This window comes from Pseudonocardia nematodicida (assembly GCF_040105385.1).
Lineage (GTDB): Bacteria > Actinomycetota > Actinomycetes > Mycobacteriales > Pseudonocardiaceae > Pseudonocardia > Pseudonocardia nematodicida.
Genome location: NZ_JBEDNQ010000011.1, coordinates 1 through 228,332, shown reverse-complemented (window position 1 = coordinate 228,332; position 228,332 = coordinate 1). Strand labels below are relative to the sequence as shown.

Here is a 228,332-nt window from a genome sequence, read left to right as displayed (position 1 = left end):
GGGAACCGGGGCGAAGCAGGGCATGTGCGTCTCGTCGTCGCGCGCGTTCACCATGTCCACACCGGACAGGCCGAACACGGTGGCCCCGACCGGCACGTCGCCGGTGCGGCTGTCCGGCCACAGGTGCCCGGCCCGCAGCGCCCCGCCCGGTTCGAGCCAGACCGCGTGGCAGTGCGCGAACCGCCGCCCCTCCCGGAACCCGACGGTGACCGATCCGGTCAGGACCTGCGCGGGACAGGCCGCCTCGCGGGTCGCACTGTAGGACGCCGCGACCGAGCCGTCGTCGCACAGCGCCGGGACGCAGTAGGAGATCCGGTCCAGGACTCCCCCGGAGAGCTCGACCTGCCCACTGGTGTGCCCGGTCGCCTCGACGACGGCGGCGAGCGCGTCGACCAGCGGGGTGTGCGGCGGCAGCACGGTGTGCACGGCCCGGGTGGCGACGGCGATCCCCTGCCGGCGGACCGGGTGGCGGGGGCCGGGATGGCGCAGCTCAGGCACGGACCAGCCCACCGTCGACGTCGACGACCGTGCCGTTCACGTAGCCCGACGACGCCCCGGCCAGCCAGCCGACGGCGTCCGCGACCTCCTCGGGCCGGGCCATCCGGCCGAGCGGGATCTCCGAGGTGTCGTAGGCTGCGCCCGCGGTCATCGCGGTCACGACCGGGCCGGGTGCGACGACGTTCGCCGTCACCCCGGTGTGCCCGGCCTCCCGGGCGATCCAGCGGGTCAGGTTGATGACCCCGGCCTTGGCCGAGGCGTAGCCGGGACCGGACCGCCCCGGTGTGCCGTCGGCCGAGGCCGGGCCGGTGCCGCCGGTCTTGCCGGAGATCGAGGCGACGTTGACGATCCGGCCCCGCCCGGCGGCGGCCAGGTGCGGGAACACCGCGGCCTGGCACATCAGGAAGGTGCCGAGCAGGTTGGACCGGATGTCGCCCATGAACTCCTCGGGCGTGGTGCCGGCGAACGAGGTCCGGCGGCCGGTGCCGGCGCAGTTGACCAGCACGTCGAGCCGGCCGAGCTCGTCGACCACGTCGTCGACGCAGCGCCGCACCTGGTCCGCCTCGGACACGTCGAGGACGCGGGTGGTCGCGACCGCCGGGTCCGGTGCCGGCGGGCCGGTCACGTCGAACCCGGCGACGGTGAACCCGTCGGCGGCGAGCCGGGCGGCGATCGCGGCACCGATGCCGCCGCTGGAGCCGGTCACGATCGCGACGGGCGGTGGGGACGGTGCGGGGCCGGTTGCGGTCAACGTCGATCGCTCCTCGCCGTCGGCGGTGTCGGGCCCCTTCAGCCTGCCCGGGCCGCGGCGGCCGCGGCGACCGTCACCGGTAGCGGGCGGCCGCCCCGGCTTCCTCCCCCCGTAGGAACGCGCAGCTCAGACCGGGTCGCGGACCTCGTCCTCGGCGGCCGGGAGCGGCGCCGGGCTCCGGTGCCGCAACGACAGCAGGAGGCCCAGCCCCACGGTGAGCACCAGGCCGATCGCGGTGTACCAGGTGAATCCGACGGCGTCCGGCGCGAACAGGAACAGCGAGCCCATCACGGCCACCGCGACCGCGAAGGCGACCACCGCGTCGGTCTGCCGGGCCCGCGGCACGAAGATGCCGAGCGCGAACGCCCCGAGCAGCCCGCCGTAGGTGATCCCGGCGACCGAGAGCCCCAGCTCGACGACCGGGTTCTCGGTCGAGGTGAACAGGTTGGCGAAGACGATGAAGACCAGGCCCCAGCCGATCGTCGTCGCGCGGGACAGCCGGATCCCCTGCGCCTCGGTGAGCTCGCGCCGGGACAGCTTCTGCACCAGGTCGAGCACCGTGGACGACGACAGCGCCGACAGCGAGGAGCTCAATGTGGACATCGCGGCGGCGAGGATCCCGGCGAGCACCAGTCCGGAGACACCGGGCGGCAGGCCCTCGACGACGAACCTGGGGAAGATCTCGTCGCCGGTGGCGGCGCCGAGCGCCTCCGGGGAGGCGCCCCGGTAGTAGCCCCACAGGAACAGTCCGACGACCAGGAACAGCGCGAACTGCAGCGCGACGACGAACGCGGAGAAGATCACGGCCTTCTGCCCGTCGCGGGCGGTGCGGGCCGACAGCAGCCGCTGGACGATGATCTGGTCGACGCCGTGGCTGGCCATCGACAGCAGCGCCCCGCCGAGCACCGCGGTGACGAACGCGTAGGGCGCGGTGACCGGGTTCGACGTGAAGTCCAGCAGCTGGGTCTTGCCGGCGGCCACGGCGTCGTCCCAGAAGGTCGGCGGCAGCTGCGGGCCGATCACCACGAGCGCCGCGACGCCGCCCGCGACGTAGACGCCCATCTGCATGACGTCGGTCCACACCACGGCCTTGATCCCGCCGACCCAGGTGTAGGCGACGGTGACCAGCGACAGCACCACGATGATCCAGAAGTAGGACACCTCGAAGCCCATCCCGGACAGGATCACGCTGACCGGGATGGCCGCGGCGAACATCCGGACGCCGTCGGCGAGCAGCCGGGTCAGCAGGAACGCCACCGACGCGGTGCCCTGCATGCCGCGCCCGAACCGCCGGCCCAGGTAGCCGTAGGCGGTGGTGAGCTTCCCTGCCGCGTACCGCGGGAGCAGCACGAACGCGACGACGACCCGGCCGATCAGGTACCCGAGCGCCAGCTGCAGGTAGGTCATGCTGCCCAGGTAGGCGATCGTCGGGACGCTGATCACGGTCAGCGCGGAGGTCTCGGTCGCGACGACCGAGAACGAGATGGCCCACCACGGCAGCTGCCGGCCACCGAGGAAGTAGTCCTCGTTGGACTTCTGCCGGCCGGCCATCCAGAGCCCGATGCCGAGTGAGAGCAGCAGGTAGACGACGATCACGATCAGGTCGAGCGTGCGCAACATCGGGGGCTCCCGGGGGCTCGGGGTGTGTGGGTCAGACGATCCGGAGCCGCGACGGCGGCGGTGCCGGCTCGGGCAGCCGTAGCGGCCCGGCGCCGGGGCTGATCCGCCCGGCGAGGGTGGCGACCCTCGCTCCGGTGCAGGACGGCACGGTGGCCGGGACGCCGTGCCAGGTCAGGAACCCGATCAGGGCGAACAGCAGCGCCTCCTTCCCGTCGCCGGGCAGGCCGGCGTCGGAGATCGGGCGCAGCGGCGCCGGGGCGAGCCGGCGTTCCAGCGCCGCGACGACGGCCGGGTTGCGGGCGCCGCCGCCGGAGACCAGCACCTCGCGCACCCGGTAGGGCCGCAGCGCGTCGGCGACGGTGCCGGCGGTCAGCTCGGCCAGGGTGGCGAGCAGGTCGTCGAGCCGGTGGAGGACGTCGTGCCCGGCCAGCACCCGGTGCAGGTAGCCGGGGTCGAAGAGCTCCTTGCCGGTGCTCTTCGGCGGGCGCAGCGCGTAGTACGGCTCGGCGTGCAACCGGGCGAGCGCCTGCGCGTCGACGGTGCCGCGGGCGGCGCGCAGGCCGCCGGTGTCCTGCGCGTCACCGGTGGCCGCCCGGACGGCGGCGTCGAGCAGGGCGTTCGCCGGGCCGGTGTCGAAGGCGACCGGGTCACCGGCGCCGACGACGGTGACGTTGGCGATGCCGCCCAGGTTCAGCGCGGCGACCGGGCCACCGACGCCGGCGGCGCGCTCGCCGAGCAGCAGGGTGTCGAGCACCGAGGCGAGCGGGGCGCCGTGCCCGCCGGCGGCGACGTCGCGGGCCCGCAGGTCCGACACCACCGGCAGCCCGGTGGCCTCGGCGATCCAGGCGGGCTGGCCGAGCTGCAGGGTGCCGCGGGCGCGGCCGCCCTCGACCCAGTGGAACAGCGTCTGCCCGTGGCTCGCGACCAGGTCGGCCCGACCGCCGGCGAGCTCGTCGATCCCGGCCGCCGCCGCGGCGGCGAACTCCCGGCCCAGGCCGGTGTCGATCCGCGCGACCTGCTCGAGGGTGACCGCGGCCGGTGGGAGCGCGCCGAGGACGTCCGCGCGCAGGTCCGCGGAGAACGGGACCTCGCGCCGGCCGAGCGGGTCCAGGACGACGGTCTCGCCGTCGAGGGTGAGCTCGGCGGCGGCGACGTCGATGGCGTCGACCGAGGTGCCCGAGGACAGTCCGACGACGATCACGACGCACCGCCGGTGGGGGTGCCGCCGACCGCGTCGCGGATCCGGCCCCGGGCGCCGGCCAGCAGGTCCGCGGCGGTGCCGGCGTCGACCCCGGCGAGCAGGGCGACGATCGCGGTCTTGGCGTGCCCGCCGGCGTCGTCGAGGGCGGCACGAACGTCCTCGGGTGCGGACCCGGTCGCCTCGGTGACGATCCGCTCGGCCCGCGCGCGCAGCTTCACGTTGGTCGCGGCGACGTCGACCATCAGGTTCCGGTAGGTCTTGCCCAGCCGCACCATCACCGCCGTCGACAGTGCTGTGAGCAGCATCTTCTGGCTGGTCCCGGCCTTCATCCGGGTCGACCCGGCGACGATCTCCGGACCGGTGTCGAGGGTGATCACGACGTCGGCGAGCCCGGCGATCTCGGAGCCGCGGTTGTTCGCGACGGCCGCCGTCGCCGCCCCGGCCTCGCGGGCGGCGACGAGCAGCGCGCGCACCCAGGGCGTACGCCCGGAGGCGCTGATCCCGATCACCACGTCGTCCGGGCCGGGCCCGAGCGCGGCGAGGTCGGCGCGGGCGGCGTCGGTGTCGTCCTCGGCGCCCTCGACCGCGCCGGTCACCGCCTCCGGCCCGCCCGCCAGCAGGGCGACCACACCCTCCTCGCCGACCCCGTAGGTCGGGGCGAGCTCGGTGGCGTCGAGGACGGCGAGCCGGCCCGCCGTGCCCGCACCGCCGTAGATCATCCGCCCGCCCCGGGCCAGTCGCTCGACGGCGAGGTCGGCGACGGCGGCGATCCGGTCGGTCTCGGCCCGGACCGCCGCCACGACGGCCGCGTCCTCGGAGGTGATCAGATCGACCACCGCGCGGGTGGACCACTGGTCCAGGTCGGTCAGGTCGTCCCGGGAGCGCTCGGTCGCCAGCGCGGCGAGGCGGTCGGCGCGGTTCACCGGGCACCGGCCGGGCTCGGGACGGTCAGGGCGTGATGGGGCACGTGCGGGTCCTCCAGGAGCAGGCGGGCGCCGTCGAGGGCGTCGCCGAGGGGGCGGGTGCGGGTCAGGGAGCGGGCGGCGAGCTCGGCGTCGAGCGGGCCGGTGAGGACCGGTCCGGCGTCGAGGAGCCCGCCGCCGCAGGCCACCGGGCGGGACGGTCCCGGGCCGGCAGGGTCCGAGGCGGCACGGTCCGGCGCGGCGCCTTCCACGGCGGCGTCGGCGGCCGCCGCGGTGCCGGCCAGGTCGGCCGCCGCGCGGGCGACGATCGCCCGGGCCACGTCGTCGCCGGACCCGGCCGCGGCCAGCACGTCCCGGGCGAACGCCGCGACCTCACGGGCCGGGTTGTCCGCCCCGTGCACCCGCGCGGGCAGCCGGTCGGGCTCGCCGAAGCGGGCGCGCAGCAGCGCGAGCAGCGCCGGGGAGCCGCCGGACCGGCCGTCGTGCGCGCGCAGCGCCGCGGCCAGCCCGGCGCGGCCGAGCGCGAAGCCGCCGCCGTCGTCGCCGAGCAGGTGGCCCCAGCCGTCGACCCGCGCAGAGCGGCCGGCCGCGTCGATCCCGAGTGCCACCACACCGGTGCCGGCCGCGAGGACGACACCGGGTGCCCCGCCGAGGGCGCCCGCGTGCCAGGTGGTCATGTCGCTGGTCAGCAGCACGCGCAGGTCCGGGACGAACCGCTCGCGCAGGCCCGCGGCGATGTCCGCGGCGCGGTCGGGGGCCGAGGCGAGCCCGGCCAGGCCGGCGGCGACGGCGTCCGGCACCGGCCAGCCCCGGGTGACGCCGTGGATCGCGGCGAGCGCCCGCTGCGCGCCGTCGCGGTCGGCCACCCCGCAGGCGCCCGGCCACTCCCCCGACGCGACCGGCGCGCCGCCGTCGGTGAGCCGGGCGCGGCAGCCGGTCTTGCCGACGTCGAGCACGAGCAGCCGGGTCACCGCACGACCTCCGCGACCGGCGCCGGCACCGGCGCGATCTCGGTCTCGATGCGGTAGCGGTCACCGCGGTAGACGGCCCGGACGAACTCCAGGACCCGGCCGCCGTCGTCGCGGGTGGTGCGTTCGAACAGCAGCGCCGGGCTGTGCAGCGGAACGCCGAGCAGCGCGGACTCCGCCGTGTCGGTGACGGTCGGCTCGATCGACTGGCGCCCGCCGGCGACCGCGTGCCCGTGCCGGGCCAGCAGTTCGTAGTACGACGACGCGGCCAGCGTGTCCCCGTCCAGCCCGGGGACGAGCGCGGCGGGGGTGTGCAGCGTCTCGAGCGCCATCGGCTGCCCGTCGGCCAGCCGCAGTCGCAGCGCCCGCACCACCTCGGCCTCAGGCGAGACCTCGAGCCGGCGGCCCAGCCGCGGGCCGGCCGGGCCGGTCTCGAACTCGACGGTCCGGGTCGCCGGGACCAGGCCGCGCGCCCGCATGTCCTGGGAGAAGGACGTGGCGGTGAGCGACTGGCCGATCCGGGGTCCGACGGCGAAGACCCCGGCGCCCTGCCGGCGGCGCAGCCGGCCGGCCGCGACCAGCTCGTCGACCGCGCGGCGCAGGGTGGTGCGGCTGACCCCGACCTCCCGGGCGAGCTCCCGCTCGGGCGGGAGCGGCTCCCCCGCCGCCATGGCGTCCACCCGCTCACGCAGCTCGTCGTGCAGCCGCCGGTACTTCATCGCGCCTCCCGAAGTTGGACCAGTGGTACAGTTCTGCGCGGCGAAACGCAAGATCGGGGAGGAGCCTCGTGACCGACAACCCTGGTGCCGCGATGGCCGCCGAGACCGCCGAACAGCCCGACGCGTGGCGGCGCCTGCTCGCCGGCACCGGGCCGGACGGCGCGTCCGGTGTGGATCGTGCCGCGGCACTCGTCCGGGAGCGCTCGCCGCGGTTCGTGCTGCTCGCCGCCCGGGGCAGCAGCGACCACGCGGCGCTGTACGCCAAGTACCTGGTCGAGATCCGGCTCGGGCTGCCCGCCGGCCTGGTGTCACCGTCCACGCTGACCGCCTACGGCGCCCGGCCGGACCTGCGCGACGTGCTGCTGATCGCGGTCAGCCAGTCCGGTGGCTCGCCGGACCTGCTGCACTGCGTGCGGACGGCACGCGAGCAGGGCGCGCTCACCGTCGCCGTCACCAACGACGCCGGCTCCGCGCCGGCCGCGGCGGCGTCGGCGCACGTCGACCTGCTCGCCGGGCCGGAACGGGCGGTGGCCGCGACCAAGAGCTACACCGCCCAGCTGCTGGCGCTGTACCTGCTGCTCGAGAGGGTCCGGGGTGGGACGGGCGCGGCCACCCGCGCACTGCCCGACCTCGCCGACGCCGTGCTCGCCCGCGACGACGAGGTCCGGCACCTGTCCGCGCGCTACCGGTTCGCCGAGCGGCTGCTCACCACCGGGCGCGGCTACTCCTACCCGACCGCGCGGGAGGCCGCGCTCAAGCTGATGGAGACCGCCTACGTCTCGGCACAGGCGTTCTCCGGGGCGGACCTGCTGCACGGGCCGCTGGCGCTGGTCGACCCGCTGGTGCCGGTGCTCGCCGTCGTCTCCCCCGGCGCCGGCGGCGACGCCATGGCGCCGGTGCTGGAGTCGCTGACCGCCCGCAACGCGGACGTGCTGCGGATCGGCGGTGACGGGCCCGGGTTCGGGCTCCCCGCGGCGCCGGCCGAGGAGCTGGCCCCGTTGCTGGAGATCCTTCCGCTGCAGATGCTGGCCCGGCACGTCGCGGTCGCCCGGGGCGGGGATCCGGACGCGCCGCGCGGGCTGCGCAAGGTCACGGAGACGCTGTGAGCCGGCCGATGCCCGGGAACGAGCGCGGCGGGCCCGCCGGCGGAGAGCTGATGGACGGCGAGCTGATCGGCGCCGGGGTACTCGTCGCCGGCCGCGGAGCACCGGTGGAGCCCGGCTGGGTGCTGCTGGACGGCGGGCGGGTCACCGCGACCGGCACCGGCGCACCGCCGCGGACACCGGACCGGTGGGCCGAGGTCGTCGTACCCGGGTTCGTCGACCTGCACTGCCACGGCGGCGGCGGCGCCGCGTTCGGCGACGACCCGGACCAGGCCGCGGCGGTCGCCGCCTTCCACGCCGCGCACGGGACCACGACGCTCGTCGCGTCCCTGGTCACCCTCGCCCCGGAGGCGCTGGCCCGGTCGGTGCGCGCACTCACCCCGCTGGTCGCCGACGGCATCCTGGCCGGGGTGCACCTGGAGGGTCCCTGGCTGGCCGCCGACCGCTGCGGTGCGCACGACCCGGCGCTGCTGCGCGCCCCGGACCCGGCCGAGCTCGCGCCGCTGCTCGGCACCGGCGCGATCGCGATGGTCACGGTCGCCCCCGAACTGCCCGGTGCCCTGGACCTGCTGACGGAGATCGCCGGGGCCGGGGCGCTGGCCGCGGTCGGGCACACCACCGCCGGGGTGGACCTGACCCGCCGCGCCCTCGACGCCGGGGCGCGGGTGGGCACCCACCTGTTCAACGCGATGGGCGGCCTGCACCACCGCGACCCGGGCCCGGCCGCGGCGCTGCTCGCCGATCCGCGGGCGACCGTCGAGCTGATCACCGACCGGGTACACGTGCACCCGGCGCTGTGGGAGGTCGTCGCGCGGGCGGCGCCGGGACGGGTCGCCGCGGTCACCGACGCGATGTCCGCGGCCGGGATGCCGGACGGCGGCTACCGGCTCGGCGGCCTGGACGTCGACGTGGCGGACGGGGTCGCCCGGCTCGGCGACGGCACCATCGCCGGCTCCACCGCCACCGCCGACGTGCTGTTCCGGAACCTGGTCGCGGAGTCGCCGCTGCCCCGCGCCGAGGCTCTCGCGCGGGCCGCCGAGTGGACCTCGACCACCCCGGCCCGCCTGCTCGGCCGGGACGACCTGGGGCACCTGCACCCGGGAGCGCGCGCGGACCTGGTCCTGCTGGATGCACAGCTGCAGGTCACGGACGTGCTCCGCCGCGGGGGCCCTGCGTCGTGATCCTTCTCCGTGGAACCGCGGTGCCGGTCGGCTCGCATCCGGGTTCCACAGAGAAGGATCATGAGGGTCAGAGGCGCCGGTAGCCCGGGTGCACCCCGGGCGTGAGGCCCTGGTCGTCGGCGACCCGGCTGAGCAGCTCCCGCAGGGTCGCGCGCTCGTCCGGGTCCAGGGCGCCCAGCAGGTCCTGCTCGTGCTCCCCCGCCACCCCGCCGATCCGGTCGAGCATCTCCTTCCCGGCAGGTGTCACGTGGAGCGCGTGCAACCGGCGGTCGTCGGGGTTGCGGCGGCGCTCCACCAGCCCGCGCCCGGCGAGCCCGTCGACCAGTGCCACCAGCCGGCTGGCCGGCGTCCCCAGGTGCCGGGCGAGGGACTGCTGGGACCGTCCGGGTTCGGCCGCGACCGCGCGCAGCAGCCCGGTCTGCGGCGGGGTCAGGTCGAGCTCGGAGATCCGCTCGGCGAACCGCGACGCGGCGTGCGCCCCGATCTGGGCCAGCAGGAACGCCGAGCCGATGCGCGGAGCCGTGGTCACGAGCCGGACCGTATCCCTTGACAAACCGTGTACACAAGAAATCATTACTTCTTGTAACGACACGGGAGGCAGCCCATGTCCACCGCCACGCCCACCACGCCCGCCGACGTCCGCGGCGGTCCACCACTCGCCGTGCCGGCCGCCGCCGTCGCGGTCCTGACCGTCGCCGCGGCGATCGCCGGTATCGGCGGCCCGCGACCGGGCTCCACACCGGCGGAGAGCCTCGCCTACTCGGCCACGCATCCGGTGGTGATCGGCATCGGGGCCGCGCTGCTGCTCGGGACGGGGTTCCCGCTGGTCGTCTACGCCGCGACCGCGGTCCGCCGGTTCGAGCGGCTCGGCGTCGCCGCGCCCGGCCCGCTGATGGGCCTGGCCGGGGCGGTGCTCGCGGCGGCCGCGCTGTCGGTGAGCGCGCTCGCGTCCTGGACCGCCGCGCAGACCGCCGGCCTCGGCGACGCCGCTCTCACCCGGACACTGGCCTGGCTCTGGTTCGGCGCGGGCGGGGTCGGGTACGCCGCACCCATGGGCCTGCTCGTCCTCGGGATCTCGGTTCCCGCCCTGGTCACGGCGCTGGTCCCGCGCTGGCTCGCGGTCACCGGCGTCGTCGTCGGCGTGCTCGCGCTGCTGAGCACGTTCGCCCTGGCGACCGACGTGCTCTACCCGCTGATCCCCCTCGGCCGGTTCGGCGGCGCCGTCATGCTGTTGGCGTTCGCCGTGGCCCTGCCGGTCACCCGGAACGCGGGAGCGACCCGGTGAGCGCGCCGTTCCGGTTCGGGGTGACCGCTGCCGCGAGGGGACCGGCCGACGAGTGGGTCACCCGCGTCCGCCGGGTCGCCGACCTCGGGTACTCGACGCTGCTGGTCCCCGACAACCTGCACATGATCGCGCCGCTGCCCGCGCTCGCGGTCGCCGCGACCGCCGAGCCGCGGCTGCGGGTGTGCCCGTTCGTGCTGGCCGGTCCATTGCGGACCCCGCGGACGACCGCGTGGGAGGCGCACAGCCTGGCCGTGCTGACCGGCGGCCGGTTCGAGCTCGGCATCGGCACCGGACGTCCGGATGCCCGCGGCGAGGCCGAGCGGCTCGGGATGCCGTGGGGCACCGGTGCGCAGCGCCTCGCCGGGGTGCGCGCGGCCGTCGCGGCACTGCGCGAGCTCGACGGCGACGGCCCGGCCACCCGGGTCGTGATGGCCGCCGGCGGGCCGAAGGCGCTGGCCGCGGCGGCCGGGATCGCCGACACCGTGTTCCTCGCCGCGCCCCCGGGCACCCCGCGGGCCGAGCTGGACCGGATGTCCGGCGAGCTGCGTGCCCGCGCCGCGGGACGCGACGTCGAGACCGGGATGAGCCTGTTCGCGGTCGGCGACGACATCCCGGAGGAGATGCTCCGCTGGGCCGGCCCCGGCGCGGCGGAGGCGCTGCGTGCCCCGGACAACCCGTCCCGGCTCACCGGGTCGACCTCGGAGATGGCCGACGAGCTCCGCCGGCGTCGCGACGAGCTGGGGATCAGCTACCTCGCGGTGAACGAGTACACCGCCACCGCGCTCGCCCCGGTCGTCGCGCAGCTCTCCGGGACATGAGAGGTCAGTAGCCGCTCAGCAGCGTCCGGACCCGGACCAGGTCCTCGGGGGCGGCCCGGCTGTGCCAGCGCGACGGGTCACCGGGCCGGCGGCCCCACAGCAGCAGCGCCCGCGTCGCCGGGTCGCTCTCGACGGTCGCCTCGCCGGCCGGCGGCACCAGCTCGATGGTGGCGCCGGACGCGGTGGCGGTGAGCAGGACGTCGTCGGTGCCGGGCGCACGCAGCCGTCCCTCGACCCGGTCCTCCGGGCCGAGCCCGAGCGAGGCGGTGCCCCGCGCGAGCAGCGGCACGCCGACCTCGCGGACGCTGTGCGCGGTCATCCAGGGTGTGCCCAGGGACCGGAGCGAGACGGCGTCGTCGCCGGTCATGTCCCAGCGGTGCAGCACCATCTCCTCGCGCATGTGCTCGACGAAGAAGTCCGGGTGCACGATCCGCCCGGTCCAGGCGATCTCGGCGCCGGCGGGCAGCTCCGCGACGGCGGTCGCGGAGAGCTGGACGAGCTCCTCGCACCGGGCGCGGAAGGCCGACCACAGCCGTGGCCCGTCGAGCTCGCGGTAGACGGCCTCACGTTCCTCGAACGCGCGGGTGGCCACCGGCTCGCCCGCCAGGTGGGCGCCGAGCACCCGGACGAACTCGGCGGCGTTGCCGGTGTTGTGCACCAGGATGTCGCGCACGGTCCAGCCCTCGCACCAGGTCCCGGAGTCCGGGCGGCGGGCCTGCACGGCCCGGGCGAACCCCTCCCACTCCGGGAGCGCGGCGTGGACCCGGTCGGACACCATGCGCCGGATGTGCCCCGGCCGGTGCGCGATGAAACGTCGCGCTCTACCACCACTCGGTGTCGAGCCGGGACTCGATGGCGCGCAGGTGCCGGCGGGCACACGGTGGACAGAACCGGCGGTCCCGGCCGGCGTCGTCGCGCTCGGTCACCCATCCCGCGACTGCCGCCGCCCCGGCCCCGTCCGGGCCGTCCGCGCCACAGAGCCGGCAGGTGGTCGGTTCGACGCTCACGTCCGCGATGGTGCCGCGAACGCGCCCGTTCACTGTCGACCCACCGGCCCGTCCAGGGGCACCTGTGCGCTGGTCGACCATCGCTGCGGAACGCTGGTGTCCACGTGTCGGAAGACGACAGCCGGACGATCAGCCGGGCGGCAGACTCCAGAACGTCTCCGGGTCCAGATCGGTGATCGGGATCCGGTCCCGGTCGACGGCGGTGCGCGCGGGCTCCGCGCCGCGCAGCGCCAGGGCGAGGGACGGGGTCTCGTCGGCCCGCCGCGCGGTCTCCATGAGCACCGCCAGGACGTGCCGGCAGCGCCCGTCGCGGGCCCGGCAGTCGCACTCGGTGGCGAGGTCGCCGGCGCCCGGGGCGACCGGGGTGCCCTCGCCAGCGAGTGTCTCGACCAGCTCGTCGGGCAGCTCCGGGTCGGCGATGCGGGGCGGCCGGGACCAGACCGGGAAGTGGAGCTCGACCCGGTGGTCTCCCCCGTCGTCGACGACGGCGGTGATCCGGCCGGGCCCGGTCGTCATTTCGCGCACCCGGTCCCGGCGGGCCAGCGACCGGGCCCGGGGCAGCTGGGGGTCGGGGCGGGTCACCGACACCGGCTCGGCCAGCCGCAGCCACACCCGTCCCCACGCGGTCGTGCCGAAGTCGCTCACCGGGCACCCTCCAGCGCGGCGCGCAGCTCGTCGTCGCCGAGCCGGGCCAGCGCGCCGACCGACCCGGACTCGGTCTCGCCGAGCGCGGCGCCGGCCAGGTCGCGCTTGCCGCGGTGCAGTTCGGCGATCAGCTCCTCGACGGTGCCGCGGGTGGTGAAGGTGTGCACGGTGACCGCGCGGGTCTGCCCGATCCGGTGCGCCCGGTCCGAGGCCTGGGCCTCCACCGCCGGGTTCCACCAGCGGTCCAGGTGCAGGACGTGGGTCGCCCGGGTCAGCGTCAGCCCGGTCCCGGCGGCCCGCAGGCTCAGCACCAGGACGGGCGGGCCGTCCCCGGAGCCGGGACCGCTGCCCGAGAACTGCTCGACGAGCCGTTCCCGGGCCGGCCGGGTCAGCCCGCCGTGCAGGAACGGGATCTCGGTCCCGAGCAGCCCGGCCAGGTGCCCGGCGAGCAGCTCACCCGCCGTGCGGTACTGGGTGAACACCAGCGCGGCCTCGCCGTTGTCGACGATCTCGGTGACCAGCTCGGTCAGCCGGTCGAACACCGCCGAACGGCCCGCCACGGCGCGGGCGTCGTCGCCGACGGTGACCAGGGACGGGTGCACGCACAGCTGCTTGAGCCGGGTCAGCAGCGCCAGCACCCGGCCGCGCCGGTCGATGCCCGTCCCGAGCCCGCCGCGGAAGGCGCCGTCGAGGGCGGTGGTGTAGCGGCGGTGCTGCTCGGACGTCGGGTCGAGCTCGTGGGTCACCTCGATGCGCGGCGGCAGCTCGGCGGCGACTTCGGCCTTGCGCCGGCGCAGCAGGTGCGGCCCGACCAGTGCGTGCAGCCGGTCGGCCGCCGCGCCGGGGTCGGCCGCGGTCGCGAACCGGCGGCGGAACCGGGCGCGCGACCCGAGGACCTCCGGGGTGGTGACGGCGAGCAGCGACCACAGGTCGTCGAGCCGGTTCTCCACCGGGGTGCCGGTGAGGGCGATCCGGCCGCGGGCCCGCAACGCGCGGGCCCGGCGGGCGGTCGCGGTCGCGGGGTTGCGGACGTGCTGGGCCTCGTCGAGGACGGCGACGTCCCACTCGGCGGCGGTGAGCGCGTCGTCGCGGGCGAGCATCCCGTAGGTGGCGACGACGACCCCGTCCGGCGGGGCGGTCGCGCCCCGCCGGTGCTCGACCACCGCGACGCCGGGGGCGAACCGGTCGAGCTCGCGGCGCCAGGTCGCGACCACCGACGACGGGCACACGACGAGATGCGGTCCCGGCCGGTCGGCGAGCACCGCGATCGCCTGGACCGTCTTGCCCAGCCCCATCTCGTCGGCGAGCACCGCGCCACCGGCGGTGTCGAGGCGCTCGTCGAGCCAGCGGGCGCCGGACCGCTGGTAGGGCCGTAGCCGGGACCGGACGGCGTGCTCGTGGTCGTCGTGCCGGGCCGCGCGGGCGGCGGCGCGGACCGCGCTCGCGGCGGACCAGATCGTCGTGCCGTCGCCGCCGAGACCGGCGTGCCCGGCCACCGGGAGCACGGGCGCCGGGTCGGCGCCACGCAGGATCTCCGGCGCGAGCGCCCGCCAGGCCCGCACCGAGTCACCCCAGCCGGACCGGTCCTCGTGCGCGTCCAGCGCGGTGAGGGTCGGGCCGGCCGGGCTGAGCGCGGCCGTGAGCGGGTCGCTGACGATCCGGCCGGCGTCGGGCCTCGCGATCCGCACCGGCTCCGGGGTCGCCGCGAGCCCCAGCTCGGCGGCCGCGGCCTGCGGGTCCGGCCCGCCCCACCACGCGAACGTCTCGCGCTCCACGAGGAAGCTCAGCTGGGTGCACCCGATGCGGCTCACGATCACTTGGTAGCAGCGCGCGGGGCCGTCACGCACACCGGATCGGTGGTACCGCCGTCCGGGCGTCGGTCAGTCGTCGAGGCGGCTCCCCGAGGCCGGGTCGAACACGTGCACCCGGTCCGGCTCGGACGGGGTGACCCGCAGCGTCCCGCCGATCCGGGCGTCCGCCCGGCCGTCGAGCCGCACGACGACCCGCTGCGGCTCGGGACCGGTGGTGCTGCCGTAGGCGAAGGAGTCGGCGCCGAGCTCCTCGACGAGCTCGACCGTGAGCGCCACGCCCGGCTCGTCCGCCGCGGCGGGGCGCAGCGCCTCGGGCCGCACCCCCACCGTCACCTCGGCGAGGTCCCGCCCGGCCGCGCGGGCCCGCAGGTCCCGGGGCAGCGGGAGGACGAGGCCGTCGTCGAGCCGGGCGCCGTCGGTGGCCAGCGGGACGGTCAGCAGGTTCATCGCCGGGGACCCGATGAACCCGGCGACGAACGCGTTCGCCGGCCGGTCGTAGAGGGTGCGGGGCGTGTCGCACTGCTGGAGCCGGCCGTCGCGCAGCACGGCGACCCGGTGCCCCATGGTCATGGCCTCGACCTGGTCGTGGGTGACGTAGACCGTGGTGGTGGCCAGCCGGCGCTGCAGGGCGGCGATGTTCGCCCGGGTCTCGACCCGCAGCTTCGCATCCAGGTTGGACAGCGGCTCGTCCATCAGGAACACCGACGGTTCCCGGACGATGGCCCGCCCCATCGCGACCCGCTGGCGCTGCCCGCCGGACAGCGCCTTCGGCTTGCGGTCCAGGTAGGCCGTGAGGTCGAGCAGCCGGGCGGCCTCGGCGACCCGCTCCCGGACCTCGGCCTTCGGTGCCTTCGCCAGCTTCAGCGCGAACGCCATGTTCTCCCCGACGGTCATGTGCGGGTAGAGGGCGTAGGACTGGAAGACCATGGCGATGTCACGGGCCTTCGAGGGGACGTGCGTGACGTCGCGGTCCCCGATGTGGATCGAGCCCTCGTCGAGGTCCTCCAGGCCGGCGAGCATCCGCAGCGCCGTGGACTTCCCGGAACCCGACGGGCCCACCAGCACCAGGAACTCGCCGTCGTCGATCTCCAGGTCGAGCGCGTCGACGGCGCGGACGCCGGTCGTCCCGGGATAGATCCGGGACGCCGCCCGGTAGGTCACCTCGGCCATGGTCGGTCCTCTCCTCATCGAGCAGACAAGATCAACGGTCGGTGTCGACCGGATCGGTGCGCCGCGCCTCCGGCAGCACCCGGTCCGCGGCGGCCGGGCGCGCCCAGCTGACCGCGTTGGCGATCACCCGGCGGACGTCGTCGTGGTGGTAGACGGGGTAGGCCTGGTCCCCCGGTCCGAAGTAGAAGATCTTCCCGTGCCCGCGGCGGAAGGTGGCGCCGCTGCGGAACACCTCGCCGCCGGTGTAGGAGCTGACGAACACCAGCTCGTCGGGGGCGGGGATGTCGAAGAACTCGCCGTACATCTCCTGCTCGCCCAGCGCGATGGGGTGCGGCACGCCGGCCGCGATCGGGTGCGACGGGTTCACCGTCCACACCAGCTCGCGGTCGCCGTCCTTGCGCCAGCGCAGGCTGCAGGTGGTGCCCATCAGCCGCTTGAAGATCTTCGAGAAGTGTCCGGAGTGGAGCACGATCAGACCCATCCCGGACAGGACGTGCCGGTGCACCCGCTCGACGATCTCGTCGCCGACCTCGTCGTGGGCCGCGTGCCCCCACCAGGTCAGGACGTCGGTGCCGGCCAGCACCTCGTCGGTCAGGCCGTGCTCGGGCTCGTCGAGCGTCGCGGTGCGGACGGCGGCGCCGTCGCCGAGGTGCGCGCGGACGCCCTCGGCGATCGTGGCGTGCATGCCGTCGGGGTAGATCCGGGGCACGTCCTCGTCGGAGCATTCGTGCCGGTGCTCGCCCCAGACCGTGACGCGCAGGGGCGTCACCGGGCCACCCCGCCGGGCACCCGGGCGAGCACGTCCAGCACCAGCGCGGCGGACCAGCTGAACTCGGGGCTGCCGCGCCCGGTGCCGGTGAGCGGGTCGTAGTACTCGAAGAACCCGTCGCCGACGGCGGTCAGCAGCGCCGCGCGCAGGGTGTCCGCCTCGTCGTGCCGGCCGTGCCGCTCCAGGCCGCGCAGCACCAGCCAGCTGGTGTTCACCCAGGCGGCGCCACGCCAGTACCGGGTCGGGTCGAAGCCGGGCGCGGTGCGGTCGTAGCTGGGCAGCGGGCCGCGGTCGTCGAGCGCGAACCGCGGTCCGCGGATGCCGCGGACCAGTGCGTCGACGACGTCGGCGGGCAGGTCGAGCACCAGCGGCGCGAGCCCGCCGACGGCGTACTCCACCGTCCGGCCGGAGTGCCGCCCGCGGGCGAAGAAGTGGCCCGCGTCGGCGTCCCAGAGCTCGGTGAGCAGCGCGTCGCGCACCCGGCGGGCGTCGTCGCGGTGCTGCTGCGCGAGCAGCCCGAGCTCGTCGGCGATCCGCGCCAGCGCCTCGTCGGACCAGCCCAGCAGCGCGTTGAACAGCGGGTCGGTGACGACGAAGGAATGATCGGGGAGCGCGTCGGCGTCGCGGTAGCCGTGGTCGCGGTAGCGGCCCGCGAGGTGGATGTAGGCCGCGTAGTCGCGGTCGGTCGGCCGGTCCGCGGGGTCGGCGTGGTCGAGGTCGCGCCGCTGGTAGCCGTCCAGTGCGTCCGCCGGCGGTGCGACGCCGGCGAGCTCGGCGTCCCAGGACGGGCAGTTGTCCTGACCGGACTCCCAGGGGTGCACGATGACGGCCAGGTCGCCGTCCGCCCGCTCCCGGCGCAGGTACTCGTGCTGCGAGCGGAGTCCGGAGTAGACGCGTTCCAGGAAGGCCCGGCCCGGTCCGGGGTCGGCCCGGAACACCTCCCAGGCGGCGACGGCGTGCAGCGGCGGCTGCACGATCCCGGACGTCTCGCGGACGGGGGCGCCGGGCACCTGCGCCGAGCGCCAGAAGTCCGGGCCGGGGGCGTAGGCGTCGCGCGCGGTGCCGGGGTCGAACGCGATCTGCGGGACCCGCCCGTCGGCCCACTGCGCCCCGAGCAGCGACTCCAGCTCCAGCCGGGCCCGTTCCGGGTCGACGTGCGCCCACCCGACCGCGGTGAACGCCGAGTCCCAGCTCCACTGGTGCGGGTAGAGCCGCCGCGACGGGACCGTGTGGTCGTGTTCCCAGTTCTTCCCCAGCACGGCGACGGCGGCCGCCCGGATCCCGTGCTCGCTCATCGGGCGGTCTCCGGGGCCGGGAGGGCCGCGCGCAGGGTCGCCGACGCCCGGGGCAGGACGTCCTCGGCCGGCCCGGACAGCCGGCACTCGGCCGCCAGGTCACCGCGGTAGCCGATCCGGCCCAGCGCCGCGAGGAACGCGGCCCAGTCCAGGTGGCCGGCTCCCGGCTCGAGCCGGTTGGAGTCGGAGACCTGGACGTGCGCGAGCCGCCCGGCGGCCGCTTCCAGCGCCGCCGAGGGGCGGGTCTCCTCGATGTTCATGTGGTAGGCGTCGGCGACGACCCCGACGGCGTCCAGCCCGGTCGCCTCCGCCAGCTCGACGGCCTGGTCGAGCCGGTTGACCATGTGGTCCTCGTAGCGGTTGAGCGGTTCGAGCAGGATCCGCACGCCCTCGGCATCTGCGTGCCGGCCCAGCTCGCCCAGCGCGTCGAGCAGCACCTCCCGGTCGCCCGCCTCGTCGCGGGGCGGGGTGAACGGGGGGAGCCGCCGGGAGAACATGCCGTAGGAGGCCGGGGTCATCGCCCCGCTCCCGCCGAGCTCGGCGATCACCGACAGCTGGGTGCGCATGTTGTCGACGGCGTCGCGGCGACGGTCGGCGTCGAAGTCGCCGATGAAGTGCAGCATCTCCACGCAGACGGTGTTCATCACGACCCCGGCGGCGCGAGCGGCGCGCAGTTCGGGCAGCCGCTCCCGGATCCGGTGGTCGCCCTGGCCGCGCAGCTCGATGCCGTCGTAGCCGAGGCGGCGGGCGGCGTCCCACTTCTCGGTCAGGGTGGTGCCGGGCAGCAGCTGCTCCTGGCAGGTGATCCTCATCGGACGGTCTCCTCGGCGTCGTCGCGGCAGGTCTCGTCGCGGCAGGGCTCGTCGCGGCAGGGCTCGTCACGGAAATCGAGCACGACCTGGAGCGCGGCGGTCGCGTCGTGGTCGAGCAGGGCGTAGGCGGACGCGGCATCACGCGCCGGGATCCGGTGGGTGACCAGCGGGACCACGTCCAGCTCCCCCGCCGCGATCAGGTCGATCACGGTGCGGTGCATGCGTTCCGGGCTCCACCGGGACGCGAGCCCGGCCGGCGCCGAGGAGATCTGGGAGGAGACGAGCTGGATCCGGTTGTGGTGGAACTCCTCACCGAGCCGCAGCCCGGCACCCTCGCCCTGGTAGAAGCCGGCCGCCACCACGCGCCCGCCGGGTGCGCAGCTCCGGACCCCCTCCTGCAGGGCCCGGTAGGCGCCGCTGAGCTCGACGCAGACGTCCGCCCCGCGGCCGTCGGTCAGCTCGCGCAGCCGCGCGCCGACGTCGTCGGCGGCCGGGTCGAGCACGTGCGCCGCACCGCAGTCCGCGGCCCGGTCGCGGCGGGAGGCGATGCCGTCGACGGCGACCACCCGGGCCCCGCCGGCGACGGCGAGCTGGGTGGCGATCAGCCCGATCACGCCTTGCCCGAAGATCGCGACGGTCTCGCCGATGTGCAGGTCGGCGGCGAGCACCGCGTTGAGCGCGACGGCGCCGACCCGGGCGAACGTGCCGGCGAGCGGGTCGAGCCCGTCGGGCAGGACCCGGCCGGTCACCTTCTCGACGGGCAGGACGACCTCGCCGCGGTGGCTCCACAGCCCCCACACGACGGCGTCGTGCAGGCCGTCGTCGACGCCGTCGCCGATCTCGGTGATCCGCCCGACCTCGCTGTAGCCCCAGGCGTCGTTGGGGTAGGCGGCCGTCGCCGGCTCCTCGACGAACAGCCGCCGGTCGGCGTCCCACCGCCGGTTCGCGTGTGGGTTGGTGCCCCGGTAGAGGGTGAGCTCGGTGCCGGCCGAGACGCCGGAGTAGAGGGTGCGGACCCGGACGTGACCGGCCGGCAGCGGTGCACTCGGTGCGGGGAGCACCTCCACCCGTCCCGGCGCGGTCAGGGTCACCACCAGCGGACCGGGATCGGGAGCGGGCGGGTCGTCGAGCGTCATGCGGTCTCCACCGGGATGCGGGTACGACTGGATTATGTAGTGCTAGCAGTCATAAATCAGTCCGGTCAAGCAGCTCTCTGCGCGCTGGTTGCGTATTTGTGCGTGATCGGTAAGCATAATGCTCTCCTCGACCACCAACGGAGGCGTGATGAGGATCCCGACGCGTGCCCTCGGGGCCGCCGCCTGCGCCGCGGCGCTCGCCGCGGTCGCGGCGTGCGGCGCACCCGAACCCGACCGGCGGCCGAACGCGATCACGGTCTGGACCCAGGAGGACATGCCCGAGCGGCTCGCCGTCCAGCGCGAGCTCGCGGCGGAGTTCACCGAGCGGACCGGCATCGCGGTCGAGCTCGTCGGCGTCGCCGAGGACCAGACCAACCAGCTGATCATCTCCGCCGCCGCCTCGGGCACCCTGCCCGACGTCATCGGCGCGATCCCGCTGGCCCTGGTACACGGCCTGGCAGCCAACGAGCTGATCGACACCGGGGCCAACGCCGCGATCATCGACGCGCTCGGCCCGGACACCTTCGCCGAGCGCGCCCTGGAGCTGACCCGCGACGGCGACGCGCAACTGGCCGTCCCGAGCGACGGCTACGCGCAGATGCTGCTCTACCGCACCGACCTGTTCGCCGAGGCCGGGCTCGACGAGCCGCGGACCTTCGCCGACGTCACCGCGGCCGCCCGGGCGCTGCACGGCGACGGCATCGCCGGCTTCGTCGGCTCGACCACCCCGGGCGACGCGTTCACCCAGCAGACCTTCGAGCACTTCGCCCTGGCGAACGGGTGCGAGCTGGTCGACGACGCCGGCGAGATCACCCTGGAGACCCCGGCCTGCGTCGAGACCCTGGCCTTCTACGCCGACCTGGTGCGCGACCACTCGGTCAGCGGCGCCCAGGACGTCGACACCACCCGGGCGACGTACTTCGCCGGCCGGGCCGCGATGGTGGTCTGGTCCTCGTTCGTCCTCGACGAGCTGGCCGGGCTGCGCGACGACGCCGCGCCGAGCTGCCCCGAGTGCGTCGAGGACCCGCGGTTCCTGGTCGACAACACCGGCGTCGTCACCGGGATGACCGGCCCGGACGGCAGCACGCCCACCCAGTTCGGCGAGATCGTGTCCTGGTCGGTGATCGAGGACGCGAACGCCGAGCAGGCCGGCCGGTTCGTCGAGTTCATGATGAGCGAGGGCTACACCGACTGGCTCGGGTTCGCCCCCGAGGGCAAGGTCCCGACCCGTACCGGCACCGCCGACGCCCCGACCGCCTACGCCGACGCGTGGCGCGAGCTCCCGGCCGGTGTGGACACCCGCGCCCCGCTCACCGACTTCTACCCGCCCGACGTCCTCGACGAGCTCGTCTCCAGTGTGGACACCCTCGACCGCTGGGGCATCCCGCAGGGACAGGGCGCCCTGGTCGGCGCCACCCTCGGCGAGCTCCCGGTCCCCCAGGCGGTCGGCGCCATGGCCGGTGGCGAGCTCGACCCCGCGGAGGCCGCCGAGCAGGCCGCCGGTGACGTCGCCGAGATCCGGGACTCGCTCCGATGAGCGCGCCCGTACAGGCGCGTCCCGGGCCCACCCGGGCGCAGCGCGACGCCCGCGCCGGCCGCACCCTGCTCGCCCCGACGCTGCTGATCGTCCTGCTCGTGGTGATCGTGCCGATCGCCTGGACCGTCGTCCTCGCCTTCCAGGACCTACGGCTGATCGACCTGCACCGCGGAGGGCTCACCGGCGGGTTCACCCTGGACAACGTCACCGCGGTGTTCACCTCGCCGGGCTTCTACAACGCCCTGTTCACGACGATCGTCTACGCGACCGTCGGGACGGCCGGCTCGATCGGGGTCGGCCTGGTCGCGGCGCTGGCGCTGCGCCGCACCTTCCGCGGCCGCACCGTCGCCCGGGCGTTCATGCTGCTCCCCTACGTCGCACCCGTCGTCGCGGTGACGTTCGTGTGGCAGACGATGCTCAACCCGCAGTTCGGGATCGTGAACGAGATCGGCACGTCGCTGCTGGGCTGGGACGACCCGATCGCCTTCCTGACCCAGCGCTCGACGACGGTGTCGGTCTTCGGGTTCGAGTTCGGCGTCCCGGTCGCGCTCCTGACGGTGATCGCGTTCGAGATCTGGCGCTACTTCCCGTTCGCGTTCCTGTTCCTCACCGCGCGCCTGGCGGCCGTCCCCGGCGACCTGGAGGAGGCCGCCCGGATGGACGGCGCCACCCCCAGCCAGCGGTTCCGCTACGTGCTGCTCCCCCAGCTGCTGCCGGTCATCGCGTTCCTGTCGGTGCTGCGGTTCATCTTCACGTTCAACCAGTTCGACGACATCTACCTGCTCACCGGCGGCGGCGCCGGGACCGGGGTGGTCAGCGTCCGCGTCTACGACCTGCTGATGGCCCGCGGGGACATCGGCGGCGCGTCCGCGCAGGCGCTGGTGCTCTCGCTCGTGCTCGTCGTGCTGCTCGGGATCTACTTCCGGTTCCTCGGCCGGAAGGTGGAGGACGCATGACACGCCGAAGTGTTCTCACCCGGGACGCCTTCGAGACGCGCCTGTTCGGCGTCCTGCGCTGGGTGGTGATCGCCGGGCTCGTACTGGCCACGGCGTTCCCCTTCTACTACATGATCGTCCTGTCGCTGCGCAGCCTGGACCAGGTGGTGCTCGAACCCGGGGTGCTCTGGCCCGCGGAGTGGGACTTCTCGACCTACGCGACGGTGCTCGCCTCGGAGGCCGCCGGCGGCCAGGGCTTCCTGGTCTTCATGCGGAACAGCCTGGTGATCGCCGTCCTCACCGTGGCGGTCACGCTGCTCGCCGCGATCCCCGGGGCGTACGCGATCAGCCGGCTGCAGTTCCGCGGCCGCCGCCAGGTCAGCGCGCTGTTCCTGGCCGTGTACTTCTTCCCGGCCATCCTGCTCGCGGTGCCGCTGTTCGTGTTCTTCTCCCGGATCGGGCTGCGCGGCTCGCTCATCGGCCTGCTGGTCGTCTACGTGGCACAGACCGTGCCGATCTCGATCTACATGCTGCGCAACTACTTCGCGACGGTCCCGGTGTCGCTGGAGGAGGCGGCCGCGATCGACGGCTGCTCGCGGTTCCAGATCCTGCGCCGGATCAGCCTGCCGCTGGCGATGCCCGCCGTGGTGTCCAACGCGCTCTACGTCTTCATGATCGCGTGGAACGAGTTCCTGTTCGCGCTGCTGTTCCTGGCCGAGGACCGGGACCGCTGGACGGTCTCGCTGGGCCTGTCGCAGCTCTCGGGGAGCCTCGAGATCCCGACCACCGTCCTCATGGCAGGGTCGGTGCTCCTCACACTGCCGATCATGGTGATCTTCTTCTTCACCGAGCGGCTGCTGGTCGAGGGCATGACGAGCGGGGCCGAGAAGGGATGAGCGAGTGACTCCACCGACGCAGCCGGGCACCTCCGCGGGGAACCTGCTGCTCCTGGTCCGGCAGGGGGTGGCCACCACCCGGGGCGAGCTGATCCGGGTGACCGGGCTGTCCCGGTCGACGGTGACGCAGCGCGTCGACCTGCTGCTCGACGCCGGCCTGCTGCGGGAGTCGGCGGGCGAGGCCGGGGGGAGGGGACGGCCGTCGGGTGCGCTGTCGTTCGACGAGGGCGGGGGCCACCTGCTGGTCGCGCTGCTGCACACCGCGTGGGCCGAGCTCGCCGTGCTGGACCTCGGCGGGCGGGTGCTGACCCGGACGTCGTACCCGATCTCGATCGCCGACGGCCCGGACCCGGTGCTCACCGAGGCGGCGGGCCGCCTCGACGGGCTGCCCGCCGAGGCCGGGCTGGACCCGGCCGGCACCGTCGCGCTCGCCGTCGGCGTGCCCGGTCCGGTCGACGTGGCCTCGGGCCGCGCGGTGCAGCCGCCCGTGATGCCGGGCTGGCACGGCCACCCGGTCCGCGACCGGCTCGCCGAGCGGCTCGGCCGGCCGGTGTACCTGGAGAACGACGCCAACCTGATGGCGCTCGGCGAGCAGCGCACGAACTGGCCGGAGACGTCGTCGCTGCTGCTGGTGACGGTGGGCTCGGGCATCGGGGCGGGCATCGTCGTCGACGGCAGGCTCTACCGCGGCATCGACGGCGGCGCCGGCGACATCGGGCACATCCGGATGCACGGCCGCGACGAGCGCTGCGCGTGCGGGGCCCGGGGCTGCCTGGCCGCGGTCGCCTCCGGTCGGGCGCTGGTCCGGTCGCTCGCCGACCTGGGCAAGGACGTGACCCGCGCCGCCGACGTGCGACACCTCGTCCAGCGCGGCGACGCCGACGCGGTCGCGGCCGTCCGGGAGGCCGGTCGCATGGTCGGCGAGGTGCTGACGACGGTCGTGTCGGTGCTGAACCCGGAGGTCCTCGTGCTCGCCGGGGACATCGCCGACACCGACGGCCACTTCGTCTCCGGCGTGCGCGAGGTGCTCTACCAGCGCTCACTGCCCCGGGCGACGCAGAACCTGCGGGTGGTGACGGCCGGGCCCGGCCGGTCCGCCGCCGTCGCCGGGGCCGCCGAACTGGTGCTCGACGAGTACTTCGCGCCGGCTGCCGTCGACGCGCGGCTGGCCGGCACTACCGGGCGGGAGCGCGGTACCAGCGCACCGTGACCGGGCCGCCGTCCGGTGTGGTCCAGTGTGCGATCCCGTCGGCGACGCGGGTCCAGCCGTGGCGCTCGTAGAGCGCGATCGCGGCACCGCCGCTCTCGGACTCGACCTGCAGCATCGGCGACACCGCGTGCCGCCGGGCGTGGTCGAGCAGCCGCACCCCGACCCCACCGCCGCGTCCGGCGGGAGCGACGAACAGCCGGCTGACCAGCGCGTCCGGTCGCACACCGGCGATCTCTCCCGGTCCGTCGGTCAGCGCGACGTGCCCGACGACCGCGCCGTCCAGCTCCGCCACCCACGCCGCCCGCAGGTCCGCGGGCGCCAGGAAGGCCTCCGGGTCGTCGGGCCAGACCATCGGATAGGCGTCGGCGGTGTGCACCTGCGCCAGCGCCCGGACGCACGCGTCCAGATCGTCCGGTGTCCGCTCGCGGATCATGACGTCCACGGTCGATGATCCTGCCCGGACCGGCCGGCCGGGCGCGGGCCGGGTCCGTGGACCGATGAGACCGCCGCGCGCCGGCGGTCGGACACGTCGGACACCGACGACGGAGGGAACGATCGTGGCCCGACTGCTCTACTCGGCGGCGATGTCGCTGGACGGCTTCATCGCCGGCCCCGACCAGGACATGTCCTGGCTGACCGACTACGCGGCGGAACCGAATCCGACGGCCGACCGGCTGCTGTCCCGGGTCGGCGCGGTCCTGGCCGGCAACGCGACGTTCGGCGGCGGCGACCCGAACGAGGACACCGAGGCCGAGGGCGCGTTCGGGGGCCGCTACGACGGGCCGATGTTCGTCCTGACCCACCGGCCACCGTCCGAGCCGGTCCCGGGCGTCACGTTCGTCGGGGACCTGCGCACCGCGGTCGCCGAGGCCGCCACCGCGGCGGGTGAGGACTACGTCAATGTCCTCGGGGCCGACGTCGCCCGGCAGTGCATCGAGGCCGGGCTCCTCGACGAGGTGCTGGTCATGGTGGTCCCGGTGCTCCTCGGCGGGGGCACCCGGCTGTTCGACCGCCCGGGAGGTCCCCCGGTCGCGCTGGAACGGCTCGCCGGCGAGGACGCGCACTGGTACCGGGTGACCTACTGACCCGGACGAGCCCGCCCAGGTGATCGACGGCGGCATTCCTGTCGGGGGTGCGTGCCAGGCTGTCCGCCATGCGCATCATCGTCACGACGCCGACCGGGAACGTGGGCTCGCGGGTGCTCCGGCTGCTGGTGCAGGCCGGGGCCGGTCCGGTGGCCCTGCTGCGCGATCCGGAACGGCTGCCACCGGACCTGGCCGGCCGGGTCGAGACCGTCGTCGCCGACCAGACCGACCGGGACGCGGTGCTGCGCGCCACCGCCGGAGCCGACCGCCTCTACTGGGTGAACCCGCCCGGGCCGCCGGGTACGGACCCTCTCGCACACCACACCGCCTGCGCCGCCGTCGTGGCCGAGGCGATCCGGGAGAACGGCATCGGCGGGACCGTGTTCCAGAGCAGCGGCGGCGCGGAGCTGCGCCAGGGTGCGGGCGACATCGACGGCCTCGCCGCGACGGAGGTGGCACTCGACGCGACCGACGCGGCCGTGCTGCACCTGCGGTGCGGGTTCTTCATGACCAACCTGCTCGTGCAGGCCGCCGAGATCGCCGCCGGAACCCTGTCGACGCCGTGGCCGCTCGACCACCCGCTGCCGTGGGTGGATCCGCGCGACATCGGTGACGTCGCGGCGGCCCGGCTGCTCGGGCCGGCCTGGATGGGCCGGCGGGTGCAGGGCGTGCACGGGCCGGAGGACCTGACATTCGCGCAGGCGGCCGGCGTGCTGAGCACGGTACTCGGACACCCGGTGAAGCCGGTACACCTGGCCGACACCGAGTTCCACGCCGTGCTGTCCGGAGCAGGTCTCACCGCGCCCGAGGTGGACGCGATCGCCGGCATGGCCGCCGGCCTGAGCCGTGACTACGAGCCCGAACAACCCCGGGACGCCACCACGACCACCCCGAGCACCCTGCGCTCCTGGGCCGCCGAGCACCTGGTCTGAACGGCGACCGCCTGGTGGCGGGCACCGGCCGCGGCGGCGGGACCACGTCAGCCGCGGCGTTTGCGCAGGTAGTCCGACACCACCTCGGCGCCGAGACCGTCCAGGTCGGGGTGCACCACGCGTCCCCCGGCCCGCCTCGCCAGCCGGTCCATGAAGGCGGCCAGGCCCGGGTCGTCGCCGAGCACGAAGAAGGTGAACTTGGCGTCCATCCCGATCAGCCGGTCCAGGCCGTCGACGGTGTTCCGGAGTGTCTGCGGGCTGGGCGGGTAGTCGAAGTAGGCCTCGCCGTCGGACTCCAGGTGCGCGGTCGGCTCGCCGTCGGTCACCACCAGCACGACCGGGGTGGCGTCCGGTTGCCGGGCCAGGCGCTCGCGGGCCAGCAGCAGGGCGTGGTGCAGGTTCGTGCCCTGCATGTAGGTGCCCTCCAACCCGACCAGCTCGGCGAGCTCGACGGTCTGGGCGTGCCGACCGAAGGTGATCAGTGACAGGTCGTCGCCGCGGAACCGGGTCGAGATCAGCTGGTGCAGCGCCAGCGCGGTGCGCTTCATCGGCACCCACCGGCCCTCGGCCACCATCGACCAGGACGTGTCGACCAGCAGGGTCACCGCGGCCCGGGTGCGCTGCTCGGTCTCGACGATCTCCACATCGGACACGTCCAGCCGACGCCCGTCGCCCCCGGCCCGGCGGAGCTGGGCGTTGAGCAGGGTGCGGGGCACCGACCAGGCCTCGGTGTCGCCGAACTCCCACGGCCGGGTCGCCCCGGTCGCCTCCCCGGCCGCCCCGGCACGCCGGGTCTCCCGCTGACCCTGCCGGCCGGAGATCCGGTCGGCGACGTCGCGCAGCACGGACTGCCCGAGCGTGCGCAGCGCCTTCGGCGAGAGCATCAGCGAGCCGTCCGGCGCGCGCCGGAACAGGTCCTGGCGCTGCAGCTCCCGCTCCAGCTCGGCCAGCGTGCGGGCGTCGGCGGCGGCCTCCGGTCCGAGCATCTCGGCCAGGGCGTCGAGATCGATGTCCTCCATCCGCGCGCCCGGGTAGCTCTGCGCGAGCTGCTCGGCCAGCGCGTCGAGCTGCCCCAGCTCCTCCAGGGCGCGGGTCGCCTCGCCCATGCCCATCGGATTGTCCCCGCGGAAGTTCCCCTGCCCGGACCAGTCCTCGCCGGGCCGCAGGCCCTGCAGCTGCGCGTCGAGCTGGGCCAGCGACTGGGCCAGCCGCGGATCACCGAACGCCTGCTGGGACAGCTGGGCGAGCTCGGCCTGCTGTTCGGCGGACATCGAGTTCATCATCCGCTGGGCCGCCGCGGCGCGGGCCGCCAGCGCGTCGATCAGCTCCTCGGTGTTCTGCGGGTTCTCCGGGAAGTGGTCGCCGTGCTTGCCCATGAACTCGGCGAACTGCTCGGTGGTGTCCTCGCCCCGGGCGTGCTGTGCGAGGAGGTCGTTGAGGTCGTCGAGCATCTCCCGGATCCGCTCGACGTCGGACGGGGTGGCGCCCTCGAGGGCCTGCTTCATGCCCTCGAAGCGCTGGTCGAGCATCTCCCGGCCGAGCAGGTCCCGGATCTCCTGATAGGCCTCGCGGGCGTCGGAGGAACGCCAGTCGTAGGAGTTCAGCTCCCGGACCGCTCCCCCGGTGTCGTCCGGGAGGGCGTCGAGCTGCATCTCACGGAACCGGGCGTCGTCGCTGTCCTCGTTGTCCAGCGCACCGCGCTCGGCCTCGAGGGCACGCTGCAGGAGCTCGCGGACCTCCTGCAGCGTGCCGTCGATCCGGTTGTCCCGCTGCAGGTCCCGACGACGCTCCCAGACCCGGCGGGTCAGGTCGTCGAGCCCGCGACGGCCGTCGAGGCCACGGCGCATCAGCTCCTGCAGCGCCTGGCGGGGCGAGGAGCCCTCCATGACGTCGCGGCCGATCTCGTCCATCGCCGACCGGATGTCGTAGGGCGGCGCGAGCGGGTCGGGCCCACCGGAGTACGGACCGTAGGCCCAGCGCCTCGTGCGCCGCCTGGGGTCAGCCATAGGACACCGTGTCGCCGTCGTCGCTGGAGTCCTTCGCCAGCTTGCGGGTCAGGAACAGGTACTCCAGCGCCAGTTCCGCTGCCGACGCCATCGGGCCGGGGTCCTCGGTGCCGCCCGCGTCGAGCTTCTCCGCGATCGAGGTCAGCGCCTCGACCTGCGGTAGCGCGGCGACGACGTCGCGGGCCGGGATCCGCTCGCCGGTCCGGACCGGGCGCGTCGACACCTCGACGGCCAGCTCGTCGAGATCGATGCCGCGCAGCGCGAACCGCGCGGTGTCGGCGGTCGCCCGGCGCAGCAGGTGCTCCAGGACCTCGTCCTCGCGGCCCTCCTCGCCGGCGGCGAACTCCAGCTTGCCGCGCAGCACCGACGGCACCGACTCCAGGTCCACCGGCCGGGCGCAGGCCCGGTCCTCGCCGGTCAGCGCGGCGCGGCGCAGCGCCGAGGCGGCGACCGTCTCGGCGGCGGCGACGGCGAACCGGGCCGAGACACCGGAGCCCTGGTCGATCGCCGACGACTCGCGCAGGTGCCGGGTGAACCGGGCGACGATCTCGATCAGGTGCCGCGGGACGTCGGCCTCGAGCGAGGCCTCCTGCAGCACGAGGTCGATCTCGGGGGCCAGCTCCAGCGGGTAGTGGGTGCGGACCTCGGCGCCGAACCGGTCCTTGAGCGGGGTGATGATCCGCCCGCGGTTGGTGTAGTCCTCCGGGTTCGCGCTCGCGACCAGCAACACGTCCAGCGGCAGCCGCAGCGTGTAGCCGCGGACCTGGATGTCGCGTTCCTCCATCACGTTGAGCAGCGCCACCTGGATCCGCTCGGCCAGGTCGGGCAGCTCGTTGATGGCGACGATCCCGCGGTGCGCCCGCGGGACGAGTCCGAAGTGGATGGTCTCGGGGTCGCCCAGGGACCGACCCTCGGCGACCTTCACCGGGTCGACGTCGCCGATCAGGTCGGCGACGGCGGTGTCCGGCGTGGCGAGCTTCTCGGTGTAACGCTCGGAGCGGTGCACCCAGCCGACGGGCAGCTCGTCGCCCAGCTCCTCGGCGCGGCGGCGGGACGACGGGGTGATCGGCTCGTACGGGTGCTCGCCGATCTCGGAACCGGCGATGACCGGGGTCCACTCGTCGAGCAGGCCGGCGAGCGAGCGCAGCAGCCGGGTCTTGCCCTGGCCGCGCTCGCCGAGCAGGACGACGTCGTGGCCGGCGATCAGGGCGCGTTCCAGCTGCGGGAGGACGGTGTCGCCGAAGCCCACGATGCCGGGCCAGGGGTCGCGGCCCGCGCGCAGGGCCGCCAGGAGGTTGTCGCGGATCTCTTGCTTCACGCCCCGCTGCTCGTGTCCGGACGCGCGGAGCGCGCCGACGGTGCGGGGGCGGTCGGGTGTGACGGGCACGGAATCCACGCTACGCCCGGTTCCGCGACGCAGCGCGCGCTCGGACACGGGCGCCCGGTCCGGTCACACCGTGTTCACCCGAGGCCTCGCACCCCGGCGCCGTTCTCGCACCCCGACGACTCATGTCGCACCGACCCGAGTCCGTGCGCCAGCCACCCCGGGGTGCGAGAGCTGCGCCGGGGTGCGGGCTCAGTAGCGGTAGCGGAAGGCGGCCAGGACCTCGTCGACCGGCTTGCCCTCGGCGAACTCGGCGTCCGAGGCGCGCACGGCCCGCAGCGCGGCCGTGACGTGCTCCCCCAGCACCCCGGTGATCACCGGGTCGGCGGCCAGGGCCTCGGCCTGCTCGGCCGGGGTGACCGGTAGCGCCGCCACCCCGCGGGCGGCGCGCTCGTCGTCGGACCAGGTCGCGGGGTCCTGCTGGACGGGATCGGGCAGGTCGGCCCCCTCGTCGATCCCGGCCAGCCCGGCGCCGATCACGCAGGCCAGCGCCAGGTACGGGTTCGCCGAGGCGTCGGACGCCTTCAGCTCGACGTTGGCGTGCGCGGCCCCCAGCCGCGGGTTCGCCGGGACCAGCCGCAGCGCCGCCTCCCGGTTCTCCACGCCCCAGACCATGTAGGCCGCGGCGAACGAGCCGGGCCGCCTGCGGTGCAGCGACGGCACGCTCGGTGCCGTCACCCCGGCCAGGGCCGGCAGGTGCCGGAGCAGCCCGGCGAGCCAGGCGGCACCGTCGGCGGTCAGCCCGTGGCGGCCGTCGCCCCGGGCGAGCAGGTTCGTGCCGTCCCGGCTGACGGAACTGTGCAGGTGCCAGCCGTTGCCCGCGGAGTGCGCGGTCGGCAGCGGCGACAGGCAGGCCCGGAAACCGTGCGCGGCGGCCGCGGCGTGGATCGTCTGGCGGGCCAGCAGCTGGCGGTCGGCCGTGGTCAGCGGGTCGGCCGGCCCGATGCTCAGCTCCAGCTGCGCGGGCCCGTACTCGGCGTGGAACTGGCCGACCGGAACGCCGTTGTCCCGCAGGTCGGCGAGCAGCCGGGTGACGAAGCCGTCCAGGCCGACCAGGGCGTTCGGTCCGTAGACCGGCCCGGTGAAGGCCGGGACCGGCGGCTCGCCGTCGCCGTCGGTGTAGAGGGCGAACTCGATCTCGTAGCCGGCCCGGACCGTGAGTCCGGCCTCCGCGGCGGCCGCGACCTGGCGTTCCAGGACGCCGCGCTGGTCGTAGGGCCAGGGCGCGCCGTCCGCGGCGACCAGGCGGCCCGGTGACCAGGCGAGGCCGTGCCGGCCGGCGCACGGGACGATGCCCTCGGGGCCCGCGGCGGGGACCAGCCGGACGTCGCCGGAGGGCGTCTCCAGGCCGGGGGGACCGAAGACGATCCGGTCGTGGCTGTCGAACACGGCGAACAGCGGAGTCACGCCGACCCCGGTGCGGCCCGCGTCGGCGAGCCGCTCCACCGGGACGGTCCGGGACCGCAGGACGCCGTTGTTGTCCGCCCAGCCCATCGTCACGGCCACCACGCCGCGATCCACCAGCGCGCGGGTCCGGCTCCCGTACCCGGTCGTGCCCGGTCGGCTCATGACAGAGCAGGGTACGACTCCGGGGCCGTGATCAGGGGGCGAGGAGCAGCCAGAGCGGCACGGCGACCAGCACGACCGCGGTGAGCCGGATCAGCCAGTGCGACCAGCCGGGCAGCGGCGCGGGCGGAGCGGTCACCCGGTCGATCCGGGCGTCGAGGGCGTCGGTGAAGGAGCTCAGTGCCGCGGCCGGCGCGGACCCGCCGACCGCCTTGAGCGCGGTGGCCAGCTCGGTCGGGTCGCAGAGCCTGCGGGCGACGTCGTCGGCCCGCATCTCGATCAGCCGGGCCACCGCCAGCTGGGCACACACCATGCCGCGCACGAACGGCGCGGTCGCGCCCCACGCCACGAACGGCAGCACCACGAGGTCGTGCCGCTCCCGCAGGTGCGCCCGCTCGTGGGCCAGCACCGCGACGACGCCGGGGGTGTCGAGCGCGTCGAGCACCCCGGCGGAGACGACCAGGCGCGAGTTGCGGCCGGGCAGGCAGTACGCGACCGGGACCGGATGGTCGAGCACCCGGGTCCCGGATGCGTAGGGCCAGGGGGTGGCGAGCACGTCGAGCAGGTCACGGTGCCGTCGCCGGGCACGCAGCGTGCGGAACGCGGTGAGCGCGAGGACCGACAACAGCCGCAGCAGCACCCCGAGCGCGATCAGCAGCGCGCCGGCGTGCAAGGGGTCCAGCGCGGCCGGCCAGTCCCCGGCGCGCAGGGAGGTGACGAGCACCGACACCGCGGACGGCAGGCTGTCCCCGAGCGGCGAGAGCCCGTAGGCCAGGCCGGCGCCGAACAGCGAGATGCCGCCGCCGAGGCCGACGGCCTGCCAGAGCAACAACGCGCCGACCGGGTCGCGGGCGGGCCAGCGGGCCCGGGCGAGGGCGCGGGAGACCGGCTCGGCCAGTGCGAGGCCGAGCAGCCCGAGACCCAGCGCGGTCAGCTCCATCGCTCCACATCGTGACCGAATCGGCCCGGCGGCGCCGAACGCCCCCTCCGATCGTGGGTCACGGACCCTTCCCGTACGGCTATCCGAGCAGGTCGCGGAGCCGGGAGCGCTCCTCCTCGGTCATGCCACCGAGGAAGCGGGCGAGCGCGGCGCCGCGGTCCGGGGCGTCGTCGAGCGCGTCGGTCATCAGTTCGGCGACGTGGTCCTCGCGGCTGGCCACGGGACGGTAGTGGTGGGCCCGGCCGTCGCGCATGCGCTGGACGAGCTGCTTGCGCTCGAGGCGGCCGAGCACGGTGAGCACGGTGGTGGTCGCCAGGTCGCGGTCGGCGAGCTGATCCTGCACCTCACGTGCGGTCATGTCCCGGTCGGTCTCCCACAGGACGTTCATGACCGCCCGCTCCAGCTCACCCAGACTCGTCACGGACGCCATACTACGCACCCTTTCTACCGACCGTAGAACGGTCGGCCCGGATCCTTGTCACATCCGGGGTGGACGGACGCCCACGGACGTCGACCGGTCGCAACACGGCGGCAACAGGCGGGACCGAGACTGGGGTCACCCGCGTCGCACCGCCGCACCGGCAGCCAGCCAGCTCCGTCACCGCGGGCGCGGTGACCGACCACGGGGGTACCGCCAGTGTCCCGACCCGCCGGACCCGACGACCACTCCTCCTACGACGGCCACGACGACTTCCGCCGGGCGGCCCGCGAACGCGCGGCCCGGCAGAACCGGGTCCGGGTCCCCTCGGTGCTCGGCGCGCACGGGGCACTGGTGACCAGCCTGCGGACCGGCGAGATCTGCGTGAACGACCGGCTGGACGAGGGCGATATCGGGGCGCGGTTCTCGGTGAGCCGCAACGCCGTGCGGAGCGCCCTGCGGCTGCTGGCGACCGAGGGCGTGGTGTCCCGGTCCCCGCGGGCCGGGACCGTGGTCACCTCCGGGATGACCGAGATCCCGATCGACAACGGTCTGGCGTGGAACGTCGGGACCGATCCGGAACGCCAGGTCGTCGTGCTCGACCAGCGGTGGGTGGCGTCGTCGCCGGTGATCCGGCGGTACCTGCGCACCACGGCGACCCGGGTGCACGCCAGCGAGATCCTCGACCTGCACGTCGGCAACCCGATCCTGCTCTACACCCGCTACACCCTCGAGGAGGGCCGGGACCGGCCGCTGGTGCCCCGCAGCGACGACGGCCGCTTCGAGGAGGTGTTCGCCCGGGCCTACGGCAGCCCGCTCGCCCGGATCGACTCCTGGATCGAGGCCGGCTCCGCGGACGACCGCACCGCCGCCCAGCTGCGCACCCCCGCCGGGACGCCGCTCATCGTCAAGTCCCGGGTGCTCTGGAGCGGCGACGGAGTCCCCCGCGAGTTCAGCATCACCCACTACCCCGCCGCCCGGGTGGCGCTGTCGACGGCCACCGACGGGGCCGGGCCGGACGACGACCCGGTGGTCGAGTCCGTCGCCGTCCCGGAGGTCCGCACCGGCGGCGTCGACGCCGCCCCGGACCTGCTGCGGACCTCCGCCGCGAACCTGCGGGTCGAGCTGCGGGCCGCGATCCGCGAGGGGATCGTCCGGCCGGGCGACCGGCTCGTCGAGGACGAGCTGGCGCGGTCCTTCGGCGCCGGCCGGTCCACCGTCCGGCAGGCACTGACCCACCTGGCGCACGAGGGCACCGTGACCCGCACCGCGGGCAGCACGCTGGCCGGCCCGATCGCGGCCTACCGGCTGAACTCCGGTGTCCCGCACCGCGAGACCGAGACCGGCCGGCACCGCTCGCGGCACCTCACGTCGGTCACGATCCCCGCCGCGCCGTTCGTCGCACACCTGCTGGCCCCGCCGGACGGCCGCGTCGTGCTCGACGAGTTCCTGTCCGTCCGCGACGACGGGCACGCCACCCTCTACCTGCGGTACACGACCCCGAGTGCGGAGCCCCGGCCGCTGGTGGTCGGCCGGCGTGACGAGTTCCGGGAGGGGTTCCGGCGGGCCTACGGACGGCCGCCCGGGCGGGTGGTCACCGTCGTGCACGCCGTCACCGCCGACGCCGACGCGGCGCGCCGGCTGCGGGTCGCGCCGGACTCGATCCTGCTGCTCAGCGAGCGGGTGCTGTTCGACGCCGACGGCGCGGTGCGCGAGTTCAGCCACAGCTACCGGGCGGCCGCGCACGCCTGCCTGGCCACCCGGACGGTGCTGCCCACCTGATCCGGCGCTACGGCTCGACCGCCCGCTGCATCTCCCGGTCGGGCGCGCGCGAGCCGCGCGGGACCAGCCACGGCCCGCCGCGCAGCACCGCGAAGACCAGCGCGAACGCCGCCGCGACCGCGCTGAGCCCGATCGCGGCGGCGAACCCGGCGACCACCCGCGGATCGTCGGTCCGGCCGGCGTAGCTGCTCACCCCGGCCGAGGCGACGACCAGCAGGCTCACCGACGTCCCGACCGCCTGCCCGCTGTTGTAGAGCATCGACCGCACCGAGTTCGCCACGGCGCGGCGCCGCGGCGGCACCCCGGTCATGATCGCCTCGGTGTTGGGCGCGGCGAAGAACCCGATCCCCAGCCCGACGCGGACGACGCCGTGGACACCGCCCTGGAGCGGGTGCGCGCGTCGGCGGTCACGGTGTTCGCCTGCCCGACCTACAAGGGCACCTACACCGGCCTGCTGAAGCTGTTCCTGGACCGGATCCCCGGCGGCGACGGGCTGGCGGGTGTGGTCGCGGCGCCGCTGATGCTGGGGGCCGGACCGGACCACGCCCTGGCCCCGGACCTGACGCTCCGGCCGGTGCTGTTCACCCTCGGTGCGACGTGCGCGCTGCCCGGGCTGTACCTGATCGACTCGGCCTAGACCGCCGACGGCGTGCTGGAGGGCTACGCCGAGCGCTGGTCGCCGGTGGTGCGGACGCTCGCACCGGCCGGCTGAGCGGGGTCCGGATCGTTCCAGTCGCCACCGCACAGCTCGCGGGCCAGCCCGACGGCGAGCTGGTCGATCCGGCGCAGCCAGCGGGCGGCGGCGAGGCGCCGCTGCCGGAGCCCGTCGCCGGGACCGTCGCGCGATGCGGCGTCGGCCTCTGCGGCGTCGACGAGCTCCTCGGCCGAGACCACGCCGTAGTCCGCGGCACGGGTGCCGGGCGGGTGCGCACGCCGGGCGGGCGGGCCCCAGGCGTCGTCGAGGATCCGGCTCAGGCCCGCCACGTTCGCCCGGACCCGCTCGGCCGCCGGGTCCAGTGTGGACGCCCAGCCGGGCACCTGCGCGGTCACCGCCTGCGCCGCGAGGAGACGGCAGTAGTGGTCCATCGCCGCGACCACGCGCACCGTGTGGTGCACCCCGCGGCGCAGCGGCCGGCGCGACACCGGGTGCTCGAGGGGCCGCGCCCGGTCCCGGACGGTACCCACCGCCGTCGCCACCGCCCGGGCCCGCGCCGTGGGGTCCCCGTCCCCGGGCCTGCCCACTGCCCGGTCGACCGAGCTGCGCAGCGACTCGCCGACCGCGTCGAGGGCGTCGTCGAGGGCCTCGGCGAACGCGGTGCGGCTCCGGGTCGGCAGCACGAGGAACGCCGCGAGCATCCCCAGCGCGCCGCCGACGAGGGTCTCCTCGATCCGCAGCACCATCGTCTGCACGCTGAACTGGCCGATCACGCCGTAGAGCAGGGCGAGCACCGAGGTGATCCAGAAGGCCATCATCGCCTGCGAGATCCGCACCAGGTAGAGCGCGAGGAACACGCACGCGAACAGCAGCACCAGGCTCACCACCGGATTGCCGCCGACCGCCACGGCGAGCAGCATCCCCGCGACGACGCCGCCCGCGGTGCCGACCGCGCGCGCCCAGCCCCGGCTCAGCACGTCACCCCGGCTGCTGGTCCCGGCGAAGACCACGAACGCGGCGACCACCGCCCAGTACCAGCGGGCCGGCGAGATCAGCTCCCCGACGACGATCGCGAGCGCGACCGCGATCCCGACCTGCACCGCCTGCCGGGTGTGCAACGCCGGGCCGCCGCCGTGGTCGCGGTCCGCCCGCGGTGGGATCTCCGCGTCCACCGTCCCGGACGCCTCCGCTCCGGGCACCCGCCACCCGGCCTGCTCCACCGTGGTGCCCAGCGCGTCGGCCAGCCGGACCACGGCGAACGCGATCCGCTGCTGCCGCGCGGCGGGCCCACCGGCCGCCGACCGCTCGGCCAGCTGCTCGACGGCCTCGGTGGCGGAGGTGTGGAGCATCTCGGCCATCGGGCGCGGGGTGCCGGCCGCGGTGGCGGCCGCGACCGCGCGGATGCCCTCGGCCAGTGCCGCCCGGTCGGGGCCCGGGATCCGGTCCCCGTGCTGGGCCGAGCGGCGGACCGCCATCGCCAGCCGTTCCGCGGCCAGCTCGGTGTCCACGATCCACTGCCGCAGGCCGGCGCTGCGGCACCGGCCCGGGCCTCCGGGGTCACGCCCGTGAGCGGACCCGTCCGGGCCCTCGGCGTCGTCGGCGGCCTCCGCATCGCCGGAATCGTCGGCGTCGTCGGCGTCGTCGAGCCGGTCGGCAACGAGCAGCGCGGTCTCGTTGAGCCGGGCCTGCGCCCGCCGCACCGGCTCCGGGTCACCGCCGGGACCGGCCTCCAGCAGCGTCACCGCGGTGCGGGCGAGGGCGTGCAACCTGGCCTCGAAGGCACGCACCAGCGTGTCCAGGACATGGTCCACGGACCGGGTGAAGATCAGGCAGCGCAGGACGAACGTGCTGCCGATGCCGATCACCGCGGCGACCAGCAGCAGCGGCAGGTCGGCCGGTCCCGCGTGCAGGAACTGCACGAAGAAGTAGGCCATGAAGGCGGCCATGCCGAGCGCCGTCCCGCGGTTGCCGTACCGCCGCACGACGACCGCGACCATCGTCACCAGCACGAACACGATGTCGGCGACCAGCCGGTGCCCGGACAACAGCGCGCTCACGGTCGCCGCGGCCCCCGCCGGGAGGATCATCAGGGCGGTCGTCACCCGGCGCCGGGGCAGCCGCTGCTCCTGCACCGCCAGGTTGCTGATCATGGCCAGGACGACGGCGAACAGCACCACCGTGACCGGCGCGCCGGTGACCGCGCGCACCCCGCTCGCCAGCAGCGCCGCGGTCAGCATCGCCGCGGTGGCCACCGACGCCAGGTGCAGCCGGGTCCGCCCCGGGTCGATCCCCGCGGCCCGGGTGCGCAGCTCCGTCCACCGCGACGTCACCCGGCGAGTCTGGCACGCACCCCCGACACCTACCCGGGGATGCGGTGACCCGTCCGGGTCACCTCTCTCGTGATCGCCGTCCCGGTCCCGGTCGGTGCCACGGACGGCACCGCCCGGTGCCCGGACGACGATCACCGGTGCCGGCGCCCCCGCACCGCCGGGTCAGCCGGCGTCGGCGACCTCGATCAGCTCCGAGGACGGCGGGGCCACCGGCACGCCGACGACCTCACCGGTGGCGGCGGCCATCGCCCGCATGCCCCGGTCGTTCGGGTGCACCGGCGCGGCCGGGGACGTCGGCACCAGGCCCTCGACCCACTTCACACCCGGGAGCTTGCAGATGTCGTGCCCGATCGTCGGGGTGTAGGTGTCGACGTAGTCCACACCGGCGTCGGCGGCCTTCGCCTCGAGCATCGCGTTCAGCGACTTCTGCGTGTCGCGCAGGTACGCGGTGTCCCCGGGGCTGAACGGCGCGACCGGGAAGCAGCCCGGGCCGCTGTCCGGGAGGATCACCGGGTACCCGACGAGCGCAACCTGCGCCCGCGGCGAGCGCTCCCGGATCGCCGCCAGCACCGCGGCGACGTCGTCGGCGGTGTCGTCGATGCGCTGCGCCAGCTCGTCGGAGCCGTCGGCGGTGTAGAAGTCCCGGCAGGCCGCGCCCAGCAGGTTGGTCGACGACCGCGTCGAGCACTCGGTGATGATCGAGGCGAACCCGATGTCGTTGCCCCCGATGGTCAGCGTGACCAGCGACTCCGACCCGTCCAGCGCGTCGAGCTGGGGCGGGTTCGGGCCGGCGGCCACGGCCTGCGGCCCGGTCAGGTGCTCGGTCGTCGCGCCGCTGCAGGAGGCGTCGGTGAAGTCGGTGAAGCCGCCGGAGTTCGCCAGCACCGACGGGTAGTTCTGGGTCGAGCGCAGGCACCCGGCCGGGCGGCCGGTCTGCGCCGGGATCAGCGGTCCGGCGGCGTAGGAGTCGCCGAGCGCGACATAACGCCCGGCCGGCGCGTCGAACAGCGACCCCGACATCGTGCCGTTGTCGGCGTAGAGCGTCGGCGCCTCCGCCTGGGCGGGCGCGAGCGCACCCATGCCCACCGAGGTGAGGGCGGTCATGGCGGCGACGGCGAGCAGCCGGGCGGAGCGGGAACGACGCACGTCACGGCCAACGAGCGACCGCACGCGCGGTTACGCCCCGTATGGGCGCAACCGCACGGCGGCGCCGACCTCAGCCGGTCAGCCGGCGCAGCGCCAGCGGCGCGACGAGCCGGTGGCGCAGGCTGGTCTCGTCCCACTGCTCGGGACGCGGGTCCCCGACGTCGCGCCCGGCCAGCCGGGTCGCCGCGACCTCACCGGGGTCGGTCATCGGCTCGCGGACCCCGGCGAGGAACGCCCACTCGTGCTCCTCGCATCCGATGTAGACCCCGCGCCCGCCGGTCGCGCCGAACACCGCGTCGAACCGCTGCCAGGCCGAGCGCAGGGTGGCGTCGCGCCACACCGCGGGGCTGCCGGCCTGGTAGACCAGCACGCCGCCGTCGGTGAGCCGGTCCGCGCAGGCCTGCACGAACTCCGCGTCGTAGAGCCGGTTGATCTGTGCGTCCGGCTCGTCGGGCCGCTCGTCGGGCAGGTCGACGACGATCAGGTCCCACCGCTCGGTCGCGTCGAGCACGAACTGCCGGCCGTCGCCGTAGGTCAGCCGGATCGGGCCGTCGCCGCGCTCGGCGGCGGCGAGGGTCTCGGGCGTGTAGCCGTAGGGCAGGTGCTCGGCGCAGATCCGGACGGCCTCGGTGTCGATGTCGACGTGGTCGACGTGCGTCGCTCCCGCGGCGACGGCCATCTCGGAGGCGACGCCCTCGGACGAGCCGACGATCAGCACCCGGTCCAGGTTCCGGGCCAGCAGCGCGCCCGGCCAGACCAGGGCCTCGTGGTAGGTGAGCTGAGTGTGCTCGGTGGACTGGCGCTCGTCGTCGCAGAACAGCGTGACGCCGTGCGCGGTGTCGGCGACGACGACCTTCTGGAAGCCGGTGTCCGCCACGTGGTGCACCCGCCCGAGCCGCCAGCGCCGGGTGAGCCCCTCGGAGATCGGCTCGGTGACGGTGCGCGGCGCGCCGCCGCGGTCGACGGTCTGCAGCGCGGTGTCGGTGGCACCGACCCGCTCGGCGAGGTTCCGGACGGCGGCCACCGGGTCGGCGCTGTCCCCGCAGGTGAACACGTCGACGTGCATCCCGCCGTGCTCCGGCCAGGTGTGGATCGACGCGTGCGACTCGGCCAGCACCGCGACGACCGTCGCGCCCTGCGGCTCGAACCGCTCGGTGACGATCTGGCGGACCTGCGCGCCCGCCGCGGTCAGCGCGGCACCGAGGTCGGCACGCAGCCGCTCCACGTCGTCGAGCACGCCGGCGTCGATGCCGCCGAGCTCGGCCAGCACGTGCCGGCCGACCGGGGAGGCGGTGCTCGGCAACGCGGGAACGCCCGGACCGTCGGCGCTCGGATGGAGCTCCCCGGCGGCGGTCGACGCGGGCGGGATCAGCGAGGTGGAGGGTGACACGTGGGCACACGGTAACGGCCGCGTTTCACGCGCGCGCCCCTTTCCCGGCGCGGCGTGGCACGACTCATGCGCGATGATCAGGAGGCGCCCGCCACGACCACCTCGAGCGGCCCGAAACCGTTGAACCCGACCGACGCGTAGCTGGCGGTGTAGGCCCCGGTGCACAGCAGGTCGAGGACGTCCCCGGCGGCGAGATCGAGCGGCAGCGGGACCGGGGTGCGGCGGTAGACGACGTCGTCGCCGTCGCAGGTCGGGCCGGCCAGCACCGCGGGACCGTCCGGAGCGGTGCGCCCGGGCACCCGGACCGGGTAGCCGATCGCCTCGCCCTCCGTCTCGGCGAGCCCCTGGTAGCGGCCGACGTCGAGGTACACCCAGCGCCGGTGGTCGATGCCCGGGCGCCGGGACACCCGCAGCACCGTCGCGCGCAGCACCCCGGCGTCGGCGACGAGCGCGCGGCCCGGCTCGAGCAGCAGGGCCGCGCCGTCGACGTCCCCCGCGGCCACGGCGCCGGCCACCGCGGCCCGTACCGCGGCGGCGAACGCGTGCGGCCCGGCGACGGGGCCGCGGTAGGCGACCGGCCAGCCGCCGCCCAGGTCCAGCTCGGGGCGGGCCAGCCCGGCCCGCCCGGCCACCCGCAGTGCGACGGCGACGGCCGCGGCGTAGGTCTCCGGCCGGGTCTGCTGCGACCCGGCGTGGAACGTGAGGCCGGCCGGGACCAGCCCCCGGTCGGCCACCCGGCGCAGCAGCCGCACCGCCTCGTCCGGTAGCGCGCCGAACTTGCCGTGGAACGGCGTCGCCGACCCGGTGTCGTCGACGCTCAGCCGGACCTGGACCCGGGCGCCGGGCACCTCGGCCGCGAGCGCGTCGACGTCCTCGGCGCTGTCGGTGACGAACCGGCGGACCCCGGACGCCGCCGCGGCCGCCGCCGCGCCCGGGCCGCGCACCGGGTTGCCGTGCTGGATCAGCGCCGGGTCGGCGCCGGCGGCGAGACAGAGGTCGATCTCCGGCTGGGAGGCGACGTCGAACCCGGCGCCGGACTCGACCAGCGCGCGCAGCACCGCCGGCTCGGGGCAGGCCTTGACCGCGTAGAGGACCGCCGCGTCACCGAACGCCGCGGCGAGCTCGCGGTGGCGCTCCCGCACGACCTGCGGGTCGAGCGCCAGGTACGGCGTCGGGCGGGTCTCGGCGAGCAGCTTCTCGAGCCCGGGGCTCGGGACGTGATCGGACACGGGAACAGATGCTCCCCCGGCGTCCGGCGCCGATCTACGGTGCCCCCATGACCGCACCGAAGCCGCAGCGCCGCGCCCGGAGGATCGCGATGACGCCGGAGGAGGTCGACGCGTTCCTCGCCGCCGAGCGCACCTGCCGGGTCGCGACCAACGGCACGCACGGACCGCACGCCACCCCGCTCTGGTACCTCTGGGACGGCGGGAACCTGTGGCTGACCTCGCTGTCACGCTCCCAGCGCTGGACCGACCTGATGAACGACCCGCGGATCGCCGCCGTCGTCGACGCCGGGCACGACTACGGCGAACTGCGCGGCGTGGAGCTGCGCGGCACCGTCGAGGTGGTCGGCGAGGTCCCGCGCACCGGCGAGCCGCATCCCGAACTGGAACGGGTCGAGCAGGCCTACGCCGACCGTTACACCGGCGGGCAGGTCGTGGTCGACGGCCGGCACGCCTGGTTGCGACTGCGCCCGGAGAAGATCACCAGCTGGGACTTCCGGAAGATCCCGCAGAGCTGACCGGTCCCTGCGTGATCATCGGGTTGGCGCCGGCAGGTGCCACGGCCGGCACCGATCGGGACCCTTGTGATGATCACGTGGCCGGGGGCCCGCACGGCGTGTGATCCCCGGCGTGACCGGGGTACGTTGCGGCCATGACGACCACAGCGGACGAGCGCAGGGTGCTGGACGGGGTGCCGACCGGACTGTTCATCGGCGGGGAATGGCGCGCCGCCGGGAACGGTGCCACCGCGAAGGTGGAGGACCCGTCCACCGGCGAGGTGCTGACCGAGGTCGCCGACGCCTCCCCCGCCGACGGCATGGACGCGCTGGCCGCCGCGCACGCCGCGCAGCCGGGGATCGCGGCGATGCCCCCTCGGCAGCGCAGCGAGATCCTCTACCGCGCCTACCAGCTGCTGCACGAGCGCGCCGACGACCTGGCCCTGCTCATGACCCTGGAGATGGGCAAGCCGCTGGCCGAGGCGAAGGGCGAGGTCGTCTACGCCAGCGAGTTCCTGCGCTGGTTCGCCGAGGAGGCCGTGCGCATCTCCGGCGGCTACCAGGTCGCCCCGAACGGCCAGACCCGGTTCCTGACGATCCGCCAGCCCGTCGGGGTCTGCGTGTTCGTCACGCCGTGGAACTTCCCGCTCGCCATGGGCACCCGCAAGATCGCGCCAGCGATCGCCGCGGGCTGCGCGTCGATCATCAAACCGGCGCCGCAGACCCCGCTGACGATGCTCGCCTTCGCCCAGGTGCTGGCCGACGCCGGGCTGCCCGGCGGCGCGCTGAACGTTCTCAACGCCACCGACGCCGGCGCGGTGATGGAGCCGATCATCCGCGACGGCCGGGCCCGCAAGATCTCCTTCACCGGCTCCACCCCGGTCGGCAAGAAGCTCCTGGAACAGGCCGCCGACAAGGTTCTGCGGTCCTCGCTGGAGCTGGGCGGCAACGCCTCGTTCATCGTGCTGGACGACGCCGACGTCGACGCCGCCGTCGAGGGCGCGATGGTCGCCAAGATGCGCAACATGGGCGAGGCCTGCACCGCGGCGAACCGGTTCTACGTGCAGCGCGGCGTCGCCGAGGAGTTCACCGCCAAGCTCGCCGCGCGGATGGGCGCCCTCAAGGTCGGCCGCGGCACCGAGGACGGGGTGAACGTCGGCCCGCTGATCGACGCCAAGGGCCGGGACAAGGTCACCGACCTGGTCGCCGACGCCGTCGCCAACGGGGCGAGCGTGGCCGTGGGTGGCACCGCCCAGGACGGGCCGGGCTACTTCTACCCGCCGACCGTGCTCACCGACGTCCCCGCCGACTCCCGGCTCAACCACGAGGAGATCTTCGGGCCGGTCGCGCCGATCACCGTCGTCGACACCGCCGACGCGGCCCTCGCCGCGGCCAACGCCACCGAGTTCGGCCTGGTCAACTACGTCTACACCCGGGACATCACCGAGGCGCTGCGGATCTCGGAGAACCTGGAGAGCGGCATGATCGGGCTCAACACCGGGCTGGTGTCGAACCCGGCCGCGCCGTTCGGCGGGGTCAAGGAGTCCGGACTGGGCCGCGAGGGCGGCATGGTCGGGATCGACGAGTTCCTGGAGACCAAGTACGTGGCGATCGGCTACAGCGGCTGAGCTCTCCTCAGCCGGGCGGAGGCCGCGGGTCAGCCGGGGTCGGCCCCGGTCGGCGGCAGGGTGCGCACGAGGACGGCGTTGAAGCCGTTCTCGTAGGTGGCCCGGTACTCCCCCGACCCGGTCAGCTGCTCCCGGATCGCGAGCGTCCATCCCGGCTGCTCGCCGTTCAACACCACGCCCTGCTTCTCGATCGAGGTGTAGAACAGCAGCGTCTGCGGTTCGACCAGGGCGATGCAGCGCAGCGGGTCCCGGGCGAGGACGGCGCAGCCCTGCCCCGCCGACGCCATGTTGTTGTGCTCGCGTACGCCCTCCACCGCGTACGGGCCGACCGTGGACAGCGGTTGCACGGTCAGACCGGGCGGGGTCTCGGCATAGGCCTGCCGGGTCATCTCGACGTCCTCGGTGGTGACCTCGAGGTAGGCGTCGTTCCCGCCCCGGATGACGATCAGCAACGGGAACAGCACCAGCATCCCGGCCGCCAGCAGCCGTTCCCGGCCGCGGTCGGCCCGGACGAACGCCCGCAGGGCCTCCGCCCCGAGGATCACCAGGATCGGCAGCCCGTAGAGGAGGACGCGGAACAGCAGCTCGCCGCCGTAGCTCTGCACGGCCGCCATGCCCATCGGCACCGCCGCCAGCGCGATCGGTACCAGGTCCCGGCGTCGCCTCCAGTAGACCCAGGCCCCGGCGATCGCGATCAGCCAGGTCAGCACCGGCATCACGGCGCGCACCACCTTGACCGCGATCTGGCCGTCGTCGCCCTGCAGCCGCTGGAAGAACCCGGCCTCGATCGCGCCGGCCGCGCCCTCGCCGCCGGTGAGCATCCCGATCTGGTTCATCCAGAAGTCCCGGCCGGCGATCAGCACGTAGACGGCCACGGCGAGGGACGCGACGATCACCAGGCCGCGGCCGCGGAAGCGGCCCACGACGGCGAGCACCACGAGCTGGCCGATGATCGCGTACGGGGTCAGCTGGTGTGCCGGTGCCAGCGCGATCAGGCACAGCGCGGCGCAGAGGTAGATCAGCAGCAGCTGCCGGGGCGGCAGCGTGGGCCGGTTCGGCGGCGTCCTCGCACTGGTCAGCCAGCGGCGCCACCGGGGCGACCGGGGCGCGCCGCGGTGTGGCCGCGGCCAGTTCGGCGCCCCGGCGTCGTCGACCCGGCGGGTGGCCAGCGGGCCGAGCGCGAAGGTCAGCACGGTCAGCATCAGCACGACCGCGGTCGCCTGCGGGGAGAAGTAGTCCTGCTCGATCCAGTTGAGGCCGACGAACAGCCACGCGGCCGCCCACGGTGCCCGGGTGCCGCCCAGCATCGAGCGGGCCAGCGCATAGACCCCGAGCGCCCACACCGCGACGACCACCGGCGGGTACCAGCGCAGGATCGTGTCCAGCTGGTCGGCGCCGGCGGCGTCGCGGAACCAGGCCCACTGCGCGAAGAACGCCGGCCAGTAGAAGCGCGCGTCCACCCCGGTCGGCGGGATCCCCCGGCCCGCGACGGCGTCGACGAAGCCGGAGATCAGCCACGCGGTGGTGAACCGGGCCTGCGGCTGCACCACCGACGGCATGCCGGTGCTGCACAGGATGAGCACGGCGGTGGCGGCGCCGAGCATCGGGATCCGCGGACGCGGCGACCACAGCTCGACCACACAGCACGCGACGGCGAGGATCACCGCGACCCAGCCGAACGGGCTGAGCACCGCGGCCAGCCCCCAGCCGTCGAGCCGGGTGAGGTCGGTGGTCATCGCGGCCGGGGGCAGCAGCGCCACGGCGAGTACCGCCAGTACCGGCGACGCCCACGGCCACAGCGCCGAGCGCGCCCCCGCTCCCCGGGCCGGGGCCGGCGGCGGGCCGCTACCCGGCGGGAGCGGCTCGACGAACTGGGTCTGTTCGCTCGCGCTCGCGCCGGGCTCGCAGGCACCGGGCGACACCGTGCCCCCCGGGGCCGGATCGGGCGCACCCGCCGGGCGGGCCTCCGACGTCACGGGTCAGCCTCCGAGGGCGACCGGCACTTCCCGGACGCCCGGGACCCGCTCCCCGGTGGCTGTCGGCCCGCCCAGGGTCACGACCCGTCCGCGGGGGCCGGCGGGGCGATCGGGGCCGCCGGATCCGCCGCCGGATCCCCGGGCGGCAGGCCCGCGATCGGCGACACGTCCGACGGCGTGCCCAGCTCGGGCTCGCCGTTGACGATCAGGTCGACCAGCGTGAGCCCGCCGTTGAGGGTGAGCAGGACGGCCAGCCCGACGACGCTGAGCGCGACCGCGCCGGTCAGGACGCGCTGCGCCGTCCCGGGGGTGCTCAGCCGATCGCGCCGGCTCTCGACCACCCAGGCCCGCGCGGCGAACAGCGCCAGGACGACGCCCGCGGCGAGCCAGGTCAGCTGGAATCCGTTCACGGGGTCCCCTCCCCGGTCGCCGGCGGTGCAGCGGGGTCGGCCGCGGGGTCGGGCGGCGGGGCCGCCTCCTCGCCCTCGGCGGGCTCGGGCGGTGCGGTGCTGACCAGGATCGCGTTGAACCCGTTCTCGTAGGTCGCCCGGTACTGGCCGGATGCGATCAGCTGTTCGCGGACGGCCAGCGTCCAGCCCTCCGGCTGGTCGTTGAGCACGACGCCCTGCTTCTCCATCGAGCCGTAGAACATCACCGTCTGCGGCTGCACCTGCTCGATGCACGGGATCGGGTCCATCGCCAGGATCGTGCAGCCACGCACGCTGTTGGTCATGTTCTCGTGCTCGCCGATGCCGGTCAGCCCGTAGGGGCCCACCGTCGACAGCGGCTGCACCTTCGCCCCCGGTGGGGCCTCGGCGTAGGCCTGGCGGGTCATCTGGACGTCCTCGGTGGTGACGTCGAGGTAGGCGTCGTTCCCACCCCGGATCAGCACCAGGAACCCGAACAACACCACCATCCCGCCGGCCAGGATGCGTTCCCGCTTGCGGTCCACCCGGGCGAACGCGCGCAACGCGTCGGTGGCCAGGATGGTCAGGATCGGGAGGCCGAACAGCACGATGCGCAGGAAGACCTCGCCGCCGTAGCCCTGCGCCGCGAACGCCATCGGCACCGCGGCCAGGAAGATCGGCACCAGGTCGCGGCGACGCTTCCAGTAGACCCAGGCGCCGGCGATGGCGAGCAGCCAGGTCAGCCCCGGCATCAGGACGCGCAGCGCCTTGACCGCGATCTGACCGGTGTCACCGACCAGCCGGTCGGCGACACCCGACTGCAGCGCCCCGCCGTCCTGGTCGCCACCGGTGATCATCGAGATCTGGGTCATCCAGAAGTCCCGGGCGGCGATCAGCACGAACACCAGCACCGCGAGCATCCCGATGATGACCAGGCCCCGGCCGCGGAACCGGCCGACGACCGTCAGCACCACCAGCTGACCGATGATCGCGAACGGGGTGAGCTGGTGCGACGGCGCCAGCGCGATCAGGCACAGCGCGGCACAGAAGTAGATCAGCAGCAGCTGCCGGGCCGGCAGGGTCGGCTGGTTCGGCGGTGTGAGCGCGCTGTTCAGCCAGCGACGCCAGCGGGGCAGTTTCGGTGACCCCTTGTGCGGGCGCGGCCACCCCGGCACTCCCGCGTTGTCCTGCCGGCGGGTCGCCAGCGGGCCGAGCGCGAACACCAGCACGGTCAGCATCAGCACGACCGCCGACGCCTGCGGCGAGAAGTAGTCCTGCTCGATCCAGTTCATCCCGACGAACAGCCAGGCCGCGACCCAGGGCGCTCGGGTGCCGCCCAGCATCGAGCGCGCCAGCGCGTAGACGCCGATCGTCCAGACCGCGACGATCGCCGGCGGGTACCAGCGCAGGATCACGTCGAGCTGGTCGATCCCGGCGGCGTCCCGGAACCAGGCCCACTGCGCGAAGAACGCCGGCCAGTAGAAGCGCGCGTCCACGCCCGACGGCGGCACACCGTCGCCGGCGACCGCGTCGACGAAACCGGAGATCAGCCAGGCGGTGGTGAACCGCGCCTGCGGCTGGACGACCGAGGGCATGCCGGTGCTGCAGAGGATCAGGACGCCGGTCGCGAAGCCCAGCATCGGGATCCGCGGTCGCCGCGACCACAGCTCGACCACGCAGCAGGCGATCGCCAGCAGCAGCGCGATCCAGCCGAACGGGCTGAGCACGGCGGCCAGGCCCCAGCCACCGAGCTGGGTGAGATCGGTGGTCATCGCGGCCAGCGGCAGCAGCAGCACCGCGAGGACCGCGAGCGCCGGCGACGCCCAGATCCACAGCGGCGACAGCGGCTCCTGCGGCCCCGAGGGCGGGGCCGGGGGCGGCGGCGGGCCGTCCCCCGCGCTGCGCGGCGGCATCCGGACGAACGACGTCGGCGACTCCGGGCCCGGCGGCGGTACGAACTGGGTCTGCTCGCTCGGGCTCTCGGCGCGCCGGCCCGCCTCACGGGTCGGTCCCGCCGCCGCACCCACCCGGGCGCGGGCGGCGTCACCACCGGCGGGCCGGCTCCCCTCGGCACCACCGGCGGGCCGGCTCTGCTCGGCGGGACCGGCCTCGCCGGGAGGGCGGGTGCCGGCCGGGCGCGGGCCGGGCGCGGGAGCCGCGTCCTCCGCGTAGCGGCGACGGCGGCCGGTTCCGGCCTGTGCGGGCCCCGACGGGCCGTTCCCCGCGGCGCGGGACCGCGGGGAGGGATCGGGTGCACCCGCCCTGCGGGTCTCCGACGTCACGTCTTCACCTCCGATGGTGGTCGGCGTCTCCACGCCGGGACGAATCTGAGTGCCAGCGCGCAGAGCAACTGCGACACGACGTAGGCGAGGACCATCGGCATCATGGTCATGCTCACCGAGGCGGTACCCGCCTCCGGCAGCGGGACGAAGCCCGCGAACACCAGTACCAGGGCGGTGTTCAGCAGCTGGATCTTGGCGTAGCCCATGCCGTCGCCGTCGGCCTGACGGCGGGCCAGCTCGAACACCACGAGCAGCCGGAACAGCAGGCCGACCATCAGCACGGCCAGCGCCGGGGCGCCCGCGGCGTAGCCCTCGCCGAGCAGCATGAGCACCGGGTAGCCGAGCGCGGCACCGATGCCCAGCACCGGGACGAACAGCAGCAGCATCCGGCGCCGGGCCACCCGGGCGAGCTCCTCGGCCCGGTGCGGCTCGCGGGCGGTCTGCACGGCCAGCGAGTTCGTGAAGAACGTCGCGGCCAGGTCGACGACGGTGGTCGCCTGCCAGCAGATGAAGAAGACCGCGCCGACCTCGTTGCCCATCCGCAGGTTCGCGAACAGCGGGACCTGGTTGTAGAGCAGCGCGTTGCCGACCTGGGCCAGCGCCGTCGGCGCCAGGAACGCGACGGCCTCGGTGCGGGTGGGGAGCCGGCCCGGTCCGCCCGACGCGGCGAAGCGACGCACCATGAACCAGATCGCGATGGTGCCGGCGGCGATCCAGATCATGATGGGGATCGCCCAGGACAGCACCAGCGCCTCGGCCGCGAGCGAGGTGCCGAGCAGCACCAGCAACACGATCCGGGCCACCGCGAAGGTCCCGTTGCGGACGACCGCGTTCCACGGCCTGCCGACCGCGACCATGATGAAGTCGTGCACGACGAACACGGCCCAGCCGGCGCACGTCAGCACCAGGATGCCCAGGCCGAGCCAGTAGTTCCCGCCGCCCGCGGTCTCGGCGATCCGGGGCACGATCACGCCGTAGATCAGGCCGAGCAGGCCGGACAGCGGCATGATCAGCAGCAGTGAGCCGAACGCGAGCCGGGTCGACAACCGTCCGGCACCGGGCAGCCAGCGCATCAGGCCGATGCCCAGGTTCAGCTGGGCGGCCCCGCCGATGAGCATGAACGCCGAGACGAACTCGGAGGCCTTGCCGACCTCCTCCTGCGGCATGATCCGCGCCGCGATCAGCACCCCGACCAGCCCGGCCACCGAGCCGAAGCCGGAGCACAGGGTCAGCGCCAGGCCGTCGGCCGAACTGTTCTTCGGCCCGTCCCCGTCCCCGTCCCCGGACCCGCCGTCCGCGCCGCCGGGATCGGCACGGGGCGGCTGGGGCGTCGGGGGCAGCGGCGGCTGCTCGCCGGGACCGCGCAGCCCGACGGCCGGCAGGTACTCGGTGCGCTGCTCGGCCATCGCGCGCGTGCGGGCGTGCGCGACCGGGAGTCTGTGCGTCGGGACGTCGTCGCCGGTCCCGGTCTCGACGTCCCGCGCGGTGGGGAGTGCCCGGGTCGCGGGGTCGGCGCGCGGGCCGCTCGTCCCCGCCGGTTCGGGCGCCAGGCCGTGCCGCGGGCCCGGGCGCCCACCGGGTCGCCGCGGGTCGCGCGGGCCGGTACCGGGGGTGTGCGTCGGGCCGGGGCCGGGGCCGGGACCGGGGGTGCCCGTACCGCGGGCGTGCGCCGGCCCGACCGGACTCACTGTGCGACCACCGCGTGGCGGAGCAGGAACGGGACGCTGAGCAGGGTCACCACGAACAGGGCCAGGGACGGCTCCCAGATCCCCAGGCTGACCATGATCTGGCCGCCGATCAGGGTGACCGCGGTGCCGACACCGAGGGTCAGCAGCCAGACGTGCGCGGCGGGTGCCCGGCGCAGGAAGCCGGCGGCGGCCCAGCCCGGACCGAGGAGCAGGAAGCCGATCGTGACGAGCAGCCGGAACTCGCCCAGGGCGCCGCCCGTGATGTTCGCGAGGTTCATCGCGCAGGCGACGACCCCGGCGGCCACGAGCAGGATCGCGACGTAGCGACGCGCGGTCCTCGCCCGGGTCAACTCCGCTGCGGACGGCGTGCTCACCGCGGCACTCTCCTTCTTCCGATCACCGGCGGCCGTCCGGTGGGACGGACGCCGGTCGACTTCCGGCGGCCCCGCGGGGCCGCGACTGCTCCGTCACCGGCGACGGTCCGGCCGGTCGGCCGTGATCTCCGCGCCGGTGCGCGGGAGAGGCGCTCAGGACGCTTCTTCGCCCCATGCGTACCGCACGCCGACCTGGTCGCTGCGCCGACCCTCCTGGTGTCCGGGAGCGGCGGCACGGCCGGGGCCGGCACCGTTCGGCACACCGTGACCGCCCTGGTGACGGCCGTCCCCGGCCACCGGACGGCCCGCGGACGACGGCTGCGACCGGTACGGCGGAAGGGTCGGGGCGTCGGTGGGGCCGGGCCGCGACGCCGGACGTGGTGCGGCGGGCGGGGTGCTGCCGGAGACGGACGGCGCCGGCACGTGGCCGACGATCCCGTCGCCCGGGGCCGCCGGGTGTCCCGCCGGCGGGGTGATCGCTGCCGGCGCGGTCACCTGCTCCTCGCGGGCGGCGCGGCGGCGCTCGGCGGCCAGCGTGCGCAGCACCCGGGTGCCGTCGGCGAAGGTCCGGAGGTTCGTGTCGCCGAACATCCGCTCCTTCTCGACGGAGGGGATCTCGGTGATCGCGAGCCCGGCGGCGGCGATCCGGCAGTTCAGCAGGGTCTCGATCTCGAAGCCGTCGCCCCAGTACATCCCGCCGTCCGGGTGCGGCGGCATGTCGACGGCCGGGAGCTCGAGCATCGGCAGGATGTCGGTCCAGAACGCGTTGTAGCCGTAGCAGAGGTCGGTGTAGCGGGTGCCGAACAGCGTGTTCGCGACCAGGTTCAGCCCGAAGTTGCCGCTGCGGCGCAGCAGGGTGATGTCCTCGCTGCCGCCGCCCTTGGCGAACCGGGAGCCCTTGGCGAAGTCCGCGCCGTCGACGAGGGCCTGCACGAACCGCGGGATCTCGGCCGGGTCGGCCGAGCCGTCGGCGTCGAACATGACCACGACGTCCCCGGTGGCGGCGGCGAAGCCGCAGGCCATCGCGTTGCCCTTGCCCTTGCGGGTCTGGCGCACGATCCGGACGCCGGGCAGCACCCGTTGGGCGGTCTCGATCGTCCCGTCGACGGAGTTGCCGTCGACCACGACGACCTCGTGCACGGCCGGCCGCACCGCGGCGACGGCCGGCAGCACGACCTCGAGGTTCCGTGCCTCGTTACGTGTCGGCACGATCACCGACACCCTCGGTTGGCTCGGACGATGCTGTCCTCGGTCAGGGCGCTTGTTCACCGGTCTCTCCCCCGAATCGATCGGTCCTGGCGCGCACAGGTGGCGAGCTGGTCGTGTCCGGCAGCACCGGCTACAGCCGGTGGATGCCTCGCCCCACAGGAAGGGGCATACGGCATATCTCCGTCGTCGCCGCTCGCGTTACGTGACACGCACCGCAGCGTGTGTCACCCGGACGGGTCCGTCCCGACGCGCGCGGCACGCTCCGAACACGATCGAACGGCCGGACACCACCGATCATCGTACGGACGCGGAGTGGATCTCCGGAGATCGGGACCACCCGTCCGCGTCCGGATAGCCGAGTCGCCGTGGATCATCCGGCGAACGGTGAGCGTCCGGCGACGAGCGGACGACCGGTGATTCCCGGTGCTCCACCGAGCCGATCTCCGCGCGGGTGCGGGGCACCGGCGGCGACGGCCGCGGCACCGGCGGGGGGTAGCGTGCCCGGGCGGCGACCCCGTTCCGTCCCGACTCCCGTGAGGTGACCCGATGAGGCCCGGCGGCTTCCAGCCCAGCGTGTCCGTCTGCATCCCCGTGCTCGACGGGGAGGCCTACCTCGCCGAGACGATCCGCAGCGTCCTCGACCAGAGCTGGCGCGATCTCGAGCTGGTGATCCTGGACAACGGGAGCTCCGACGCGAGCTGGGAGGTCGCGACGTCGTTCCGCGACCCGCGGATCCGGGTCGAGCGCAACCGGGAGACGCTGCCGCAGGCGGAGAACTGGAACCGCGCCGTCGGCCTGTGCCGGGCGCCGCTGGTCAAGCTCGTGTGCGCCGACGACCTGCTGCACCCGCGCGCCCTGGAGCTGCAGGTCCCGCCCATGCGGGACGACCCGTCGCTGGCGGTGCTGGCCTCGCGCCGGCACATGATCGACGAGCAGAGCCGGGTGATCGTGCCGCGGCGTGGTCTCGGCGGCGGCCTGGTCGGGCTGCACTCCGGCAGCGAGGTCGCCCGCAAGGTCATCCGCAACGGGGCGAACCCGATCGGCGAGCCGGCCTCGGTGCTGTTCCGTAAGGAGCAGTTCGTCACGGCCGGTGGCTGGCGGGGCGACCGCCGGCTGGTCATGGACCTCGACCTGTGGATGCGGTTGCTGCAGTACGGCGACTTCCTCGGCGTGCCCGAGACCCTCGCCGCGTTCCGGATCGGGCGCGGCTCGGTCTCGGCCGAGCACGCGCAGGCCATCGCCGCCGAGCAGCGCGACCTCCTCGCCGAGATCGGGTCGTCCGGCGCGTTCGAGGTGCGCGCGGTCGACGTCGGGATCGGCAAGCTGGCGCTGCCGCTGGGCCGGGCGCGGCGCAGCGCGCTGTTCCGGGTGTCCCGGATCGCCGCCCGCCGTGACGAGAAGGACCGCCAGGAGCGCTCGGAAGCGGCCGCGGCCGGCTGAGCGCCGGCGCCCCGGACGACCGTGGGCCCCGGTCCGGTGATCCGGACCGGGGCCCACGTCATGGGAGACCCGACAGGGACCCGGGGTCTCAGCCCCGCGGCTCCTGCGCACCGTTCGGCAGCGCCGACGGGTCCAGGCCGGGGACCTCACGGGACGCCTCGAGCTGGGCCGGGGACGCGCCCCCGCCGTTGCCCGCGGCCTCGGCACCCGGCACCGGCGGCACGTCCGCGCCGACCGGCGGGACCTCGGCCTGTGCCGCGGCGGAGGCCGCCGCGACCTGCTTGGCGATCTCCGGGTCGGTCGAGACGTCGAACCAGTCCTTGACCGACTCGTCGTCGTCGGCCGGACGGGACTCCGCGCCGTCGTACGGGCTCGGGCTGAACCGGAAGACGCCGTCCTCGCCGGGCGCGCCCAGCATCCGGGTGAAGCCCTCCAGCGCCTTGCCGAAGTCCGACGGCACGACCCACATCTTGCTGGCGTCGCCCTTGGCCATCTCGGGCAGCGTCTGCAGGTACTCGTAGGCGAGCAGTTCCGGCGTCGGCTTGCCGGCCTTGATCGCGGCGAACTTCTTCTCGATCGCCTTCGCCTCACCCTGGGCCTCGAGGTACTGCGCGGCCCGGCGACCCTGCGCCCGCAGGATCTCCGCCTGCCGCTCGGCCTCGGCACCGAGGATCGCGGCCTGCTTCGAGCCCTCGGCGGTGAGGATCTGGGACTGCTTCTGACCCTCGGCGCTGCGGATGGCCGACTCCCGCTGGCCCTCGGCGTTGAGGATCATGGCCCGCTTCTCGCGGTCCGCCTTCATCTGCCGCTCCATCGACTCCTGGATGGAGGGCGGCGGGTCGATCGCCTTGATCTCGACCCGGCCGACGCGGATGCCCCAGCGCTCGGTGGCCTCGTCCAGCTCACCGCGCAGCACCGTGTTGATCCGGTCCCGCGAGGTCAGCGTCTGCTCCAGCGTCATGCCACCGACGACGTTCCGCAGGGTCGTCGTGGTGATCTGCTCGACACCGGCGATGTAGTTCGCGATCTCGTAGACCGCCGACTTCGCGTCGTTCACCTTGAAGTAGACGACGGTGTCGATGTTGACGGTCAGGTTGTCCTGCGTGATCACCGGCTGCGGCGGGAACGACACGACCTGCTCACGCAGGTCGACCCGCTCGCGGGTGCGGTCCACGAACGGCACCAGGATGGCGGGGCCGCCCTCCCGGGTGCTGTGGTACTTACCGAGCCGCTCGATGATGTAGGCCCACTCCTGCGGCACGATCACGATCGACTTCGCGACCACCGTCACCACCAGCACGAGCAGGATGACTGCGATGATGAAACCGCCGTCCATCCGATCTCCCCTCGATGCGCGCCGGCGGACCGGCGCTCATTGTCCACCCCGGACTCCCCGGGGCTGTTCGCCGTAGCCTCTCACCAAGATCGGATCAGGCGTCAGGCAGTTCCCCCCGACCGGTGACGAGCACGGCCGCGCCGGTCACCTGCAGCACGGTGGCGGTGGCGCCCTCCTCGAGGACCTCCTCGCCGTCGATGGACCGGGCGGTCCAGAGCTCCCGGCCGATCCGCACCTGTCCCCCGGCCCCGTCGACCCGCTGGACGACCTGTGCGGCGGATCCGATGAAGCGGTCCTGGTGCCGCTCCAGGGTGCCCATCCGTTCCTGCAGTTTCCGTTTCGCGGCCGGCCGTACGCCCAGCACGAGCACGATGGAGACGCCGCCGAACACGCCGGCGACCGCCAGCGCAGGCAGTCCCAGGGCGGCGGCGGCGGCCGCGGCGAGCGCGCCCCCGCCGAGCATCGCCAGGAAGAGCTCGCCGTGCGCCGCCTCGGCCCCGACCAGTACCACCCCGACGAGCAGCAGGATCAGTGCCAGTTCCATGTCACCAGAGTGCCACGGAATCGGACATCCGGCGGAGCGCTTGCATCGCGGACGCGCCGCCCGGTCTCCCGATCGTTATCGCGGACCGGATTCCTCGGCCGCCGTGACGAAGTCGATCAGCCGCTCGACCGCGCCGATCATGGGCGTCTCCAGGTCGCGGTAGTTGCGGACCGCGCCCAGCACGCGCCGCGCCCCGTCGGCCGGTTCGCCCCAGCCGAGCCGGGCACAGATCCCGGTCTTCCAGTCCGTGCCGCGCGGGATCTCCGGCCAGGCACGGATGCCGACGACCTCGGGCTTCACCGCCTGCCAGACGTCGACGTAGGGGTGCCCGGTGACCAGCACGTGCTGCTGTGCGGCGCGGGTCGCCCGGTAGGCCTCGCGGGCCTGGCGGGTCTCCTTGGTGCCCTCGACGAGGTGGTCGACCAGGATCCCCAGCCGCCGGTGCGGGCCGGGGTCGAAGTCGCGGACGGCGGCGGCCAGGTCGTCGACGCCGTGCAGCGGTTCGACGACGACGCCCTCGACCCGCAGGTCGTGTCCCCAGACCCGTTCGAGCAGCTCGGCGTCGTGCAGCCCCTCGACCCAGATCCGGGCCGCCCGGGCGGTGCGGGCCTTCAGGTTCGCGACGTGCACGGAGCCGGACGCCGAGAGCGTGCGGCCGCCGGCGGGCTTCGCGACCGGACGGACCAGCGTGGCCGGGGCGCCCTCGTACAGGAACGCGGCCGGGCGCAGCGGGAACACCCGTCGTCCGCCGTGCCGGTCCTCCAGGGTCACCTCGGCCGCGGTGATCGTCACGACGGCGCCGCAGAACCCGGTCGCCGGGTCCTCCACGACCAGCCCGGGCTCGGCCGGCACCTCGGGCACCTGCTTCCGTCGGACGGTCCGGGTCCCGGCGGAGTCGAACATGCCGCGGTAGTCGTGGGTCCGGCTCATGACCCGAGTATCGGCGGGCACGGCAGCCGGACCGCGGTACGACACGCCCGCTCCCGCTCTGTGACTTCCAGCGTACGGCCGGGCACGCAGCGTCACCCACGTGCAGGGGTGTGCAGGCAGTGATCGACGGTTAGCCTGGCCGCCGTGTCCAGTGCCTCCGCGACCTTGGCCGTGTGGGCCTCGGCCTGGCTGGCCGGGTCCGCCGCCCCCGACGACGTCCTCGACGCGCTCGCGCCGTGGTCCGAGGCGCACGACGTGCTGGCCGCCGACGACGAGGGCGCCACGCGGACCGGGCTCCCCGGCCCGGGCGCGCCGCCGACGTCGACCGCGATGCTGCTGGCCGCCGTGCGCCGCACCGCACCGCGCGGGCAGGCCCGCCTGGTGCTGCCCGCGCCCGGCGACGTCCGCGGCCTGCCCGGCCCCGGCCGCTTCTCCCGGGAGGCGACGACGGCCGGTGAGGGCGTGCTGTTCCCGGACGCCGGGTTCGGCGTCGTCCCCTCCGCGATCGCCGACGGCGTCGTCCGCTGGACCGTCTACGCGGTCGGGGACAGCGGTCCGGTCCCCGAGTACGTGCCGCTGAACGAGGCCGAGCGGGACCTGCGCGGCCAGGTGCGCAGCGCCGCGGCGGCGCTCACCGACCTCGGCGTGGCCCGGCACCGGCCCGGGGTGCGCGAGGAGATCGCCGCCGCGCTGCGCCGCCGTCCGCACGCGCTGTGGCCGGACGGCATGCCGCCGCAGGCGCTGCGGGTGCTCCAGCAGGCCGACGAGGTCGACGCCATCCTCGGCGCGGCGGCGGGCGACGAACCGGGCGGGGCGCTGTCCGCCTCGGCCGCCATCGCGCGGTCGGACGCGTTGCGTCCCATCGCCACCGCCGTGCGGGTGGCGCGCCGGGCCGCGGTTGCCGAGGCCGTGCGGGTGCTGGTGTCGGTGCCGCGGGCCTGAGAAATCCGATCGCGGGCCGGATCCGTCCGCGATCGCTGTCAGGATGCAACGCCATGAGCCGCACCATCCAGATCACCGTCGACGCCCACGACCCCCGCGCACTGTCCGTCTTCTGGCGCGACGCCCTCGGCTACGTCATCCCCGCACCGCCCGGCGCCTCCGGGGACGGCGATCCGCTGACGGCGTGGGACGACTTCCTCGCGAAGATCGGTGTCCCGGAGGAGCAGTGGAACTCGTCGTCTGCCGTACAGGACCCGGACGGCACCGGGCCGCGGTTGTTCTTCCAGCAGGCCGGAGCGGAGAAGGCCGGGAAGAACCGGCTGCACCTCGACGTCCGCGCCGCACCCGGGTTGCAGGGCGACGAGCGGATGGCCGCCCTGGAGGCCGAGTGCACCCGGCTCGTCGGTCTCGGGGCGACCCGGATCCGGCGGTACGAGCCGGCCCCGCCCCTGGACGCCGGCCACATCGTGCTGACCGACCCCGAGGGCAACGAGTTCTGCCTGGACTGAGCACCGATCGGGCGCGGTCACGGCACCTGATCGACGATCGGGCCCGGTTTCCGGTCGGATCCGGCCGGTTTCCGGGCCGGATGGACGATCATCGCGGATCCGTCCCCGCGAGGGTGTCGAGCAGCGCCCGGCCCGCCGGGCCGTCGGGGCCGCCCGCGCGCCAGGCCACGTGCAGCCGGGTCCGGATCTCCGGCGCGATCGGCACCGTGACCGGCGGGTGGTCCAGCGCGAGCACCGCGGGCGCGGTCGGCGCCGGCGCGGGGACGACGGCGACCCCGGCGCCCCGGGCGGCCAGCCGCAGCAGCAGGGTCGTCGACCCGGCCTCGAACGCGACCCGTGCGGTGATGCCGTGCGCGGCCAGAGCGGTGTCGAGAGCCGCGCGCAGCCCGTGCCCGCGCGGCAGGCAGATCAGCGGCCGGGACGCGAGGTCCGCCGGTCCGACCGAGTCCCGGGTGGCGAGCGGGTCGTCCGCGGAAACCGCGGCGACCAGCGGGGCCTCGGTCAGGACCCGGGACTCGATCCCGTCCGGCGGGCCGGCCGGCAGTCCCAGCACGGCGACGTCGAGGGCCCCGGCGCGCAGGCCGGACAGCAGCTCGTCGGCGGTGCCCTCGCGCAGGGTCATCTGGACGCCCGGGTGTGCGGCGGCGAACGCGCCCACCGGGTCGGCGAGCACGGTGTCGGGCAGCGACGACGCCATCCCGACCGCGACCCGGCCGCGCACCAGCCCGCGCAGCGACGCGACGGCGTCCCGGGCGCCCTCGACGGCGGCGAGCGCGGCACGGGCGTGCGGCAGGACGGCCCGGCCGGCCTCGGTGGGGACGACGGCGCGCGGCCCCCGGGTCAGCAGGGTCTCCCCCAGCTCCCGTTCCAGCTGCCGGAGCTGGGCGCTCACACCCGGCTGTGCGACGTGCAGCTTCTCCGCGGCGGCGGTCACGGTGCCCTCGTCCACCACGGCGACGAGGTAGCGCAGGTGACGCAGTTCCATAACTGTCAATGCTAGCTCGGAGACAAACCAGCTCTTCGACTTCTGCTTCCGCGCCGCGCAGGCTCGAGGCATGGACACGACGACCGACATCCGCGACGTACTGACCGACCGCATCACGGGCCCCGTCACAGCGGTACCGACGTCCGTGGCGAGCTTCCAGACCGGGCTGGCCCACCAGCCCGCGGTGGTGGCCGTCCCGACCGGTACCGCCGACGTCGCGGCCGTGCTCGCCGTCGCCGCGGAGCGCGATCTGCCCGTCACCGTGCACGCGTCCGGGCACGGGCTCCGCTCCCCCGCCGACGGCGGGCTGCTGCTCACCACCGGCCGGATGGCCGGCGTGCGGATCGACCCGGCGACCCGGACCGCCCGCATCGGCGCGGGCGCGCGCTGGGCCGACGTCCTCGCCGCGGCCGCCCCGTACGGGCTGCGGCCACCGAGCGGCAGCGCCCCCTCGGTCGGCGTCGCCGGCTACCTGTCCGGCGGCGGCCTCGGCCTCGCGGCCCGGTCCGACGGCTGGGCGGCCGATCATCTGCGGTCGATCGACCTGGTCGACGCCGAGGGTCCCCGCACGGTCGACGCCGGCTCTGATCCGGCCACGTTCGCCCGCCTGCGCGGGACCGGCCCCGTCGCGGGGGAGGTCGTGACCGCCGTCGAGCTCGGCCTGCTGCCCTCCGACGGGTTCACCGGCGGCGGCCTGGTCCGGGTACTCGGCCCCGCCGACGAGCCGGGTGACCCGGAACCACTGCACGCGTGGGCGTCCTGGACCGCGGACCTGCCCGACGAGATCACCTCGGGGGCGAGCGTCGTGCCCTACCCGGACCTGCCGTTCCTGCCGCCGGCGCTGCGCGGCCGGCGGGTGCTGAGGATCGGGGTGACCGTGCTCGGCGGCTCGGCGCGCGCCGACGCGCTGCTGGCGCCGCTGCGCGCGGCTCTGCTCCCCGAGCAGGACACGGTGGCCCCGCTGGACCCGGTCGACAGCGGCCGGGTGTACGCGGAACCGGAGTTCCCGCACGCCTACCTCGGCGACGACCTGCTGCTCTCCGGCCTGGACCCGGCCGGGCTCGACACGGTCGTGTCCCGGGTCGGCCCGATGGTCGTCACCGGGATCCGGCACCTCGGGGGCGCGGCGGGGCGGTCCCCCGCGGTGCCGGACACCGTCCGCGGGCGGGGCGCCGGGTTCCTGGTCGGCGCGCTGGCACCGTTCGGCCCCGACGCGGTGCCGGCGGACCGGGCGTGGGCGGGCGTCGACGACGTCCTCGACGGGTTCCGCCGGGACGCGACGGCCGAGGTCAGCCACCCCGCGTTCCGGTTCGGGCCCGACCGGGCGTCCTGATCGGACACCGACCGTCCACGCGGATCCCCGGGTGGGAGTCAGTCCGTCCGCAGGACCGCGGCGAGCGCGGCGAGATCGTCGGGGTGCAACCGGGCCGGCGCCGTCCCGGCCTCCGGCCCGGCGGTGCGGAGCTGATCCAGCTCGGCGGTGCGATCGTCACGTTCGCGACGGACACGGTCGAGCTGCGCGGCCAGGTCCCGGGCCTCCCCGCGGGCCTGCTCGGCGAGAGCCGCCGCGTCGGCGTGCTGCTCGCGCAGCCGCTCCGCGGTCGCGCGGGCGTCGGCGAGCAGTTCCTGACCGGCGTCGAGCCGGCTGCGCTGCTCGGCGACGGTCCCGGCCAGGGTGTCCCGCTCGGCGCGCAGCGTCTCGTGCTCGGCGCGCAGCCCGCCGAGCTCCCCGCCGATCCGGTCGCGTTCGCCCTCGGCTGCGGTCGCGCGCCCCGCGGCGGTGTCCCGCTCGTACTCGGCCGTGCGGGCGGCGAGCACCGCGGCCTCCCGGCCCCGGTCCGCGGCCGCGGCCTGGTCGCGGGCGGCACGGGCGTCCTCGACGGCCGAGTCGCGCGCGGCGACCGCGTCCGCGGCCTGCTGGCGGGCGGCACCGAGCGCTTCGGTGGCCTCGAGCGCGGCGACCGCGGACTCCTCGGCCCGGGTGACGGCCTCGGCGCGCTCCCGGCGCGCGTCCGCGGCACCCGCTTCCGCCTCCCGGGCGCGCCGGACCGCGGCGTCCCGGGCCGTGTCGGCCTCCTGCCGGGCGGCGTCGGCCTGCGCGGCGGCCGCGCGCGCCTGCTCCGTCGCGGTCAGCGCGTCGCGCTGTACCTCGTCGAGCCGGTCGGAGACCGCGGTCAGCGCGGCGGAGAGCTCGGCGACCGGGCCGGCCATCGCGGCCACGTGCTCGCGCAGCCGGTCCGCGTCGAGAGCGAACGTCCCCGCTCCCCCGTCGAGCCCGAGGGTGCCCAGCGCGTCCCGCTCCGCGCGCGCCATCTGCGCGCAGCTGCGCCCGCCCTCCCAGCGGGTGTCGCGGCAGAACGAGCGCGGGCGTCCGCCCTGGGGTCCCGGCGGGGGGAGCTCAGCACGGCAACGGCTGTATCCGCAGCGTACGGCGTCGTCGATCACGTGACGGACCGTATCAGTTCGCTAGTTCCGAACTTCAGTACCAGTTACGGGTTCGATCAACTGAACCTGCCACCAACAGAACCATCGTTTCGTTGGTGCGTGATGATGCGTAGCTCCGCGGGGGCGTGACCGGACCACCCCACGACGGCCCGGTCCCGTCTCGCTCGCTCCCGTGCGCCCCGTCTCGGGCACACTGCGATGGCCGCGTTCGGGCGGTTGCCCGATCGCCGTGCGGCAGTAGGGAGAGGTCGTGGCTCGAATCAACGACGTCGGTGGGATGACCGGGTTCCCCCTGATCACCGAGGAAGCCGACGAGCCGATGTTCCACGCGGACTGGGAGGCGCACGTCTTCGCCCTCAACGGGCTCATGGTCCGCAAGGGCGTCTACAACCTCGACGAGTTCCGCGACGCCGTCGAGCGCATCCCGCCGGCCGAGTTCCTGGCCGCGAGCTACTACGAGCGATGGTTGAGGGCGATCACGACGCTGCTCGTGGAGAAGGGCGTCGCGAGTGTCGAGGAGCTCGGCGGTGCCTGATCGCTACGCGCCCGGCGACCGCGTCCGCGCCCGCCACGCCGACCCGCCGCACCACACGCGCCTGCCCCGCTACGCCCGGGGCGCTCGCGGCGAGGTCGTCGCCGCGAGCGGGCACCATCCCCTGGCCGACGACCGCGCACAGGGCCTCGACGTGCAGGCGCAGACGGTGTACCAGGTCCGCTTCGCCTCGTCCCGGCTCTTCGGCGCGGGCGACCACGACCTCGTGATCGAGCTGTGGGAGAGCTACCTCGAACCGGACCCCGACGACTCCGCAGGAGCGTGACATGAGCACCGGCAGGCACGACGACGCGCCGATCGCCGCACGGGTCCGGCACCTGGAGTCGACTCTCGAACGCCTCGGCGTACTGGCCCCCGGCGAGATCGACGCCAAGGTCGACGACAACGCCCGGACCGGGTCGCCCGCCCACGGCGCCCGGATCGTCGCGCGGGCCTGGATCGACGGGGACTTCCGCCGGCGTCTGCTCGAGGACGCGAACACCGCGATCCGCGATCTCGGCCTGTCCATGGCCGGCGGGGTGCAGGAGCAGCGGCTCGAGGTCGTCGCCAACAGCGCGACCACGCACAACGTCATCGTCTGCACCTTGTGCAGCTGCTACCCGATCAGCCTGCTCGGTCCGTCCCCGTCCTGGTACAAGAGCGAGGCCTACCGCGCCCGCGTCGTGCGCGAACCCCGCGAGGTGCTGCGGGAGTTCGGGCTCGAGCTGGCCCCCTCGGTCGACATCACCGTGTGGGACGCGAGCGCCGAGTCCCGGTACATGGTCCTGCCCCAGCGGCCCCCGGACACCGGTGCCCTCGACGAGCCGGCCCTCGCCGAGCTGGTCACACGCAAGGGGCTCATCGGCACCGCACTCCGGTGAGCGAGATCGACCGGACCGGACACCGGGTCAACCGACGGGGCCGGCACCGCCGACCCGCAGCTCGCCCGCGAACTCGATCCGGGCGAGCCTGGCTCGGGAGGTGATGCCGAGCTTGGGATAGACGTTGGCCAGGTGGTGGCCGACCGTGCGCGGGCTGATCAGGAGCCGCGCCGCGATCTCCCGGTTGGTCAGGCCCTCGGCGGCGAGCCGCGCGATGCGCAGTTCCTGCGCGGTCAGCTCGGCCGACGGGCCGGTCGCGTTGCGGGCGACGGGGCCGTTGGTCAGGTCCTGCTCGCGCAGCGCCCGCCGGCGCAGGGGTTCCGCACCGAGGCGGTCGAAGACCTGGGCGGCCGCCGCGAGCTGGTGCCGGGCGTCGGCCCTGCGGCGCGCCCGTCGCAGCCACTCGCCGTACAGCAGCCGGGTGCGGGCGTGCTCGAACGGATGGTCCGCCGCGCCCGGCACGTCGAGGGCCGCCCGGTAGGCGTCCTCGGCCGCCGCTCCGCCCCGGACGAGGGCCCGGAGCCGGTGTGCGGCCGCCCGGGCCCAGGCCGCTCCCGAGCGCTGCGCCCATGCGGACACCGTCGTGAGCCGGGACTCGGCGACGTCGGTATGCCCGGCCTGCACGGCCGCCTCGGCGGTGTCCACGGCGGCGAGCAGCGCGAAGGTCGGGTGGGCGGCCTCGTGACCGGGCTCGGCGAGAGCCGTCAGGTCGTGCAGCGCCTCGTGCGGCTGCCCGGCGAACAGGGCCGCCCGTCCGCGGTACAGGTAGGCCTCCGCGGTGAGGGCCCGCACCCCGCGCGGGACCGACACCTGCAGGACCCGGGTCGCGTGCTCGTCGACGACGGCACGGTCGCCCCGGGCTGCGGCCAGCGCGGCGAGGGTGGTGCGGCACTGCGCGGCGACATGATCCGCACCGACCTCCTCGGCCAGCCGCAGACCGTCGCTCGCCGCGGTCATCGCGCCGCCCCAGCGGCCGGCGGCGAGGTCCAGAACCGCGGTCCGGGACAGCACCACCGCCAGCCCGCTGCGTTCGTGGCGGCGCCGCAGCCGCGCGGCCCGGAGCCGCAGCACGTCGAGCACCGGGCCCTCGATCCCCCAGGCCTGGGCCAGGGGCGCGGGTGGCAGCAGCTCCCAGGTGAGCGCCCCGAGCACGCCCACGGTGTCCGCTCCCCCGTCCGGCGCGGCGGGTGCGGGTCCGCCGGTCCCGTCGTAGCAGGACCACCAGCTCCGCAGGACCGGCAGCAGCGCGGTGAGGGAGGGATCGTCGTCGACCTCGACCCGGGCGTCGACTTCCCGCAGCCGCCGCAGCGCCTGCTGCCGGAGGTCGGTCCGCCCGGCCGACCACGCCGCGTGGACCGCCGTCGTTCCCAGCTCCAGAGCGCAGCGGGCGCCGTCCACGGCGGTCATGTCGCGGGTCAGGTAGTGGTGGGCGCGCTCCGGTACGCCGTGGGCGGACTCGAGGATCCCGCGCAACCCGCCGCTGTGCCGGGCGACGATCACCTCGCCGCCCAGCCGCTCGGCGTCGTCGAGCAACTGCCCGGCCGCCGACGCGTGCCCAGCGTCCCACGCGGCACGGGCACCGGCCGCCAGCCGGCGCACGGCATCGGCGGGCGCCGGGGACAGCTCCGCCGCCCGCCGCAACGCACGCATGGCCGTCGGTCCCGCGTCGTGCCGCAGGCGCTCCCCCGCCGACCGCTCCAGCAACGCGGCGACGTCCTCGTCCGCCGCATCGGCGGCCGCAGCCAGGTGCCAGGCCCGCTCCTCGGCGGCGTCCTCCGGCAGCGCGTCGGCGAGCGCCCGGTGCGCCGCCTGCCGTTCCGTGAACGCGGCACCGTCGTAGACCGCGGCCGGGATCAGCGGGTGCCGGAACTCCACCCGGGATCCCGAGGTCCGGAGCAGACCCGAGCGCCGGACCTGGTCCCAGGCGGCCGGGTCGACGCCCCATCCGGATCCGGCGTGGTGCACGACGTGCGGGGCGCCCCGGTCCTCGGCCGCGGCCAGCAGCAGCAACGCGCGGGTCGACGGCTCCATCGCGGCGACCCGGGCGCCGAACGCCCGCCGCAGCCGTGGGCCCAGCGGCGCACCGTTCCCGAACGGCCGTCGGGGCGCCCCGCCGGGTTCCGGACGGAGATCGAGGGTGCACAGCTCGCGCAGCGCGAGCGGGTTGCCCCCCGCCGTCCGGATCACGTGGTCGGCCAGGCCGCGGTCGGCACCCGGCAGGACGGCGTCGACGAGGCGGCGGGCGTCGTCGTCGGCCAGGCCCACGACCTCGATCGACGGCAGCCCCTCCCACGGGCCCGCCGCGGGGTCCTCGTACCCGGTGAACAGCACGCCGACCGCCTCGCTCCGCACCCGGCGCGCCAGGAAGCCCAGGCAGTGCGCGGTCGCCTCGTCCACCCACTGGGCGTCGTCCACCACGACCAGCACGGGCCGCTGCCGGGCCAGGTCGGAGACCAGCGAGAGCACCGCCGCGCCGACCAGGAAGCGGGCGGCCGGCTCCCCGCCCAGCCCCAGGGCACCACGCAACGCCGTGGCCTGCGGGGCGGGCAGGATGTCCAGCCGGTCCACCACCGGCCACAGCAGCTCGTGCAGGGCCGCGAACTCCAGACCCGCCTCCGTCCGGGTACCCCGGCACCGCAGCACGGTGCCGCCGGCCGCCGCGGCCACCGCGTACTCGAGCAGTGCGGTCTTGCCGATCCCCGGCTCGCCCCACAGCACCAGCGCGGACCCCGCGGCGTCCGCCACCCCGGCCCACCAGCGGTCGAGAGCCGCGGTCTCCGCACCCCGCCCGATCAGCTCCGTCGTCGTCGCGCCCCGGAGGGGCGTCGCGGCGCCCGGCTCCGGGAACACCGGCCAGGGGCGGCCGGAGACCACGGCGCTGCTCGCCGAACCGACCGACATCCGCGGTGTCTCCCTCCGTTCGCGCGGCCCCACGCGGGGCCGGGGACGGACGGCCACCCGGGTGCGGACGTGCTCCGACCCCGGGGCCCGGCATCCGGCACGGTCCGGCCCATCCGTGTTCTCAGGGTCGTGCCGGCATCGGTCGCTTCGCCTCGGTGGAACTCACGTAGATCCCCGGCGCGGGCGACGTGCGTGCCCGGGGGCCGCCGGGGTCAGCCGGCGTACAGCTCCCTGAGCTGCCGGCGGGAGGTGATGCCCAGCTTGCGGAAGATGTTGCGCAGGTGGGTCTCGATCGTGCGCGGGCTCAGGAACAGCTGCGAGGCGATCTCCGGGGTGGTCGCCCCGGTCGACACGAGCCGCGCGATGTGCAGTTCCTGGGCGGTGAGCGTGTCGGTCGGCCGGGCGGTACGCCTGCGTGGGTGCTCCCCCGTCGCGCGCAGCTCGCGGGCGGCGCGCGCGGCGAACGCCTCGGCCCCCATCGCCGCGAGCTGCTCGTGGGCGTGCTGGAGCTGTTCGCGGGCGTCCTGGCGACGGCCGTTGCGGCGCAGCCACTCCCCGTAGACGAGATGGGTGCGGGCGAGGTGGGTCGCCATCCGGCACCCGCCGAGCAGCTCGATCGCCCCGCGGTAGTACTTCTCGGCCTCCGGACCGGGCGTGGTCAGCGCCCGGGAGCGCGCTTCGAGCCCCAGCGCCCAGGACGTACCACTGGCGTCCGCGCGTGCGCCGAGCCGTTCCACGGCCTCGGCGGCTCGTTCCGCCCGGCCGGCGCGGACGGCCGCCTCGACGAGCTCGGGCAGCGCCAGGCTGCTGTGCGCCAGGTCCTCGGACCCGCAGGCCCGTTCCGCGGCGTCCACCGCGGCCGCGTAGTTCCCGAGCCCGTTCTCGAGCACCGCGAGCGTGTAGGAGGCCAGCGCGACCTCGGTACCCGCCTCCCGCCCGTGCGCGGTCTCGACCGTGGCCTCGTACAGCCGCACGGTCTCGGACCGGTCACCGCGCCAGGCGGCCAGGAAGAGCCGGTCGTGGCGCAGCGGGACGAACCCGATCGCCCGCGCGATCACGGTCTGCTCGTCGGCCAGCTCCGCGGCCTCGGCGAGGTCCCCGGTCAGCACGAGCTCCATCGACCGGAACAGCAGCGCCGCGGGGAGCGCGGCCAGCGCACCGATCTCGCGCAGCAGCCGGAGGTTGCGGGTGGCCAGCTCGTGGACGAGCTCGTCGTCGAACAGGGCCACGGCCGCCCGGCAGCCCATCCACAGGAAGCGGTGGTTGGCGTGATCACACGGGACCTCCACGGCGAGGTTCCGTTCCCGGAACCCGAGCACCGCCCGCCGCAGACCGGGAACGGCCGCCTCGTATCCCCGGGTGTAGGCCGTCACCAGCGCGTCGAGCAGCAGATCGACCGCCTCGGGTGGGCCGGGCGGCGCGGGTGCGGCCGCGGCGGCCTCGGCGATCCGGAGCACTCCCGGGCCGTCCCCGGCCGGGCCGATGATGATCGCCGCGTCGAGCGCGTGCAGGTAGGTCTCCCGAGCCAGCGCGGGGTCGAGCGGGGCGAGCGTCCCGGCGGCCCGCAGCAGCATCGCCGGCACGTCGCTGCCGCGTGCCCGGTGGAACGCGATCCGGGCGTGCAGCAGGTCGAGCCGGGCCCGCTGCCGCGCGTCGGACGGACCGTCGGCCGCGACCGCCAGCAGGGCGAGCGCCACCTCCGATGCGCCGGACTCGTGCATGACGTGCGCGGCCTCCAGCGCCCGTTCCGTCCGGCGGGCGGGCTCGGGGGTCAGCTCGGTGGCACGCTCCAGGAACCAGGCGGCGGCCGCCAGGCCACCCCGGGCGCGAGCCCGGTCGGCCGACCGTTCCAGCTCGGCCGCGACCTCCTCGTCGCTGCCCTGCGCCGCCTTCGCCCGGTGCCACGCCCGGCGGTCGGGATCCGAGCGCGGGTCGGTGGCCTCGGCCAGCGCGGCGTGCACACGACGACGATCGGCGGGACCGGCGGCCCGGTACACCGCGGAGCGCACCAGCGGATGCCGGAACCGCACCCGGCTGCCGATCTCCACCAGCCGGGCGGCCTCCGCGGGCGCGGCCGCGTCGTCGTCGATGCCCAGCATCCCGGCCGCACGCCACAGCAGCGCCGCCTCGCCGGTCGGCTCCGCCGCGGCGATCATCAGCAGCGTCTGCGTCCCGGCCGGCAGGCTGCCCGAACGCCGGGAGAACTCCTCCTCGACGCGGCGTGGCACCCCGAGCAGGTCCGGCCCCGCGAACCCACCGGCCAGCCGTGCCGGTTCCGCCACCCGTGGTAGCTCCAGCAGCGCGAGCGGGTTGCCGCGCGCCTCGGCGACGATGCGGTCGCGCACGCCGTCGTCCAGCGGGGTGCGCAGCGCGGCGGCCATCACCGCCCGCGCCTCGACGTCCCCGAGTCCGGCCAGCTGCAGCTCCGGCAACCCGTCGACGGGGTGGGTGCCACCCTCGTCGAGGTCGCGCAGCGCGAACAGCAGCACCACCCGCTCGCCGGCCACCCGCCGCGCCACGAACGAGAGGATCTCCGCGGACGCCCGGTCCAGCCATTGGGCGTCGTCGAACAGGCAGAGCAACGGCCGGTCCTCCGCGACCTCGGCCAGCAGGTTCAGGACGGCCAGTCCGACCAGGAACCGCTCCGGCACCGCACCGCTGCGCGACCCGAACGCCACGCCCAACGCGTCCTGCTGCGGTGCGGGCAGCGCAGCAGCCCGGTCGAGCACCGTCGCGCACAGCTGGTGCACGCCGGCGAACGCGAACTGCGTCTCGGCCTCCGTACCGACGGAACCCTCCACCCGGAACCCCGAGGACGCCGCGACCGTGCGTGCGTGCTGCAACAGCGCGGACTTGCCGATGCCCGCTTCCCCACGCACTACCAGCACCCCGCTGCGCCCGGACCGTGCCTCGGCGAGCAGCTGTTCGACAGCCGCCCGCTCGGCACGTCGGCCCACCAGTTCCGCCACATCGACTCCTCGGTCCGGCCGAGCCGGTTCGATCCGGACTACGTGAGTCTTACGGATGCGAAGTGGACGAACCAGGCCGGGTCCGCACCTCCCGGCCGGGACCGCCGGCGGACCGCACACCGAGGTCGTCGCAGCGTGTCGGCCGGTCGCGACCGCGGCGCCGGCCCGGCCACGGGGCTCCGCCCCCCGGACCGCGGGACGCCGCGCCGGGGCGGGGTATCCGGGGCCTTCACGGACGCGACGGCACCGTCGCCGGCACGAGGCTGATCACATGACAGGACGACGAACCGTCTCCGTGTCGCACTGGACGTGGCGGCACCGGGCGCTCTGCCGCGACATGGACAGCGGTGTGTTCTTCCCGCCCGAGGGCGAGCACGGCACGGCGCGTCACCGCCGCGAGCAGGCCGCGAAGGCCGTCTGCGCCCGCTGTCCGGTCCGGCCGCAGTGCGCCACCGACGCGCTGGTCAACGGGGAGCGCCACGGCGTCTGGGGCGGCCTGTCCGCGGCGGAGCGCCGTGCCGCCCGCCGGACCGGCGACCGGAGACCACACGACGACGAGGAGGAGAGGACCGTGGCGTGGAGCACCCGCCAGCTCGCCGAGCTCGCCGGCACGACGGTGCGGGCGGTACGGCACTACCACGAGGTCGGACTGCTCGACGAGCCCGCACGCCGGGCCAACGGCTACAAGCGGTAGGACGTCGCCCATCTGGCCCGGCTGCGCCGGATCCGGCATCTCAGCGATCTCGGGTTCTCCCTGGTCGAGATCGGTGCGATGGGCGAGCGCGACCCGTCCCCGCAGGCCCTGAGTGCGCTCGACGGCCAGCTCGTCTCCACCATCGAGCGCCTCCGGCGAGCGCGCGCCGCGCTCGGGACCGTCCGGCGGCCCGCGCCGGTCGACGGTCCCTGAGGTCACCCGGAGCTCCACGACCGCCACGACCGCGCGTAGGCACCCCCGGCGGCCAGCAACTCGTCGTGCGTCCCCAGCTCCACCAGCCGCCCCTCGTCGAGGACGGCGATCCGGTCGGCGTCGCGCGCGGTCTGCAGCCGGTGCGCGATCGCGACGACCGTGCGCCCGGCGAGCACCGACGCGAGCGCCCGCTCGGTGCCGCGCGCGGTCCTCGGGTCCAGCAGCGCGGTCGCCTCGTCCAGAACCAGGGTGTGCGGGTCGGCCAGCACCACCCGGGCCAGCGCGAGCTGCTGGGCGCGTGCCCCGTCGAGTGGGATCTCCCGGCCGAGCACGGTGTCCAGGCCGTCGGGCAGGTCGGCGACCCGGTGCGCGCCGACCGCGTCCAGGGCCCGGACCAGCTCGTCGTCGTCCGCGTCCGGGCGGGCGAGGCGCAGGTTGTCGCGCAGCGTGTCGGCGAAGACGTGGTGGTCCTGGGTGACGAGCACGACCTGGGCGCGCAGCCGGTCCGGCGGCAGGTCCGCCACCGGCACCCCGCCGACGGTGACCGCGCCGGTACGCGGCCGGTCCAGCCCGGCCAGCAGCCGGCCCAGGGTGGACTTGCCCGCCCCGGAGGCACCGACGACGGCGAGCCGCTCGCCGGGCCGGATCACCAGGTCGATGCCGTGCAGCACGTCCGGCCCGCCTCCGTAGGCGTGGTGGACCTCGCGCACCTCGATGCGGTCGTCGCGGGGCGTCCCGGCCGTCGCCGCGGTCGGGACCCGGACCTCGGCCAGGCCTTCCAGCCTGGCCAGTGACGCGGCGGCGCCCTGGAGCTGCTCGACCCAGATCATGACGGTGTCCAGCGGGGTCGCGAGCTGTCGCAGGTAGACGGTGGCGGCGACCACCGTGCCCAGGGTGACCAGGCCGGCCCGGCCGAGCGCCGCACCGGCCAGCAGCACGCCGACGACGGGCAGCGCCAGCGCGACGTCCACCGACGGGAACAGCACGCTGCGCAGGGACAGCGTCCGCAGCCGGGCGGACCGGGCGGCACCGATCGCCGTCTCGGCGGCCGCGGCCCGTTCGTGGTCCAGGGCCAGCGCCTCGACCGTGCGGGCGCCGCGCGCGGTGTCGGTGACGGTGCCGGCCAGCGCGGCCCCGGTGTGGGCCTCGTGCAGGTAGGCCGAGCGCGCGCGGCGCAGGTACCAGCGCAGCGAGACCCCCAGCCCGGCCAGGCACAGCAGCCCGCACGCGCCGAGCAGCGGGTCGAGCACCAGCACCGCGGCCACCAGGAACACCACCTGGACGACGGCCACCGCGACCTCGGGCACCGCACGACGCAGGGCGGACGCGACCACTCCCGCGTCGGTGCTGCCCCGGGAGATCAGATCGGCGGGGTCGGCGGCCTCGACGACGGCCGGTGGCAGCGCCAGGGCCCGGTCGAGCAGGCGTTCCCGGATCCGGGCCGCGCTGCGCTCGCCGAACCGGTAGCCCACCCCGAGCGCGATCCGGGACAGCACGATCTGGACCAGCGTGCTCAGCACGACGACCAGCGCGAGCCGGTCGATCGTCCGCAGTGGATCCGGGTCGGTCCCGTCCGCGACGACGTCGACGATCCGGCCGAGCAGCCACGGCCCGACCAGCCCGGCCCCGGCCGCCGCCGCGTTCAGCGCGAGCATCGCGGCCACCGCGGGCCGGTCGGCCGCCAGCTCACCGAGCACCGCCGCCCGCAGTCGCGCGGAGCCGGCCACCGGGAGGATCCGGTCCCTGGTACCGGCGCTCACGGCGTGGTCCCGGTGTTCCGCGCGACCACCGCGCGGTAGCCGGGCTCCCCCGCCGACAGCTCGCGGTGCGTCCCGCACGCGACGGCGACCCCGCCGGCGACGAACACGACCCGGTCGGCCCGGTCGAGCAGCAGCGGCGACGAGGTGACGACGACCGTGGTGCGGCCCGCGCGGTGCACCCGCAACCGGTCGGCGATCGCCGCCTCGGTGGTGGCGTCCACAGCGGACGTGGGCTCGACCGCCAGCAGGGTCTGCGGGTCGGCGTACACCGCACGGGCCAGCCGCAGCCGCTGGCGCTGCCCGCCGGACAGCGTCGTGGCGCCGGGGACGAGCCGGGCGTCCAGCCCGCCGGGCAGGGCCGCGACGACGTCGTCGGCCGCGGCGGTGTGCACGGCGGCCCGGATCCGGTCGTCGTCGGCCCGGTGCCGGCCGGCGACGGCCTCGCGGACGGTGCCGGCGAACAGGGCGGCGTCGTGGTCGGCGACCAGCACCCGCTCGCGCACCCCGGCCGGGTCCAGCGCGTCCAGCCGGACACCGGCCCAGGTCGCGTCGGTCCGGCCCAGCCCGCCCAGCCGGTCGACGACGGCGATCACGGCGGCCGGGTCGTCGCCGACCAGTGCGGTCAGTGCACCGGGCCCGATCACGACCCCGGAGGCGGGGTCGGCCAGCGGCCCGTCGTCCGGGATCGGGACGGGGGCGGGGCCGGCGCGGCGATCCGGCTCCAGCCGCAGCAGCCGCACCACCCGCGTCGCGGAGACCAGGCCACGGGCGATGTCGCCGGCACCCTCGATCAGCGCCGCGACCGGCACCACCAGCATCGCCAGGTACCCGTACACCGCGACCAGCTCGCCGACGGTGATCCCGCCCTGCGCGGCGGTCCGTGCCGCCGGCCAGGTGACCGCGGCCAGCAGCAGCGCGGGCAGTCCGGTCGCCAGCGCACCCACCCAGCTCGCCGGTCGCCCCACGTGATGGCCGAGGGTCACCAGGTGCTGGGACTGCCGCGCGTAGCGGTCCTGGTGGAACCGCTTCCCGCCCACGCCGTTCAGGACCGGCAGCCCGGCGAGCAGGTCGACCAGCCGCCGGGTGAGCACGCCCTCGGCGTCGCGGTAGCCGGAGCCGGTGCGCTCGATGCGCTGCAGCAGCGGACCGACGGTGACCGCGAGCAGCGGTACCCCGGCGAGCACGAACAGCGCCAGCGGCGGCGAGATGCCGACCAGGACGACGGCCACCACGACGTAGGCGACGACCGCGCCGAGCCCGGGTCCGGTCACCGTCAACGACTGGGCCACCACCCGCACGTCGGCAATGCCGACCGCGGTGACCTCCCCCGTGTCGGACCGGCGACGCAGCGACGCGCCCAGGTAGGCGCAGTGCCGGACGGTGGCGCGCACGGTCCGGAACGAGGCGTCCATCCGGATCCGGGACATCGTGCGGTGCCGGGCGATCGAGAGGAACGCGACGAGCCCGCCGGCGCCGAGCAGGGCGCCCGCCCAGCCCAGCAGCGCGGCGCTGTCGCCCGGCCCCAGGCCGTCGTCGATCGCGCGGGACAGCAGGTACGGCGGCAGCGCCAGCGACACCATCCAGGCGCTGCCGAACACCATCCCCCGCAGGATGCGCGGCCACTGCGACCGGGCCAGCCAGATCAGGAACGCCGTGGGCGTGCGGAGATCGGCCGGTCGCGGCGGCGCGTGGCCCGCCGGTGATCCTCCCCCCACCTCCGCAGTGTGGCCGACCAGCACCGTCCACGCAGGACCCGACGGTCCGGCCGGCTTGCCGGATCGGCCCACCCGGGACGTGGCCCGGATCACGCTGCTCCGAGTGGAGTGTGCCGTGGCGTCCAGGTGTCCACTCCCGCGGTGCTTCCACCCCGACACGGTCGTTCGTGGCCGCTGACCGCGGCTCTGCCGCTGCTGCTGGTCCTCGGAGCCTGCGCCCAGCCCGACCCCGCTCCCGCCACCGGCGGGACCGCCGCCCCGCCCGCCGGGCTCGCCCGCTTCCACGACCAGGAGCTGACCTTCGGGTCGTGCGCCGACGGGTACGCGACCACCGCCGCCGAGGAGACCGCGTACGCCGGCCCGGGCATCGAGTGCGCCCGCCTCGAGGTCCCGCTGGACTACGACGAGCCCGGCGGCCCGACCGGCCAGGTCGCGATGCTGCGGGTCCCCGCCCGGGGCGAGTCACAGGGATCGCTGCTGCTCAACTCCGGCGGCCCAGGTGGCCAGGGGATGCCGTTCGCGCTGCAGACCGCGGCCGCGCTGGACGGCAGCCCGGTGACCGAGCGGTTCGACCTGGTCGGGTTCGACCCCCGCGGGGTGGGTGCGTCGACGCCGGCGATCGAGTGTTTCACCCCCGAGCAGTACCTCGCCGGGGACGCGACGACCGAGTTCTTCTTCACCGCGGGCGACTGGACCGCCGCCGACGCCGAGCGGCTGGCCGAGCAGTGCGCGCAGGGATCCGGCGGGGATCGGGCGCTGGCGACCGTCGGTTCCCGGGACACGGTGCGCGACATGGACGTCCTGCGTGCCGCACTCGGCGAGGAGGAGCTGAACTTCCTGGGCCAGAGCTACGGGACCCGGATCGCCGCCCTCTACGCCGAGGCGTTCCCGCAGAACGTGCGGGCGATGGTCGTCGACGGCGCCATCGACCCCCGGGCCGGCAACGAGCGCCGGCTGGCCCAGTACACCGGTTTCCAGCAGTCGTTCGACGTCCTCGCCGCCGACTGCGCGACGCAGCCGGACTGCGTGCTCGGCACCGACCCGGCGCAGGCCGTGCAGCGCTACCAGGAGATCGTCCGGCCGCTGCTGGACGCGCCGATCCCGCACGGCGACGGGCAGCTGTTCGGCTACAGCGACGCGATCAACGCCACCGTGTGGGGCCTCTACGCCGCGGAGCGGTGGCCCGCGATCACCAAGGGGCTCACCGAGCTGCAGGCCGGTGACCCCACCCGGTTCGTGCAGATGGTCCAGCTCGCCGCCGAACGGGAGCCGGACGGCCGGGGCAGCAACCTGACCGACGCGAACCTGGCGATCACCTGCATGGACGAGGCGCGGATGTCGGAGGAGGACGCCGCCGACTTCCGGGCCCGGATCTACGCCGCGACACCGTTCGCCGACCCGGGCCGCGGCACCGGTGGTGCCCGGGACGCCTGCGAGGCCTGGCCGGCCGAGCCGGAGCCGGCCTACCCGCTGCCCGAGCGCATCGACGCCTCCGCCCCGGCGCTGACGATCTCCTTCACCCGGGACCCGACCGCGCCCTACGACGGCGCGACCCGGATGTCCGAGATGCTCGGCGGCACCCTGCTCACCGTCGACGGCGACGGGCACACCATCGCCGCCGCCGGGACGAACGAGTGCGTGAACCGGGCCGTCGCCGAGTACCTGACCACCCTGACGTTGCCCGCCGCCGACGCCCGCTGCGCGGGCTGACCGGCCGCCCCGGACCGGACGGAGACCCATGACCACTGCGACGACGATCGACGAGCTGTCCGCGCGGCTGGCCGGCGCGCTGGGCGACGACCGCCTGCACCGGCCCGGCTCGGCGGGCTACGGCGAGGCGACGACCCTCTGGAACGGTGCCGTGACCACCCGCCCGGCCCTGGTCGTGCGGCCCCACGACACCGCCGGGGTCGCCGCCGCGGTCACCGCGGCGCGAACGGCCGGCGTGGCCGTGACGGTGCGCGGCGGCGGGCACGACTGGGCCGGGCGGTCGCTGCGCACCGACGGGCTGGTGATCGACCTCGGTGCGCTGCGCGGCGTGCAGGTCGCCGGGGACGTGGCGGTGGCCGGCGGCGGCTGCCGGACCGCCGACGTCGTCGCGGCCGCGGCACCGGCCGGGCGCAACGTCGCGACCGGCACCGCAGGCGTCGTCGGGATGGCGGGGTTGTCCCTCGGCGGCGGGTACGGCCCGCTGCTGGGGACCGCGGGTCTGGCCGCGGACAACATCCTCGGTGCCGAGGTCGTGCTCGCCGACGGGCGGGTCGTCTCGACCGGCGACGACCCGGAGCTGCTGTGGGCGCTGCGCGGCGGTGGCGGGAACTTCGGCGTCGTCACGAGCCTGCGGATCCGGCTGCACCGCGACCGCGGCCTGACCGGCGGGATGGTGATCTTCCCGTACGCGGAGGCCGCGACCGTCCTGGAGCGCTACGCCGCGCTGCTCGCCGACCCGGAGGACGGGCTGACCTCGCTGATCGAGATGACCGTCGTCCCCGAGGTGGGCCCGGCGCTGCTCGCGGTCCCGGTGTGGTCCGGCGACCCGGCGGGGGCGGACGCGGCACTGGACCGGGTGCGGGGCCTGGGCACCCCGATCATGAGCACGGTCGCGCCGACCGGCCAGCAGGACCTGCTGGCGCAGTTCGACGCCGCCGTCCCGGCCGGCATGGGATGGGACATCCGGACCCGGAGCCTCGCCGCGGTGACCCCGGAGGTCGCCGAGGTCCTGGTGCGCTGCACGGACACCCGGCCCGGTCCCGGAGCGGGGATCGGGCTCCGCCAGTTCCACGGCGCGGCGGCCCGCGTCGGGGCAGGCGACACCGCGTTCGGGCTGCGCGACTCGCACGTCGTCGTCGAGATCTCCGCCGGCCGCGGCCCCGACGAGGACGCCGGCCCCTACCGCGAGTGGGCCGACGAGGTCGACGCGGCACTGGCGCCGCACGCGCTGCCCGGCGGCTACCCGAACTTCCTCGCCGCGACCCGGCACGAGCAGATCGAGCACGCCTACGGCGGCAACGCCGCGCGGCTGCGCGCGGCCAAGCGCACCTACGACCCCGACGGCGTGTTCACCGCGACGCCGCTGCCGCCCGGAGACCCCCGATGACCCTGCCGGTGGTCCCGCTCGCCGACGCGACGCCGGCGGCGCTCGCGATGGACGGCCACGTCGCCACGGTGTTCTGGCGCCGGGAGCTCCGGGCGCACGAGGCCGCGGCCCGCGCGGTGAGCGACCGCGTCGACCGCGAGCTGCCCGGGCTCCGGAAGGCGCTGGCCTGGTCGATCGCCGCCCGCCGGACGCCCGGCAGTACATGAGACGGACCGTCAGGCCCGCGCCCGTCCGAGCACGATGTCCACACCGGACATGACGTCGCGCTGCGCCGGGTTGTAGAGCTCGCGCTTGGCCGCGGCGAGCGCCTGCCGGGCGAACCGGGCCCCGAGGGGTGCGTCGGTGTGCAGGTCGGTCAGCGCGGGGTGCCGGAGGTGGATCTGCCGGACGTAGCCGGCCATCCGTCCGGCGAGGTCCCGGCGGGTGCGGGCGTCGGCGTGGGCGGGCAGGGTCGCGAACTGACCGGCGGCCGGGTCGGGCGGCATCGTCGCGATCATGTCGGTGTAGGCCGGCCGCTGGCGGGGGCCGAGCACCCGGGACATGACGACCACGAACGAGCGGTCGGCCTTCGTCATGGCCCGCTCGGCGGCGGGCGGGGCGAAACCGGTCGGCAGCTCGGCCGGCGTGCGGTCGCGCAGCATCCGGCCGAGCTCGGTGCGGGTCCGGCGGAGCGTCTCGATGGTGGCGGCCAGCTCGGCGTCGACGGCCTGCACGACCTGCTCCGGGGCGTCGGTCTCCATCGCCGCGATCCGGGACACGGTGACGCCGAGGTCGGTCAGACGCTTGATCCAGAGCAGCCGGGCGAGGTGGGTCGCGTCGTACTGCTTGTAGCCGTTCGGCCGCCGTTCCGGCTGCGCCAGCAGCCCGATGTCGTTGTAGTAGCGCACCGCCCGCCGGCTGACCCCGGCCAGGTCGGCGAGCTCGCGGATGCCCCAGGCCATGGTGCTCCCCTCTCCGTACCGCCACTGGACATCGTGCCGTGGCGGCATGGTCAAGGCGACAGCGCAGTACGTTCGCCGGGTGACCACACGCCGGGCCCTGGTGATCGGCCACGACCACGTCGCGGGCCTCGGCCTGCTGGAGTCCGTGCTGCGCAGCAGCGGCATCGACCTCACCTGGCTCACCGTGGTGCCGGCCGATCGTGTCGACTCCCCCGACGTCGACGTCGCGTTCCCCGAGCCCCGGGCATGGGATCTGGTCATCACCCTGGGAGCGCCGTGGCCCCGTGACCGCATCCGCGGCTGGGCGGCGGCCGAGACCGGCTTCCTCCGCCGCGCGCACGACGGCGGGGTCCCGGTCCTGGCGATCTGCTTCGGCGCCCAGCTCCTGGCCGAGGCGCTCGGCGGCACGACCCGCCCGCTCGGCCGGTCACGCATCGGCTGGCGCGACGTCCGTCCGGCCGCCGGGAGCGGGCTGCCGGCCGGGCCGTGGTTCTGCTGGAACTCCGATCAGCTCGTCCCGCCCGGTGAGGCGACCGTCCTGGCCACCAGCGACGACGGCTGCGAGGCCTTCCGGCTCGGCACGAGCGTCGGCCTGCAGTTCCATCCCGAGATGAGCGCGACCCTGCTGGACGACTGGTTCACCCTGGGCGTCCCGGACGGTCTCGACGTCGAACACCTCCGGGCGGTCACCGCGCGGCGGGAGCGGCGATCGTCCGCGGCCGTGCGGCAGCTCCTGCGGGCCGCCCTCCCGCCTCGGCCTTCCGGGCGCGCTCACCGGGACGGCTCGACGAGGCACGCCTCGTAGCCGGCGATGACCAGCTGCGCCCGGTCGCGGGCGTGCAGCTTCGCCAGCAGCCGGCCGATGTGGGTCTTCACCGTGCCGCGGCTCAGGTGCAGGGCCGCCTCGATCTCCGCGTTGGACAGCCCGCGCGTGACCAGCGTGAGCACCTCCCGTTCCCGCCCGGTCACGCCCGGGAGCCGGTCGTGTCGCCTCCGGGCCGTCGCCGCCGGGCCGAACTCGGCGATCAGCCGTCGGGTGACCGTCGGTGCGAGGAGCGCCTCCCCGGCGGCGACGACTGCGATGCCGTCGAGCAGCCGGGCCGGCGGTGTGTCCTTGACCAGGAACCCCGCGGCGCCGGCGCGCAGCGCCCGGTAGACGTACTCGTCCCGGTCGAAGGTCGTGAGGATGAGGACGCGCGCCCGGCAGCCGGACCCGACGACCGCGGACGTCGCCCGGATCCCGTCGCCGCCAGGCATCCGCACGTCCATCAGCACGACGTCCGGGTCGTGCGCGACCGCCAGTGCGGCCGCCTCGTCGCCGGTCCCGGCCTCGGCCGGCACCCGGAACCCGTCGGTCGCGTCGAGCAGCGTGCGGATGGTCGCCCGGTAGCGGACGTCGTCGTCGGCCAGCAGGACGGCGATGTCACGGGTCATGCTGACGCGCGTCGAGGGGGATGGTGGCGACGACGGCGAACTCCCCGTCCGCACCGGTAGTGGCTGTGAGCTCGCCGCCGTGCAGCGCCGCGCGCTCGGTCATGCCGATGATCCCCTGCCCGCGTAGGGCCGGGTCCCGCCGGCCGGTGGACGGGTTGACCACGTCGATCCGCAGGACGCCGTCGTCGAAGGCGACGGTGACCGAGCACCGCCGCGGCTCGGCGTAGCGGAGCGCGTTCGTCAGGCTCTCCTGCACGATCCGGTACGCCGACGCCTGCAGGCCGCCCGGCACCCTCTCCCGCTCCACGAGCGCGGTGTAGTCCACCCGCAGGCCGGCCGCCCCGGCCGCCTCGACGAGACCGTCGACGCCGGCGAGGTCGGGCAGGTCGTCCGGCGCGGACCGGAGATCGGCGAGGACCGTCCGCACGTCGGTCAGCGCGTCCCGGCCGACCTGCTCGATCATCGCCAGCGCGGCGCGGCTCTCCTCGGGCCGGTCCGCGAGGTGCCCGGTCACCGCGGCCTTCATCGTGATGAGGCCGAGGCTGTGCCCGACGATGTCGTGCACGTCGCGGGCGATGCGGAGTCGTTCCTCGGTGACCGCCTGACGCTCGCGCATCCGGATCAGCGCCGCGGCGTCGGCCCGCCGGCCCCGCACGAGCCGGCCGAGCACCCACACCGAGGTGAGGACGACGGCGCTGTAGACCACGACCGTCACCGCGCCGGTCGTGGCGGCGCCAACCTCCCGGATCCCGGTCGCGAGCGGGAGCCCACCCACCACGAGAACGGCCAGACCGGGCAGGACCACGGCGGCGAGCGAGACACCGAATGCGATGATCGAGCCACGGACCGACTCCGTGTGCAGTGCCACCGGGTAGAGGGCGAAGGCGACCGCGAGCACGACCGGATCCCCCGGCACGCCGATCAGCACCGCCGACGCCCCGGCGCTCAGCTCGGCACCCAGGACGAGGCCCGGCCGGACGCGGCGGAACGGGAGGACGACCGCAATCGCGAGGGCGGCGACCCAGATCGACGGTGTGAGGACCGGGCTGCGGATCAGGGCGAACGCGGCGACGGCCGCGGCGGCGACGGCATCGGCCGCCACCAGCCCCGGCGGGGGCCACGGTCCGCGCCTTGTCACGAATATCACGCTAGACCGCGTCTGTCGAAGCCGGTCGAACACCTCGAGCCGTTCATCGGGTCAGCTCACGAGCTGGGCGACCCGTGGTGGTGGTCGTTGCGCCGGGATCCGCCCGACCAGGTCCGGGCGCTGCAGCATGTTGCGCCGCGGCCCACCCGGCACCCACGGCGGGGGATGGAACAGCGGGAACCCGCCGTCCATCATGATCACCCAGTCGCCCTTGTGGATCAGCGTGTGATGCTGCGAGCACAGCAGGACGAGGTTGTCGAGATCGGTGCAGCCGCCGTGGGCCCAGTGCCGCACGTGGTGGGCGACACACCACTGCGGCGGGGCGTCGCAGCCGGGGAACGCGCAGCCGCCGTCGCGCTGGGCCAGTGCCCGGCGCTGGGCCCGGTTGGCGCACCGCTTGTCCCGGCCCACGAACAACGGCTCCCCGGTCGAGGCGAGCACGATCGGCACCATCCGCGCATCACAGGCCAGCCGCAACGCCGCCTCGGCATCGATCGCCGCCCGCAACGTCCCGTCCCCGAACCCGATCAGCGCCCCACCCTCGCCCGTCACGAGGGTCTCCAACGGGACGGTGACCGTGACCTGCACCGCCTGACCGGCCTCGGTCCCGAGCGCGCCGGTGGCGAGCATCCGCCGGGCCAGCTCGACCAGCCCGTCGGCGGTGCGCTCCGCCGTCGAGCGCGGGTCGCGTTCGCCGGGCTCGTGCCCGGTGTGCTCGCCGTCGGCGCAGCAGTCAGCATCGGCCGGGACGGTCGGGCACGGCGCACTCAGCGGCGAGAGCGCGCTGCGGAGGATCGCGGCGGACTCGCGGTCGAAGAAGCCGCGTGCCTCGAATCCCTCCCCCAGCGAGCGTAGGGTCAGCGCGTTGCGGGTGGGCCTGGGCTCGCGCGGGCGGGCGCCGTCCGGATCGAGCAGCGCCAGGGCGTGCTTACCCAGCCGACGCACCGCGTCGGGGTCCAGGCTCCGGGCGTGCTCGGTCAGGTCGACCTCGAGCGGGGCGCGGTGCTCGTCGACATGCGGCGGCAACGCACACGGCCTGGATCTCGCGCACGTGCTCCGGGGTCAACGCGCCCTCGGCGACCGCGGCGGCCAGCACCGCCAGATCCGGCTCCACCGCCTCCCCGCTCACCTGCCGGCGCGGAGCCAGCTGCTCGGCCGCCCGCACCCGGGCTCGTGCGGTGGAGCGGGACACGTTCTGCACCGACCGCAACAGATCCGTCAGATCCTTATAGCCCGTGGCCTCGGCCAGCCCGCGGGAACGGGCCTCGCCGATCAGCTCCACCATCTGCGCGAACGCCTCGTTCACATTCTCCTGGGCAACGCGCAGACCGAGGAGGAGATCCTCGTCGGTGGCCTGCCAGGCGGTGGTCATGTGTCCGATTCTCCGATCGAACACACGTTCCCCTCTAGTAATAAGCGACCACCGGTCACATATCAGCGACGAGCGGCGAGGCCCCACGACACCGACAGCTGGGACGCGACTCGCACGGTGTCCGGTTGGGCGTCGCCAAGGACGCGCCGTGGCACATCAGCCGGTCACCCGCGCCTGGTGGCGACACCACTCTCCGGCACACGGCACCGGCCACAGACCGCGCGCCGGGATCGGACCGTGGTCCGATCCCCCGGTCGAGGACGCGACCGATGCTCGTCCGGTGATGCCGACTCTCCATGGTGCGGTCCTGGCCGTCGCCCTGTCCGTGCTGCCCGCTCCCGTTCCGCCGCCCGCCGCCGTCGCACCCGGCGCCGACGTCACGCCGGCCGCGGTCGACCGGGTCGTCGAGGAGTACCGGGCGGCGGTGGCCGTGCCCGGGGTCGCCGTGGCGGTCACCCGCGGGGAGGAGATCCTGCACGTCGCCGGGTACGGGCACTCCCCCGACGGCGCGCCGGTCACCCCGCACTCCACGATGGCGACGGCGTCGCTCAGCAAGTCGTTCACCGCGCTCGCCGTCCTGCAGCTCGTCGAGGACGGCCGGCTGGGCCTCGACGATCCTCTTCGGACACACCTGCCGGACGCCGGGTCGGACGACCCGCGCTGGGCGAGGATCACCCTCCGGCAGCTGCTCGACCAGACCTCCGGCCTGACCGACGCGACCCTCCCGCAGTTCAGCCGCCCGCAGCCCGACGATCTCGCCGGTTCCGTCGCGAGCTTCCGCGGCCGCGCGCCGGAGCACGACCCCGGGAGCACCTGGGAGTACTACAACCCCAACGTCCAGATCGCGGCCCGGATCGTCGAGGTCGTGAGCGGGCAGCCGTTCGCGACCCGGCTCGACACCCACGTGTTCGGGCCGCTGGGCATGACGGACAGCCGGACGATCGCCACCGCCGACGAGCTGCCGCCGTCGGCATGGGGACACCTGCGGGTACTGGGCCGGGCGGTCGCACTGCCGGAGCCGCCCGCGTTCGGCACAGGGTCCGGGGGCGTGCTGAGCAGCGCCCACGACCTGGCCGGGTGGCTGCTCGCGCAGTCCGGACACCGGCCCGCGGTCGTCTCCCCGGCCTCGATCACCGCGATGCACACGCCGTCACCGGCCTCGGGCGGCTACGGACTCGGCTGGGACACCGGCACGACCCCGGGCGGGCAGCGGAGCGTCTCGCACGGCGGGGACATCTTCACCTCCACCGCCCACCAGGCGGTGCTGCCGGACGCGGGGATCGGTGTCGCGGTCCTGGCGAACACCGGCGCGGCCCACGGCGACGCGCACGAGATCGCCCGGCGGATCATCGCGCTGGCCGACCGGACGCCGTCGCCGCCGCCGGCCGACCCCGGCGCCGGGATCGACGCCGCCCTCGCCGCGGTGTCGGCCGGTGCCGTCGCCCTGGCCGCCGCCGGGATCCGTCGGGCGCCGACGTGGGCGGCACGGCGCAGTAGCCGCTGGGGGTTCGCGTTCCGCGTGATCCCACTCCTGGCTCCGGTCGGTCTGCTCGGGGCCATGGCTCCCGTCGTACGCACGCTCTTCCGCGGTCGTGACGTCACCTGGCTGCAGGCCGCCTACCTCTTCCCGGCGTTCACGGTGGCGCTCGCCGTCATCGCGGCGGCCGCGACGGCACTGTTCGTCCGCCGGGTGCAGTGCTGGTCGACGCGCGCCGGCCGCGCAGCGCCCTGACGTCCCAGCTCCCGGCAGGGACCGGTCGTCTCCAGGAGCGCCCCCGATCCGCACACCGCGATCACCGGCGGCACGATGGAAGGCGCCCGGAACGATCGAGGAGGTCGCGACACGTGCCGTCCGAGCAGATCTGCGAGGCGTCCGACGGCGTACGGATCGCCCACCAGCACGCGGGCCAGGGCCCACCCCTGGTGCTGCTGGCCGGACAGGCGAACAACCACCACTGGTGGGACGACGTGCGCGCCGACTTCGAGGCCACGCACACCACCATCACCCTCGACTACCGCGGCACCGGCCGCAGCGACTCCCCGCGCGAGGGCTACAGCACGGAGATCTTCGCCCGGGACGTCGTCGCCGTCCTCGACGATCTCGGCGTCGACCGGGCCGACGTCTACGGCACCTCGATGGGCGGCCGGGTCGCGCAGTGCCTGGCCGCCCACCACCCGGACCGGGTCCGTGGTCTCGCCCTGGGGTGCACCTCGCCCGGTGGCCGGCTCGGCGTCGAGCGCGACGCCGAGGTGCGCCGGCAGCTGGCGCAGTCCGACCGGACCGCGGCCCGGCAGGCACTGCTGGAGTTGATGTACACCCCGGCCGGACTGGCGACCCGTCGCGGCCCGTACCGCGTCCTCGGCGACCCGACGATGGCGCCGAACGCCCGGCGGGGGCACCTGCGCGCCAGCGACGGGCACGACGGCGCCACGCTGCTGGGCGCGATCGCCGCCCCCACCCTCGTGCTGCACGGCACCGACGACCGGCTCAATCCCGCCGCGAACGCCCCCGTGCTCGCCGAGCGGATCCCCTGTGCGCGACTGAGAATGGTCGACGGTGCCCGGCACGCCTACTTCGACGAGTACCGGTCCGTCGCGGGCCCTGCCGTGCTGGACTTCCTGTCCACCGCCTGAGGACCGGCGAAGGGGTCCTCGTGCGCCCACACCGCGTCCTGATCTCCGGCGCGAGCATCGCCGGCCCCGCCCTGGCCTGGTGGCTGACCCGGTACGGCTGGTCGGTCACCGTCGTCGAGCGGTTCGACGGTGTGCGCGAGGGCGGCCAGAACATCGACGTCCGCGGCGCCGCCCGCGAGGTGCTGCGCCGGATGGATCTCCAGGAGACCGTCCGCGCCGCGGGGACCGGTGAGCGCGGCATCGCCTTCGTCGACGACGGCGGCCACCGGCTCGCCGAGTTCGGGGCGGGCACCGGGGACACCGACGGCGCCACCGCGGAGTTGGAGATACTGCGCGGCGACCTCGCCGACCTGCTCGTCGAGCACACCCGCGCGGGCGTCGAGTACGTCTACGGCGACCAGATCGCCGACCTCGACGACCTCGGTACCCACGTCCGGGTCGGGTTCGCGCACGGCGACGAGCGGGAGTTCGACGTCGTCGTCCTCGCCGAGGGCCTCTCGTCGCACACCAGGAAACTGGTCCTGCCCGGAGCGCGGATCAGCGAGCTGGGCATGCACATCGCCTACCTGACGATCCCGCGCACCCCCGCCGACGACGACTGGTGGCGGGTATACGCCGCGACCGGCAGCCGGGTCCTGTGGCTGCGCCCGGACAACCACGGCACCCTCCGGGCCGGGCTCGCCCTGCGTTCGGCGGTGCGGGGCCTGGAGGATCTCGACCGCGCCGACCAGGCGACGGTGCTGCGCCGCACCTTCGCCGGTGCCGGCTGGGAGATCGACCGGGTGCTGGCCGTGCTCGACGACACCCCGTTCGTGCTCGACACCGTCGGGCAGATGCGGCTGCCCAGCTGGAGCCGCGGCCGGGTCGCGTTGATCGGTGACACGGCGTTCTGCTCGTCGCCGGTGAGCGGGATGAGCACCAGCCTCGCCCTGGTCGGCGCGTACGTGCTCGCCGGGGAGCTGACCCGCTGCCACGACCACCGCGACGCCTTCGCCGCCTACGAACGCCTCATGCGCCCCTACGTCGAGCGGGCGCAGTCCCTGCCGACCAGCCTCTTCGGGTTCGTCTACCCGCGTACCCGGGCCGGGCTCCGGGTGCAGCGCACCGCGATCCGGATCGCCGGATCCCCCGCGGCGCGACGGGTCGGGGCCGTCGCGCTGCGCGGTCTCGGATCGCCCGCGGACGAGTTCGAGCTGCCCCCGCCGCCGTGACCCGTCATCACGGCGAACGGTGACGCGGGTATCCCGTCGACGTCGCGGGGGTTCCGACGCCGAGGACTGTGCGCACGGCCGTTCGGCCCTGCCCCGCATCCGAGCAACGGCGGAATCGTTTCATCGCGCACGGGTGCATGGCGCTGCGCCACCCGTTGCTGGGGCATCCTTGCCGGTCGTGCTGCATCGCTCCCCCCGGTTCGCGGCCGTCGCCCCGCTCCTCCGTCAGCTGGGCGGCGCCGCCGCGCTGCTCGCCGCCCTGCTCGCGCTGCTGGCCGCCGGCACCGGGATCGGCGCCGTCCGGGTCACCGCCGGGGCGGTCCTCGGCGTAGCGGCCGTCGCTGTGCTGGCCCGCGCGGCGCACCGGACGCGGACGACGACGTTCGGTCCGGCGGGGGCGGTGACGCTCGCCCGCGGGGTGCTCGTGATCGGCGCGGCCGCGCTGGTGGGGCGCGGCGGCACGGCAGGCGTCGCGCTGGTCGTGCTCGCCGGCGTCGCGCTGCTCCTCGACGCGGTGGACGGGCCGGTCGCCCGGCGCACCGGCACCGTCTCGGCGTGCGGTGCGCGGTTCGACATGGAGACCGACGCGTTCCTGCTGCTGGTGCTGTCGGTGCACGTCGCCGTCACGACCGGCCCCTGGTGGGTGCTCGCGATCGGCCTGATGCGCTACGCCTACGCCGCCGCCGGCCGGGTGCTGCCCTGGCTGCGCGGCGAGCTCCCGGAGCTGCGCTCGGCGAAGGTGGTGGCGGCGCTGCAGGGCGTCGTCCTGGTCGTCGTGGCGGCCGGCGTGTGGCCGCCGATGGTGGAGCGGCCGGCGATCGGGGTCGCCCTGATCGCGCTCGTGTGGTCGTTCGCGTCGTCGGTCGCCTGGCGGTGGCGGGTGGCCCCGGAACACCCGGTCCGCTGGTGGGTCGCCGGGTCCGGGCTGCTCACCGGGGCGGGCGCCGCGCTCGTCGTCGGGGTGCTGGTGCTGCCGGGCGTCCCGGAGGGGGTCGAACCGCTCGGGTTCGTGCGCCTGCCGATCGAGGTCGTCGCCGGCGGCGTGGTCCTCGCGGTGCTGCCGGCGCGGCTGCGGCGGGCGGTGGCCGTCGCCGGCGGCGCGGCGGTCGCCGTGATCGGGCTGTTCAAGCTCCTCGACATCGGGTTCCTGAAGGCACTGGACCGCCCGTTCGACCCGGTCTCGGACTGGGTGCTGCTGCGCAACGCACAGGAGTTCCTGCAGGGCACCGTCGGGCCGACCGGCGCGCTCGTCGCGGCGGCCGGGGCCGTGCTGGCGGCGCTCGCACTGCCGGTCGCGGCGGCGGCCGCCCTGCTGCGGCTCGGTCGCCTGGCGGCCCGGCACCGGCCGGCCACGCTGTCGGCGGCGGCGCTGCTCGGCACGGCGTGGATCGTGCTGTGGGCCGGGGTCGGCGGCCAGCTCGTGCCCGGGGCCCCGCTGGCCGCGGCGGACGGCGTCGCGCAGGTACGCGACCGGGCGGCCGATCTCCCCGCCGCGCTCCGCGACCGGGCCGCCTTCGCCGACGAGGCCGCCGTCGACGCCTACGCCGACGTCCCCGGCGACCGGCTGCTGGGCGCCCTGCGCGGCAAGGACGTCGTGTTCACCGTCGTGGAGAGCTACGGGCGGTCCGCCGTCGAGGACCCGGCGATGGCGCCGAGGATCGACCCGGTCCTCGCCGAGGGCGACGACCGCCTGGGCGCCGCCGGGTTCGCCTCCCGCAGCAGGTTCCTCAGCTCACCGGTGACCGGCGGCGGCAGCTGGCTGGCGCACGCGACGCTGTTCTCCGGGCTCCGCATCGACGACGAGGGCCGCCACGACCAGCTCGTCTCCTCGGACCGGCTGACCCTGCCCCGCGCGTTCCGCGACGCCGGCTGGGAGACCACCGCGGTCATGCCCGGGACGACGCGGGCCTGGCCCGAGGCGTCCTTCTACGGCCACCAGCGGGTGCACGCCTCCACCGACGACGGCCTGGGCTACCGCGGCCCGTCGTTCAGCTGGTCGCCGATGCCGGACCAGTACACCCTGTCGGCGTTCAACCGCCTCGAGTACCAGCGCACCGACCGCGGGCCGCTGATGGCCGAGATCGCGCTGACCTCCAGCCACGCCCCGTGGACCCCGGTCCCGCCGACGCTGCCCTGGGACGCGATCGGCGACGGCGCGGTCTACGACGGCCACGCCGGGGGCGGGCGCAGCTTCGACTCGGTCTTCGGCGGGGACCCGGCCGCGGTCCGGGACGACTACGTGCACGCGACCGAGTACTCGCTGCGGACGGTGCTCGACTGGGTCAAGCGCTTCGGCGACGACGACCTCGTCGTCGTGGTGCTCGGGGACCACCAGCCCGTCTCGGTCGTCACCGGGCCGGACGGCGGCCGGGACGTCCCGATCTCGATCATCACCCGGGACTCCGCGGTGCTGGACCGCGTCGCCGGATGGGGCTGGACGCCCGGCCTGAAACCCGCACCGACGGCGCAGGCCGCCCCCATGGAGACCTTCCGTGACCGCTTCCTGGCAACGTTCGACCGCTGAGGGGTACGTGAGGGTTCAGCCCGCTTGATCGAACTACTCTGCTGTATCCGCCGACGGCCGCGCCGCGGTCAGCGCGCGGGGTAGAGCGCGAGCCCGACGGCCACGCGCTCACCGACGGCGTCGATCACCGCCGCGGCGGCCTCGGGCGCGGGTGCGCCGTGCAGCTCGAACAGCTCGACCCCCTCGGCCGCCAGCTCCCTCGCCAGCCTCGCCGCCTGGGCGGGATCACCGATCGTCGCGACCGTCGTACCGGCGACCTCGACCCGGTCACCCCCGGGCGTCCCGGCCGGTGCGGCGATCAGGAACGCCGCACGCAGCTGCTCACCCGCGGCGAAGCGCTGCTTGAACGAGGTCGTGGCCTCGAGCGACTCGAACCCGTACATCACCGCGCCGACCTCGGCCCGGTCCCCGACCGCCCGCCGGACGGCGGCGTGCGGCACCGGTCCGAGCGCGCCGCAGAGCTCGACCCGGCCGGCGCCGCGCGCGGTCTCCTCCGCGGCCACCGCGGCCACCCGGTCGCGTGCGACCTCCACGTACCGCACCCCAGCGACCTCCGCCACGGCCGAACCCGGGCCCTCGAACAACACACTGACGGACATGGCGACCCCTCCAGAGGTAGAATCTCGTTCTCCCGTACGAAGGTAGAACGAGATTCTCCTCGAAGACAAGGTGAGTGCGGATGCCCACGCCGCCACGGCAACGGGTCCTCGACGCCGCGCGCGCGCTCTTCCTCGACCGCGGCTTCGTCGACACGACGATCGGCGACATCGCCCGGGAGGCCGGCGTCGCACTCAAGACGATCTACAGCGGCTACGGCTCCAAGGTCGGCATCCTCACGGCACTCCAGGACCGCGACGTCGCCGGCGACGGGGACGCCGTCGCACTCCTGGACCGGGACTGGGCCACCGAGCTGCCGACCCTGTCCCGCGCCGAGGCGGTCCGACGGACCGTCGGACAGCTCGCCGTCTCGACCGAACGGGCCGCTCCGGTCCTCGCGGTCGTCGCGTCGGCGGCGTCGGACCCGGCGGTCGGCGAGCTGCTCGAGCGGCTGCACGCCCAGCGCGTCGAGACCTGCCGCGAGCTGGCCCGGCGCATCGACGCCGACCGGCGCGACGAGCTGGCCGACCTGCTCTACGCGCTGCTGGGCGTCGAGACCCACCAGCTGCTGGTCGTCCGGCGGGGGTGGAGCCGCGCGGCCTGGGAGCGCTTCGCCGAGCAGTCGATCACGACCCTCCTCGACGACGACGCTGACCGGCTCAGGTCATGACCGGCACGTTGCCCACCCTCTGGGGCGTCACACCCGACGAGACGACCCGTCGCTACCCGTGCGACGAACTGCTGCCCGACCCGCGAGCCACCTGGTTCCGCGGCATCGACGTCGCCGCTCCCGCGCCGGTGGTGCACCGCTGGCTGTGCCAGCTGCGGGTCGCCCCGTACAGCTACGACCTGCTGGACAACCTCGGCCGACGCAGCCCGCGCACCCTCACCCCGGGTGTCGACGAGCTGGCGCCCGGCCAGACGGTCATGACCCTGTTCGAGCTGGTCTCCTTCGCCCGCGCCGGACACCTGACCATCCGGCTGCGCGGAGGCCCGGGCCGGCGGGTCCTCGGCGACTTCGTACTGACCTACGACGTCCGCGAGACCGCCCCCGGCCGCTCCCGGCTGGTGGTGAAGGTACTTCTCGGCGGCGGTGGCGGACCGGTGGCCCGGCTGCGACGAAAGACCCTGGCCTGGGGAGACCTGCTGATGATGCGCAAGCAGCTGCGGACGCTCCGGGACCTCGCCGAGCGGACGCCGTCCGATGTGGATCCGGGCTGAGCGTCGTGCCCCCGATGCCCGGAGCCGGACTGCTCGGCGACGACCGTCTCGTCGAGACCGGGGCCGGCCGGCGACACCCGCTCCCTCGATGCACTCGCCACGGACCTCGCGAGGGTCGTGACGGCGTTCGACCACCGTCGTCTCGCTCATCCCACCGCGCCGGATCGACCCGCAACAACTCCCACGCCGACGACCCAGACCCGTCGACGTCGCCTGAATCGAGGTGGCGGACGTCGCTGGCGCGCGCCAGGATGCCGCCTCGTGACCGATCCCCTGCGCTGGCAGTTCGACCTGGTCCGGGCGCTGTGCGAGTACCACCTGAGCGCGCTCACCGACGACGACCTGGCCTTCGTCCCCGCCCCGCTGCACTGGACCGTCCACGAAGGACCCGGTGGCACCTGGACGCCGGACTTCCCGGAGGACGGGGTCGAGCCCGATCCGGTCCCGGCGCCGACCGGGGCGTGGATCGCCTGGCACCTGCTGTGGTGGTGGGGCACGGCGCTCGACGAGCTGACCGGCCGTCCCCGGCGGGACCGCACCGACGTGAGCTACCCGGGCTCGGCCGCCGGCGTCGTCGCCGCGCTCCGGGAACTGGCCGCCGCCTGGGCCGCGGCGCTCGACCAGACCGCGGCCGACCGGGACAGGCCCGTCACGTTCCCCTGGCCCGACGGCCACACCGTCGGGCACCTCGTCGCGTGGGCGAATGCCGAACTGATGAAGAACGTCGCCGAGCTGGGCCAGCTACGGATCATCCGTGGCGCGGACGAGGGCGCGTGAGCGGCTCACGCCGTGCCGGTCGGCTCGTCCTGACCCGGTCTCGGTCTCGACCGCCTCGATCGACGCACTGGTGACCTTGCACAGCGATCCCGGTATCGCGGCCTGGTGCGGCGGAACGTGGACGGCCGGCGATGCGCTCCGATCGGCACGGTGGAGCGCAGAACGCTGGAGTACCGACGGGTCGGCCGATGGCTGGCGTACGAGGCGCCGATCGCGATCGCGATCACCCCAGGAGGTCCTGCCCTCCCACGAGATCGTGGCCTTCACCGGACAGCACAACCGACGCTCCCGCGCGGTGATGGAGCGACTGGGCATGCAGTACGACCGCGAGATCCGGCGGCCGGGGCTGGTGGCCGGCCGGGACGGGATCCATGACGACGCTCCCTTCGCCCTGTACCGGCTGGCGTGACCATGCAGTACGTGCGAACGCCAGGCCGTAGGTGATCCGGGTCGCAATGCGGAAGCCGGGATCGACGCGGGCAGCACATGTAGTCTCCGCCACCATGACTGCCGGGAGCGCGCTGCGGGCGATGGTGTGTCTCGTGCCGCTGCCCGGTACGAACGGGCACCCCACGTCCTGGGGTCCCATGCTCGCCGGCGTCGTCCCGGACGCCTGACCCGCGCTCGCCCCAGCACGTCCGGCAGGAGCCGGCGGCGCGGCCCGGGAACCCCGGCGATCGCGTGATGCCGCCGGGATACCCGCCGACCAGGCCGCCCGGTTCCTCGTCGACCTCCCCGCACGACCTTCAGACACCGGGAGCTTTCTGGTCATGGTCCTGACTGCCACGCTCGCCGCGGCGTGGGCGCTCGTCGCGCTGACTCCGCTGATCGCCCGTCGCCACGGGCCGGCCGGAGGCTGGTTCGGCGCCGCCGGGCTGGCGGCACTCACCGCGGTGATCGCCGGTGTCGCCCTCACGACGCCGGGACCGGTCGCCGAGGTCGTGCCGTGGATCCCGACGCTGGAGGTGATGCTCCGCCTGCGGATGGACGGGCTCGGCACCCTGTTCGCGCTGCTGGTGCTGGGCGTGGGCGCGATCGTGCTGGCGTACTCGACGTCGTACGTCACCGAGAAGCGGCCCACCGGCTTCTACGCGCTCATGACCGCGTTCGCCGCGGCCATGCTCACCCTGGTCCTCGCCGACGACCTGGTCGTCCTGTTCGTGGCGTGGGAGATCACCACGCTCTGCTCGTACCTGCTGATCCTGCGGGTCGGGCCGAAGGGGCGTGCCCCGGCCGCACGGACCCTGCTGATCACCGTGGCCGGGGGGCTCGCGCTGCTCGCGGCGGTCTGTACGGTGATCGTCCGGACCGGGACCACCCAGCTGTCGGTCGCGCTCGCCGACCCGGCCTGGCAGACCGATCCGGCCTTCGCCGGCACGGTCGCGGTGCTGGTCGCGGTGGCCGCGATGACGAAGTCCGCGCAGTTCCCGTTCCACTCCTGGCTGCCCGACGCGATGGTCGCCCCCGCCCCGGTGAGCGCCTACCTGCACGCCGCGGCCATGGTGAAGGCCGGGATCTACCTGCTGATGCGGTTCTCCGGCGCGGCGTCGGCGTCGCCGGTGTGGCCGTGGCTGCTGGTGTCGGTCGGTGTGCTGACCGCGCTGATGGGCGCGGTGTTCGCGCTGCAGCGCAGCGACCTCAAGGAACTGCTGGCCTACTCCACGGTCAGCCAGCTCGGCCTGCTCGTCGCGGTCATCGGGGTCGGGACGACGACGGCGCTGCTCGCCGCGAGCGCGCACGTCGTCGCGCACGCGCTGTTCAAGTCCGCCGGGTTCATGACGGTCGGGCTCGTCGAACGCCGGGCCGGCACCCGGGACCTGCGCGAGCTGCGCGGGCTGTACCGGGCGATGCCGTGGACCGCGGTGATGATCGCGCTCGCCGCGCTGAGCATGGCCGGGGTCCCGCTCACCCTGGGCTTCGTCTCCAAGGAGTACGTGCTCGACGCCGCGTTGACCGGCGGGAGCGGGCCCTCGCTGCTCGCCACCGTCGGGCTCGGGCTGGGCGCGGTCCTGACCGTGGCCTACAGCGCACGGATGGTGTTCCCGGTGCTGTTCGGGCCGGCGGCCGAGCTGGGCCCGGTCACCGGAGCCCGGGCGATGATCGGTGCGGTGACCGTGACCGCGCTGGCGGGTGCGCTGCTCGGTCCGGCGGCGTCGGTGCTCGACGGGCTGGTGCGCGGCGCGGCCGCGGCGTCGCTGGCGGTCCCGGTCGGCGAGATCGAGGGCTTCTACGTCTGGCACGGGGTGAACCCGGCGCTGGTCGTCTCGCTGCTCGCGCTCTCCGCCGGTGCGGTGCTCGTCCTCGCCCGGGCGCGGGTCGACCGGGTCCTCGACCGGCCGCTGTTCCCGGTCACCGGCGTCGCGGTCGTCGAGCGGATCCGCACCGGGATCATCGACCTCGGGTACCTCGTGGGGAACCCGACCCGCGGCGACTCCCCGGCCCGGCACCTGCTGGTGCCGGTGCTGCTGATCGCGGCCGGTGGCACCGCCGCGGTCGTCGCCCGGGCCGGTGGTCTCGACGCCGCACCGGGAACCTCCCGTCCGGTGGACGTCCTGCTGCTCCTGCTCACCGCCGCCGGGGTGGCGGCGACGCTGCGCGCCGGCCAGCGGCTCCCGGCGGTGCTCGGCGCGGGCGTCGTCGGCTTCTCGGTCGCGCTGTGGTTCTACGAGCTGGGCGCCGCGGACGTCGCGCTGACCCAGCTGCTGGTCGAGGTGCTGACGGTCGCCGTCATCGTGCTGGTGCTGCGCCGGCTGCCCGCCGGCTTCGGTGCCGGCACCGGCCGGCAGCTGCCGCGGGTGCTGCTCGCCGCCGGCGCCGGGATCGCGGCCACGGCCGGCACGCTGGCCATGACCGGCTGGCGGGAGCCCTCGGCGGTCAGCACCTGGTTCCTGGCCGAGGCCGAGGCGGAGACCGGCGGCAGCAACATCGTCAACACCATCCTGGTCGACTTCCGGGCCTTCGACACCTTCGGCGAGCTCGTCGTCCTCGCGCTCGCCGCGCTGGTGATGGCCGCGCTGCTCGACGCCCGCCGTCCGCAACCGGTCCGGCGTCCCGATCCCCCACCCGAGCCGGCGCCGGTGGCCGACCCCGGCGCGAACGCGATCTTCCTCAGGACCGTCGCGAAGGTGCTGGTGCCGTTCCTGCTGATCGCGTCGGTGTGGGTGCTGCTGCGCGGGCACAACGACCCGGGCGGCGGCTTCATCGGAGCCCTCGTCGGAGCCTCCGGGCTGGTACTGGCCTACCTGGCCGCCCCGTCCGACGCCGACGGGCGCGTCCGGCTGCCCTTCCTGCTCGTCGCGGGTCTCGGCGCGGTCGTCGCGGCGCTGACCGGGCTGATCGGGCTGTTCGACGGGTCGTTCCTGCGGCCGCTGCACCTCGACCTGCTGGGCATCCACCTCTCGACCGCGCTGGTGTTCGACGTCGGTGTCTACCTCGCCGTGCTCGGCGTCGTGGTGGCCGCGCTGAACCTGCTCGGCTCGCGCGAGCCGGACCCCGATCCCGAGCCGGAGACCGAGCCGCGGGACGACCACGAGCCCGAGGAGGCGCTCCGATGATCCTCGCTCTCACGATCGGCCTCCTGGTGGCCGGCGCCGCCTACCTGATGTTCGACCGCAGCTACCTGCGCACCATCCTCGGGCTGCTGCTGTTCGGCCACGCCGTCAACCTGCTGCTGTTCGCGACGGGTGGCACCCAGCGCCGCGGCGAACCCCTGGAGGGCACCGACCCGGCGCTGTCGGCCGACCCGTTGCCGCAGGCGTTCGTGCTGACCGCGATCGTCATCGCGTTCGCGATCGTCGTCGTGATGCTGGTGCTGGCGGTGACCGGGCGGGCCGGGGACGACACCCGCGACCGCGGTCCCGCCGAGACCCCCGACGACGACGGTGACGACCGGACCGGCGACGGCTCCCGGACCGAGAACGGCAGCCGGGACGGCGACGACGGCCCGACCGGCGATCCGCAAGGCCACGGCGGTCCGGCCTCGAACGGCGACCGCCCCGCCGACCGCGCGGGGGTGACCCGATGACCGCCACGATGCTCCCGCTGTTCGTCGGCCTGCCGCTGCTCGCGGCCGGGATCACCGCACCGGCGAGGGCCTGCGCACCGTGGGCCCGCGCGGTGCTGATCGCGCTGCTGATCGCCAACCTCGCCGCCGGGATCGCGCTGGTCGCCACGACGTCGTCCGGGGCGGTGCTGGCCGAGCAGGTCGGCGGCTGGCCGGGCGGCATCGCGATCCCGTTCGTCGGCGACACGCTGTCCGCGCTGATGCTCACCGTCACCGGGCTGCTCGCGCTGGTGTGCGCGGTGTTCGGGCTGATGACCGGCACCGGCGAGGCCCGGCTCTACCCGCCGCTGGTCATGGCCCTGGTCGGTGGCGTCAACGGCGCGCTGCTGACCGCCGACATCTTCAACCTGTTCGTCTTCATCGAGGTCATGCTGCTGCCCTCGTACGGGCTGCTCGTGCTGGCCCGCTCCGGGCAGGGAACGCTCCGGTCGGTCACCGGGGCCCGGCTCTACGTCGCGTTCAACCTGTTCGTCTCGACGCTGTTCCTCGCCGGGGTCGCGATGGTCTACGGCACCGCCGGCACCGTGAACCTGGCCGAGCTCGCCGGGGCGGCGCAGCAGTCGCCGACCGTCGCCGTCGCCGCCGGGATCTGCATCGCCGCGCTGTCGATGAAGGCCGCGGTCGTGCCCGTGCACGGCTGGCTCGCGCAGGCCTACCCGTCGACGTCGCCGACGATCTCGGCGCTGTTCTCCGGCCTGCACACCAAGGTCGCGATCTACGCGATCTACCGGATCTACGCGGTCGTGTTCGACGGCGACACCCGCTGGCTCTGGATCGGTGTCGTGCTCTTCTCGGCGACGATGCTGATCGGGGTGCTCGGCGCCGTCGGTGAGAGCACGATGCGCTCGATCCTGGCCTTCCACATGGTCAGCCAGATCGGCTACATCCTGCTCGGGGTCGCCCTGTTCACCCCGCTCGGGCTGGCCGCGGGCATCTTCTACCTGCTGCACCACATGATCGTGAAGGCGTCGCTGTTCCTGTCCTGCGGCGCGGTCGAGGAACGGCACGGCACCGACGCGCTGGCCCGGATCCGCGGGGTCGCGCGGCGCGACCCGCTGCTGGTGGCCGCGTTCGGGATGGCGGCGCTGTCGCTGGCCGGGCTCCCGCCGTTCTCCGGTTTCGTCGCGAAGCTGACGCTGATCCTCGCCGCGCTCGACGCCGGTCAGATCGCGGCGGCCGTCGTCGCGATCGTCGTCAGCCTGCTCACCCTGCTCTCGATGATCAAGATCTGGAACGTGCTGGTGAAGCGACCCGACGAGGACGACACGGCCACGGGATCGACCGGGGACACCCTGGTCGCGGCGCCGCCGGTCCCCCGGGTCGGGCTCCGGCTGACCCTGCCCGGGCTCGTGCTCGCCATGGTCACGCTCGGCCTCGGCCTCGGCGCCGAGCTGCTCTACGGCCTGTCCGCCACCGCGGCGGCCGGCCTGCTCGACACCAGTTCCTACGTGGAGGCGGTGCTTCCCCGATGAGCGCGATGCTCACCCGTCCGGTCCGGCTGGTCGCGTTCTGGTGCTGGTTCGCCGGCCAGATCATCTCCTCGGCCCGCGACGTCCTGGCCGACATCCTCACGCCGGGCTCGTCGGCGACCCCGCGGGTCGTGCGGCTGCCGCTCGACTGCGAGACCGGCTCCCGGTCGGCGATCATGGGTGCGTTGATCACGCTCACCCCCGGGACGCTCACCCTCGGCGTCGTCGACGGTCACCGTGAGCTCCTCGTGCACTCGATGTACCACCGGGACGAGGAGTCTGCGCTGGCGGATCTGCGGGACATGGAGTCCCGCATGCTCCGCGCCTTCGGTCCCCGCACCCGGGAGGACCTCGCATGAGCACCGCCCTGATCGGCATCGACATCGCCTTCGCCCTGTGCGCCGTCGTGGCGCTGCTGTCGGTCGTCCGGATCGTGCGCGGGCCCGACCGCGGGTCCCGGCTCGTCGGCGCCGAGCTGCTGACCGTGACCGTGATCGGCCTGATCGCGCTCGGCGGCGTCCGGTCCGGCAACACCTCCACGTTCGACCTCGTCCTGGTCGTCACGATGGCGGCGTTCCTGGCCGCCGTCTCGCTCGCCCGCGCGCTCGTCGGAGGTGCACGATGACCGGGTTCCTCACCGTCCTGGGCCAGGTGCTGGCGGTCGCCGGTGCCGGTGTCCTGCTGCTGGCCGCGATCGGGCTGCTCCGGTTCGCCGACTTCTACATGCGCGCCTCCGCGGTCGCCACCGCCACCGGCGTCGGGATCAGCCTGATCATCATCGGGTCGGTTCTGGTGGCGCCGGGCGTGGCCGACGCGGTCAAGGCCGCGGTCGCGGTGGTGCTGCAGCTGGTCACCTCCGCCGCGGGCGGGATCATGCTCGCCCGCTGCGCCCTGCTGTCGGGCCACCGGTTCAGCCCGGACACCGATTCCGCCGCGCTGCGATCCGTCACCGGACCCCGCGGGCCGGCGCAGGGGGACGACGGCTGACGGGCCCGGCCCGCCCGCCCCGGCCCGGCATTGCCCGCCCCGATCACCGGGGCATAGATTCGCGCTCGACCCCCGGCGCCCGATCACGGTCGCCCCGCCCGTGCGCGAGGAGCCCACGCTGTCCACGATCCCGCTGTCGTGCCTCGACCTGAGCCCGGTGCGACCGGGTGGCCGGGCCGCCGACGTCGTCGCGGACGCGATCACCCTCGCCCAGCACGCGGAGTCGCTGGGCATGCTGCGGTACTGGGCCGGCGAGCACCACCTCAGCCCGGGTCTCGGCTCGACCAGCCCGATGATGCTGCTGTCCCACCTCGCCGCGCACACCCGGCGCATCCGGCTCGGCGTCGCCGCGGCGCTGGTCGCCTACCACCCGCCGCTGCGCCTCGCCGAGGACGCGGTACTGCTGTCGGCGCTGTCCGGCGGACGGGCCGATCTCGGCCTGGGCAGGTCCCCGGCGGCGCGCACGCCGCGCACCGTCGCCGGCGAGCAGGACCGGCCGAACGTCGAGGCCCGGCTGCTCGAACGCGGCCTCGGCACCTTCTCCGGGCGCTGTGACCAGCTGCTACGGCTGCTGGCGGGCAAGGAGACCGGGCTGCGGGGCGCACCCGTCGCGCTGCTCGACACCGCCGCGCCGCAGGTGTGGGTGCACGCCTCGACGGCGTCGGAGAGCGCGGAGTTCGCCGCGCGCAACGGGCTGCCGCTCGGGGTCGCGCACTTCTCCCGTCCGACGACCGTGCTCGAGGCCGTCGACCACTACCGCGAGCGGTTCGTGCCCGGTCCGTACCGGGAGCGGCCGCACGTGGCCGTCGCGGTGTCGGCGCTGGCCGCGGACACCGACGAGCTCGCCGAGGAGGTCGCCGCCGGGTACGACGTGTGGCTGCGCGGCCTGGAGCTCGACCTCGGGCCGTCCTACTACCCGACGGCCGCGGAGCGGGCCCTGCTGCCGCCGATGGACGCCGAGGAGTCGATCCTGCTCGAGGACCGGCTCCGCACCCGGGTCACCGGCACGCCGGACCGGGTCGCCGAGCGGCTGGCCGCGATCGTCGAGGCCGCCGAGGCCGACGAGCTGGTGATCGAGACCGCGGCGCCGTCGCTGGCGGACCGGATGCGGTCCTACGAGCTCGTCGCGCGCGCGTGGGCCAGGATCTGATCGTTCCCGCCGTCCGCCACGATCCGCGCGGCCCCGCCCCGAGCGACGTCGACGGGAGCCACGATCGGCGACCGCTCCGGCCGTGTCGCTACGGACACCGCGGCGGTGTTGAGCCACGATCACTACCGATGACCGAGCCCGCCGCCCCCACCGCGCTCGCCGTCCTGTCGGCGCTCCCCCGGACCCCGCTGCCGGAGGTCACGGAGACCGACTGGCCCGGCGTCGACGACCCGGCCGCGCTGCGCACACTCGTCGCACGCTGGCTCGCCGGGTACGGCACGGCGGCGACCCGGCGGACCTACGCGCTCGCGCTGGGGCTGCCCACGGAGTGGGCCGACGCGGTCACCGGCGCCGTGCCACCGGGTCACCGCGCGGGCGGTGCCGCCGCCGCCCGACCGGAGCCCGGCACGGCCGCCGGGCACTCGGAGCCCGGCTCCGCTGCCGGGCTACCGGAGGCCGGCCTCGCCGCCGGACATCCGGGGACGCGCCCCGCCGACGGGAACCGCCCGCCCCCGGCCCGTCGCGGCCGGCTGCACCACCTCGCGTTCTTCCGCTGGTGCGCCGGCCACGCGCTCGACCCCCGCGCGGCGACGGCCACCCACGTCACCACCTGGCTGCACGCCCTGGACGCGGCAGGCGCGGCGAAGCGGACCCGGGCCCGGATGCTGTCGACCGTCTCGGCGTTCTACGCCTTCCTCGCCGAGGACGGCGTGATCGCCGGCAGCCCGGCCGCACTGCACCGCGGACGGCTCGGCCTCGCCGGGACCTCCCGGGACGCCTCGCCGACGATCCGGCTCACCGCGGCCCAGGTCCGTGCACTGTGGACGGCCGCGGCGGACCTGCCGAACCGCACCCGGCTGCGCGAGCTCTACGCCCACCGGGCGGTCGCGGTCGTCGCGATGCTGAGTCTGGGGCTGCGGATCTCCGAGGTCACCGACCTGGACCGCGACGACCTCGTCGTCAGCGGCGGCGAGCGCGTGTTGCGGGTGCGCGGCAAGGGCGGCACCGTCCGCGAGGTGTTCCCGGGCGAGGCCGGTGTGGAAGCGCTCGCCCGGTACCTGGACGTCCGCGACCGCGAGACCGGCGACCCGCTGCCGGCCCGCCGCGACGGCGCCCGCCGCTCCCCCATGATCGCCACGCGGGACGCGGGCCGGTGCTCCCGGCACGACCTCTACCTGCTGCTGCGCCGGATCGCCCGGCACGCCGGGCCCGAGCTCGCCGACGTCGCCGACCGGATCCACCCGCACGCCCTGCGGCACGCCTACGTGACCCTCGCGCTGGAGGCCGGGGCGCCGATCCAGCACGTGCAGGCCGACGTCGGGCACGCCAGCATCGCCACCACCCGGCACTACGACCGCTCGCTGCGCAGCCGGGCGGGCAGCGCGGCCGACCTGGTCACCGGGCTCCTCGCGGACCCGGAACGGACGTGAGGGCGGCGCGGGACGTGTCCCCGCGCCGCCCTCACAGAACGACGAGCTGCCAGGTCAGAGCATCGACCGCTCGGACTTCTCGACCTCGGTGATCTCGCCGCTGCGCAGCTTCGCCTGGAAGGCCTTGACCTCCCGCTTCACCACCGGTGCGAGCAGGTAGAGCCCGAGGATGTTGAAGACGGCGAGCAGGAACAGCACCGCGTCGGCGAAGTCCAGCACGGCCCCCAGGCTGAGCACCGAGCCGACGATCACGAAGAAGCAGAAGACGCCCTGGTAGATGCGCTCCATGATCGTGCTCTTGCCGAACAGGTAGGTCCAGGCCTTCTGGCCGTAGTAGCCCCATGTGATCATCGTCGAGATCGCGAACAGCGCCACGGCGAGGGTGAGGACGTACGGGAACCAGGGCAGCACGGTCGCGAAGGCGTCGGAGGTGACGGTCACGCCACCGAGCTCGGTGTCCCCGCCGGCCGCGAACGCGTCCGCTCGGGCCTGCTCGTAGAACGCGGTGGAGGCGATCGTGATGGTCAGCGCGGTCATCGTGCAGATGATCACGGTGTCGACGAACGGCTCGAGCAGCGCGACGTAGCCCTCGGTGACCGGGTTCTTCGTCTTCACCGCGGAGTGGGCGATCGGCGCGGAGCCGAGGCCGGCCTCGTTGGAGAACGCGGCCCGCTGGAACCCGACGATCAGCGCGCCGATCGCACCGCCCGCGACACCCTCGGCAGAGAACGCCCCGGCGAAGATCATCCCGACCGCCGTCGGAATCTCGGTGATGTTCACCGCGATGACGGTGAGGCAGGCCAGCACGTAGATCAGGCCCATCGCGGGGACCAGGCGACTGGTGACCCGGCCGACCGACTTGACCCCGCCGAAGAGCACCGCACCGACGACCGCGGCGAGCAGCATGCCGAAGATCAGCGCCGCACCGGCGCCGCCGAGCAGGCCGTCCTCACCGCCGGTGACGCCCTGCAGCTGCTCGAAGGTCTGGTTGGCCTGGAACATGTTGCCGCCGGCGACGCCGAAGAACAGCAGCATGACCGCCGCGCCGACCGCGAGCACCTTGCCGAGCGCGCGACCGAACCCGTTCGGGATCTGCTCGGCCACGCCCTTGCGCAGGTAGTGCATCGGGCCGCCGGAGACGGTGCCGTCCTCGTGGATCTCCCGGTACTTCACGCCGAGCGTGCACTCGACGAACTTGGTGCACATGCCCAGCAGGCCCGCGACGATCATCCAGAACGTCGCGCCCGGGCCACCGATGGTGACCGCGACGCCGACACCGGCGATGTTGCCGAGGCCGACCGTCCCGGAGACCGCGGCGGTCAGTGCCTGGAAGTGGGTGATCTCGCCGGGCTCGTCCTTGCGGGTGTACTTGCCCGTGACGATGCGCAGTGCGAGCGCGAACGCCCGGAACTGCACGAACCCGAAGTAGATCGTGAAGACGACCCCGGCGAGGATCAGCCAGGCCACGATCCACGGGAAGCTCACGCCGAACAGGGTGACCTCGGCGAACACGACCCCGCTCAGCCACTCGGAGACCGGGGTGAAGGTGTTGTTGATCGCGCTCTCGATGGACCCGAGCACGCCGGGTTGCGACGGTGCCGCGAGGACGTCGGCGGGCGATGGCGAGGAGGCGACCGCGCCCGACGGCAGGACGGATGACATGGAGCCGTACCTCACCCCATCAGGGCACGGAACGCAACAATCCCCGCAAACGGTTACGGCGTTGCAACCGAGGACGGGGCTTGACCTCGACTCCACTTGAGGTCGCAGGCTCGTCGACAGCGATGAGGAGGCCACCCATGGACGTCACACCACCACTCAGCCGGTTCGACCGTGGCTACCGCGACGGCGATCCGCCCTGGGTCATCGAGGGGCCCCAACCGGCCGTCGCCCGGCTCGCCGCGGACGGGGCGTTCACCGGGGCCGTGCTCGACGCCGGGTGCGGCGTCGGCGAGCACACGATCCACCTCACCCGGCTCGGGCACGACGTACTCGGCGCGGACGGCTCGCGGGCCGCCGTCGCCCGGGCGCGGGGCGGGGCGACGGCCGCCGGTGTGGACGCCCGGTTCACCGTCGCGGACATGCTCGACCCGGCCGGGCTCGGACCGTTCGACACCGTGCTGGACAGCGCCCTGTTCCACCTGTTCGACGCCGGCGACCAGGCCCGCTACGCCCGCGCGCTGGCCGGACTCGTCCGCCCGGGCGGGTCGGTGCACCTGCTCGCGCCGGCCGTCACCGGCGGACCCGAGTTCGGTCCGGTGATCGACCCCGGACTTCACACCCCTTGAGGCCGGGGCCCGGACCCGTCCCACGAGATGTCGACCGCGCCTGCTCCCGCGCGATGCGGAGCCGGGGCCGTGCTGAAGCCGCAGCCCGGGTGGAACGAGCGACCGCGGGGCGCCCCTCGGCTCAGCCGGTTCGGGCAGGCCGACGCTGGGGGACGCAGCAGTCGACCGCGCAGGGCGCGCCGTTGCGGGTACATCCGGCCGCCGGGACCGTGCCCAGGCGGCGGGCGGGCGCGCCGTCGGTGTGCTCGCGGACCAGCTCGATCACCATGTCCGCGAACCGCGGGTCCGGGCCGGCCGTCCGTGCCCGCGCAAAGCCCATGCCGTGCTCGGCCGCGCGCTCGGCGGCCTCGTTGTCCAGGTCCCAGATGACCTCGACGTGGTCGGACACGAACCCGATCGGCGCGACGACGACCGCCGGGACGCCCTTGGCGTGCAGCTCGTCGATGTGGTCGACCACGTCCGGCTCCAGCCACGGCACCTGCGGCGGCCCGGAACGGGACTGCCAGACGACGTCGTGGTCGTCGATCCCGAGCTCCGCGGCGACCAGCGCGGAGGCCTCGACGACCTGGCGGGAGTACCGGTGCCCACCCTCGGCGGGGGTGCCGGCGGCGGCGTCGGCCGCGTTCGGGATCGAGTGCGCGGTGAACACCAGCCGGGCCGCGTCCCGCTGCTCCTCGGGGAGCTCGGCGATCGCGACCCGGACGGCGTCGGCGTTGGCGCGCACGAAGTCCGGGTGGTCGTGGAAGTGCCGCAGCTTCACCAGCTCCGGCGCGGACTCCCCGACGGCGTCACGGGCCCGCTCGATGTCCTCGTGGTACTGGCGGCAGGCGGAGTAGCCGCCGTAGGCGCTGGTCGCGAACACCAGTGCACGCCGCACCCCGGCCCCGGCCATCTCGCGCACGGTGTCCTCGGCGAGCGGGTGCCAGTTCCGGTTCCCGAAGAACACCGGCAGCTCGGTGCGCGACGCGATCGCCTCGACCAGCTCCCGGTTCCGGGCGTTGATCGGCGAGACACCGCCGAAGTGCTGGTAGTGCTCCTCGACGGCGTCCAGGCGCTCCGGGGGTACGCCGCGGCCGCGGACCACGTTCTCCAGGAACGGGCGGACCTCGTCGGGTCCCTCGGGGCCGCCGAAACTGAGCAGCAGGATCGCGTCGAACTGTTCGGGCACGGTCCCGATTATCGACGCTCACCGGCGGACGCGCCGGTGGGGCCGGGCTCGTCACTCCGCTGGTGCCCGACCGTCGATCCGCCCACCGGACCGCTTCGCACCCGCTGACCCCGCTTCGCACCCGCAGCGACGGGTGCGAAGCGAGGCGGGGTGCGAAGGCCGGCGCGGCCCCCCGCGGTGCCGATCCGGAAGACGGTCGGGCGCTGGTCCGTCCCGGGTCCGGAGATCAGACCCCGACCGCGTGCACCCCGCCATCGGCCATGATCATCGATCCGGTGGTGGTCGGCATCCAGTCCGACAGCGCCGCGCAGACGGTCTTGGCGACCGGCACCGGGTCGTTCATGTCCCAGCCCAGCGGGGCCCGCTCGTTCCACACGTCCTCGAACGCGGCGAAGCCGGGGATCGACTTGGCGGCCATCGTCTTCACCGGCCCGGCGGCGACCAGGTTGACCCGGATCCCGTCCTTGCCGAGATCCCGCGCCAGGTAGCGGGTGACCGACTCCAGCGCCGACTTGGCGACGCCCATCCAGTCGTAGGCCGGCCAGGCCTGCCGGTTGTCGAAGTCCATCCCGACGATCGCGCTGCCCGGCCCCATCAGCGGCTTGCACGCCATCGCCAGGGACTTCAGCGAGTACGCCGACACCTGGATCGTGGTCGCGACGTCCTCCCACTCGGCGTTCAGGAACGCGCCCTCGCCGAGTGCGCCGGCGGGGGCGAACCCGATCGAGTGCAGGACCCCGTCGAGGCGCGGTGAGTCCCCGAGGTGCGGCGTGATCCGCTCGGCCAGCGAGTCGAGCTGTTCCTGGTTCGACACGTCCAGCTCGACGACCGGGGCCGGGTTCGGCAGCCGCTTCGCGATCCGCTCGACCAGCGACATGCGGCCGAACCCGGTGAGCACCACCTCGGCGCCCTGCTCCTGGGCGATCTTGGCGGAGTGGTAGGCCAGCGAGGCGTCGGTGATCACACCGGTGATCAGCAGGCGCTTGCCGTCGAGCAGTCCCATGACGTCCTTTCGGGAGTTCTGTGAACGGGTCTCAGTGACCCATGCCGAGGCCGCCGTCGACCGGGACGACCGCCCCGGTGACGTACGCGGCGCCCGGCGAGGCGAGGAAGGTGACGACCGAGGCGACCTCGTCGGCGTCGGCGTAGCGGCCCAGCGGGACCGTCGCGAGGATCTCGTCGCGGCGCTTCTCGCCGAGCTCGCGGGTCATGTCGGTGTCCACGAAGCCCGGCGCGACGACGTTCGCGGTGATCCCCCGGCTGCCCAGCTCCCGGGCGACCGAGCGGGCCAGCCCCACCAGCCCCGACTTGGACGCGGCGTAGTTGACCTGACCGGCGGACCCGGACAGCCCGACCACCGACGAAATGAAGATCATCCGCCCGGCCTTGGCCTTGAGCATCGCCCGCGACGCCCGCTTGGCGACCCGGTAGGCGGCGGTCAGGTTGGCGTCGATCACCGAGGTGAAGGACTCCTCGGCCATCCGCATCAGCAGGCCGTCGTCGTTCATCCCGGCGTTCGACACGACGATCTCGACCGGGCCGTGCGCGGCCTCGGCCTCGGTGAACGCGGAGTCCACCGACGCGGCGTCGGTGACGTCGCAGTGCACCGGGAGCAGGCCGTCGGGTATGCCGTCCTTCCCGGAGCGGTAGGTCACCGCCACCTTGTCGCCCTGGGCGGCGAAGGCGTTCGCGATCGCCAGGCCGATGCCGCGGTTTCCTCCGGTCACGAGCACGCTGCGTCCCACGGCGCAGAACCTAACCCACTACCGCCCGGTACCGGCGATCACCGGGCGGGACGAAGCTCACGGCAGTCTCCGGCCCATCACGATCCCCACGCCCAGCCCGGCGACCAGCAGCAACACCCCGCCGACCAGCCACGGCCGGCTGGCGTCGACCTCGCGTTCCTCATAGCCCAGCTCCTCGGACAGGTCGGAGTAGACCGCCCGCAGCTCGGACTCGGTGGCGGCGGTGAAGAACCGCCCGCCGGACAGCTCCGCGATCTGTTCCATCGAGGCGTCGTCGACGGCGACCGGGGTGCGGCCGCCGTCGAGCTCGATCGTCCCGTAGCTGGTGCCGAACGAGATCGTCGACACCGGGATCCCCTGGTGGGCCGCCTCGGCGGCCGCGGTGAAGGAGCCGCGCGGCTCGTTCTCGCCGTCCGGGCCGGGGACGGTCTGGGTGCCGTCGGAGAGCAGCACGATCCGCGCCGGCGGCGGGGCGCCCTCGGAGTCCGGGCCGCCCTCCAGCGACCGGGAGAACGTGTCGATCGACTGCAGCGCGGTGAAGATCGCCTCCCCGGTCGCGGTCGACTCGGCGAGCTGCAGACCGTCCACACCGGTCTTGACCGCGGTGCGGTCGGTGGTCGGCGAGACCAGCACCGCCGCCGTCCCGGCGAACGACACCAGCCCCAGGTTGACGCCCGGGGTCAGCTGGTCGGCGAACTGCTTGGCCGCGGCCTGGGCGGCCGCGAGCCGGGTCGGGGCGACGTCGGTCGCCTTCATCGACAGCGACACGTCGATCACCAGCATCACGGTGGCCCGGTTGCGCGGCACCTTGGCCATCGCCTGCGGCCCGGCCAGCGCAACGGTCAGCACCGCCAGCGCGGTGATCAGCGCGATCGCCGGGACGTGCCGCCAGCGGCCGGGCCGGCGCGGCGCGACCGTCTCCAGCAGCTCCAGGTTGGTGAACCGGACGACGTCCCGGCGACGGCGGCGCAGCAGCCACACGTACCCGGCCGCCAGCCCGGCGACGACGAGCAGGCCGAGCAGCCACCACGGCGTCGCGAAGGTCATGCCGGCCCTCCCGCCCGGCCGGCCCGCGCGGGTGACATCCCGCCGCCGGACCAGGCGTGCTTGCGGGCGGTGGCGAACCGGACGATGTCGGCCACCCAGTCCCGGTCGGTGCGCAGGATCAGGTGCGCGGCGCCGCACCGGCGCAGCGCGGCGGCGACCCGGTCCCGGTGCGCGGACGCGGCCGCGGCGAACTCCCGGCGCAGCAGCGGGGTGGTGTCGACCTCCCGCTGACGGCCGGTCTCCGGGTCGGCGAGGACGACGGTGCCGACGTCGGGCAGCTCCAGCTCGCGCGGGTCGAGGACCTCGATCGCGAGCAGGTCGTGCCGCCCGGACAGCGCGCGCAGCGAGCGCTCCCAGACCGGCTCGCCGAGGAAGTCGGAGACGACCGCGACCAGCCCGCGACGGCGCGGCGGTCGCCGCAGCTGGTCCAGCGCAGCGGTGAGGTCTCCCCGCACGCCTTCCGGGGCAGCGGGCATCGTCGCCACCCGCCGGACCAGCGCGCGGGCGTGCACCAGCCCGCCGCGGGCCGGCAGCCGCATCGTCTCCGCCCCGTTCGCGACGACGGCGCCGAGCCGGTTCCCGCCGCCCGCGGTCAGCTGGGCGACCGCGGTCAGCCCGGCCAGCGCGAGGTGCCGCTTGTCGGTGTCGGCGGTGCCGAAGTCGAGGCTGCGGGACAGGTCGATCGCGACCCAGGTCTCGAGCTCGCGGTCGGCCACGGTCTCCCGCACGTGCGGGGCGGTGGTGCGGGCGGTGACCGACCAGTCCATCCGGCGGACGTCGTCGCCGGGCTGGTAGGGGCGGGCATCGCCGGGCTCGCTGCCCGGGCCGGGGAGCAGGCCGGTGTGGTTGCCCTGCAGCAACCCGTCGAGGCGGCGGCGGACGGTGAGCTCCATCGTCCGCAGCGACGCCTCCAGCCGGGTGAGGTCGGCGCTGCCGGCCGATCCGGCGGTCACGTCGCCGCCGCGCGGGATGTCGCGGTCGGCTCCGGCGCTCGGGGCTCCCCCGTGCGCGACGCCGCCGGCCGGTTCTCCGCCGGCCGCGCCACGGTCGTCGGCCGAGCCGTCACTGCCGAGACCGCCGGAGCGACCGCCCGGATTCCGGGTGCCGCCCGTGTTCGCCGGATCAGGCCCGGCCGCGTGGCCCGCCGGGTCCGCCGGACTCACGCCGGGCCACCTGCCGGTCCCGGCGTGGCGCCCGGGCCGCCGGCCCCGTAGCCCGGAGCCGCCGGACCGGCGGCAGCGGAGTCCGGACCGGCACCGGGTCCGGAGGCGCCGGGTCCGACGGCCCCGTGCGTCTGGGCGGCCCCCGGAGCGCCCGGACCGGCGGACGGCCATCCGGGGGTGGTCGGCGCCGTCGCGACCCCCGGCCGCGCGCTGACCTGCGGCAACGGCACCGTCTGCAGCACCCGGGACACGATGTGGTCGACCGGTACCTGGTCGGCGACGGCGTCGTAGGACAGCACCAGCCGGTGCCGCAGCACGTCCGGCGCGACCTCCAGCACATCCTGCGGGAGGACGTAGTCGCGCCCGCGGACCAGGGCCAGCGCGCGGGCCGCGGACACGATGCCCAGCGAGGCGCGCGGCGAGGCGCCGTAGGCGATCCAGGACGCGACGTCGGTCAGGCCGTGCTCGTCGGGCAGCCGGGTCGCGACGACCAGGCGCACGACGTAGTCGACCAGCGCGTGGTGCACGAACACGTCGGCGGCGGTCTTCTGCAGCCGCACCAGCTCGGCCGGGGACAGGATCTGCGCGGCCTCCGGCACCGTCGCACCCATCCGGTAGATGATCTCGCGCTCCTCCTCGACCCCGGGGTACTCGATGAGGAGCTTGAACAGGAAGCGGTCGCGCTGGGCCTCGGGCAGCGGATACACGCCCTCGTTCTCGATCGGGTTCTGGGTGGCCAGCACGAGGAACGGGTCCGGCATCGGGTGGTCGCGGCCGCCGAGCGACAGCTTGCGCTCGGCCATGACCTCCAGCATCGCCGACTGCACCTTCGCCGGTGCACGGTTGATCTCGTCGGCGAGCACGAAGTTCGCGACGACCGGGCCGAGCTCGATGTCGAACTCCTCGCGCCCCTGCCGGTAGATCCGGGTGCCGAGGATGTCGGCGGGCACCAGGTCCGGGGTGAACTGCAGCCGGGAGAAGCTGCCGCCGACCACCCGCGCGAACGTCTCCACGGCCAGGGTCTTCGCGACGCCGGGGACGCCCTCCAGCAGCAGGTGCCCGCGGGCGAGCAGGCCGACCAGCATCCGCTCGACCAGCCGGTCCTGGCCGACGATGACCCGCTTGACCTCGAGCACGGCGCGTTCCAGCCGTTCGGCGTCGCGCGCGGGCACGGCCGGGGTACCGGCGTCCGGGGTGGCCGGGGAGGCTGCGAAGTCGTCGGACGCGTGCTGCGACGGAGTCGTGCTCACCGTGCCATCCCACCGTTTGTTCCGTGTGACTCCGGTGAAAGCCGCCGGAACCGCACCCGGCCGGGGTACGGCAGATACCCCACTTCCTATAGGATTCCCCGGTGAGTCCCACGTCCAGCCTGCGCGGTGGCATCGAGCGCCGCGGTCTGCGCGACCACGTCCACGACCGCATCCTCGAGCTGCTGCTCGGCGGCGGGGTGGAGCCCGGCACCCGGCTGGGCATCGACACGATCGCCCGTGATCTCGACGTCTCCCCCACCCCGGTCCGCGAGGCGCTGGTCCAGCTCGAACGCACCGGCCTGGTGACCCGGGAGGCGCTCAAGGGCTACCGGGTCGCGCCGCGGCTGGGCCCCGACCAGCTGGCGGAGCTGTTCGACGCCCGGCTCATGCTGGAGACCACCGCCGCGGGGATGGCGTCGCCGGCGTCGTCCACACTGCTCGCCGACCTGCGCCGGGCCCAGCACCGGCACGCCGGGGCCGGCGAGGCCGTGGCCGGTGCGCTCGCCGCGGGCCGGGTGGACCCGGCGCTGACCGCGGAGTACTTCGCCGCCGACACCGCGTTCCACGACGTCGTGCTGCAGCACAGCGGCAACCGCTACCTGCGGCAGATGTCCGAGACGCTCGGCGCCCAGCTGCACCGGATGCGGCAGACCGCGCTGCGGGGCGTGCCGGACGTCGAGGAGGCGGTCGCCGAGCACGACGCGATCGTCGCCGCGTTCGCCTCCGGCGACCTGCAGACCCCGGTCGACGCGATGCACCGGCACCTGCAGAACGTCCGGGAGCGCTCGTTGCGGGAGGAGCGCAACGGCTGACCGGGGCCGAGCGGGGCCACCCGGGGCTGCCCGGTCGAGCCGGTTGACCCCACCGCCGAATCCTATAGGATCTTCGAACAATCGCATGAGCACCGAAGGAGCCGCCATGCCCGCTTCCGGGGAGCCGACCGCCGACACCTGGCCGATCGCCGTCTGCATGCACGGGTTCGCGCCGGTGGGCCGCGACGGCGTCGCCCTGCACGACGCCCCCGCCGAGCGCTGGGACGCGATGTTCGCCGAGGTCGCCTCGCTCGGGTTCACCGAGCTCGAGCTCGCCGACTCGCACATCCGGCCCGCGGACCTGGAACCGAGCCGCCGCGACGAGCTGCTCTCGATCGCCCGCGGGCACGAAGTGAAGATCATCTCGGTGCACGTCCAGCGGCAGAGCGTGCTGCAGCCCGGGCGCGAGGACCGCAACCTCGCCTACGCCCACCGCACGATCGATGCGGCCGCCGGGATGGGCATGGACGTCTTCTCCACCGGGCTGCACCACCCGTTCTCCGAGGCGCAGAAGCGGGCGCTGTGGTTCTGGACCGCGCCGGGCTGGAAGGACCCCGACGACGCCGAGACCCGCGCGTTCGCCGTCTCCCGGCTGCGCGAGCTCGGCACGCACGCCCGGGACGCGGGCCTGCCGATGTCGCTGGAGATGTACGAGGACACCTACCTCGGTACCGCCGAATCCGCGGTGCAGCTGATCAAGGAGATCGGCCTGGACAACGTCGGGCTCAACCCCGACATCGGCAACCTGGTCCGGCTGCACCGCCCGATCGAGGACTGGCGCGAGCTGCACGCCGCGACGCTGCCCTACGCCAACTACTGGCACGTCAAGAACTACGCCCGCGACGAGGCCGGAGACGGGTCCTGGTTCACCTCGACCCCGACCTCGCTGGAGCTGGGTCTGATCAACTACCGGCAGGTCGTCCGGGACGCCGTCGAGCTCGGGTTCCGCGGGCCGTTCCTCATGGAGCAGTACGGCGGCGACTCGCTGGGGGTCTGCGCGACCAACCGCGACTACCTGCGGACGCTGCTCCCCCGCGCCTGACGCCGCGGCGGCTGCGCGATCCGCACGGCGACCGCGACGCCCCGGCGACGAGAGCGGGCGCCATCCATGTGACAACGACGTCGAAGGAGACGGCAGTGACCGAAGGAACCGACCCTCTCGCCGGCCGGACGATCGCGGTGATCGGCAGCGGCTACATGGGTGGCGGCATCGCCCAGGTCCTCGCCCTCGCCGGCGCGCGGGTCCGGCTCGCCGACCTCGACGCGGCCACCGCCACCGCCGACCGCGACCGCCTGATCTCCGAGGCACGGCGCTTCGCCGACGACGGGCTGTTCCCCGCGCACGCCGCGGACACGATCGCGGACCGGGTCGAGGCGAGCGCCGGCTACGAGCAGGCCGTGGACGGCGCCGACTTCGTCGAGGAGGCCGTCCCCGAGAAGATCGACATCAAGCACGACGTGCTGCGCCGGGTGTCCGCGGCGACCGCGCCGGACACGGTGATCGGCTCCAACACCTCGACGATCCTGATCGGACGGATCGCCGAGGCCGTCGAGCACCCGGAACGCTTCCTCGGCGTGCACTTCTCCAACCCCGCACCGTTCATCCCGGGCGTCGAGGTGATCGCGCACGCCGGCACCGACCCGGCGATCCTGCCCGGCGTCTGCGAGATCGTGCGGGCCACCGGCAAGCAGCCGGCCCTGATCTCCGACGCCGAGGGCTTCGTCCTCAACCGGCTGCAGTACGCGCTGTTCTCCGAGGCCTCCGCACTGGTCGACGAGGGCATCGCGAGCGCGGAGGACGTCGACACCGTCGTCCGGACCACGTTCGGGTTCCGGCTGCCGTTCTTCGGACCGTTCGCGATCGCCGACATGGCCGGGCTCGACGTCTACAAGTTCTGCTACGAGTCGATGCAGACCCGCTGGCCGGAGCGGTTCGCGACGCCGCGCGCACTGGCCGAGCACGTCGAGAACGGCAGGCTGGGCACCAAGTCCGGCGGCGGGTTCCTCGACGTACCGGCCGAGCGCGTCCCCGAGCTCGTCGCCTACCGGAACACGGCCTACGTGCGGATGCAGCAGCTGCTCGACGAGCTCGGACCGGCACCGATCCGGAACGAGGAGAAGGAGACCGACCAGTGACCGGGTTCCCCACCGACCGCACCGTGGTCCTGACCGGGGCCGGGTCCCCGCGCGGGATCGGCCGCTACACCGCCTTCCACCTCGCCGAGGCCGGGTGGAACGTCGGCCTGCTCGACGTCGACGGCGACGCGGCCGCGGCCACCGCCGCCGAGGTCGCCGAGGCACACGGGGTGCGGGCCGTCGGGGTGGGCGCCGACGTCGCCGACCGCGCCGCCGCCGTCGCCGCGATCGACACCCTCGAGGAACAGCTGCCGCAGCTCGTCGCGCTGGTCGCGTTCGCCGGCGTCTCCTCCCCGGTGCCCTACCTGGAGGTCGACGCCGACGAGTGGCACCGGGTCGTCTCGATCAACCTGGAGGGCACGCACTGGGTCACCCAGCGGGTCGCCCGGTCACTGGTCGGGCACGGCGTCGGGCGGATCGTCGGGGTGTCCTCGGTGTCGGCCCAGCGCGGCGGCGGCACCTACTCGAAGACGCCGTACTCGGCGGCGAAGGCCGGGATCGTCGGGCTGATGCGGTCGGTGGCCCGCGAGCTCGGGCCGCACGGAGTGACCGCGAACGTGATCTCCCCCGGGCCGATCGACACCGACATCATGGGCGGCACGCTCACCGAGGAGCGCAAGGCGGGCATGGCCGCCGACGGCGTGCTGTCCCGGATCGGCACGCCGCGCGACGTCGCCGCCGCCGCGGCCTACCTGATCGGCCCGGACAGCGGATTCGTCACCGGCCAGACCCTGAACGTCGACGGCGGCCTCTACATGCACTGATCCCCGGTGCAGGTCTGTGCCGAGGGCAGGGTCAGGCCGGCGGGTCGCGCTCGACGAACCGCAGGGTCATGGCGAGGTAGTCGCGCAGCGGGACCGTGCGCGGGGCCCGGTGGTGCCGCTGCCAGATGGTGTTCGCGTCGTCCGGGCTCAGCGCACGCGAGTGCGCGACGACGACGCGGGCCTCCGCATCGCCGACGTCCCGGCCGGCCAACGCCGCGAGCACGACGACCAGCTCGGCGGCGCGGTCGTCGTCCCACCCCCGGTCGTCCACCGGTCGTCCCCCCGCTCGGTCCGGGCGCGCCGCCGACCGGCGTGCCCGCACCAGCACAGCACAGGGGACCGACAGTCACCGGTCACATGACCAGCAGGTACACCACGGCCGACACGCCGATCACGATGATCACGCCCCGCAGCACGGTCGGCGGCAGCCGGCGGCCGACCTTCGCCCCCAGGAACCCGCCGACGATCGAGCTCACCGCCAGGATCGCCACGACCGGCCAGCTGACCGGCGCGACGAAGGCGTAGATGATCCCCGCGACCAGGTTGACGATCGCCGACAGCGCGTTCTTGAAGGCGTTGAGCCGCTGCAGCGAGTCCGCCAGCAGCAGCCCCATGATGCCGACCAGCATGATCCCCTGGGCAGCGGTGAAGTATCCGCCGTAGATGCCGACCAGGAAGATCAGCAGGTAGACCACCGGCGACGACGACCGGTCCTTCGGCGTCTCACGCTGCTTCAGCCGCCGGGACAGCAACGGCTGCACCGCGACCAGCACCACCGCGAGCCCCACCAGGACCGGCACGATCGTCTCGAACGCGTCCGGCGGCAGCGACAGCAGCAGCGCCGCCCCGACGATCGCGCCGAGCAGCGACGCGATGCCGTACCGGACCAGCCGGCCGCCCTGGCCCTCCAGCTCCTTGCGGTAGCCGATGGCGCCGGTGATCGTCCCGGTGATCAGGCCGATCGCGTTCGACGTCGTCGCCGTCACCGGCGGATAGCCCAGCGCGACCAGGACCGGGAAGGTGACCAGCGTCCCCGAGCCGACGACGGTGTTGATGAGGCCGGCCCACAGCCCCGCCACCGCGATGATCGCGATCTCCCACCACTCCACGGGCACACCCTACGAACCACCTGTTGCAACGCTAAAGAAAGGTGACGCGTACGACGTACGCCGGACGCGTAAGGCCGCACACACAGTGCGTAGAGTGATCGTCTCGTGAGCGTCGACGTCCGTTGGTCTCCCCCGACCACCCCGGCCCGCCCGGCCCTCGACCGGGCCTCGATCGTGACCACCGCGCTCGCGATCGCCGACGCCGACGGGCTCGCCGCCCTCTCGATGCCCCGGCTGGCCCGCGAGCTGGGCTCCGCGCCGATGTCGCTGTACCGGCACGTGCCGAGCAAGGACGCGCTGGTGGACCTGATGCTCGACACGGCGCTCGGCGCGCCGCCGGACCTGGCCGGTTGCCCGCTGCGGCTCGGGTGCGAGATCTGGGCGACGGCGCTGCGCGACGTGCTCGACGAGCACCCGTGGACGGTCGGGCTGATGGCCGGTGACCGGAGTGCAGGTCCGGCCGAGTGCGGGTGGTCAGAGGCCCTGCTCGCGCACGTCGTCACCACCGGCCAACCGCTGCACACCGCGGTGGAGGTCCTGCACCTGGTGCACGGCTACGTGCGCGGCGCGGCGGCACTGGCCGGCGACCGGCTCCCGACGGCCGACGACCTGGAACGCTCGGGACGCGCCACCGAGCTGCCGGTGCTGGCCCGGCTGCTCGGTGGCGCCGTCGTCCGCGGGCCCGGCGGGGCGGAGCCGCTGTTCGACAGCGGCCTGCGCCGGACCCTCGACGCCGTCGAGGCAGCGTGCGCTCCGCGCTCGTGAGTGGTTGTCGCGGTCCTGACCGCGACAACCACTCACGAGCGGTGTGCCGCCAGTTCCAGGCGCGGCCAGTCGCCGAGGTCCCGGAGCAGCTGCCGGTCGTGGGTCGCCACGACCACCACCGCCGACGTCGCCCGTAGCGCCCCGGTCAGGTCGTCGACCAGCGCCGGGGACAGGTGGTTGGTCGGCTCGTCCAGCAGGATCGCGCTCGGCCGCCCGGCCAGCGCGAGCGCGAGGTCCAGGCGTCGCTGCTGCCCCTGGGACAGCCGCCCGACGGGGGTGCGCATCGCCTCGGCGTCCAGCAGCCCGAGTGCCCCGAGCCCGACGGCGTCGGCGTCGCGCGGCGCCCCGCTCGCCACCAGCCGCCCGACGTACCGGGCGTGCACCTCCCGGGCGGTGCGCTCCCGCTCCGGTCGCGACCCGGCGGCCGCTGCTTCCTGGACGACGGTCTCCTGGGCGACGGTCTCCTGGGCGACACGGACCACCCGGGCGCCGCGGGCCGTCCGCACGGTCCCGCCGGTCGGGTCGAGCTCCCCGGCCAGCACGGCGAGCAGCGTCGACTTCCCGGCGCCGTTCGGGCCGGTGACCAGCAGCCGGTCACCCCCGTCGAGGGTGAGGGTGAACGGTCCGGTCAGCCGCCCGGCGACGGCGACGCCGTGTACCCGGACCTGCGGTGAACCGGTGCGGACCTGCAGGTCCGGCCACCGCAGCGCGGGCGGCGGCGGTGGGAGGTCGACGCGGTGCGCGTCGAGGGCCTCCTGCTGCCGGTGCAGCGCCTGCACGACGCCCGGCGCGCGGGACTGGCGCTGGTGCTTCCCGGTCCCCTTGTCCGGGCGCCAGCCCGTGGAGAGCCGGTTGCGGGCCGCCGACACCGCGTCCTGCAGCCGCCGGTGCTCGGCCTGCTGCTCGGCGTGGTCGGACTCCCAGCGCTCGCGCTCCCGGCGCCGGGCGTCCTGCCAGCCGTCGTAGCCACCGGCGAACAGTCGTGGCCGGTCGTCGCGGGTCGGGTCCAGGTCCAGGAACCGGTCGGCGACGTCGCGCAGCAGCGCACGGTCGTGGCTGACGACAGCCAGCCCGCCGTGGTGCTCGCGCAGCATCCGGGTCAGGAAGTCGAGTCCGCCGGCGTCGAGGTGGTTGGTCGGCTCGTCGAGCAGGAGCACGTCGTGCCGGGCGCCGAGCAGGCAGGCCAGCCGCACCCGGTACCGCTGGCCCACCGACAGGGTCGACAGTGGACGGTCCCGGTCGGTACAGGCGTCCAGCGCGCCCAGGGCGACGTCGACCCGGCGTTCGGCGTCCCACGCGTCGAGCCGGGTGGCGGCCTCCAGCGCGGCGGCGTAGCGGTCGTCGGCCGCCGGGTCGGTGCCCCCGGCGAGGGCGAGCGTGGCCTCGTCGAGCGCGGCCAGCGCGGCCAGGCTCTCCGCGAGCGCCCCGGACGTGAGGGTGCCGACGGTCTCGCCGTCGCGTGTGGACAGTTCCTGGCGGGCGAGACCGACCGTGCCGGTGCGGTGCACGCTGCCGGAGTCAGGGACGAGCAGGCCGGCGAGGACGTGCAGCAGGGTCGTCTTGCCGCGGCCGTTCTCGCCGACGACGGCGATCCGGGACCGCGCGGAGACGGTGACGGACACGTCGTGCAGGACGGTCCGGGACCCGCGGGTGAGGGTGACGCCCTCGGCGCGGACGTGGGCGCCGGCACCCGCCTCGAGGGCGGGGGTGGGCAGCAGCGGTTCGGGGGTGGTGTGCACGGGGAAGCTCCGCAGCTCGCAGTGGAGCCGGGCAGCACAGAAGAGCCGCCCGGCGGAACCGGGACGGCGAGCGCGGATTCAGCAGGGAGTGGGCGCCGCCGTCAGCGGGCGGTGCGAACCTTCTGCGACCAGATGCCTCGTGCCATGCGTCGTACCGTACATGTCCGACCCGGGCGGTTCGCCGGGGTTCCGGTCGGGGACGCGATGGCGCGCAGCGCGACCAGCACCGGTAACCGGTCGATCTCGCGCTCGTGCCATGCGATCGGTCGCGCTCCGTACTGCCGGCTGGGTCGCCGATCGGTCCTCGCGCGGAGCGCCCGCCGATTCTCACCGTCACCCGAGCCACCGTCAGAACGGCGGCGGCATGTCCGGGTCCGCGACGACCTCACCGGGGTCCGCCGGTGTCTCGTCCGGAGGGGCCGCGGGTGCGGCCGGTGGTTGGGGTAGTGGGTCGGTGAAGGGTGTGTAGTCCTTGGGGTAGGTGGTGCGTGTCCAGCCGCAGGGGCTGATCCATTCCAGGCCACCGTCGGGCAGTGAGATGGCGTGCCAGCCGGGGGCGTCTTTCAGCTTGTGGGTCCCGGTACAGAAGCCGTGCAGGTTCTCGGCGCTGGTGTGTCCGTGGTGGCCGCCGCCGAAGGGGATGTGGTGGTCGAGCTCGCGGATGTCGCGGGTGCAGAGGGCTCCGCGGCAGTGGCCGTCGCGGGCGCGGACGTGGTCGTCGAGGTTGGCCGGGGGCGCGTAGGTGCTGCGCCCGTAGTCGAGGCACTGCCCGGTGACCGGGTCGGTGACGATGCGGGCCAGTGTGCCGCCGGCGGCCAGGGCGCGGGCCGTCACTGCGGGGATGGGTCCGTGGCCGGCGAGTTCGGCGGGGCGCTCGGAGCCCAGGAGGGTGTCGAGGCCGACCACGACCTGGATCAGGGGTTTGCGCCCGATCACGGTGTTCGGGTCCGGCTTGGTGGCCAGGGCCTGGGCGACCGCCGCGGCGATCACCTCCCGCGAGACGATCGCCGCGGGGGCGGCAGGCGCGGTACCGGTCTCGGACTGCCGGGCCTGTCCGGTCGTGTCCTGGCCGTTCGTGCCGTGGGCGCCGGGTCGTGTGTCGGGCTGTGCGGTGGTGTGGGTTCCGTCGTCGCCGCCGGAGTGGTCGGCGGCGTCGGGCGGGACCGGGGTGCCCTGCGCCGCGGCGAGCACGCTCGCCACCGCGGACTCGACCGCGCCCAGGTCGGTGACCGACATCGTGCCCTGCAACAGGTGGTGGGCGATGTCGACCCGGCGCTGGTCCAGGGTGCGGGTGTCCTGCGTACCCAGCGAGCGGGCCATCCGGTCCACACACCGCCAGGAGGCTTCGGTCTGCTCGGCGGTCCCGGAGATCCACAGCGATCCCATGCCCTCCTCACCGCGGCTGATCGACATCCGCCGGTCGGCCTTGGCGACGGCATGCCGGCGTTGGGCCCCGTCAGGGTCGAGGCGGGCGATGGCGCGCCGGATCCGGTCAGACAGCTGACGGCGGGTCGCCTCCCCGGCGCCGGGCAGCACGGCCGCTTCGACTTCGCGGGCCAGGTCGTCGGAGAGCACGGTGGTGGCGTGAGAGATCTGGTCGGCGCGGCGTTCGTCGATCCGTCCGGCCTCCCACGCGGCCAACGTGGCGGGCAGGACGTCGGTGAACCGGCGGGCGCGCCCGATCAGCGACAGGGCCTCCTCACGCGAGATCGAGAACACCAGAGAGATCTGGTCGGGCAGCCAGCGCGAGACCGGACAGACCGCTCTCGGGTCCGCATCAGGTGGGGCGGCGCTGCTGCCGCGCGGGTAGCGGGCGGTGAACACCCCGACCATCCGCATCGTGATCGCGGCGAAGCTTTCCCGCAGCCGTGCCGCGCTCTCGGCGAGAGCGAGCAGCTCGGTGTCGGTGCACAGTTGCGGGGCGGCCGCGGCGGTCTGGACCTGCAACGCCAGCCCGGGCCCGACCGGGGTGTCGGGCAGCGTCGCGAGTCCCCAGGGCTCGTCCGGGTCGTCGAGCTGGTCGCAGAGTTCCCGGCACACCGAGGGCGGCCAGCCGTGCGCACACAGCTCGACCGCGAGTAGCGGGCCGCCGACGTCGCTCATGTGTTCGAGTATAGGCCTCCGGCCAGCACTCTGATGGCCACTGAGCGCACGAACGCGACCACTTGGCGACCAGCAATCGCAAGCATCGCCCGCCCTCGATCGAAGCATCCCGTGAGGAGTACCGGAGAGCTCTCGCCACAGGATCGAACTACCCTCAGGTACCCCTCACGGACTCCCTGGTTCTGAGGAGAGGAGATCCCAGCGGTTCCCGGCGACGTCGCGGAACACCGCGACCGTCCCGTAGGGCTCGGCCCGGGGCGGGGCCTCGAACTCCACGCCGAGCCCGCGCAGCCGGGTGTACTCGGCGGCGACGTCGTCGACCTCGAGGAACAGCCCGACCCGGCCGGCGAACTGCCCGCCCACGACCGCCTGCTGGCGCTCCCCGTCCGCGCGCGCCAGCAGCAGGCCGGTCTCCTCGCCGGGCGGCCGGACGACCACCCATCGCTTGGCGCCCCCGTCACCGAGCTCGTCGACGGTACGTCGGAGACCAGCTCGAACCCCAGGACGCCGACGAAGAAGGCGATCGCCTCGTCATAGTCGTCGACGACGAGGGCGGAGTGACGGAGCCGCATCACGCCACCGTCGCATCCACATCGGTCACCCGTCGCCGTCGCGCCGGTGCCGACGCCGCGAGCACGCCGCCGACCACCACCGCACCCGCGACGAGCTCCACCACCGACGGCCGCTCCCCCAGCAGCACCATCGCCAGCGCCATCCCGACCACCGGCACGAGCAGCGAGTGCGGGGCGACGACCCCGGCCGGGTAGCGCCGCATCAGCGCCGTCCACATCGCACCGGCGACGACGGTGGCGACGACCGACAGATACCCCAGCGACGCCAGCGCGGGCAGCCCGTCCCAGGAGAACATCGCGCCCACCGCGATCCAGCCCGTCGCCGGTCCCTCGACGACCGCGGACGCGACCAGCAGAGGAACCGGCGGCACGACCGTCATCCACATCGTCAGGTGCAGCGGATCGACGCGGTCGCCGTCGCGTTGCGCCAGCCGGTTGCACAGGTTCCCGGACGCCCAGCCCAGCGCGCCCAGCAGGGTCAGCACCACCGGCAGCACGGCCGCGGCCTGCGCGCGGACCAGCGCGATCGTCACCAGCCCGGCGACCGCGACGCCGATCCCGGCCCACTGCCGCCCGCTCACCCGTTCCCGCAACAGCAGCGCGCCCAGCAGCAGCGTGAACGGGCCGGACGCCTGCAGCACCAGCGACGCCAGCCCGACCGGCATCCCCGCGCGCAGCCCGAGGAACAGGAAGAGGAACTGCAGCGTCCCGAACCCCAGCCCGAACCCGATCAGCCAGCGCAGCGGGACCCGGGGCCGGGGCACGAAGACCAGGGCGGGCACCGCGAGCACCAGCATCCGCAGCCCGGCCAGGAAGATCGGCGGGAAGTACTCCAGGCCGACGTGCATGGCGATGAAGTTGGCACCCCACAGCACGGCGACGACGACGGCGAGGCCACGGTCCCGGACGGTCACGCTGCAGACTCTCGATCACCGAGCACCGTGCAGTCCAGCGATCGATACTGCAGTGACGTTGTAGCGTTGCTTCATGGACGTCCACCGGCTTCGGCTGCTGCGCGAGCTCGCCGTCCGCGGGTCGGTCACCGCCGTCGCGCAGGCGTCGAACCTCACGCCGTCCGCGGTGTCCCAGCAGCTCAAGGTGCTCGCCCGGGAGGCCGGGATCGCACTGACCGTGCCGGACGGGCGCGGACTGCGGCTGACCGAGGCCGGCGCCGCCGTCGTCGCCGGGGCGGACGAGGTGCTGACCGCGCTGGGACGGCTGGACGAGACCGTCGCCGGGCTGCGGGACCACCCGCTCGGCACGGTGCGCGTCGCGCTGTTCCCGTCCGCGGCCCGGTTGCTGCTCCCCGGGCTGCTGCGCCGCACCGCGGACCGCGACGGCCTGGTCCTGCGCTGCCGGGACCTGGACCTGCGGCCGGACGAAGTGCCGGCGGCCGCGGCCGACGCCGACGTGGTCGTCACCCACCACGACGAGCGACTCGACCCGTTCTCCGGCGGACGGCTGCGGGTGCGCTCGCTGCTGCGCGAGCCGCTCGACGTCGCCCTCCCGCCCGGGCACCCGCTCGCCGCGCGCTCCGCGGTCGAGCTGACCGACCTGGTGGACGAGGACTGGATCTCCGTCGAGGTCGGGTGGCCGGTCGACGACGTGCTCCGCTCGCTGGGCCTGGTCTCCGGCACCGCACCCCGGATCGTGCAGCGCATCAACGACTTCTCGGTCACCGAGGAGCTCGTCGCCGACGGGCACGGGGTGGCGCTGCTCCCCCGCTTCTCGACCGACGACCGCGGCGGGACCCGGCTCGCCCTGCGCCCGCTGGCCGGGGTGCGCGCGGCCCGGCTGGTGCGGGCGGTCTGCCGGCCGGACGCGGCGACGCGCCCGGTGGTACGTCTGGTGCTCGACGAGCTCGCCGCCGAGGCCGACGCGGTCCGGCGGGCCCGGACCTCGTCGAGCTAGTCCGCCTCCCGTTCGCTCCCGGCATTGCCGCTCCCGGCGGCTTCGCTCCCGGCGGTGTCACGGTGCCGCAGCGAGAGGACCTGGCGGTGCAGGCGCCGGTTCTCCGCCCGCAGGGCCGCGACCTCGCAGCCGGCCGACTCGTGCAGCCGGCCGAGCTCGTGCTCCAGTTCGCGGACGCGGGCGGTGAGCGCGTCGTTGTCGCCGTAGGTGTGCCGGAGAGCCCGGCGGACGCCGACCAACAGCGGCCGTCGCCGCTTCCCGACGTCCCGCCCGTCCGCCGCGAGGTGCATCTCCGGTTCCCGGCGCCGAAGACCCCGGCCGAGGGCGTCGCGCGGGTCGTACTGCGGATCCGGGAGCCGATGGCGCGCGTCGCCGGTGCCCGGCATGGCCATGTGCCGCCCCCGCTCCCGTGCCGTCATGATCCGCTCCATCCGTCTTACCGATACGGTGACGACAACACAACCATGATCTCGAACACGCCGGCCCCCGAACGGCGGTCAGAGCACGCGGCGGAACCGGTACTTGTCCAGACCCGCACCGTCGTGGTCCGGAACCGGCCCCTCGACGTCGAACCCGAGGCTCCGGTGGAACCGCAGCGAGCCCTCGTTCTGCGGTGAGGTGATGGCCTGCAGCTCCGAGCACCCGTGCGCGCGGGCGATCACGGTGAACCGGTCGTAGAGGTCCCGGGCCAGCCCGTCCCCGCGCAGGTCCGGCCGCACCCCGACGAAGTGGATGTAACCCACCGCGGGTTCGGACGGCGACGGGAACCCGATGAGGAAGCCCGCGAGCGGCCCGTGCGCGGTGTCCTCGACCGCGACGAGCGAGGTCCGGTGGAAGTGGTCCAGGAACATCCGCGGGACCAGGCCGTGCACCGGCCGTCCCCACCAGTCGTCGACCACCCCGACGATCGCCGGGTGGTCCCCGGGCCGGGCTGCGCGCACCCGCACGTCAGAACATCCGGGTGACCTTGTTGAGCCCGCCGTACCGGACCGGCGAGATCTTCACCGACGCGCCGGAGTACGGCGCCTCGATCATCTTCCCGTCACCCAGGTACATCGCGATGTGGTAGGTCCGGCCGTTGCGCGCCCAGGACAGCATGTCCCCGCGCCGCATGTCCGAGACCGGCACCAGCCGTCCGGCGTTGGCCTGGTTGCCGCTCCACCGGGGCAGGTTCACCCCGATGCCGGCGAACGCGTAGAGCATCAGCCCGGAGCAGTCGAAGCCGACCTTGTTGTAGTCGCCGTGCCGGTCCGCGGCGCCGCCGTCGCGGATGCCGCGGCTGGGACCGCGGGCGGTGCCGCCGCCCCAGGCGTAGGTGATCCCGATCTGGGCCATCGCCCGGTCGATCACCGTCTCCATCGCGGCAGAACCGGTCCGGGGCGGTGCCCCGCCGCCGCCGCCACCCGGGGCCGGGGCCGGGGCCTGCGCGATCCGGGCGCGCGCCTCCTCCCGGGCGCGCGCCTCGGCCTCCGCGGCCAGCCGGGCCTGCTCGGCCTGCCAGGCCCGGTAACGGTCCCGCTGCGCGCGCAGTCCGGCGTCGGCGTTCTCGGCGGCGTCGAGCTGCTGCCGCACACTCGCCTGCTCGGCGAGGACGTCGTCGAGCAGGCCCTGCTGCTCGTCGGCGGCCTCCGCGGCCTCGACCAGCGCGCGGTCGGCCGCGTTGCTCGCCTCCTCGGCCGCGGCGCGGCGCCGGTCGGCCTCCTCCTGCGCGGCCCGGGCGAGCGAGTCCGCGTTGGCCTGCGCGATCCGCGCCTGCTCCAGCTCCTCGAGCACGCCTGCCTGGTCCTCGCTCAGCGCGTTCGTGAGCCGGGCCCGGTCCATGAGGTCGTCCGGGTCGGTGGCGCGGGACAGCAGGCCGAGCGGCCCGAGGTCGAGGCCGTGGGTGTAGACGTCGCCGACGAACGCGTCGAGCCGGGTCCGGGCGTCGTCGACCGCGCGGCCGGCCTCCTCGGTCGCCTCGCGCGCCTCGGCCGCCCGCGCGGCGGCGGCGTCGGCCTCCGCGCCGGCCGCGTCGGCGGTGTCCCGGGCCTCCAGGGCCTGCTCGTTGCGGCTGGCGACCTCGATCCGCAGGTCGTCGGCCTCGGCCTCCAGCTCGGCGAGGCGCGCGGTGAGCCGGCCGACCTCGGCGGCACGGTCCGAGACGTCCTGCCGGCTGCGCTCCAGCTCGTCGTCGTCGGGGTTGGGCGGCGGAGACGGCTGGCCCGGAAGTACTGCTGCGGCGGGAGCGGCCGCGGCCACGCCCACTCCCGGGCTCGCCAGCACGACGGCGGCGAGCACCACGAGCACACCGACGGCGGTCGGTGCGGGCCGGCGCGTCTCGCGCGTCACGATCGATGGCCTCCGGACAGGCGGGGAGCGGTCGAAGATCACGCGCAGCCTGCCAGCCGGATCACACGCACCACGTCCGACACACCGGGCACTCCGGCCACGTCCTCCACTCGGGCGAGGGCGGCAGGGTGAACGAGCGGCGTGACGTGCCGTACCCGGGGTCGACCACTTAATAGGACAGGCGTACTGTTTGAGGCCGAGGGTCCGCGCTGCCGCTCACCGGGCGGTGCGCGAGACTCGCCGACGACGCCGGTGGGCACGTGCGAGACGTCCACCGCTCCGGACGACCGACACGCCCACCACCACGGGAGGACCACGCAGTGGCCAGCACCGACAGCTTCGGCGCCAGAGGACAGCTCGACGTCGGGGGCACCGGTTACGAGATCTTCCGGCTCTCCGCGGTGAAGGGCGCCGAGCGCCTGCCGTTCAGCCTGAAGGTCCTGCTCGAGAACCTGCTCCGCACCGAGGACGGGGCCAACGTCACGGCGGACCACATCAACGCCCTGGCGAACTGGGACCCCTCCGCCGACCCCGACACCGAGATCCAGTTCACCCCGGCCCGGGTGATCATGCAGGACTTCACCGGCGTCCCCTGCGTCGTCGACCTGGCGACCATGCGCGAGGCCGTGACCGAGATGGGCGGCGACCCGTCGAAGGTCAACCCGCTGGCGCCGGCCGAGCTGGTCATCGACCACTCGGTGATGATCGACTTCTTCGGCACCGCGGACGCGTTCGAGAAGAACATCGAGTTCGAGTACGGCCGCAACAAGGAGCGCTACCAGTTCCTGCGCTGGGGCCAGGGCGCCTTCGACGAGTTCAAGGTCGTCCCCCCGGGAACCGGCATCGTGCACCAGGTCAACATCGAGAACCTGGCGCGGGTCGTCATGCCGCGCAACGGCCAGGCCTACCCGGACACCCTGGTCGGCACCGACTCGCACACCACGATGGTCAACGGCCTGGGCGTGCTGGGCTGGGGCGTCGGCGGTATCGAGGCCGAGGCCGCGATGCTCGGCCAGCCGGTCTCGATGCTCATCCCGAAGGTGCTGGGCTTCAAGCTCACCGGCGAGATCCCCACCGGCGTGACCGCCACCGACGTGGTGCTGACGATCACCGAGATGCTGCGCCGCCAGGGCGTCGTCGGGAAGTTCGTCGAGTTCTACGGCGAGGGCGTCGGCTCGGTGCCGCTGGCCAACCGCGCTACGATCGGCAACATGAGCCCGGAGTTCGGCTCCACCGCGGCGATCTTCCCGGTCGACGAGGAGACGGTCCGCTACCTCAAGCTCACCGGCCGCTCGGCCGAGCAGATCGCGCTGGTCGAGGCCTACGCCAAGGAGCAGGGCCTCTGGCACGACCCGTCCCGCGAGCCGGTCTTCTCCGAGACCCTCGAGCTGGACCTGTCGACGGTCGTCCCGTCGATCGCCGGCCCGAAGCGCCCGCAGGACCGGATCGAGCTGACCGACGCCAAGTCGTCGTTCCGCAAGACCGTGCACGACTACACCGACGACGACGTGGCGGCCACCCCGCTGGGCAAGATCGACGAGTCGAACGACGAGTCCTTCCCCGCCAGCGACGCGCCCGCGCTGTCCTTCAGCGACGACGACGCCGCCCCGGTCGTGCTGTCCGCGGCCGACGGCTGCGAGGGCCGCCCGTCCAAGCCGGTCACCGTGCGCTCGGACTCGCGCGGCGAGTTCGTGCTGGACCACGGCGCCGTCGTGATCGCCTCGATCACCTCGTGCACCAACACGTCGAACCCGAGCGTCATGCTCGGCGCCGCGCTGCTCGCGAAGAACGCCGTCGACAAGGGACTGTCGGTCCGGCCGTGGGTCAAGACGTCGATGGCGCCGGGCTCGCAGGTCGTCACCGACTACTACGAGAAGGCCGGCCTCTGGCCCTACCTGAACAAGCTGGGCTACAACCTGGTCGGCTACGGCTGCACCACCTGCATCGGCAACTCCGGGCCGCTGCCGGAGGAGATCTCGGCCGCGGTCAACGAGAACGACCTGACCGTCGTCTCGGTGCTGTCCGGTAACCGGAACTTCGAGGGCCGGATCAACCCGGACGTCAAGATGAACTACCTGGCGTCCCCGCCGCTGGTCATCGCCTACGCCCTGGCCGGCACGATGGACTTCGACTTCGAGAACCAGCCGCTGGGCCAGGACACCGACGGCGGCGACGTCTTCCTGCGCGACATCTGGCCCTCGACCGACGACGTCAACGCCGTCGTCGACTCGGCGATCGACTCGGACATGTTCGAGAAGAGCTACTCCGACGTCTTCCGCGGCGACGACCGGTGGCGCGCGCTGCCGACCCCCGAGGGCAAGGTCTTCGAGTGGGACGAGCAGTCCACCTACGTCCGCAAGCCCCCGTACTTCGAGGGCATGGCCACCGAGCCGTCGCCGGTCACCGACATCTCCGGGGCGCGGGTGCTGGCGCTGCTCGGTGACTCGGTGACCACCGACCACATCTCGCCGGCGGGCGCGATCAAGCCGGGCACCCCGGCCGCGCAGTACCTGGACGAGCACGGCGTGGAGAAGAAGGACTACAACTCCTTCGGCTCGCGGCGCGGCAACCACGAGGTGATGATCCGCGGCACGTTCGCGAACATCCGGCTGCGCAACCAGCTGCTGGACGCGATCGTCGACGGCGGGGTGTCGGGTGGCTACACCCGCGACTTCACCGCCGAGGGCGCGCCGCAGGCGTTCATCTACGACGCCGCGCAGAACTACGCCTCGGCCGGCACCCCGCTGGTCATCCTGGGCGGCAAGGAGTACGGCTCCGGGTCGTCGCGGGACTGGGCGGCCAAGGGCACCGCGCTGCTCGGCGTGAAGGCCGTGATCGTCGAGTCCTTCGAGCGGATCCACCGGTCGAACCTGATCGGCATGGGCGTCATCCCGCTGCAGTTCCCCGAGGGCGAGTCCGCGACGTCCCTCGGCCTGGACGGCACCGAGACGTTCGCCATCTCCGGGATCACCGAGCTGAACGACGGGAAGACCCCGAAGTCGGTGACGGTGACCGCCACGAAGGAGTCCGGCGAGACGGTGGAGTTCGACGCGAAGGTCCGGATCGACACCCCGGGCGAGGCGGACTACTACCGCAACGGCGGCATCCTGCAGTACGTGCTGCGGGGCATGCTCACGAGCTGACGCGCAACTCCCACCACACGCGGAGCCCGTCGCCCTCCGGGCGGCGGGCTCCGTCGTGTTCGCCAGTAGCGCCGGCGCTCAGTCCTCCTGGCCGGGCCGGAGACGGTGGCGCGCCTCCAGCGCGAGGTGCGCCGACAGCGCCGACCGGAGCGAGTTCGCCGCACTCGCCAGCCAGGGGCCGACGGCATCGTCCTCGCGCTCGACGCCGTCCGGCCTGCTGCGCGCCTCGCGCACCGCGGCGAGCGCCCGGATCGCGGCGGCCGACACCGTCGCCAGGTCCTCCTCGATCCGCGATATCAACGTCCCGGGGGGACTGTCGGTCAGCCCCTGGAACTCATCACGGGTCGCGCGCCACTCGCTGTGGTGCCTGGCCTGCTCCCGCACGAGCAGCACGTCGACGGCGAGCGAGTCCGGTACGACACGGCCGCCACGGGACAGCATCTGTTCTGCCAAGGAAGTGATCCCATCGTCCGACGCATCGGGGCGCGACGCGTCGCCGGTCGCCTGCTTCCGCTGATCGATCGCTATCAAGCCGGATCACAAGTGCGTCCGCAACGAACACCGGCAGGGATATCCCCGCGAGGGGCATCCCTCACAGGGTGGGTGAGCACGCCGAGTGATCATCGTGCTCACCACGACCGCACGATTCACGACTCTGTGTAGCGCGAATACATTCATACCCGAAGAATTACCGGTGGTGTGAATCACAAGATCGATATGCGTTACCCTCCTCCAGTGCGGCTGCTCCCCCGGGACAGCGCCATGTCCTTCGAGGAATCGGCCCGGTGGAGAGGTACGCTCGACATGCCAGCGCGGAATTCCCGCCGCGGAGCCGACGACATCGGCGGGACCGGCGCTCCCCCGGCACTCGAATCGCCGTCGTTCGGATCGTTCCTGCAGCAGCTGCGTGCGCGCTCGACGCGAGGCCGGCGGCGCGGCGGCGGGATGAGCCGGGCCGAGCTGGCCACGCTGGCCGGTCGCGGGGTCAGCTACATCACCAAGCTCGAGCAGGGGGAGGCCCAGGCTCCCTCGGCCGCGGTCGTCGAGAGCGTGGCGGACGCGTTGCAGGTCACCGGCGCCGAGCGCGCGCACCTCCACGATCTGAGCACCTACCGCCCGGCACCGGCCGGCACCGCGCACCGCTCTCCGGTCTCGGTCACCGACGCGAACAGGATCTACGTCGACAACCTCGCTCCCGCCCTGGGCGGCTTCGTCGACGTCGCCTGGAACGTGCTCTACGCGAATGGGGCCTACACGCGGGTGTATCGCCATATCGACGATCCGGGCGTCGGCAACGTGCTCGTATGGCTCTTCTTCGTCCCGGACAGTCGCCACATCATGGTGGAGTGGGAGCAGGAGGCATTGCTCACCGTGTCCTGGCTCCGTGCACTGATGGTCCGGAACGAACGCACCGGACCGGACTACACAACGCTCATGCACCGACTGGCACGATCGGACGAGTTCCTGACGATGTGGCGACGCGGCCAGGTGGCGCTGGCCCGGCACAAGGACGAGATGCTCGTCCGGGACCTCGACCGCGGAACCGTTCTGCACCTGCACGCACAGGTGCTCACGTGGCCGGAACCGGGCAGCTCGTTGCAGCTCTACCTCGGTGTCGACGTCACCGGGAACGCACTCCCATCCCGTTGATCGACAACGGTTGCGCGGGTTCCGGGTCGTGCGGTTGTGTACCGGTGGACGGTGCGTCGCCGCATTCCTACCGTGGGGGTCCACTGCATGTCGACCGTTTCGACCATCACCCTGGACAGTCGCACGATCGCCGTTTCCGACAGCGGCGGGACCGGATATCCGCTCCTCCTGGCCCACGGATTCGGGCTGGACTCCTCCATGTTCGGCGGCCAGGCCGATCTCGCGCCGTCCAGCCGGGTCATCGCCTGGGACGCCCCCGGGCACGGGGCGAGCCCGGTGGGCCCGGAGCCGTTCACGTTCTGGGACCTCGCCCGTACCCAGATCGAGCTGTTGGACGCACTCCGCATCGAGCGCGCCGTGGTCGGCGGGGTCTCCCAGGGAGGGTTCATCGCGCTCCGGACGGCGCTGGTCGCCCCCGGCCGGGTCTCGGGTCTGGTGCTGATGGACACGGAGTCCGCGGCCCTCGGCGCGGAGGACGCCCAGAGCTACGGCCGGCTGTTCGCCGCACTCGCCGAGTACGGGCCCACTCCGGAACTGACCACCGGGCTGGCGGCTCAGATCGTCGGGGACCACCCGGCCGCGGAGAAATGGGCCGGCGTGTGGCGCGAGCGCGGCGTGCCCCTCGGGGCGCCGGTCGACTGTCTCGTCCATCGCGACGACGTCACCGACCGGCTCTCCGGCATCACGGCGCCGGCTCTGGTGCTCTGCGGCGAGAACGACCACTCGATCCCGCGGGAACGGCAGGAACGGATGCGGCGGGGACTGACCGGTGCCGGTGAGCTCCACGTCGTCCCCGGGGCCGGACATTCGCCCGCGCTGACCCATCCGGACGCGGTCAACCGGCTCCTCGAGTCGTTCCTGGACGACGTGCTCGGCACGTAGCTCTACGGATCCGGGAGGCGGCCGGGGCCGGGAGGCTCCCGGCATGCTCCCGACACCGGAACCGTGGCCGCTGCTGCTCGACGAGGCCCGGGCGTACCCGTCCCCGCACAACTCCCAGCCGATCACCGTCCGGGTGCACGACGGGCGGCGCGCCGAGCTGCTCTACGACCTGCGACGCGGGCTGCCGGCGGAGAACTTCGGGATCCCGTTCGGCAACGTCTGCGCCGGGGTCTACCTGGAGTCGCTGGCGACCGTGGGGGCCGCGCACGGCTGGTCGGTGACCCCCGACCTGCGCGGCGAGGACCTCGACTTCGGTGCCACCGCCCGCCACCAGTCGCTCGGCACGGTCACGCTCACCCCGGCCCCGGTCATCGATCGCGCCCGGGCCGACCTGGCCGCGTTCCGCCGGCGGCGCACCTCACGGCGGCCCTACCGGAACATCCCCGTCGACCCGGCCGTGCTCGCCGAGGCCACGACGATCGCCGCCGACGCCGGCCACCACTTCGGACACACCGCGCGGCGGGCGCTGGTCGGCGACCTGGTGCGGATCAACCAGGAGACCCTGTTCGACGACCTGCGCGACGACGCCGTGCACGCCGAGATTCTCGCCTGGATCCGCACCTCCGACCGCCAGGCCGAAGCCACCCGGGACGGGCTCTCGGCCCGGACCCTGCTGCTGCCCGGCCCGCTGCTGGGCTTCGCGCTGCGCCACCGGGGGATGTGGGACCTGCCGCTGGCCGGGCCGCTGCTGCGCCGGATCTACCTGAGCACGATGCGTGGCGTGCGGGAGCTGGGCTGGCTGACCGGCCCGTTCGCCGGCGCCGCCGACCACGTCGCCGCGGGCCGGGTGTTCCTGCGGATCTGGCTGGCCTTCACGAAGGCCGACGTGTACCTGCACCCGTTCGGCACGGTGATCACCAACCCGCGCTCGCACGAGGCGTTCGTGTCCGCGGCCGGGATCGACTCCGGCGAGAACCGGATGGCCTGGATGCTGTTCCGCTACGGCCACAGCGCCGAACCGCCGCCCGCGCTGCGGCGCGAGCTGTCCGCGATGCTGCTGGACGGGAACGGAGCCCCGGCATGAACCCGCTGATGTGGTGCCACGAGGTCGTCGTCGACCTGCTCGGCCGGCGCCCGGACACCCACAAGCTGCTGCTCGCGCCCGGGATCGAGCCGCTGCGCTGGCGGTTGGGCCGGCGGCGGGCCCGCCGGACCTTCGAACGCAGCGCCCGCCTCGTCCCGGCCTACCGGGACTTCCTCGCCGAGCGCGGCGTCCCGGCGCGGCTGCCCGACGACCGGGCCTTCGACGGCGTCCCGGAGATGGACAAGGACAGCTACATCCGGCCCTACTCGATCACCGACCGGTGCGTGCGCGGGCGGATCCCGCGCCGCGGCGTCGTCGTCGACGAGTCGTCGGGCTCGTCCGGGACGCCGACGAGCTGGGTGCGCGGCCCCGTCGAGCGGCGGGCGGCCCGGGAGCTGCTGCGGGTCGGGTTCCTGCGCACCGCGGCGACGCTGCGCAAGCCGCCGTTCGTGATCAACGCGTTCTCCCTCGGCGCCTGGGCCACCGGGATGAACGTCTCCGCGGCGCTGACCGGCGTCGCCGTCGTGAAGTCCGTCGGCCCGGACCGCGACAAGATCATCAACACCATGCGGGAGTTCGGGCCGGACTTCACCTACGTGATCACCAGCTACCCGCCGTTCCTGAAAGGACTGTTCGACGACGACCGGCTCGACTGGTCGGCCTACGACATCGTCTGTGCCTTCGGCGGCGAGGGCATCAGCGAAGGGATGCGGAACCGGATCCTGGAGACCGCGCACTCGGTGATCGGCGCCTACGGGGCCAGCGACCTGGAGATCTCGATCGCCACCGAGACCCGGTTCACGATCGCGCTGCGCCGGGCGATCGCCGCCGACCCGGCGCTGTCGAGAGAACTGACGAAGCAGGACGACTACGGCCTGCTGCCCAACATCTTCCAGTTCAACCCCTACGCCTACCTGATCGAGACCAACGACGACGGCGAACTGCTGATCACCGTCAACCGGCATCAGAACCTCAGCCCGCGGATCCGCTACAACATCCACGACCGGGGCCACGTGCTGCGGATCCGCGACGTGCTGCCGGTGCTGCGCCGGTACGGCCTGCGCGAGGTACTCGACGCCCGGGAGCTCGACCTGCCGCTGCTGCTGCAGTACGGCCGCAGCGACTCGGGAGTGGACTACAACGGCGCCGTCGTCCCGCCGGACGGGCTCCGGGACGCGATCAACGCCGATCCCGAGCTGCTCGACGCCGTCGAGAACCACCGGCTGGTGTCCTACGAGGACGACGCCGGGGACCGGCAGCTGCACCTCGCGCTGCAGCTGGCCGACGGCCGCGACGTCGCCGACCGTGCGGCCGCCGCGCACCGGCTGGTCACCGCGCTGCGCGGGGCCAACGGCGACCTGCACAACGCGATCCGCACCAGCGCGCCCGGGACCGAGCCGACGGTCGGGTTCTACCCCTTCCGGACCGGCGTGTTCACCGGCGACGGCGCCCGACTGAAGAACGAGTACGTCTGGCACCTCGACGCCGTCGCCGCCCGCGGGTCCGGCGTGGACCCCCAGTTCACCGCCGAGCGGTGAGGGCCGTACGCCACCTTCCACCCGCCGTCCCCGCCCTGCGCGACCCGTCGTCGGCTGCCGCGACCCGTCGGCTGCTGCGCGACCGCCGCAGAGGGTGCGGCGCGCGGCGGCGCGTCGCGGTGGAGGCCGACGGGTCGCGGCGGCGACGGAGGCACCGGCGCGGCGACGGACGGCGAGGTCCCACCGGGACGGCGGGGTGCCGTGAGCGGGGGGCGCGGGCCGTGGTCAACGGGCGGTGGCCGACGTGGCCACGACGGCGGCGCTGGCCGCGGCGATCGCGACGGCGGTGTTCAGCACCGCGTTGCTCACCGCGCCGGCACCCCAGTTGCCCTCCTCCAGCGCCTTCGCCCGCTCGATCACCGCGGTCGACCAGCGGGGGCGGGGGTGCAGGGACGGCAGGGTGCCACTCGCCGAGATCAACCCGATGACGGCGGCGGTGTGCGCGTCCGGCTCGGCGCCGTTCTCCAGCACGTCGACGACCCGCTGCCGCAGTTCGGTCTCGTGCCGCGACGCGGTCGAGGGCAGCCGGGTGGTCGGGATCAGGCCGAGCAGCTTCCGCTTCTCCCGCCGGACCAGACCGCGCTCGACGAGCCGGTCGGTCAGGACCTTCCAGAGATCACCCAGCTCGGTGAGCAGCGCCTGGACGCGGCGGGGCCTGCGGGCGACGACGTCGTACGCGGACTGCAGCACCGGGTCCGGGAGCGGACCGTCACCGACCGCGACGACCATCGGGCCGCCGAGGCCGGCCCGGCTCTCGTCGGCCTCGACCCGGCCCAGCAGCGCCAGCTCGACGAGGACGGCGCCGCCGAGCGCGTAGGGCAGCGTCCCGGCGTTCGCGGGCGTGCCCGACGCGTCGTCCATCATCAGCATCAGTGCGTCCTCGACGATCAGCGTGTCGTCCCGCATGTCCGTCCCGGACCGCTCGGTGCGACCCGGGGACCAGTCGACACCATGCCGCGGCGGCACGGTCAAGCGTCGTACCCCGGCCGGGGCGTCAGACCGGGGCGCCCAGCTCGCGGGAGATGCGGGCCGCGGCGTCGGCCGCGGCGCGGCCGTGGCCGTCGAACACCGCCTCGGTCATCCGGACGGTCGGCCCGGAGACCGAGAGCGCCGCGGCGGGCGCGCGGTCCGGTCCGAGGATCGCCGCGCCCACCGCGGCGATGCCCTCGCTCAGTCCCTGCGGGTTGATCGACCAGCCGCGCGCCCGGACCTCGGCCAGCCGGGCCCGCAGCGCGTCCGGGTCCACGACCGTCCGGGGTGTGACCGCTTCCAGCGGACCGGCGGCCAGGTGCGCGTCCACAGCGGACTCGGGGCAGGCAGCGAGGTAGGCCTGTCCGGTCGCCGAGGCGTGCAACGGGATGCGCTGCCCGAGCGGCAGGAAGGCCCGCAGCCGGTGCGCGGTGTCGAGCCGCTCGACCAGGACCAGCTCGCGGCCGTCCGGCGCGGCGAGGTGGATCGTCTCCCCCGTCGTCATCTGCAGCTCGTGCAGCACCGGCAAGGCCCGCTCGCGCAGCTCCCCGGCGTCCCGCGCCCGGTTGCCGACGGCGAACGCCCGGTAGGTCAGGAGCCAGCGGGCCCGGTCGTCGGTGCGGCACCAGCCGACCTCGGCCAGCGTCAACAGGCAGCGCTGCACCGTGCTCTTCGGCAGCCCGACCGCCCGGGTCAGCTCGGACAGCCCGGCCGGTTGCCGCTCCCCCACCGCCTCCAGCACCCGGATCGCGGAGACCACACTCCCCGTCGCCATCGCTGCTTGACCCCTCCGACTCGCTGACCTAGCGTCGCTGTTGGTCCATCAGGTGAACCACTGTGCCAGCAGATGGACCGCTCGGGAAGTGGCTCGCGCCGGCGCGGCCCCGTGTGGCCGGTCGCGGGTGTCATCGACCGCACCACCCGCACGGAACCGGAGAACCTCGTTGCTGCTCACCTCGCTCACCGCCGCGCACGATCTGGAACGCGCCGTCGTCGTCGGCGACGACGCGCTGTCCCGGGCGGACCTGGTCGACCGGGCCGGGCGGTTCGCCGCCGGCATCGACGGCGACGGGCCGGTCGCCGTGCACGCGACGGCCTCGATGGACACCGTCGTCGCGATCGCCGGTTGCCTGCTGTCCGGGGTCCCGGTGGTGCCGGTGCCGCCCGACTCGGGCCCCGACGAGCGCGCGCACGTGCTGCGCGACTCCGGTGCCACCGCGTGGGCCGGGGAGCTCCCGGACGGCGTCGACCTGCCGGTCGTGCGGCCGGGGGGCACGGCCCTGGCGCCGCGTGAGGTCGACCCCGAGCAGGTCGCGATGCTGCTCTACACCTCGGGTACCACCGGGGCACCGAAGGGCGCGCAGCTCACCGGCCGCGCGATCGCCGCGGGCCTGGACGGGCTGGCCGAGGTCTGGGAGTGGACCCCGGACGACACCGTCGCGCACGGGCTGCCGCTGTTCCACGTGCACGGGCTCATCCTCGGTGTGCTCGGCTCGCTGCGCCTCGGGTCGCGGGTGGTGCACACGGTCAAGCCGCAGCCCGCCCGCTACGCCGCCGCGGGCGGCACCCTCTACTTCGGGGTGCCGACGGTCTGGAACCGGATCGTCTCCGAGCCGGAGTCGGCGCGCGCGCTGGGCTCGGCGCGGCTGCTGGTCTCGGGCAGCGCCCCACTGCCGGCGACGCTGTTCGAGCGGATCGCCGAGCTCACCGGGCAGGCCCCGGTCGAGCGGTACGGCATGACCGAAACGATGATCACGCTCAGCGCCCCGGTCGACGACCGCCGGGCCGGCTGGGTCGGGCGCCCGATCCGCGGCGCGGAGACCCGGCTGGTCCCGGCGGAGGACGGCGGGGAGGAGGTACCGGACGACGGCGAGAGCGTCGGCCGCCTCGAGGTCCGCGGGCCGATGCTGTTCGAGGGCTACCTCAACCGCCCGGACGCCAACGCCGAGAGCTGGGCCGGCGACGGCTGGTTCCGCACCGGCGACCTCGCCGTCCGCGACGCCGGCGGGTTCCACCGGATCGTCGGCCGCGAGTCGACCGACCTGATCAAGTCCGGCGGGTACCGGATCGGCTCCGGCGAGATCGAGGCGGCACTGATGGACCACCCGGGGGTGTCCGAGTGCGCCGTCGTCGGGGCACCGGACGCCGACCTCGGCGAGCGGATCGTGGCCTACGTCGTCGGCGAGGGCCCCGCCGACGCGTTGATCGACCACGTGGCGTCCCGGCTGTCCTGGCACAAGCGCCCCCGCGACGTCGTGTTCGTGAACGCGTTGCCGCGCAACCCGATGGGGAAGGTGCAGAAGAAGCTGCTCGGGCGGTAGCACCGGACGGCCACCTCCGCGACACGGTCTATTTGCACATTTCTTTGCAGATCGACCCTGCTCTGCAAGTGTCTTTGCACCTAGCGTTCCGGACGTGGCCTTCCGGGAACTGATCGACACGCACGGTCCGCGGCTGTCCCCCGCGGACCGGGCGATCGTCGACGTGCTGTTGTCGCACCCCACCGAGGCGGCGTTCCTGCCCGCCGATCAGGTCACCGAACGGGCCGGGGTGCACGTCGCCGCCGCGACCCGGCTGGCGAAGAAGCTCGGCTGCACCGGCTACCCGCAGCTACGCGAGCTGTTCCGTTCCGAGCTGCTCGACGGGACCGACGCCGCCGGCCGGGTGCAGCGCCGTCTCGACCGCGCCGACGACGTCCTCGGCGGGCTCGTCTCCGACGAGACCGCGGCTCTGCGGGAGCTGCCGGCTGTCGTGCCCGCGGACCGGCTCGACGCCGTCGCCGGCCGGGTGCTCGCCGCGCGCCGGACCCTGGTCTTCGCCCGCGGCAACGCCACCGTGCTGTCCGGGATGCTGGCCCGCCGGCTGCGCCGGTTCGGCCTGCTCGTCACCGAGCTGCCCGGCGCCGACCGCGATCTGGCCGAGGAGCTCATCTCGCTGGGCCCCGACGACCTCGTCCTCGCGCTGGCCTTCCGCCGTCCCCCGCGCGCGCTGCCCCCGCTGCTGCGCACCGCCGCCGAGACCGGTGCACCGGTCGTCGTACTGACCGACCTGCCCGCGACGTTCGGGACGGGCGAGGACCTCGACGTCCTGCTCGCCCCGCGCGGCAGCAGCGCCGAGTTCCAGTCCCTCACCGCACCCATGGCCGTCGCCAACGCGCTCGTGCTCACCCTCGCCCGGCTCGCCGGGGACCGCACCACACCGGCCCTGCAGCGGCTCGACGAGCTGCTGGACCGCTTCGACTCCTGACCCTCCTTCACGACCCCACACCGACCTCTGTGGAGACATCCATGTCCCGGACCGTTCGCGGTGCCGCCGCCACCGCGATCCTCTGCCTGACCCTGACCGCCTGCGGGGGCGGCTCCCCCACCGGCGCGGGTGCGGGCGCGCCCGCCGCGCCCGACCCGCTCGACTCGCTGTCCACCGAGGAACTGCTCGAGCAGGCGCGGGCGGAGGGCACCGTGAGCGTGTACTCCTTCACCAGCCGGATCGCGGCGGTGGAGGCGGAGTTCGAGCGGACGTACCCGGGCATCGACGTCGTCGCGACCGACATCTCCTCGACCGAGCAGATCGCCCGGATCAAGGCCGAGGCGGCCGCGGGGAGCCCGGGCGCCGACGTCGCCTACCTCTCCGACGCCCCCGTCGTCCTCGACGAGCTCCTCGACGAGGGCCTGCTGCGCAACTACGTGCCGCCCCGGGTCGCCGACGCGCTGCCGGCGGAGTTCCGCGAGCCGCTGCTGGCGAGCCGGCTCTCGACGAAGACGCTGATGTTCAACGAGGAGGCGCACCCGGACGGCCCGCCGGTGCAGAACCTCTGGGAGCTCACCGATCCGGAGTGGAACGGCCGGGTGGTGATGGTCGACCCGCAGATCCGCGGCGACTACCTCGACCTGATGACCGAGATCGTGCTGCGCTCCGAGGAGATGGGTGCGGCGCACGAGGCGCTGCGCGGCGTCCCGGTCGAGCTCGACGAGGGCATCGAGAGCGCCGGCGAGCAGTGGATCGCCGATCTCTACGCGAACGGCGTCGTGCTCGTCGGGGACACCGACTCGGTCAACGCCGCGGTCGGCGCCCGCGGCCAGCAGGACCCGCCGGTCGGGTTCACCACCTACTCCGACCGGCGCGACAACTCCGAGGAGAACCGGGCCCTGCAGGCCGCCACCGAGGTGGCCCCGGCCCCGGGGATCGCGTTCCCGGCGATGATCGGCCTCAGCCCGGACGCCGCGAACCCGGCCGCGGCCCGGCTGCTCGTGGACTTCCTGATGGGTGACGACTCCGAGACCGGCGGAACCTGGTTCGAGCCGTTCTACGTCCCGGGCGACTACCCGACCCGCGACGACGTCACCCCGCCCGCCGAGGCGCTGCCGCTGGCCGAGCTCGGCACCTGGACCATCGACCCGGGGGCGTCGGCCGGGGTCCGCCGCGATGTCGCCGACCTGCTGCTCACCCTCGGATGAGCACGACGTCTCCGGGGCTGCTCGGGCGCACCGTCGCCGACCCGGTCGGACGCCTCGGCCTGGCGGTCTCCGCGGTGCTGGCCGTCCTCGTCGTCACCCCGATGGTCGGCCTGGTCGCCTCGACGCTGCGCCCGACCGGGCGGGAGGCCTGGTCGGACGTGCTGACCGGGCGGCTGTCGACCAGCCTGTTCTGGGAGCCGCTGGGCAACTCGCTGCTCGTCGGCGCGGTCACCGCCGCCGGCTCGGTACTGCTCGGCGGCGGCCTGGCCTGGCTGGTCGTGATGACCGACGCGCCCTGGCGCAAGACCATCGCGCTGCTGGCGACGGTCCCGTTCGCACTGCCGAGCTTCGCGCTGGCGCTGGCCTGGGAGACGGTGTTCCGCAACGACCTCGTCGGCGGGCGGGCGGGTGTGCTCGCCGACCTGGGCGTCGCGGTGCCGGACTGGATCGCGTGGGGGCCGGTGCCGGTCGCGGCGACGCTGATCGCGCACTACTTCTCGCTGTCGTTCCTGCTGGCCGCGGCCGCGCTCGCCACGGTCAACGGCGAGCTGATGGAGGCCGCCGAGATGACCGGCGCCACCCGGCTGCAGGTCGCCCGGTCGATCACGCTGCCGGTGGTCACCCCGGCGCTGGTCTCCGGGGCGCTGCTGGCCTTCGCCGAGGGCGTCAGCAACTTCGCCTCCCCCGCGCTGCTCGGGCTGCCGGTGCGGTTCCAGACGCTGTCCACCCGGCTCTACGGCGCGATCACCACCGGGCAGGTCGAGCGCGGCTACGTGCTGGCCCTGCTGCTCGTCGGGGTGGCCGCGACGATCCTGTTCGCCAGCAACCGGATCGTCTCCGGCCGCCGCTCGTTCGCCACCATCGGCGGCAAGGGCGGCCGGCGCGCCGTCATCCGGCTCGGCCGCAGCCGGGGCCCGCTCACCGCGCTGGCGTTCGCGCTGTGCCTGTCCACCAGCGTGCTGCCCGGCCTGATCCTGCTCGCGTCGAGCTTCGCGCGGCGGACGAACTCGTTCACCGGCGGGTTCACCACGCACTTCTGGGTCGGGGAGTCCGACCCGTCGATCGCGCAGGGCCAGCGCGGCGTGCTGCTCGACCCACTGATCATCGACGCGACGCTGACCACGGTCGGGCTCGGGCTCTCGGTCGCGGTCGGCGCGACGCTGCTGGGCACGGCGGTCGGCTACGTCGTCGTCCGGCTGCGCGGGCTCGCCCCGGTCACCGGCTCGCTGACGCTGCTGTCCTACCTGCCGTTCCTGATCCCCGGGATCGCGCTGGGTGCGGCCTTCATCGCCCAGTTCGGCCGGCCGATCGGGCCGGTCCCGGCGCTCTACGGCACGTTCGCACTGCTGGTGATCGCCGGAATCGCCGCCACGCTGCCGTTCGCGGCGCAGGCCGGCCGGTCGGCGATCGGCCAGATCTCCCGCGACGTCGAGGAGGCCGCCGTCGTCGCCGGCGCCGGACTGGCCCGCCGCGGCGGGCGGATCGTGCTGCCGCTGGCGTCGCGCGGGCTGCTGGCCGGCGCGTCGCTGGTGTTCGTGAACATCGTCCGCGACCTGTCGCTGATGGTGCTGCTGGTGACGCCGGCGCTGCCGCTGCTGTCGGTGCTGACCTACCGCTACGCCTCGGAGGGCTTCGCGCAGTTCGCGAACGCCGTCACCGTGCTCATCGTCCTGCTGTCCGTCGGGGCCACCGTGCTGGCCCGGCGGCTGGAGGGACCGAACCAACCGTGGAGGGAGGCGGCCTCATGACGGGCATCCGTGTGTCCGGGCTGCGCAAGGAGTTCGCGCCGTCCGGAACCGTGGCGGTCGACGGGGTCGATCTCGAGGTCCCCACCGGGGCGTTCCTCGTCCTGCTCGGGCCCTCGGGCTGCGGCAAGACGACGACGCTGCGCATGCTGGCCGGGCTGGAGGACCCGACCGGCGGCGAGATCCGGTTCGGGGAGACGGTCGTCGCCGGGGCGGGCACCGTCGTGCCGCCGGGCCGGCGCGACGCCGGACTCGTGTTCCAGAGCTACGCGCTCTGGCCGCACATGACGGTGCGGGCCAACGTCGAGTGGCCGCTCACGATCGCCCGGATGCCGGCCGCGCAGCGCCGGGAGCGGATCGCCGAGGTCCTCGACCTGCTCGCGATCGGCGAGCTCGCCGACCGCTACCCCGGCGAGATCTCCGGCGGCCAGCAGCAGCGCGTCGCGATCGCCCGGATGATCGCGCCCAACCCGTCGGTGCTGCTGTTCGACGAACCACTGTCCAACCTGGACGCGAAGCTGCGCGCCGAGACCCGCACCGAGCTCCTGCGGGTGCACCGGGCCACCGGCGCGACCAGCGTCTTCGTCACCCACGACCAGATCGAGGCGATGACCATGGCCACCCACGTGGCACTGATGCGCGACGGGCGGGTCGAGCAGTTCGGAACCCCCGCCGAACTCTTGGCGGACCCGGCGACCGACTTCGTCGCGACGTTCATGGGGACCCCGGCGGCGAACGTCCTCGACGCCGTCGCCCGCGACGGGCGGCTCACCGCCGGGGACACCGACCTCGGCGCAGCCGGCGCGGTCGCCGACGGCACCGCGGTGCGCGCGATGTACCGGCCGGAGTCGCTGCGCCTGGGCACCGGGCCCGGACCGGTGCTGCACACGGTGTTCGCCGAGGTCACCCCGCTGGCCGGGCGGATGGTGGTGACCGGGGTGCACGGCGACGACCGCATCTCCGTCGTGCTCGACGAACGCCCCGAGGCCACGCACGGCGACCCGTTGCCGGTGGTGCTGCCCGCGTGCCCGGACCGGGTGTTCGACGCGGCGACCGGACGGCGGATCGCATCGTGAGGCTGCTGCTGGTCCGGCACGGCGAGACCGCCGCCAACGCCGCACGACGCCTGCAGGGCGACTCCGACGTCCCGCTCTCCGGCGCCGGCCGGGCCGGCGCCCGCGATCTCGGCCCGCTGGTCGCGTCCTACCGCCCGGAGCACGTGGTCGTCTCGCCGCTGGACCGGACCCGGGAGACCGCGCGGCTGCTCGGGGTGTCCCCGGACCGGGTGGACCCGCGCTGGCAGGAGGCCGACCTCGGGCAGTGGACCGACCGGTTCGTCGACGACCTCCCGGCCGCGGAGTACGCGGCGTGGCGGGCCGGGGAGCTGACCCCGCCCGGCGGGGAGTCGTTCGCCGGGATGACCGCGCGGGTGACCGGCGCACTCGCCGACCTTCCCGGCGACGGGGTCGTGCTGGTCGTGACGCACGGCGGCCCGATCCGGGCGGTGCTCGACCACCTGCTCGGGTTGCGCCCGTCGCGGCTGGTGCCGGTGGGGCCGGCGTCGCTGACCGTGCTCGACCACGACGGGGGCGGGACCCGGCTGCGGGCCTACAACCTCGGCGGTCCGGTGTCCGGCGTCCCCGTCGGGTGACGACTGCGGCGATCACCGGGAACCGGGGCTACCGTCCGCGGGCATGCCCGGTGCGCACTCGCCCTCGGAATCCCACGGCGGAGACCGCTCGGTCGCGGTGAACCCGGTGTTCGCCGCGGAACCGGTGGACATCCCCCGGTTCACGCTGCCGGATTCCGGTCTCGCCCCGGAGGTCGCGTACCAGGTGGTGCACGACGAGCTGATGCTCGACGGCAACGCGCGGCTGAACCTGGCCACGTTCGTCACCACCTGGGCCGAGCCCCAGGCCCGCCGGCTGATGGCCGAGTCGCTCGACAAGAACATGATCGACAAGGACGAGTACCCGCGCACCGCGGACCTGGAGCAGCGGTGCGTGCGGATGCTCGCCGGCCTGTGGCACGCCCCGGACACCGAGCGCGCGATCGGCTGCTCGACGACCGGGTCGTCCGAGGCGTGCATGCTCGGCGGGCTGGCGCTGAAGCGGCGCTGGCAGCACCGCCGTCGCGCCGACGGGCTGCCGGCCGACCGGCCGAACATCGTGATGGGGGCGAACGTCCAGGTCTGCTGGGACAAGTTCGCCAACTACTTCGAGGTGGAGCCGCGGCTGGTCCCGGTGTCCGGGGACCGGCTGCACCTGGGCGTCGACGAGGCCCTGGCCCGGTGCGACGAGAACACGATCGGCGTGGTCGCGGTCCTCGGGTCCACCTTCGACGGCAGCTACGAGCCGGTCGCGTCGCTGTGCACGGCGCTCGACGCGCTGGCCGCCGGGGGTGGCCCGGACATCCCGGTGCACGTCGACGGCGCGTCCGGGGCGATGATCGCGCCGTTCTGCGACCCGGACCTGGAATGGGACTTCCGGCTGCCGCGGGTGGCCTCGATCAACACCTCCGGACACAAGTACGGGCTGGTGCACCCGGGCGTCGGCTGGGTGGTGTGGCGGGACACCGGCGCGTTGCCCGAGGACCTGGTGTTCCGGGTGAACTACCTGGGCGGTGACATGCCGACGTTCGCGCTGAACTTCTCCCGCCCCGGCGGGCAGGTGATCGCCCAGTACTACCAGTTCCTCCGGCTGGGCCGGGACGGGTTCGCCCGCGTGCAGGGGACCTGCCGCGACGTGGCGACCACCCTCGCCGCGAAGATCGCCGAGACCGGCGCGTTCCGGCTGCTCACCGACGGCACACAGCTGCCGGTGTTCGCCTTCACCGTCGCCGACGGCGAGCCGTTCTCGGCGTTCGACGTCTCCGCCGCGCTCCGGGCACACGGCTGGCTGGTGCCCGCCTACACCTTCCCGCCCGACCGCAGGGATCTCGCCGCACTACGGATCGTCGTGCGCAACGGATTCGGCCACGACCTCGCCGGCCTCCTGCTCGACGACCTGCACCGCTGCCTGGTCCGGCTCCGCCGGCAGCCCGGCCCGGTGCTGGGCCCCGAAGCCGCCGGGTTCGCGCACGGAACCTGAGGCGGCTGCGCCGCTCGTGAGTACTTTCCGGGGTCCCGGCCCCGAGAAGTACTCACGGGCGGCGCAGCCGCAGACAGATGCTGCCGCCGCCGAAGGTGTGCTGCTCGACCAGCCGCAGGCGCAGGTCGGTGCCGGGCGGGAGGTAGGGCTTCCCGCCGCCGAGGAAGGCCGGGACCACGGTCGGGCGGAACTCGTCGATCAGGTCCAGCAGGGAGGCGGCCAGACCCGGGCCGCCGACGGCCAGTTCGCCGTCGGTGTCTCTCTTGAGCCGGCGCACCTCGTCGATCGCGTCGGCGCGGCGCACCAGCCGGCAGCCGGGTGCGACGGAGGACAGCGAGTCGGAGAAGACGATCCGCGGCGTCGCGACGTACTCGCGCGCGAACTCCGCCTCCACCTCGTCCCCGTCGGCCCGCTCCGGCGCCGTCCAGAACTCCTCCATGACCTCGTAGAGACCGCGTCCGAACAGGAGCGCCGCCGTGTCGCGGGTCTGCTGGTTGGCGAAGCGGTGCACCTCCTCGTCGGGCGCGGAGAATCCGATGTCGCCGGCCGGGTCCTCGACGTAGCCGTCGAGGGAGATGCTCATCGCGTAGACGAGGGTGCCCATGCCGGGTGGACCGCCGGGCCCGGCCGGACTCATCGGATCTCCGCTACTGTGCCGGTGCGCCCCCGATGGGCCCGATCGCGGAGGAGGACCAGCACCGCCGGCCTCGGCCGGTATCCCGCACAGGCCCGCGGGCGCAGGCACCACCGTCCTGAACGGTGGTCGCCCTTCCCCTGGTCATCGGGTGCGCGGTGCCCCCTCCCGGTCGTCACGACCGACCTGGGAGAGCCCCATGACCTGCACGTTCAACCACACCATCGTCGCCGCCCGGGACCGGCACGCGTCCGCGGCGTTCTTCCGCCACGTGTTCGAGGCGGCCGAGGCCCCGTCCTGGGGCCCGTTCACCAACCTGTCGCTCGACGGCGGGGTACTGATCCAGTTCGCGGACCTGCCGGTGGACGCGTTCCCGGAGATCCAGCCCCAGCACTACGCCTTCCTGGTCGACGACGAGCTGTTCGACCGGGCCCTGGCCCGGCTCGTCGACGACGGCGTCGAACACTGGGCCGACCCGCAGATGTCCCGCCCCGGCGAGATCAACCACGGGCACGGCGGACGCGGGGTCTACTTCCGCGACCCGGCCGGGCATTTCCTGGAGATGCTCACCGAGCCGTACCTGTGACGGCACGCGGCGAACGCGCGATCATCGTCGCCGGCATCCGGCAGACTGTCCGCTGTCGGCGGACGGGGGTCCGGGGGCGGGACCGAGAGTGCGGAACGGGGTGGCCGACGCGGTACGGCGCCGGCCCGTCGTCGCGTTCTGCGTCCTGCTTGCTCGGCACCCGGTCGGCGTCCTGACCTCAGTCGGTGCTCCCCCGGAACCGGCTCAGTCCCTCCTTCATCCGGGCCAGCCGCTCCAGGTGCTCCGGCCCCCGGCGCAGTGCGACCCCGGTGGCCAGGACGTCGACCAGCACCAGCCCGGCCAGCCGGCTGATCGTCGGGGTGTAGATGTTGGTGTCCTCCAGCGTCTGCAGCACCAGCGCGCAGTCGGCCAGTTCCACCAGCGGACCCTGCTCGCCGGTCAGCGCGATCACCGTGGCGCCGTTCTCCTTCGCCGCGCGGGCGATGTCGAGCACCGCGGTCGTCCGCCCGGTGTGCGAGACCGCGACGACCACCGTGCCGGGCCCCGCCACCGCCGCGGCCATGAAGGACTGGTGCAGGTCGGCGTGCGCCGCGCACGGGATGCCGAACAGCACACCCTTCTGCGCCGCGTCCTGGGCGAGGATCCCGGACGCGCCCTGCCCGACGAACAGCGCCTCGTCGGCGGCCAGCAGCAGCTCGATCGCCCGCTCGACCTGCGCGGTGTCCACCGAGCGCCGGGTACGGTCCAGGCTGCTCAGGGTGTGGTCGAAGATCTTGGTGACCAGGGTGGCCGGGGGGTCGTCGACCTCGATCGCCGAGTGCGTCACCGGGGTCCCGACGGCGAGCTCGCGGGCCAGCCCGAACTTGAAGTCCTGGAACCCGCCGAACCCCAGCGTGGTGCAGAACCGCATCACGGTCGGCTCGCTGACCCCGGCCGCCCCTGCCAGCTCGGCCATCGACATGGCCGCCACCTCGCCCGGGCGCTCGGCGACCACGGCCGCCACCTTCCGCTCCGACGGGCGCAACCCGGTCTGGTCGCCGAGCCGGTCGAGGACCGGTTCGTACGCGCCGGGAGCCTCGGGGCGGCCGGTCGTGGTCATGGTCGTCGGTCCTCCTCCAGCACGGCGAGCAGATTGCGCACAGCCTGCCCGGTCGCCCGCCGGACGCTCGCACCGGTGTAGCCCCCGATGTGCGGGGTGGCCAGGGCCCGGTCGTGGCGCAGCAGCTCCGACGTCGGCGGCGGCTCCACGGCGAAGGCGTCCACCGCGTAGGCGGAGAGCCGGCCGTCGTCGAGTGCGGCCAGTACCGCGGCGTCGTCGACCAGCGCCGCGCGGGCGGTGTTGACCAGCACCGATCCCGGCCGGACGGTGCGCAGCAGGGCGGCGTCCACGAGCGGTGTGCCGTCCGCGGGCGGCGGGCAGTGCAGGGTGACGACGTCGGCGGCGGCCACCAGGTCGGCCACCGCCAGCGCCTCGACCCCGGACGGGACGCCGAACGGGTCGTGCCCGACCACCCGCGCACCGAGGGCGAGAAAGATCCCCGCCACCCGCCGCCCGATCTCCCCCAGCCCGACGACGCCCACGACGACGTCGGCGAGCTCACGTCCACTGTGGCGTTCCCAGCCGCCGTTCCGGACCATCGCCGCGGACCACGGGACGTGCCGCAGCGCGGCCATCGTCACCGCGAGGGTCAGCTCGGCGACGCCCTGGGCGTTCGCCCCGCCTGCCCGCTCCACCCGCACCCCGGCGGCCGCGGCGGCGCCGAGATCGATCGCGTCGGTCCCGGTGCCGTTGCGGCTGATCACCTTCAGCGCGTCGGCCGCGGCGAGGCTGCGGGCGGTGATCGGCTCGACGCCGGCCAGCCAGCCGACGACGCCGGGCAGCAGCGCTCGCTGGGTCTCCTCGTCGGGCAGCACACCGGCCGGTCCGGCGACGAGCTCGTAGCCGGCCTCGGTGATCGGCGCCAGCTCCGGCACCTCCGCCAGCCCGGCGGCCGTCAGCGAGCGGGGTGTCACGAGGACCTTCCCGGCGCTCATGCCCGGGTCCCGGCCGCGATCTCGCCGAGTGCGGTGAACTCGGGCCCGGTGGTCGGGATGTCGATGTCGAACACCTCACCGATCACCTGTGTCCAGCCGTGCAGGAAGTAGGTCCAGCCGTCGACGACGCGCACGTGGCCCGCGGCCCGGGCCTGGTCGAGGAACCGCAGGTCGCCGCGGTAGTTGAGGTCCCAGGCGACCGTGTCGTCCGGGAACACGGCGGCGTCGGTGAGCGGGGAGCCCGGCGCGTCCTTGCCCAGCCCGGTCGCGTTGACCACCAGCGAGCCGGGGGCCAGCCCGGCCAACACCTGGTCGTTGCCGCCGGCGACGGTCTGCAATGGAGTGTCCGAGCCGGCCTCGGCGTAGATGCGGGCGAGCGCCTCCCGTCGCGCGGTGTCCGGATCGGACACCACGATCCGGCGGGGGCGGTCGGTTCCCCGCTCGGGGCGGCTGAGGTACCAGCTGATCGCGATCGCCGACCCGCCGGCGCCCATCAGGAACGCGTCCCGGGTACCGCCGGTCCAGTGGCCGGGCTCGAGAAAGGCGTCCAGCGCCAGCCCCGAGGAGATCGGGTCCTTGGCGTGCGCGACGAACGCGCCGTCGCGCTTGGACAGGCAGCTGACCTCGCCCATCAGCTCCGCGAGCGGATCGACGACGTCGAACCGGTCCCGGCAGGCGTCGAACAGGTCGATCTTGTGGGTGGTGACCAGGGCACCGAGGCCGTGGCCGTCGGTCCGCAGGAAGTCGGCGACAGCCCGGTAGTCGTCGGCGGGGGCGTGCACCGGCAGGTCGATGCCCGCCAGCCGGGCGCCGTCGAGGCCGAGCCGGGAGGCCCAGCGCGGGAAGACGGTGCGGATCGAGGAGCTGCCGGTGGTGACACCGACGAAGTACAGCGTCGGGACGGTGGCGGGGGCGGGGAGCTCGACGGCCACGGCTCAGTCCTCCTGACGGGTCGTTGCGGCGCGGGGCTCCGCGGCGGGCGCTCCGGCACCGGCCTCCGACGCACGGAGCCCGGCGGCCGCGCGAGCCCGTTCGGTGATCGCGGCCCAGTTCCCGGCGGCGACGTCGGCGCGCGGCGCGACCCAGGTGCCGCCGACCGCGAACACGGCCGGGTGCGCGAGGTACTCCGGTGCGGACTGCGCGGTGATCCCGCCGGTCGGCAGGAACCGCACCCCGGACGTCCCGAACGGTCCGGCCAGCGCGCGCACGGCGGCGAGCCCGCCGTAGGTGCCGGCCGGGAAGAACTTGACGACGTCGTGCCCCGCGGCCAGGCAGGCCATGATCTCGACCGGGGTGACGGCCCCGGGCACGAACGGCCACCCGGCGACGGCGTCGAACAGCTCCGGCGAGGAGCCGGGCGAGACCCCGAACGCGGCGCCGGCGTCGATCGCCTGCCGCACGTGGGCGGGGGTGAGCAACGTCCCGGCGCCGGGGACGATCTCCGGGACCTCGGCGGCGATCCGCTCGATCGCGGCGGGCGCCGCGGCGGTCCGGAACGTCACCTCCACGGCGGGCAGCCCACCCTCGACCAGGGCACGGGCGAGCGGGACGGCGGACTCGGCATCGTCGATCTCGACGACCGGCACGACCCCGGCGGCGGCGAGCCTGTCGAGCACGTCCCCGGTCACGCCGTGCTCCCGGCGTATCCGGTGTGGTCGGTGTTGCGGCGCAGCGTCCAGCCGCTGTCGGCGTCCGGCACGACCAGCGACGCCATCCCGCCGGCCTGCTCGATCAGCGAGTAGTCCTGACCGGCGTCGGTGTTGTAGCAGAACAGCGTGACCAGCGGCTCGTCGCCGGTGTTGACGCTGCGGTGCACCCAGTGCCCCGGGACGTGCACGGCCTTGCCGGGCGCCAGCTCGAGGGCCTCGCTGCGGCCGTCGATCGTCTCGAGCAGCAGCAGCCCACTGCCGGACAGGCAGTGGTAGAGCTCGGCGCGGTCCGGGATCGCGTGCAGGTGTCCGCGGGTCACGGCGTACTCGTCGCCGATCCGGCCGGGCAGCAGCGTCGAGGTGCCGATGGTCAGCGCGCCCGGGCCGTCGGCGACGCGGTGCTCGTCGACCCGGTAGACGACGTGGTCCGGACCGAGCTCGGCCAGCGCGCTCTCGTAGGCCTCCCGGTCCCGGTAGACGCCGCCCATGTCGCCCAGGTGCTTGACGTACTCGGACGTCCGGCCGGTGAGCACACCGTCGGTGCCGACGAGCAGGGATCCCGGCTCGGGGACCCGCGTCGGGTCGACCATCTTCTCTCCTCCTGTAGCTCTACTACATGTGTTCGGGCGCAACGGGTTCCGCCCGTTCGCGACGGGACCGGAGCCGAGCCGCGCCCGGCGTGGATCGGGTGGGATGTAGCGGGACTAGCCCACCGCCGAGACCAGCACCTTCACCTGGTCCGGGTCACGGGCCGCGTCGAACGCCGCGGCCGCCCGGTCGAGCGGCTCGACCCGGGTGATCAGCAGGTCCGGGTCGAGCCCGCGGACCAGCTCCAGCGCGGCGACGACGTCGTCGCGGGTGTACATCAGGCAGCCGCGGACGGTGACCTCCCGGTCCTGCACCAGGTGCAGCGGGATCCGCCGGTCCCCCGGCGGGACCCCGACGACGGCGACCGTGCCGCCCTTCTCCAGCAGGTCGACGGCCTGACGCATCGAGGACTCCCCGGACACGCAGTCGACGACGACGTCGGCCGGCCCGCCCATCGCCGCGACGGCACGGGCGAGGAACCGCGGGTCGTCGGCGACCAGGCCGGCGTCCGCGCCGAGCGCGACCGCCCGCTCCAGCTTGGCCGGCTCGATGTCGGTGACCAGCACCGTCGCCGCCCCGGCGGCGCGGGCCGCGACCGCGCTGAGCAGCCCGATCGGCCCGGCACCGAGCACGACGACCCGGTCCCCCGGCCCGACGCCGGCCGCCCGGACCGCGTGCACCGGCGTCGCGAGCGGTTCGACCAGGGCCGCGGCCCGGTCGCTCACGTCGTCGGGCAGCACGTGCAGCCGGTCGGCGGCGACGGTGAAGGCGTCGGCCATCGCGCCCTCGGTCTGGCAGCCGAACACCCGCAGCTCCGCGCAGATGTTGTAGCGGCCCTCCCGGCAGCGCCGGCAGGTCCCGCAGGCCAGGTTGGGTTCGAGGACCACGCGGTCCCCCGGTGTCACCGAGGTGACTCCGGGGCCGAGCGCGCCGACGACGCCGACCGCCTCGTGACCGGGGGCGTAGGGCAGGTCGATGAAGGGGTGCGCGCCGGCCGAGGCGTGCACGTCGGTCCCGCAGATCCCGACCAGGACGCTGCGGACCAGCGCCTCGCCCGCACCCGGGACGGGCTCGGGTTCCCGGGAGACGGTCACCGCGCCGGCCCGGTCCACGCGCACGCGCCGGACCAACGCTGCGGTCATGGTCGGTCTCCTTCGTGGTGGGCGGGATTCAGAACAGGTTGTCCGGGTCGTAGAACTCGTCGACGTTCTCGCAGCCGATCCCGGCGGCCCGGGTGTTGATCAGCGGCTCGACCTCGGCCGGGTCCTGCTCACCGGTGGCGATCGACAGCGCGAGGTCGAACGCCTGGGCGGCGGCCAGGTCCGGCCAGTTCAGCCCGGACGAGATGTACTGGCCGTCGCACCCGCCCTGCTGGATCTCGGCGAGCGCCTCCTTCTGCCCGTCCGCGGCCGCGGCGACCAGGGTGTCGGTGTTGCCCTGGTTGCGCAGCACCTGCAGCGCGCCGAGGGTCATCGAGTCGTTCAGCCCGAGGATGAGGTCGACGTCGGGGTGCGCGGCGAGCATCGACTCGGTCGCCGGGACAGCCTCCTCCTGGGTGTAGGTGGCGCTGGCCTCGGCGACGATGTCGTGCTCCACACCGCCCTCGGTGAGGCCCTGCAGGAACCCGCGCTGCCGGGCCGGGCCGGCGATCTCGTCGTTCGGGCCGCCGTTGAGGATCGCGACGCTGATCGACTCCCCGGAGCCGAACCGCGCGGCGGTGAGCTGCCCGGACAGCCGGCCGATCTCCTCGTTGTCGGACTCGATGGTGGTGATGCCGACGTCCGGGATGCCGGTGTCGACGAACACCAGCGGCACCTGGCCGGCGACCTGCTCGAACTGGCTGCGCTGGGTCTCGGGGGAGATCGCGTCGACGACGATGATGTCCGCGCCCTGGGCGAGCATCGTCTGGACCTGGTCGAGCTGGGTGACCGGGCTGCCGGCGGCGTTCTGGAACAGCAGCGAGAAGCCGTCGCGCTGGGCGTGCTCCTGCGCGGTCGCCTCCATCGCGGTGTAGAACGGCGCGTCCATCTGCCGGTGCGCGAAGCCGATGGTGACCTCGTCGGCGGCGCGCTGTTCCTGCGGTCCGGCGGCACCGCCGCCGTCTCCGACGGTGCCGCAGGCGGTCAGGGATAGCGCAGCGGCGGCGAGCAGTGCCACCGCCTTCGGAGTGGTTCGGGACATGGGAACTCCGTTGTTCGAGGTGGGTGCGGACGAACGGGGCCTCATCGGCGGGCCGCGCGGGTGCCCAGGGTGGCCAGCACGACCGCGATGAGGATCAGGGCGCCGCGGAAGGCGTCCTGGAGGAAGGTGGAGACGTTGAGCAGCACCAGCAGGTTCGCGATGACGCCGAAGATCATCGTGCCGACGACGGTGCCGAACACCCGGCCCTGACCACCGGCGAGGCGGGCCCCGCCGATGACGACGGCGGCGATCGCGTCGAGTTCCATCAGCGTGCCGGCGGTCGGCGTGCCGGCCCCGACCCGCGAGGCGAGCAGGAACCCGCCCAGCCCGACCAGCACGCCGGCGATCACGTAGACCGAGACCAGGGTGGAGCGCACCGGTACACCGGAGGCGTGCGCGGCCTCCCGGCGGCTGCCGACGGCGAACACCCGGCGACCGAACACGGTGTTGCGCAGCACGAATGCCAGCAGCAACGCGATGCCGATCCAGATGATCCCGAGCAGCGGGATGCCCGCGACGGTCAGCGTGCCGGGCAGCGAGTACAGCGGGTCGGCCGGCCGGACCGGGGTCCCCTCGGTGTAGGCGTAGACCAGGCCGCGGGCCAGGGCGAGCATGCCGAGCGTGACGATGAACGGCTCCAGGCCGCGGAACGCGACCAGGGTGCCGTTGACGGCGCCCAGCGCGGCGCCGACGCTCAGCGCGATCAGCAGGCCGAGCACCACCGAGGTGCCGCCGAACATGCCGACGCAGAGCACCGAGGCCAGGCCGAGCACCGAGCCGACGCTGATGTCGATCCCGCCGGTGATCACGACCAGCAGCTGGGCCAGCGCGACGATGCCGATCACCGACATCTGCAGGACGAGGTTCTCCAGGTTGCGGCTGGTGAGGAACGCGTCGCTGGCCAGCGACGCCACCACCAGCAGGACGAGCAGGATGCCGAGCGCGTACTGCTGGCGCAGCCAGCCCCACGCCCGTCGCCCACGGGCCCGCGTCTCGTCCGTCGTGTCCCGCTCCGGTCGGGAGGTCACGGCCGTCATGCCGCCGCCCCGCCGAGCGCGGAGCGGATCAGGTCCTCGGTGTCGGCGTGCTCGGTGTCGAACTCGTCGACGGCTCGTCCGTCGCGCAGCACCAGTACGCGGTGGCACAGCATCAGTGCTTCCTCCGCCTCGCTCGTGACCACGAGGACGGCACGGCCCTCGCGACACAGGTCGTGGATGATCCGGTAGATGTTCATGCGGGCACCGACGTCGATGCCCTTGGTCGGCTCGTCGAGCACGACCACGGTCGGGTCGGCCTCGAGCCACTTGGCCAGGCAGACCTTCTGCTGGTTGCCGCCGGACAGCGTGCTGGTGAGCACGTCCGGGCCGCCCTTGACCGCGAAGCGGCCGATGAGCTCGCGGACCCGGGTCCGCTCCGCGGCGCGGCGCAGCACGCCCCAGCGCGACCGTCTGTCCAATGTGGCGAGCGTGAGGTTCTCGCCGTTGGTGAAGTCGGCGACGAACCCCTCGCGGCGGCGGTCCTCGGTCAGGTACGCGACGCCCCGGCGCAGCGCCGCGGCGGGTGTGCGGAGGTGGACCTCCTCCCCCTCGACCAGCACCGTGCCGGCACGGGCGTCCTGCTGGCCGGAGATCGACCGGGCGACCGAGCTGCGGCCGCTGCCGACCAGGCCGTAGAGACCGAGCACCTCGCCGGCCGCGACGTCGAACGACACCGCCTCGGCCGAGCCGGACGCCAGGTCCCGCACGCTCAGCACCGGCCGGCCGGGTTTGCGCGGCAGCTCGGGCGGCCGTTCCAGGGCCCGCACCGCGTCGCCGATCATCAGCGAGGTGATCTCCTCCGGGTCGGTCCCGGCGGTGCGCTTGACGTCGACGAGCCGGCCATTGCGCAGCACGGCGATCCGGTCGGACAGCGCGAAGACCTCGGGCATCCGGTGCGAGACGAACACGACCGCGGTGCCGGCCTCCTTCTCGCGCAGCACCATGGCCTGGATCTCCCGGAAGTGCTCCTCCGATGTGGACGCCGTCGTCTCGTCCAGGATCAGCACCCGGTGCGGGGTCACCTTGGCCCGGCTCAGCGCGAGTATCTGCCGCTGGCCGGGTCCGAGCTCGCGGGCCGGGGTCGCCGGGTCGAGGTGGCCGAGGCCGACCTCGCGCAGCACCTCCCGGGTCTCGGGGTCGGCACCGCGGCGGGCGCCCGCCCACGGGCGGACGTCGCCGCCCGCGCGCAGCCGGTAGAGCCAGACGTTCTCGGCGATCGGGAAGTCCTCGATCACCAGCGGTTCCTGGTGCATGAGCAGGATCCCGGCCTGCTCCGCCTCGGCGGGACCGGCGACCGGCCGGTCGAACCCCGCCACCCGGATCTCGCCGCTGCTCGGGGGCTCCTGCCCGGCCAGCAGCCGGGCGAACGTGGACTTGCCGGCGCCGTTGGCGCCGCAGACGGCCAGCACCTCGCCGGCGTGACCGTCGAGGTCGAGCCCGTCGAGCGCGACGACGCCGGGGTAGGTCCGGCCGACGCCCCGGGCCGAGAAGACGACCGTGCCCGCGGCGATCCCGCCGGCCGGTTCCTCGATCTCCACTGATCCACACCTCCTCGTGCGCGGCCGCTCGTGGGGAGCGCGACCGCGGCTGCGGCCGGAGTCGTCCCGGCTCGCTAGCGATGTAGTGAAACTACCTAGCGGTCACCCGTTGTCAAGACCGACCCCGACAAATCCCTGGTGGACAGGAGTTGGGCGACCGCTCTCGCGGCAGAGTGACTAGTAGGACTACATTGCGGGCCACGCGGTACCGATCCCAAAGGAGGGACCAGATGACCGACCGCTTCACCGGTCGCCGGATCGCGGTCACGGGCGCGGCCGGCGGCATCGGCCACGCGCTGACCGTCTCGCTCGCCTCGCGCGGCGCCACCGTGTACGCCCTGGACCGGACGGCGGAGTCCATGTCGGACCTCGCCGCCGAGCAGCCGGCCCGGATCTCCACGCACGCCTGTGATGTGAGCTCCGAGGAGTCGATCACCGCCGTCGTCGGCGATCTGTACACCGGAGCCGATGCGGAGGCCCCCGCGATCGACCTGGTCAACTGCGCCGGGATCGTCGAGGACGACGTCGCCGCCGAGGACATGCCGGCCGACCAGTGGGACGCGGTCATGGGCGTGAACCTGCGCGGCGCCTTCCTGATGTCGCAGGCGTTCGGCCGCGAGATGCTCGCCCGTGGTGGCGGTGCGATCGTCAACGTGTCGTCGATGTCGGGCACCCGGATCGTCAACCACCCGCAGCGCCAGTGCGCCTACAACACCGCCAAGGCCGGGCTCAGCGCGCTGACCCGCTCACTGGCCGTGGAGTGGGGCCCGCGCGGGGTGCGGGTGAACGCCGTCTCCCCCGGCTACGTCGACACCCCGCTGAACGCGCGCAAGCAGCACATGCACGCCGGCTGGCTGGAGGGGACCGTGCTCGGGCGCTTCGCCCACCTGCGGGAGATCACCGCCGCGGTCGAGTACCTGCTCGACGACGACGCCGGCTACTGCTGCGGGACCGACCTGCTCGTCGACGGCGGCTACTCGCTCCGCTGACTCCGATCCCGAGAGGCAACGATGATCATCTCGCACGACCTGGGCACCACCGGCGACAAGGCGACCCTCGTCGACGCCGACGGCCGGGTGCTGGCCGCCGTCACCGAGACCTACCCGACCGACTTCGGCCCGCACGGCAAGGCCGAACAGGACCCCGACCACTGGTGGGCCGCGGTCTGTGCCGCGGGCCGCCGGCTGCTCGAGCGGGTGCCGCACGCACGCGTCGAGGCCGTCAGCTTCTCCGGCCAGATGATGGGTGCGGTGCTGGTCGACGGCGCGGGCCGCCCGACCCGGCCGGCGATCATCTGGGCGGACACCCGCTCGACCGACCAGACCGCACGGATGCTGGACCGGGTCGGGATGGAGAAGGCGTACGCGATCACCGGGCACCGGCTGAACCCGACCTACTCGCTGACCAAGGTCATGTGGGTGCGCGACCACGAGCCCGAGGCGTTCGACGCGACGCGGCACCTGTTGCTCGCCAAGGACTACGTCGTGCACCGGCTGACCGGCGAGTTCGTCACCGACCCGTCCGACGCCAGCAGCACCAACGCCTACGACCAGACCGCCGGAGGCTGGTCGGAGGACCTGCTCGACGCCGCCGAGCTCCCGCGGTCGCTGTTCCCGGAGATCGTGGCGTCGACGACGGTCGTGGGCCGGGTGACCGGCGAGGCGGCCTCCGCGTCCGGGATGCCCGCGGGCACCCCGGTGGTGCTGGGCGGCGGGGACGGGCCGATGGCCGCGCTCGGCGCCGGGATCCTCTCCCCCGCCGACGGCGCGTACGCCTACCTGGGGTCGTCGTCCTGGATCTCGCTGGCCGCCGACGCCCCGCTGCACGACCCGGGCATGCGCACGATGACGTTCAACCACGTCGTCCCGGGCCGGTTCGTGCCGACCGCGACCATGCAGGCGGGCGGCGCCTCGCTGGAGTGGATCGTGTCCACCCTGGACCCGGACGGCGACGACGGCCGGTTCGACCGGCTCCTCGGCGGCGCCGCGCAGGTGGCCGCGGCGGAGGACGGGCTGTTCTTCCTGCCGCACCTGCTCGGCGAGCGCTCGCCGTACTGGAACCCGCGGGCCCGGGCGGTGTTCGCCGGGCTGGCCCGCCACCACGGTCCGGACCACCTGACCCGCGCGGTGCTGGAGGGCGTGGCGTTCAACCTGTACACGGGGCTGCGCGCGTTCACCGAGAACGGGGCGCGCATCTCCGGGGTCGACGCGATCGGCGGGGCGGCGAACTCCGCGCTGCTGCTGCGGATCTTCGCCGACGTCTGGGGCGTGCCGGTCCGGCGCCGGGAGCTGGTCGACGAGGCGACGTCGCTGGGAGCGGCGATCGTCGGCGGGGTCGGGGTCGGGCTGTTCGACGGGTTCGAGGTGGCGCAGCGGTTCGCGGACGACCGGGCCGAGGAGGCGCCGTCGCCGTCCGCGCACGAGCGGTACGGGCACGAGTACGAGGTCTTCCTCGATGCCTACCGCCGGCTCGAGCCGTGGTTCGAGACGCTGTGACCGGCGCCGCGACGACCGGGGGCCCGGCGACCGGCGCCGTGCCGGGCTGCATCGTCCGGACGGTGCTCGGCGACGTCCCGGCGGCCGACCTCGGCCCGACCAACTATCACGAGCACCTGTTCCAGGTCAGCCCGCTGCTGCCCGGCGACGAGCTGGACGACGAGGCTGCCAGCGGCGCCGAGGCCCGGACCCTGGTCGAGGCCGGGATCGCCGCGATGGTCGAGGCCACGCCGACCGGGCTCGGCCGCGATCCCGAGGCGGTGGCCCGGATCAGCCGGACCACCGGGCTGCGGGTGGTGCACGTGACCGGCGGCCACCGCACCGAGCACTACCCGGACGGGCACTGGCTCACCACCGAGTCCGAGGACGCGCTGCGGGTCCGGTTCACCGCCGACGTCGTCGACGGGCTGCCGCGCTCGGACGTCGCCGGCCGCGGCCCAGTGGCGTCCACACCGGACGGTGCGCCGGTGCGGGCGGGGATGGTGAAGGCCGGTGTCGGGTACTGGCGGATCTCGGCCTGTGAGCGCCGGGTGCTCGCGGCCGTGGCGGCAACGGCCCGGGACACCGGCGTCGCGGCGATGGTGCACCTCGAGTACTGCTCGGCGGCGTTCGAGGTGCTGGAGCACCTGGCCGCCGGGGGTCTGCCCGCGGACCGGGTGGTGCTGGCGCACGTCGACCGCAACCTCGACGCCGGGCTGCACGCCGAGCTCGCCGCCACCGGCGCGTACCTCGGCTACGACGGCCCGGCCCGGCACCGGGAGGCACCGGACTCGGCGATCCTCGACGTGCTCGCCGCCGTCGTCGACTCCGGTGGGCTGTCCCGGGTACTGCTCGGTGGGGACGTCGCGCGGCGCAGCCGGTACCGCGCGCACGGCGGGATCCCGGGGCTGGACTACCTGCCCCGCCGGTTCCTGCCCCGGCTGGCCGACCGGGTCGGCGACGACGCGGTGCGGGCGGTCCTGCACGAGAACCCGGCCCGGATCCTGACGCTCGCCGGCACCGACGACCGCTGACCCGGCCAGCCCGGCCATGATCGTCGTTCGGGCGCCGACAGGTGCCAGGTCCGGCACCGACCGGAACCCGGACAGCGATCACCGGTCTCCAGTCGTCAGACGGGGCGCGCCGTCTCCGCGGCGTGATCACCCGTTGTGGAGCGCAGCATGCGCGTCACGCACGTTCCGCTCCACAACGGACGATCACCGGCGTCGGTCCCAGCCGATCCGGTCGAACAGCCCGTGCAGCGTGGCGGCCCGGCGGGGCCGGCCGCTCCCGACCCAGGCGATCCGGCCGAGCAGGTGCTCCCGGAACGCGGGGTTCCCGTCGCGGTTCTGCGCGTCCGGCCCGGTCCGGGCGGCGTTGTGCAGCAGGGCGCGCAGCTCGTCGTAGTCGCGGCGCGACGGTGCGGGAGCGGTCGAGTTGACGATCAGCCCGGTGACCCGCTGGCGGTGCTGCGCGGGGGCGATCCGGGTCTTGCCGGGCCGCACCCGGAACCCCTCCTCGGCGGCGACCGTGGTGATCCGCGCAATCAGGCCGTGCACCGGCAGGTCGGCGTCGCCGCTGAACACCAGGTCGTCGGCATAGCGCCCGTACCGCGCGCCGACGGCGGTGGCCAGCCCGGCGAGGCGGCGGTCCAGCCGGTGCGCGAGCAGGTTCGCCGCCACCGGCGACGACGGCGCCCCCTGCGGCAGGTGCGGTGCCGCCAGCCGGTCGAGCAGCCGTCGTCGCGGATCGGGGTCGGCGCCGGCGGCCGTCGCCGGGCAGCCGCGCAGCACGGCGGGCGGGGTGGCGGTGACCAGCAGCCCGGCCAGGGTCCGGGCCACCGCGGGCGGGTAACCGGCGGCCTCCAGCAGCCCGGCGAGCCGGGCGCCGGTGACGTGCGAGAAGAAGCCCTCCAGGTCCAGGCGCAGGAGCATCGGCCGCCCGGAGTGGATCCGGGCCAGGGTGTGCGGGCCGCGACCGCGGACGTAGCCGTGCGCGGCGTCGTGCACCGGGATCGCGGCGAGCACCCGCCGCACCACCCGGCGCTGCAGCTCGGCGAGCCGGGGCGCGGGGGACTCGATCAGCCGCGGCGTCCCGGACCGCGCCGGGACCCAGCGCCGCCGGTAATGGGTCAGTGGCCCGGAGATGTGCCGCAGCCAGCCGCCGGGGTCGGCGAACCAGGCGAGCTCGCCGTCGTCGAGGTGCAGTGCGCGGGCCACGGCGGGGACGTCCGTCCAGGGTTCGACCGGCCAGCGCCACCTGGCCGGCGGCGGCGCCTCGTCGCGCAGGTGCCGTCGGGGCAGGGCCGGCAGTGCGGCGACCTGCTGCTCGAACCGGTCCGCCGGCGCGCGGGGCGTGCTCCGCCAGCGCCCGAGCAGCTTCCCGGCGACGTCGCCGATCTCGTCCGGTCCGCTCCAGCCCGGAGCGGCGGCGAGCCGCTCGGCGAGCGCGACGGGGTCCCACCGGCCGGGCCGGGCCAGCGCGGCGACGACGGAGGCGGACGGCGCCATCAGCGGCCGGTGATGCGGCGGTGGTGTACGACCGGTGCTCTCCGTCCGCCGCGCGCCGCCGGCAGTGGGGTCCTGCCCCGGGCGCGCGGGACGCTGTGCCGCGATGTGCCGGTGCGCCCCGGGGTTGCCCCGGGGTGGCGGGCGCCGACCGTGGCCGGCGCGCTCGCCGACTCGTCCACCCACCGCCGCATCCCGCGGGACGCTACCGCACCGATCGTCCGGTCCAGCCGCCTGCCGCAACGCACCGGCGCCCGTGTGCGGGCCGGACCGGACGTCGGGTCCGGCCGACGGCGGGCGGGCCGTGGCCCGGCTTCCGGACCGGTATGAAGCACAGCTAACGTTCCCGGTCGTGGTGGTCACGGCGCTGGACCTGGTACTGGCCGGGCTCGTCGTCGGGTTCGGCGCACTGGTCCAGGGCGCCGTCGGGTTCGGCATGGCGCTGCTCGCGACGCCGCTGCTCGCCCTGATCGACCCGGCGTGGGTGCCGGTCCCGATCCTCGTTCCGGCCATGGTGCTCGCCATCGCCTCGCTGCTCCGGGAACGCGGCCACGCCGACTGGCGTGGCGTCGGGTGGGCGATGCTGGGCCGGCTGCCGGGGACCTTCGCGGGCGTCGCGCTGGTCGTGCTGCTGTCCCCGCGGGCGTTCGCCGCCGCCGTCGGGGTCGTGGTGCTCGCCTGCGTCGCGGTGTCGCTGGCGCCGTTGCGCGTGCGACCGACCCCACCGTTGCTGGTCACCGCGGGCCTGGTGGCCGGGGTGTCCGGGACGGCCGCGGCGATCGGCGGGCCGCCCGTGGCACTGCTCTACCAGTCCGCGTCCGGACCGCGGATCCGCGCGACGCTCGCCGCGTTCTTCGCCGCCGGGACGCTGCTGTCACTGGCCGGGCTGGGCGTCGGCGGGGCGGTCACCGTCGACGGGCTCCTGCACGGTCTGCTGCTCGTGCCGTTCCTGGCCGCCGGGTTCTGGCTGTCCGGCCCGGCTCGCGTCCTGATCGACCGGGGCGGCACCCGGCCGGCGGTGCTCGGCCTGTCCGCGGCCGCCGCGTTGCTGCTGCTGGGTCAGGCCGTGCTGGGCTGACCGGGACCGGCCGGGTGGGCGGGATCTGCGGGGTGGGCAGGATCTGCGGGGTGGGCAGGGTCGATCCAGGGCACGTGCTCGGGTTCGGCGACGCCGTCGATGTCGAGGTTCACCACGACCGGCTCCTGCCCGGAGCGGGTGAGCACGCACTCCAGCGGCTCGTCGTCCAGGGCGTTGATCTCCTGGTGCGGCACCCACGGCGGCACGAAGATGAACCCGCCCGGCCCCGCCTCCGCGGTGAACTCGAGGTTCTCGCCCCACTTCATCCGGGCCCGGCCGCGGACCACGTAGATCACGCTCTCCAGCTCGCCGTGGTGGTGTGCCCCGGTCCGCGCGCCCGGGTGGATGGTGACCGTGCCCGCCCACAGCTTCTCCGAGCCGACGCGGTCGTGGGTGACCGCGGCCGCCCGGTTCATGCCGGGGGTCTGCGCGGTGTTCGTGTCGAGGAGATCGCCCGGGATCACGCGGACGCCGTCGTGGCGCCAGTCGGTGCTCATGGACGGCGACGGTAGTGCCCGCCGGTAGGGTCCGCACCGCTCCCACTCCCACTCCCCCGACGTCCGATGGAGGGCAGTCGTCGTGCCGTCCCGGTTCACTCCGGTCGTCGCCCTCGCCGTCGCGGTGCTGATCGTGTGGCAGCAGGTGGTCGGGCTGGCCTGGATGCAGAACCGGGTGGTGCCGCTGCTGCCGGTGGGGCTCTGGCGGGCGTGGATCCCGATGATCCTGCTCGGGCTGCTGGTCACGGCGGTGTCGGCGATCATCGCCCGCCGTCGGGGTAGCGGGACGTGGGCCCTCGCCGGCCGGGTGGCCGGGCCGGTGCTCGCGCTCGGCCCGGCGACGGTGCTCGCGTTCCAGGGCCGGCTGGTCGACCCGCTGTTCCTGTGGACCTACGGCCTGGACGTACCGACGTACACCTGGCCGGTCGTCGACGTCGTGCTGGGCACGCTGCTGGCCACCGCACTCGCCGCGACGACGGCGAGAACGCTCGCCCGCACCCACCGCCCCACACCTGCCTGACGCCGCACAGGTTCCGGTCGCGTCGCACAGGCCGCAGCTCGTGCGGCGGCACCGCAACCTGTGCGGCGCCGCGGGTCAGCGGGGGCGGTCGGCCCGGAACCGGAACGAGCGGCCGCCGAGCTCGGTGCCGGGGGCGTCGAGACCGGCGGCGACGAGCCGGGGCGGCAACCCGACCGGGTCGACGACGGTCATCGTGTCCCCCACGTGGATCAGCCGGAACCGCAGCGAGAGCAGGGAGTCGATCCCGGCGAACGTCCCACCCGGACGCAGCACCCGCGCCGCCTCGGCGAACAGCCGGTCCTGCTCGGCCCGCGACGGCACGTGGTGCAGCATCGTGAAGCAGACGACGGCGTCGAACGAGGAGTCCGGGAACGGCAGCGCCGCGCCGTCGCCGTGCCGGACGTCGACCCCAGCTCGCGGCCGAGGCCGTCGCGCAGGTCGGCGGCCATCGCCGGGTCGACCTCCAGCGCGGTCAGCGCACCGGCCCGCGGCGCCAGCCATCGGGTGGTGACCCCGAACCCCGGCCCGATCTCCAGCACCTCACCGGTGAGGTCGACGTCGCGGGTCGCCCACGGCAGCGTCGTGCCGTGCATCCGGTCGGCCCACGAGTCCGACCGGCAGATGCGCCGGTGCATCGCGTTCATCGCCATGCCGGAGACAGTAGGCCGGGGAGGACCGATGAGGGCCGGCCCGGACGGCAGTCGTCCCCTTCGAGGGGATCGTCCCGATGACGGCGAGGTGCGCCTGGCGATCGCGCCGGTGCTGGTGGGCGGCGGGCGGCGCCTGTTCCCGGCCGAGGGGCCGCCGGTGGGCCTGCGCCTCCTGCACCACGAGACGACGCCGGCGGGGGTGGCGATGCACGTCTACGAACCGGCGGGTACCCCGCAGTTCGGGGTCTACGGGGCGGGCTGACCGGCTCCCGGGTTCCGGCAGCACCGGACCACACCGGCGGGGCCCGATGATCACTCGGATACGGTCCCGCCCGTGCCCGGACCCGATGATCTCCTGAGCGAGGACGCGATCGCGCTCGACGTCCTCGCCGCCGACTGGCGCTCCGCGATCACCGCGGCCGGCCGCCTGCTGCAGCGCACCGGCGTCGCGGATGCCCCCTACACCCAGGCGATGATCGACAACGTGCTCGAGAACGGGCCGTACATCGTCGTCGCGCCGGGGTTCGCGTTCGCGCACGCGCGGCCGTCCGAGGCCGTGCACCGGACCGGCATGTCCTGGGTCCGGCTCGCCGAGCCCGTCGAGTTCGGACACGAGTCGAACGACCCGGTCACCCTGGTCGTCGCGCTGGCCGCGGCCGACGACGGCGCGCACACCTCCGCGATGGCCGGGCTCGCCCGCGTCCTGGCCGACGACGAGCGCAAGGCCGCGCTGGACGCCGCCGCCGGCCCGGCCGAGGTGATGGCGCTGCTGTCCGGGGACGAGCCGGCGGGGACCGCGTCCGCGCCCGCCGCCGGCCGGCACCTGGTGCTCACCGTGTGCGGCAACGGCCTGGGCACGAGCCTGTTCCTCAAGAACACCCTGGAGCAGGTCCTGGACCGCTGGGGCTGGGGGCCGTACGTGACCGTCGAGGCGACCGACACGATCTCGGCGCGCGGCCGGGCGTCGGAGGCGGCCCTGCTGCTGACCTCGGGCGAGATCGCCCGCACCCTCGGCGACGTCGGCACGCCGGTCCGGGTGGTCGAGAACTTCACCAGCACCGACGAGGTCGACGCCGTGCTGCGCGACTCCTACGACGTCTGACAAGGGACCCACCACGATGGACATCGTCGCGGCCGTCGCCGGCTTCGTCGTCAACCAGATCCTCAGCGTTCCCGCCTTCCTGGTCGGGATCATCACCGCGATCGGGCTGATCGCACTGCGCCGCGGCGGCGGGCAGGTCGTCGGGGGTGCGCTGAAGGCGACCCTGGGGTTCCTGCTGGTCGAGGCCGGCGCCACCCTGGTGATCGACGCGCTGGACCCGCTCGGCGAGCTGATCCAGGGCGCGACCGGGGCCCAGGGCGTCGTCCCGACCAACGAGGCGATCGTCGGCATCGCGCAGGCCGAGTTCGGTTCCCAGGTCGCCTGGCTGATGATCCTCGGATTCGCGGTCAGCCTGCTGCTGGCCCGCTTCACCCCGCTGCGCTACGTGTTCCTGACCGGGCACCACACGCTGTTCATGGCCACGCTGCTCACCATCGTGCTGGCCTCGGCCGGGTACGACGCCGCGCTCGTCGTCGGGCTCGGAGGTGTCCTGCTGGGCGTCATGATGGTCGCGATGCCGGCCTTCGCCCAGCCCTGGACCCGGCGGGTGACCGGCGGCGACGGGGTCGCGATCGGACACTTCGGCACTCTCGGCTACGTCGCGGCCGGGGCGACCGGGCGGCTGGTCGGCGGGCGTCCGGGAACCGCGCGGGAGAGCCGGTCCACCGAGGACATGGTGCTGCCGGAGTCCCTGCGCTTCCTGCGCGACTCGATGGTCGCGACCGCGCTGTCGATGGCGCTGGTCTACGTCGTCGTCGCGGTGATCGCGCTGGCTCGGGTCGGCGAGGCCGCGGCCGCCGAGGCCTTCGGCGGCGCGGACGAGGTCGGTGACGCGGGCGAGCTCGTGATGGCCGCGCTGACCCAGGGTCTGCAGTTCGGCGTCGCCGTCGCGGTGATCCTCTTCGGTGTCCGCACGATCCTCGGCGAGCTGGTGCCGGCGTTCCAGGGCATCGCCGCCCGCGTCGTGCCCGGCGCGCTCCCGGCGCTGGACGCGCCGATCGTCTTCCCCTACGCGCAGAACGCGGTGCTCGTCGGCTTCGTGTCGAGCTTCGTCGGCGGGCTGCTCGCCCTCGGTGTGCTCACGATCTGGCTCAGCCCGCTGCTGGGTCTGGCGCTGATCCTGCCCGGCCTGGTCCCGCACTTCTTCACCGGCGGCGCGGCCGGCGTGTACGGCAACGCCACCGGCGGACGACGCGGCGCGGTCGCCGGCGGGTTCGTCAACGGCCTGCTGATCACGTTCCTGCCGGCGTTGCTGCTCGGTGTGCTGGGCTCGTTCGGCGACGCGAACACGACCTTCGGCGACACCGACTTCGGCTGGTTCGGGATCGCCGTCGGGTACGGCGCGGGCCTCGGCGGGGCGGGCGGCATCATCGTCGTCGCGGCGCTGGGGCTGCTCGTGCTGGGTGCGGCGATCCTGATGCAGCGCAAGGTCGTCGACGCCGGGTGGGACCCGGCGCCGGGCCGGGCCGGTGGCGCGGCCGCCGAGAAGCAGGCCGTGGCCGCGGGGCGCTCGCACGCCCGGATCGCCCCACCGGCCGGCGCCCCCGCACCTCCCCCGCCGCCGGGGCGCGACCGGTCCCCGCTCTAGCCTCGCCCGCTGCGCGACGCCGTGTGCCGCACCCTCCGCGACGCGGATGCGCCCGCCGCGACCTCGGCGGAGGTCGCGGCAGCCGGCCACCGGTCGCGAGAGCCGGCGGCGGGTCGCGGTGGCCGACGCGCGGGGTCGTGGCACGTCCCGGCCGAAGACCCACCGGGTGCTCCCGCCACTGGTTCGGTCCCGGTCCGGCCCGACCGTCGGCGCTGACGCGCCCGTGCACGGAGTCGGGCTGGGTCAGCCCGGTAGGCCGGTGACCACGACCACTCCGACGGCGGCGACCGTCACCACGACGAACACGCCCGCACTCACCCACCGCGCCGTCGCGCCGGGCCCGGCATCAGGCCCCCGGTCGCGCCACCGGGCCGTGGCCACCCCGAGCCCGGCCCCGGCGAGCCCGCAGCCGAGCAGCCAGAACGGCAGCTGTGTCCAGGAGACCGCGCCGACGAGCCAGCCGCCGAGGATCAGCAGCAGGCCCGTCGCCGCCTGGGCGACGACGTCGGAGCGGCGCGCCGGACCGCCGCGCAACCACCCGCCCCGCGCGGCGACGAGCACCGTCAGCCCGCCCCAGATCGGCAGTAGCGCTCCGACGGCCGACCCGACCATCGAGCGTACGTCGGGACCGGACGGCTCCCCGGTGCGTGCCTCGAACGGCGACGGGACCCCGAGCAGCTCGGCCGCGATCCGGTCGACGCCGGCGAACGAGTTCCCGATCACCACGGCCGCCCGCCCGGTGGCCGGCTCGACCAGCACGCTGGAGCTCGTGCCCCCGGAGGCACCGTTCTTCCAGATCAGCTCGTGCCCGCCGACGTCGAGGACGTTCCAGCCGTAGCCGATCCGCCCGAACTCGCTCGGGAACCGGGGCCGCGCCGCGTCCGCGACCGGGGAACCGGGGTCGGTCACCGCGACCGCGTAGCGGGCCAGGTCGGTCACCGTCGAGTAGACACCGATCCCCGCGGGCGAGTCACCGGGGCTGATCCACGCGCTCTCGGCCCGGCCGCGCTCGTCGTGCCCGACGGCCGCCCCGGACGGCGGCGCGGCGGGGATGCCGGTGGCGGTCATGCCGAGCGGACCGGTCACCACCTGCTCCACCAGTTCCGGGTACGGGGTCCCGGTCCGCTCGGCCAGCGCCTGCCCCAGCAGCGCGACGCCGAGGTTCGAGTACCGCTCCTCGCCCCGGCCGGAGATCTCCGCGGCCTCGGCGTTGTCGAACACCTGCTCGGGAGTGTGCGACGCCGGTGCCGTCCCGAGGTAGGTGTTGGCCAGGTTGTGGGCGAGCATCCGCCACCCGCCCGCCTGCACCGGGAGACCCGAACGGTGCGAGGCCAGCTCGGCCAGCGTCACGTCCCCGGCCCCACCCGGACGCCAGTCGCGGTCGGGGACGAGGTCCCGCACCCGCTCGTCGGCCCGGACCTCGCCGCGGCGTTCGAGATCGGCGAGCACCGTTCCGGTGATCGTCTTGGTGACCGAGCCGATCTCCATCGGCGTCGTCGCGGACAGCGGGGTGCCCCGGCCGCCGTCGCCGATCGCGGCGACGGTCGGCTCGCCGCCGGTGACGACCGCCGCCACCAGCCCGTACTGGCCGGGACCGGCGACGGAGCGGAGCCGCTCGGCCAGCGCCGGGTCGCCCGAGGTCGCCGGCCCGGGCGTCGACGGCACCGGTGCGACGAGCCAGCCGAGCAGGCCCGCCAGCACCGCCCCGACCACCGCCGCGACGAGCGTGCGACGGCGGACCGGGACGGCAGGCGACGGCGAGGAACCGGTGACGACCATGTGCCTACGTTATTCCGGAATTACGTCCGATGGCAACTCAGCGAGCTGTCAGCAGGCTCAGCGCGAACCGGTCCTGCGGATCGGTCCAGCGCCGGGTCGCGTCGAACCCCGCCTCGGCGACCATCGCGTCTACCGTCTCCGGCCGGAACTTTGCCGAGATCTCGGTGATCAGCTCCTCGCCCTCGTCGAAGGTCACCTCCAGGTCGAGCTCCGGCACCCGCACCCGCATCGCCCGGGTCGCCCGCAGCCGCATCTCGATCCACGAGTTCTCCGCGTCCCAGAGCGCGACGTGGTCGAACGCGTCGACGTCGAAGTCGGCGCCGAGCTCGCGGTTCAGCACCCGCAACACGTTGCGGTTGAAGTCCGCGGTGACGCCGGCGGCGTCGTCGTAGGCGGGGACCATGATCGCGGGATCGGTCGCCAGCCCCGTCCCGAGCAGCAGCTGCTCCCCCGGCTCGAGGACCGACCGCACGTGGGTCAGGAACGCGTGGCGCGGACCGGGCAGCAGGTTGCCGATCGTCCCGCCGAGGAAGGCGATCATGCGCTTGCCGCCGGGTTCGGCGCCCGGCAGCCGGTCGAGGTCCCGGGTGAAGTCACCGACGACGCCGTGCAGCTGGAGCGTCGGGTAGTGCCGGTGCAGCTCGTCGACCGCGCCGCGCAGCGCGGACTCGCTGACGTCCTGCGGGACGTAACGGCGCAGCGTCCCGGCCGCGGCGAAGGCGTCGAGCAGCAGTCGGGTCTTGGTCGAGGACCCCGACCCCAGCTCGACGACGGTGTCCGCGCCGGACGAGCGGGCGATGTCGGCCACCGAGTCGGTGAGCAGCGCCCGCTCGGTGCGGAACGGGTAGTACTCGGGCAGCGCGGTGATCTCCTCGAAGAGCTCCGAGCCCCGGGCGTCGTAGAACCACTTCGGCGGCAGTTCCTTCGGCCGGGCGACCAGCCCCCGGGCGACGTCGGCCCGCAGGGCGGCGTCGGCGTCGGTGAGGTGGACGTCCAGCTGGATCAGGCCGGTACTGCGCACGCGGAGCTCCCTGTATCTCTTGCATCGGCGTCTGTGGCATCGGCGTCGGCTGCGTCGGCGCCCGCCGCGGGGTCATGCCCCGGGCAGCGGGTGCAGGGTGTGGTGGCCCGGGCGGGCCACCACCAGGTGCCGGTCGGACACCCGGGTCCAGTCGGGGAGCGACGGGGAGGTGGGTTCGGAGGCGACGGTGGTCTCGGCCCCGACCGAGCGGACGGCCAGCGCGTGCCGCCAGGCCGTCGCCCAGATCGTGGCGCCGTCGGTGAGCAACAGGTTCAGCCGGGACCCGGGCGCGTCGCGCTCGAGCAGCTCGCAGACGTCGGACAGCACCCTGGCGGGTTCGTCGCCCGCCCGCAGGCGGGCCCGCACCAGCGCCCACAGCACCGCGGCGTCGGTGGGCGCATCGAGGGTCATGAGGTCCTCCACCGGCAACGCCGACGCGGCCTTCACCATCGACCCCGGCCACCCGCGCACGACGCCGTTGTGGCTGAACAGCCACCGGCCGTCGGCGAAGGGGGCGGCGGCCGTCGCCGTCACCGGCATGCCGACGGTGGCCGAGCGGACCGCGGCCAGCACGGCGCCGGATGCGGTCGCCCCGGCGAGCGCCGCGAACGACGTGTCGGTCCACAGTGGCTTCTCCGACCGGACGCGTACCGGGCCGGCGCCGGGAGCCGGGTACCAGCCGGCGCCGAACCCGTCGGCGTTGATCGTGCCGCCGCCCCGCATGTCGGCCGGGGCGTAGGACTGGGCGAGCAGCCCGTGCGGCGGGTCGAGCAGCGTCGCCGCGAGCGTGCGCGCCGGTCCGAGGTAGGCCAGGTGCCGGCACACCGCTACAGGTCGATTCCCGGACGGGCGTCGCGCGCCAGCCGGAACCCGGAGAAGATCTGCCGGCGGACCGGGTGGTCCCAGTTGCGGAACGTCGCCCGGATCGCCGCCGGGTCGGTGCCGAACGAGCCACCGCGCAGGACCGCGTAGTCCCCGCCGAAGAAGGCTTGCGAGTACTCCGGGTACGGGAACATCCGGAACCCCGGGTAGGGGTGCCAGCCGGAGTCGCACCACTCCCAGACGTCGCCGAGCATCTGGTGCACGCCCAGTGCGGACGCACCCTCCGGGTAGGCGCCGACCGGGGCCGGCTGCAGGTGCCGCTGGCCGAGGTTGGCGCGGGAGGCGGTCGGGTCGTCGTCGCCCCAGGGGAAGCGGCGGGACCGGCCGGTGGCCGGGTCGAACCGGGCGGCCTTCTCCCACTCGGCCTCGGTCGGCAGTCGCTTGCCGGCCCACCGGGCGAACGCCTGCGCCTCGTGGAAGGTCACGTGCACGACCGGCTCGTCGACGGGCACCCGCTCGACGACGCCGAACCGGCGCCGCCACCAGGTCCCGTCCGCGTCGCGGGACCAGAACCGCGGCGCGACCAGCCCCTCGTCGACCCGGTGCGCCCAGCCGGCGTCGGTCCACAGCCGACGGTCGTCGTACCCGCCGGCCTCGACGAACTCCGCATAGCGCCCGTTGGTCACCGGGTAGGCCTCGATCAGATACGCGGGCAGGTCCACGGTGTGCGCGGGCCGCTCGTTGTCGAGCGCCCACGGCTCGGTCGTCGTGCCCATCTCGGACGGGCCCGCCGGGACCAGCACCTCGGCGGCCGGGTCGGTGACCGGGACGTCCGGGCGTGGCGGTGGCGGGGCGTCCAGGAGCGGACCGCCGGCGCGGAGCTGGTGGGTGGCGAGCATCGTCTCGTCGTGCTGCTGCTCGTGCTGGACGATCATCCCGAAGGCGAAGCCCTCGTGTTCCAGCGGACGGCCGCTGAGCGGGCTGCGGTGCAGGGCGTCGAGCGCCTTGTCCCGGACCTCGGCGACGTAGGCGCGCGCCTCGGCCGGGGTGAGCAGCGGCAGCTCCACCCTGGAGGACCGGCTGTGCTGGAAGGCGTCGTACAGGCCGTCGATCTCCGGGCGCAGCGGCTCGCGGCCGCCGACGTCGCGCACCAGCCACAGCTCCTCCTGCGAGCCGATGTGCGCGAGGTCCCACACCAGCGGGGACATCAGCGGAGAGTGCTGCGACTGCAGCTCGGCGTCGTCGAGGTCGGTCAGCCGGGTGCTGCGCGCACGGGATCGTTCCAGCAGGGCGGCCACGCGCTCCCGCATCCGCTCCGGAGGGGTGCCCGGGGCCGCGGGGCCGGTGGTCTGCTCCGTCGTCATGACACACGCTCCTCGATGCACCGGACATCCGGTTGCCGGTCTCGCTGTGCGGGGACGTCTCCGAGGTGGAGACCGGGCGGGAACAGCGCCGCGGCCGGACCGGAGCGCTCCTCCTGTGCGGACAGCTCGTCGGCCGGACACAGTCCACGCAGGACGCGGTGCTCGGTCACCTCCCGCAGCCGGGTCAGCAGCGGGACGGGCGCGTCGACCAGCGGGTCCCCGCCTGCGGTGAGGACGTCGACGGCGAGCTCGAACACCTGCCCCGCCGCCCGGGCCAGGCCGGGGTCGGCCAGCGCGTCGCGGGCCGCGGGGACCCAGGCGTCGCGGACCGGCTCGCAGATCTCCCGGACCCGGTCGACGACGGTGCCCGACGACGTGGCGGCCAGCAGTACCGCGGCCGGCAGCGCCCAGTCGTCGCCGGGCTGGGCGTCGACGTAGCGGACCTCGAGGTGACCGTGCGGGCGGACCGGCGGGAACAGGGTCGAGATGTGGTAGTCGAGGTCGGCGGTGGTCGGCGGCCGTTCCAGCACGCCGTCGCGGCTGCGCCCGGAGGCCCAGTCCCCGAAGGTCACGCCCGGCGGCACGGCCCAGTCGCCGGTCCCGCGCACGCACAGCAGCGGCGTGTCCACGACGCGCCGGGCCCACGACTCGCCGGGCGGCTCCCCCGGCCCGAGGGCGGGCGGGGGTGCGGTGCGGCCGGGGTCCAGGCTCAGCCAGCACGCCTGGCGGGTGGATTTCCAGCCGGTGAGCCGGCCGTGCTGGACCGGCGAGTTCGCGAAGGCGGCGACCAGCACCGGACCGAGCTCGTGCAGCACCGCCCAGCGGTCGGCGACGCCGGTGGCGGGCCCGGCGTCGAGGGACACCTGGGCCGCCGCGGTGGAGCACATCCCGCTGCGGCCGTGCGGCCCGACACGGTCGAACACGCACTCCATGGCGGCGTAGCGAGGGAGGTCGAGCAGCCGCCGGGCCGGGCGGACCGGGTCGGCGGCACGCGAGTGCGGCCGGAGCCCGTGCCGGGCGAGGCGCGAGTGGAGGTGGGAGGCATCGGCGACGACATCGCCGACGAGTGCGGTGAGCCCGTCCGCGGGCGGGCTGGATATCTCGATCTGTCCGCCGGGCTCGAGGGTGACCGTGCTGCCGGCGGGAAGCGGGAGACCCGGTGACACCGGGTCGAGCGAGGGTGGGGCGTGCGGGCCGAGTGCGGCGCGCAGGAGGTCGAGGTCGACCGGTTCGGCCGGTCGGTCCGGATGCAGGAGCATCGATTCGAGTTCGACACCGACGCGGGTCGGAGGGCCGTGCTTGAAACAGACCGAGGCGACGTAGGTGGCCGCCTCCGCCTTGGTCCGCAACACGCCATCGCCCCGGGCGGTGCTGGTGTCGTCCAGCGTCACCGAGCCGACGCTACCCCCGGGTCCGGAGAGGCGCAGGCCGATCTACGGCAGGTCACACAGACGTTGCAGAACGACACGCCGGGCTCGGCGGGTGACACGGCTGCCAGCCGGACACCCGTACGGAATACTGGTGTCATGCCCCGTGTCAGCACCGACCAGCTCGCCGCGCGCCGGCGTCAGATCCTGGACGGCGCACGGTCCTGCTTCGCCGACCACGGGTACGAGGGGGCCACCGTCCGCCGTCTGGAGCAGTACACGGGGCTGTCCCGCGGCGCGATCTTCCACTACTTCCGCGACAAGGAGGCGTTGTTCCTCGCCCTCGCCGAGCAGGACGCCACCCGGATGGCCGACGTCGTCGCCGAGCAGGGACTGGTCCAGGTGATGCGGGACCTGCTCGACTCGGCCCGGACGCCGGGGTCCGGTCCGGACGGCGACGCGGGCGACCGGAGCTGGCTCGGCACCCGGCTCGAGGTCTCCCGCCGGCTCCGCACCGACCCGGAGTTCCGCGCCCGCTGGCAGGCCCACTCCGGCGCGCTCACCGCGGCCACGCGGGCCCGTCTGGAGCGTCAGGCCGCCGCCGGCGCCCTGCGCGACGACGTGCCGGTGCCGGTGCTCGCGCAGTACCTGGAGCTGGTGCTCGAAGGCCTCGTGTCGCACCTGGCGATGGGCCTGCCGGCCGGCGACCTCGACGCGGTGCTCGACGTCGTGGAGAACGGGGTCCGGGCGACCTCGCACACTCGCTGACCCGCCCACCCTCCCGGGTGGACTTCGCGACCGGTTCGTACGACGTGGTCCGCATCCGTCCCTTTCGGACCGATCAGCGCGCTTGCCATCACCCGCCGCATCCACTTCGGTACCCGCAGCGACGAGCAGCCGGGGGGCTACGGGTATGGGACGAGCAGGCGGCAGACCGCCCCGAGCCGGGGCCGCCGTCCGGCGGCGGGCCGGAGCGGTGCACCGGTGGCTGGCGATCGTGGTCTCGGCGGCGCTGCTGGTCGAGTTCACCAGCGGTCTGCTGCTGCTCTTCCGGCCCGAGATCGTCGGCGACGGTCCGGACGGGCTGTTCTGGGGTCTGCTGCTGAACCTGCACGACTGCGGCCTGTCCTGCCCGGAGCTGCCCGGCCACCTGCCGCTGCTCGCCGCCGCGGTGCCCGGGCTCCCGACGACGTGGGGCAGGCTCGGGCTGGGCATGCTGGGTCTGGCGCTGCTGGTGCTGTGCCTGAGCGGGATGACGGCGTGGTGGTCCTCGGTGCGCGACGTCGGCCGGTCGCTGCGGGCTGTCGTGCGCCCGAAGCTCGACCGCGGCGCCTTCCGTGCACACCGTGACCTGCACCTGCTCGCCGCGCTGGTGGCGCTGCCGTTACTGCTGGTGTGGGCCACGACCGGTGCGGCGAACGGGTTCGCCGGGGGCGTCCCCACACCGGGCGCGGGTGGGATCGGGCTGCACTCCGGTGCGTTCCTGCCCTGGTGGGCCCGGACGGTGTGGCCGGTGGCCGGGCTCGCGGCGCTCTACCTGGTCGGGTCCGGGCTGTGGACGTGGTGGTGGCGGTCGCGGCGGACCCGGACACCGGCCACCGCGGTCCGGAACTCCGGCGCGGACGATGCCGAGCTCGCACCGTCGGTCCCGCGGCAACGGACCGGCACATCGGCACCGTCGGGCGAGGCCGGGTCGACCGGGCCGGCGGCATCGGACGGAGTCGGGTCGACGATCCCGGCGCCGTCCGGCGGAGCAGGGCCGGCCGAGCCGGTGCCGGCCTGCGTGTCCGGGGCCGACGTTCGGGGCGGGCCCGAAGTCGACCCCGTCGCGGTCGTCCCGGCACCACGGGACCTGGACGCTCCGACCGTTCACCTGGAGCTGCCCATCGCCCGGCACCTGCTGTCGGCTCCCACCCGCCGCGGCCCCGGCCACCAGCCGCGGACGCTCACCGGGTGCGGCCACGCTCATCCGAGTGCGCGAGCGTGGCCGGAACCGGTGAGCGAATGCTGCCCGGCGCGGGACCGCGGACGGGTCAGGAGACCAGGAGCCAGAGGGCGGTGACCATCAGCATGCCCGTCCAGCCGAGCAGGGTCGCGAGCAGCGTCCAGGTCCGCAGACCGTCGGCGACCGAGAGCCCGAGGAAGCGGCTGACGATCCAGAAGCCCGAGTCGTTGATGTGCGACAGGGCCACCGAGCCGCAGGCGATCGCGAGGACCACCAGCGCCACCTGCATCGAGCTGTAGTCCCCGCCGACGATCGTCGCCTGCAGCAGCCCGGCCGTCGCCAGTGTGGCGACGGTTCCCGAGCCCTGCGCCACCTTGAACACGCTGGCGATCAGGAAGGCCATCAGCAGGACCGGTACGCCGGTCTCGATCAGCGTCCCGGAGATCGTCTCGCCGATGCCGCTGTCGGTCAGTACCCGGGCGAAGACCCCTCCGGCGCCGGTGACGAACACGACGATCGCAGCCGGGGCGAGCGAGGCGTCCATGACGTCACCGAGCTCGGCGGAGCGCCAGCCGTGCCGGGTGCCGAGGACGTAGCCGGCGAGCAGGGTCGCGACGAGCAGGGCGAAGGCCGGGTGCCCGATCAGGCCCAGCACGCGGGCCACGGTGCTGTCCTCGTCGAGCAGGAGCTTCCCGGTCGTTCCCGCCGCGATCGCCAGGATCGGCAGCACGATCATCGCCGCGACCGGCAGGGCCGACGGACGGCTGGTGAGTGCGACGGGTGCGCTGGTCGCCGTGCCGCTCGGTGTCCCGGACGTCGACGCGCCGGTCGGCGCCGGGTGGGCGGACCCACCGTCCGCGCCGGGTCCGTTCGCGGGGTCGGCCGGCGCGGGGTCCGGCGTGCCGGCGCCGCCGCCCGGTGCGTCCCCGGTCCGCGGGGTCGCGGACTCCTCGAAGCGCTGCTGGACCGCCGCCTCGACGGGGAACTCCCGGCGGGCGAAGAGCAGCGTGCCGGCGTAGTGCGCCAGGACCCCCAGCGGGATCGCCAGCAGGATCCCGAGGATCGTGACCAGGCCGATGTCGGCGCCGAGCAGCGTGCTGCTCCCGGTCACCCCGGGGTGTGGCGGCACGGCGTTGTGGATGAAGACCATCAGCACCGCGACCGGGATGCCGACGAAGACCGGCGAGGTGTGCCCCGCCGCCCGGGCGAAGGAGAAGACCACCGGGAGCAGGATGATGAACCCGACGTCGAAGAAGATCGGGATCGCGAAGATCGCCGAGGCGAGCAGCAGTGCGGGTCCGACCCGGTCCGGGCCGAGCCGGCGGGTGAAGCGTTCGGCCAGCGCCTCGGCGCTGCCGGTCTTCTCGATGACCGCGCCGAGCATCGCGCCGAGGCCCACGAGCAACGCGACGTTGCCCAGCGTGCCGCCCATGCCCTCGATGACCGTCGGCATGATCTCCTCGACGGGCATACCGCTGGCGAGCGCGGTGCCGATCGCCACGACGAGCAGCGCGAGGAACGCCGGCATCTTCACTTTCATGACCAGGAACAGCAGCAGGGCTATCGCGGCGAGTGCGATGCCGACCAGGGCGGCGACGCTCATGGCGGGGAGTCCTTTCCGTTCGTCATCGAGCGGAATGCGGGGATACGGGGAGTGGAGCGAGGACCCGCGCCGGCCGGGGAGCAGCCGGCGCGGGCACCCTTCGGCCGGGGAGGGGCCGGGTCAGCGCGCGACGGACTCGATCCGCAGCATCTGGGCGATGGTCTGGTCGAGGACCGAGTCGTCGAACACGCGCTTCCAGTCCTCCTTCACGATCATCTGCCGGCCGTGGCCCATCGCGATGTGGCAGGCGTCGGAGAACGGGTTGTCGCCGCGCAGCGCGTTGGCCAGCGCGACCTGGACGTGCCCGTAGAACAGCGCCTCGGCGGCCGGGCGGGGCACCCCGGCCGTCGTGACCGTCTCCTCCAGCGCCTCCTTGAGCAGCTCGCCGATCATGCAGGCGATCGTCTCGACCAGCGTCGGCTCCAGGATCGCCAGCTGCTTGACCGTCACCCAGTGCACGTCGATGACCGGCGCGTACATCTCGCGGATCACGGCCTCGGCGCGGGCGGCCACCTGCTCGTCGCCGGACTCGACCGCGGCGACGGCGTGCTGCGGGGCGGCGATCCCGCCGAAGGTGTCGGCGTACTCCTCCGGGGTGGTGCGCTGCAGGAAGATCGACGGGTGCGCGGGGTGGGCGCAGACGTACTCGATGCCCTCACGGCGGTACAGCAGGCCCGCGTAGGCCGCGGCCGGATCCAGGGTGAGCACGATGGCGCCCTCGCGCAGCTGCGGCACGACCTCCTCGCTCACCGTGCCGAGCACGACGTCCGGCACGGCCAGGATGACGACGTCGGCGGACGCGACCGCGTCGGAGGTGCTGCTCACCTGGAGGCCGATCTCGCGCACCCGGTCCTGTCCGGCCGGGGAGTTCTCGGCGTAGAACACGGTCGCGGCGGTGCGCTCGAGGTTGTTCGAGACGCGCACGCCCATCTTCCCGCCGGCACCGATGACGGCGATCGTGAGGCCGTCGATGCTGTTGCTCATGGGTTCCTGCTCCTCAGGTAGTCGATGTTGTGGCGGGCCCAGTCCCGTTCCAGGGACTCGGTGGTCTCGAGGTCGTCGGTCCACGGCAGCCAGTGCTCGACGATCTGGCTGATCCCCCGCTCGGCAGGCCGGACCGCATCGACCATCGCGGCGTAGTCGAGGAGCCCCTCCCCCAGCCGTGCGCCGGCGTAGGTGAACCCGACCCAGCCGCCGCGGCGGCTGAAGGCGAAGTCCTTGACGTGCAGGTTGCTCACGTACGGGGCGGTCAGCCGGACGACATCGGCGGGGTGCTCCAGGCGGGCGACGCAGTTCCCGGGGTCGAGCACGATGCCCAGCGACGGGTGCCCGGTGCGGGTCACCACGTCGACGAGGTCGGTGGTGGCGATCTGCTCGTAGGTCTCCAGGGCGAGCCGGACGCCGGCGTCGGCGAACTCGGCCAGCACCTCGCGCAACCGGTCCGGCAGGCCCGCCAGGTCGCGGGCGTCCTCGGCGGTGATCATGGAGCGGACCAGCGGCGCGCCGAGCGCCCGGGCGATCTCCAGGTGCCGGCGCAGGTGCTCGGGTGCGACGCCGCGGGTGCCGGTCTCCAGCGCGATGCCGAGCCGTTCGGCGAGTGCGCGGACCTCGCTCAGCCCGTCGGCGTCGAGCTGTTCGAGCGGCGGGTGGTCGCAGATCTGGAAGACCTCGGCGCCCAGCGCGACGGCGTCGCCGAGCATGTCCGGCAGCGTCATCGGGTTCGGGTGCGCCGAGGAGATCCGCCAGAAGTAGGCGTAGGTGCTCAAGCCGATCACGTGTCGGCCTCCCGTCCGGTCGTCTCGTCGAGGACGCGGACGATCGCGTCCGGGTCGTGGGCCGAGCGGCCGAGGAACAGCCCGTGCACGGTGCCGCCGAGGCGGCCGAGCAGGCCGGGGCCGGCACTGCCGCCGTAGAGCACCCGCGTGCTGCCGCCCACGGAGTCGAGCTCGGTGCGCAGCCGGCCGCAGACGGCCGCGACGTGCTCGGCCGGGGCCGGCTCCGGCGCGCCGATCGCCCAGTGCGGCTCGTAGGCGACGATCAACGGCGCCGGGAGCAGGCCGGCGTCCCGCGCCGGGGCCAGCACCCGGTCCAGCTCCGCGGCGACGCCGGCCGCGGCCGCGTCCGGGCCGGTGCGGGTCGCCTCGCCGACACAGACCAGCGGGACGAGCCCGTTGCGCAACGCCGCGACGACCTTGGCGCCGACGACCGAGTCGTCCTCGCCCGCGGCGCGCCGCTCGGCGTGCCCGATCTCGGCGACGGTGCAGCCGATCTCGGCGAGCTCCGGGGCACCGACCTCGCCGGTGTGCGGCCCGTGGTCGGCGACGGCGACGTCCTGGGCCCCCAGCGCGACGGCGTCGCCGAGGATCTCCCGGGCTCCGACGAGTGCCGGGAAGGTCGGCAGCACCAGCAGCCCGGTGCCGTCGGGACCGACGGCGTCGTGGCTGTCGGCGATCCCGCGGACCCGCCGGCACCACTCGAGGGTGCGGGCGTGCGTGAAGTACATCTTCAGGCTGATCGCGACGATCGTGGGTGGGAGCGCGGTCATCGCGCGCTCTCCCGGTCCCGCAGCGCCTCGGCGATCAGCGCCGTCGACACCGCACCCGCGTCCGGGGTGCCGACACCGGCGTCGCCGTGCGAGCGGGCCCGCCCCAGCCGCGGGGTCAGCTGCGCGGTCGCGTCCGCCGCCTGCCGGGCGGCGGCCGCGGCGGAGGCCCAGGCGGTGGGCAGGCCGGACCCGGAGCCCACCGCGGCCGAGAAGGCCTCGGTGCACGGCAGCAGGGCGTCGACCATCGTCTTGTCACCGCGGCGCGCCCCGCCGAGCGCGACGACCCGGTCGGCGCCGGCCGCGAGACCGCCGGCCAGCCGGGCCGCACCGGGGCGCTCGTCGTCGCCGAGCTCGTCGGCTATCGCGCGGAGCAGGACACCCCAGAGCGCTCCCGAGGTGCCACCGGCGCGGTCGGCCCAGGCGTCGGCGGCCGCGGCGAGCGTGCTGCCCGCCCCGGCACCGCGTGCCGCGGTCTCCCGGGCGGCCTCCGCCGCGGCGGTGGCGCCGCGCTGCATGCCGATGCCGTGGTCCCCGTCGCCGGCGACTGCGTCGATCCGGCCGAGCTCGGCGGCGTGCGTGTCGATCGTGGCCCGGGCCGCGTCCAGCAGCCCGGCGACCTCGTGCGCGGCGGTCCGGGAGCCCTCCCCCGCGGGCGGCAGGACGGCGTCGCCGGTGTCGGCGGCGGGTGCGGGCGGCGCCACCGGCGCCGGGGTCACCGACCGGCGGCCCCGGCAGTACGCGGGCGCGTCGGCCGGCGCGCACCACAGCTCGGCGAGGTCGTCGTCCAGCCAGGCCAGCGTGAGCGAGGCGCCGGGCATGTCGAAGCTGGTCACCAGCTCGCCGACCTCCGGGGCGATCAGCTGCAGCCCGCGGGCGGCCAGCAGCTCGTCGACCTTCCGGTACACGACGAAGAGCTCCTCGTACTTGACCGTGCCGAGCCCGTTGAGCAGGACGGTCACCCGGTCGCCGGCGTCCGCGGGCGCCTCGGCGAGCACCTTCTCCACCAGCAGGGCGGCCAGCTCGTCGGCGGTCGGCATCGGCTGCTCGGCGAACCCGGGCTCGCCGTGGATGCCCATGCCGAGTGCCATCCGGCCGGCCGGGACGTCGAACAGCGGCTCGGCCGACCCGGGCAGCGTGCAGCCGCCGAACGCGACGCCGAACGAGCGGGTCCGGTCGTTCGCCCGGGTGGCGACCTCGACGACGTCGGCGAACGGGCGCCCCGCGGCGGACGCGGCACCGGCGGCCTTGTAGACGACCAGGCCGCCGGCCACGCCGCGGCGGCGGTCGCGCTCGTCCGGGCCGGCGCTGGAGATGTCGTCGGTGACGGTGACGGTCGCGCAGTCGAACCCCTCGGCACGCAGCCGCTGCTCGGCCAGGCCGAACTGCAGGACGTCGCCGGTGTAGTTGCCGTAGGTGAGCAGGATCCCGCCACCGCGCTCGGCCGCCCGGGCGACGTCGTGGACCTGACGGGCCGAGGGCGAGGCGAACACGTTGCCGGTCGCGGCGCCGTCGGCGAGGCCGGGACCGACCAGTCCGGCGAACGCCGGGTAGTGCCCGGACCCGCCGCCGGTGACCACGGCGACCGTGCCCGGCTCGGCGCCGTCGGCGCGCACGACCCCGCCGGGGACGCGCCGCACCCGATGCCGGTGGGCTGCTACGAAACCGTCGACGAGCTCGTCGGCGAAGGCCGAGGGCTCGTTGTGCAGGCGCGTCATCGATCTCCTGTGATCGGTGGTGCGCCACCCGATCGGGGTGGCCGGACCCGGCACACGGAACCAGCCCGGAGCGCACCTGTCAACCGGTTGACCAATTTGGTGCGGGACTATGCTCGTCCGCATGCCGAGCTACCCGACCGATCCCGCGGCGGAGCTGCGCGGCCGGTTGTCGACGATCCCGAGCGGGACGCCGACGGCCGCCGTCGCCTCCGAGCTGCTGGACTACTTCACGGGTGGCGGTATCGCGCCGGGCGCGCGCCTGCCCCCGGAGCGCCGGCTCGCCGAGATGCTGGGCACCGGCCGGTCCGCCGTGCGCGAGGCGCTGGCCGCGCTGGAGATCCTCGGGATCGTCGACGTGCGGCCCGGCTCGGGCACCTACCTGCGCTCGGGAGCCTCCGAGCTGCTGCCCCGGACGCTGAGCTGGGGCCTGATGCTGGGCTCGAACAGCGCCGCCGAGCTCGTGCAGATCCGGGCGGAGCTGGAGGTCCTGGCGGCGCGGCTGGCCGCGCCGCGGATCGACGCGGACGGGCTGCGGGCGCTGCGCGAGGCGCTGGCCGACATGACCGGCCACGCCGACCTGGCCGACCACGACGCGTTCGTCGAGGCCGACGCCCGGTTCCACCTGGCACTCGCCGCCGCGTCGGGCAACGCGGCGCTCGCCGGTGTGCTGCAGAGCGTCCGCGCGCTGCTGCGGGTCTGGGTGGACCGCAGCGTCGCACGCGCCGACGACGCGCGGACGGCGATCGACGAGCACACCCGCGTCGTCGACGCCCTCGCGGCAGCCGACGCGGCCGGCGCCGCGGAGGCGATGCGCGCGCACATGGACACCGCGGCGGACCGCGTCCTGAGCCTGACCGCCGACCCGGCCACCGGAACCGAGCCGGGCACCGCTGCGTCCTGACCGCCCGCCCGCGCCTGCGGCGCACGCACGCCGGCTCCGCGACAGCAGGCCGGTTCCGCGAACGCGCGCCGGTCCCGAGAACGCGCGTCCGATCGGGCGCGCGTCCTCCGAATCCGCGCGCGTCCGGGGCCGGAGTGTCCGGGCGACGGGGTCGGGGCGAGCGGCCTCAGGAGGCTGCGGGCTCCGGGCGGAACTGGGCCTCGTAGAGGGTGGCGTAGCGGCCGCCGGCGGCGAGCAGCTCGTCGTGCGTACCGGTCTCCACCACCCGCCCGTCCTCGAGGACGGCGATCCGGTCCGCGGCGCGCACCGTCGAGAGCCGGTGCGCGATGACGATCGCGGTCCGGCCGACCAGGGCCTCCCCCAGCGCCTCCTGCACGGCGTTCTCCGACTCCGAGTCCAGGTGCGCGGTCGCCTCGTCGAGGATCACCACGCCGGGCCGCGCCAGCAGCAGTCGGGCGATCGTCAGCCGTTGACGCTCCCCGCCCGACAACCGGTAGCCGCGCTCGCCGACGACGGTCTCCAGGCCGTCGGGCAGGGCGTCGAACAGCGGGCCGAGCCGGGCCCGGCGCAGCGCGTCGACCATCTCGGTCTCGCCGGCCTCCGGCGCGGCGTAGCGCAGGTTGGCGGCGATGGTGTCGTGGAACAGGTGGCCGTCCTGGGTGACCATGCCGACGGCACCCCGCAGGGTGGCGAAGTCCAGCTCCCGTACGTCCACACCGGACAGCTCGACGGCCCCGGAGTCGACGTCGTAGAGCCGCGGCACCAGGGACGCCAGCGTCGACTTGCCCGCCCCGGAGGAGCCGACCAGCGCGAGCAGCCCGCCGCCGTGGATGTGCAGGTCGACGCCGTGCAGCACCTCGGTCCCGACCCGCTGGTCGAGCACCGCGACCTCTTCGAGGGAGGCCAGCGAGACCTGCTCGGCGCTGGGATAGGTGAACCGGACCCCGCGCAGCCGGACGTCGACCGGGCCGTCGGGCAGGGTGCGCGGCCGCACCGGTTCGGTGATCGACGGACGCAGGTCGAGCACCTCGAAGACGCGCTCGAAGGCCACCAGCGCGGTCATGATGTCGACCCGGGCGTTGGCCAGCGCGGTCATCGGCGTGTAGAGGCGGGTGAGCAGCAGACCGAGCGCGACGACGGTGCCGGCCGGGATCGCGCCGGTCACCGCCAGGTAGCCGCCGAGGCCGTAGATCAGCGCCTGGGCCAGCGCGGACACCAGCTGCAACGCGGTGACGAACAGCCGGGACACCATCGCCGAGCGGATCCCGATGTCCCGGACCCGGGCGACCTGGCCCCGGAAGACCCCCGCCTCGACGCCCGGGTCCCCGAACAGCTTGACCAGGGTCGCCCCGGGCGCCGAGAAGCGCTCGGTCATCTGGTTGCCCATGGTCGCGTTCAGCTCGGCGGCCTCGCGCCGCAGCTCGGCGATCCAATTCCCCATCCGCCGGGCCGGCAGCACGAACACCGGCAAGAGCAGCATCGCCAGCAGGGTGACCTGCCAGGCGAGGGTGATCATCACCGCGATCGCCAGCACCAGCTGGATGACGTTGGCCAGTACGGTCGACAGCGTCCCGGTGATCGCGGTCTGGGCGCCGATGACGTCGTTGTTGAGCCGGCTCACCAGCGCACCGGTCCGGGTGCGCGCGAAGAACGCCAGCGGCATCGACTGGACGTGGGTGAACACCGACAGCCGCAGGTCGGCGATCAGGCTCTCCCCCAGCCGCGCGGAGAACCAGCGACCGGCCAGGCCGACGACCGCCTCCAGCACGGCCATCCCGGCGATCCCGCCGGCCAGGATCATGATCACGCGGGCGGCGTCGGGCAGCTCGCGGGCGGCGACGATGGTGTTGACGACGCGACCGGCGAGCAGCGGGGTCGCGACCCCGATCACGGCGGTGACGGTGGTCAGGGCGAGGTAACCGAGCAACCAGCGGCGGTACGGGCGGACGAAGCCCCAGATCCGCGGCCAGGTGCCCTTCGCGATGGCGCCGCGGCGGACGGTGGCCGAGTCGGCGCCCCGGACGACACCGCGCATCAGCGTGAGCGGGCGATCCAACGCAGTTCCCTTCGCCGGTGGTGGACGGCGAGGGATCACGTTACGAGCCGCAGGTGAGCCCGGCGCGGCGGCGGTGCGGGAAGGCGCCTGGCGACGCGTGGGGAAATGCGCGTTCCGAGCGGATCGCACGATTCACGGACCCCGACGTGCGGCGACGCCGTCGCGGGTCCGCATCTCGACCCGGCCGACGGCGTCGCCGATGACCGTGCGATGTCCGGCAGCCGCACCTCGTGGTGTGCGGCCGGCGGATGCGACCTGAGGCCGCTACTTCTTCTTCGTGCGGGTGGCGCCACCGCGCCCGCGCAGTGTCACTCCGGTCTCGGAGAGAACACGGTGCACGAATCCGTAGGAACGCCCGGTCTGCTCGGCGAGCGACCGGATGCTCGCGCCCTTCTCGTACTTCTTCTTCAGGTCGGACGCGAGTTTCCCCCGCTGCGTCCCGGTGATCCGGGCACCCTTCTTCAACTCGGCCATCGGCCCCTCCTCATCCCCACCGCGGATGCCCCCGCGGACCGCCGCATGCGGCGCGACGATCAGGCCATGATGATCCAGACGCTGATTTCTGGCCAGAACGCGGAAAACGCGATCGGTGAACGGTTACCCCGAATGGCGCATACGTGGACGTGGTCAGCGTATTTTGCGTAGATCGGTCAGCACATTCTCGTCACCCATTGGATTCGATTGTGCACGACCTTCGCGACGGCGAGTCGCGAACTCGCGGCACCGCTTCCGCGCATCTGCTCCGTGTGAGTGATCACACATCTCTGCGACGACCGGTAGCGTTGCGTCGCCAAACACGCAGTGATCGCGCCAAGCGGTAGGGTCACGCCAACTGGACGAGCTCCAGATATTCCGTCGACCAGTGGTCCTCGGTCCCGTCCGGGAGCACGATCACGCGGTCCGGCTCCAGCGCCTCGACCGCGCCCGGGTCGTGGGTCACCAGCACCACCGAGCCCTCGAAACGGCGCAGCGCGTCCAGCACCTGCTCGCGGCTGGCCGGGTCCAGGTTGTTCGTCGGCTCGTCGAGCAGCAGGACGTTCGCCGCCGACGACACCAGGCCGGCCAGCGCGAGCCGGGTGCGCTCACCGCCGGACAGGGTTCCGGCCGGCTGCTTCAGCTGCTCGCCGGAGAACATGAACGAGCCGAGCAGGGTGCGCAGCTGCTGCTCCGGGGCGTCCGGCGAGGCGTGCCGGATGTTGTCCCAGACGCTCGCGTCCATGTCGAGTGTGTCGTGCTCCTGCGCGAAGTAGCCGGTGCGCAACCCGTGCCCGGGGACGACCTTCCCGGCGTCGGCGTCCTCGGTGCCGGCCAGCAGCCGGAGCAGGGTGGTCTTGCCCGCGCCGTTGAGCCCCAGCACGACGACCTTGGTCCCGCGGTCCACGGCCAGGTCCACGCCGGTGAAGACCTCCAGCGAGCCGTAGGCCTTGGACAGGCCCTCGGCGGTCAGCGGGGTCTTCCCGCACGGGGCCGGGGTCGGGAAACGGATGTGCGCGACCCGGTCGGCCTGGCGCTCGGCGTCCAGCCCGGCGAGCAGCTGGTCGGCGCGGCGGGCCATGTTCTTCGCGGCGACGGCCTTGGTCGCCTTCGCCCCCATCTTCGCGGCCTGCATCTGCAGTGCGGACGCCTTCTTCTCCGCGTTCGCCCGCTCCCGGCGCCGGCGCTTCTCGTCGGTGGCGCGCGCCTCGAGGTAGCGCTTCCAGTCCATGTTGTACTGGTCGACCTCGCCGCGGGTGGCGTCGAGGAACCACACCTTGTTGACGACCGCGGCCAGCAGGTCGGTGTCGTGGCTGATCACCACCAGGCCGCCCTCGTGGCTCTGCAGGAACCCGCGCAGCCAGGTGATCGAGTCGGCGTCGAGGTGGTTGGTGGGCTCGTCGAGAAGCAGCGTGGTCGCGGACCGGGAGCCGCCGTCGGAGGCGGCGAACAGGATCCGCGCCAGCTCCACCCGGCGGCGCTGGCCGCCGGACAGGGTGCGCATCGGCTGGACGAGGACCCGGTCGGGCAGGCCGAGGTGGGTGCAGATCCGGGCCGCCTCGGACTCGGCGGCGTACCCGCCGAGCGCGGAGAACCGCTCCTCCAACCGGCCGTACTCGCGTACGGCCTTGTCGTTGTCGGCGAGTTCGGCCATCGCCGTCTGGGCCTTCTCCATCTTCGCCAGCAGGGTGTCCAGCCCGCGGGCCGACAGCACCCGGTCCCGGGCGCTGACCGAGAGGTCGCCCTCCCGGGGGTCCTGCGGGAGGTAGCCGACCGGCGAGTTCGCGCGGACGTCGCCGGCGTAGGGCTCGCCCTCCCCCGCCAGCACGCGCATCGAGGTGGTCTTCCCCGCGCCGTTGCGCCCGACGAGACCGATCCGGTCGCCGGGCTGGACGCGCAGGTCGGCGCCCGAGACGAGGATGCGGGAACCGGCGCGCAGTTCGAGGCCGTTCGTGGTGATCACGTGAGAGGGCTCCAGACGGAGTGCGGGGGGATGGCCCTGAGAGGCGGACGGTGGACACACGGGTGCCCGGACGCGTCGGCTACTCGATCAGGACCACGGCGGCCAGGCTACCGCCCGGGTCGACCCGGATACCGACGTAGGGTCGGCCGGGATGACCGATCTCACGCCCGGCGCCGGCGCCCCGTCCGCGTCCCCGTCCCCGCCGCGTCGGCTCGCCTCCCCCCGGTCCCGACTCATGGAGCAAAAGTTCGGGATTGCCGAACTTTTGCTCCATGAGTCGGGATGGGGTGGGGTGCGTGAGGCGGATGTGACGGATGGGGTGCTCCGGTGACCGGCGTCGACGTGCTGGTGCTGGGTGGCGGTCCGGCCGGGCGCGCACTGGCGGGGGCCTGCGCGGCGCGGGGGCTGCGCACCGCGCTCGCCGACCCGGATCCGGACGCCCGGTGGACCGCGACCTACTGCGCCTGGCCCGAGGAGCTGCCCGCCGACCTGCCTCCGGACGCCGTCGCCGCACGACCGGTGGCGCGGGTGGTGCTGCCCGGACCCGGCGACGACCGTCGGCCCGGTGACCACGCCCGTCGGCTCGGCGACTACACGGTGCTCGACACCGCCGGGCTGCGCACCCACCTCGACACGGGCCTCGCCGGGGTACAGGTGCTCGACGGGCGGGCCGAGGCGGTGCGGCGCGACGGCGGCCGGTACCGGGTGGCGTTGCGCCGCAACGGACGTGCGGATGCGGGCGCCGATGCGCGACCCGATCCCGGCGGGAGGGCGCCGACCGGGCTCGACGACTCCGCCCGATCCGGCCGCCGCCCCGACGTCGACCTCACCGCCGCGCTCGTCGTCGACGCGACCGGCGCGCCGTCCCGGCTGCGGCCCGACGCCGGCCCGAGCACCGAGCAGACCGCCTACGGCGTCGTCGTCGAGGAGCGGATCGCCGCGCCGGTGGTGGCCCCGGGCGAGGCGGTGTTCATGGACTGGCGGCCGCCGTCGGCGCCGCCGGGGCCGGGCTGGACCGACTGGCCGACGTTCCTCTACGCGGTCCCCTACGGCGACGGCCGGGTACTGCTCGAGGAGACGTCGCTGGCCCGCCGCCCCGGCCTGCCGCTGACCGAGCTCCGCGAGCGGCTGACCCGGCGGCTGGACGCACTCGGCGTCGAGGTTCCCGGCGACGCGCCGGTCGAACGGGTGCGGTTCCCCGTCGACGGCCCGCGTGCGCCGCGTCATCCGGTCCCGTTCGGGGCCGCGACGCCCTTGGTGCACCCGGCGACCGGGTTCAGCGTGGCGCCCGCGCTCGGGCTCGCCCCGCGGCTGGCCGACGCGCTCGCCCGCGAGCTCCCGGAGCATCCGGACCGCGCCGTCTCGGCGGCCGCGGCGCTGCTCTGGCCACCGTCGGCGCGGGTCGTGCACCGGCTCCGCCGGCACGGGCTGCGCACGGTGCTGGAGATGCCGCCGCCGCTGGTGCCCGGCTTCTTCGACGCGTTCTTCGCCGGCAGCAGCGGCCGGGCCTTCCTGACCGGCCGGGACGACCTCCCGGGGACTCTCGCGGGGATGGCCGGGGTCTTCCGTGCCGCACCGGCGCCGGTCCGACGGCACATGCTGCGCTCGCTCGCACCCGCCCGCCTGCGCCGCCCCCGCACGGCCGCCCGCCGGCCGAGCTGACCCCGCCCGACCACCCGATCGTCGGGCGCGCGCTGATCCGGAGATCGCGCGCGTCCCTGGAGTGTGCGCGCGTCCCGGCACGCGCGTACCCGGGGGATCGGCGCGCGTTCTGCGGATCACCGCTCGGATGACGGGGCCGGGCGCGACATGCCGGCGAAAGGGCTACTGTTCGCCGCCACCTGGGCGTGTAGTCGAACGTCCGGACGTAGTAGCGTCGCGATGCTGCTCAGTGTCGAGGACCGCTCGGACGGTTCGCTCCCCCACGGAGGCCGCCATGCCCGCGTACCGGACCATCGTCGTCGGCACCGACGGCTCGTCGACCTCGTTCGCCGCCGTCGAACGCGCGGCCGGGGTCGCCGCCGACAGCGACGCCACCCTCGTCGTCGTCTCGGCCTACACCCCGGCGAGCCGGGAGGACACCGCCGCCGCCGAGGACGCGCTCAAGGGCGAGGCGCACCTCGTCACCGGCTGGACCCCGGCCGAGGAGGCGCTGCGCGAGGCGGCCGACCGGGCGGCGAGGGCCGGCGCGCGGAAGGTGACCACGCACGCCGAGGACGGTGCCCCGGTCGACGTGTTGCGCAAGGCCGTCCGGGACCACCACGCCGACCTGCTGGTCGTCGGCAACCGCGGCCTGAACACCTTCTCCGGACGGCTGCTCGGCTCCGTCCCGGCGGACGCGACCCGGCGGGCAGGCGTCGACGTGCTGGTCGTGCACACGACCTGATCCACGCCCCTGTACGCCCGCATTGCGACTCGCAATACTCAGCGGATGGCCGAGACCGCGCGGAGCTTCTCCCCACCGATCGTGGTGCGTCACGGCGCTCCCGGCGCGGAACCGCCGGTGCTGGTCAACGGGCGCCGCTCGGCGGGGCACGCCCGCCTCGACGTCCTGGCCGGCGACTGGACGGTGGACAAGGAGGCCTACATCGCCGGGGGCACGGAGAGGATCCGCTCCGGTCGGAGGGTCTGACCACGCACCGGGAGTGGGTCGCCGGTGACCGGTTCCTCGTCGACACCACGACCGGGCAGCTGGCGGGCGCGCCGTACTACCGGATGGGCGTGCTGGGCTACTCCAACGTCGACGACCGCTACGAGTGGAACACCGTCGACGGGATCAACGCCACGATGATGACCTACAAGGGCGCCCCGGGGAGCGGGACGCGACCGGTCATCTCGATGGAGGGCGTGTTCACCGACCAGGGCGCACTGGGCGAGGAGACGATCGGGCTGTCCGTCGTGCAGCGCACCGAGATCGTCGTCACCGACGCCGACCACCACGTGATCGACATCCACGTCACCCCGCCGGGCGGGCGGGAGTTCCTGGCCGACCACGGCGTCTACACCCGGATCTCTCCTTGACCTGAACCCAGCTCCAACTCGCATAGTGTGCGTCATGAGCACCCCGTCGACCGTCGCCCACCTGAACCGCATCGGCGTCGAGCCGGCCGCTCCGGACCTCGCGCTGCTGCGCCGGATCGTTCGCGGACACGTCGCGTCGATCCCGTTCGAGAACCTGGACCCGTTCACCGGCGTCGAGCCGCCGACCGGTGGTCCGGAGATCGCCGCGAAGCTGGTGCACGGTCGTCGCGGAGGCTGGTGCTTCGAGCACAACCGGTTGCTGCACGACGTCCTGGAGGACCTCGGCTACCGGGTCACGCCACTGATCGGCCGGGTCCGGCTCGGGCTGGGCGACGACGCCCCGCCGACCTCCCGCACCCACCGGCTGACGCTGGTCGAGACCGCCGAGGGCCGCTACGTCGCCGACGTCGGGTTCGGCGGCACGGTCCCGGTCGCACCGCTGCCACTGGAGATCGGCACCGTCACGACGACCGCGCACGGCGAGCACCGGTACCTGCGCGACGGCGACGTCTGGACCCTGCAGCGCCGCGGGGAGGGCGACTGGACGAGCCAGTACACCTTCCGACCTCGTCGCGGCGCCGGAGATCGACTACGAGATGGGGTCCTGGTATCTGGTGCACCACCCCGGGTCCGGATTCCGCAACGGGCTGGTCGCGGCGTTCTCGGCCGGCGACCAGCGCGCCACGCTCGACGGGGCCCGGCTCACCGTCCGCCCCGTCGGCGGGCCGGCCGAGCGGCGCGACCTGGAGTCGCCCGCCGCGGTCCGCGCGGCGCTGGAGGACGTGTTCGGGATCGACACCTCGGCCGTCGCGGGGCTGGAGGGCCGCATCGCGCAGGCGCACTTCTCCTGACGGAGCCCGGGCACACGTCGAGCCGGGCCCCGCGGAGGAACCCGGCTCGATCGGTGTCGCGGTGGATCAGACGCGGAAGCCCAAGGCGCGCAACTGCTCCCGGCCGTCCTCAGTGATCTTCTCCGGACCCCACGGCGGCATCCAGACCCAGTTGATCCGGATGTCGTTCACCAGGCCGCCGTCCGGCCCGGCGGTGAGCGCGGAGCGGGTCTGCTCCTCGATCACGTCGGTCAGCGGGCAGGCGGCCGAGGTCAGGGTCATGTCGATGACGGCGGTGTCGCCGTCCCGGTCGATGCCGTAGACGAGACCCAGGTCGACGACGTTGATGCCCAGCTCGGGGTCGACGACGTCCTTCATCGCCTCCTCGAGCGCCTCGGCGGTCGCGCCGTCGCCGGCGGCCGCCGCCGGCGACTCGGGCATCCCCGCGGCGCCCCGCACGACGCCGTCGGCCTCGTCGGTGGTGGCGGTGTTCTCTGTAGTGGCGGTGTGCTCGGTGGTCTCGCTCATGCCGGAGCTCCTCCGGTCGTCGTCTCTGCGGTCGTGTTCGTGATCGTGGCATCCGTGCGGGACACGGCGTCCTTGAACGCCATCCAGCCCAGCAGAGCACACTTCACCCGGGCCGGGTACTTGGCGACGCCGGCGAAGGCGACACCGTCGCCGATGACGTCCTCGTCCGGCTCCACCTGGCCCCGCCCCTGGGCCATCTCCTGGAACGACGCCATGATCTTCCACGCGTCCCCGACGGCCCGGCCGACGAGCAGGTCGTGCAGCACCGACACCGAGGCCTGGCTGATCGAGCAGCCCAGCGTCTCGTAGGAGACGTCGGTGATCGTGTCCGCGTCGACCTTGACCCGCAGGGTCACCTCGTCGCCGCAGGTGGGGTTCACGTGGTGGGTCTCGGCGTCGTAGGGCTCGCGCAGGCCGGACCCGTGCGGGTCGCGGTAGTGGTCCAGGATGATCTCCTGGTACATCTGCTGCAGCTGCACTGTCACACCGTCCCGAAGAACTTCTGGGCCGCCCGTACGCCGTCGGCGAGCGCGCTGACCTCGTCGAGGGTGTTGTACACCGCGAACGACGCCCGGGCGGTGGCGACTATTCCGAACCTGCGGTGCAGCGGCCACGCGCAGTGGTGCCCGACCCGGATCGCGACGCCGCGGTCGTCGAGCACCTGGGACAGGTCGTGGGCGTGGATGCCGTCCACGACGAACGACACCGCTCCCCCGCGCTCCTCGGCGCCCGTGGGCCCGACGATCCGCAGCCCGTCGATCTCCGACAGCTGCTCCAGTGCCGCCGCGGTGAGCGCGTGCTCGTGCGCGGCGACGGCGTCCATGCCGATCTCCGACAGGTAGTCGACCGCCGCGCCGAGCCCGACGGCCTGCGAGGTCATCGGTACGCCGGCCTCGAACTTCTGCGGCGGCGGGGCGTAGGTGGAGCCCTCCATCCGCACCAGCTCGATCATCGACCCGCCGGTGAGGAACGGCGGCAGCGCCTCGAGCAGCTCCCGGCGCCCCCAGAGCACGCCGACCCCGGAGGGGCCGAGCATCTTGTGCCCGGAGAACACCGCGAAGTCGACGCCGAGGGAGTGCAGGTCGACCGGCATGTGCGGCACCGACTGGCAGGCGTCGAGCACGACGAGCGCACCCACCGCGCGGGCCCGCTCCACCAGCTGCGCCACCGGCGCCACCGCACCGGTCACATTGGACTGGTGGGTGAAGGCGACGACCTTCGTCCGGTCGGACAGCTGCAGCGAGTCCGGGGCGATGCGGCCGTCGTCGGTCACCGAGTACCAGCGCAGGGTCGCCCCGGTCCGGCGGCACAGCTCCTGCCAGGGCACCAGGTTGGCGTGGTGCTCCAGCTCGGTGACGACGACCTCGTCCCCCGGTCCCAGCGCGAACCGCTCGGAGGCGGCGTCGAGCCCGGTCCGGATCGAGGCGTTGCCCAGCCCGTAGGCGACGAGGTTGATGCCCTCGGTCGCGTTCTTGGTGAACACGACCTCGTCGAACGATGCGCCGACGAACGCCGCGATGCGTGCCCGGGCGGACTCGTAGGCGTCGGTGGCCTCCTCGGCGAGCTGGTGCGCGCCCCGGTGGACGGCGGCGTTGTGCCGCTCCAGGAACGCGCGCTCGGCGTCGAGCACCTGGCGCGGCCGCTGGGAGGTCGCGCCGGAGTCGAGGTAGACCAGCGGACGGTCCTCGCGCACGGTGCGCCCGAGGATCGGGAAGTCCGCCCGGATCCGGGGGACGTCCAGTATGGACGTCGCCCCGGCTCCGTGGGTGAGGGTCATGCTCAGACCGCCGCTGCAGCCTTGGTGAACCGCACGTAGCCGTTCTTCTCGAGCTCGTCGGCCAGCTCCGGGCCGCCCGACTCGACGATCCGGCCGCCCGCGAACACGTGCACCTTGTCCGGGGTGATGTGGTTCAGGATCCGGGTGTAGTGCGTGATCAGCAGAACGCCGGTCTCGCCGCCCTCCCGGTACCGGTTCACGCCCTCGGAGACGACGCGCAGGGCGTCGACGTCGAGGCCGGAGTCGGTCTCGTCCAGCACGGCGAACCGCGGCTTGAGCAGGTCGAGCTGCAGCACCTCGTGGCGCTTCTTCTCGCCGCCGGAGAAGCCCTCGTTCACCGAACGGTCGGCGAAGGACGCGTCGATGTCCAGGTCGGACATCGCCTGCTTGACCTCCTTGACCCAGGTGCGCAGCTTCGGCGCCTCACCGCGGGTGGCGGTGGCCGCCGTCCGCAGGAAGTTCGCCATCGACACGCCCGGGACCTCGACCGGGTACTGCATGGCCAGGAACAGCCCGGCCCGCGCCCGCTCGTCGACCGTCATCTCCAGGACGTTCTCGCCGTCCAGGAGCACCTCGCCGGAGGTGACCGTGTACTTCGGGTGCCCGGCGACGGCGTAGGCGAGCGTGGACTTGCCCGAGCCGTTCGGGCCCATGATCGCGTGCGTCTCACCCGCGCGGACGGTGAGGTTCACCCCGCGCAGGATCTCCTTCGGACCGTCCTCGGTCTCGACCGAGGCGTGCAGGTCCTTGATCTCCAGAGTGGACATGATCTCTTTCCGTGGTGGGGGTGGCTCAGACGCCGGTGATCGCGAGCTCGGCCTCGACGGCCGCCTCGAGGCGCTCACGCAGCTCGGGGAGCGGGATCTTGTTGAGGATCTCGCCGAAGAACCCGCGGACGACCAGGCGCCGCGCGGTCTCCTCGGGGATGCCGCGGCTGCGCAGGTAGAACAGCTGCTCGTCGTCGAACCGGCCGGTGGCGCTGGCGTGGCCGGCGCTCACGATCTCGCCGGTCTCGATCTCCAGGTTCGGGACCGAGTCGGCGCGGGCGTGCTCGGTGAGCACCAGGTTCCGGTTGAACTCGAACGTCTCGGTGTTCTCGGCCGCGGCCCGGATCAGCACGTCGCCGATCCACACCACGTGCGCCGAGTCCTTCGGGTCGTTGCTCTGCAGCGCGTTCTTGTAGAGCACGTTCGACCTGCAGTTCGGCACCGCGTGGTCGACCAGCAGCCGCTGCTCGAGGTGCTGGCCGGCGTCGGTGAAGGCCAGGCCGAGCAGCTCGGCGTCGCCACCGGGGCCGGTGTACTGGATCGTCGACGAGACCCGCACCAGGTCGCCGCCGAGCTGCACGGCGGTCCCGCGCAGCGTGGCGTCGCGGCCGATCCGGTAGTGCTCGGCGCCGACGTGCACCGCGTCGTCGGCCCACTCCTCGGTGACGACCAGGGTCAGCTGGGAGCCGTCGGCCAGCACGATCTCGGTGTTGTCGGCCAGCGCGCCCGACCCGCGGTGCTCGACCGCGACCGTCGCCTGCGTGTGCGGCGTGGTGCGGATGTGCAGGTGGCCGGCCGCCGTCGCGCCCTCGCCGGGGCCCTCGACGGTGATCGTCACCGGGTCCGGAGTCCCGTCCAGGGTCACCACGGTGGCCTCGGTGAACGCCGACCACGCCGCCGCGGCGACCCGGTCGAACGGCGTGCCGCCCTCACCGAGCCGCGCGTCGTCGCGACCGACGGTCTCGACCGTGACACCCGCCGTCTCGGTGACCGAGACGCGGGTCTTCCCGTCGAACGCCGCGGAGCCGTCGTGCAGCCCGCGGATCCGGCGCAGCGGGGTGAACCGCCAGTTCTCCTCGCGCCCGCCCGGGACCTCGAAGGCCTCCACGTCGAACGACTGGAACCGCTCGCCCGCAGAGGCGATCGGCACCTCGCCCTGGCCCTCCTTGGCGCCCTTCAGTTCAGGCGCGAGGCCAGCAACGTCACTCGTCATCCGACGGAACCCTCCATCTGCAGCTCGATCAGCCGGTTCAGCTCCAGCGCGTACTCCATGGGCAGCTCGCGGGCGATCGGCTCGACGAACCCGCGCACCACCATGGCCATCGCCTCGTCCTCGGTCAGACCGCGGCTCATCAGGTAGAAGAGCTGGTCCTCGGAGACCTTGGAGACGGTGGCCTCGTGCCCCATCGACACGTCGTCGTTCCGGATGTCGACGTAGGGGTAGGTGTCCGACCGCGAGATCGTGTCCACCAGCAGCGCGTCGCACTTCACCGTCGAGCGGGAGTTCTTCGCGCGCGGGTTGACCTGGATCAGGCCGCGGTAGGACGTCCGGCCGCCGCCACGGGCCACCGACTTCGAGATGATCGTCGACGACGTGTTCGGCGCCAGGTGGACCATCTTCGCGCCGGCGTCCTGGTGCTGGCCCTCGCCTGCGAACGCGACCGAGAGGACCTCGCCCTTGGCGTGCTCGCCCATCAGCCACACGGCCGGGTACTTCATGGTCACCTTGGAGCCGAGGTTGCCGTCGACCCACTCCATGGTCGCGCCCTCCTCGGCCTTGGCGCGCTTGGTGACCAGGTTGTAGACGTTGTTCGACCAGTTCTGGATCGTGGTGTAGCGGCAGCGGCCGCCCTTCTTGACCACGATCTCCACGACGGCCGAGTGCAGCGAGTCGGTCTTGTAGATCGGCGCGGTGCACCCCTCGACGTAGTGCACGTAGGCACCCTCGTCGACGATGATCAGCGTCCGCTCGAACTGGCCCATGTTCTCGGTGTTGATCCGGAAGTAGGCCTGGAGCGGGATGTCGACGTGCACGCCCGGCGGCACGTAGATGAACGACCCGCCGGACCAGACCGCGGAGTTCAGCGCGGAGAACTTGTTGTCACCGCTCGGGATGACCGAGCCGAAGTACTCCTTGAACAGCTCCGGGTGCTCCTTGAGGGCGGTGTCGGTGTCCAGGAACACCACACCCTGCTCCTCCAGGTCCTCGCGGATCGAGTGGTAGACGACCTCGGACTCGTACTGCGCCGCGACACCGGCGACCAGGCGGGCCTTCTCGGCCTCCGGGATGCCCAGCTTGTCGTAGGTGTTCTTGATGTCCTCGGGCAGGTCCTCCCAGGAGGCGGCCTGCTTCTCCGAGGAGCGCACGAAGTACTTGATGTTGTCGAAGTCGATCCCGGACAGGTCGGAGCCCCAGCGCGGCATCGGCTTCTTGCCGAAGATGTCGAGCGCCTTCTGGCGGAACTCGAGCATCCACTCGGGCTCGTCCTTCAGGCGGGAGATGTCGGCGACGACCTCGGAGGAGAGGCCACGCTTCGCGATGGCACCCGCCTCGTCGGAGTCGGCCCAGCCGAAGTCGTACCGGCCGAGCGCCGCGATCGTCTCCTCCTGGGTGAGCTCGGTGCGCACTTCAGGAGTGGTCGTCATTCGGGACTGCCTCCCTTTCGGGGACCGTGATGGAAACGGGCCCGTCGTCGACGGACCTGTCCTCTTGCCGTACCCGCGGGAGGAGTTCGGGATCCTCGAGCGGGACGTGTGTGGTGCACGCGGCGTCGCCGCGCGCGATCGTCGCCAGCCGCTGCACGTGCGTGCCCAGCAGATCCGCGAAGGCGCGGGTCTCGGCCTCGCAGAGCTCCGGGAACTCGGTGGCGACGTGCGCCACCGGGCAGTGGTGCTGGCAGAGCTGCACCCCGAACCCGCCGCGGCGGGTCTGCGCAGCGTAGCCACGGGCGCTGAGCACCCGGGCGAGCGCCTCGGCGCGGTCCTGCGGGGTCCCGGGCGCGGTCACCACGTCCCGGTCCGGCCCCAGCAGGTCGTGCACCCGCTGCCGGGCGAACGCGTCGACGGCCTTCTCCCCCGCCTGCTGGGCGAGGAAGCGCAGGGCCGACGTGGCCAGGTCGTCGTAACCGTGGCCGAACCGGACCCGGCCGGAGTCGGTGAGCAGGTACTCCTTCGCCGGCCGGCCGCGGCCGCGCGGACGGCCGGACCGGGCGGGCGCCCGGACCTCCGCCTCGCCGTCGGCGATCAGCGCGTCGAGGTGCCGGCGGACGGCCGCCTCGGTGAGCCCGAGCTCGCCGGCGACGCCGGCGGCGGCCACCGGGCCCTGCTCCATGAGCACCCGGGCCACCTCGGCACGGGTGCTCCGGCCGGATCCGCCCAGCACGACGTCGGACGCATGCCCGAAGGCAGGGTCCTCGTGCGTGGCGCGGTCCGTTTTCACAACACCAGTGTTGCGGATATCCCGGCATCCGGCAAAACCGGCCCCCGGCGTCGTGATCGGCGTCACCCGTGGCGGGCCGTCGGAGCGCCCGTATCGCACCGTCCCGCCGCCGGTGGAGGAGGACCGGGGCCCGCCGACGCGCGACCCCACGGCTAACCTCACCGACCATGGTGACGCCCGAGGTCGCCCCGGCCGGGCGCGACGAGACTGCGACGCGCGCCGAGCACGTCCCCGGCGGGGCCGGCGCAACCGGTGCGCGTTCCGACACCGGCGCCCCCGCCGCCGGTGCGCTCGGTGCCGGCGCCCGTTCCGCCACCGCCGACGGCCCGGACGAACCGCCCCGGCGCACGGTCCGCCGGGGCCTGCGCGAGCAGGCCCGGATCGCCCGGATCCTCGGACTGACCGGCGCGATCCTCATGGGCATCAGCGCGTTCGGGTCGGGCGCCTTCCCTGCCCCCAACCCGCTCAACGGCCTGCGCCTGATCGGGCTGCCCGCCCGCAACGTCACCCTGGCCATCGCGGTCACCTACGCGGGCCTGCTGATGGTCGTCACCGCCTGGCTGTGGATCGCCCGGATGCTCACCCGGCGCGGCGCACGCCACCCCGCACCCGAGCGCCGCGAGCTCACCCGCACCGCGCTGCTGTGGGGCCTGCCGCTGGCACTGGCACCGCCGATGTTCTCCAAGGACATCTACAGCTACCTCGCGCAGAGCGCGACGCTCGCCCGCGGGATCGACCCGTACACGATCGGCCCCGCCCAGGCGCTGGGGATCGACGACCCGCTGGTCAGCGGCATCCCGACGGTCTGGCGGGACACACCGGCCCCGTACGGCCCGCTGTTCCTGGGTCTCGGCCGGATCATCACCGCGCTGTCCGGCCACGACGTCGTGCTCGGGATCATGGAGCACCGGATCCTGGCGCTGCTCGGCGTCGCACTGCTGGTGTGGGTGCTCCCCCGGCTCGCCGCCCGGTTCGACCTGGACGCCGGCCTGGTGCTCTGGCTCGGCGCCGCGAACCCGCTGGTGCTGTTCCACATGGTCAGCGGCATCCACAACGAGTCGATCATGATCTCGCTGATGCTGCTGGGCCTCTACGTGATGCTCGGGCGCGACGACTCGGTCCAGCCCTGGTGGAAGATCACCCTGGGTGCCGCGATCATCGTCGCGGCGGCGTCGGTGAAGCTCCCCGCGCTGCTGGCGCTCGGCATGGTCGGCGTCTATCTGATCACCAAGCGGGGCGGCAGGCTCGTCGACTGGGTGGTGATGACGGCCTGGCTGTCCGCCGTCGCCGGGGTGGGATTCACCCTCGTCAGCTGGGCCACCGGGATGTGGTTCAACTGGCTCCAGGGGCTGTCCGCGCCGAGCCTGATCCTCAGCTGGATGTCGGTCAGCACCGACCTGGGCCTGATCGCCGGCCAGCTCGGCCGGGTGTTCGGCCTCGGCGACCACACCTGGTCGACGCTCGAGCTCACCCGCGGGCTGTTCTGGGTCCCGATCGTCGCGATCGTGCTGTGGCTGCTGCTGGCCTGCCTGCGCGGCCGGGTGGACCCGGTCACCGCCACCGGGGCCGGGCTGGGCGCGGTCGTGCTGCTCGGGCCCGTCGTGCACCCCTGGTACCTGTTCTGGGCGCTGCTGCCGCTGGTCGCGACGCGCGCGATGCCCCGCTACCGGCGGGCGATGCTGCTGCTCTCGGCGTTCCTCGCCCTGGTGGTGCCGCCGACCGGTGCGGACTTCATCTTCCGCGGCTTCCAGCTGCCGCTCGCGATCATCGCCGGACTGGTGATGTTCGCGATCTCGCTGCTGGTGGTGCGCCATCTGCTGCGCGCCCCCGAGCCGTCCACCGGCAGTCCCGCGGCGGTCTCGTGAGCGCGCCGCTGGAGGTCCGTGACCTCGTCGTCCGCTACGGCTCGACGACGGCGGTGCAGGGCATCGACCTGGACCTGGCCCGTGGCGAGGTCCTGGCCCTGCTGGGGCCGAACGGGGCCGGGAAGTCGAGCACGATCGAGGTCTGCACGGGCTTCCGCGCGCCCGACGGCGGGTCCGTCTCGGTGCTCGGGCACGCCCCCGGCGACGAGGCCGTCCGGCCGCGGGTCGGGGTCATGCCGCAGGGCGGTGGCGCCTACCCGGCCGTGAAGACCGGCGAGATGCTGCACCTGGTCGAGGCCTGCGCGGCGCACCCGATCGACGCGAACTACCTGATCGACGTCCTCGGGCTGCGGCCCCGCGCCGGGACCCCGTACAAGCGGCTCTCCGGCGGCGAGCAGCAGCGCCTCGCGCTGGCCTGCGCCGTCGTCGGACGGCCCGAGCTGGTCTTCCTCGACGAGCCCACCGCCGGGCTCGACCCGCAGGCCCGGCACCTGGTCTGGGACCTGATCCGCGCGTTGCGCCGGGACGGCGTCGGGGTGCTGCTCACCACCCACCTGATGGACGAGGCCGAGCAGCTCGCCGACGACGTCGTGATCATCGACCGGGGCCGGGTCGTCGCGCACGGCACACCGGCCCAGCTCACCGCCGGCGACCAGACCGAGCTGCGGTTCCGCGCCCGGCCCGGGATGGACACCGCCGGCCTCGACGCCCGGCTGCCCACCGGCTACGCCACCAGCGAGACCGGCCCGGGCCGCTACCGGGTGCAGGGCCGGATCGACCCGGGCGCGCTGGCCGCGATCACCTCGTGGTGCGCCGACCAGGGCGTGCTGGCCGACGACGTCCAGGTCGTGCGCCGCAGCCTGGAGGACGTCTTCCTCGACCTCACCGGACGGGAGCTGCGCTCGTGAGCGACCGGCACGACCCGTTCCCGTTCCCGCGCGGGACCTTCACCCCCGATCCGGGTGCCGGTGCCCCGCTGAACATGCTGCGCGCGCAGGCCGGGCTGGAGGCACGGCTCGCGCTGCGCAACGTCGAGCAGGTGCTGCTCACGCTGCTCATCCCGGCCGCCCTGCTGATCGGGCTGACTCTGGTGCCGGTGCTGCCGGTGCCGGGGCCCCGGATCGACACGGTGTTCCCGGCGATGCTCGCGCTGGCGATCATGAGCTCGGCGTTCACGAGCCAGGCGATCGCGCTCGGGTTCGACCGCCGCTACGGCGCCCTGCGCCGGTTGGCCGCGACGGCGATCCCGCGCTGGCTGCTCGTCGCCGGCCGGCTGGTCGCGGTCGCGGTGGTCGTCGTCGTGCAGGTGGTGCTGCTCGCGCTGCTCGCCCTGGTCCTGGGCTGGACCCCGGCGGACACCCGGCTGGACGGCGCGCTGCTGGCGGTGGTCCTCGGCGCGGCCGCGTTCGGGGCGCTGGGCATCCTGCTCGGCGGGACGCTGCGCGCGGAGATCGTGCTGGCCGTCGCGAACGTCGTGTGGTTCGTGCTGCTGATCGCCGGCGGGATCCTGGTCCCGGTCGCCGACCTGCCGGGCCCGCTCGCGGCGGTGGCCGGGTGGCTGCCGTCCGGGGCGCTGGCCGAGGCGCTGCGGGCCTCGCTCTCCGACGGGTCCTTCCCGCCGGTCGGGTCGCTGCTGGTGCTGCTCGGGTGGGCGGTCGCGGCCGGGCTGCTCGCGGCCCGGACGGTGCGCTGGCGCTGAACCGCCCCCGGGCATCCACCGATCGGTTACCCGATTCGTGACTTCCGGGGGATACGCCCGGTCTCCTCGGCCGCCACGCTCGGTGGTAGCTCGTCGGATCCGATCCGGCGACACCACCGAGAAGGGCACCGATCGATGTCGCACGAGACCACCCGGGCACCCCGGCCCGGCACCGAGCGCAGGATCGCGCCGGACCTGGCCCGCGGGATGATGCTGCTGCTGATCGCGATGGCCTACGCCGGCGTCTACGTCGGCGCCCCGTTCGGCACGCTGGTCACCGGGGCGTCGCCGGTGGACCGGATCGCGGCCGTGCTCACCACGCTGTTCCTGGACAACCGGGCGTTCCCGATGTTCGCGATCCTCTTCGGGTACGGGCTGGCCTGGTCGGTCGCCCGCGCCCGGGCCGGGGGCGTCGACGAGCGGGAGAGCCGCCGGCTGGTGCGGCGGCGCGGGCTGTTCCTGGTGCTGTTCGGCCTGGTGCACGCGATCCTGGTGTTCCCCGGGGAGATCCTCGCCGCCTACGGCCTTGCGGCGCTGCTGACCGGGTGGATGCTGTTCCGCCCGGACCGGACGCTGCGCCGGGCCGCCGGGTGGTTCGCCGCGCTGTACGCCGTGGCCGTCCCGGCCGGGATGATCGGTCTCTGGTCGCTGCACGCCGACGGCGCGACCCCGGAGATGGTGGCCGGCTACGGCACCCTGGCCGACTGGGCCGTCCGGATCGTGGGCGCCCCGGTCACCCCGCTCTACATCGGGCTCGTCTACCCGCTGTTCCTGCTGGTCGTGCTCGGCTACCTGGCCGCCCGGGCGGGCCTGCTCGACGGTCCCGGCGCGCACCGCGGCACGCTGGTCCGGATCGCCGTCGGCGGGGTCGCGGTCTCCGTGCTGGGCGGGCTCCCCGTGGCGCTGACGGTGACCGGGGTGCTCGCTCCGGGCCTCGTCGCGGGTGGGCTGCTGCTGGCAGTGCAGGTGCTGACCGGGGTCGCCGGCGGTGCCGGGTACGCCGCGGCGTTCGCGCTGCTGGGCCTGCGGCTGCAGGGCTCACCCGGGACGGTGTCGCGGGCCGTCGCCGCGATGGGCCGACGGTCGCTGACGTTCTACCTGCTCAACTCGGTGCTCGTCGCGGTCGTGCTGCATCCGGAGCTCGGCGGGGTGGGCGAGCACGTCGGGAACGCGGGGGCACTGCTCACCGCGACGGCCGTGTGGCTGTTCTCGCTGCTGCTCGCCACCCGGCTGGAGGCGCACGGCCGTCCGGGACCCGCCGACGCGGTGCTGCGCAGGCTGGTGCACCGGTGACCGGACCGTCCTTCTACCATTCGTAGTGTGTCGGGTCTCCTCAACCGCGTGCCGTCCACCCCGCTGGTGCTGATGCGCCGGCTGGCGATCGCGAACCTGATCGCGCAGATCGGGATCGGCGTGACCGGCTCGGTCGTCCGGGTGACCGGTTCCGGGCTGGGCTGCTCGACGTGGCCGCAGTGCGAGCCGGGCAGCATGGTTCCCGTCGCGCACGCCGAGATCGCGCCGCTGCACATGTGGATCGAGTTCGGCAACCGGCTGCTCGGCGTCGTCGTGGTGCTGGCCGCGGGGATCTGCCTGCTCGGTGCGCTGTTCACCCGCCCCCGGCGACGCCGGCTCACCGCGCTGGCGCTGGCGATGCCGCTCGGGGTCGTCGCGCAGGCCGTCATCGGCGGGATCACCGTGCTGCTGGGCCTGGCCTGGTGGACGGTGATGCTGCACTTCCTGGCCTCGATGGTGCTGGTGTGGTTCGCCGTCCTGCTGGTCGCCGCGGCCGGCGAGTCCGACGACCCGCCCGGGTTCACGATCCCGTCCGCCGGACGCGGGCTGGTGCTGTTCTCGACCGCCGTGCTCGCCGCGCTGCTGGTGGCCGGGACGCTGCTCACCGCGGCCGGCCCGCACGCCGGGGACCCGGACACCCCGCGGCTCGACGCCGACATCCCCGGGCTCGCGCACCTGCACTCCGGGCTGCTCTACCTCTACCTCGGCGCCCTGGTGGGCGTGGGCTTCCTGATCCGCGCGACCGCCGGGCCCGCCACGCTGTGGCGGCGGTACTGGGTGCTCGTCGCCGTCGTGCTGGCCCAGGGGGTGCTGGGCGCCGTGCAGTACGCCCTCGGCGTGCCGGAGCTCCTGGTGTCGCTGCACGTGCTGGGCGCCGGGCTCGTCACCGCCGCCGCGTCCTGGGTCTGGGCGGGGACGACGACGCGGCCCGCCCCGCTCCCGCCCGCGCCGGCCCCGGCGTCGGTGGACGGCGCCGCCGCCGAGCGTCCGCTCGCCACCGCCGACCGGAGCTGACGGCCCGGCGCCCTCGCCGGCGGCGGGAACGACCGCATCGCGGTGCCGGGCACCGGTTCCGGTGGGCACCCGCCCGGCGCCCACCGGCCGCGTCCCGGCGCTCCTCGTCACAACGGCCACGCGCGACCCTGCACGTGCACCCGCACATACGGCACCCTGGACCCATGCGCTCCCGATCCCCCGCCCGGCTGCGCCGTGGTGGCATCGCCGTCGCGGTCGTCGCCGCGCTGGTCGTCGCGCTCACGGCCGGGATGGTCGCCACCCGCGCCTCGGCCGCACCGCAACCTCCCCCGGTCACCCCCGAGGACCTCGTCGCCTCGGTGATCGAGGCGGAGCCGGTCGCGCTGGCCGGCGCCGTCGCCGTCGACAACGGGCTCGGTCTGCCCGCGATCCCCGGGGCCCCCGGCGAGGCGCTCGCCGACGGCACCTCCACCGCGCGCGTCTGGTCCGACGGGCAGGGCCGCACCCGGCTCGCGCTGCCCCGGCCCGACGGCGAGCGCACCTACGTGCGCGACGGCGAGCAGACCTGGGCCTACGACTCGGCCGACCGCACCGCCACCCGGATCCCGGGCCGCGGCACGGATCGCGACGGTGCCGCGCCGGACCCGGCCCGGCTGTCGGGCGAGATCGTGCAGAAGCTCCGCGCCACGAGCACGGTCGCCGTCGACGAGACCGCCGAGGTCGCGGGCCGCGCGACCTACACCCTGGTCCTCGCCCCGCAGCCCGGCGAGCGCACGGTGCTGCGCGAGATCCGGGTCGCGGTCGACGCCGAGACCCGCACCCCGCTGCAGCTGACCGTGCTCGGCACCGGCGCCGCCCCGGTGCTGCAGGCCGGCTTCACCGACGTCACGTTCGGGCCGCAGGACCCGTCGCTGTTCACCTTCACCCCGCCGCCGGGATCGACGGTCCAGGAGAAGTCGCCGGGGACGGGCGCGAAGCCCGGGCACGCGGGTGAGCGGCCCTCCGTCGTCGGCGAGGGCTGGGACGCCGTCGTCGTCGGCGAGATCCCCGCAGACCCGCAGCAGCGGCAGGGCCTCGCCGCGCTCGGCACCCCGGCGTCCGGGGCCTGGGGCAGCGGGCGGCAGATCACCACGAACGCCGGCTCCGCGATCCTGACCGACGACGGCCGCGTCGCCGCCGGCGCGGTCGCGCCGGACGTGCTCGGGGAGGCACTCGGCCGGTGACCGGAACCGGAACCCGCACGACCGCCGCACGCTCCGACACCGCCCTGGAGGAACCCGCCCGGCCCGCCGCCCGCGTCCGGGACCTGCGCAAGGTCTTCGGCTCCACCGTCGCGGTGGACGGCGTCGACCTCGACGTCCCGGCCGGGTCGGTGTTCGGGATGCTCGGCCCGAACGGCTCGGGCAAGACCACCCTCATCCGGATGCTGCTCGGCCTGACCCGGCCGACGTCCGGGACCGTTGAGCTGCTCGGCCGTCCCGTACCCGACGGGCTCACTGCGACGCTGCCCGACGTCGGCGCGCTGGTCGAGGGTCCCGGGTTCCACCCGTTCCTGTCCGGGCGGGAGAACCTGCGCCGGGTCGCGGCCACCGAGCCGCGGCTGTCGTCGTCGCAGATCCGGCCCGCCGTGTCCGACGCCCTGGAGCGGGTCGGGCTCGCCCCCGCGGCCGGCCGCCGCTTCCGCGGCTACTCGCTGGGCATGAAGCAGCGGCTCGGGCTGGCCGCGGCGCTGCTGGTGCCGCGCCGGCTCGTCGTGCTCGACGAGCCCACCAACGGGCTCGACCCGGCCGGCACCCGGGAGATCCGCGCGGTCGTCTCCGACCTGCGGGCCTCCGGCGCATCAGTGATCCTCTCCTCGCACCTGCTGTCCGAGGTGGAGGCGGTCTGCTCGCACGTGGCGGTGCTCAAGGCCGGGTCGCTGGTGGCCTCCGGCGAGCTGGGCCGGCTGCTGGACGCCGTCGCCGGGGGCTGGGAGATCGAGACCACCGACCCCGACGGCGCACTGCGGACGCTGCGCGCGGAGGGCGCAACGGCCCGCCCGGACGGCTCCGGGGTGCTGGTCGAGGACGGGCCGGAGGCCCCCGTGCTGTTCGCCGCGCTGGTCCGCGCCGGGGTACCGGTGCACGGGCTGCGCCGCCGCCGTCCGGACCTGGAGGAGCTGTTCACCCGGATCACCGAGGAGGGCCCGTGACCGCCCCCGCTCCCCCGCGGTCGGTGTCCTGGACCCGGCTGCTCGGTGCCGAGCTGCGCTGGGTGCTGCGCCGGCCCCGCACGCTGGTGATGCTGGCCCTGCTGGCCGCGGTGCCGATGCTGATGGCGATCGGGATCGTGCTGTCCGACCGGCCCCGGCGCAGCCTGCTGTCCGAGGTCGCCGGCAACGGCCTGACCCTGCCGGTGGCGGCGCTGTCGATCCTGCTCACCCTGCTGCTGCCGCTGGCGGTGGCCGTCGCGTCCGCGGACGCGATCGCCGGCGAGTCGCAGCACGGCACCCTGCGCGGGCTGCTGCTGGCGCCGGTCGGGCGGCTGCGGCTGGTCGCGATGAAGGCGTTCGGGGTGCTGGTCGTCGCCGCGCTCGCGGTCGCCGTCGTGACCCTGTCCGGGGTGATCGCGGGCTGGCTGCTGATCGGGCCACCGGCGGTGCCGGGCGGCGGCGGCGCGCTGCTGACCATGTCCGGCTCGGTGCTGCCGCTGTCCGACGCGGCCGGCCGGCTGCTGCTCGTCGCGGGCTGGACGCTGGTCCAGCTCGCCGCCGTCGGCGCGGTCGCGCTGGCCGTCTCGGCGTTCACCGAGCACCCCCTGGTGGTGCTGTCCTCGGTGCTCGGCGGGCTGATCCTGTTCGGGGTGCTCGCGGCGATCCCGGCGCTGGAGCCGATCCACCCGTGGCTGATCACGACCGGCTGGGACGCCGCCGCGGACGTCCTGCGCGACCCGATCCCGCTCGACGCGCTGTGGCGCAGCACCCTGGTCGCTGCCGGGTACCTGGTCGCCGGCGGGGCGGTGCTCGTCGCGCGGATGCTGCGGCGCGACGCCTGAGCGTCTCGGGCATGATCGCGCCCATGCGTGCAGTACAGGTGAGGCAGCCGGGCGGGCCGGACGTGCTCGACGTCGTCGACGTCGACGAGCCGGTGGCGGGCCCGGGCGAGGTGCTGGTCGAGGTCGCCGCGGCGGGGGTCAACTACATCGACACCTACCAGCGCGAGGGCATCTACCCGATGGAGACGCCCTACGTGCCCGGCCTGGAGGGAACCGGCCGGGTGACGGCGCTCGGCGAGGGCGTGGACGGCGTCGCGGTCGGCGACCGGATCGCCTGGGCCGAGACGCTGGGCAGCTACGCCGAGCGCGTCGCCGTGCCGTGGGCCAAGGCGGTGCCGGTGCCCGAGGGCGTCGCCGACGACGTCGCCGTCGGTGCCCTGCTGCAGGGCATGACCGCGCACTTCCTCATCAACGACACGTTCCCGCCGGCCGGCGGGGAGACGATCCTGCTGCACGCGGCCGCGGGCGGGGTGGGGCTGCTGCTCACCCAGCTGGCGACGGCGAAGGGCGCGCGCGTCATCGCGACGACGTCGACACCCGAGAAGGCCGAGCTGGCCCGCGCGGCCGGCGCCACCGACGTGATCGACTACTCGGACGTCGACGACGTCGCCGCGGCGGTCCGCGAGCTCACCGGCGGCGCGGGCGTGCACGCGGCCTTCGACAGCGTCGGGAAGACCACCTTCGACGCCAGCCTCGCCTCGCTGCGCCCGCGCGGCATGCTGGTGCTCTACGGCGCGGCGTCCGGTCCGGTGCCGCCGTTCGACCCGCAGCGGCTCAACGCGGCCGGGTCGGCGTTCCTGACCCGGCCCAAGCTGTTCGACCACGTCGCCACGACCGGGGCGCTGCGCGACCGGGCCGCCGCGGTGTACGGCGAGGTCGCCGCCGGACGTCTCGACGTCCGGATCGGGCACACCTACCCGCTGGAGTCGGCACGCACCGCGCACGAGGACCTGCAGGGCCGGCGCACCACCGGGAAGCTGCTGCTCCTGCCGTCCTGACCGCGCCGAGCCCCGCCCCGCCCCGCCCCGCCGCGCCGCGCCTCCTGCCACCCCTGCACGAGCGGACCCTTCGTGGCACATGTCCGCACGAACGGTCCGCTCGTGCAGCAGCCCGTGGGACCGGGCGGGCGCGGAGTGCTATGAACCCGGGGTGCCGACCGACGATCCGATCGATCCGACCCCGTTCCACGACCTCGACGCCTACGTCGCGCTCCCCCGGCTGTCCGGACTCGCGCTGTCCCCGGACGGCGGACGCCTGGTGACCGGCGTCGCCGAGCTGGAGCCCGACGGGACCCGATACCGCAGCGCGCTGTGGCAGATCGACCCGTCGGGCTCCGAACCGGCGCGCCGGCTGACCCGCGGCGGGGCCGGCGAATCCGGTCCGGTGTTCACCCCGGAGGGCGATCTCCTCTTCCGCTCGGCGCGGCCCGACCCGGACTCCGCCACCGACGCGGACGGCCCGGCCGCGCTGTGGTTGCTCCCAGCCGGCGGTGGGGAGGCCCGGCCGCTGGGCACCCGCGCGGGCGGGATCAGCGACGTCGCGGTCGCCCGTGGGTCCGGGACGGTGGTGGCGTCCGCACCGACGCTGCCCGGTTCCGTCACCGGCGAGGACGACGAGCGCCGCCGCACCGCCCGATCGGACGCGAAGATCTCGGCGATCCTGCACGCCGGCTACCCGGTGCGGCACTGGGACCACGACCTCGGTCCGGCCGAGAACCGGCTGCTCCTCGCCGCCCCCGGTGCGGAGCCGGCGTCCTGGACCGACCTGACCCCGGAGCCCGGGCGGGCGCTGGACGAGGCCTCCTACGACGTCTCCCCCGACGGCGGGTGCGTGGTCACCGGCTGGTCCCGCGCCTACGGCCACGGCTCCTGGCGGCCCGGGATCGTCGCGATCGACACCGCCACCGGAACCCGGCGTGACCTGCTCCTCGATCCCGGTCACGAGTACTCCGGGCCGCGGATCAGCCCGGACGGGCGGACCGTCGTCGCGCGCCGGGAGTCGGTGTCCACACCGGACACCGCACCGCGGGTCGACCTGGTCGTCGTACCGCTCGAGGGCGGGGAGCCGCGGCCCGTCGCCCCGGGCTGGGACCGCTGGCCCTCGGCGGTCCGCTGGACCGCCGACTCGTCCGCGTTGATCGTCACCGCCGACGAGGACGGCCGCGGGCCGCTGTTCCGGATCGACCTCGGGGCCGGGCCCGGTGCCGACTCCGTCACGCGCCTGACCGGCGACCGCGGCTGCTACACCGACCCGTGCCCGTCGCCGGACGGGCGGTGGGTCTACGCGCTGCGCAACGCCGTCGACGCCGCACCCGCCCCCGTCCGGGTCAGCGCGACCGCCCCGGACTCCACCCCCGAGGCGTTGCCCGGCCCGGCGACGGCGCCGCAGCTGCCCGGCACGCTGACCGAGGTGGAGGCCGCCGCGTCGGACGGGACCCGGCTGCGCGGCTGGCTCGTCCTGCCCTCCGGCGCCGGCCCGGACGCACCCGCCCCGCTGCTGCTGTGGATCCACGGCGGGCCGCTGGCCAGCTGGAACGCCTGGGCCTGGCGGTGGAACCCGTGGCTGATGGCGGCCCGCGGCTATGCGGTGCTGCTGCCGGATCCCGCGCTGTCGACCGGGTACGGGCAGGGGTTCATCCAGCGCGGCTGGGGGCAGTGGGGTGGCGCGCCCTACACCGACCTGATGGCGGTGACCGACGCCGCCGTCGCCCGTCCGGAGATCGACGAGCGCCGGGTGGCCGCGATGGGCGGCTCGTTCGGGGGCTACATGGCGAACTGGGTCGCCGGGCACACCGACCGGTTCGCCGCGATCGTGACCCACGCCAGCCTGTGGGCACTGGACCAGTTCGGCCCGACCACCGACCACGCCGAGTACTGGCTGACCGAGATGACCCCGGAGATGGCCGAGGCGAACAGCCCGCACCGGCACGCCGACGCGATCGTCACGCCGATGCTGGTGATCCACGGGGACAAGGACTACCGGGTCCCGATCGGCGAGGGCCTGCGGCTCTGGTGGGACCTGGTGTCCCGGCAGGCCGACCCGGAGGCGAACCCGCACCGGTTCCTGTACTTCCCGGACGAGAACCACTGGATCCTCGCGCCCCGGCACGCGGTCCTCTGGTACGAGACGGTGCACGCCTTCCTGGCCGTGCACGTCCTGGGCGGGAAGTGGGAGACCCCCGACCTGCTGCGCTGACCCCCGTCCGTGTCCTCACTCATGACGCTTCAGTTCGGCATTACCGAACTGAAGCGTCACGAGTGGGACGGCCGGAGGCCGGAAGCGGGGCGGGCTCAGAAGAGGAGCGGGAGGCCCAGGGCGGCGTCGACGGCGATCGCGGCGAACAGCACGCACAGGTACAGGTTCGACAGGTGGAACAGCGGCATCGGCGAGACCTCGCCGCCGGCCTTGACGTCGGCGTGCAGCCGGTGCGCCTTGTAGATGAAGTAGGCACCGCCGAGCAACGCGACGGCGAGGTAGACCCAGGACGTCGCGGGCAGCAGGAGCAGGCTCCAGGCCACCATCACCCAGCTGTAGACCACGATCCGCACCGAGACCGCCGGCGCCGGCGCGACGACCGGCAGCATCGGCACCCCGGCCGCGGCGTAGTCCTCGCGGTAGCGCATCGCCAGCGCCCAGAAGTGCGGCGGCGTCCAGAAGAAGATCACGCCGAACATCACCAGCGCGGGCCAGCCGACCTCGCCGGTCACCGCCGCCCAGCCGATCACCACCGGCATGCAGCCGGCGGCACCGCCCCAGACGATGTTCTGCGACGTCCGCCGCTTCAGCACCAGTGTGTAGACCAGCACGTAGAACGCGATGGCGGCCAGCGAGAGCGCCGCGGCCAGCCAGTTCGTCGTCCACGCCAGCCAGGCCGAGCTGAGCGCGGCCAGCACCAGACCGAAGATCAGCGCGTTCCGGGTCGGGACCTGACCACGGGCCAGCGGACGCCGGGCGGTGCGGGTCATCTTCTGGTCGATGTCGGCGTCGACGACGCAGTTGAGCGCGTGCGCCGCGGCCGCGGCCATCGCGCCGCCGAGCAGCGTCGCGATCATCAGCCACACCGACGGGATCCCGCGCTGGGCGAGGAACATCGCCGGCACGGTGACGACCAGGAGCTGCTCGATGATCCGCGTCTTGGTCAGGCCGAGATAGGCCTGCACGGTCGCCCGCATCCGGGCGAGGCGTCCGGCGGGTGCCGGGAGCGCAGGTGCCGGAACCGCGGCGGGCTCCGGGGAGACCGGGGCCTGCTGCGCGGCCGCCGGGGGCGCCACAACCGTCTCCGGCTGCGCGACGTCGACGGCCTCGCTCCGCCTGGACGCGGGTGCGCTCACCTGTTCGTACCTCGCTCGGCTCGGAGTTCGTGCTTCTCCGCGCCGATGCGGTGTCGAAGGACCGGCACGAAGCTGGGGAACCGGGCGCCCGGGGTGGCCGGAGGGCCCGAGTTCTACAGCGCGTCGATGCTAACCGGTGGCATGTGTGCCAGGGCGGCGGGGTACACGGCGGGGGGCCGTCCGGCACCGCTGCTCGTCCCGTCGGTGCCTCCCTCCGGCGTCACCGCCGAGGAATCCGGCAAACCCGCAGGCACCGCCCCATACGCAGTAGGGTGGCGCGCGCCGGGTGATCCGGGCCGCGGCGCAGCGGTCCGGCGTGCCCCGGCAGTGTCGTGTGCCACCGGTGCCCGGCCTGCCGGGCGCCGATCACCGGCGCTGCCCGTCACACGCGATGCGAGTACAGGAGCCACCGCCTTGTCCGAGACCGTCACGTCCCCGCACGCCGGCGAGGCCGCCGTCGCCGCGCTCACCCGCGCGCACGTGCCCGACGACTGGACCGACCTGGACCGCAAGGCCGTCGACACCGTCCGGGTGCTCGCCGCGGACGCGGTGCAGAAGTGCGGCAGCGGGCACCCGGGTACCGCGATGAGCCTCGCCCCGCTGGCCTACACGCTGTTCCAGCGGGTCATGACGCACGACCCCGCCGACCCGGACTGGATGGGCCGCGACCGGTTCGTCCTCTCCGCCGGGCACTCGTCGCTCACCCTCTACATCCAGCTCTACCTCGCCGGCTACGGCCTGGAGCGCTCCGACCTCGAGTCGCTGCGCACCTGGGGCTCGCTCACCCCGGGCCACCCGGAGTACGGCCACACCCGCGGCGTCGAGATGACCACCGGTCCGCTGGGCCAGGGCCTGTCGTCGGCGGTCGGGATGGCGATCGCGTCCCGCCGCGAGCGCGGCCTGTTCGACCCGGACGCCCCCGAGGGCGCCAGCCCGTTCGACCACCAGATCTACGCGATCGCCTCGGACGGCGACATCGAGGAGGGCGTCACCTCCGAGGCGTCGTCGCTGGCCGGTCGCCAGGAGCTGGGCAACCTCACGGTGATCTACGACGCCAACGAGATCTCGATCGAGGACGACACCAACATCGCCCTCAACGAGGACACCGCCAAGCGCTACGAGGCCTACGGCTGGCACGTCCAGGTCGTCGACGGCGGCGAGAACGTCACCGGCATCCTGGCCGCGCTGGAGGCCGCGAAGGCCGAGACCGCGCGCCCGTCGATGATCGTGCTCAAGACCGTCATCGGCTTCCCCTCGCCGAACAAGATGAACACCGGCGCCGCGCACGGCTCGGCCCTGGGCGACGACGAGGTCCGCGCGGTCAAGGAGGCGCTGGGCTTCGACCCGGACCAGGACTTCGAGGTCGACGACGACGTGCTCAAGCACACCCGGGCCGTCGGCGAGCGCTCCCGCGCGGCGCACGACGCCTGGCAGGGCACCTTCGACGAGTGGGCGCAGCGCGAGCCGCAGCGCAAGCAGCTCCTGGACCGGCTGCTCGCCAAGCAGCTCCCCGAGGGCTGGGCGGACAGCCTCCCCGCGTTCGACGTCGACGAGAAGGGCATGGCGACCCGCAAGGCGTCGGGCGCGGTGCTCGCCGCCGTCGCCGACGTGCTGCCGGAGCTCTGGGGCGGCTCGGCCGACCTGGCCGAGTCGAACAACACGACCATGAAGGGCGTCGACTCCTTCGGGCCGAAGGACTCCGCGACCGGGATGTGGAACGCCACCCCGTACGGCCGCACGCTGCACTTCGGCGTCCGTGAGCACGCGATGGGCGCGGTCCTCAACGGCATCGCGCTGCACGGCCCGACCCGCGCCTACGGCGGGACGTTCCTGGTCTTCTCCGACTACATGCGCCCGGCCGTGCGGCTGGCCGCGCTGATGAAGGCCAACCCGGTCTACGTCTGGACGCACGACTCGATCGGCCTCGGCGAGGACGGCCCGACCCACCAGCCGATCGAGCACATGGCGGCGCTGCGTGCCATCCCGGGCCTGTCCGTGGTCCGGCCCGGCGACGCCAACGAGACCGTCCACGCCTGGAAGACCGCCCTGGAGCGGCCGGACGGCGGCCCGGTCGGTCTGGCGCTGACCCGGCAGAACGTGCCGACGCTGCCCGGTACCTCCGCCGAGGGCGTCGCCCGTGGCGGCTACGTGCTGGCCGACGCCTCGTCCGGCGTCCCGGAGGTCGTGCTCATCGCCACCGGGTCCGAGCTGCACCTCGCGGTGGCGGCGCGGAAGATCCTGGAGGCCGAGGGCGTCGGTACCCGTGTGGTGTCCATGCCGTGTGTCGAGTGGTTCGACGCCCAGGACGAGGCGTACCGCGAGTCGGTCCTGCCGTCCGCGGTGAAGGCCCGGGTCTCGGTCGAGGCCGGCATCGCGATGCCGTGGCACCGGTTCGTCGGCGACGCCGGCCGCTCGGTGTCCATCGAGCACTTCGGCGCCAGCGCCGACGCGGCCACCCTGTTCGAGAAGTTCGGCTTCACCGCCGACGCCGTCGCCGCGGCCGCACGGGACAGCGTCGCCGCGGCAGGCAAGAGCTCCTGAACGCCACGACGCCCGATCGCTAGAGGAGAAGAGCACATGAGCAACGAGCGACTGGCCGCGCTGTCGGCGGCCGGGGTGTCCATCTGGCTCGACGACCTGTCCCGCGAGCGCCTGAACAGCGGGAACCTGGTCGAGCTGATCGAGCAGCGCAGCGTCGTCGGGGTCACCACCAACCCGACGATCTTCGCCTCCGCGCTGGCCGACGGCGCCGCCTACGACGAGCAGGTACGCGAGCTCGCCGCCCGCGACGCCGACGTCGACTCGGCGATCCGGGAGATCACCGTGGCCGACGTCCAGCAGGCCTGCGACGTCTTCTCCGGCACCTGGGAGCGCACCGGCGGGGTCGACGGCCGGGTGTCCCTGGAGGTCGACCCGCGGCTGGCGCACGAGACCGAGAAGACGATCGCCCAGGCGCAGGACATCTGGAAGTCGGTCGACCGGCCCAACCTCCTGGTCAAGATCCCGGCCACCGAGGCCGGCCTGCCCGCGATCACCCGGGCCACCGCGGAGGGCATCAGCGTGAACGTCACGCTGATCTTCTCGGTGGAGCGCTACAAGGCCGTGATGGACGCCTACCTGACCGGCCTGGAGCAGGCTCTGGCGAACGGCCAGGACCTCGCCCGGATCCACTCCGTCGGCTCCTTCTTCGTGTCCCGTGTGGACTCCGAGATCGACGCCCGGCTGGAGAAGATCGGCGACGAGGCGCTCGCGTTGCGCGGCAAGGCCGCCGTCGCGAACTCGCGGCTGGCCTACGCGGCGTACCGGGCCGCGTTCTCCGGTGCGCGCTGGGACGCGCTGGCGGCGAAGGGCGCGAACGCGCAGCGCCCGCTGTGGGCCTCGACCGGGGTGAAGAACCCGGACTACCCGGACACCCTCTACGTCACCGAGCTGGTGGTGGACAACACCGTCAACACGATGCCGGAGAAGACCCTGGACGCGTTCGCCGACCACGGCGAGGTCTCCGGCGACAAGGTCACCGACACCGCCGGCGCGGCCCAGCAGGTGTTCACCGACCTGGAGGGTGTCGGGATCGACCTCGACGACGTCTACCTGGTTCTGGAGAACGAGGGCGTCGAGAAGTTCGAGAAGTCCTGGACCGAGCTGCAGGACACCGTCCGCTCCCAGCTCGACGGCGCGAAGTAGCGGGTGTCGGACATCGGCAGGGGTGGCGACGGGGCCGATCTCGGCTCCGCCGCCGCCGGTGGTCCGGGGCGGGACGAGGCCGGTTCCTCGCCCGCCCCGGTCCGCGTGCTGCTGTCCGGTGAGCCGTTCGCGGGAGCCGCAGCCCGGATCGCGGCCGAGCTGTCGGGCGAGATCGTCGCCTCCCGGCTGACCGACGGCGACCCGAGCGTGTGGGGTCCCGCGGCCGCCGGGCGGACCGGCTGGACCGGGCTCGCCCGGGCGTCCCGGCCGCTCACCGGCCAGATCGCGGCCCTGCGCGAGCGGTTCGCCGTGTCCGGCGCGCACCGGGTGCTGCTCGTCGGCACCCCGGACGCGGTCGCCGCCGCACGGCTGGTGGCCGCGTCGTCGGACGGGCCGGGCGGGACGACGCGGCTGACCGCGCTCGACTCCGCCGACCCGGTGCAGGTCGCCGAGGCGCTGTCCGGCGAGCTCGACGAGACGGTGCTGGTCGTCGCCGACCCGACCGGGCGCGACCCGGTGGTCGGCGCCGTCCGGCACGTGGTCGGTTCCGCGCTCGCCGACGAGGTCGGTCCGGACACTCTCGCCGCCCGCACCGTGCACCTCACCGAGCCCGGATCCCCACTGGACACCCCGGACCCGGACGGGACGGTCGTCGTCACCCTGGACGCCGACGTCCCCGGCCGGTTCGGCGCGCTCGGCCCGCTGGGGCTGGTCCCGGCCGGGCTGGCCGGTGCCGACGTCGGCGGGCTGCTGGCGGACGCGGTGGCGGCCGAGACGACCGTCGCCGCCGACGACGAGGACAACCCGGCGCTCGCGCTGGCCGGGGCGCTGGCCGCCGCCCGGGGGTCGGTGCTGGCGTTGCGGGACGAGGACCGCTCCCCCGCCGTGACGGCCTGGCTCGCGCCACTGCTGACCGCCGCCGGGCTCGTCGCGGTCCCCGCCGCCCCGGACGAGCACGTGCCGGGGGTCGCCGCACCCCCGCCGCCCGGCTCCGGCCATGATCACCGTCCCGGTCCCGAACCGCGCCAGGATCGGCACCAGCCGGAACCCGAACCGCGATCACCGGGCGATACCGGGGCATCGGCCGCCCCGCTGGGCGACGACGACCCCGGCACCGCCCCGCCGGACGTCGTCGAGGTGCACGCCGACGGCATCGGCGCGCCCCCGGAGCCGGGTCGCGGCGCCATCCGCACCGACGCCGGCCCCGGGGCGACGATCGTGCTGTGGCAGGCCGCCACCGCGCTCGCCGCGCGGGTGCTGGGCACCGACGTCTTCGCTCCGGCCCCGCCGACGCCCGTGACGAACCCGGCGGGCACAGGGGGCCCGGACCGACCCGCGGGACCGCCGTCGCCGTCGCCGTACGACGAGCCGTCGTTCGTCGACGGAGGGGTCGCCGTGCACGCGGGCGACTGGCTTCCCTCCGATGTGGACACCGTGGCCGGGGCGATCGACGCGCTCGCCGGGGCGGTCCGCGACGACGGTGGCCACCTCGCGGTCTCCGCCTGGCTCGATCCGGAGTCGGACGCGTCGGTCGCCGTCCTGCGTGGACCGTTGACCCGGCGCCTGGGGCTGCCGGTCGCCTTCGGCTGGGCCCCGGGCTGCCGCAGCGGTGACACCGGCGCCCCGGACCGTGCGGCGCACTGCCATCTCACCGGGGGCGGGCTCGACCCGTTCGGCGACGGCACCCCCGGCGGGCCGGACCTGTTCGGCGACGGACCCGGCGGGCCCGACCCCACCATCGACCCGGCCACCGGAACGACACACGATCCGTCCGGCGCGGGCACCGCGCCGGAACCGGCCGGACTGGATAGCCTGCACGCGGCACAGGCACTTGCGGTCGTCGCCGACCAGCGGCGCCGGGGCCGCCCGGTGCTCCGGCTGCACCTGACCGATCGGCTGACCGGTCTGGTGACACTGGCCCGCGCCGTCCAGGACTGACCACGAGCCGTGCCATGACGACATCGATCGGAGAGGCTCCAGCGATGCCCACCGCGAACGGCGGCCGGACCAACCCGCTGCGTGACCCCCGGGACAAGCGCCTCCCACGGATCGCCGGGCCGTGTGGCCTGGTGATCTTCGGGGTGACCGGCGACCTGTCCCGCAAGAAGCTGATGCCGGCGATCTACGACCTGGCCAACCGCGGCCTGCTCCCGCCGGGCTTCGCGCTCACCGGCTTCGCCCGCCGCGACTGGACGACCGAGGACTTCGGACAGGTCGTCTACGCCGCGGTGCGGGAGCACGCACGGACCCCGTTCCGTCAGGAGGTCTGGGACCGGCTCGCCGAGGGCCTGCGGTTCGTCCAGGGGGCCTTCGACGACGACGCGGCGTTCGACGAGCTCGAGCGCACCGTCCACGAGCTGGACGAGCAGCGCGGCACCGGCGGCAACCACGCGTTCTACCTGTCGATCCCGCCGAGCGCGTTCCCGGTCGTCTGCAAGCAGCTCGCCCGCTCGGGGCTGTCCGCGCAGGAGGACCCGGACGTCTGGCGCCGGGTGGTGATCGAGAAGCCGTTCGGTCACGACCTGTCCTCGGCCCAGGAGCTGAACGCGATCGTCAACGAGGTCTTCCCCGAGGACTCGGTGTTCCGCATCGACCACTACCTCGGCAAGGAGACCGTCCAGAACGTCCTCGCGCTGCGGTTCGCCAACCAGCTCTTCGAGCCGATCTGGAACGCGAACTACGTCGACCACGTACAGATCACGATGGCCGAGGACATCGGCCTGGGCGGGCGCGCTGGCTACTACGACGGCATCGGCGCCGCCCGCGACGTCATCCAGAACCACCTGCTGCAGCTGCTCGCCTTCACCGCGATGGAGGAGCCGACGTCGTTCTCCTCGGACGAGCTGCGCGCCGAGAAGGTCAAGGTGCTCAAGGCGGTCAAGCTGGCGCAGCCGCTCGACGAGACCACCGCGCGCGGCCAGTACGAAGGCGGCTGGCAGGGCGGCGAGCAGGTCCTGGGCCTCAAGCAGGAGGAGGGGTTCAACCCCGAGTCCACCACCGAGACCTTCGCCGCGATCACCTGCGAGGTCGAGAACCGGCGCTGGGCGGGCGTCCCGTTCTACCTGCGCACCGGCAAGCGTCTCGGCCGGCGGGTCACCGAGATCGCGGTGGTGTTCAAGCGCGCCCCGCACCTGCCCTTCGACGCCACGATGACCGAGGAGCTCGGGCAGAACGCCCTGGTCATCCGGGTGCAGCCGGACGAGGGGGTGACGATGCGGTTCGGCTCCAAGGTGCCCGGCAACCAGATGGAGGTCCGCGACGTCACGATGGACTTCGGGTACGGCAACGCCTTCACCGAGTCCTCCCCGGAGGCCTACGAGCGGCTGATCCTCGACGTCCTGCTCGGCGAGCCGTCGCTGTTCCCGGTCAACGAGGAGGTCGACCTCTCCTGGGAGATCCTCGACCCGGTGCTCGACCACTGGGCCGCGCTCCCGGGCGGCCCGGACGGGTACCCGGCCGGCAGCTGGGGGCCGGAGTCGTCCGAGGAGATGCTCGAGCGCACCGGCCGGCACTGGCGCAGGCCATGAGCTCGCACACTGAGGAGCCGAAGAAGTGATCATCGATCTGCCGTCGAGCAACACCTCGGCGGTCAACCGCAAGCTCGTCGAGCTCCGTGAGTCCGGCGGGGTGTTCGCGCTCGGCCGGGTGCTGACCCTGGTCGTGGTGACCGACGACGGCCCGGACCTCGAGCGCGCCATCGACGCGGCCAACTCCGCGAGCCGTGAGCACCCGTGCCGGGTGATCGTGCTCGCCCGCGGCCAGCGCCGGGCCTCGCCCCGGCTCGACGCGCAGATCCGGGTCGGCGGCGACGCCGGCGCCAGCGAGGTCATCGTGCTGCGCGGCTACGGCGCGCTGGCCGCCGAGGACGCCGGCGCCGGCATGGTCATGCCGCTGCTGCTGCCCGACGCCCCGGTCGTCGCCTGGTGGCCCACCGAGGCACCGGCGACGCCGTCCGAGGACGCCGTCGGGCGGCTCGCCCAGCGCCGGATCACCGACGCGCTGTCGTCGAAGAACCCGACGAAGGCGTTCGAGCAGCGCCGCAGGGACTACGCCGACGGCGACACCGACCTCACCTGGACCCGGCTCACGCACTGGCGGGCCCAGCTCGCCGCGGCGCTGGACGTGCCGCCGCACGAGGAGGTCACCTCCGCCGTCGTCGCCGGGGAGGCGATCTCGCCCTCGACCGAGCTGATCGCGGGCTGGCTGGCCGCCGCGCTCGGGGTGAAGGTGAAGCGCTCGCCGTCGGAGAACGACAACGGGCTGTCGCTGGTCCGGCTGGTCCGGCCGTCGGGCAACGTCGAGCTGGCCCGGCCGGACGGCCGCACCGCCCGGCTCACCCAGCCCGGCCAGCCGGAGCGGCTGATCGCGCTGGCCCGCCGTGAGGTATCGGACTGCCTGGCCGAGGAGCTGCGCCGGCTGGACCCGGACGAGGTCTACCACGAGGCGCTGGACGGCGTGTCCCTGGTGACCCGCGGCCGGACACCGGTGAAGGTGTGAGGGTGACCCTCCCCGAGAAGACCCAGATCGCCGTCCACCCCGACCAGGCCTCGCTGGCCGGCGCGACCGCGGCCCGGCTGATCACCGTGATCGTCGACGTGCAGGCGTCCGGGCGGGTCCCGCGGATCGTGCTGACCGGTGGCGGCGTCGGTATCGCGCTGCTGCGCGACGTCGCGTCGTCGCCGGCCCGGGACGCCGTCGACTGGTCCCGTGTGGACCTCTACTGGGGCGACGAGCGGTTCGTCCCGGCCGGCGACGCCGAGCGCAACGAGAAGCAGGCCCGCGAGGCGCTGCTCGACCACGTCGGCGTCGACCCGGCCCGGGTGCACCCGATGGGCGCCGCCCCGGACGACGGCGGCGAGCCCGCCCACGCCGAGACCGCGGCCGCCGACTACGCGCGGCTGCTGGCGTCGGAGAACGGCGGGGACGGCATCCCCGAGTTCGACGTCACGCTGGTCGGGATGGGCGAGGAGGGGCACACCCTGTCGGTGTTCCCCGACTCCCCCGCCGTGCACGAGCAGGCGGCGACCGTGGTCGCGGTGTTCGACTGCCCGAAGCCGCCGCCGACCCGGATCTCGCTGACCCTGGCCGCCGCCCGCCGCTCCCGAGAGGTGTGGGTGGTCGCGGCCGGAGCGGGCAAGGCCCCCGCCGTGGCGGGCGCGCTCACCGGGACCCCGGAGACCGAGCTGCCCGTCGGCGGCGCCCGCGGCACCGAGCTGACCCGCTGGCTGCTCGACGAGGCGGCGGCGTCCGCGCTTCCCGAGGGGACCGTCGCCGGACCCGCCTGACACCTCGCCCGCGCGGCCGGGACGTGGCACACGTCCCGCTGTGACATGGCGCCCGCCACCCGCGTCCTACAAGCGGGGTACCGGTTAGGGTCCGCCCCATGCGAATCGGCACGCCGCTCGGCCCGGACCCCACCCGCGTCCTCCTGCTCGGCTCGGGTGAGCTGGGCAAGGAGGTGGCGATCGCGTTCCAGCGCCTGGGCGTCGAGGTGGTGGCGGCCGACCGGTACCCGCACGCGCCGGCCCACCAGGTGGCGCACCGCTGGCACGCGATCGACATGACCGACCCGGTCACCCTGGCCACGCTGATCGAGCAGGAGTCCCCGGACCTCGTCGTCCCGGAGATCGAGGCGATCGCGACCGCGGTGCTGGCCGACGTCGAGGCCACCGGGACGACGGTGGTCCCGACCGCGCGCGCGACCCGGCTGACCATGGACCGGGAGGGCATCCGGCGCCTCGCCGCCGAGGAGCTGGGGCTGCCGACGTCGCCCTACGCCTTCGCCGAGACCCTGGACGACGTGCACGCCGCGATCGCCCACGTCGGGCTGCCGTGCGTGCTGAAGCCGACGATGTCGTCGTCGGGCAAGGGGCAGTCGGTGCTGAAGTCCGCCGCCGACGCCGAGGGCGCCTGGGAGTACGCGCGCACCGCCGGGCGGGTGTCGAACCCGCGGGTGATCGTCGAGGGCTTCGTCGAGTTCGACTACGAGATCACCCAGCTCACCGTGCGGCACGCCGGCGGGACGTCGTTCTGCGAGCCGATCGGCCACCGCCAGGTCGACGGCGACTACGTCGAGTCCTGGCAGCCGCAGCCGATGTCCGACGCCGCGCTCGCCGCCGCCCGCGACGTGTCCGGCCGGATCACCGAGGCCCTCGGCGGCCGCGGCGTGTTCGGCGTGGAGCTGTTCGTGCGCGGGGACGAGGTGCTGTTCTCCGAGGTGAGCCCGCGCCCGCACGACACCGGCCTGGCCACACTCGCCACCCAGCGGTGCAGCGAGTTCGAGCTGCACGCCCGCGCCGTGCTCGGGCTGCCGGTGGACACCACGCTGCGCTCCCCCGGTGCGTCGGCGGTCGTCTACGGCGGGGCCGACCTCGAGGCGCCGGGCTACGAGGGCGTCGCCGAGGCGCTCGCGGTGCCGGGCGCGGACCTGCGGCTGTTCGGGAAGCCGACCGCGTCGGCGCGGCGCCGGATGGGCGTCGCCGTCGCGGAGGCCGACGACGTCGACACCGCCCGGGACCGGGCCCGCACCGCGGCCGGGCTCGTCCGTGTGGTGCCGCGGGGCTGACCGTCGTTCCGGTCTTTGCGTGGCCGGTGTCCACACGCGATGATCGGCGACCATGCCCTCCCTGCTCCGTCTCGACAGCTCGGCCGCCGCCGGGCGGAACTCCGTCTCCCGCACCCTGACCGGTGAGTTCGACCGGGCCTGGACCGCCCGCGGCGGGGACCGGACGGTCGTGCACCGCGACCTGCACGCCGACCCGGTCCCGCACCTCCCGGACGCCGAGCTGCACTGGCCGCGGGACATGCGCCCGGACACGGTCGTCGACGCCGCCGCCGAGCGGCTGCAGTACGCGCTGATCGACGAGCTGCTCGCCGCCGACGTGCTGCTCCTCGGCGTCCCGCTCTACAACTACGGCCTGCCCTCGACCCTCAAGGCCTGGATCGACCACGTGCACGTCCCCGGCGTGACCGCGGCACTGCCCGGCGGGTCCACCCGGCCGCTGGCCGGACGGCCGGCCGTCGTGGTGACCGCCCAGGGCGCGAGCTACGACGACGGCTCCCCGACGGCCGGCTGGGACCACGCGACCCCGCACCTGGAGATCGTCCTGGGCGAGGTGTTCGGCATGTCCGTCACGACGGTGCCGGTCCCGCTCACCCTGGCCGGCCGGCTTCCCGCGCTGGCCGGGTTCCGGGAGGTGGCGGAGCAGAACCTGGCCGGGGCACGCGCCCGGCTCGGCGAGCTCGCAAGCACGCTGGGATAGGTCTCCGGCGCGCCGGGCGATGAGTTCGGCCGCGCCCGGCGGTCGGGAGGGGGACGGGCCGCCTCCCGGCGGCTCCCGCGGAGAGGAGCACCGCCATGAGGACGATCACGCCCTGCCTGTGGTTCGACGGGAACGGCGAGGAGGCGGCCCGCTACTACTGCTCGATCCTCCCGGACTCCGGCATCGACGACATCACCTACTACGGCCCGGAGATGCCCGGCCAGGAGGGCGCGGTGCTCACCGTCGGGTTCCACCTGGGCGGCCGCGCCTACACCGCGCTCAACGGCGGCCCGCAGTTCCCCTTCACCGAGGCGGTCTCGTTGCAGGTGCACTGCGAGACCGCCGAGGAGAACGACCGCTTCTACGACGCGCTGGTTGACGGCGGCGAGACCGCGCCCTGCGGCTGGCTCACCGACCGCTACGGCTTCTCCTGGCAGATCATCCCGCCCGGGCTCCTGGAGTGGATGAACGGCGACGACCGCGCGGCCGCCCAGCGGGTCACGAAGGTCATGCTGGCCACGCACGGCAAGCTCGACCCGGCCGCGCTGGAGGCCGCCCACCGCGGGTAGTGCCCTCCCGGTCACCGCCCGGTGCTCCGGCGAACCGGACCGGTCGGCCGCCGCGCCGGTAACGTGACTGCTCCGCGACGACCCGGAGGACGCCATGCAGGGACGCACCGGCCTGGTCGTCGCGGGTGCGGGTGCCCGCGGTGCCTACGAGGCGGGTGCGCTGACCGAGCTGCTGCCCGGATGACCCGGACCTGGTCCGCGCCGTCGGTCCTGGTCGGCACCAGCGCCGGTGCGCTGACCGTCGCCGCGCTGGCCGGCCTGGCCGGGAAGGACGCCGGAGCGGCGGCCGAGGAGGTCGTGTCCCGCTGGGAGTCGGTACGGACCGACGAGGTCGTGGCGCTGCCGTCGTCGGCCCTGGTGGCGACCGCCGCCTACCTGGGCGACCTGGCCGGCGTCCCGTCCGGCCTGCGCCGCACCCTCGGGCTGCCGGACCGGGTGACCCGGCTGCTCGACGCCGACCGGCTGCGGCCCGTGGTGGACCGGGTGGTCGACTGGGACTGGCTGCACCACGCGATCGCCCGCGGCCCGGTCGACGCCGTCGGGGTCGCCGCGACCTCGGCCGGCACCGGCGGCACGGTGGTGTTCGTCGAGCGCGGTCCGGGCGTGCCGCTGCCGCCCTACGACGCGGGCCGCGACATCCGCTACGTCGACACCCGGCTCACCACCGAGCACCTGCTGGCCTCGGCAGCCGTGCCGGTGCTGTTCGCGCCGCGCCGGGTGGACGGCGACTGGTACGTCGACGGCGGGGTCCGGATGAACACCCCGCTCAAGCCGGCGCTGCGCCTGGGCGCGGACCGGCTCGGCGTCGTCGCGACGACCCCGGCCGTCCCCGTCCCGGAGGGTTCCCGGCCGCCGGACCGGGTGCCCGACGTCTACGCGATCGCCGCGCTGACCCTGCGGATCGTGCTCGGCGCCGGGGTCACCGAGGATCTCCGCACGCTGCGCGCGGTGAACGACCTCGTCGAGCGCGGCGCGGACGCCCGGCACTCCCGGATCCCGACCTGGTTCGCCGGCCCGCCGGCCGACCGGTCGGACGAGCTCGCCCAGCTCGCGGCCGAGATCCGGCGCCGCGAGTACGGCGGGCTCGCCGCGCTGCGCAACCCGTCGCTGGCGGTGCTGGAACGCCTGGTCGGCGGTGCGGTCCCGGACGTCGTCGCCACCGACGGCGCGGAGCTGCTCAGCTTCCTGTTCTTCGATCCGGCCTTCGCCACCGCGGCCGCCGCGCTCGGCGCGGCACACGCGTCGAGCGCGGTCGCCCCGGACTCCGCCGTCCACGCCGTCGGCACCTGAGCGGCGGGTTCACCCGCACGCCAGGTCACCCGAAAGCCCCGCGGAACCGCGCGGCGGGGTGCCGGTCCGGCAGCCGGTCGTGGCCGAAGATCCGGCCCCGGAAGGTCCGGGCGTCGCCGTAGCCGGTCCGGGCCAGCCCGCGGCGCCGCAGCTCCGGCAGCACCAGCTCGACGAACTGCTCGAAGCTCGACGGGAGGCGGTGGGCGACCAGGTTGATCCCGTCGACGCCGGCGTCCCGCCAGCGTTCCAGCTCGTCGGCGATCGTCTCCGGCGTCCCGACCAGGGAGCGGCCGATCGGCCGTCGCCGGATCAAATCGCCCAGCACCGGTTCGCGGTCCGGGTACTCGCGGCGCAGCCACTCGATCTGCCCGCGGCCGCCGTTGTTCGGGATGTCGCGCAGCGGGGTGTCCTCGGGGTAGCGGGTCCCGTCCGGGCGCAGGCCGAGCCCGGTGTGCACGCGGTGGCCGGTGATCGACAGGTACTCCTGCAGGCCCGCGAAGCGCCGCCGCGCCTGCTGCTCGGTGCGCCCGACGACGATCGTCAGCCCCTGGAAGTACCGGACGTCGGAGTCGTGCCGCCCTTCGGCCCGGACCAGCGCGCGGCTGCGCCCGATGTGCTCGCGGGCCACCTCCGGCGTCGGCGTGGAGAGGAACACCGCCTCGGCGTGCCGGGCGGCGAACGCGATCCCGCGCGGCGACCCACCGGCCTGGAACAGCACCGGTGTCCGTTGCGGGCTCGGCGAGCTCAGGTGCGGCCCCTCGACCGAGTAGCGCGGCCCGGAGTGCCGGATCCGGTGGATCCTCGCCGGGTCGGCGTAGCGCCCGTTCGCCCGGTCGACGAGCAGCGCGTCGTCGGACCAGGAGCCCTCCCACAGCTTGTAGACGACGTCGGCGTACTCCTCGGCCCACTCGTAGCGCTCGTCGTGCTCGACGAGGCGGGGCAGCCCGAAGTTGCGCGCGGAGTTCTCCAGGGTGCCGGTCACGATGTTCCAGGCCACCCGGCCGCCGCTGAGGTGGTCCAGTGTGGACATCTGGCGGGCGAACTGGAACGGGTGGCTCTGCATGATGTTCGACGTCGTCGCCAGCCCGATCCGGCGGGTGACCGCAGCCAGCGCGCCCAGCAGCACCACCGGGTCGTTGCTGGGGATCTGCAGTGCTTCGTGGACGTTGTCGGTGTAGTCGCCGTCGGCCGGGCCGAAGACGCCGGACACGTCGGCGAAGAACATCGCGTCGAACAGACCGTCCTCCAGCAGCCGCGCCAGACCGGTCCAGAGCTCCAGGCTCTCGAACTCGACCTGGTGGGCGTCCGGGTGGCGCCACTGCCCGTGGTGGATGTGCGAGGGCGTGTTCATCACGAACGCGTTGAACAGCAGCGGGGCGCTCACGACGCGGTGGCCTCCTGCCAGGTCACCGGCAGCTCGACGGCGCTGACGATGATCGGGTTCTCGCGGAGCCGGACGTCGGAGATCTTCTCGACCGGGCGCAGCGTCGGGAAGCGGCGCAGCAACATCGGCAGCGCGACCTGCAGCTCCACCCGGGCCAGGTGCCGGCCGAGGCAGACGTGCGGGCCCGCGCCGAAGGAGAGGTGCTCCTGGGGCTCCACCCGGGAGACGTCGAGGACCCCGGCGGCGGGGAACGCCCGCGGATCCCGGTTGGCCGCCGGGATGTTGAAGACGACGCCCTCGCCCGCCCGGATGAGGTGACCGTCGATCTCCACGTCGTCCAGGGCGACCCGGTTCAGGTTGTTCTCGATCACCGTCATGTACCGCAGCAGGTTCTCCACCGCGTTCCCGACGAACGCCGGGTCCTCGCTGTCACGCACCAGCGCGAGCTGGTCGGGGTGCGCGGCGAGCGCCAGATAGCCCATCGTGATCATGCTGGCGGTGGTGTCGTAGCTCCCGACCAGCAGCAGGACCGCCATCGTGACGCACTCGGACTCGGTGAGCTCACCGTTCGCCAGGTAGGTGTTCGCCAGCCGGGAGTAGGTGTCCTCCCCCGGCACCCCGCGCTTGCGCCCGACGAGCTCGCCCAGGTAGCCCATGAGGTCGCGCCCGGCGGCCAGGGTGTCCTCCCGGGACGCATTCGGCGTCATCATCCCGCGCACCCTGGACTGGAAGAAGTCGGAGTCCTCCGTCGGCACGCCGAGGATCTCGCAGGCGATCAGCGACGGCAGCGCCTGCGCGTACGCCGCCACCAGGTCGACCGGCGGCTCCCGCCGGGCCATCGCGTCGAGCAGGCCCCCGCAGACCTCCTCGATCCGCGGCCGCATCTCCCGCGCCCGGCGGGCGGTGAAGTCGCGCGCGATCATCCGGCGGAGCCGGGCGTGCTCGGGGTCGTCCATCCGCAGCAGCGACGACCGGGTCGGCGTCGGCGCGCTGGTCCCCTCGGAGATCGTCGGCATGCCCGGGTGGTCCCACACGGCGCTGAACCTGCGGTCGGCGAGCAGCCGCCGCACGTAGTCGATCCGGGTCGCCACCCACGCGCGCCGGCCGTCCCAGAGCGTGACCTCGGTGAGCCCGTCCACCTCCCGCCACCGCTCGTACTCGGACGGTGGGTGGAACGGGCAACGACCCCGCGCCTTCGGATACGTCGGTGCCGCCGATGTCTCCGCCATACGGTCCCTTCGTCCGACCCGGACGACACCGGGCCGGTCGGCCCGGGCCGCGCTCCATGATCAGACTAGTGCGCTACCGCGCTACACCGCGTCGGCGCCGCGCTCCCCCGTCCGCACCCGGACGACGGTCTCCACCGGGGTCACCCAGATCTTGCCGTCGCCGATCCTCCCGGACCGGGCCGCGTCGACGACGGCGTCGACCACCTTGTCGATCATGTCCTCGTGCACGACGGCGTCCACCCGGGCCTTCGGGATGAAGTCGACCGCGTACTCGGCGCCCCGGTAGATCTCGGTGTGCCCCTTCTGGCGGCCGTAGCCGCGCACCTCGGTGACGGTCATCCCGAGCACGCCGAGCTGCTCGAGCGCGGCGCGGACGTCGTCGAGCACGAACGGCCGCACGATCGCGGTCATGAGTTTCATGGCGCGGACCCCCCGGTCGGTGTCGAGCTGTGCTTCCCGGCGGTGGTCGTCGGCGCCGGGCCCCGCTCGGTGGCCGGGGCCGGTCGCTGGGCGGGGACCCCGCCGCGGGTGGTGGAGAAGTCGTAGGCGGTCTCGGCGTGCTCGGTCTCGTCGACGCCGGTGATCTCGGCCTCGGTGTCCACCCGGAACCCGATCGTCCACTTGATCAGGAAGCCGAGGATCAGCGCGATGACGAAGGAGTAGACCATCACCGCACCGGCCGCGACCGCCTGCCGGCCGAGCTGGGCGAACCCGCCGCCGTAGAACAGGCCGTTCGTCCCCGCGGCCGCGGAGTTGACGCTGTTGTCGCCGAGGAAGCCGATCAGCAGCGTGCCGACGAGGCCACCGACCAGGTGGACGCCGACGACGTCGAGCGAGTCGTCGAAGCCGAACCGGAACTTCAGCCCGACCGCCAGCGCGCAGACCGCACCGGCGATCACCCCGATGACCAGGGCACCCCACGGCTGCACGAACCCGCACGCCGGGGTGATCGCGACCAGCCCGGCGACCGCGCCGGAGGCCGCGCCCAGGGTGGTCGGCCGGCCGTCCCGGAACTGCTCGACGAGCAGCCAGCCGATCACGGCGGTCGCGGTGGCGAGCATGGTGTTGGTGAACGCCGTCGCGGCCAGGTCGCCGGCCGACAGCGCCGAGCCGGCGTTGAACCCGAACCAGCCGAACCACAGCAGCGACGCGCCGAGCAGCACGAACGGCAGGTTGTGCGGCCGCATCGGCTCCCGCGGCCAGCCCCGCCGGCGGCCGAGCACGAACGTCAGCGCCAGGGCCGCCGCGCCGGCGTTGATGTGCACCGCCGTCCCACCGGCGAAGTCCTCGGCGCCGAGGCGGTTGGCGATCCAGCCGCCGACGTTGTCCGGGCCGGTGAACCCGTCGAACGCGAACACCCAGTGCGCGACCGGGAAGTAGCACAGGCTCGACCAGCCGACGACGAACGCGATCCAGCCCCAGAACTTGGTGCGGTCCGCGATCGCCCCGGAGATCAGCGCGGGCGTGATCACGGCGAACATCAGCTGGAACATCGCGAAGGCGAGGACGGGCAGCGCGTCCGGCCCCGGCCACGGCGCGGTGTCGGTCGCCGCGCCGACGAACTGGCCGATCGTGTTCTGCAGGCCGGCGAACTCGCCGCCGCCGAGCAGGCCACCGCCGACGTCGTTCCCGAACGCCCAGCTGAACCCGTAGAGCGCCCACAGGACGCTGACCACGGCCAGGCAGATGGCGTTCATCATCAGCATGTTCAGGACGGACTTGCTGCGGGTCATCCCGCCGTAGAAGAACGCCAGACCCGGCGTCATCAACATCACCAGCGCGGCGCTGACCAGCACCCACGCGGTGTCTCCTGCGTTCAGCTCCGGCACCCGGGGCCTCCCCTCGTCGGCTACGACGAAGGGCGATGGTTCGCCTGTCGTGTTGCGCTCTGCAACGCTTCTGCGTTTCCGGCGGGTGTCGCGTCCGGACGCCGGGAGCCGGCGCCCCGGACGGGCACGGGCACCCCGCCGGGGACCTTCCGGACACCGTCTCGCAGACCGGACCGCGCACCGGGGAGTCGACGATCGCCGTGCCGGCCCGCGGCGCCGCGGGCCGGCACGGTCTCCCGCACCGCCACAGCGATCTTCGTGTCCGCAGACCGATGATTCGTCGCGCAATGGTCGGTCGGAACCCGTGTACGGCGGCCCGACCGGTGGCCGCCCCACCTCCAGGAGACCGCGATGACCACCGCCACCACCCGCACCCGTCCCCGCGCCGCGACCGTCGCCCTGTGGGTCCTGCAGGTCCTGCTCGCCGCCGTGTTCGTCATGGCGGCGATCCCGAAGATCACCGGCGATCCGGTGGCCGTGGCCGGGTTCGACCTGCTCGGGCTCGGGATGCCCGGGATGTACGTCGTCGGCTGGCTCGAGATCGCCGGGGCGGTGGCGCTGCTCGTGCCCCGGCTGTGCGGGCTCGCGGCGACCTGCCAGATCGCGCTGATGGTCGGCGCCGTGCTGGTGACCGCGGTGCTGATGCCCGCGATGATCGCGTTCCCGGCGATCACGCTCGTCGGCGTGTGCGTCGTGGCCTGGTTCCGCCGGCACGACACCGCGGCGCTGTTCCGCACGCTGCGCCACACCCCCGGTGCCGCTGCGCGCTGATCGCCGGCCGGCCCCGCGGAGGTGCGGTCCCGCGCACCCGCCGGCCGCCGCAGCCGATGCCGGGAGGGCGCGCGGACGCGCCGATCTACGCCCCGGGCCGTCCGGGAACTGGGACCGGGACGGCCCGGGGCCGCTTGCATCGGCCCGCGACCGCGCGGACGTCGGGAGTCAGAGCAGCTCGTCCACCGACTTCGGCAGCTCCGCGGGGGCTCCGCCCGGGATCCCGGCCCCGACGGCCTCCGGCTCGACCCGGTGTGGGGTCAGCTCGCCGCTGCGGATCCGCTCCGCGTGGTGGCAGGCCACCCGGTGCCCGGCCGGCGCGCCCTCGATCGTCCGGAGCTGTGGTCGCTCGTCGGCACACCGCTCGGGCTGGGCCCACGGGCAGCGGGTGTGGAACCGGCAGCCCGCGGGCGGCGCCGCCGGGGACGGCAGGTCCCCCGACAGCAGGATCCGCTCCCGGCGGTCCTCCAGGTCCGGGTCCGGAACCGGCACCGCGGAGAGCAGCGCCCGGGTGTAGGGGTGCAGCGGGTCGTCATAGAGGTCCTGCGACGCCGCCTCCTCGACGAGCCCGCCGAGGTACATCACCCCGACCCGGTCCGAGACGTGCCGGACGACGGCCAGGTCGTGCGCGATCACCAGGTAGGTCAGCCCCAGGTCGCGCTGCAGCCCGGCGAGCAGGTTGAGCACCTGGGCCTGAACCGAGACGTCCAGCGCGGACACCGGCTCGTCGGCCACGATCAGGTCCGGCTCCACGCAGAGCGCCCGGGCGATGCCGATCCGCTGGCGCTGCCCGCCGGAGAACTCGTGCGGGTAGCGGCGCAAGGCCCGCGCCGGCAGGCCGACGGCGTCGACCAGCTCCCGCAGCCGGGCGGAGTCCTCCGCCGGGCCCTTCGACAGGCCGTGCGCCTTCATGCCTTCCAGGAGCAGCGACTCCACCGACTGGCGCGGGTCGAGGCTGGACATCGGGTCCTGGAACACCATCTGGAACCGGCGCCGCATCCGGCGCAGCTCCTCGCCGCGCAGCCCGGCGATGTCGGTGCCGTCGAACACCACGCTGCCCGACGTCGGGTCGACCAGCCGCAGCACGGCCCGCCCGAGGGTGGACTTGCCGCAGCCGGACTCGCCGACCAGGCCGTAGGTCTCGCCGCGGGCGACCGACAGCGACACCCCGTCGACGGCGTAGACGTGCCCGACGGTGCGGTCCACGAGGAGCCCACGCTTGATCGGGAAGTGCACCGCGAGGTCGGAGACCTCGAGAAGGTTCGTGGTCACGCCGCTCCCCCCGTCATGGTCGGGACAGCCGGGACGGGGTGGTGACAGCGGGCGAGCCGCCCCGCCCCGTCGTCGGATACCTCCACCGGCGGTGTGGCCTCCCGGCAGAGCTCGTCGGCCCGCGGGCAGCGCGGCGCGAACGCGCACGCCGAGTCCCACGGCAGGTTGTCGACGACCGAGCCGCGGATCGCCTCCAGCGCACTGCCCGGCTCGGCGTCGAGCCGCGGCACCGAACGCAGCAGGCCGTCGGTGTAGGGATGGCGCGGCGCCGAGAACAGCTCGTGGCGCCCGGCCCGCTCGACGATCCGGCCGCCGTAGAGCACGTTCACCTTCTCGCAGAGCCCGGCCACCACACCCAGGTCGTGGGTGATCATCACCAGCGCGGCGCCGGTCTCCCGGACCAGCTCGGCGAGCAGCTCCAGGATCTGCGCCTGGATGGTGACGTCGAGGGCGGTCGTCGGTTCGTCGGCGATGAGCAGCCGCGGCCGGCAGGCCAGCGCGATCGCGATCAGCGCGCGCTGCCGCATCCCCCCCGACAGCTGGTGCGGGTAGGAGTCCAGCCGGCGCGTGGGGTCGGGGATCCCGACCCGCTCGAGCAGCTCGGCGGCCTCGGTCCGGGCCGCCGCCTTGTCCATCCCGCGGTGCCTGCGCAGTACCTCGGTGACCTGCACCCCGATCGGGACGACCGGGTTCAGCGAGGTCAGCGGGTCCTGGAAGACCATCGAGAGGTCCTTGCCGCGACGGGCCCGCATCTGCGACTCGGGCAGGCGCAGCAGGTCCTCGCCGTCCATCAGCACCGAGCCCTCCACCCGCACGCCGCGGGTGGGCAGCAGCCGGGTGATGGCCATCGAGGTGACCGACTTCCCGCAGCCGGACTCGCCGACCAGGCCGACGACCTGGCCGGCGTCGACGTCGAAGCTGACGCCGTCGACGGCGACCGTGTCCGGTTCACCGCGGCGCCGGAAGGTCACCCGGAGGTCCCGGACCGACAGCAGTGGCGCGCTCATCGGCGTCCCTTCGGGTCGATCGCCTCGCGCAACGACTCCCCGAGCAGGGTGAAGCCGAGCGCGACGACGATGATGGCGATGGCCGGGAAGAACGCGAGCGCCGGCCGGACCTCCAGATAGGACTGGGCCTGGGCCAGCATCAGGCCCCACTCGGCCCGGCCCGGGTCGGCGTCGCCGAGCCCGAGGAACGACAGCGCGGCCGCGTCCAGGATGGCGGTGGCCAGGGTCAGCGTGGCCTGCACGATGACCGGGCCGATCGCGTTGGGCAGCATGTGCCGCAGCACGACGGCCGGGCGCTTGACCCCCAGCGCGGTGGCCGCCACGACGTGGTCGGCCTCGCGCTGGGCGAGCATCGACCCGCGCAGCAGCCGGGCGAAGATCGGCACGCTGACCACCGCCACCGCGATGATCACCGTGGTCTGCGAGGGGTTCGCGGCCAGCGCGGCGACCGAGATCGCCAGCAGCAGGCTCGGGATGGCCAGCATGACGTCGGTGACCCGCATCAGCACGGTGTCCACCCAGCCGCCGAACGCACCGGCGAGCACGCCGATGACCATGCCGATCGACAGGCCGATCAGGGTGGCCATGACCCCGACCAGCAGGGTCTGCCGGGCCGCCAGCAGCATCCGGGAGAGGAAGTCCCGGCCGAGCTGGTCGCTGCCCAGCGGGAAGCCGGGCTGCGGTCCGGGAATCTGTCCGGGACGCAGGTTCTCCTGGAGCTCCGGGAACGTCTCGGTGGCGCCGTGCGGGGCGAGCAGCGGCGCGGCCAGCGACACCAGGACGAACACCCCGATGATCGCGGCCCCGGTCAGGGCGACCGGGTCACGGCGCAGCCGGCGCAGCGCCTCGGCCGACAGCGACCGGCCGGCCGCCAGGTCGTCGATCCGCTCGGACTTGCGCCGGAAGCGGCGCTGTCCCGATGTCGACGGAGTCGTCGGTGCGGTCACGACAGCCTCACCCGGGGGTCGATGACGGCGTAGGACAGGTCCACCAGCAGGTTCACCAGCACGTAGACGAGCGCGCCGAGCAGCAGCAGTGCCTGCAGCCGTGGGTAGTCGCGCAAGGTGATCGAGTCGGCGAGCAGGGTGCCGATGCCGCCCCAGACGAACACCCGCTCGGTGAGTACGGCGCCGCCGAGCAGCAGCCCGGTCTGCAGGCCGATCGTCGTCGACACCGGGAGCAGGGCGTTGCGCAGGACGTGCCGGCCGCGGATCGTGCCGGGCGCCAGGCCCTTGGAGTTCGCGGTCCGGACGAAGTCGGAGCCGACGACGTCGAGCACCGACGCCCGGGTGATCCGGGTGATCACCGCGAGCGGGATCGTCGCCAGGGTCACGGCGGGCAGGACGAGGTGGGTGAGCGCGTCCCAGCTGGCGTCGAACTCGCGGGTCAGCAGCCCGTCCAGCACGGCGAAGCCGGTGACCGACGTCGCGTCGATCCCGACGGACGTACGGCCCGACGGCGGCAGCAGCCCGAGGTCGACGGCGAAGAAGTCCCGCAGCACGTAGCCGAGGAAGAACACCGGCACCGACACCCCGACCAGGGTGACGACGACGACCGACACGTCCAGCGGCCGTCCGCGGTAACTCGCGGCCAGGTACCCGAGCGGGATGCCCAGGGCCACCGCGATCGCCAGCGCGGCGACCGAGAGCTCGATGGTGGCGGGCATCGCCCGGCCGATCTCGGTGAGCACCGGCTCACCGGTGATGCTGGAGGTCCCGAAGTCCCCGGTCAGGACGCGGCCGAGGAACCTCAGGTACTGGGTCCAGATCGGCTGGTCGAGGCCGAGGATCCGGTTGAGTTCCTCGACGCGTTCGGGGGTCGCCCGCTCACCGAGCAGGGCGGTGGCGGGGCCGCCGGGCAGGCTTCGCAACCAGGCGAAGACCAGCACCGACAACAGCAGCAGGGTCGGGATCACCTGCAGCAGTCTCCGCACGATGAAACGGAGCACGCTTCTCCTCGTGGATCCGGCCCGGCCGGGGGCACGGTGGTGGGCGGCCGGGCGTGGTCACGCCGACGGCGCCGCCGGGTGGGGCGGCGCCGTCGGCAGTCCTGCGGTTCGGGCGATCAGTCGGCGATCGTCACCGTCGAGAAGCGCTCGTCGGTCAGCGGCGAGGGCACCATGCCCTCGACGTTCTCGGCGACGACCACGGCGGGCGGCGACGTGGTCAGCGGCACCGACGGCAGGTACTCCATGATCGACCGGTTGGCCTGCTCGTAGGCGGCGGCCTTCTCGGCCGGGTCGACCGTGCGGTCGGCCGCGGCGAGCTCGTCGAACAGCTCCTGGTTGGTGAACCCGAACTCCGGCTTCGCGCGGCCGAAGAAGGTGCCGACGAAGTTGCCGGCGTCGTTGTAGTCGCCGGTCCAGCCCAGCAGGTGCAGGTCGTGCGTGCCGGCCACGTTGACCGAGTCCAGGTAGCCGCCGTTCCACGGCTGCGCCACCGGGTTCACGGTGATCCCGACCTGGCGCAGGTTCTCCGCGATCGTGGTGAACAGGTTGGTCGGGTTCGGCATGTAGGGCCGGGTGACCTCGGTCGGGTAGTAGAAGTTCACCGTCAGGTCGCTCGCACCGGCCTCGGCCAGCAGCGCACGGGCCCGGTCCGGGTCGTACGGGATCGGCTCCAGGTCGGAGGCGTAGCCCTCGACGGTCTCCGGGATGAACTGGGTCGCGACCTCGGCGCTGTCCGGCAGCTGGTTCTGGGCCAGCGACTCGCGGTCCACCGCGTGCGCGATCGCCTGGCGGACCCGGACGTCGGCGAGCGCCGGGTTGTTGGCCTGGTTGATGCCCAGGTAGAAGATGTTGAACGGCTCGCGCTCCAGCACCTGGAACCCGGCGTCGCGCAGCGCCGCCCAGTCACCCGGCGACGGCAGGTCGTATCCCTGGATGGTGCCGGCCTGCAGCTCCTGGCGGCGGGCGTTCTCGTCCGGGATCACCCGGAAGATCAGCTGGTCGAGACCGGCGGTCTCGCCCCAGTAGTCGTCGTTGCGGGCCAGGGTGACGGTGCCCGACGCGCGGTCGTAGGACTCGAACCGGAACGGGCCGGTGCCGGTCGGGTGCTCCATCGCGTAGGCCGGGTAGGTGAAGGCCTCGCCGGACAGCTCGATGCCGTCGGCGTCGTACTCCTGCAGCGCGGTCGGGCTGGAGATCGACAGCGAGGTCAGGCCGAACGCGGCCGGCAGCGCACCGGTGCCCTCGGTGAGGTTCAGGACCGCGGTGTTCGCGTCGGGGGCCTCGCACCCGGCGTAGATCGACTCGCCGTAGTCGCCAGCGTTCTGCGCGAAGCCGCCGAAGAGGCCGACGTAGTACTCGGCCTGGCTCTGTGCCGCCTCGTTGGGCAGGTTCGCCCAGCGGTCGAAGTTGAAGCAGACCGCCTCGGCGTCGAAGGGGGTGCCGTCGTGGAAGGTGACGCCCTCCTGCAGGGCGAAGGTCCACTGGGTGCCGTCGTCGTTCGGGGTCCACTCGGTCGCCAGGCCCGGCGCGAGGTCCGCGGTGCCGGGGGCGTAGGTGACCAGGGTCTCGAACATCTGGCGGGAGACGCGGAAGGTCTCGCCGTCCGTGGCGTAGACGGGGTCGAACATGGCCGGCGCGCCGGGGGCGCCGAAGACCATGGTGCCGCCCTCTCCCCCTCCCGCCCCGCGTTCGGATTCCGCACAGGCGGCGAGGGTGACGACGAGTGTCCCGGCCGCGATGGCGGCGGACAGTCGGCGGACTGCAGAGTTCATTCGGGCGACACCTCTTCTTGGGAGACGAAGAGACAGTAGTCGCGAGATCGGATGAATCCCCAGAGCCGGACGATCACGATTGCGCTACGTATACCCGTCGGTAGGTAACGAACCGGGCATGGGCGGTCGGCCCGGCTCGGCACGCAGACGGGTCCCGAGCGCCTGCTCGGCGTCAGGAGGGAAGGGCGTGCCTACAGCTCGCGGGACGCCCGCAGCCGGCCGAGGGCCTCCTCGAGGATGGCCTCGCCGTCGGCGTCGCTGCGCCGTTCCTTCACGTACGCCAGGTGCGTCTTGTACGGCTCGGTGCGCGGGGCGGCCGGCGGGTTCTCGGAGTCCCGGCCCCCGGGCAGGCCGCAGCGCGGGCAGTCCCAGGTCTCGGGGACCTCCGCCTCGGCGGCGAACCAGGTGTTGTTGACGTGCCCGTTCGCGCAGTAGAAGGGAATCCGCTCACGCGCGGCGGATTCACCGCGCTCGGACTCGCCCATCGGACCGGCACCCACCCGGGTGCCGCGGATCGCGTTGCCACCTGCCATGACGTCCCCTCTTCCCCTCGTCCGCCGGCGCGCGAGGCGTCAGCCGGCGGCCAGCATCAGGCCGTTGCCGACGACCGCGATGAGCCAGATCAGGCCGACGAAGATGGTGTAACGCGCGATGTTGCGGTCCGCAGCCGCGGAGCCGGACAGGCTCGACTGGACGCCACCGCCGAAGAGGCTGGTCAGACCACCACCCTTGCTGCGCTGCAACAGGATCATCGCGATCAGCAGAAGGCTGGTCACGATGAGGATGATCTGGAGGGTCAGGACCACGCCGCAAATCCCATCAAGGTCGCTCGCCGGAAGCGTCAGGATACTCCGCGCCGCCTGCGCGGCCGCACTCCGGTCCCCGGCCCACCACCCCACCCTGCGACTCATGACGCTTTAGTTCGGTATTCCCGAGCTAAAGCGACGCTCCTATGGGCTGTCAATGGTCAGCGGGGTGTTGGGCCGGGTGGGTGGGGTTTCGAGCTGGCGGTGGAGCTGGCGGGCGATGTAGCGCTTGAGGCAGCGGCGGATCTCGCGGTCGG

General features: G+C 74.4%; 211 protein-coding genes and 4 pseudogenes (1 of these 215 running past the window's edge). 100 read left to right on the top strand and 115 right to left on the bottom strand.

The features are described from left to right. The 7 genes from WIS52_RS24845 to WIS52_RS24815 form a co-directional block, all read right to left on the bottom strand. A protein-coding gene (locus WIS52_RS24845; RefSeq protein WP_349300777.1) for a PCC domain-containing protein crosses the window boundary here: on the bottom strand, nt 1-498 show its 5' portion. Its footprint begins 357 nt before the window's first position; 498 of the gene's 855 nt are visible here — the first part of the coding sequence; its start codon is at nt 496-498; the stop codon falls past the left edge of the window. Beyond that, nucleotides 491-1,249 (bottom strand): SDR family NAD(P)-dependent oxidoreductase, encoded by a 759-nt coding sequence (locus WIS52_RS24840; protein ID WP_349300776.1) that lies wholly within the window; start codon nt 1,247-1,249, stop codon nt 491-493. Before WIS52_RS24840 ends, WIS52_RS24845 begins: the two co-directional genes overlap by 8 nt. Nucleotides 1,250-1,375: 126 nt before the next feature. Next, the gene (locus WIS52_RS24835) at nt 1,376-2,869 is read right to left on the bottom strand and encodes a sodium:solute symporter (RefSeq protein ID WP_349300775.1); all 1,494 of its coding nucleotides are present in this window, start codon (nt 2,867-2,869) and stop codon (nt 1,376-1,378) included. A 31-nt stretch (nt 2,870-2,900) separates the two neighbouring features. Continuing rightward, nucleotides 2,901-4,070, bottom strand: coding sequence for an anhydro-N-acetylmuramic acid kinase (locus tag WIS52_RS24830; RefSeq protein WP_349300774.1), 1,170 nt, complete (start codon nt 4,068-4,070; stop codon nt 2,901-2,903). Next, a complete protein-coding gene (locus WIS52_RS24825) occupies nt 4,067-4,993 on the bottom strand; it encodes an N-acetylmuramic acid 6-phosphate etherase (protein WP_349300773.1) in 927 nt (308 codons plus the stop codon). Before WIS52_RS24825 ends, WIS52_RS24830 begins: the two co-directional genes overlap by 4 nt. After that, nucleotides 4,990-5,964, bottom strand: coding sequence for a BadF/BadG/BcrA/BcrD ATPase family protein (locus WIS52_RS24820; RefSeq protein WP_349300772.1), 975 nt, complete (start codon nt 5,962-5,964; stop codon nt 4,990-4,992). Before WIS52_RS24820 ends, WIS52_RS24825 begins: the two co-directional genes overlap by 4 nt. Further along, the gene (locus tag WIS52_RS24815) at nt 5,961-6,680 is read right to left on the bottom strand and encodes a GntR family transcriptional regulator (protein WP_349300771.1); all 720 of its coding nucleotides are present in this window, start codon (nt 6,678-6,680) and stop codon (nt 5,961-5,963) included. Before WIS52_RS24815 ends, WIS52_RS24820 begins: the two co-directional genes overlap by 4 nt. Before the next feature lie 92 nt (nt 6,681-6,772). On the opposite strand from WIS52_RS24815, the gene WIS52_RS24810 reads away from it, so the two are divergent. After that, nucleotides 6,773-7,786, top strand: a complete 1,014-nt coding sequence (locus WIS52_RS24810; RefSeq protein ID WP_349300857.1) for an SIS domain-containing protein — start codon at nt 6,773-6,775, stop codon at nt 7,784-7,786. Further along, nucleotides 7,783-8,964, top strand: a complete 1,182-nt coding sequence (locus WIS52_RS24805; RefSeq protein ID WP_349300770.1) for an N-acetylglucosamine-6-phosphate deacetylase — start codon at nt 7,783-7,785, stop codon at nt 8,962-8,964. The genes WIS52_RS24810 and WIS52_RS24805 overlap by 4 nt, the downstream gene beginning before the upstream one ends. A 67-nt stretch (nt 8,965-9,031) precedes the next feature. On the opposite strand, the gene WIS52_RS24800 is transcribed toward WIS52_RS24805, so the two are convergent. Continuing rightward, the gene (locus WIS52_RS24800; protein WP_349300769.1) at nt 9,032-9,493 is read right to left on the bottom strand and encodes a MarR family winged helix-turn-helix transcriptional regulator; all 462 of its coding nucleotides are present in this window, start codon (nt 9,491-9,493) and stop codon (nt 9,032-9,034) included. Between the two features lie 75 nt (nt 9,494-9,568). On the opposite strand from WIS52_RS24800, the gene WIS52_RS24795 reads away from it, so the two are divergent. Together WIS52_RS24795 and WIS52_RS24790 are read left to right on the top strand one after the other, a co-directional pair. Further along, nucleotides 9,569-10,249: a DUF4386 domain-containing protein gene (locus WIS52_RS24795; RefSeq protein WP_349300768.1), complete on the top strand. Its 681-nt coding sequence runs from the start codon at nt 9,569-9,571 to the stop codon at nt 10,247-10,249. Next, nucleotides 10,246-11,067 (top strand): LLM class flavin-dependent oxidoreductase, encoded by an 822-nt coding sequence (locus tag WIS52_RS24790; protein WP_349300767.1) that lies wholly within the window; start codon nt 10,246-10,248, stop codon nt 11,065-11,067. The genes WIS52_RS24795 and WIS52_RS24790 overlap by 4 nt, the downstream gene beginning before the upstream one ends. Nucleotides 11,068-11,071: 4 nt before the next feature. Here WIS52_RS24790 and WIS52_RS24785 read toward each other — a convergent pair whose 3' ends face one another. From WIS52_RS24785 to WIS52_RS24745, 9 genes are all read right to left on the bottom strand, one after another. After that, nucleotides 11,072-11,845: a maleylpyruvate isomerase N-terminal domain-containing protein gene (locus tag WIS52_RS24785; protein ID WP_349300766.1), complete on the bottom strand. Its 774-nt coding sequence runs from the start codon at nt 11,843-11,845 to the stop codon at nt 11,072-11,074. 43 nt (nt 11,846-11,888) lie between these two features. Then, the gene (locus WIS52_RS24780) at nt 11,889-12,074 is read right to left on the bottom strand and encodes a hypothetical protein (RefSeq protein ID WP_349300765.1); all 186 of its coding nucleotides are present in this window, start codon (nt 12,072-12,074) and stop codon (nt 11,889-11,891) included. Nucleotides 12,075-12,203: 129 nt separating this feature from the next. Beyond that, nucleotides 12,204-12,719 carry a hypothetical protein gene (locus tag WIS52_RS24775; protein WP_349300764.1) on the bottom strand — a complete coding sequence of 172 codons (516 nt, stop codon included), beginning with the start codon at nt 12,717-12,719 and terminating at the stop codon, nt 12,204-12,206. Further along, nucleotides 12,716-14,530, bottom strand: a complete 1,815-nt coding sequence (locus WIS52_RS24770; protein WP_349300763.1) for a DEAD/DEAH box helicase — start codon at nt 14,528-14,530, stop codon at nt 12,716-12,718. Before WIS52_RS24770 ends, WIS52_RS24775 begins: the two co-directional genes overlap by 4 nt. 69 nt (nt 14,531-14,599) lie before the next feature. Continuing rightward, nucleotides 14,600-15,700 carry an ABC transporter ATP-binding protein gene (locus WIS52_RS24765; RefSeq protein ID WP_349300762.1) on the bottom strand — a complete coding sequence of 367 codons (1,101 nt, stop codon included), beginning with the start codon at nt 15,698-15,700 and terminating at the stop codon, nt 14,600-14,602. A 31-nt stretch (nt 15,701-15,731) separates the two neighbouring features. Beyond that, nucleotides 15,732-16,469 (bottom strand): ThuA domain-containing protein, encoded by a 738-nt coding sequence (locus WIS52_RS24760; RefSeq protein ID WP_349300761.1) that lies wholly within the window; start codon nt 16,467-16,469, stop codon nt 15,732-15,734. After that, nucleotides 16,466-17,764, bottom strand: coding sequence for an MGH1-like glycoside hydrolase domain-containing protein (locus tag WIS52_RS24755; RefSeq protein WP_349300760.1), 1,299 nt, complete (start codon nt 17,762-17,764; stop codon nt 16,466-16,468). The genes WIS52_RS24760 and WIS52_RS24755 overlap by 4 nt, the downstream gene beginning before the upstream one ends. Next, nucleotides 17,761-18,576 (bottom strand): sugar phosphate isomerase/epimerase family protein, encoded by an 816-nt coding sequence (locus tag WIS52_RS24750; RefSeq protein WP_349300759.1) that lies wholly within the window; start codon nt 18,574-18,576, stop codon nt 17,761-17,763. The genes WIS52_RS24755 and WIS52_RS24750 overlap by 4 nt, the downstream gene beginning before the upstream one ends. Then, nucleotides 18,573-19,712 (bottom strand): zinc-dependent alcohol dehydrogenase, encoded by a 1,140-nt coding sequence (locus WIS52_RS24745; RefSeq protein WP_349300758.1) that lies wholly within the window; start codon nt 19,710-19,712, stop codon nt 18,573-18,575. The genes WIS52_RS24750 and WIS52_RS24745 overlap by 4 nt, the downstream gene beginning before the upstream one ends. Before the next feature lie 148 nt (nt 19,713-19,860). On the opposite strand from WIS52_RS24745, the gene WIS52_RS24740 reads away from it, so the two are divergent. Genes WIS52_RS24740 through WIS52_RS24725 form a run of 4 tightly spaced genes read left to right on the top strand, consistent with a single transcriptional unit; the run spans nt 19,861 to nt 24,290 of the window. Continuing rightward, the gene (locus WIS52_RS24740) at nt 19,861-21,249 is read left to right on the top strand and encodes an ABC transporter substrate-binding protein (RefSeq protein WP_349300757.1); all 1,389 of its coding nucleotides are present in this window, start codon (nt 19,861-19,863) and stop codon (nt 21,247-21,249) included. After that, complete coding sequence (locus WIS52_RS24735; protein WP_349300756.1) at nt 21,246-22,205, top strand: carbohydrate ABC transporter permease; 960 nt, start codon at nt 21,246-21,248, stop codon at nt 22,203-22,205. The genes WIS52_RS24740 and WIS52_RS24735 overlap by 4 nt, the downstream gene beginning before the upstream one ends. Next, nucleotides 22,202-23,080: a carbohydrate ABC transporter permease gene (locus tag WIS52_RS24730; RefSeq protein ID WP_349300755.1), complete on the top strand. Its 879-nt coding sequence runs from the start codon at nt 22,202-22,204 to the stop codon at nt 23,078-23,080. The genes WIS52_RS24735 and WIS52_RS24730 overlap by 4 nt, the downstream gene beginning before the upstream one ends. Before the next feature lie 4 nt (nt 23,081-23,084). After that, the gene (locus tag WIS52_RS24725; protein WP_349300754.1) at nt 23,085-24,290 is read left to right on the top strand and encodes an ROK family transcriptional regulator; all 1,206 of its coding nucleotides are present in this window, start codon (nt 23,085-23,087) and stop codon (nt 24,288-24,290) included. Here the strand turns inward: WIS52_RS24725 and WIS52_RS24720 are convergent. Next, on the bottom strand, nt 24,256-24,723 hold the full coding sequence (locus WIS52_RS24720) for a GNAT family N-acetyltransferase (protein ID WP_349300856.1): 468 nt from the start codon (nt 24,721-24,723) through the stop codon (nt 24,256-24,258). The two genes, WIS52_RS24725 and WIS52_RS24720, sit on opposite strands and share 35 nt — an antisense overlap. Before the next feature lie 124 nt (nt 24,724-24,847). Between WIS52_RS24720 and WIS52_RS24715 the strand changes: the two genes are divergently transcribed. Further along, the gene (locus WIS52_RS24715; RefSeq protein ID WP_349300753.1) at nt 24,848-25,375 is read left to right on the top strand and encodes a dihydrofolate reductase family protein; all 528 of its coding nucleotides are present in this window, start codon (nt 24,848-24,850) and stop codon (nt 25,373-25,375) included. Nucleotides 25,376-25,443: 68 nt separating this feature from the next. Next, complete coding sequence (locus WIS52_RS24710) at nt 25,444-26,307, top strand: NAD(P)H-binding protein (RefSeq protein ID WP_349300752.1); 864 nt, start codon at nt 25,444-25,446, stop codon at nt 26,305-26,307. Nucleotides 26,308-26,354: 47 nt separating this feature from the next. Here the strand turns inward: WIS52_RS24710 and WIS52_RS24705 are convergent, their stop codons facing one another. The 5 genes from WIS52_RS24705 to WIS52_RS24685 form a co-directional block, all read right to left on the bottom strand. Beyond that, the gene (locus WIS52_RS24705; RefSeq protein WP_349300751.1) at nt 26,355-28,313 is read right to left on the bottom strand and encodes a VWA domain-containing protein; all 1,959 of its coding nucleotides are present in this window, start codon (nt 28,311-28,313) and stop codon (nt 26,355-26,357) included. Then, on the bottom strand, nt 28,306-29,700 hold the full coding sequence (locus WIS52_RS24700) for an ATP-binding protein (RefSeq protein WP_379610223.1): 1,395 nt from the start codon (nt 29,698-29,700) through the stop codon (nt 28,306-28,308). The genes WIS52_RS24705 and WIS52_RS24700 overlap by 8 nt, the downstream gene beginning before the upstream one ends. Nucleotides 29,701-29,889: 189 nt before the next feature. Beyond that, nucleotides 29,890-31,266, bottom strand: a complete 1,377-nt coding sequence (locus WIS52_RS24695; protein WP_349300749.1) for a glutamine synthetase family protein — start codon at nt 31,264-31,266, stop codon at nt 29,890-29,892. Between the two features lie 31 nt (nt 31,267-31,297). After that, nucleotides 31,298-32,203, bottom strand: coding sequence for a M56 family metallopeptidase (locus tag WIS52_RS24690; RefSeq protein WP_349300748.1), 906 nt, complete (start codon nt 32,201-32,203; stop codon nt 31,298-31,300). 79 nt (nt 32,204-32,282) lie between these two features. Further along, nucleotides 32,283-32,624 carry a BlaI/MecI/CopY family transcriptional regulator gene (locus WIS52_RS24685; protein WP_379610226.1) on the bottom strand — a complete coding sequence of 114 codons (342 nt, stop codon included), beginning with the start codon at nt 32,622-32,624 and terminating at the stop codon, nt 32,283-32,285. A 216-nt stretch (nt 32,625-32,840) separates the two neighbouring features. On the opposite strand from WIS52_RS24685, the gene WIS52_RS24680 reads away from it, so the two are divergent. Then, on the top strand, nt 32,841-34,403 hold the full coding sequence (locus WIS52_RS24680) for a GntR family transcriptional regulator (protein ID WP_349300746.1): 1,563 nt from the start codon (nt 32,841-32,843) through the stop codon (nt 34,401-34,403). Between the two features lie 7 nt (nt 34,404-34,410). On the opposite strand, the gene WIS52_RS24675 is transcribed toward WIS52_RS24680, so the two are convergent. Further along, a complete protein-coding gene (locus WIS52_RS24675; RefSeq protein ID WP_349300745.1) occupies nt 34,411-34,713 on the bottom strand; it encodes a hypothetical protein in 303 nt (100 codons plus the stop codon). Between WIS52_RS24675 and WIS52_RS24670 the strand changes: the two genes are divergently transcribed. Beyond that, nucleotides 34,642-35,040, top strand: a complete 399-nt coding sequence (locus tag WIS52_RS24670; protein ID WP_349300855.1) for an NAD(P)H-dependent oxidoreductase — start codon at nt 34,642-34,644, stop codon at nt 35,038-35,040. The two genes, WIS52_RS24675 and WIS52_RS24670, sit on opposite strands and share 72 nt — an antisense overlap. Nucleotides 35,041-35,063: 23 nt before the next feature. On the opposite strand, the gene WIS52_RS24665 is transcribed toward WIS52_RS24670, so the two are convergent. From WIS52_RS24665 to WIS52_RS24650, 4 genes are all read right to left on the bottom strand, one after another. Then, entirely contained in the window at nt 35,064-37,388 is a 2,325-nt protein-coding gene (locus tag WIS52_RS24665; RefSeq protein ID WP_349300744.1) for an FUSC family protein, read from the bottom strand. A 162-nt stretch (nt 37,389-37,550) separates the two neighbouring features. Then, nucleotides 37,551-38,492 (bottom strand): SGNH/GDSL hydrolase family protein, encoded by a 942-nt coding sequence (locus WIS52_RS24660; RefSeq protein ID WP_349300743.1) that lies wholly within the window; start codon nt 38,490-38,492, stop codon nt 37,551-37,553. A gap of 112 nt (nt 38,493-38,604) precedes the next feature. Beyond that, on the bottom strand, nt 38,605-39,924 hold the full coding sequence (gene speD / locus WIS52_RS24655; RefSeq protein ID WP_349300742.1) for an adenosylmethionine decarboxylase: 1,320 nt from the start codon (nt 39,922-39,924) through the stop codon (nt 38,605-38,607). 77 nt (nt 39,925-40,001) lie between these two features. Then, nucleotides 40,002-41,153, bottom strand: coding sequence for a type III PLP-dependent enzyme domain-containing protein (locus WIS52_RS24650; RefSeq protein WP_349300741.1), 1,152 nt, complete (start codon nt 41,151-41,153; stop codon nt 40,002-40,004). A 47-nt stretch (nt 41,154-41,200) separates the two neighbouring features. On the opposite strand from WIS52_RS24650, the gene WIS52_RS24645 reads away from it, so the two are divergent. Both WIS52_RS24645 and WIS52_RS24640 read left to right on the top strand, forming a co-directional pair. Beyond that, nucleotides 41,201-41,668: a pyridoxamine 5'-phosphate oxidase family protein gene (locus WIS52_RS24645; RefSeq protein ID WP_349300740.1), complete on the top strand. Its 468-nt coding sequence runs from the start codon at nt 41,201-41,203 to the stop codon at nt 41,666-41,668. A 134-nt stretch (nt 41,669-41,802) separates the two neighbouring features. Then, nucleotides 41,803-43,275, top strand: a complete 1,473-nt coding sequence (locus tag WIS52_RS24640) for an NAD-dependent succinate-semialdehyde dehydrogenase (RefSeq protein WP_349300739.1) — start codon at nt 41,803-41,805, stop codon at nt 43,273-43,275. 29 nt (nt 43,276-43,304) lie between these two features. Here the strand turns inward: WIS52_RS24640 and WIS52_RS24635 are convergent, their stop codons facing one another. The 6 genes from WIS52_RS24635 to WIS52_RS24610 form a co-directional block, all read right to left on the bottom strand. Beyond that, entirely contained in the window at nt 43,305-45,251 is a 1,947-nt protein-coding gene (locus WIS52_RS24635) for a hypothetical protein (RefSeq protein ID WP_349300738.1), read from the bottom strand. Between the two features lie 77 nt (nt 45,252-45,328). Further along, nucleotides 45,329-45,661 (bottom strand): hypothetical protein, encoded by a 333-nt coding sequence (locus tag WIS52_RS24630; RefSeq protein ID WP_349300737.1) that lies wholly within the window; start codon nt 45,659-45,661, stop codon nt 45,329-45,331. Then, nucleotides 45,658-47,940 (bottom strand): hypothetical protein, encoded by a 2,283-nt coding sequence (locus tag WIS52_RS24625; RefSeq protein WP_349300736.1) that lies wholly within the window; start codon nt 47,938-47,940, stop codon nt 45,658-45,660. The genes WIS52_RS24630 and WIS52_RS24625 overlap by 4 nt, the downstream gene beginning before the upstream one ends. Beyond that, nucleotides 47,937-49,628 carry a lipopolysaccharide biosynthesis protein gene (locus WIS52_RS24620; protein WP_349300735.1) on the bottom strand — a complete coding sequence of 564 codons (1,692 nt, stop codon included), beginning with the start codon at nt 49,626-49,628 and terminating at the stop codon, nt 47,937-47,939. Before WIS52_RS24620 ends, WIS52_RS24625 begins: the two co-directional genes overlap by 4 nt. Then, the gene (locus WIS52_RS24615) at nt 49,625-50,002 is read right to left on the bottom strand and encodes a hypothetical protein (RefSeq protein ID WP_349300734.1); all 378 of its coding nucleotides are present in this window, start codon (nt 50,000-50,002) and stop codon (nt 49,625-49,627) included. Before WIS52_RS24615 ends, WIS52_RS24620 begins: the two co-directional genes overlap by 4 nt. Before the next feature lie 153 nt (nt 50,003-50,155). After that, nucleotides 50,156-51,223 (bottom strand): glycosyltransferase family 2 protein, encoded by a 1,068-nt coding sequence (locus tag WIS52_RS24610; protein ID WP_349300733.1) that lies wholly within the window; start codon nt 51,221-51,223, stop codon nt 50,156-50,158. A 534-nt stretch (nt 51,224-51,757) separates the two neighbouring features. On the opposite strand from WIS52_RS24610, the gene WIS52_RS24605 reads away from it, so the two are divergent. Beyond that, nucleotides 51,758-52,651 (top strand): glycosyltransferase family 2 protein, encoded by an 894-nt coding sequence (locus tag WIS52_RS24605; RefSeq protein ID WP_349300732.1) that lies wholly within the window; start codon nt 51,758-51,760, stop codon nt 52,649-52,651. A gap of 88 nt (nt 52,652-52,739) precedes the next feature. On the opposite strand, the gene WIS52_RS24600 is transcribed toward WIS52_RS24605, so the two are convergent. From WIS52_RS24600 to WIS52_RS24590, 3 genes are all read right to left on the bottom strand, one after another. After that, the gene (locus WIS52_RS24600) at nt 52,740-53,987 is read right to left on the bottom strand and encodes an SPFH domain-containing protein (RefSeq protein ID WP_349300731.1); all 1,248 of its coding nucleotides are present in this window, start codon (nt 53,985-53,987) and stop codon (nt 52,740-52,742) included. A 94-nt stretch (nt 53,988-54,081) separates the two neighbouring features. Next, nucleotides 54,082-54,531, bottom strand: a complete 450-nt coding sequence (locus WIS52_RS24595; protein ID WP_349300730.1) for an NfeD family protein — start codon at nt 54,529-54,531, stop codon at nt 54,082-54,084. Nucleotides 54,532-54,606: 75 nt separating this feature from the next. Then, nucleotides 54,607-55,461, bottom strand: a complete 855-nt coding sequence (locus tag WIS52_RS24590; RefSeq protein ID WP_349300729.1) for a DUF3097 domain-containing protein — start codon at nt 55,459-55,461, stop codon at nt 54,607-54,609. 144 nt (nt 55,462-55,605) lie between these two features. Between WIS52_RS24590 and WIS52_RS24585 the strand changes: the two genes are divergently transcribed. Next, on the top strand, nt 55,606-56,403 hold the full coding sequence (locus tag WIS52_RS24585; protein ID WP_349300728.1) for a hypothetical protein: 798 nt from the start codon (nt 55,606-55,608) through the stop codon (nt 56,401-56,403). 53 nt (nt 56,404-56,456) lie between these two features. Then, nucleotides 56,457-56,912: a VOC family protein gene (locus WIS52_RS24580; RefSeq protein ID WP_349300727.1), complete on the top strand. Its 456-nt coding sequence runs from the start codon at nt 56,457-56,459 to the stop codon at nt 56,910-56,912. 88 nt (nt 56,913-57,000) lie between these two features. Here WIS52_RS24580 and WIS52_RS24575 read toward each other — a convergent pair whose 3' ends face one another. Further along, nucleotides 57,001-57,897, bottom strand: a complete 897-nt coding sequence (locus WIS52_RS24575) for a LysR family transcriptional regulator (protein ID WP_349300726.1) — start codon at nt 57,895-57,897, stop codon at nt 57,001-57,003. A 70-nt stretch (nt 57,898-57,967) separates the two neighbouring features. On the opposite strand from WIS52_RS24575, the gene WIS52_RS24570 reads away from it, so the two are divergent. Further along, the gene (locus WIS52_RS24570; protein WP_349300725.1) at nt 57,968-59,230 is read left to right on the top strand and encodes an FAD-binding oxidoreductase; all 1,263 of its coding nucleotides are present in this window, start codon (nt 57,968-57,970) and stop codon (nt 59,228-59,230) included. A 38-nt stretch (nt 59,231-59,268) separates the two neighbouring features. Here the strand turns inward: WIS52_RS24570 and WIS52_RS24565 are convergent, their stop codons facing one another. Continuing rightward, nucleotides 59,269-60,342: a coiled-coil domain-containing protein gene (locus WIS52_RS24565; RefSeq protein WP_349300724.1), complete on the bottom strand. Its 1,074-nt coding sequence runs from the start codon at nt 60,340-60,342 to the stop codon at nt 59,269-59,271. A 250-nt stretch (nt 60,343-60,592) separates the two neighbouring features. On the opposite strand from WIS52_RS24565, the gene WIS52_RS24560 reads away from it, so the two are divergent. The 3 genes from WIS52_RS24560 to WIS52_RS24550 are packed head-to-tail and all read left to right on the top strand — an operon-like array spanning nt 60,593 to nt 61,755. Beyond that, nucleotides 60,593-60,877 (top strand): hypothetical protein, encoded by a 285-nt coding sequence (locus WIS52_RS24560; protein ID WP_349300723.1) that lies wholly within the window; start codon nt 60,593-60,595, stop codon nt 60,875-60,877. After that, nucleotides 60,870-61,160: an SH3-like domain-containing protein gene (locus tag WIS52_RS24555; RefSeq protein WP_349300722.1), complete on the top strand. Its 291-nt coding sequence runs from the start codon at nt 60,870-60,872 to the stop codon at nt 61,158-61,160. The genes WIS52_RS24560 and WIS52_RS24555 overlap by 8 nt, the downstream gene beginning before the upstream one ends. A 1-nt stretch (nt 61,161) precedes the next feature. Further along, entirely contained in the window at nt 61,162-61,755 is a 594-nt protein-coding gene (locus WIS52_RS24550; RefSeq protein ID WP_349300721.1) for a nitrile hydratase subunit alpha, read from the top strand. 27 nt (nt 61,756-61,782) lie between these two features. Here the strand turns inward: WIS52_RS24550 and WIS52_RS24545 are convergent, their stop codons facing one another. After that, complete coding sequence (locus WIS52_RS24545; RefSeq protein ID WP_349300720.1) at nt 61,783-64,656, bottom strand: helix-turn-helix transcriptional regulator; 2,874 nt, start codon at nt 64,654-64,656, stop codon at nt 61,783-61,785. A 212-nt stretch (nt 64,657-64,868) separates the two neighbouring features. Continuing rightward, the gene (locus WIS52_RS24540; protein ID WP_349300719.1) at nt 64,869-67,625 is read right to left on the bottom strand and encodes a helix-turn-helix transcriptional regulator; all 2,757 of its coding nucleotides are present in this window, start codon (nt 67,623-67,625) and stop codon (nt 64,869-64,871) included. A gap of 271 nt (nt 67,626-67,896) precedes the next feature. Here WIS52_RS24540 and WIS52_RS24535 point away from each other — a divergent pair, with 271 nt between their 5' ends. Both WIS52_RS24535 and WIS52_RS24530 read left to right on the top strand, forming a co-directional pair. After that, nucleotides 67,897-68,319 carry a WhiB family transcriptional regulator gene (locus WIS52_RS24535; protein ID WP_349300718.1) on the top strand — a complete coding sequence of 141 codons (423 nt, stop codon included), beginning with the start codon at nt 67,897-67,899 and terminating at the stop codon, nt 68,317-68,319. A 78-nt stretch (nt 68,320-68,397) separates the two neighbouring features. Next, a complete protein-coding gene (locus tag WIS52_RS24530) occupies nt 68,398-68,532 on the top strand; it encodes a hypothetical protein (RefSeq protein ID WP_349300717.1) in 135 nt (44 codons plus the stop codon). 2 nt (nt 68,533-68,534) lie between these two features. On the opposite strand, the gene WIS52_RS24525 is transcribed toward WIS52_RS24530, so the two are convergent. Both WIS52_RS24525 and WIS52_RS24520 read right to left on the bottom strand, forming a co-directional pair. Further along, nucleotides 68,535-70,292, bottom strand: a complete 1,758-nt coding sequence (locus tag WIS52_RS24525) for an ABC transporter ATP-binding protein (protein ID WP_349300716.1) — start codon at nt 70,290-70,292, stop codon at nt 68,535-68,537. After that, on the bottom strand, nt 70,289-72,007 hold the full coding sequence (locus WIS52_RS24520) for an ABC transporter ATP-binding protein (protein ID WP_349300715.1): 1,719 nt from the start codon (nt 72,005-72,007) through the stop codon (nt 70,289-70,291). Before WIS52_RS24520 ends, WIS52_RS24525 begins: the two co-directional genes overlap by 4 nt. Nucleotides 72,008-72,148: 141 nt before the next feature. Between WIS52_RS24520 and WIS52_RS24515 the strand changes: the two genes are divergently transcribed. The 3 genes from WIS52_RS24515 to WIS52_RS24505 are packed head-to-tail and all read left to right on the top strand — an operon-like array spanning nt 72,149 to nt 75,310. After that, on the top strand, nt 72,149-73,717 hold the full coding sequence (locus WIS52_RS24515; protein ID WP_349300714.1) for an alpha/beta hydrolase: 1,569 nt from the start codon (nt 72,149-72,151) through the stop codon (nt 73,715-73,717). A gap of 28 nt (nt 73,718-73,745) precedes the next feature. Next, nucleotides 73,746-75,104, top strand: a complete 1,359-nt coding sequence (locus WIS52_RS24510; protein ID WP_349300713.1) for an FAD-binding oxidoreductase — start codon at nt 73,746-73,748, stop codon at nt 75,102-75,104. Continuing rightward, nucleotides 75,101-75,310: a hypothetical protein gene (locus WIS52_RS24505; protein ID WP_349300712.1), complete on the top strand. Its 210-nt coding sequence runs from the start codon at nt 75,101-75,103 to the stop codon at nt 75,308-75,310. The genes WIS52_RS24510 and WIS52_RS24505 overlap by 4 nt, the downstream gene beginning before the upstream one ends. 9 nt (nt 75,311-75,319) lie before the next feature. Here the strand turns inward: WIS52_RS24505 and WIS52_RS24500 are convergent, their stop codons facing one another. Then, the gene (locus WIS52_RS24500) at nt 75,320-76,045 is read right to left on the bottom strand and encodes a helix-turn-helix domain-containing protein (RefSeq protein ID WP_349300711.1); all 726 of its coding nucleotides are present in this window, start codon (nt 76,043-76,045) and stop codon (nt 75,320-75,322) included. 79 nt (nt 76,046-76,124) lie between these two features. On the opposite strand from WIS52_RS24500, the gene WIS52_RS24495 reads away from it, so the two are divergent. After that, on the top strand, nt 76,125-76,850 hold the full coding sequence (locus tag WIS52_RS24495; protein ID WP_349300710.1) for a type 1 glutamine amidotransferase: 726 nt from the start codon (nt 76,125-76,127) through the stop codon (nt 76,848-76,850). Here WIS52_RS24495 and WIS52_RS24490 read toward each other — a convergent pair. The 4 genes from WIS52_RS24490 to WIS52_RS24475 are packed head-to-tail and all read right to left on the bottom strand — an operon-like array spanning nt 76,817 to nt 79,998. Beyond that, nucleotides 76,817-77,479, bottom strand: a complete 663-nt coding sequence (locus WIS52_RS24490; protein ID WP_349300709.1) for a response regulator transcription factor — start codon at nt 77,477-77,479, stop codon at nt 76,817-76,819. The two genes, WIS52_RS24495 and WIS52_RS24490, sit on opposite strands and share 34 nt — an antisense overlap. Then, the gene (locus WIS52_RS24485; RefSeq protein WP_349300708.1) at nt 77,469-78,617 is read right to left on the bottom strand and encodes a sensor histidine kinase; all 1,149 of its coding nucleotides are present in this window, start codon (nt 78,615-78,617) and stop codon (nt 77,469-77,471) included. The genes WIS52_RS24490 and WIS52_RS24485 overlap by 11 nt, the downstream gene beginning before the upstream one ends. Nucleotides 78,618-78,677: 60 nt before the next feature. Then, complete coding sequence (locus WIS52_RS24480; RefSeq protein ID WP_349300707.1) at nt 78,678-79,652, bottom strand: HNH endonuclease signature motif containing protein; 975 nt, start codon at nt 79,650-79,652, stop codon at nt 78,678-78,680. Beyond that, complete coding sequence (locus tag WIS52_RS24475) at nt 79,555-79,998, bottom strand: DUF222 domain-containing protein (RefSeq protein WP_349300706.1); 444 nt, start codon at nt 79,996-79,998, stop codon at nt 79,555-79,557. The genes WIS52_RS24480 and WIS52_RS24475 overlap by 98 nt, the downstream gene beginning before the upstream one ends. Before the next feature lie 283 nt (nt 79,999-80,281). Between WIS52_RS24475 and WIS52_RS24470 the strand changes: the two genes are divergently transcribed. From WIS52_RS24470 to WIS52_RS24455, 4 genes are all read left to right on the top strand, one after another. Continuing rightward, nucleotides 80,282-81,730 carry a serine hydrolase domain-containing protein gene (locus WIS52_RS24470; RefSeq protein WP_349300705.1) on the top strand — a complete coding sequence of 483 codons (1,449 nt, stop codon included), beginning with the start codon at nt 80,282-80,284 and terminating at the stop codon, nt 81,728-81,730. Nucleotides 81,731-81,843: 113 nt separating this feature from the next. After that, complete coding sequence (locus tag WIS52_RS24465; RefSeq protein WP_349300704.1) at nt 81,844-82,632, top strand: alpha/beta fold hydrolase; 789 nt, start codon at nt 81,844-81,846, stop codon at nt 82,630-82,632. Between the two features lie 20 nt (nt 82,633-82,652). Continuing rightward, entirely contained in the window at nt 82,653-83,843 is a 1,191-nt protein-coding gene (locus WIS52_RS24460) for an FAD-dependent monooxygenase (protein WP_349300703.1), read from the top strand. A 178-nt stretch (nt 83,844-84,021) separates the two neighbouring features. After that, a complete protein-coding gene (locus WIS52_RS24455) occupies nt 84,022-86,367 on the top strand; it encodes a CDP-alcohol phosphatidyltransferase family protein (RefSeq protein ID WP_349300702.1) in 2,346 nt (781 codons plus the stop codon). Nucleotides 86,368-86,435: 68 nt separating this feature from the next. Here the strand turns inward: WIS52_RS24455 and WIS52_RS24450 are convergent, their stop codons facing one another. After that, on the bottom strand, nt 86,436-86,900 hold the full coding sequence (locus tag WIS52_RS24450; RefSeq protein WP_349300701.1) for a DUF6506 family protein: 465 nt from the start codon (nt 86,898-86,900) through the stop codon (nt 86,436-86,438). Between the two features lie 146 nt (nt 86,901-87,046). Here WIS52_RS24450 and WIS52_RS24445 point away from each other — a divergent pair, with 146 nt between their 5' ends. From WIS52_RS24445 to WIS52_RS24395, 11 genes are all read left to right on the top strand, one after another. Continuing rightward, nucleotides 87,047-87,634 (top strand): TetR/AcrR family transcriptional regulator, encoded by a 588-nt coding sequence (locus tag WIS52_RS24445; RefSeq protein WP_349300700.1) that lies wholly within the window; start codon nt 87,047-87,049, stop codon nt 87,632-87,634. Then, nucleotides 87,631-88,185 (top strand): hypothetical protein, encoded by a 555-nt coding sequence (locus WIS52_RS24440; protein WP_349300699.1) that lies wholly within the window; start codon nt 87,631-87,633, stop codon nt 88,183-88,185. Before WIS52_RS24445 ends, WIS52_RS24440 begins: the two co-directional genes overlap by 4 nt. Nucleotides 88,186-88,446: 261 nt before the next feature. Beyond that, nucleotides 88,447-88,962 (top strand): DinB family protein, encoded by a 516-nt coding sequence (locus WIS52_RS24435; protein WP_349300698.1) that lies wholly within the window; start codon nt 88,447-88,449, stop codon nt 88,960-88,962. Between the two features lie 770 nt (nt 88,963-89,732). Then, complete coding sequence (locus WIS52_RS24430; RefSeq protein ID WP_349300697.1) at nt 89,733-92,516, top strand: DUF4040 family protein; 2,784 nt, start codon at nt 89,733-89,735, stop codon at nt 92,514-92,516. Next, nucleotides 92,513-92,986: a sodium:proton antiporter gene (locus WIS52_RS24425; protein WP_349300696.1), complete on the top strand. Its 474-nt coding sequence runs from the start codon at nt 92,513-92,515 to the stop codon at nt 92,984-92,986. Before WIS52_RS24430 ends, WIS52_RS24425 begins: the two co-directional genes overlap by 4 nt. Further along, on the top strand, nt 92,983-94,497 hold the full coding sequence (locus tag WIS52_RS24420; RefSeq protein ID WP_349300695.1) for a monovalent cation/H+ antiporter subunit D family protein: 1,515 nt from the start codon (nt 92,983-92,985) through the stop codon (nt 94,495-94,497). Before WIS52_RS24425 ends, WIS52_RS24420 begins: the two co-directional genes overlap by 4 nt. After that, the gene (locus tag WIS52_RS24415; RefSeq protein WP_349300694.1) at nt 94,494-94,853 is read left to right on the top strand and encodes a Na+/H+ antiporter subunit E; all 360 of its coding nucleotides are present in this window, start codon (nt 94,494-94,496) and stop codon (nt 94,851-94,853) included. Before WIS52_RS24420 ends, WIS52_RS24415 begins: the two co-directional genes overlap by 4 nt. Continuing rightward, complete coding sequence (locus tag WIS52_RS24410) at nt 94,850-95,119, top strand: monovalent cation/H+ antiporter complex subunit F (protein WP_349300693.1); 270 nt, start codon at nt 94,850-94,852, stop codon at nt 95,117-95,119. The genes WIS52_RS24415 and WIS52_RS24410 overlap by 4 nt, the downstream gene beginning before the upstream one ends. Continuing rightward, entirely contained in the window at nt 95,116-95,481 is a 366-nt protein-coding gene (locus WIS52_RS24405) for a cation:proton antiporter (protein ID WP_349300692.1), read from the top strand. The genes WIS52_RS24410 and WIS52_RS24405 overlap by 4 nt, the downstream gene beginning before the upstream one ends. Nucleotides 95,482-95,581: 100 nt before the next feature. Further along, nucleotides 95,582-96,631, top strand: coding sequence for an MsnO8 family LLM class oxidoreductase (locus WIS52_RS24400; protein ID WP_349300691.1), 1,050 nt, complete (start codon nt 95,582-95,584; stop codon nt 96,629-96,631). Nucleotides 96,632-96,759: 128 nt separating this feature from the next. Continuing rightward, complete coding sequence (locus tag WIS52_RS24395; RefSeq protein ID WP_349300690.1) at nt 96,760-98,061, top strand: tyrosine-type recombinase/integrase; 1,302 nt, start codon at nt 96,760-96,762, stop codon at nt 98,059-98,061. A gap of 54 nt (nt 98,062-98,115) precedes the next feature. Here the strand turns inward: WIS52_RS24395 and WIS52_RS24390 are convergent, their stop codons facing one another. After that, nucleotides 98,116-99,723, bottom strand: coding sequence for an alanine/glycine:cation symporter family protein (locus WIS52_RS24390; RefSeq protein WP_349300689.1), 1,608 nt, complete (start codon nt 99,721-99,723; stop codon nt 98,116-98,118). Between the two features lie 137 nt (nt 99,724-99,860). On the opposite strand from WIS52_RS24390, the gene WIS52_RS24385 reads away from it, so the two are divergent. Continuing rightward, entirely contained in the window at nt 99,861-100,349 is a 489-nt protein-coding gene (locus tag WIS52_RS24385) for a class I SAM-dependent methyltransferase (protein WP_349300688.1), read from the top strand. 121 nt (nt 100,350-100,470) lie between these two features. Here WIS52_RS24385 and WIS52_RS24380 read toward each other — a convergent pair whose 3' ends face one another. The 6 genes and pseudogenes from WIS52_RS24380 to moxR1 form a co-directional block, all read right to left on the bottom strand. After that, complete coding sequence (locus tag WIS52_RS24380) at nt 100,471-101,517, bottom strand: ferrochelatase (RefSeq protein WP_349300687.1); 1,047 nt, start codon at nt 101,515-101,517, stop codon at nt 100,471-100,473. Between the two features lie 226 nt (nt 101,518-101,743). After that, the gene (gene fabI / locus WIS52_RS24375) at nt 101,744-102,520 is read right to left on the bottom strand and encodes an enoyl-ACP reductase FabI (protein ID WP_349300686.1); all 777 of its coding nucleotides are present in this window, start codon (nt 102,518-102,520) and stop codon (nt 101,744-101,746) included. Between the two features lie 31 nt (nt 102,521-102,551). Further along, entirely contained in the window at nt 102,552-103,262 is a 711-nt protein-coding gene (gene fabG, locus WIS52_RS24370) for a 3-oxoacyl-ACP reductase FabG (protein WP_349300685.1), read from the bottom strand. Nucleotides 103,263-103,319: 57 nt separating this feature from the next. Further along, on the bottom strand, nt 103,320-104,309 hold the full coding sequence (locus tag WIS52_RS24365; RefSeq protein ID WP_349300684.1) for a VWA domain-containing protein: 990 nt from the start codon (nt 104,307-104,309) through the stop codon (nt 103,320-103,322). Then, nucleotides 104,306-105,280: a DUF58 domain-containing protein gene (locus WIS52_RS24360; RefSeq protein ID WP_349300854.1), complete on the bottom strand. Its 975-nt coding sequence runs from the start codon at nt 105,278-105,280 to the stop codon at nt 104,306-104,308. The genes WIS52_RS24365 and WIS52_RS24360 overlap by 4 nt, the downstream gene beginning before the upstream one ends. A 335-nt stretch (nt 105,281-105,615) precedes the next feature. Continuing rightward, nucleotides 105,616-106,644: pseudogene (moxR1, locus tag WIS52_RS24355) on the bottom strand (chaperone MoxR1); the annotation flags it as partial. A 179-nt stretch (nt 106,645-106,823) separates the two neighbouring features. On the opposite strand from moxR1, the gene WIS52_RS24350 reads away from it, so the two are divergent. The 4 genes from WIS52_RS24350 to WIS52_RS24335 all read left to right on the top strand — a co-directional run bounded on the left by WIS52_RS24350 (nt 106,824) and on the right by WIS52_RS24335 (nt 110,434). Beyond that, entirely contained in the window at nt 106,824-107,534 is a 711-nt protein-coding gene (locus WIS52_RS24350; protein WP_349300683.1) for a GntR family transcriptional regulator, read from the top strand. Nucleotides 107,535-107,640: 106 nt separating this feature from the next. After that, nucleotides 107,641-108,576, top strand: coding sequence for a sugar phosphate isomerase/epimerase family protein (locus WIS52_RS24345; protein ID WP_349300682.1), 936 nt, complete (start codon nt 107,641-107,643; stop codon nt 108,574-108,576). Nucleotides 108,577-108,671: 95 nt separating this feature from the next. Continuing rightward, nucleotides 108,672-109,670 carry a 3-hydroxyacyl-CoA dehydrogenase family protein gene (locus tag WIS52_RS24340; protein WP_349300681.1) on the top strand — a complete coding sequence of 333 codons (999 nt, stop codon included), beginning with the start codon at nt 108,672-108,674 and terminating at the stop codon, nt 109,668-109,670. Further along, nucleotides 109,667-110,434 (top strand): SDR family NAD(P)-dependent oxidoreductase, encoded by a 768-nt coding sequence (locus tag WIS52_RS24335; protein ID WP_349300680.1) that lies wholly within the window; start codon nt 109,667-109,669, stop codon nt 110,432-110,434. Before WIS52_RS24340 ends, WIS52_RS24335 begins: the two co-directional genes overlap by 4 nt. A 31-nt stretch (nt 110,435-110,465) precedes the next feature. On the opposite strand, the gene WIS52_RS24330 is transcribed toward WIS52_RS24335, so the two are convergent. Then, nucleotides 110,466-110,705: a hypothetical protein gene (locus WIS52_RS24330; RefSeq protein WP_349300679.1), complete on the bottom strand. Its 240-nt coding sequence runs from the start codon at nt 110,703-110,705 to the stop codon at nt 110,466-110,468. 82 nt (nt 110,706-110,787) lie between these two features. Beyond that, nucleotides 110,788-111,543 (bottom strand): sulfite exporter TauE/SafE family protein, encoded by a 756-nt coding sequence (locus tag WIS52_RS24325; RefSeq protein WP_349300678.1) that lies wholly within the window; start codon nt 111,541-111,543, stop codon nt 110,788-110,790. A 105-nt stretch (nt 111,544-111,648) separates the two neighbouring features. Between WIS52_RS24325 and WIS52_RS24320 the strand changes: the two genes are divergently transcribed. Further along, nucleotides 111,649-112,308 carry a TetR/AcrR family transcriptional regulator gene (locus tag WIS52_RS24320; protein WP_349300677.1) on the top strand — a complete coding sequence of 220 codons (660 nt, stop codon included), beginning with the start codon at nt 111,649-111,651 and terminating at the stop codon, nt 112,306-112,308. Nucleotides 112,309-112,340: 32 nt separating this feature from the next. Here WIS52_RS24320 and WIS52_RS24315 read toward each other — a convergent pair whose 3' ends face one another. The 5 genes and pseudogenes from WIS52_RS24315 to WIS52_RS24295 all read right to left on the bottom strand — a co-directional run bounded on the left by WIS52_RS24315 (nt 112,341) and on the right by WIS52_RS24295 (nt 117,636). Next, on the bottom strand, nt 112,341-114,023 hold the full coding sequence (locus WIS52_RS24315) for an ABC-F family ATP-binding cassette domain-containing protein (RefSeq protein ID WP_379610270.1): 1,683 nt from the start codon (nt 114,021-114,023) through the stop codon (nt 112,341-112,343). Nucleotides 114,024-114,395: 372 nt separating this feature from the next. Further along, nucleotides 114,396-116,150: a DUF222 domain-containing protein gene (locus tag WIS52_RS24310; RefSeq protein WP_349300675.1), complete on the bottom strand. Its 1,755-nt coding sequence runs from the start codon at nt 116,148-116,150 to the stop codon at nt 114,396-114,398. 165 nt (nt 116,151-116,315) lie between these two features. Beyond that, the gene (locus WIS52_RS24305; RefSeq protein WP_349300674.1) at nt 116,316-116,588 is read right to left on the bottom strand and encodes a VOC family protein; all 273 of its coding nucleotides are present in this window, start codon (nt 116,586-116,588) and stop codon (nt 116,316-116,318) included. Nucleotides 116,589-116,668: 80 nt separating this feature from the next. Further along, nucleotides 116,669-116,722: pseudogene (locus WIS52_RS24300) on the bottom strand (hypothetical protein); the annotation flags it as partial. Continuing rightward, entirely contained in the window at nt 116,722-117,636 is a 915-nt protein-coding gene (locus WIS52_RS24295) for an EamA family transporter (RefSeq protein ID WP_349300673.1), read from the bottom strand. The gene WIS52_RS24295 and the pseudogene WIS52_RS24300, both read right to left, overlap by 1 nt. 73 nt (nt 117,637-117,709) lie before the next feature. Here WIS52_RS24295 and WIS52_RS24290 point away from each other — a divergent pair, with 73 nt between their 5' ends. Further along, the gene (locus WIS52_RS24290) at nt 117,710-118,633 is read left to right on the top strand and encodes a LysR family transcriptional regulator (protein WP_349300672.1); all 924 of its coding nucleotides are present in this window, start codon (nt 117,710-117,712) and stop codon (nt 118,631-118,633) included. Here WIS52_RS24290 and WIS52_RS24285 read toward each other — a convergent pair. The 3 genes from WIS52_RS24285 to WIS52_RS24275 form a co-directional block, all read right to left on the bottom strand. Further along, nucleotides 118,630-119,052 carry a hypothetical protein gene (locus tag WIS52_RS24285; RefSeq protein ID WP_349300671.1) on the bottom strand — a complete coding sequence of 141 codons (423 nt, stop codon included), beginning with the start codon at nt 119,050-119,052 and terminating at the stop codon, nt 118,630-118,632. The two genes, WIS52_RS24290 and WIS52_RS24285, sit on opposite strands and share 4 nt — an antisense overlap. Before the next feature lie 78 nt (nt 119,053-119,130). Next, nucleotides 119,131-119,580, bottom strand: a complete 450-nt coding sequence (locus WIS52_RS24280) for a GNAT family N-acetyltransferase (protein ID WP_349300670.1) — start codon at nt 119,578-119,580, stop codon at nt 119,131-119,133. Between the two features lies 1 nt (nt 119,581). After that, nucleotides 119,582-120,961, bottom strand: a complete 1,380-nt coding sequence (locus WIS52_RS24275; RefSeq protein WP_349300669.1) for an NlpC/P60 family protein — start codon at nt 120,959-120,961, stop codon at nt 119,582-119,584. A gap of 320 nt (nt 120,962-121,281) precedes the next feature. Between WIS52_RS24275 and acnA the strand changes: the two genes are divergently transcribed. After that, entirely contained in the window at nt 121,282-124,104 is a 2,823-nt protein-coding gene (acnA, locus tag WIS52_RS24270) for an aconitate hydratase AcnA (protein WP_349300668.1), read from the top strand. A gap of 78 nt (nt 124,105-124,182) precedes the next feature. Here acnA and WIS52_RS24265 read toward each other — a convergent pair whose 3' ends face one another. Continuing rightward, the gene (locus WIS52_RS24265; protein WP_349300667.1) at nt 124,183-124,557 is read right to left on the bottom strand and encodes a hypothetical protein; all 375 of its coding nucleotides are present in this window, start codon (nt 124,555-124,557) and stop codon (nt 124,183-124,185) included. 351 nt (nt 124,558-124,908) lie between these two features. On the opposite strand from WIS52_RS24265, the gene WIS52_RS24260 reads away from it, so the two are divergent. The 4 genes from WIS52_RS24260 (at nt 124,909) to WIS52_RS24245 (ending at nt 129,258) form a co-directional block, all read left to right on the top strand. Then, nucleotides 124,909-125,754: a helix-turn-helix domain-containing protein gene (locus WIS52_RS24260; RefSeq protein WP_349300666.1), complete on the top strand. Its 846-nt coding sequence runs from the start codon at nt 124,909-124,911 to the stop codon at nt 125,752-125,754. 87 nt (nt 125,755-125,841) lie between these two features. After that, nucleotides 125,842-126,636: an alpha/beta fold hydrolase gene (locus WIS52_RS24255; RefSeq protein ID WP_349300665.1), complete on the top strand. Its 795-nt coding sequence runs from the start codon at nt 125,842-125,844 to the stop codon at nt 126,634-126,636. Between the two features lie 43 nt (nt 126,637-126,679). Beyond that, nucleotides 126,680-127,720 carry a hypothetical protein gene (locus WIS52_RS24250; RefSeq protein ID WP_349300664.1) on the top strand — a complete coding sequence of 347 codons (1,041 nt, stop codon included), beginning with the start codon at nt 126,680-126,682 and terminating at the stop codon, nt 127,718-127,720. Beyond that, complete coding sequence (locus tag WIS52_RS24245) at nt 127,717-129,258, top strand: phenylacetate--CoA ligase family protein (protein ID WP_349300663.1); 1,542 nt, start codon at nt 127,717-127,719, stop codon at nt 129,256-129,258. Before WIS52_RS24250 ends, WIS52_RS24245 begins: the two co-directional genes overlap by 4 nt. A gap of 225 nt (nt 129,259-129,483) precedes the next feature. On the opposite strand, the gene WIS52_RS24240 is transcribed toward WIS52_RS24245, so the two are convergent. Further along, nucleotides 129,484-130,164 carry a GOLPH3/VPS74 family protein gene (locus WIS52_RS24240; RefSeq protein WP_349300662.1) on the bottom strand — a complete coding sequence of 227 codons (681 nt, stop codon included), beginning with the start codon at nt 130,162-130,164 and terminating at the stop codon, nt 129,484-129,486. Nucleotides 130,165-130,252: 88 nt separating this feature from the next. Further along, the gene (locus WIS52_RS24235) at nt 130,253-131,002 is read right to left on the bottom strand and encodes an IclR family transcriptional regulator (protein WP_349300661.1); all 750 of its coding nucleotides are present in this window, start codon (nt 131,000-131,002) and stop codon (nt 130,253-130,255) included. 169 nt (nt 131,003-131,171) lie between these two features. On the opposite strand from WIS52_RS24235, the gene WIS52_RS24230 reads away from it, so the two are divergent. The 7 genes from WIS52_RS24230 to WIS52_RS24200 all read left to right on the top strand — a co-directional run bounded on the left by WIS52_RS24230 (nt 131,172) and on the right by WIS52_RS24200 (nt 139,515). Beyond that, complete coding sequence (locus WIS52_RS24230) at nt 131,172-132,548, top strand: acyl-CoA synthetase (RefSeq protein WP_349300660.1); 1,377 nt, start codon at nt 131,172-131,174, stop codon at nt 132,546-132,548. 94 nt (nt 132,549-132,642) lie between these two features. Then, nucleotides 132,643-133,473: a MurR/RpiR family transcriptional regulator gene (locus tag WIS52_RS24225; RefSeq protein WP_349300659.1), complete on the top strand. Its 831-nt coding sequence runs from the start codon at nt 132,643-132,645 to the stop codon at nt 133,471-133,473. Nucleotides 133,474-133,514: 41 nt separating this feature from the next. After that, entirely contained in the window at nt 133,515-134,681 is a 1,167-nt protein-coding gene (locus WIS52_RS24220) for an ABC transporter substrate-binding protein (protein ID WP_349300658.1), read from the top strand. Further along, nucleotides 134,678-136,429, top strand: a complete 1,752-nt coding sequence (locus WIS52_RS24215) for an ABC transporter permease (protein ID WP_349300657.1) — start codon at nt 134,678-134,680, stop codon at nt 136,427-136,429. The genes WIS52_RS24220 and WIS52_RS24215 overlap by 4 nt, the downstream gene beginning before the upstream one ends. Further along, nucleotides 136,426-137,502: an ABC transporter ATP-binding protein gene (locus tag WIS52_RS24210; RefSeq protein WP_349300656.1), complete on the top strand. Its 1,077-nt coding sequence runs from the start codon at nt 136,426-136,428 to the stop codon at nt 137,500-137,502. Before WIS52_RS24215 ends, WIS52_RS24210 begins: the two co-directional genes overlap by 4 nt. After that, the gene (locus WIS52_RS24205; RefSeq protein WP_349300655.1) at nt 137,499-138,077 is read left to right on the top strand and encodes a histidine phosphatase family protein; all 579 of its coding nucleotides are present in this window, start codon (nt 137,499-137,501) and stop codon (nt 138,075-138,077) included. Before WIS52_RS24210 ends, WIS52_RS24205 begins: the two co-directional genes overlap by 4 nt. A 43-nt stretch (nt 138,078-138,120) precedes the next feature. Then, the gene (locus WIS52_RS24200) at nt 138,121-139,515 is read left to right on the top strand and encodes a glutamate decarboxylase (protein ID WP_349300654.1); all 1,395 of its coding nucleotides are present in this window, start codon (nt 138,121-138,123) and stop codon (nt 139,513-139,515) included. Nucleotides 139,516-139,567: 52 nt separating this feature from the next. Here the strand turns inward: WIS52_RS24200 and WIS52_RS24195 are convergent, their stop codons facing one another. Next, nucleotides 139,568-140,152 carry a dihydrofolate reductase family protein gene (locus WIS52_RS24195; RefSeq protein WP_349300653.1) on the bottom strand — a complete coding sequence of 195 codons (585 nt, stop codon included), beginning with the start codon at nt 140,150-140,152 and terminating at the stop codon, nt 139,568-139,570. A 196-nt stretch (nt 140,153-140,348) separates the two neighbouring features. On the opposite strand from WIS52_RS24195, the gene WIS52_RS24190 reads away from it, so the two are divergent. Then, nucleotides 140,349-140,735: a VOC family protein gene (locus tag WIS52_RS24190; protein WP_349300652.1), complete on the top strand. Its 387-nt coding sequence runs from the start codon at nt 140,349-140,351 to the stop codon at nt 140,733-140,735. Nucleotides 140,736-140,913: 178 nt separating this feature from the next. Here WIS52_RS24190 and WIS52_RS24185 read toward each other — a convergent pair whose 3' ends face one another. The 9 genes from WIS52_RS24185 to WIS52_RS24145 form a co-directional block, all read right to left on the bottom strand. Next, complete coding sequence (locus tag WIS52_RS24185; protein WP_349300651.1) at nt 140,914-141,795, bottom strand: SIS domain-containing protein; 882 nt, start codon at nt 141,793-141,795, stop codon at nt 140,914-140,916. Next, nucleotides 141,792-142,730, bottom strand: coding sequence for an NAD(P)-dependent oxidoreductase (locus tag WIS52_RS24180; protein ID WP_349300650.1), 939 nt, complete (start codon nt 142,728-142,730; stop codon nt 141,792-141,794). The genes WIS52_RS24185 and WIS52_RS24180 overlap by 4 nt, the downstream gene beginning before the upstream one ends. After that, entirely contained in the window at nt 142,727-143,662 is a 936-nt protein-coding gene (locus WIS52_RS24175; RefSeq protein WP_349300649.1) for a shikimate dehydrogenase family protein, read from the bottom strand. Before WIS52_RS24175 ends, WIS52_RS24180 begins: the two co-directional genes overlap by 4 nt. Before the next feature lie 3 nt (nt 143,663-143,665). Continuing rightward, the gene (gene eda, locus WIS52_RS24170; protein WP_349300648.1) at nt 143,666-144,358 is read right to left on the bottom strand and encodes a bifunctional 4-hydroxy-2-oxoglutarate aldolase/2-dehydro-3-deoxy-phosphogluconate aldolase; all 693 of its coding nucleotides are present in this window, start codon (nt 144,356-144,358) and stop codon (nt 143,666-143,668) included. Then, a complete protein-coding gene (locus WIS52_RS24165; protein WP_349300647.1) occupies nt 144,355-144,969 on the bottom strand; it encodes a glucose-6-phosphate isomerase family protein in 615 nt (204 codons plus the stop codon). Before WIS52_RS24165 ends, eda begins: the two co-directional genes overlap by 4 nt. Nucleotides 144,970-145,083: 114 nt before the next feature. Continuing rightward, complete coding sequence (locus tag WIS52_RS24160) at nt 145,084-146,109, bottom strand: zinc-dependent alcohol dehydrogenase (RefSeq protein ID WP_349300646.1); 1,026 nt, start codon at nt 146,107-146,109, stop codon at nt 145,084-145,086. 28 nt (nt 146,110-146,137) lie between these two features. After that, on the bottom strand, nt 146,138-147,148 hold the full coding sequence (locus WIS52_RS24155; protein ID WP_349300645.1) for a sugar ABC transporter substrate-binding protein: 1,011 nt from the start codon (nt 147,146-147,148) through the stop codon (nt 146,138-146,140). 41 nt (nt 147,149-147,189) lie between these two features. Beyond that, complete coding sequence (locus WIS52_RS24150; protein WP_349300644.1) at nt 147,190-148,176, bottom strand: ABC transporter permease; 987 nt, start codon at nt 148,174-148,176, stop codon at nt 147,190-147,192. Between the two features lie 5 nt (nt 148,177-148,181). Next, entirely contained in the window at nt 148,182-149,723 is a 1,542-nt protein-coding gene (locus WIS52_RS24145; RefSeq protein ID WP_349300643.1) for a sugar ABC transporter ATP-binding protein, read from the bottom strand. Between the two features lie 230 nt (nt 149,724-149,953). Here WIS52_RS24145 and WIS52_RS24140 point away from each other — a divergent pair, with 230 nt between their 5' ends. Genes WIS52_RS24140 through WIS52_RS24130 form a run of 3 tightly spaced genes read left to right on the top strand, consistent with a single transcriptional unit; the run spans nt 149,954 to nt 153,231 of the window. Further along, entirely contained in the window at nt 149,954-150,712 is a 759-nt protein-coding gene (locus tag WIS52_RS24140; RefSeq protein ID WP_349300642.1) for an SDR family NAD(P)-dependent oxidoreductase, read from the top strand. A 21-nt stretch (nt 150,713-150,733) separates the two neighbouring features. Continuing rightward, on the top strand, nt 150,734-152,218 hold the full coding sequence (gene xylB, locus WIS52_RS24135) for a xylulokinase (protein WP_349300641.1): 1,485 nt from the start codon (nt 150,734-150,736) through the stop codon (nt 152,216-152,218). Then, complete coding sequence (locus tag WIS52_RS24130; protein ID WP_349300640.1) at nt 152,215-153,231, top strand: phosphotriesterase family protein; 1,017 nt, start codon at nt 152,215-152,217, stop codon at nt 153,229-153,231. The genes xylB and WIS52_RS24130 overlap by 4 nt, the downstream gene beginning before the upstream one ends. 183 nt (nt 153,232-153,414) lie before the next feature. Here WIS52_RS24130 and WIS52_RS24125 read toward each other — a convergent pair whose 3' ends face one another. Then, nucleotides 153,415-154,707 carry a reverse transcriptase family protein gene (locus WIS52_RS24125; protein ID WP_349300639.1) on the bottom strand — a complete coding sequence of 431 codons (1,293 nt, stop codon included), beginning with the start codon at nt 154,705-154,707 and terminating at the stop codon, nt 153,415-153,417. 349 nt (nt 154,708-155,056) lie between these two features. On the opposite strand from WIS52_RS24125, the gene WIS52_RS24120 reads away from it, so the two are divergent. After that, nucleotides 155,057-155,782 carry a TSUP family transporter gene (locus tag WIS52_RS24120; RefSeq protein WP_349300638.1) on the top strand — a complete coding sequence of 242 codons (726 nt, stop codon included), beginning with the start codon at nt 155,057-155,059 and terminating at the stop codon, nt 155,780-155,782. On the opposite strand, the gene WIS52_RS24115 is transcribed toward WIS52_RS24120, so the two are convergent. After that, entirely contained in the window at nt 155,764-156,279 is a 516-nt protein-coding gene (locus WIS52_RS24115) for a cupin domain-containing protein (RefSeq protein ID WP_349300637.1), read from the bottom strand. The two genes, WIS52_RS24120 and WIS52_RS24115, sit on opposite strands and share 19 nt — an antisense overlap. An 82-nt stretch (nt 156,280-156,361) precedes the next feature. Here WIS52_RS24115 and WIS52_RS24110 point away from each other — a divergent pair, with 82 nt between their 5' ends. After that, nucleotides 156,362-156,799, top strand: coding sequence for a hypothetical protein (locus WIS52_RS24110; protein WP_349300636.1), 438 nt, complete (start codon nt 156,362-156,364; stop codon nt 156,797-156,799). Nucleotides 156,800-156,874: 75 nt separating this feature from the next. Here WIS52_RS24110 and WIS52_RS24105 read toward each other — a convergent pair whose 3' ends face one another. Then, the gene (locus tag WIS52_RS24105; RefSeq protein WP_349300635.1) at nt 156,875-157,300 is read right to left on the bottom strand and encodes a class I SAM-dependent methyltransferase; all 426 of its coding nucleotides are present in this window, start codon (nt 157,298-157,300) and stop codon (nt 156,875-156,877) included. Continuing rightward, nucleotides 157,282-157,392: pseudogene (locus tag WIS52_RS31790) on the bottom strand (class I SAM-dependent methyltransferase); the annotation flags it as partial. The gene WIS52_RS24105 and the pseudogene WIS52_RS31790, both read right to left, overlap by 19 nt. Nucleotides 157,393-157,537: 145 nt before the next feature. Here WIS52_RS31790 and WIS52_RS24100 point away from each other — a divergent pair. From WIS52_RS24100 to WIS52_RS24090, 3 genes are all read left to right on the top strand, one after another. After that, complete coding sequence (locus WIS52_RS24100) at nt 157,538-157,711, top strand: hypothetical protein (protein WP_349300634.1); 174 nt, start codon at nt 157,538-157,540, stop codon at nt 157,709-157,711. Nucleotides 157,712-157,783: 72 nt separating this feature from the next. After that, nucleotides 157,784-158,551 carry a PTS sugar transporter subunit IIA gene (locus WIS52_RS24095; RefSeq protein WP_349300633.1) on the top strand — a complete coding sequence of 256 codons (768 nt, stop codon included), beginning with the start codon at nt 157,784-157,786 and terminating at the stop codon, nt 158,549-158,551. A gap of 16 nt (nt 158,552-158,567) precedes the next feature. Continuing rightward, the gene (locus tag WIS52_RS24090) at nt 158,568-160,139 is read left to right on the top strand and encodes a PTS ascorbate transporter subunit IIC (RefSeq protein ID WP_349300632.1); all 1,572 of its coding nucleotides are present in this window, start codon (nt 158,568-158,570) and stop codon (nt 160,137-160,139) included. A 243-nt stretch (nt 160,140-160,382) separates the two neighbouring features. On the opposite strand, the gene WIS52_RS24085 is transcribed toward WIS52_RS24090, so the two are convergent. The 5 genes from WIS52_RS24085 to egtA form a co-directional block, all read right to left on the bottom strand. Next, nucleotides 160,383-161,918, bottom strand: coding sequence for a serine hydrolase domain-containing protein (locus tag WIS52_RS24085; RefSeq protein WP_349300631.1), 1,536 nt, complete (start codon nt 161,916-161,918; stop codon nt 160,383-160,385). A 37-nt stretch (nt 161,919-161,955) separates the two neighbouring features. Beyond that, entirely contained in the window at nt 161,956-162,939 is a 984-nt protein-coding gene (egtD, locus tag WIS52_RS24080; RefSeq protein WP_349300630.1) for an L-histidine N(alpha)-methyltransferase, read from the bottom strand. Nucleotides 162,940-163,011: 72 nt separating this feature from the next. Next, the gene (gene egtC, locus WIS52_RS24075; RefSeq protein WP_349300629.1) at nt 163,012-163,764 is read right to left on the bottom strand and encodes an ergothioneine biosynthesis protein EgtC; all 753 of its coding nucleotides are present in this window, start codon (nt 163,762-163,764) and stop codon (nt 163,012-163,014) included. Nucleotides 163,765-163,766: 2 nt separating this feature from the next. Further along, nucleotides 163,767-165,125 (bottom strand): ergothioneine biosynthesis protein EgtB, encoded by a 1,359-nt coding sequence (gene egtB, locus WIS52_RS24070; protein ID WP_349300628.1) that lies wholly within the window; start codon nt 165,123-165,125, stop codon nt 163,767-163,769. Then, nucleotides 165,122-166,516 (bottom strand): ergothioneine biosynthesis glutamate--cysteine ligase EgtA, encoded by a 1,395-nt coding sequence (gene egtA, locus WIS52_RS24065; RefSeq protein WP_349300627.1) that lies wholly within the window; start codon nt 166,514-166,516, stop codon nt 165,122-165,124. The genes egtB and egtA overlap by 4 nt, the downstream gene beginning before the upstream one ends. 135 nt (nt 166,517-166,651) lie before the next feature. Between egtA and WIS52_RS24060 the strand changes: the two genes are divergently transcribed. Next, nucleotides 166,652-167,260: a TetR/AcrR family transcriptional regulator gene (locus WIS52_RS24060; RefSeq protein ID WP_349300626.1), complete on the top strand. Its 609-nt coding sequence runs from the start codon at nt 166,652-166,654 to the stop codon at nt 167,258-167,260. Nucleotides 167,261-167,468: 208 nt separating this feature from the next. Further along, a complete protein-coding gene (locus WIS52_RS24055; protein ID WP_349300625.1) occupies nt 167,469-168,554 on the top strand; it encodes a PepSY domain-containing protein in 1,086 nt (361 codons plus the stop codon). Here WIS52_RS24055 and WIS52_RS24050 read toward each other — a convergent pair. From WIS52_RS24050 to WIS52_RS24030, 5 genes are all read right to left on the bottom strand, one after another. Then, the gene (locus WIS52_RS24050; protein ID WP_349300624.1) at nt 168,526-170,040 is read right to left on the bottom strand and encodes a GntT/GntP/DsdX family permease; all 1,515 of its coding nucleotides are present in this window, start codon (nt 170,038-170,040) and stop codon (nt 168,526-168,528) included. The two genes, WIS52_RS24055 and WIS52_RS24050, sit on opposite strands and share 29 nt — an antisense overlap. A gap of 120 nt (nt 170,041-170,160) precedes the next feature. Then, a complete protein-coding gene (locus WIS52_RS24045; RefSeq protein WP_349300623.1) occupies nt 170,161-171,024 on the bottom strand; it encodes a phosphogluconate dehydrogenase C-terminal domain-containing protein in 864 nt (287 codons plus the stop codon). Beyond that, nucleotides 171,021-171,815, bottom strand: coding sequence for a sugar phosphate isomerase/epimerase family protein (locus WIS52_RS24040; RefSeq protein ID WP_349300622.1), 795 nt, complete (start codon nt 171,813-171,815; stop codon nt 171,021-171,023). The genes WIS52_RS24045 and WIS52_RS24040 overlap by 4 nt, the downstream gene beginning before the upstream one ends. After that, nucleotides 171,812-172,585 (bottom strand): triose-phosphate isomerase family protein, encoded by a 774-nt coding sequence (locus WIS52_RS24035; RefSeq protein WP_349300621.1) that lies wholly within the window; start codon nt 172,583-172,585, stop codon nt 171,812-171,814. Before WIS52_RS24035 ends, WIS52_RS24040 begins: the two co-directional genes overlap by 4 nt. Then, a complete protein-coding gene (locus WIS52_RS24030; protein ID WP_349300620.1) occupies nt 172,582-174,300 on the bottom strand; it encodes a dihydroxyacetone kinase family protein in 1,719 nt (572 codons plus the stop codon). The genes WIS52_RS24035 and WIS52_RS24030 overlap by 4 nt, the downstream gene beginning before the upstream one ends. A 121-nt stretch (nt 174,301-174,421) precedes the next feature. Here WIS52_RS24030 and WIS52_RS24025 point away from each other — a divergent pair, with 121 nt between their 5' ends. Further along, nucleotides 174,422-175,201 carry a FadR/GntR family transcriptional regulator gene (locus WIS52_RS24025; RefSeq protein WP_349300619.1) on the top strand — a complete coding sequence of 260 codons (780 nt, stop codon included), beginning with the start codon at nt 174,422-174,424 and terminating at the stop codon, nt 175,199-175,201. A gap of 166 nt (nt 175,202-175,367) precedes the next feature. Here the strand turns inward: WIS52_RS24025 and WIS52_RS24020 are convergent, their stop codons facing one another. The 3 genes from WIS52_RS24020 to WIS52_RS24010 all read right to left on the bottom strand — a co-directional run bounded on the left by WIS52_RS24020 (nt 175,368) and on the right by WIS52_RS24010 (nt 179,694). Further along, nucleotides 175,368-177,257, bottom strand: coding sequence for an ABC transporter ATP-binding protein (locus WIS52_RS24020; RefSeq protein WP_379611954.1), 1,890 nt, complete (start codon nt 177,255-177,257; stop codon nt 175,368-175,370). 264 nt (nt 177,258-177,521) lie between these two features. Continuing rightward, the gene (locus WIS52_RS24015; protein ID WP_349300618.1) at nt 177,522-177,731 is read right to left on the bottom strand and encodes a helix-turn-helix domain-containing protein; all 210 of its coding nucleotides are present in this window, start codon (nt 177,729-177,731) and stop codon (nt 177,522-177,524) included. Nucleotides 177,732-178,080: 349 nt separating this feature from the next. Continuing rightward, nucleotides 178,081-179,694 carry an ABC-F family ATP-binding cassette domain-containing protein gene (locus WIS52_RS24010; protein ID WP_349300617.1) on the bottom strand — a complete coding sequence of 538 codons (1,614 nt, stop codon included), beginning with the start codon at nt 179,692-179,694 and terminating at the stop codon, nt 178,081-178,083. Nucleotides 179,695-180,021: 327 nt separating this feature from the next. Here WIS52_RS24010 and WIS52_RS24005 point away from each other — a divergent pair, with 327 nt between their 5' ends. The 6 genes and pseudogenes from WIS52_RS24005 (at nt 180,022) to WIS52_RS23985 (ending at nt 183,566) form a co-directional block, all read left to right on the top strand. Further along, nucleotides 180,022-181,356 carry a lycopene cyclase family protein gene (locus WIS52_RS24005; RefSeq protein ID WP_349300616.1) on the top strand — a complete coding sequence of 445 codons (1,335 nt, stop codon included), beginning with the start codon at nt 180,022-180,024 and terminating at the stop codon, nt 181,354-181,356. Nucleotides 181,357-181,630: 274 nt separating this feature from the next. After that, a complete protein-coding gene (locus WIS52_RS24000; RefSeq protein WP_349300615.1) occupies nt 181,631-182,080 on the top strand; it encodes a universal stress protein in 450 nt (149 codons plus the stop codon). 45 nt (nt 182,081-182,125) lie between these two features. After that, a complete protein-coding gene (locus WIS52_RS23995) occupies nt 182,126-182,326 on the top strand; it encodes a hypothetical protein (RefSeq protein WP_349300614.1) in 201 nt (66 codons plus the stop codon). Beyond that, on the top strand, nt 182,257-182,715 hold the full coding sequence (locus WIS52_RS23990; RefSeq protein ID WP_349300852.1) for a DUF1579 family protein: 459 nt from the start codon (nt 182,257-182,259) through the stop codon (nt 182,713-182,715). The genes WIS52_RS23995 and WIS52_RS23990 overlap by 70 nt, the downstream gene beginning before the upstream one ends. 34 nt (nt 182,716-182,749) lie before the next feature. Then, a pseudogene (locus WIS52_RS31785) lies at nt 182,750-183,268 on the top strand (arylamine N-acetyltransferase family protein); the annotation flags it as partial. Between the two features lie 31 nt (nt 183,269-183,299). Then, the gene (locus WIS52_RS23985) at nt 183,300-183,566 is read left to right on the top strand and encodes an arylamine N-acetyltransferase (protein WP_349300851.1); all 267 of its coding nucleotides are present in this window, start codon (nt 183,300-183,302) and stop codon (nt 183,564-183,566) included. A 66-nt stretch (nt 183,567-183,632) separates the two neighbouring features. On the opposite strand, the gene WIS52_RS23980 is transcribed toward WIS52_RS23985, so the two are convergent. The 7 genes from WIS52_RS23980 to WIS52_RS23950 are packed head-to-tail and all read right to left on the bottom strand — an operon-like array spanning nt 183,633 to nt 190,056. Beyond that, nucleotides 183,633-184,073 (bottom strand): metal-sulfur cluster assembly factor, encoded by a 441-nt coding sequence (locus tag WIS52_RS23980; RefSeq protein WP_349300613.1) that lies wholly within the window; start codon nt 184,071-184,073, stop codon nt 183,633-183,635. Then, nucleotides 184,070-184,552: a Fe-S cluster assembly sulfur transfer protein SufU gene (gene sufU, locus WIS52_RS23975; protein WP_349300612.1), complete on the bottom strand. Its 483-nt coding sequence runs from the start codon at nt 184,550-184,552 to the stop codon at nt 184,070-184,072. Before sufU ends, WIS52_RS23980 begins: the two co-directional genes overlap by 4 nt. 2 nt (nt 184,553-184,554) lie before the next feature. Continuing rightward, complete coding sequence (locus WIS52_RS23970) at nt 184,555-185,850, bottom strand: cysteine desulfurase (RefSeq protein WP_349300611.1); 1,296 nt, start codon at nt 185,848-185,850, stop codon at nt 184,555-184,557. 2 nt (nt 185,851-185,852) lie between these two features. Beyond that, nucleotides 185,853-186,617 carry a Fe-S cluster assembly ATPase SufC gene (gene sufC, locus WIS52_RS23965; protein ID WP_349300610.1) on the bottom strand — a complete coding sequence of 255 codons (765 nt, stop codon included), beginning with the start codon at nt 186,615-186,617 and terminating at the stop codon, nt 185,853-185,855. Between the two features lie 25 nt (nt 186,618-186,642). Further along, on the bottom strand, nt 186,643-187,830 hold the full coding sequence (gene sufD, locus WIS52_RS23960) for a Fe-S cluster assembly protein SufD (RefSeq protein WP_349300609.1): 1,188 nt from the start codon (nt 187,828-187,830) through the stop codon (nt 186,643-186,645). Then, the gene (gene sufB / locus WIS52_RS23955; RefSeq protein ID WP_349300608.1) at nt 187,827-189,263 is read right to left on the bottom strand and encodes a Fe-S cluster assembly protein SufB; all 1,437 of its coding nucleotides are present in this window, start codon (nt 189,261-189,263) and stop codon (nt 187,827-187,829) included. The genes sufD and sufB overlap by 4 nt, the downstream gene beginning before the upstream one ends. Continuing rightward, nucleotides 189,247-190,056, bottom strand: a complete 810-nt coding sequence (locus tag WIS52_RS23950) for a helix-turn-helix transcriptional regulator (protein ID WP_379611948.1) — start codon at nt 190,054-190,056, stop codon at nt 189,247-189,249. Before WIS52_RS23950 ends, sufB begins: the two co-directional genes overlap by 17 nt. A gap of 167 nt (nt 190,057-190,223) precedes the next feature. Between WIS52_RS23950 and mptB the strand changes: the two genes are divergently transcribed. From mptB to WIS52_RS23900, 10 genes are all read left to right on the top strand, one after another. Continuing rightward, on the top strand, nt 190,224-191,921 hold the full coding sequence (gene mptB, locus WIS52_RS23945; RefSeq protein WP_349300607.1) for a polyprenol phosphomannose-dependent alpha 1,6 mannosyltransferase MptB: 1,698 nt from the start codon (nt 190,224-190,226) through the stop codon (nt 191,919-191,921). Then, nucleotides 191,918-192,829 carry an ABC transporter ATP-binding protein gene (locus WIS52_RS23940; RefSeq protein ID WP_349300606.1) on the top strand — a complete coding sequence of 304 codons (912 nt, stop codon included), beginning with the start codon at nt 191,918-191,920 and terminating at the stop codon, nt 192,827-192,829. The genes mptB and WIS52_RS23940 overlap by 4 nt, the downstream gene beginning before the upstream one ends. A 74-nt stretch (nt 192,830-192,903) precedes the next feature. Beyond that, entirely contained in the window at nt 192,904-193,620 is a 717-nt protein-coding gene (locus WIS52_RS23935) for an ABC transporter permease (protein WP_349300849.1), read from the top strand. Between the two features lie 135 nt (nt 193,621-193,755). Continuing rightward, nucleotides 193,756-194,913 carry a DUF418 domain-containing protein gene (locus WIS52_RS23930; RefSeq protein WP_349300605.1) on the top strand — a complete coding sequence of 386 codons (1,158 nt, stop codon included), beginning with the start codon at nt 193,756-193,758 and terminating at the stop codon, nt 194,911-194,913. Between the two features lie 27 nt (nt 194,914-194,940). After that, entirely contained in the window at nt 194,941-195,927 is a 987-nt protein-coding gene (locus WIS52_RS23925; RefSeq protein WP_349300604.1) for a COX15/CtaA family protein, read from the top strand. Nucleotides 195,928-196,091: 164 nt separating this feature from the next. Then, entirely contained in the window at nt 196,092-197,111 is a 1,020-nt protein-coding gene (locus WIS52_RS23920; protein ID WP_349300603.1) for a LolA family protein, read from the top strand. Continuing rightward, nucleotides 197,108-198,079: an ABC transporter ATP-binding protein gene (locus tag WIS52_RS23915; RefSeq protein WP_379611945.1), complete on the top strand. Its 972-nt coding sequence runs from the start codon at nt 197,108-197,110 to the stop codon at nt 198,077-198,079. The genes WIS52_RS23920 and WIS52_RS23915 overlap by 4 nt, the downstream gene beginning before the upstream one ends. After that, nucleotides 198,076-198,921, top strand: a complete 846-nt coding sequence (locus tag WIS52_RS23910; protein WP_349300602.1) for an ABC transporter permease subunit — start codon at nt 198,076-198,078, stop codon at nt 198,919-198,921. The genes WIS52_RS23915 and WIS52_RS23910 overlap by 4 nt, the downstream gene beginning before the upstream one ends. Nucleotides 198,922-198,944: 23 nt before the next feature. Then, nucleotides 198,945-199,919 (top strand): quinone oxidoreductase family protein, encoded by a 975-nt coding sequence (locus WIS52_RS23905; protein WP_349300601.1) that lies wholly within the window; start codon nt 198,945-198,947, stop codon nt 199,917-199,919. 151 nt (nt 199,920-200,070) lie between these two features. Further along, nucleotides 200,071-202,116, top strand: coding sequence for a S9 family peptidase (locus tag WIS52_RS23900; protein ID WP_349300600.1), 2,046 nt, complete (start codon nt 200,071-200,073; stop codon nt 202,114-202,116). Between the two features lie 95 nt (nt 202,117-202,211). Here WIS52_RS23900 and WIS52_RS23895 read toward each other — a convergent pair whose 3' ends face one another. After that, the gene (locus WIS52_RS23895; RefSeq protein ID WP_349300847.1) at nt 202,212-203,093 is read right to left on the bottom strand and encodes a heme o synthase; all 882 of its coding nucleotides are present in this window, start codon (nt 203,091-203,093) and stop codon (nt 202,212-202,214) included. A 573-nt stretch (nt 203,094-203,666) separates the two neighbouring features. Between WIS52_RS23895 and tkt the strand changes: the two genes are divergently transcribed. From tkt to WIS52_RS23845, 10 genes are all read left to right on the top strand, one after another. Then, nucleotides 203,667-205,793, top strand: coding sequence for a transketolase (gene tkt / locus WIS52_RS23890; RefSeq protein ID WP_349300599.1), 2,127 nt, complete (start codon nt 203,667-203,669; stop codon nt 205,791-205,793). Between the two features lie 36 nt (nt 205,794-205,829). Beyond that, on the top strand, nt 205,830-206,936 hold the full coding sequence (tal, locus tag WIS52_RS23885; protein ID WP_349300598.1) for a transaldolase: 1,107 nt from the start codon (nt 205,830-205,832) through the stop codon (nt 206,934-206,936). Between the two features lie 3 nt (nt 206,937-206,939). Further along, the gene (locus tag WIS52_RS23880) at nt 206,940-208,874 is read left to right on the top strand and encodes a hypothetical protein (RefSeq protein ID WP_349300597.1); all 1,935 of its coding nucleotides are present in this window, start codon (nt 206,940-206,942) and stop codon (nt 208,872-208,874) included. A 44-nt stretch (nt 208,875-208,918) separates the two neighbouring features. Continuing rightward, nucleotides 208,919-210,463: a glucose-6-phosphate dehydrogenase gene (gene zwf / locus WIS52_RS23875; RefSeq protein ID WP_349300596.1), complete on the top strand. Its 1,545-nt coding sequence runs from the start codon at nt 208,919-208,921 to the stop codon at nt 210,461-210,463. 25 nt (nt 210,464-210,488) lie between these two features. Further along, a complete protein-coding gene (opcA, locus tag WIS52_RS23870; protein ID WP_349300595.1) occupies nt 210,489-211,433 on the top strand; it encodes a glucose-6-phosphate dehydrogenase assembly protein OpcA in 945 nt (314 codons plus the stop codon). After that, nucleotides 211,430-212,221 carry a 6-phosphogluconolactonase gene (gene pgl / locus WIS52_RS23865; protein WP_379611938.1) on the top strand — a complete coding sequence of 264 codons (792 nt, stop codon included), beginning with the start codon at nt 211,430-211,432 and terminating at the stop codon, nt 212,219-212,221. Before opcA ends, pgl begins: the two co-directional genes overlap by 4 nt. Before the next feature lie 98 nt (nt 212,222-212,319). Next, on the top strand, nt 212,320-213,501 hold the full coding sequence (gene purT / locus WIS52_RS23860; RefSeq protein WP_349300593.1) for a formate-dependent phosphoribosylglycinamide formyltransferase: 1,182 nt from the start codon (nt 212,320-212,322) through the stop codon (nt 213,499-213,501). A 52-nt stretch (nt 213,502-213,553) separates the two neighbouring features. Continuing rightward, complete coding sequence (locus tag WIS52_RS23855; protein ID WP_349300592.1) at nt 213,554-214,198, top strand: FMN-dependent NADH-azoreductase; 645 nt, start codon at nt 213,554-213,556, stop codon at nt 214,196-214,198. A gap of 95 nt (nt 214,199-214,293) precedes the next feature. Beyond that, a complete protein-coding gene (locus tag WIS52_RS23850) occupies nt 214,294-214,767 on the top strand; it encodes a VOC family protein (protein WP_349300591.1) in 474 nt (157 codons plus the stop codon). 180 nt (nt 214,768-214,947) lie between these two features. After that, nucleotides 214,948-216,057, top strand: a complete 1,110-nt coding sequence (locus WIS52_RS23845) for a patatin-like phospholipase family protein (RefSeq protein WP_349300590.1) — start codon at nt 214,948-214,950, stop codon at nt 216,055-216,057. 25 nt (nt 216,058-216,082) lie between these two features. Here the strand turns inward: WIS52_RS23845 and WIS52_RS23840 are convergent, their stop codons facing one another. The 4 genes from WIS52_RS23840 to WIS52_RS23825 all read right to left on the bottom strand — a co-directional run bounded on the left by WIS52_RS23840 (nt 216,083) and on the right by WIS52_RS23825 (nt 220,490). After that, nucleotides 216,083-217,441, bottom strand: coding sequence for an LLM class flavin-dependent oxidoreductase (locus tag WIS52_RS23840; protein ID WP_349300589.1), 1,359 nt, complete (start codon nt 217,439-217,441; stop codon nt 216,083-216,085). Beyond that, complete coding sequence (locus WIS52_RS23835; RefSeq protein ID WP_349300588.1) at nt 217,438-218,580, bottom strand: cytochrome P450; 1,143 nt, start codon at nt 218,578-218,580, stop codon at nt 217,438-217,440. Before WIS52_RS23835 ends, WIS52_RS23840 begins: the two co-directional genes overlap by 4 nt. Before the next feature lie 171 nt (nt 218,581-218,751). Then, nucleotides 218,752-219,090 (bottom strand): P-II family nitrogen regulator, encoded by a 339-nt coding sequence (locus WIS52_RS23830; protein WP_349300587.1) that lies wholly within the window; start codon nt 219,088-219,090, stop codon nt 218,752-218,754. Then, the gene (locus WIS52_RS23825) at nt 219,087-220,490 is read right to left on the bottom strand and encodes an ammonium transporter (RefSeq protein ID WP_349300846.1); all 1,404 of its coding nucleotides are present in this window, start codon (nt 220,488-220,490) and stop codon (nt 219,087-219,089) included. Before WIS52_RS23825 ends, WIS52_RS23830 begins: the two co-directional genes overlap by 4 nt. A 360-nt stretch (nt 220,491-220,850) precedes the next feature. Between WIS52_RS23825 and WIS52_RS23820 the strand changes: the two genes are divergently transcribed. Beyond that, entirely contained in the window at nt 220,851-221,270 is a 420-nt protein-coding gene (locus WIS52_RS23820) for a DoxX family protein (protein ID WP_349300586.1), read from the top strand. Nucleotides 221,271-221,438: 168 nt separating this feature from the next. Here WIS52_RS23820 and WIS52_RS23815 read toward each other — a convergent pair whose 3' ends face one another. From WIS52_RS23815 to secG, 7 genes are all read right to left on the bottom strand, one after another. Next, the gene (locus tag WIS52_RS23815) at nt 221,439-222,542 is read right to left on the bottom strand and encodes an ABC transporter ATP-binding protein (protein ID WP_349300585.1); all 1,104 of its coding nucleotides are present in this window, start codon (nt 222,540-222,542) and stop codon (nt 221,439-221,441) included. Then, entirely contained in the window at nt 222,539-223,549 is a 1,011-nt protein-coding gene (locus WIS52_RS23810) for an ABC transporter ATP-binding protein (protein WP_349300584.1), read from the bottom strand. Before WIS52_RS23810 ends, WIS52_RS23815 begins: the two co-directional genes overlap by 4 nt. Continuing rightward, a complete protein-coding gene (locus tag WIS52_RS23805) occupies nt 223,546-224,496 on the bottom strand; it encodes an ABC transporter permease (protein ID WP_349300583.1) in 951 nt (316 codons plus the stop codon). Before WIS52_RS23805 ends, WIS52_RS23810 begins: the two co-directional genes overlap by 4 nt. Continuing rightward, nucleotides 224,493-225,497 (bottom strand): ABC transporter permease, encoded by a 1,005-nt coding sequence (locus WIS52_RS23800; RefSeq protein WP_349300582.1) that lies wholly within the window; start codon nt 225,495-225,497, stop codon nt 224,493-224,495. Before WIS52_RS23800 ends, WIS52_RS23805 begins: the two co-directional genes overlap by 4 nt. A gap of 116 nt (nt 225,498-225,613) precedes the next feature. After that, complete coding sequence (locus tag WIS52_RS23795; RefSeq protein WP_349300581.1) at nt 225,614-227,269, bottom strand: ABC transporter substrate-binding protein; 1,656 nt, start codon at nt 227,267-227,269, stop codon at nt 225,614-225,616. Nucleotides 227,270-227,460: 191 nt separating this feature from the next. Next, complete coding sequence (locus WIS52_RS23790; protein ID WP_349300580.1) at nt 227,461-227,802, bottom strand: RNA polymerase-binding protein RbpA; 342 nt, start codon at nt 227,800-227,802, stop codon at nt 227,461-227,463. A gap of 39 nt (nt 227,803-227,841) precedes the next feature. After that, nucleotides 227,842-228,075, bottom strand: coding sequence for a preprotein translocase subunit SecG (gene secG / locus WIS52_RS23785; RefSeq protein ID WP_349300579.1), 234 nt, complete (start codon nt 228,073-228,075; stop codon nt 227,842-227,844). Between the last annotated feature and the right edge of the window lie 257 nt (nt 228,076-228,332).

Bases quoted from the DNA above. Each gene is read 5' to 3' on its own strand.
- WIS52_RS24835 (WP_349300775.1), bottom strand. From the start codon at position 2,869: ATGTTGCGCACGCTCGACCTGATCGTGATCGTCGTCTACCTGCTGCTC.
- WIS52_RS24815 (WP_349300771.1), bottom strand. From the start codon at position 6,680: ATGAAGTACCGGCGGCTGCACGACGAGCTGCGTGAGCGGGTGGACGCC.
- WIS52_RS24810 (WP_349300857.1), top strand. From the start codon at position 6,773: ATGGCCGCCGAGACCGCCGAACAGCCCGACGCGTGGCGGCGCCTGCTC.
- WIS52_RS24795 (WP_349300768.1), top strand. From the start codon at position 9,569: ATGTCCACCGCCACGCCCACCACGCCCGCCGACGTCCGCGGCGGTCCA.
- WIS52_RS24785 (WP_349300766.1), bottom strand. From the start codon at position 11,845: ATGGTGTCCGACCGGGTCCACGCCGCGCTCCCGGAGTGGGAGGGGTTC.
- WIS52_RS24765 (WP_349300762.1), bottom strand. From the start codon at position 15,700: ATGGCCGAGGTGACCTACCGGGCGGCGTCCCGGATCTATCCCGGGACG.
- WIS52_RS24755 (WP_349300760.1), bottom strand. From the start codon at position 17,764: ATGAGCGAGCACGGGATCCGGGCGGCCGCCGTCGCCGTGCTGGGGAAG.
- WIS52_RS24750 (WP_349300759.1), bottom strand. From the start codon at position 18,576: ATGAGGATCACCTGCCAGGAGCAGCTGCTGCCCGGCACCACCCTGACC.
- WIS52_RS24745 (WP_349300758.1), bottom strand. From the start codon at position 19,712: ATGACGCTCGACGACCCGCCCGCTCCCGATCCCGGTCCGCTGGTGGTG.
- WIS52_RS24740 (WP_349300757.1), top strand. From the start codon at position 19,861: ATGAGGATCCCGACGCGTGCCCTCGGGGCCGCCGCCTGCGCCGCGGCG.
- WIS52_RS24735 (WP_349300756.1), top strand. From the start codon at position 21,246: ATGAGCGCGCCCGTACAGGCGCGTCCCGGGCCCACCCGGGCGCAGCGC.
- WIS52_RS24730 (WP_349300755.1), top strand. From the start codon at position 22,202: ATGACACGCCGAAGTGTTCTCACCCGGGACGCCTTCGAGACGCGCCTG.
- WIS52_RS24720 (WP_349300856.1), bottom strand. From the start codon at position 24,723: ATGATCCGCGAGCGGACACCGGACGATCTGGACGCGTGCGTCCGGGCG.
- WIS52_RS24710 (WP_349300752.1), top strand. From the start codon at position 25,444: ATGCGCATCATCGTCACGACGCCGACCGGGAACGTGGGCTCGCGGGTG.
- WIS52_RS24705 (WP_349300751.1), bottom strand. From the start codon at position 28,313: ATGGCTGACCCCAGGCGGCGCACGAGGCGCTGGGCCTACGGTCCGTAC.
- WIS52_RS24695 (WP_349300749.1), bottom strand. From the start codon at position 31,266: ATGAGCCGACCGGGCACGACCGGGTACGGGAGCCGGACCCGCGCGCTG.
- WIS52_RS24690 (WP_349300748.1), bottom strand. From the start codon at position 32,203: ATGGAGCTGACCGCGCTGGGTCTCGGGCTGCTCGGCCTCGCACTGGCC.
- WIS52_RS24675 (WP_349300745.1), bottom strand. From the start codon at position 34,713: ATGACCGGGGTGCCGCCGCGGCGCCGCGCCGTGGCGAACTCGGTGCGG.
- WIS52_RS24660 (WP_349300743.1), bottom strand. From the start codon at position 38,492: ATGACCGCCCTCACCTCGGTGGGCATGGGTGCGCTCGCGCCCGCCCAG.
- WIS52_RS24645 (WP_349300740.1), top strand. From the start codon at position 41,201: ATGACCGCACCGAAGCCGCAGCGCCGCGCCCGGAGGATCGCGATGACG.
- WIS52_RS24640 (WP_349300739.1), top strand. From the start codon at position 41,803: ATGACGACCACAGCGGACGAGCGCAGGGTGCTGGACGGGGTGCCGACC.
- WIS52_RS24605 (WP_349300732.1), top strand. From the start codon at position 51,758: ATGAGGCCCGGCGGCTTCCAGCCCAGCGTGTCCGTCTGCATCCCCGTG.
- WIS52_RS24600 (WP_349300731.1), bottom strand. From the start codon at position 53,987: ATGGACGGCGGTTTCATCATCGCAGTCATCCTGCTCGTGCTGGTGGTG.
- WIS52_RS24595 (WP_349300730.1), bottom strand. From the start codon at position 54,531: ATGGAACTGGCACTGATCCTGCTGCTCGTCGGGGTGGTACTGGTCGGG.
- WIS52_RS24590 (WP_349300729.1), bottom strand. From the start codon at position 55,461: ATGAGCCGGACCCACGACTACCGCGGCATGTTCGACTCCGCCGGGACC.
- WIS52_RS24580 (WP_349300727.1), top strand. From the start codon at position 56,457: ATGAGCCGCACCATCCAGATCACCGTCGACGCCCACGACCCCCGCGCA.
- WIS52_RS24575 (WP_349300726.1), bottom strand. From the start codon at position 57,897: ATGGAACTGCGTCACCTGCGCTACCTCGTCGCCGTGGTGGACGAGGGC.
- WIS52_RS24570 (WP_349300725.1), top strand. From the start codon at position 57,968: ATGGACACGACGACCGACATCCGCGACGTACTGACCGACCGCATCACG.
- WIS52_RS24550 (WP_349300721.1), top strand. From the start codon at position 61,162: ATGAGCACCGGCAGGCACGACGACGCGCCGATCGCCGCACGGGTCCGG.
- WIS52_RS24545 (WP_349300720.1), bottom strand. From the start codon at position 64,656: ATGTCGGTCGGTTCGGCGAGCAGCGCCGTGGTCTCCGGCCGCCCCTGG.
- WIS52_RS24535 (WP_349300718.1), top strand. From the start codon at position 67,897: ATGACAGGACGACGAACCGTCTCCGTGTCGCACTGGACGTGGCGGCAC.
- WIS52_RS24530 (WP_349300717.1), top strand. From the start codon at position 68,398: ATGGGCGAGCGCGACCCGTCCCCGCAGGCCCTGAGTGCGCTCGACGGC.
- WIS52_RS24510 (WP_349300713.1), top strand. From the start codon at position 73,746: ATGACCACTGCGACGACGATCGACGAGCTGTCCGCGCGGCTGGCCGGC.
- WIS52_RS24505 (WP_349300712.1), top strand. From the start codon at position 75,101: ATGACCCTGCCGGTGGTCCCGCTCGCCGACGCGACGCCGGCGGCGCTC.
- WIS52_RS24500 (WP_349300711.1), bottom strand. From the start codon at position 76,045: ATGGCCTGGGGCATCCGCGAGCTCGCCGACCTGGCCGGGGTCAGCCGG.
- WIS52_RS24490 (WP_349300709.1), bottom strand. From the start codon at position 77,479: ATGACCCGTGACATCGCCGTCCTGCTGGCCGACGACGACGTCCGCTAC.
- WIS52_RS24475 (WP_349300706.1), bottom strand. From the start codon at position 79,998: ATGACCACCGCCTGGCAGGCCACCGACGAGGATCTCCTCCTCGGTCTG.
- WIS52_RS24470 (WP_349300705.1), top strand. From the start codon at position 80,282: ATGCCGACTCTCCATGGTGCGGTCCTGGCCGTCGCCCTGTCCGTGCTG.
- WIS52_RS24445 (WP_349300700.1), top strand. From the start codon at position 87,047: ATGCCCACGCCGCCACGGCAACGGGTCCTCGACGCCGCGCGCGCGCTC.
- WIS52_RS24440 (WP_349300699.1), top strand. From the start codon at position 87,631: ATGACCGGCACGTTGCCCACCCTCTGGGGCGTCACACCCGACGAGACG.
- WIS52_RS24430 (WP_349300697.1), top strand. From the start codon at position 89,733: ATGGTCCTGACTGCCACGCTCGCCGCGGCGTGGGCGCTCGTCGCGCTG.
- WIS52_RS24425 (WP_349300696.1), top strand. From the start codon at position 92,513: ATGATCCTCGCTCTCACGATCGGCCTCCTGGTGGCCGGCGCCGCCTAC.
- WIS52_RS24420 (WP_349300695.1), top strand. From the start codon at position 92,983: ATGACCGCCACGATGCTCCCGCTGTTCGTCGGCCTGCCGCTGCTCGCG.
- WIS52_RS24415 (WP_349300694.1), top strand. From the start codon at position 94,494: ATGAGCGCGATGCTCACCCGTCCGGTCCGGCTGGTCGCGTTCTGGTGC.
- WIS52_RS24410 (WP_349300693.1), top strand. From the start codon at position 94,850: ATGAGCACCGCCCTGATCGGCATCGACATCGCCTTCGCCCTGTGCGCC.
- WIS52_RS24405 (WP_349300692.1), top strand. From the start codon at position 95,116: ATGACCGGGTTCCTCACCGTCCTGGGCCAGGTGCTGGCGGTCGCCGGT.
- WIS52_RS24395 (WP_349300690.1), top strand. From the start codon at position 96,760: ATGACCGAGCCCGCCGCCCCCACCGCGCTCGCCGTCCTGTCGGCGCTC.
- WIS52_RS24390 (WP_349300689.1), bottom strand. From the start codon at position 99,723: ATGTCATCCGTCCTGCCGTCGGGCGCGGTCGCCTCCTCGCCATCGCCC.
- WIS52_RS24385 (WP_349300688.1), top strand. From the start codon at position 99,861: ATGGACGTCACACCACCACTCAGCCGGTTCGACCGTGGCTACCGCGAC.
- fabI (WP_349300686.1), bottom strand. From the start codon at position 102,520: ATGGGACTGCTCGACGGCAAGCGCCTGCTGATCACCGGTGTGATCACC.
- WIS52_RS24365 (WP_349300684.1), bottom strand. From the start codon at position 104,309: ATGACCTTCGCGACGCCGTGGTGGCTGCTCGGCCTGCTCGTCGTCGCC.
- WIS52_RS24345 (WP_349300682.1), top strand. From the start codon at position 107,641: ATGCCCGCTTCCGGGGAGCCGACCGCCGACACCTGGCCGATCGCCGTC.
- WIS52_RS24310 (WP_349300675.1), bottom strand. From the start codon at position 116,150: ATGAGCGACGTCGGCGGCCCGCTACTCGCGGTCGAGCTGTGTGCGCAC.
- WIS52_RS24290 (WP_349300672.1), top strand. From the start codon at position 117,710: ATGGACGTCCACCGGCTTCGGCTGCTGCGCGAGCTCGCCGTCCGCGGG.
- WIS52_RS24285 (WP_349300671.1), bottom strand. From the start codon at position 119,052: ATGACGGCACGGGAGCGGGGGCGGCACATGGCCATGCCGGGCACCGGC.
- WIS52_RS24260 (WP_349300666.1), top strand. From the start codon at position 124,909: ATGCCAGCGCGGAATTCCCGCCGCGGAGCCGACGACATCGGCGGGACC.
- WIS52_RS24255 (WP_349300665.1), top strand. From the start codon at position 125,842: ATGTCGACCGTTTCGACCATCACCCTGGACAGTCGCACGATCGCCGTT.
- WIS52_RS24250 (WP_349300664.1), top strand. From the start codon at position 126,680: ATGCTCCCGACACCGGAACCGTGGCCGCTGCTGCTCGACGAGGCCCGG.
- WIS52_RS24245 (WP_349300663.1), top strand. From the start codon at position 127,717: ATGAACCCGCTGATGTGGTGCCACGAGGTCGTCGTCGACCTGCTCGGC.
- WIS52_RS24240 (WP_349300662.1), bottom strand. From the start codon at position 130,164: ATGCGGGACGACACGCTGATCGTCGAGGACGCACTGATGCTGATGATG.
- WIS52_RS24235 (WP_349300661.1), bottom strand. From the start codon at position 131,002: ATGGCGACGGGGAGTGTGGTCTCCGCGATCCGGGTGCTGGAGGCGGTG.
- WIS52_RS24220 (WP_349300658.1), top strand. From the start codon at position 133,515: ATGTCCCGGACCGTTCGCGGTGCCGCCGCCACCGCGATCCTCTGCCTG.
- WIS52_RS24215 (WP_349300657.1), top strand. From the start codon at position 134,678: ATGAGCACGACGTCTCCGGGGCTGCTCGGGCGCACCGTCGCCGACCCG.
- WIS52_RS24210 (WP_349300656.1), top strand. From the start codon at position 136,426: ATGACGGGCATCCGTGTGTCCGGGCTGCGCAAGGAGTTCGCGCCGTCC.
- WIS52_RS24200 (WP_349300654.1), top strand. From the start codon at position 138,121: ATGCCCGGTGCGCACTCGCCCTCGGAATCCCACGGCGGAGACCGCTCG.
- WIS52_RS24195 (WP_349300653.1), bottom strand. From the start codon at position 140,152: ATGAGTCCGGCCGGGCCCGGCGGTCCACCCGGCATGGGCACCCTCGTC.
- WIS52_RS24190 (WP_349300652.1), top strand. From the start codon at position 140,349: ATGACCTGCACGTTCAACCACACCATCGTCGCCGCCCGGGACCGGCAC.
- WIS52_RS24185 (WP_349300651.1), bottom strand. From the start codon at position 141,795: ATGACCACGACCGGCCGCCCCGAGGCTCCCGGCGCGTACGAACCGGTC.
- WIS52_RS24180 (WP_349300650.1), bottom strand. From the start codon at position 142,730: ATGAGCGCCGGGAAGGTCCTCGTGACACCCCGCTCGCTGACGGCCGCC.
- WIS52_RS24165 (WP_349300647.1), bottom strand. From the start codon at position 144,969: ATGGTCGACCCGACGCGGGTCCCCGAGCCGGGATCCCTGCTCGTCGGC.
- WIS52_RS24160 (WP_349300646.1), bottom strand. From the start codon at position 146,109: ATGACCGCAGCGTTGGTCCGGCGCGTGCGCGTGGACCGGGCCGGCGCG.
- WIS52_RS24155 (WP_349300645.1), bottom strand. From the start codon at position 147,148: ATGTCCCGAACCACTCCGAAGGCGGTGGCACTGCTCGCCGCCGCTGCG.
- WIS52_RS24140 (WP_349300642.1), top strand. From the start codon at position 149,954: ATGACCGACCGCTTCACCGGTCGCCGGATCGCGGTCACGGGCGCGGCC.
- xylB (WP_349300641.1), top strand. From the start codon at position 150,734: ATGATCATCTCGCACGACCTGGGCACCACCGGCGACAAGGCGACCCTC.
- WIS52_RS24125 (WP_349300639.1), bottom strand. From the start codon at position 154,707: ATGGCGCCGTCCGCCTCCGTCGTCGCCGCGCTGGCCCGGCCCGGCCGG.
- WIS52_RS24115 (WP_349300637.1), bottom strand. From the start codon at position 156,279: ATGAGCACCGACTGGCGCCACGACGGCGTCCGCGTGATCCCGGGCGAT.
- WIS52_RS24105 (WP_349300635.1), bottom strand. From the start codon at position 157,300: ATGGCTGGCGCCGCGGGCCGGTGCGCTGACCGCGCTGGAGGTCGACCC.
- WIS52_RS24090 (WP_349300632.1), top strand. From the start codon at position 158,568: ATGGACATCGTCGCGGCCGTCGCCGGCTTCGTCGTCAACCAGATCCTC.
- WIS52_RS24085 (WP_349300631.1), bottom strand. From the start codon at position 161,918: ATGGTCGTCACCGGTTCCTCGCCGTCGCCTGCCGTCCCGGTCCGCCGT.
- egtB (WP_349300628.1), bottom strand. From the start codon at position 165,125: ATGACGACGGAGCAGACCACCGGCCCCGCGGCCCCGGGCACCCCTCCG.
- WIS52_RS24060 (WP_349300626.1), top strand. From the start codon at position 166,652: ATGCCCCGTGTCAGCACCGACCAGCTCGCCGCGCGCCGGCGTCAGATC.
- WIS52_RS24050 (WP_349300624.1), bottom strand. From the start codon at position 170,040: ATGAGCGTCGCCGCCCTGGTCGGCATCGCACTCGCCGCGATAGCCCTG.
- WIS52_RS24045 (WP_349300623.1), bottom strand. From the start codon at position 171,024: ATGAGCAACAGCATCGACGGCCTCACGATCGCCGTCATCGGTGCCGGC.
- WIS52_RS24035 (WP_349300621.1), bottom strand. From the start codon at position 172,585: ATGACCGCGCTCCCACCCACGATCGTCGCGATCAGCCTGAAGATGTAC.
- WIS52_RS24030 (WP_349300620.1), bottom strand. From the start codon at position 174,300: ATGACGCGCCTGCACAACGAGCCCTCGGCCTTCGCCGACGAGCTCGTC.
- WIS52_RS24025 (WP_349300619.1), top strand. From the start codon at position 174,422: ATGCCGAGCTACCCGACCGATCCCGCGGCGGAGCTGCGCGGCCGGTTG.
- WIS52_RS24015 (WP_349300618.1), bottom strand. From the start codon at position 177,731: ATGGCCGAGTTGAAGAAGGGTGCCCGGATCACCGGGACGCAGCGGGGG.
- WIS52_RS24000 (WP_349300615.1), top strand. From the start codon at position 181,631: ATGCCCGCGTACCGGACCATCGTCGTCGGCACCGACGGCTCGTCGACC.
- WIS52_RS23995 (WP_349300614.1), top strand. From the start codon at position 182,126: ATGGCCGAGACCGCGCGGAGCTTCTCCCCACCGATCGTGGTGCGTCAC.
- WIS52_RS23980 (WP_349300613.1), bottom strand. From the start codon at position 184,073: ATGAGCGAGACCACCGAGCACACCGCCACTACAGAGAACACCGCCACC.
- WIS52_RS23970 (WP_349300611.1), bottom strand. From the start codon at position 185,850: ATGACCCTCACCCACGGAGCCGGGGCGACGTCCATACTGGACGTCCCC.
- sufC (WP_349300610.1), bottom strand. From the start codon at position 186,617: ATGTCCACTCTGGAGATCAAGGACCTGCACGCCTCGGTCGAGACCGAG.
- sufD (WP_349300609.1), bottom strand. From the start codon at position 187,830: ATGACGAGTGACGTTGCTGGCCTCGCGCCTGAACTGAAGGGCGCCAAG.
- sufB (WP_349300608.1), bottom strand. From the start codon at position 189,263: ATGACGACCACTCCTGAAGTGCGCACCGAGCTCACCCAGGAGGAGACG.
- mptB (WP_349300607.1), top strand. From the start codon at position 190,224: ATGGTGACGCCCGAGGTCGCCCCGGCCGGGCGCGACGAGACTGCGACG.
- WIS52_RS23935 (WP_349300849.1), top strand. From the start codon at position 192,904: ATGCTGCGCGCGCAGGCCGGGCTGGAGGCACGGCTCGCGCTGCGCAAC.
- WIS52_RS23930 (WP_349300605.1), top strand. From the start codon at position 193,756: ATGTCGCACGAGACCACCCGGGCACCCCGGCCCGGCACCGAGCGCAGG.
- WIS52_RS23920 (WP_349300603.1), top strand. From the start codon at position 196,092: ATGCGCTCCCGATCCCCCGCCCGGCTGCGCCGTGGTGGCATCGCCGTC.
- WIS52_RS23905 (WP_349300601.1), top strand. From the start codon at position 198,945: ATGCGTGCAGTACAGGTGAGGCAGCCGGGCGGGCCGGACGTGCTCGAC.
- WIS52_RS23895 (WP_349300847.1), bottom strand. From the start codon at position 203,093: ATGCGGGCGACCGTGCAGGCCTATCTCGGCCTGACCAAGACGCGGATC.
- tal (WP_349300598.1), top strand. From the start codon at position 205,830: ATGAGCAACGAGCGACTGGCCGCGCTGTCGGCGGCCGGGGTGTCCATC.
- zwf (WP_349300596.1), top strand. From the start codon at position 208,919: ATGCCCACCGCGAACGGCGGCCGGACCAACCCGCTGCGTGACCCCCGG.
- purT (WP_349300593.1), top strand. From the start codon at position 212,320: ATGCGAATCGGCACGCCGCTCGGCCCGGACCCCACCCGCGTCCTCCTG.
- WIS52_RS23855 (WP_349300592.1), top strand. From the start codon at position 213,554: ATGCCCTCCCTGCTCCGTCTCGACAGCTCGGCCGCCGCCGGGCGGAAC.
- WIS52_RS23850 (WP_349300591.1), top strand. From the start codon at position 214,294: ATGAGGACGATCACGCCCTGCCTGTGGTTCGACGGGAACGGCGAGGAG.
- WIS52_RS23845 (WP_349300590.1), top strand. From the start codon at position 214,948: ATGACCCGGACCTGGTCCGCGCCGTCGGTCCTGGTCGGCACCAGCGCC.
- WIS52_RS23830 (WP_349300587.1), bottom strand. From the start codon at position 219,090: ATGAAACTCATGACCGCGATCGTGCGGCCGTTCGTGCTCGACGACGTC.
- WIS52_RS23820 (WP_349300586.1), top strand. From the start codon at position 220,851: ATGACCACCGCCACCACCCGCACCCGTCCCCGCGCCGCGACCGTCGCC.
- WIS52_RS23810 (WP_349300584.1), bottom strand. From the start codon at position 223,549: ATGAGCGCGCCACTGCTGTCGGTCCGGGACCTCCGGGTGACCTTCCGG.
- WIS52_RS23795 (WP_349300581.1), bottom strand. From the start codon at position 227,269: ATGAACTCTGCAGTCCGCCGACTGTCCGCCGCCATCGCGGCCGGGACA.
- WIS52_RS23790 (WP_349300580.1), bottom strand. From the start codon at position 227,802: ATGGCAGGTGGCAACGCGATCCGCGGCACCCGGGTGGGTGCCGGTCCG.